Source organism: Enterococcus sp. DIV1682a (genome assembly GCF_051711005.1).
GTDB lineage: Bacteria > Bacillota > Bacilli > Lactobacillales > Enterococcaceae > Enterococcus_B > Enterococcus_B hirae.
The window spans coordinates 1-230,686 of record NZ_JBIOLT010000001.1 but is presented as its reverse complement, the minus strand read 5'-3'; the positions used below and the strand labels follow the sequence as shown (position 1 = coordinate 230,686).

Annotated in this window: 215 protein-coding genes, 2 pseudogenes and 1 riboswitch (1 of these 218 cut by a window edge); of the genes and pseudogenes, 39 read left to right on the top strand and 178 right to left on the bottom strand. The window is 36.9% G+C overall.

All coding sequences use genetic code 11. The features are described from left to right. From IGJ23_RS01085 to IGJ23_RS01060, 6 genes are all read right to left on the bottom strand, one after another. A protein-coding gene (locus tag IGJ23_RS01085; RefSeq protein WP_228197237.1) for a hypothetical protein crosses the window boundary here: on the bottom strand, positions 1-430 show its 5' portion. It extends 296 nt beyond the left edge of the window; the window shows 430 of its 726 coding nt (coding positions 1-430); it begins with the start codon at positions 428-430; its stop codon lies off the left edge, out of view. A gap of 148 nt (positions 431-578) precedes the next feature. Next, complete coding sequence (locus tag IGJ23_RS01080) at positions 579-1,262, bottom strand: class D sortase (protein ID WP_010736874.1); 684 nt, start codon at positions 1,260-1,262, stop codon at positions 579-581. Continuing rightward, a complete protein-coding gene (locus IGJ23_RS01075; RefSeq protein ID WP_223603460.1) occupies positions 1,255-1,833 on the bottom strand; it encodes an LPXTG cell wall anchor domain-containing protein in 579 nt (192 codons plus the stop codon). The genes IGJ23_RS01080 and IGJ23_RS01075 overlap by 8 nt, the downstream gene beginning before the upstream one ends. 353 nt (positions 1,834-2,186) lie before the next feature. Next, entirely contained in the window at positions 2,187-2,885 is a 699-nt protein-coding gene (locus IGJ23_RS01070; RefSeq protein ID WP_010720313.1) for a CpsD/CapB family tyrosine-protein kinase, read from the bottom strand. 11 nt (positions 2,886-2,896) lie between these two features. Continuing rightward, positions 2,897-3,601, bottom strand: a complete 705-nt coding sequence (locus IGJ23_RS01065; RefSeq protein WP_010720314.1) for a YveK family protein — start codon at positions 3,599-3,601, stop codon at positions 2,897-2,899. Between the two features lie 147 nt (positions 3,602-3,748). Further along, entirely contained in the window at positions 3,749-4,210 is a 462-nt protein-coding gene (locus IGJ23_RS01060) for a hypothetical protein (protein WP_010720315.1), read from the bottom strand. Between the two features lie 276 nt (positions 4,211-4,486). On the opposite strand from IGJ23_RS01060, the gene IGJ23_RS01055 reads away from it, so the two are divergent. Further along, a complete protein-coding gene (locus IGJ23_RS01055) occupies positions 4,487-5,959 on the top strand; it encodes a helix-turn-helix domain-containing protein (protein ID WP_010736872.1) in 1,473 nt (490 codons plus the stop codon). Positions 5,960-6,161: 202 nt separating this feature from the next. Here IGJ23_RS01055 and IGJ23_RS01050 read toward each other — a convergent pair whose 3' ends face one another. Further along, positions 6,162-6,380, bottom strand: coding sequence for a hypothetical protein (locus tag IGJ23_RS01050; protein ID WP_010720317.1), 219 nt, complete (start codon positions 6,378-6,380; stop codon positions 6,162-6,164). A gap of 565 nt (positions 6,381-6,945) precedes the next feature. Then, positions 6,946-9,993, bottom strand: a complete 3,048-nt coding sequence (locus IGJ23_RS01045) for an immunoglobulin-like domain-containing protein (protein ID WP_251849576.1) — start codon at positions 9,991-9,993, stop codon at positions 6,946-6,948. Between the two features lie 348 nt (positions 9,994-10,341). On the opposite strand from IGJ23_RS01045, the gene IGJ23_RS01040 reads away from it, so the two are divergent. Both IGJ23_RS01040 and IGJ23_RS01035 read left to right on the top strand, forming a co-directional pair. Continuing rightward, complete coding sequence (locus IGJ23_RS01040) at positions 10,342-14,199, top strand: putative mucin/carbohydrate-binding domain-containing protein (protein WP_016249923.1); 3,858 nt, start codon at positions 10,342-10,344, stop codon at positions 14,197-14,199. 328 nt (positions 14,200-14,527) lie between these two features. Beyond that, positions 14,528-15,541, top strand: coding sequence for an acyltransferase family protein (locus IGJ23_RS01035; protein WP_010736869.1), 1,014 nt, complete (start codon positions 14,528-14,530; stop codon positions 15,539-15,541). A 132-nt stretch (positions 15,542-15,673) separates the two neighbouring features. Here IGJ23_RS01035 and IGJ23_RS01030 read toward each other — a convergent pair whose 3' ends face one another. From IGJ23_RS01030 to IGJ23_RS01005, 6 genes are all read right to left on the bottom strand, one after another. Beyond that, the gene (locus IGJ23_RS01030; protein ID WP_207431827.1) at positions 15,674-18,310 is read right to left on the bottom strand and encodes a cation-translocating P-type ATPase; all 2,637 of its coding nucleotides are present in this window, start codon (positions 18,308-18,310) and stop codon (positions 15,674-15,676) included. A 745-nt stretch (positions 18,311-19,055) separates the two neighbouring features. Further along, entirely contained in the window at positions 19,056-20,087 is a 1,032-nt protein-coding gene (queA, locus tag IGJ23_RS01025) for a tRNA preQ1(34) S-adenosylmethionine ribosyltransferase-isomerase QueA (protein ID WP_010736867.1), read from the bottom strand. Positions 20,088-20,215: 128 nt separating this feature from the next. Next, positions 20,216-20,926 (bottom strand): hypothetical protein, encoded by a 711-nt coding sequence (locus tag IGJ23_RS01020; protein WP_207431826.1) that lies wholly within the window; start codon positions 20,924-20,926, stop codon positions 20,216-20,218. Positions 20,927-21,085: 159 nt separating this feature from the next. Then, a complete protein-coding gene (locus IGJ23_RS01015) occupies positions 21,086-22,909 on the bottom strand; it encodes an amino acid permease (RefSeq protein WP_010720326.1) in 1,824 nt (607 codons plus the stop codon). 559 nt (positions 22,910-23,468) lie between these two features. Beyond that, positions 23,469-26,174, bottom strand: a complete 2,706-nt coding sequence (locus IGJ23_RS01010) for a YhgE/Pip family protein (protein ID WP_438774529.1) — start codon at positions 26,172-26,174, stop codon at positions 23,469-23,471. A gap of 258 nt (positions 26,175-26,432) precedes the next feature. Then, complete coding sequence (locus tag IGJ23_RS01005; RefSeq protein WP_367010779.1) at positions 26,433-27,377, bottom strand: NADP-dependent oxidoreductase; 945 nt, start codon at positions 27,375-27,377, stop codon at positions 26,433-26,435. A gap of 222 nt (positions 27,378-27,599) precedes the next feature. On the opposite strand from IGJ23_RS01005, the gene rpsN reads away from it, so the two are divergent. Next, the gene (rpsN, locus tag IGJ23_RS01000; RefSeq protein ID WP_010736862.1) at positions 27,600-27,869 is read left to right on the top strand and encodes a 30S ribosomal protein S14; all 270 of its coding nucleotides are present in this window, start codon (positions 27,600-27,602) and stop codon (positions 27,867-27,869) included. Positions 27,870-28,192: 323 nt separating this feature from the next. Here the strand turns inward: rpsN and IGJ23_RS00995 are convergent, their stop codons facing one another. The 14 genes from IGJ23_RS00995 to IGJ23_RS00930 all read right to left on the bottom strand — a co-directional run bounded on the left by IGJ23_RS00995 (position 28,193) and on the right by IGJ23_RS00930 (position 40,831). Further along, the gene (locus IGJ23_RS00995; RefSeq protein ID WP_010720330.1) at positions 28,193-28,555 is read right to left on the bottom strand and encodes a type II toxin-antitoxin system PemK/MazF family toxin; all 363 of its coding nucleotides are present in this window, start codon (positions 28,553-28,555) and stop codon (positions 28,193-28,195) included. A gap of 10 nt (positions 28,556-28,565) precedes the next feature. Then, positions 28,566-29,687 (bottom strand): alanine racemase, encoded by a 1,122-nt coding sequence (gene alr / locus IGJ23_RS00990; protein ID WP_438774528.1) that lies wholly within the window; start codon positions 29,685-29,687, stop codon positions 28,566-28,568. A gap of 15 nt (positions 29,688-29,702) precedes the next feature. After that, the gene (gene acpS, locus IGJ23_RS00985) at positions 29,703-30,053 is read right to left on the bottom strand and encodes a holo-ACP synthase (RefSeq protein WP_010720332.1); all 351 of its coding nucleotides are present in this window, start codon (positions 30,051-30,053) and stop codon (positions 29,703-29,705) included. Positions 30,054-30,182: 129 nt separating this feature from the next. Then, on the bottom strand, positions 30,183-31,694 hold the full coding sequence (cshA, locus tag IGJ23_RS00980; RefSeq protein ID WP_010720333.1) for a degradosome RNA helicase CshA: 1,512 nt from the start codon (positions 31,692-31,694) through the stop codon (positions 30,183-30,185). Positions 31,695-32,016: 322 nt separating this feature from the next. Continuing rightward, entirely contained in the window at positions 32,017-33,369 is a 1,353-nt protein-coding gene (locus IGJ23_RS00975; RefSeq protein ID WP_438774527.1) for a UDP-N-acetylmuramoyl-tripeptide--D-alanyl-D-alanine ligase, read from the bottom strand. Between the two features lie 76 nt (positions 33,370-33,445). Further along, positions 33,446-34,522: a D-alanine--D-alanine ligase gene (locus IGJ23_RS00970; protein WP_010720335.1), complete on the bottom strand. Its 1,077-nt coding sequence runs from the start codon at positions 34,520-34,522 to the stop codon at positions 33,446-33,448. A 169-nt stretch (positions 34,523-34,691) separates the two neighbouring features. Beyond that, positions 34,692-35,057: a DUF2512 family protein gene (locus tag IGJ23_RS00965; RefSeq protein WP_034698720.1), complete on the bottom strand. Its 366-nt coding sequence runs from the start codon at positions 35,055-35,057 to the stop codon at positions 34,692-34,694. A 126-nt stretch (positions 35,058-35,183) separates the two neighbouring features. After that, positions 35,184-35,648: a YaiI/YqxD family protein gene (locus IGJ23_RS00960; RefSeq protein WP_088745039.1), complete on the bottom strand. Its 465-nt coding sequence runs from the start codon at positions 35,646-35,648 to the stop codon at positions 35,184-35,186. Next, a complete protein-coding gene (locus IGJ23_RS00955; protein WP_094940636.1) occupies positions 35,632-37,008 on the bottom strand; it encodes a hypothetical protein in 1,377 nt (458 codons plus the stop codon). The genes IGJ23_RS00960 and IGJ23_RS00955 overlap by 17 nt, the downstream gene beginning before the upstream one ends. Positions 37,009-37,436: 428 nt before the next feature. Continuing rightward, positions 37,437-37,928, bottom strand: a complete 492-nt coding sequence (locus tag IGJ23_RS00950) for a GNAT family N-acetyltransferase (RefSeq protein WP_010736856.1) — start codon at positions 37,926-37,928, stop codon at positions 37,437-37,439. A gap of 23 nt (positions 37,929-37,951) precedes the next feature. Continuing rightward, the gene (locus tag IGJ23_RS00945; RefSeq protein ID WP_034698710.1) at positions 37,952-38,551 is read right to left on the bottom strand and encodes a TVP38/TMEM64 family protein; all 600 of its coding nucleotides are present in this window, start codon (positions 38,549-38,551) and stop codon (positions 37,952-37,954) included. A 143-nt stretch (positions 38,552-38,694) separates the two neighbouring features. Continuing rightward, entirely contained in the window at positions 38,695-39,324 is a 630-nt protein-coding gene (gene udk / locus IGJ23_RS00940) for a uridine kinase (protein WP_010720341.1), read from the bottom strand. A gap of 83 nt (positions 39,325-39,407) precedes the next feature. Beyond that, the gene (locus IGJ23_RS00935) at positions 39,408-40,103 is read right to left on the bottom strand and encodes a YjjG family noncanonical pyrimidine nucleotidase (protein WP_010720342.1); all 696 of its coding nucleotides are present in this window, start codon (positions 40,101-40,103) and stop codon (positions 39,408-39,410) included. 11 nt (positions 40,104-40,114) lie between these two features. Then, positions 40,115-40,831, bottom strand: a complete 717-nt coding sequence (locus IGJ23_RS00930; protein ID WP_081128316.1) for a 16S rRNA pseudouridine(516) synthase — start codon at positions 40,829-40,831, stop codon at positions 40,115-40,117. A gap of 327 nt (positions 40,832-41,158) precedes the next feature. On the opposite strand from IGJ23_RS00930, the gene IGJ23_RS00925 reads away from it, so the two are divergent. From IGJ23_RS00925 to IGJ23_RS00915, 3 genes are all read left to right on the top strand, one after another. Then, positions 41,159-41,767 carry a 50S ribosomal protein L25/general stress protein Ctc gene (locus IGJ23_RS00925; protein ID WP_010736853.1) on the top strand — a complete coding sequence of 203 codons (609 nt, stop codon included), beginning with the start codon at positions 41,159-41,161 and terminating at the stop codon, positions 41,765-41,767. A gap of 215 nt (positions 41,768-41,982) precedes the next feature. Further along, positions 41,983-42,306: a DUF960 domain-containing protein gene (locus tag IGJ23_RS00920; RefSeq protein WP_010720345.1), complete on the top strand. Its 324-nt coding sequence runs from the start codon at positions 41,983-41,985 to the stop codon at positions 42,304-42,306. Positions 42,307-42,574: 268 nt separating this feature from the next. Further along, complete coding sequence (locus IGJ23_RS00915) at positions 42,575-43,960, top strand: MATE family efflux transporter (RefSeq protein ID WP_063626437.1); 1,386 nt, start codon at positions 42,575-42,577, stop codon at positions 43,958-43,960. A 122-nt stretch (positions 43,961-44,082) separates the two neighbouring features. Here the strand turns inward: IGJ23_RS00915 and IGJ23_RS00910 are convergent, their stop codons facing one another. Both IGJ23_RS00910 and IGJ23_RS00905 read right to left on the bottom strand, forming a co-directional pair. Further along, positions 44,083-44,940 (bottom strand): DUF2382 domain-containing protein, encoded by an 858-nt coding sequence (locus IGJ23_RS00910; protein WP_207413903.1) that lies wholly within the window; start codon positions 44,938-44,940, stop codon positions 44,083-44,085. A 336-nt stretch (positions 44,941-45,276) separates the two neighbouring features. Next, the gene (locus IGJ23_RS00905) at positions 45,277-46,602 is read right to left on the bottom strand and encodes a hemolysin family protein (protein WP_010736850.1); all 1,326 of its coding nucleotides are present in this window, start codon (positions 46,600-46,602) and stop codon (positions 45,277-45,279) included. Between the two features lie 567 nt (positions 46,603-47,169). On the opposite strand from IGJ23_RS00905, the gene IGJ23_RS00900 reads away from it, so the two are divergent. Together IGJ23_RS00900 and IGJ23_RS00895 are read left to right on the top strand one after the other, a co-directional pair. After that, a complete protein-coding gene (locus IGJ23_RS00900; protein WP_438774526.1) occupies positions 47,170-47,907 on the top strand; it encodes a hypothetical protein in 738 nt (245 codons plus the stop codon). Positions 47,908-47,939: 32 nt separating this feature from the next. Beyond that, positions 47,940-48,209 (top strand): hypothetical protein, encoded by a 270-nt coding sequence (locus IGJ23_RS00895; RefSeq protein WP_051641764.1) that lies wholly within the window; start codon positions 47,940-47,942, stop codon positions 48,207-48,209. A 70-nt stretch (positions 48,210-48,279) separates the two neighbouring features. Here the strand turns inward: IGJ23_RS00895 and IGJ23_RS00890 are convergent, their stop codons facing one another. From IGJ23_RS00890 to rpsO, 4 genes are all read right to left on the bottom strand, one after another. Further along, complete coding sequence (locus IGJ23_RS00890; RefSeq protein ID WP_438774525.1) at positions 48,280-50,274, bottom strand: KUP/HAK/KT family potassium transporter; 1,995 nt, start codon at positions 50,272-50,274, stop codon at positions 48,280-48,282. Positions 50,275-50,400: 126 nt separating this feature from the next. Continuing rightward, complete coding sequence (locus tag IGJ23_RS00885; protein WP_010720351.1) at positions 50,401-50,658, bottom strand: GlsB/YeaQ/YmgE family stress response membrane protein; 258 nt, start codon at positions 50,656-50,658, stop codon at positions 50,401-50,403. Between the two features lie 234 nt (positions 50,659-50,892). Then, on the bottom strand, positions 50,893-53,016 hold the full coding sequence (gene pnp, locus IGJ23_RS00880; protein WP_063626433.1) for a polyribonucleotide nucleotidyltransferase: 2,124 nt from the start codon (positions 53,014-53,016) through the stop codon (positions 50,893-50,895). 182 nt (positions 53,017-53,198) lie between these two features. Further along, positions 53,199-53,468, bottom strand: a complete 270-nt coding sequence (gene rpsO, locus IGJ23_RS00875) for a 30S ribosomal protein S15 (protein WP_010720353.1) — start codon at positions 53,466-53,468, stop codon at positions 53,199-53,201. A 248-nt stretch (positions 53,469-53,716) separates the two neighbouring features. Between rpsO and def the strand changes: the two genes are divergently transcribed. Further along, positions 53,717-54,280, top strand: coding sequence for a peptide deformylase (gene def, locus IGJ23_RS00870; protein WP_010720354.1), 564 nt, complete (start codon positions 53,717-53,719; stop codon positions 54,278-54,280). 144 nt (positions 54,281-54,424) lie between these two features. Here the strand turns inward: def and IGJ23_RS00865 are convergent, their stop codons facing one another. The 7 genes from IGJ23_RS00865 to IGJ23_RS00835 form a co-directional block, all read right to left on the bottom strand. Then, entirely contained in the window at positions 54,425-55,501 is a 1,077-nt protein-coding gene (locus tag IGJ23_RS00865; RefSeq protein WP_438774524.1) for a hypothetical protein, read from the bottom strand. Between the two features lie 115 nt (positions 55,502-55,616). Continuing rightward, on the bottom strand, positions 55,617-55,859 hold the full coding sequence (locus IGJ23_RS00860) for a hypothetical protein (RefSeq protein ID WP_438774523.1): 243 nt from the start codon (positions 55,857-55,859) through the stop codon (positions 55,617-55,619). Between the two features lie 335 nt (positions 55,860-56,194). After that, a complete protein-coding gene (locus IGJ23_RS00855; RefSeq protein ID WP_094940928.1) occupies positions 56,195-57,145 on the bottom strand; it encodes a hypothetical protein in 951 nt (316 codons plus the stop codon). An 80-nt stretch (positions 57,146-57,225) separates the two neighbouring features. Then, positions 57,226-58,410 carry a hypothetical protein gene (locus IGJ23_RS00850; RefSeq protein ID WP_063626431.1) on the bottom strand — a complete coding sequence of 395 codons (1,185 nt, stop codon included), beginning with the start codon at positions 58,408-58,410 and terminating at the stop codon, positions 57,226-57,228. Between the two features lie 257 nt (positions 58,411-58,667). Beyond that, complete coding sequence (locus IGJ23_RS00845) at positions 58,668-59,189, bottom strand: transcription repressor NadR (RefSeq protein ID WP_034698694.1); 522 nt, start codon at positions 59,187-59,189, stop codon at positions 58,668-58,670. Next, positions 59,182-60,033 carry a chorismate mutase gene (locus IGJ23_RS00840; protein ID WP_063626430.1) on the bottom strand — a complete coding sequence of 284 codons (852 nt, stop codon included), beginning with the start codon at positions 60,031-60,033 and terminating at the stop codon, positions 59,182-59,184. The genes IGJ23_RS00845 and IGJ23_RS00840 overlap by 8 nt, the downstream gene beginning before the upstream one ends. Continuing rightward, the gene (locus IGJ23_RS00835) at positions 60,023-60,748 is read right to left on the bottom strand and encodes an NAD-dependent protein deacylase (RefSeq protein ID WP_010736844.1); all 726 of its coding nucleotides are present in this window, start codon (positions 60,746-60,748) and stop codon (positions 60,023-60,025) included. Before IGJ23_RS00835 ends, IGJ23_RS00840 begins: the two co-directional genes overlap by 11 nt. A gap of 221 nt (positions 60,749-60,969) precedes the next feature. Between IGJ23_RS00835 and IGJ23_RS00830 the strand changes: the two genes are divergently transcribed. From IGJ23_RS00830 to brnQ, 5 genes are all read left to right on the top strand, one after another. Then, complete coding sequence (locus tag IGJ23_RS00830; RefSeq protein WP_010736843.1) at positions 60,970-61,272, top strand: hypothetical protein; 303 nt, start codon at positions 60,970-60,972, stop codon at positions 61,270-61,272. Positions 61,273-61,597: 325 nt separating this feature from the next. Continuing rightward, a riboswitch (Lysine riboswitch) is annotated at positions 61,598-61,772 on the top strand. Positions 61,773-62,021: 249 nt separating this feature from the next. After that, a complete protein-coding gene (locus tag IGJ23_RS00825; protein ID WP_081128330.1) occupies positions 62,022-63,617 on the top strand; it encodes an ABC transporter permease subunit in 1,596 nt (531 codons plus the stop codon). A gap of 12 nt (positions 63,618-63,629) precedes the next feature. Then, on the top strand, positions 63,630-64,370 hold the full coding sequence (locus IGJ23_RS00820; protein WP_010720365.1) for an amino acid ABC transporter ATP-binding protein: 741 nt from the start codon (positions 63,630-63,632) through the stop codon (positions 64,368-64,370). A 271-nt stretch (positions 64,371-64,641) separates the two neighbouring features. Further along, on the top strand, positions 64,642-65,997 hold the full coding sequence (locus IGJ23_RS00815; protein ID WP_034698690.1) for an amino acid permease: 1,356 nt from the start codon (positions 64,642-64,644) through the stop codon (positions 65,995-65,997). A gap of 408 nt (positions 65,998-66,405) precedes the next feature. Beyond that, positions 66,406-67,761 carry a branched-chain amino acid transport system II carrier protein gene (brnQ, locus tag IGJ23_RS00810; protein ID WP_010736841.1) on the top strand — a complete coding sequence of 452 codons (1,356 nt, stop codon included), beginning with the start codon at positions 66,406-66,408 and terminating at the stop codon, positions 67,759-67,761. 573 nt (positions 67,762-68,334) lie between these two features. On the opposite strand, the gene IGJ23_RS00805 is transcribed toward brnQ, so the two are convergent. The 8 genes from IGJ23_RS00805 to treR form a co-directional block, all read right to left on the bottom strand. Then, entirely contained in the window at positions 68,335-68,634 is a 300-nt protein-coding gene (locus tag IGJ23_RS00805; protein WP_438774522.1) for a hypothetical protein, read from the bottom strand. Between the two features lie 160 nt (positions 68,635-68,794). Continuing rightward, entirely contained in the window at positions 68,795-69,169 is a 375-nt protein-coding gene (locus IGJ23_RS00800; protein WP_010720369.1) for a hypothetical protein, read from the bottom strand. A gap of 136 nt (positions 69,170-69,305) precedes the next feature. Then, entirely contained in the window at positions 69,306-69,770 is a 465-nt protein-coding gene (locus IGJ23_RS00795; protein ID WP_438774521.1) for a low molecular weight protein-tyrosine-phosphatase, read from the bottom strand. A 13-nt stretch (positions 69,771-69,783) separates the two neighbouring features. Then, complete coding sequence (locus tag IGJ23_RS00790) at positions 69,784-70,365, bottom strand: TetR/AcrR family transcriptional regulator (RefSeq protein WP_010720371.1); 582 nt, start codon at positions 70,363-70,365, stop codon at positions 69,784-69,786. A gap of 92 nt (positions 70,366-70,457) precedes the next feature. Continuing rightward, positions 70,458-71,459, bottom strand: coding sequence for a Holliday junction branch migration DNA helicase RuvB (gene ruvB / locus IGJ23_RS00785; RefSeq protein WP_010720372.1), 1,002 nt, complete (start codon positions 71,457-71,459; stop codon positions 70,458-70,460). Between the two features lie 12 nt (positions 71,460-71,471). Then, entirely contained in the window at positions 71,472-72,074 is a 603-nt protein-coding gene (gene ruvA / locus IGJ23_RS00780; protein WP_010720373.1) for a Holliday junction branch migration protein RuvA, read from the bottom strand. Positions 72,075-72,381: 307 nt separating this feature from the next. Next, the gene (gene msrB / locus IGJ23_RS00775) at positions 72,382-72,825 is read right to left on the bottom strand and encodes a peptide-methionine (R)-S-oxide reductase MsrB (protein ID WP_034698687.1); all 444 of its coding nucleotides are present in this window, start codon (positions 72,823-72,825) and stop codon (positions 72,382-72,384) included. A 77-nt stretch (positions 72,826-72,902) separates the two neighbouring features. Next, positions 72,903-73,616 (bottom strand): trehalose operon repressor, encoded by a 714-nt coding sequence (gene treR / locus IGJ23_RS00770; protein WP_063626425.1) that lies wholly within the window; start codon positions 73,614-73,616, stop codon positions 72,903-72,905. A 233-nt stretch (positions 73,617-73,849) separates the two neighbouring features. Here treR and treP point away from each other — a divergent pair, with 233 nt between their 5' ends. The 3 genes and pseudogenes from treP to IGJ23_RS00755 all read left to right on the top strand — a co-directional run bounded on the left by treP (position 73,850) and on the right by IGJ23_RS00755 (position 76,859). Next, positions 73,850-75,835, top strand: coding sequence for a PTS system trehalose-specific EIIBC component (gene treP, locus IGJ23_RS00765; protein WP_063626424.1), 1,986 nt, complete (start codon positions 73,850-73,852; stop codon positions 75,833-75,835). Positions 75,836-76,298: 463 nt separating this feature from the next. After that, positions 76,299-76,421 (top strand): putative holin-like toxin, encoded by a 123-nt coding sequence (locus tag IGJ23_RS00760; protein WP_161306430.1) that lies wholly within the window; start codon positions 76,299-76,301, stop codon positions 76,419-76,421. Positions 76,422-76,717: 296 nt separating this feature from the next. Further along, positions 76,718-76,859 (top strand): annotated as a pseudogene (locus tag IGJ23_RS00755) (putative holin-like toxin). 223 nt (positions 76,860-77,082) lie between these two features. On the opposite strand, the gene IGJ23_RS00750 reads toward IGJ23_RS00755, so the two are convergent. From IGJ23_RS00750 to IGJ23_RS00720, 7 genes are all read right to left on the bottom strand, one after another. Continuing rightward, the gene (locus IGJ23_RS00750; RefSeq protein ID WP_034698682.1) at positions 77,083-77,640 is read right to left on the bottom strand and encodes a Maf family protein; all 558 of its coding nucleotides are present in this window, start codon (positions 77,638-77,640) and stop codon (positions 77,083-77,085) included. 28 nt (positions 77,641-77,668) lie between these two features. Next, on the bottom strand, positions 77,669-79,768 hold the full coding sequence (gene mutL, locus IGJ23_RS00745) for a DNA mismatch repair endonuclease MutL (protein WP_438775066.1): 2,100 nt from the start codon (positions 79,766-79,768) through the stop codon (positions 77,669-77,671). A gap of 63 nt (positions 79,769-79,831) precedes the next feature. Further along, positions 79,832-82,444: a DNA mismatch repair protein MutS gene (gene mutS / locus IGJ23_RS00740; RefSeq protein WP_063626423.1), complete on the bottom strand. Its 2,613-nt coding sequence runs from the start codon at positions 82,442-82,444 to the stop codon at positions 79,832-79,834. Beyond that, positions 82,428-82,802, bottom strand: a complete 375-nt coding sequence (locus IGJ23_RS00735) for a YlbF family regulator (protein WP_010736830.1) — start codon at positions 82,800-82,802, stop codon at positions 82,428-82,430. The genes mutS and IGJ23_RS00735 overlap by 17 nt, the downstream gene beginning before the upstream one ends. A 15-nt stretch (positions 82,803-82,817) precedes the next feature. Beyond that, a complete protein-coding gene (locus IGJ23_RS00730) occupies positions 82,818-83,615 on the bottom strand; it encodes a TIGR00282 family metallophosphoesterase (RefSeq protein WP_010720381.1) in 798 nt (265 codons plus the stop codon). Between the two features lie 167 nt (positions 83,616-83,782). Further along, positions 83,783-84,556, bottom strand: a complete 774-nt coding sequence (locus IGJ23_RS00725; protein ID WP_010720382.1) for a Cof-type HAD-IIB family hydrolase — start codon at positions 84,554-84,556, stop codon at positions 83,783-83,785. Between the two features lie 21 nt (positions 84,557-84,577). After that, positions 84,578-85,213, bottom strand: a complete 636-nt coding sequence (locus IGJ23_RS00720) for a DNA alkylation repair protein (RefSeq protein ID WP_063626422.1) — start codon at positions 85,211-85,213, stop codon at positions 84,578-84,580. Between the two features lie 447 nt (positions 85,214-85,660). Here IGJ23_RS00720 and rpsD point away from each other — a divergent pair, with 447 nt between their 5' ends. The 3 genes and pseudogenes from rpsD to IGJ23_RS00705 all read left to right on the top strand — a co-directional run. Continuing rightward, entirely contained in the window at positions 85,661-86,272 is a 612-nt protein-coding gene (gene rpsD / locus IGJ23_RS00715) for a 30S ribosomal protein S4 (RefSeq protein ID WP_010720384.1), read from the top strand. Between the two features lie 324 nt (positions 86,273-86,596). Further along, complete coding sequence (locus tag IGJ23_RS00710; protein WP_010736828.1) at positions 86,597-87,145, top strand: biotin transporter BioY; 549 nt, start codon at positions 86,597-86,599, stop codon at positions 87,143-87,145. A gap of 246 nt (positions 87,146-87,391) precedes the next feature. Further along, positions 87,392-87,544, top strand: a pseudogene (locus IGJ23_RS00705) (transposase); the annotation flags it as partial. A gap of 187 nt (positions 87,545-87,731) precedes the next feature. On the opposite strand, the gene IGJ23_RS00700 reads toward IGJ23_RS00705, so the two are convergent. The 6 genes from IGJ23_RS00700 to IGJ23_RS00675 all read right to left on the bottom strand — a co-directional run bounded on the left by IGJ23_RS00700 (position 87,732) and on the right by IGJ23_RS00675 (position 92,112). Further along, a complete protein-coding gene (locus IGJ23_RS00700; protein ID WP_063626418.1) occupies positions 87,732-88,241 on the bottom strand; it encodes a QueT transporter family protein in 510 nt (169 codons plus the stop codon). Positions 88,242-88,433: 192 nt separating this feature from the next. Further along, positions 88,434-89,195, bottom strand: a complete 762-nt coding sequence (locus IGJ23_RS00695) for a 3-oxoacyl-ACP reductase (protein ID WP_438774520.1) — start codon at positions 89,193-89,195, stop codon at positions 88,434-88,436. Then, positions 89,192-89,413: a DUF2829 domain-containing protein gene (locus tag IGJ23_RS00690; protein WP_010720389.1), complete on the bottom strand. Its 222-nt coding sequence runs from the start codon at positions 89,411-89,413 to the stop codon at positions 89,192-89,194. The genes IGJ23_RS00695 and IGJ23_RS00690 overlap by 4 nt, the downstream gene beginning before the upstream one ends. Beyond that, entirely contained in the window at positions 89,403-90,938 is a 1,536-nt protein-coding gene (locus IGJ23_RS00685) for a helix-turn-helix domain-containing protein (RefSeq protein ID WP_438774519.1), read from the bottom strand. The genes IGJ23_RS00690 and IGJ23_RS00685 overlap by 11 nt, the downstream gene beginning before the upstream one ends. A gap of 63 nt (positions 90,939-91,001) precedes the next feature. After that, entirely contained in the window at positions 91,002-91,703 is a 702-nt protein-coding gene (locus IGJ23_RS00680) for an LrgB family protein (protein WP_010720391.1), read from the bottom strand. Next, the gene (locus IGJ23_RS00675) at positions 91,696-92,112 is read right to left on the bottom strand and encodes a CidA/LrgA family protein (protein WP_010720392.1); all 417 of its coding nucleotides are present in this window, start codon (positions 92,110-92,112) and stop codon (positions 91,696-91,698) included. Before IGJ23_RS00675 ends, IGJ23_RS00680 begins: the two co-directional genes overlap by 8 nt. A gap of 314 nt (positions 92,113-92,426) precedes the next feature. On the opposite strand from IGJ23_RS00675, the gene IGJ23_RS00670 reads away from it, so the two are divergent. From IGJ23_RS00670 to IGJ23_RS00660, 3 genes are all read left to right on the top strand, one after another. Continuing rightward, positions 92,427-93,161 carry an MIP/aquaporin family protein gene (locus IGJ23_RS00670; RefSeq protein WP_010720393.1) on the top strand — a complete coding sequence of 245 codons (735 nt, stop codon included), beginning with the start codon at positions 92,427-92,429 and terminating at the stop codon, positions 93,159-93,161. A 134-nt stretch (positions 93,162-93,295) separates the two neighbouring features. After that, positions 93,296-94,408, top strand: a complete 1,113-nt coding sequence (locus IGJ23_RS00665) for a hypothetical protein (protein WP_438774518.1) — start codon at positions 93,296-93,298, stop codon at positions 94,406-94,408. Between the two features lie 142 nt (positions 94,409-94,550). Then, positions 94,551-95,696 (top strand): hypothetical protein, encoded by a 1,146-nt coding sequence (locus tag IGJ23_RS00660; RefSeq protein WP_438774517.1) that lies wholly within the window; start codon positions 94,551-94,553, stop codon positions 95,694-95,696. A 334-nt stretch (positions 95,697-96,030) separates the two neighbouring features. On the opposite strand, the gene IGJ23_RS00655 is transcribed toward IGJ23_RS00660, so the two are convergent. The 3 genes from IGJ23_RS00655 to IGJ23_RS00645 all read right to left on the bottom strand — a co-directional run bounded on the left by IGJ23_RS00655 (position 96,031) and on the right by IGJ23_RS00645 (position 97,954). Next, positions 96,031-96,930: a metallophosphoesterase gene (locus tag IGJ23_RS00655; RefSeq protein WP_207431803.1), complete on the bottom strand. Its 900-nt coding sequence runs from the start codon at positions 96,928-96,930 to the stop codon at positions 96,031-96,033. Between the two features lie 25 nt (positions 96,931-96,955). Beyond that, entirely contained in the window at positions 96,956-97,312 is a 357-nt protein-coding gene (locus IGJ23_RS00650) for an iron-sulfur cluster biosynthesis family protein (protein WP_010736822.1), read from the bottom strand. A gap of 72 nt (positions 97,313-97,384) precedes the next feature. Further along, a complete protein-coding gene (locus tag IGJ23_RS00645; RefSeq protein ID WP_010720398.1) occupies positions 97,385-97,954 on the bottom strand; it encodes a GNAT family N-acetyltransferase in 570 nt (189 codons plus the stop codon). 237 nt (positions 97,955-98,191) lie between these two features. On the opposite strand from IGJ23_RS00645, the gene IGJ23_RS00640 reads away from it, so the two are divergent. After that, positions 98,192-98,488: a hypothetical protein gene (locus tag IGJ23_RS00640; protein WP_010736821.1), complete on the top strand. Its 297-nt coding sequence runs from the start codon at positions 98,192-98,194 to the stop codon at positions 98,486-98,488. A 326-nt stretch (positions 98,489-98,814) separates the two neighbouring features. On the opposite strand, the gene IGJ23_RS00635 is transcribed toward IGJ23_RS00640, so the two are convergent. From IGJ23_RS00635 to IGJ23_RS00615, 5 genes are all read right to left on the bottom strand, one after another. Next, a complete protein-coding gene (locus IGJ23_RS00635) occupies positions 98,815-100,020 on the bottom strand; it encodes a hypothetical protein (protein ID WP_438774516.1) in 1,206 nt (401 codons plus the stop codon). 276 nt (positions 100,021-100,296) lie between these two features. Then, positions 100,297-101,250: a siderophore ABC transporter substrate-binding protein gene (locus IGJ23_RS00630; protein ID WP_178286969.1), complete on the bottom strand. Its 954-nt coding sequence runs from the start codon at positions 101,248-101,250 to the stop codon at positions 100,297-100,299. A 21-nt stretch (positions 101,251-101,271) separates the two neighbouring features. Then, a complete protein-coding gene (locus IGJ23_RS00625) occupies positions 101,272-102,027 on the bottom strand; it encodes an iron ABC transporter ATP-binding protein (protein WP_096709751.1) in 756 nt (251 codons plus the stop codon). Beyond that, positions 102,024-102,980 (bottom strand): iron chelate uptake ABC transporter family permease subunit, encoded by a 957-nt coding sequence (locus IGJ23_RS00620; protein ID WP_178286973.1) that lies wholly within the window; start codon positions 102,978-102,980, stop codon positions 102,024-102,026. Before IGJ23_RS00620 ends, IGJ23_RS00625 begins: the two co-directional genes overlap by 4 nt. Further along, on the bottom strand, positions 102,973-103,923 hold the full coding sequence (locus IGJ23_RS00615; protein ID WP_010736816.1) for an ABC transporter permease: 951 nt from the start codon (positions 103,921-103,923) through the stop codon (positions 102,973-102,975). Before IGJ23_RS00615 ends, IGJ23_RS00620 begins: the two co-directional genes overlap by 8 nt. Before the next feature lie 145 nt (positions 103,924-104,068). On the opposite strand from IGJ23_RS00615, the gene IGJ23_RS00610 reads away from it, so the two are divergent. Then, positions 104,069-104,515: a YueI family protein gene (locus tag IGJ23_RS00610; RefSeq protein ID WP_010720405.1), complete on the top strand. Its 447-nt coding sequence runs from the start codon at positions 104,069-104,071 to the stop codon at positions 104,513-104,515. 219 nt (positions 104,516-104,734) lie between these two features. On the opposite strand, the gene IGJ23_RS00605 is transcribed toward IGJ23_RS00610, so the two are convergent. The 19 genes from IGJ23_RS00605 to IGJ23_RS00515 all read right to left on the bottom strand — a co-directional run bounded on the left by IGJ23_RS00605 (position 104,735) and on the right by IGJ23_RS00515 (position 130,223). Beyond that, positions 104,735-107,152, bottom strand: a complete 2,418-nt coding sequence (locus tag IGJ23_RS00605) for a BspA family leucine-rich repeat surface protein (RefSeq protein WP_063626409.1) — start codon at positions 107,150-107,152, stop codon at positions 104,735-104,737. A gap of 20 nt (positions 107,153-107,172) precedes the next feature. Next, positions 107,173-107,379: a hypothetical protein gene (locus tag IGJ23_RS00600; protein ID WP_034698647.1), complete on the bottom strand. Its 207-nt coding sequence runs from the start codon at positions 107,377-107,379 to the stop codon at positions 107,173-107,175. Positions 107,380-107,530: 151 nt separating this feature from the next. Beyond that, entirely contained in the window at positions 107,531-108,544 is a 1,014-nt protein-coding gene (locus IGJ23_RS00595; RefSeq protein ID WP_063627681.1) for a DUF3324 domain-containing protein, read from the bottom strand. 109 nt (positions 108,545-108,653) lie between these two features. Then, the gene (locus IGJ23_RS00590) at positions 108,654-109,367 is read right to left on the bottom strand and encodes a hypothetical protein (protein ID WP_181914749.1); all 714 of its coding nucleotides are present in this window, start codon (positions 109,365-109,367) and stop codon (positions 108,654-108,656) included. Between the two features lie 315 nt (positions 109,368-109,682). Continuing rightward, positions 109,683-111,962, bottom strand: a complete 2,280-nt coding sequence (gene gshAB, locus IGJ23_RS00585; RefSeq protein ID WP_438774515.1) for a bifunctional glutamate--cysteine ligase GshA/glutathione synthetase GshB — start codon at positions 111,960-111,962, stop codon at positions 109,683-109,685. A 261-nt stretch (positions 111,963-112,223) separates the two neighbouring features. Continuing rightward, positions 112,224-113,225, bottom strand: coding sequence for a signal recognition particle-docking protein FtsY (gene ftsY / locus IGJ23_RS00580; RefSeq protein ID WP_010720411.1), 1,002 nt, complete (start codon positions 113,223-113,225; stop codon positions 112,224-112,226). 10 nt (positions 113,226-113,235) lie between these two features. Beyond that, a complete protein-coding gene (locus tag IGJ23_RS00575; protein ID WP_063626406.1) occupies positions 113,236-114,045 on the bottom strand; it encodes a Cof-type HAD-IIB family hydrolase in 810 nt (269 codons plus the stop codon). Positions 114,046-114,053: 8 nt separating this feature from the next. Continuing rightward, positions 114,054-117,632, bottom strand: coding sequence for a chromosome segregation protein SMC (gene smc, locus IGJ23_RS00570; protein ID WP_438774514.1), 3,579 nt, complete (start codon positions 117,630-117,632; stop codon positions 114,054-114,056). 21 nt (positions 117,633-117,653) lie between these two features. Further along, positions 117,654-118,340 (bottom strand): ribonuclease III, encoded by a 687-nt coding sequence (gene rnc, locus IGJ23_RS00565; RefSeq protein ID WP_010720414.1) that lies wholly within the window; start codon positions 118,338-118,340, stop codon positions 117,654-117,656. 291 nt (positions 118,341-118,631) lie between these two features. Next, entirely contained in the window at positions 118,632-120,410 is a 1,779-nt protein-coding gene (locus IGJ23_RS00560) for an oligopeptide ABC transporter substrate-binding protein (protein ID WP_010720415.1), read from the bottom strand. Positions 120,411-120,437: 27 nt separating this feature from the next. After that, entirely contained in the window at positions 120,438-121,352 is a 915-nt protein-coding gene (locus IGJ23_RS00555) for an ABC transporter permease (RefSeq protein WP_010720416.1), read from the bottom strand. A 27-nt stretch (positions 121,353-121,379) separates the two neighbouring features. Further along, on the bottom strand, positions 121,380-122,342 hold the full coding sequence (gene opp4B, locus IGJ23_RS00550; protein WP_010720417.1) for an oligopeptide ABC transporter permease: 963 nt from the start codon (positions 122,340-122,342) through the stop codon (positions 121,380-121,382). Then, positions 122,342-123,286, bottom strand: a complete 945-nt coding sequence (locus tag IGJ23_RS00545; protein WP_010720418.1) for an ABC transporter ATP-binding protein — start codon at positions 123,284-123,286, stop codon at positions 122,342-122,344. Before IGJ23_RS00545 ends, opp4B begins: the two co-directional genes overlap by 1 nt. Beyond that, positions 123,287-124,291: an ABC transporter ATP-binding protein gene (locus IGJ23_RS00540; RefSeq protein ID WP_010736807.1), complete on the bottom strand. Its 1,005-nt coding sequence runs from the start codon at positions 124,289-124,291 to the stop codon at positions 123,287-123,289. 270 nt (positions 124,292-124,561) lie between these two features. Further along, positions 124,562-124,804: an acyl carrier protein gene (acpP, locus tag IGJ23_RS00535; RefSeq protein ID WP_010720420.1), complete on the bottom strand. Its 243-nt coding sequence runs from the start codon at positions 124,802-124,804 to the stop codon at positions 124,562-124,564. A 121-nt stretch (positions 124,805-124,925) separates the two neighbouring features. Beyond that, positions 124,926-125,927, bottom strand: a complete 1,002-nt coding sequence (gene plsX, locus IGJ23_RS00530; protein WP_438777090.1) for a phosphate acyltransferase PlsX — start codon at positions 125,925-125,927, stop codon at positions 124,926-124,928. Between the two features lie 47 nt (positions 125,928-125,974). Beyond that, positions 125,975-128,011 (bottom strand): ATP-dependent DNA helicase RecG, encoded by a 2,037-nt coding sequence (gene recG, locus IGJ23_RS00525; protein WP_207431794.1) that lies wholly within the window; start codon positions 128,009-128,011, stop codon positions 125,975-125,977. Between the two features lie 123 nt (positions 128,012-128,134). After that, positions 128,135-129,808 carry a DAK2 domain-containing protein gene (locus tag IGJ23_RS00520; protein ID WP_010720423.1) on the bottom strand — a complete coding sequence of 558 codons (1,674 nt, stop codon included), beginning with the start codon at positions 129,806-129,808 and terminating at the stop codon, positions 128,135-128,137. A gap of 52 nt (positions 129,809-129,860) precedes the next feature. Beyond that, positions 129,861-130,223 carry an Asp23/Gls24 family envelope stress response protein gene (locus IGJ23_RS00515; protein ID WP_010720424.1) on the bottom strand — a complete coding sequence of 121 codons (363 nt, stop codon included), beginning with the start codon at positions 130,221-130,223 and terminating at the stop codon, positions 129,861-129,863. Between the two features lie 270 nt (positions 130,224-130,493). On the opposite strand from IGJ23_RS00515, the gene rpmB reads away from it, so the two are divergent. After that, a complete protein-coding gene (gene rpmB, locus IGJ23_RS00510; protein ID WP_010720425.1) occupies positions 130,494-130,682 on the top strand; it encodes a 50S ribosomal protein L28 in 189 nt (62 codons plus the stop codon). A gap of 360 nt (positions 130,683-131,042) precedes the next feature. Continuing rightward, on the top strand, positions 131,043-133,667 hold the full coding sequence (locus tag IGJ23_RS00505) for a YfhO family protein (RefSeq protein WP_207431792.1): 2,625 nt from the start codon (positions 131,043-131,045) through the stop codon (positions 133,665-133,667). Positions 133,668-134,153: 486 nt separating this feature from the next. Here the strand turns inward: IGJ23_RS00505 and IGJ23_RS00500 are convergent, their stop codons facing one another. The 49 genes from IGJ23_RS00500 to rpsL form a co-directional block, all read right to left on the bottom strand. Then, positions 134,154-137,051 (bottom strand): hypothetical protein, encoded by a 2,898-nt coding sequence (locus tag IGJ23_RS00500; RefSeq protein WP_242697138.1) that lies wholly within the window; start codon positions 137,049-137,051, stop codon positions 134,154-134,156. A gap of 344 nt (positions 137,052-137,395) precedes the next feature. Continuing rightward, positions 137,396-137,734, bottom strand: a complete 339-nt coding sequence (locus IGJ23_RS00495; RefSeq protein ID WP_096709759.1) for a hypothetical protein — start codon at positions 137,732-137,734, stop codon at positions 137,396-137,398. 310 nt (positions 137,735-138,044) lie between these two features. Beyond that, positions 138,045-140,735, bottom strand: a complete 2,691-nt coding sequence (locus IGJ23_RS00490; RefSeq protein WP_207431790.1) for a hypothetical protein — start codon at positions 140,733-140,735, stop codon at positions 138,045-138,047. A gap of 361 nt (positions 140,736-141,096) precedes the next feature. Further along, positions 141,097-142,653, bottom strand: coding sequence for a hypothetical protein (locus tag IGJ23_RS00485; protein ID WP_438774513.1), 1,557 nt, complete (start codon positions 142,651-142,653; stop codon positions 141,097-141,099). A gap of 381 nt (positions 142,654-143,034) precedes the next feature. After that, a complete protein-coding gene (truA, locus tag IGJ23_RS00480; RefSeq protein ID WP_063626400.1) occupies positions 143,035-143,784 on the bottom strand; it encodes a tRNA pseudouridine(38-40) synthase TruA in 750 nt (249 codons plus the stop codon). Positions 143,785-143,799: 15 nt separating this feature from the next. Beyond that, entirely contained in the window at positions 143,800-144,597 is a 798-nt protein-coding gene (locus IGJ23_RS00475; protein WP_053766555.1) for an energy-coupling factor transporter transmembrane component T family protein, read from the bottom strand. After that, positions 144,587-145,456 carry an energy-coupling factor ABC transporter ATP-binding protein gene (locus IGJ23_RS00470; RefSeq protein ID WP_207431788.1) on the bottom strand — a complete coding sequence of 290 codons (870 nt, stop codon included), beginning with the start codon at positions 145,454-145,456 and terminating at the stop codon, positions 144,587-144,589. Before IGJ23_RS00470 ends, IGJ23_RS00475 begins: the two co-directional genes overlap by 11 nt. Then, the gene (locus IGJ23_RS00465) at positions 145,432-146,271 is read right to left on the bottom strand and encodes an energy-coupling factor ABC transporter ATP-binding protein (protein WP_034697737.1); all 840 of its coding nucleotides are present in this window, start codon (positions 146,269-146,271) and stop codon (positions 145,432-145,434) included. Before IGJ23_RS00465 ends, IGJ23_RS00470 begins: the two co-directional genes overlap by 25 nt. A gap of 272 nt (positions 146,272-146,543) precedes the next feature. Continuing rightward, positions 146,544-146,924: a 50S ribosomal protein L17 gene (rplQ, locus tag IGJ23_RS00460; RefSeq protein WP_005880733.1), complete on the bottom strand. Its 381-nt coding sequence runs from the start codon at positions 146,922-146,924 to the stop codon at positions 146,544-146,546. A 27-nt stretch (positions 146,925-146,951) separates the two neighbouring features. Then, positions 146,952-147,890, bottom strand: coding sequence for a DNA-directed RNA polymerase subunit alpha (locus IGJ23_RS00455; protein ID WP_005880735.1), 939 nt, complete (start codon positions 147,888-147,890; stop codon positions 146,952-146,954). Positions 147,891-147,969: 79 nt separating this feature from the next. After that, on the bottom strand, positions 147,970-148,359 hold the full coding sequence (gene rpsK, locus IGJ23_RS00450) for a 30S ribosomal protein S11 (protein WP_002288714.1): 390 nt from the start codon (positions 148,357-148,359) through the stop codon (positions 147,970-147,972). A 27-nt stretch (positions 148,360-148,386) separates the two neighbouring features. Then, the gene (gene rpsM, locus IGJ23_RS00445) at positions 148,387-148,752 is read right to left on the bottom strand and encodes a 30S ribosomal protein S13 (RefSeq protein WP_002288713.1); all 366 of its coding nucleotides are present in this window, start codon (positions 148,750-148,752) and stop codon (positions 148,387-148,389) included. A 17-nt stretch (positions 148,753-148,769) separates the two neighbouring features. Beyond that, a complete protein-coding gene (gene rpmJ, locus IGJ23_RS00440; RefSeq protein ID WP_002288710.1) occupies positions 148,770-148,886 on the bottom strand; it encodes a 50S ribosomal protein L36 in 117 nt (38 codons plus the stop codon). A gap of 32 nt (positions 148,887-148,918) precedes the next feature. Continuing rightward, positions 148,919-149,137: a translation initiation factor IF-1 gene (gene infA, locus IGJ23_RS00435; RefSeq protein WP_002288695.1), complete on the bottom strand. Its 219-nt coding sequence runs from the start codon at positions 149,135-149,137 to the stop codon at positions 148,919-148,921. Positions 149,138-149,328: 191 nt separating this feature from the next. Then, positions 149,329-149,976 carry an adenylate kinase gene (locus IGJ23_RS00430; RefSeq protein WP_010720438.1) on the bottom strand — a complete coding sequence of 216 codons (648 nt, stop codon included), beginning with the start codon at positions 149,974-149,976 and terminating at the stop codon, positions 149,329-149,331. Between the two features lie 59 nt (positions 149,977-150,035). Continuing rightward, entirely contained in the window at positions 150,036-151,331 is a 1,296-nt protein-coding gene (gene secY, locus IGJ23_RS00425; RefSeq protein ID WP_010720439.1) for a preprotein translocase subunit SecY, read from the bottom strand. After that, entirely contained in the window at positions 151,331-151,771 is a 441-nt protein-coding gene (gene rplO / locus IGJ23_RS00420) for a 50S ribosomal protein L15 (RefSeq protein WP_010720440.1), read from the bottom strand. Before rplO ends, secY begins: the two co-directional genes overlap by 1 nt. Before the next feature lie 61 nt (positions 151,772-151,832). Next, positions 151,833-152,012 (bottom strand): 50S ribosomal protein L30, encoded by a 180-nt coding sequence (gene rpmD / locus IGJ23_RS00415; protein WP_010720441.1) that lies wholly within the window; start codon positions 152,010-152,012, stop codon positions 151,833-151,835. A gap of 14 nt (positions 152,013-152,026) precedes the next feature. After that, complete coding sequence (gene rpsE, locus IGJ23_RS00410; protein ID WP_002288681.1) at positions 152,027-152,527, bottom strand: 30S ribosomal protein S5; 501 nt, start codon at positions 152,525-152,527, stop codon at positions 152,027-152,029. 20 nt (positions 152,528-152,547) lie between these two features. Beyond that, the gene (rplR, locus tag IGJ23_RS00405; RefSeq protein WP_005880747.1) at positions 152,548-152,904 is read right to left on the bottom strand and encodes a 50S ribosomal protein L18; all 357 of its coding nucleotides are present in this window, start codon (positions 152,902-152,904) and stop codon (positions 152,548-152,550) included. A gap of 158 nt (positions 152,905-153,062) precedes the next feature. Then, positions 153,063-153,599, bottom strand: coding sequence for a 50S ribosomal protein L6 (gene rplF, locus IGJ23_RS00400; RefSeq protein WP_010720442.1), 537 nt, complete (start codon positions 153,597-153,599; stop codon positions 153,063-153,065). A gap of 31 nt (positions 153,600-153,630) precedes the next feature. After that, the gene (gene rpsH, locus IGJ23_RS00395) at positions 153,631-154,029 is read right to left on the bottom strand and encodes a 30S ribosomal protein S8 (protein WP_002288675.1); all 399 of its coding nucleotides are present in this window, start codon (positions 154,027-154,029) and stop codon (positions 153,631-153,633) included. Positions 154,030-154,065: 36 nt separating this feature from the next. Then, entirely contained in the window at positions 154,066-154,251 is a 186-nt protein-coding gene (locus IGJ23_RS00390) for a type Z 30S ribosomal protein S14 (RefSeq protein ID WP_002356214.1), read from the bottom strand. A gap of 18 nt (positions 154,252-154,269) precedes the next feature. Beyond that, complete coding sequence (gene rplE / locus IGJ23_RS00385) at positions 154,270-154,809, bottom strand: 50S ribosomal protein L5 (RefSeq protein ID WP_002288671.1); 540 nt, start codon at positions 154,807-154,809, stop codon at positions 154,270-154,272. Positions 154,810-154,834: 25 nt separating this feature from the next. Then, complete coding sequence (gene rplX, locus IGJ23_RS00380; protein ID WP_010720443.1) at positions 154,835-155,146, bottom strand: 50S ribosomal protein L24; 312 nt, start codon at positions 155,144-155,146, stop codon at positions 154,835-154,837. A 36-nt stretch (positions 155,147-155,182) separates the two neighbouring features. Beyond that, positions 155,183-155,551 carry a 50S ribosomal protein L14 gene (gene rplN, locus IGJ23_RS00375; protein ID WP_002288669.1) on the bottom strand — a complete coding sequence of 123 codons (369 nt, stop codon included), beginning with the start codon at positions 155,549-155,551 and terminating at the stop codon, positions 155,183-155,185. A gap of 57 nt (positions 155,552-155,608) precedes the next feature. Further along, a complete protein-coding gene (gene rpsQ, locus IGJ23_RS00370; RefSeq protein WP_010720444.1) occupies positions 155,609-155,875 on the bottom strand; it encodes a 30S ribosomal protein S17 in 267 nt (88 codons plus the stop codon). 24 nt (positions 155,876-155,899) lie between these two features. After that, on the bottom strand, positions 155,900-156,088 hold the full coding sequence (rpmC, locus tag IGJ23_RS00365; protein ID WP_002288664.1) for a 50S ribosomal protein L29: 189 nt from the start codon (positions 156,086-156,088) through the stop codon (positions 155,900-155,902). Then, positions 156,078-156,512 (bottom strand): 50S ribosomal protein L16, encoded by a 435-nt coding sequence (gene rplP, locus IGJ23_RS00360; RefSeq protein ID WP_010720445.1) that lies wholly within the window; start codon positions 156,510-156,512, stop codon positions 156,078-156,080. Before rplP ends, rpmC begins: the two co-directional genes overlap by 11 nt. 2 nt (positions 156,513-156,514) lie before the next feature. Beyond that, positions 156,515-157,171, bottom strand: coding sequence for a 30S ribosomal protein S3 (rpsC, locus tag IGJ23_RS00355; RefSeq protein WP_010720446.1), 657 nt, complete (start codon positions 157,169-157,171; stop codon positions 156,515-156,517). Between the two features lie 13 nt (positions 157,172-157,184). After that, positions 157,185-157,532: a 50S ribosomal protein L22 gene (rplV, locus tag IGJ23_RS00350; RefSeq protein WP_002288657.1), complete on the bottom strand. Its 348-nt coding sequence runs from the start codon at positions 157,530-157,532 to the stop codon at positions 157,185-157,187. Positions 157,533-157,553: 21 nt separating this feature from the next. Then, positions 157,554-157,832, bottom strand: a complete 279-nt coding sequence (gene rpsS / locus IGJ23_RS00345; RefSeq protein WP_010720447.1) for a 30S ribosomal protein S19 — start codon at positions 157,830-157,832, stop codon at positions 157,554-157,556. 42 nt (positions 157,833-157,874) lie between these two features. Then, a complete protein-coding gene (gene rplB / locus IGJ23_RS00340) occupies positions 157,875-158,708 on the bottom strand; it encodes a 50S ribosomal protein L2 (RefSeq protein WP_010720448.1) in 834 nt (277 codons plus the stop codon). A gap of 39 nt (positions 158,709-158,747) precedes the next feature. After that, positions 158,748-159,038: a 50S ribosomal protein L23 gene (rplW, locus tag IGJ23_RS00335; protein ID WP_002290449.1), complete on the bottom strand. Its 291-nt coding sequence runs from the start codon at positions 159,036-159,038 to the stop codon at positions 158,748-158,750. Continuing rightward, a complete protein-coding gene (gene rplD / locus IGJ23_RS00330) occupies positions 159,038-159,661 on the bottom strand; it encodes a 50S ribosomal protein L4 (RefSeq protein WP_438774512.1) in 624 nt (207 codons plus the stop codon). The genes rplW and rplD overlap by 1 nt, the downstream gene beginning before the upstream one ends. A gap of 27 nt (positions 159,662-159,688) precedes the next feature. After that, positions 159,689-160,318 (bottom strand): 50S ribosomal protein L3, encoded by a 630-nt coding sequence (rplC, locus tag IGJ23_RS00325; RefSeq protein ID WP_002290445.1) that lies wholly within the window; start codon positions 160,316-160,318, stop codon positions 159,689-159,691. A 30-nt stretch (positions 160,319-160,348) separates the two neighbouring features. Continuing rightward, entirely contained in the window at positions 160,349-160,657 is a 309-nt protein-coding gene (rpsJ, locus tag IGJ23_RS00320; RefSeq protein ID WP_010720450.1) for a 30S ribosomal protein S10, read from the bottom strand. A 461-nt stretch (positions 160,658-161,118) separates the two neighbouring features. Continuing rightward, positions 161,119-162,018 (bottom strand): ketose-bisphosphate aldolase, encoded by a 900-nt coding sequence (locus tag IGJ23_RS00315; RefSeq protein WP_034697718.1) that lies wholly within the window; start codon positions 162,016-162,018, stop codon positions 161,119-161,121. An 18-nt stretch (positions 162,019-162,036) separates the two neighbouring features. Further along, complete coding sequence (locus IGJ23_RS00310) at positions 162,037-162,888, bottom strand: class II fructose-bisphosphate aldolase (protein WP_438774511.1); 852 nt, start codon at positions 162,886-162,888, stop codon at positions 162,037-162,039. A gap of 24 nt (positions 162,889-162,912) precedes the next feature. Beyond that, positions 162,913-163,995: a PTS fructose transporter subunit IIC gene (locus IGJ23_RS00305; protein WP_010720453.1), complete on the bottom strand. Its 1,083-nt coding sequence runs from the start codon at positions 163,993-163,995 to the stop codon at positions 162,913-162,915. A 15-nt stretch (positions 163,996-164,010) separates the two neighbouring features. After that, the gene (locus IGJ23_RS00300) at positions 164,011-164,325 is read right to left on the bottom strand and encodes a PTS fructose transporter subunit IIB (RefSeq protein ID WP_010736797.1); all 315 of its coding nucleotides are present in this window, start codon (positions 164,323-164,325) and stop codon (positions 164,011-164,013) included. 20 nt (positions 164,326-164,345) lie between these two features. Next, complete coding sequence (locus IGJ23_RS00295) at positions 164,346-164,834, bottom strand: PTS sugar transporter subunit IIA (protein ID WP_053766556.1); 489 nt, start codon at positions 164,832-164,834, stop codon at positions 164,346-164,348. A gap of 1 nt (position 164,835) precedes the next feature. Further along, entirely contained in the window at positions 164,836-166,305 is a 1,470-nt protein-coding gene (locus IGJ23_RS00290; RefSeq protein ID WP_438774510.1) for a BglG family transcription antiterminator, read from the bottom strand. Between the two features lie 240 nt (positions 166,306-166,545). Further along, complete coding sequence (nagE, locus tag IGJ23_RS00285) at positions 166,546-168,522, bottom strand: N-acetylglucosamine-specific PTS transporter subunit IIBC (RefSeq protein WP_438774509.1); 1,977 nt, start codon at positions 168,520-168,522, stop codon at positions 166,546-166,548. Between the two features lie 9 nt (positions 168,523-168,531). Continuing rightward, complete coding sequence (locus IGJ23_RS00280) at positions 168,532-169,368, bottom strand: PRD domain-containing protein (protein ID WP_010736794.1); 837 nt, start codon at positions 169,366-169,368, stop codon at positions 168,532-168,534. Positions 169,369-169,720: 352 nt separating this feature from the next. Continuing rightward, positions 169,721-170,908: an elongation factor Tu gene (gene tuf, locus IGJ23_RS00275; protein WP_010720459.1), complete on the bottom strand. Its 1,188-nt coding sequence runs from the start codon at positions 170,906-170,908 to the stop codon at positions 169,721-169,723. 171 nt (positions 170,909-171,079) lie between these two features. Continuing rightward, positions 171,080-173,164, bottom strand: coding sequence for an elongation factor G (fusA, locus tag IGJ23_RS00270; protein WP_010720460.1), 2,085 nt, complete (start codon positions 173,162-173,164; stop codon positions 171,080-171,082). A gap of 78 nt (positions 173,165-173,242) precedes the next feature. Next, positions 173,243-173,713, bottom strand: a complete 471-nt coding sequence (rpsG, locus tag IGJ23_RS00265) for a 30S ribosomal protein S7 (protein ID WP_010720461.1) — start codon at positions 173,711-173,713, stop codon at positions 173,243-173,245. A gap of 91 nt (positions 173,714-173,804) precedes the next feature. Further along, complete coding sequence (rpsL, locus tag IGJ23_RS00260) at positions 173,805-174,218, bottom strand: 30S ribosomal protein S12 (RefSeq protein WP_002294318.1); 414 nt, start codon at positions 174,216-174,218, stop codon at positions 173,805-173,807. 308 nt (positions 174,219-174,526) lie between these two features. On the opposite strand from rpsL, the gene rpiA reads away from it, so the two are divergent. The 3 genes from rpiA to gpmA all read left to right on the top strand — a co-directional run bounded on the left by rpiA (position 174,527) and on the right by gpmA (position 176,924). Then, entirely contained in the window at positions 174,527-175,210 is a 684-nt protein-coding gene (rpiA, locus tag IGJ23_RS00255) for a ribose-5-phosphate isomerase RpiA (RefSeq protein ID WP_010736793.1), read from the top strand. 137 nt (positions 175,211-175,347) lie between these two features. Beyond that, positions 175,348-175,929: a recombinase family protein gene (locus IGJ23_RS00250; RefSeq protein WP_010720463.1), complete on the top strand. Its 582-nt coding sequence runs from the start codon at positions 175,348-175,350 to the stop codon at positions 175,927-175,929. 308 nt (positions 175,930-176,237) lie between these two features. Further along, positions 176,238-176,924 carry a 2,3-diphosphoglycerate-dependent phosphoglycerate mutase gene (gpmA, locus tag IGJ23_RS00245; protein ID WP_010720464.1) on the top strand — a complete coding sequence of 229 codons (687 nt, stop codon included), beginning with the start codon at positions 176,238-176,240 and terminating at the stop codon, positions 176,922-176,924. A 54-nt stretch (positions 176,925-176,978) separates the two neighbouring features. On the opposite strand, the gene deoD is transcribed toward gpmA, so the two are convergent. The 13 genes from deoD to IGJ23_RS00180 form a co-directional block, all read right to left on the bottom strand. Continuing rightward, complete coding sequence (gene deoD, locus IGJ23_RS00240; RefSeq protein WP_010720465.1) at positions 176,979-177,686, bottom strand: purine-nucleoside phosphorylase; 708 nt, start codon at positions 177,684-177,686, stop codon at positions 176,979-176,981. Between the two features lie 21 nt (positions 177,687-177,707). Then, complete coding sequence (locus tag IGJ23_RS00235) at positions 177,708-178,526, bottom strand: purine-nucleoside phosphorylase (protein ID WP_010736792.1); 819 nt, start codon at positions 178,524-178,526, stop codon at positions 177,708-177,710. Positions 178,527-178,738: 212 nt separating this feature from the next. Continuing rightward, positions 178,739-179,905: a phosphopentomutase gene (deoB, locus tag IGJ23_RS00230; RefSeq protein WP_010720467.1), complete on the bottom strand. Its 1,167-nt coding sequence runs from the start codon at positions 179,903-179,905 to the stop codon at positions 178,739-178,741. 97 nt (positions 179,906-180,002) lie between these two features. Beyond that, positions 180,003-180,959 (bottom strand): ABC transporter permease, encoded by a 957-nt coding sequence (locus tag IGJ23_RS00225; RefSeq protein WP_010720468.1) that lies wholly within the window; start codon positions 180,957-180,959, stop codon positions 180,003-180,005. Further along, positions 180,959-182,092, bottom strand: coding sequence for an ABC transporter permease (locus tag IGJ23_RS00220; protein ID WP_010720469.1), 1,134 nt, complete (start codon positions 182,090-182,092; stop codon positions 180,959-180,961). The genes IGJ23_RS00225 and IGJ23_RS00220 overlap by 1 nt, the downstream gene beginning before the upstream one ends. Further along, on the bottom strand, positions 182,085-183,647 hold the full coding sequence (locus tag IGJ23_RS00215; protein WP_438774508.1) for an ABC transporter ATP-binding protein: 1,563 nt from the start codon (positions 183,645-183,647) through the stop codon (positions 182,085-182,087). Before IGJ23_RS00215 ends, IGJ23_RS00220 begins: the two co-directional genes overlap by 8 nt. Before the next feature lie 381 nt (positions 183,648-184,028). Next, positions 184,029-185,111, bottom strand: a complete 1,083-nt coding sequence (locus tag IGJ23_RS00210) for a BMP family lipoprotein (RefSeq protein ID WP_010720471.1) — start codon at positions 185,109-185,111, stop codon at positions 184,029-184,031. A 73-nt stretch (positions 185,112-185,184) separates the two neighbouring features. Then, positions 185,185-185,583: a cytidine deaminase gene (locus IGJ23_RS00205; RefSeq protein ID WP_010720472.1), complete on the bottom strand. Its 399-nt coding sequence runs from the start codon at positions 185,581-185,583 to the stop codon at positions 185,185-185,187. Positions 185,584-185,600: 17 nt separating this feature from the next. Further along, positions 185,601-186,263: a deoxyribose-phosphate aldolase gene (gene deoC / locus IGJ23_RS00200; protein ID WP_010720473.1), complete on the bottom strand. Its 663-nt coding sequence runs from the start codon at positions 186,261-186,263 to the stop codon at positions 185,601-185,603. A gap of 14 nt (positions 186,264-186,277) precedes the next feature. Further along, the gene (locus tag IGJ23_RS00195) at positions 186,278-187,579 is read right to left on the bottom strand and encodes a pyrimidine-nucleoside phosphorylase (RefSeq protein ID WP_010720474.1); all 1,302 of its coding nucleotides are present in this window, start codon (positions 187,577-187,579) and stop codon (positions 186,278-186,280) included. 140 nt (positions 187,580-187,719) lie between these two features. Then, a complete protein-coding gene (locus IGJ23_RS00190; protein WP_010720475.1) occupies positions 187,720-188,736 on the bottom strand; it encodes a LacI family DNA-binding transcriptional regulator in 1,017 nt (338 codons plus the stop codon). A gap of 168 nt (positions 188,737-188,904) precedes the next feature. Next, positions 188,905-191,226: a hypothetical protein gene (locus tag IGJ23_RS00185; protein WP_438774507.1), complete on the bottom strand. Its 2,322-nt coding sequence runs from the start codon at positions 191,224-191,226 to the stop codon at positions 188,905-188,907. Positions 191,227-191,578: 352 nt separating this feature from the next. Next, entirely contained in the window at positions 191,579-192,184 is a 606-nt protein-coding gene (locus IGJ23_RS00180; RefSeq protein WP_010736788.1) for a class I SAM-dependent methyltransferase, read from the bottom strand. Positions 192,185-192,470: 286 nt separating this feature from the next. On the opposite strand from IGJ23_RS00180, the gene coaA reads away from it, so the two are divergent. Next, a complete protein-coding gene (coaA, locus tag IGJ23_RS00175) occupies positions 192,471-193,394 on the top strand; it encodes a type I pantothenate kinase (protein ID WP_010720479.1) in 924 nt (307 codons plus the stop codon). Between the two features lie 59 nt (positions 193,395-193,453). After that, on the top strand, positions 193,454-195,019 hold the full coding sequence (guaA, locus tag IGJ23_RS00170; RefSeq protein WP_010720480.1) for a glutamine-hydrolyzing GMP synthase: 1,566 nt from the start codon (positions 193,454-193,456) through the stop codon (positions 195,017-195,019). A gap of 81 nt (positions 195,020-195,100) precedes the next feature. On the opposite strand, the gene IGJ23_RS00165 is transcribed toward guaA, so the two are convergent. The 6 genes from IGJ23_RS00165 to IGJ23_RS00140 form a co-directional block, all read right to left on the bottom strand. Beyond that, positions 195,101-196,231, bottom strand: a complete 1,131-nt coding sequence (locus tag IGJ23_RS00165) for a hypothetical protein (RefSeq protein WP_438774506.1) — start codon at positions 196,229-196,231, stop codon at positions 195,101-195,103. Between the two features lie 132 nt (positions 196,232-196,363). Further along, complete coding sequence (locus IGJ23_RS00160; RefSeq protein WP_256991313.1) at positions 196,364-196,486, bottom strand: hypothetical protein; 123 nt, start codon at positions 196,484-196,486, stop codon at positions 196,364-196,366. A gap of 228 nt (positions 196,487-196,714) precedes the next feature. Next, positions 196,715-197,881 carry a helix-turn-helix domain-containing protein gene (locus IGJ23_RS00155; protein WP_438774505.1) on the bottom strand — a complete coding sequence of 389 codons (1,167 nt, stop codon included), beginning with the start codon at positions 197,879-197,881 and terminating at the stop codon, positions 196,715-196,717. A 36-nt stretch (positions 197,882-197,917) separates the two neighbouring features. Further along, on the bottom strand, positions 197,918-198,637 hold the full coding sequence (locus IGJ23_RS00150; RefSeq protein WP_053766563.1) for a hypothetical protein: 720 nt from the start codon (positions 198,635-198,637) through the stop codon (positions 197,918-197,920). A gap of 682 nt (positions 198,638-199,319) precedes the next feature. Continuing rightward, entirely contained in the window at positions 199,320-199,871 is a 552-nt protein-coding gene (locus IGJ23_RS00145; RefSeq protein ID WP_438774504.1) for a hypothetical protein, read from the bottom strand. Between the two features lie 374 nt (positions 199,872-200,245). Then, positions 200,246-201,694, bottom strand: coding sequence for a helix-turn-helix domain-containing protein (locus IGJ23_RS00140; RefSeq protein WP_367010737.1), 1,449 nt, complete (start codon positions 201,692-201,694; stop codon positions 200,246-200,248). A 531-nt stretch (positions 201,695-202,225) separates the two neighbouring features. Between IGJ23_RS00140 and IGJ23_RS00135 the strand changes: the two genes are divergently transcribed. Then, on the top strand, positions 202,226-202,675 hold the full coding sequence (locus IGJ23_RS00135; protein ID WP_063626392.1) for a hypothetical protein: 450 nt from the start codon (positions 202,226-202,228) through the stop codon (positions 202,673-202,675). 510 nt (positions 202,676-203,185) lie between these two features. Here IGJ23_RS00135 and IGJ23_RS00130 read toward each other — a convergent pair. Beyond that, positions 203,186-203,326 carry a hypothetical protein gene (locus IGJ23_RS00130; RefSeq protein WP_014834373.1) on the bottom strand — a complete coding sequence of 47 codons (141 nt, stop codon included), beginning with the start codon at positions 203,324-203,326 and terminating at the stop codon, positions 203,186-203,188. 90 nt (positions 203,327-203,416) lie between these two features. Then, on the bottom strand, positions 203,417-203,998 hold the full coding sequence (locus tag IGJ23_RS00125; protein ID WP_010720484.1) for a TMEM175 family protein: 582 nt from the start codon (positions 203,996-203,998) through the stop codon (positions 203,417-203,419). Positions 203,999-204,214: 216 nt separating this feature from the next. Between IGJ23_RS00125 and IGJ23_RS00120 the strand changes: the two genes are divergently transcribed. Continuing rightward, positions 204,215-204,406 carry a hypothetical protein gene (locus IGJ23_RS00120; RefSeq protein WP_063626391.1) on the top strand — a complete coding sequence of 64 codons (192 nt, stop codon included), beginning with the start codon at positions 204,215-204,217 and terminating at the stop codon, positions 204,404-204,406. 98 nt (positions 204,407-204,504) lie between these two features. Here the strand turns inward: IGJ23_RS00120 and IGJ23_RS00115 are convergent, their stop codons facing one another. Next, positions 204,505-205,323, bottom strand: coding sequence for a ZIP family metal transporter (locus IGJ23_RS00115; RefSeq protein ID WP_438774503.1), 819 nt, complete (start codon positions 205,321-205,323; stop codon positions 204,505-204,507). A 167-nt stretch (positions 205,324-205,490) separates the two neighbouring features. Here IGJ23_RS00115 and spxB point away from each other — a divergent pair, with 167 nt between their 5' ends. After that, positions 205,491-207,221: a pyruvate oxidase gene (spxB, locus tag IGJ23_RS00110; protein ID WP_438774502.1), complete on the top strand. Its 1,731-nt coding sequence runs from the start codon at positions 205,491-205,493 to the stop codon at positions 207,219-207,221. 99 nt (positions 207,222-207,320) lie between these two features. On the opposite strand, the gene IGJ23_RS00105 is transcribed toward spxB, so the two are convergent. After that, a complete protein-coding gene (locus tag IGJ23_RS00105) occupies positions 207,321-207,842 on the bottom strand; it encodes an HdeD family acid-resistance protein (protein ID WP_010720488.1) in 522 nt (173 codons plus the stop codon). 408 nt (positions 207,843-208,250) lie between these two features. Between IGJ23_RS00105 and IGJ23_RS00100 the strand changes: the two genes are divergently transcribed. Next, on the top strand, positions 208,251-209,873 hold the full coding sequence (locus tag IGJ23_RS00100; protein WP_010720489.1) for an ABC-F family ATP-binding cassette domain-containing protein: 1,623 nt from the start codon (positions 208,251-208,253) through the stop codon (positions 209,871-209,873). 317 nt (positions 209,874-210,190) lie between these two features. Here IGJ23_RS00100 and IGJ23_RS00095 read toward each other — a convergent pair whose 3' ends face one another. From IGJ23_RS00095 to dnaB, 6 genes are all read right to left on the bottom strand, one after another. Next, positions 210,191-210,277, bottom strand: coding sequence for a putative holin-like toxin (locus IGJ23_RS00095; protein ID WP_223603319.1), 87 nt, complete (start codon positions 210,275-210,277; stop codon positions 210,191-210,193). A 366-nt stretch (positions 210,278-210,643) separates the two neighbouring features. Beyond that, entirely contained in the window at positions 210,644-210,730 is an 87-nt protein-coding gene (locus tag IGJ23_RS00090; RefSeq protein WP_420026347.1) for a putative holin-like toxin, read from the bottom strand. Between the two features lie 366 nt (positions 210,731-211,096). Next, positions 211,097-211,183 (bottom strand): putative holin-like toxin, encoded by an 87-nt coding sequence (locus IGJ23_RS00085; protein WP_223603319.1) that lies wholly within the window; start codon positions 211,181-211,183, stop codon positions 211,097-211,099. Between the two features lie 254 nt (positions 211,184-211,437). Further along, a complete protein-coding gene (locus IGJ23_RS00080; protein ID WP_207495596.1) occupies positions 211,438-212,301 on the bottom strand; it encodes a DegV family protein in 864 nt (287 codons plus the stop codon). A gap of 336 nt (positions 212,302-212,637) precedes the next feature. Continuing rightward, on the bottom strand, positions 212,638-213,930 hold the full coding sequence (locus IGJ23_RS00075; RefSeq protein WP_010720491.1) for an adenylosuccinate synthase: 1,293 nt from the start codon (positions 213,928-213,930) through the stop codon (positions 212,638-212,640). Between the two features lie 437 nt (positions 213,931-214,367). Further along, complete coding sequence (gene dnaB, locus IGJ23_RS00070) at positions 214,368-215,735, bottom strand: replicative DNA helicase (RefSeq protein WP_010720492.1); 1,368 nt, start codon at positions 215,733-215,735, stop codon at positions 214,368-214,370. A 461-nt stretch (positions 215,736-216,196) separates the two neighbouring features. Here dnaB and IGJ23_RS00065 point away from each other — a divergent pair, with 461 nt between their 5' ends. Beyond that, positions 216,197-216,859, top strand: a complete 663-nt coding sequence (locus IGJ23_RS00065; protein WP_226062565.1) for a glycine zipper family protein — start codon at positions 216,197-216,199, stop codon at positions 216,857-216,859. A gap of 393 nt (positions 216,860-217,252) precedes the next feature. Here the strand turns inward: IGJ23_RS00065 and rplI are convergent, their stop codons facing one another. Together rplI and IGJ23_RS00055 are read right to left on the bottom strand one after the other, a co-directional pair. Then, positions 217,253-217,705, bottom strand: a complete 453-nt coding sequence (rplI, locus tag IGJ23_RS00060) for a 50S ribosomal protein L9 (protein WP_010720494.1) — start codon at positions 217,703-217,705, stop codon at positions 217,253-217,255. A gap of 5 nt (positions 217,706-217,710) precedes the next feature. Further along, a complete protein-coding gene (locus IGJ23_RS00055) occupies positions 217,711-219,684 on the bottom strand; it encodes a DHH family phosphoesterase (protein ID WP_063626389.1) in 1,974 nt (657 codons plus the stop codon). Between the two features lie 238 nt (positions 219,685-219,922). Here IGJ23_RS00055 and IGJ23_RS00050 point away from each other — a divergent pair, with 238 nt between their 5' ends. Next, positions 219,923-220,330, top strand: coding sequence for a hypothetical protein (locus tag IGJ23_RS00050; RefSeq protein WP_438774501.1), 408 nt, complete (start codon positions 219,923-219,925; stop codon positions 220,328-220,330). Between the two features lie 150 nt (positions 220,331-220,480). Here the strand turns inward: IGJ23_RS00050 and rpsR are convergent, their stop codons facing one another. The 9 genes from rpsR to dnaA all read right to left on the bottom strand — a co-directional run. Further along, a complete protein-coding gene (gene rpsR, locus IGJ23_RS00045) occupies positions 220,481-220,717 on the bottom strand; it encodes a 30S ribosomal protein S18 (protein ID WP_002288370.1) in 237 nt (78 codons plus the stop codon). A gap of 25 nt (positions 220,718-220,742) precedes the next feature. Then, the gene (gene ssb / locus IGJ23_RS00040) at positions 220,743-221,255 is read right to left on the bottom strand and encodes a single-stranded DNA-binding protein (protein ID WP_010720497.1); all 513 of its coding nucleotides are present in this window, start codon (positions 221,253-221,255) and stop codon (positions 220,743-220,745) included. Between the two features lie 51 nt (positions 221,256-221,306). Beyond that, positions 221,307-221,606 (bottom strand): 30S ribosomal protein S6, encoded by a 300-nt coding sequence (gene rpsF / locus IGJ23_RS00035; RefSeq protein ID WP_010720498.1) that lies wholly within the window; start codon positions 221,604-221,606, stop codon positions 221,307-221,309. A 398-nt stretch (positions 221,607-222,004) separates the two neighbouring features. Further along, complete coding sequence (gyrA, locus tag IGJ23_RS00030; protein ID WP_010720499.1) at positions 222,005-224,503, bottom strand: DNA gyrase subunit A; 2,499 nt, start codon at positions 224,501-224,503, stop codon at positions 222,005-222,007. Between the two features lie 19 nt (positions 224,504-224,522). Beyond that, positions 224,523-226,469: a DNA topoisomerase (ATP-hydrolyzing) subunit B gene (gene gyrB / locus IGJ23_RS00025; RefSeq protein ID WP_010736776.1), complete on the bottom strand. Its 1,947-nt coding sequence runs from the start codon at positions 226,467-226,469 to the stop codon at positions 224,523-224,525. Next, positions 226,470-227,591, bottom strand: coding sequence for a DNA replication/repair protein RecF (recF, locus tag IGJ23_RS00020; RefSeq protein WP_034697664.1), 1,122 nt, complete (start codon positions 227,589-227,591; stop codon positions 226,470-226,472). Then, complete coding sequence (yaaA, locus tag IGJ23_RS00015) at positions 227,578-227,820, bottom strand: S4 domain-containing protein YaaA (RefSeq protein WP_010720502.1); 243 nt, start codon at positions 227,818-227,820, stop codon at positions 227,578-227,580. The genes recF and yaaA overlap by 14 nt, the downstream gene beginning before the upstream one ends. Positions 227,821-228,031: 211 nt before the next feature. Then, positions 228,032-229,162, bottom strand: coding sequence for a DNA polymerase III subunit beta (dnaN, locus tag IGJ23_RS00010; RefSeq protein WP_010720503.1), 1,131 nt, complete (start codon positions 229,160-229,162; stop codon positions 228,032-228,034). A 189-nt stretch (positions 229,163-229,351) separates the two neighbouring features. Further along, positions 229,352-230,686: chromosomal replication initiator protein DnaA (dnaA, locus tag IGJ23_RS00005; RefSeq protein WP_010720504.1), on the bottom strand; the 1,335-nt coding region annotated here is incomplete at its 5' end.

Sequence of the window (230,686 nt, the reverse complement as noted above, 5' to 3'; positions counted from 1 at the left end):
GCAGAAGTAGGCAAACCAAGATCACACCATTTCCAATAATCAATTGATTCAGCAACGGCTTAAATTGCTTCACTTTATTCACATAGTTAGCTAAAAATGGAATTTCTAACGATTTTTCGGTTGCTTCGATCGAAGAATCCACTAGCCTATTGATTACTTGTTCTTTGTCTTTCGTTACTTGTATGTTTTTTGTTTGAATATAGTGATTTAAATGTTGTTGGATTTTCTCTTTGATTTCTTCTTCTCCAGATAAATCGTATGTTTTCCTCATATAAAGGCTAGTTACATACTTTTTGACATTAGTTTGGACAAATGATAACGAGACAATCTCTTTTAACTGATTCGCCGGGACATTGCTACCTCTTCCAATATCTTGAATTTTCTCGTTAATTTCTTGTTGAACTAATTTTGTATATCGAGAATTTTCCATTTGCTTGCTCATGAAATTAGGATTTGCTAAGGTTACTCTGATACAAAGCAAAGACAAAAAGCAAAGACATGCAACCGAGCAAATATAGGTCAAAAATAAGCGTGCTGTTTTCTTTCTTAAACCTTTCTTCATGCCGACTATCCTTTGTTTATTTATTTTCATTGATCATCGGTCCTGCATGTAATTTTGCAGTTACAAATAATCGTTGATCCGTTAAGCCAATGCTGTCGATCGGATAACAGGTATATAGTATTAATTTGGCATTATTTCTTTGACGAATCTCCTGCTTTATCTGAGTATCATGTTTATTGGCTACTCTTACTTCTTCTACCTCATATTGATAGCTACCGTAATTCGTTTGGATTGTTATAATCTCTTGCGCTTTGATGTTAATTAACTTGCCAAATGAATCACTATTATGCCCAGCAATCAATGTAGTTCCTATTTCTCCTGGAAAAGTGGAACCCATATATTGTCCCGCGCCTTTTCTTAAAATAGTTGCTGAATCGCCAAAATATAATGGTGTTTTTAATTGGATCGAAGGGACAGATATCTCTCCATACAATTGACCATAATGAGGAAATTGAATTTTACTAGAAGAAATCTCGCTTTCTCCATTCGTAGAAAGTTGTTTGATAGCTTCTTTATGATTGTTCTCTTTAAATGTGGGTGCCTCTGCAAGTAACAATGTCTGGATAGAGGAGGTGACAAAGTGAATGACTGGTTTGCCAATCACATAAATCAAAGAATAATTGATGACCAAAAAAAGAAACGCCAACAGACATCCGTTAACTATTCGATTTAGCCCTCCCTTGATTCCTCTCTTACTCACTTCTACGTGCCACCCAATATGCGCCTCCAGCCAACATCAATACAGCACCTAAAGCCACATAGCTCGTGGTATAATCTGCACCGGTTTGTTTGATTTCATCTTCTGTAGAATAAATAGGAGTACCTGAAGGATCGACAACCGAAACGCCATCTCGATAAAAAGTCACTCTCAGATTTAAAATTTCTCCAATTTTTAAGACAATCGTTTTTAATTGCTCAATCACTGGACGTGGTAAAGCTTTGATCAGATTTTTTAGTGAATGGATCGAACGAACATCGACATTTTGTGAATTATCTAAGATCAATTGACGTGCTTCTCTTAAGTAATTTGCTACCTTTAACGCATTTTCATCTGACACCTGATGGACCTTCAGATAATTTTCTGCTTTTGTGATATCTGTAATATCAAAATCATATTTTTTCCCTTTCACCGTTACACCGGTATAAAGCTCATTTAAAATATCTCTTTCTGCGTTGGTGATTGCCCCTTGTGTTTCAGCATGAACTGCTGTCGGCAACAATAAACAGATAACTGACACCAATGTAAACAATATCCCTTTAAAATTTTTCATGATCTCTCCGCCTTTCATTAATAAATCCTGTAAATTTAGGATTAACTATGTCTTTTATTCTACTGAGAACCCTCACTTGATTTTTTTTGTTTTTTTAGCCTTCAAACGAATTACTTAAAAAAATAAAAAATGATTTGTATACATAAAAAGAGTTTGAGACAAAAAATTTTTGTCTCAAACTCTTTCATAATTATAAAAGGAAATAAATGAGAGACCTCAGTGTCAGCCTCTTACGACAAATGATTTTTTTCAAAACTTAGGGTCTTCTTTGAAAAAGTTCTTTTGTTTTGTCATTCGTGTACTTTGATGCTTTTCTCTTTAGCAAAGAGTTTCATTTGGAACATGATAGCAGGTCACGATCCATAGTAGTAATAGCCTTGATTTTCATCCTCTTTAGAAGCATTGTAAACTACTCCTAAAATATTGGCATTTACTAATTCCAGTAGATGTTTAGCTATTCGAAAATTCGCTTTTTTTGTTAACTTTTCACTGACTACCATAATCGTTCCATCCACTTTTGAAGACAGTATTTGTGCATCTGTCACGGCAGTCAAGGGAGGGGTATCGAATATGATCATGTCATAGGTTGCTTCCAACTCCTCAATCACTTCTTCTAAGCGAGAAGAACCTAACAATTCAGCCGGATTAGGAGGTTTCGGTCCACTTGTCATAACAGAAAGATTTTTTTCAAAACTTTCTTGTATACATTCTTTAGCCTTGATGTTTGTACCTAATAATGTGCTAAGACCTACATGTTTCTCTAAAGAAAAAATTTTGTCTAGGGTTGGCTTCCGCATATCTGCATCTATGATCAATACTTTTTGCCCTAGATTTGCGTAAACCACTGCTAAATTAGCTGCTGTAGTTGATTTACCTTCACCTACACCTGGCGAAGTAACCACTAATGTTTGCACTTTTTTACCATAAGGAAAACTATATTGGATATTGGTCCGAATCGTTCGATAGCGTTCTGTAATCGGTGAAGTTTTATCCATGATTGTAATTAAATTTTTTCTGACTGTGGCATTTCTTCCTCTTCTTGTCTTTCTCATTGATTACACCCTTACTTCTTTTTTCGATTTTTTTTCTCATTGTCATCCATATAAGGGATACTTCCCAGTACCACCATATTAAATTCATTTTGAATCGTCTCACTATCACTGATTGTTCGATCCATGAATTCTAATATCATAATGATCATCAAACCAATAAATAAACCAATAAGCAATCCTTTGGCCAAAACTATTTTTTTATGTGGCTCTGTTGGTGTTGCACTAAGCGTAGCTTTTGAAATAATCGAAATGCGATCTACATTGAGTAATTTTTTTGCATTCTTCTGAAATTTTTCGGCTGTAACGTTAGCAATGTATTGGGCAAGTTTTGGATCAGGATCCGTTGCGACAATCGAAAACATTTGAGAATTTTCCTTTTGTTTGATACTTATAAGGTTTCGTAATTGCTCAATTGTTAAATGGACACCAAAATTTTTCGCTAAGTCTTGAGACACCTCATCCATTATCAAGTCTCCAGTAATAATGTCTTTATAGGTGGTAATCATTTGCAAGTTGCTGTTGACATCATTAATGTCTGCCGTTTCGTTTTTAGGTAAAGTAACGATTAATTGGGCTTGTGATTCATACTTTGGGACTAAGACAAATGCAATCAAAAGCATGGACATAATTAAACCTAATAAAGCAGAAATCACAATCGCAAATTTTCTTTTTTTTATGATACGCCAAAATTTCTCTATGTTTACTGTTTGCTCCATCCTTATCTCTGATTCTCCTAAATAAAATTATTTATAAACTATTTTTGCTCGTTAATTGACGATGTTCACTTTGAAAGAAAATAATACTTTTTTTATCTTTCTTAGTTGCTATCAATTATCTAAGGGATACTACAGTCAACTATTGACTTAATCAATCTTACTGAAATTAGTTTTTTCATTATCCGTTACATATTTGATGACTGTATATTGCTTGAATGAATCTGGTTTTTCAAATGAAATCACTAGATCAAAATCAGACTCTTTACCTTCATAACTATATTTCCCATAAATTTCTTTGACATTTTTATATTCTTGGCCTTTTCCTTTAACTGTCTTTAAATCAGCTGTTGATAATGTTTCTTTAATAAACTTCAATTTTTTTGGGTCCAATTTATTATTTTGGGTAATCGTTTTTTCAGCAATTTTTGTTAATTGCTTTACTTCTATATCTTGCTTATCGGCCCATGTCATTTCACTACTTGTCTGCGTTGGTTGACTGGAAGAAGCTGTACTATCAGTGCTAGTTGTATTAGTAGTTTTAGTTGATTTACCTGCCGAGCAGCCTGCCAATGCGAAGACAACCATACTTGCTAAAATTATTTTTTTCATTTGTTCATCTCTCCTTAAAATCATTTATCTCATTCTTCCTAAATTAGTACAAAAAAATTTAGTTGCTATATTAGTATAGTATTTTCGTTCATAATACTTTCCTAATTTTTTTATAGAACCCCACAAAAAAATTAATAATAAAAAAAATCCCTTTTAAAATTGCTTATAGAATAACTATAGTTACCTTTATTTATATTGGTTCCCCCAAAATTTAACGAACAAAAAATGGATGTTTTGCGTTATAAAGTGATATTTACCAAGCGAAGGAAACTTCAAATGGAAGAGAATCAAATCTGTTTAGGAGAATTTAAAATGATTGAAGATTATATAGAAAAAGACATTATTAGAAAAGTAAAGTTAGTTGAATTTTTATTTGAATTAAAAGAACTGAACGTAAGCGAAACTGCAGAAAGATTGGGTGTGACATTCAACACAATCAAAGCGGATTTCCAAAAATTAGTCATTCGACTCGAAGATGATATCGACTATTATAAAATGACTAGTAGTCATCTACTGATATTTTTCAAACCATCTATTAGGCGCTATGATCTCATCAAACAAATTTACCAAGATTCTAATTTTTTAAGAGTTTGTTCCCGATATATCATGGGAGAAAATGATTATTTAACACTTGTGGATGAAGAGTTTTTATCTGTGACAAAAGTATTCAAAATAAAAAAAGATGTAGAGAACTATTTTGCAGAAGCACTCACCCCACTTACGAAGGAACCCGAAGAATCGCATGAGTTACAGTATCGCTTTTTGATCCTTTCAGTTTGGATGCGGTGTGACTATTTAGATACACAAATTGATCCCATAACAATGGAAAAAGCTGAAAAATATGCAGACAAACTACTTCATATCCTGTCTAATCGTTTAAATAAAACTCAATATACTTTCTTCAAATCCGCCATCTATCTTTCATTGGAACGGCGAAAAAGCAATCCAATTGTCTTTCCAAACGACACTATGAACATTTTTAAAGATGGTATCATTTTCAATATGTTTAGAGAGATTTTCATACAAATCGAGGAACCTTTAACAGATGAAGAGATAGCCTATCTAGCCCTTATTTACCGTACACTTCCTTACAATTCACCAAATTATTTCATGATCGAGATCGATTATCATTATGTAAGAAATCGCTTGATCACCAAGTTTAAAGAAATCGATTTATTGATCGAAATGTTTGAAAAAGAATTTGGTGTGAATTTATTTGGCAATATTTTGTTTGAAGTCCCCCTCTTTAACCTGCTATACACGTGTGCTTTGAACGTTGGTAATTTCTTAGTTACCAAACATATTTTCTTAAGTGCAGAGCAACTAGATTTATTAAATAAAGTCAAGTTTATTTTAAATAAATGGATTGAAGAACTTGATACTCCTATTCATCATATTCCTTATTTTCATCTGCAAGAATTTTGTCAGTTGACCTTTTTCATCTTGACCCATGGGAACCAATCAAAAATAGGTGTGGTCATCGTAGCAGAAAGTGAAACTTCGCATATCGTATTTCGGAATTCATTAGAAAAGAAAATGTCTACAAGTGATTTATTGATTGACACTACCCTTTATTATTCCATGGACGATGTGCCTAAATATATCAAAAAAACCGGTCATCTAATTATTTGTGAGCGAACGCTTTTGAATAAGGAAACCTTTAACACCGAGAATATTTTCCCAATCTCATTGAATTCCATCTCTAAGGATATCAATAAGATTGCGACACGTATCATGAACTTTGATTGATCTTCACTTGATACTGAAAAGAATTAGCAAGCAAGATCCAATTTGCTTGCTAATTCTTTTTTCTTTTCTATCACTAATAAAAAAGCTAGTTCAGTACCAATGATTTCACTCTGTTTGTTCGAATAAGCAATATTTCTTTTTTCCACTCAGTAAACTAGTTTGAACAAACTAAGAGCAAGGATGGGACAAAGATTATTTCTCTTCAAATCGCTACTATATAATCTTTATAATCTTTTGCTAATTCTTCTTCTGGCTCTTCGATGATATATCCTTGTTCCTTCAGCACTTTCTTAGTAACAACATAGTGTTTGACACCTGCTTCTACAATAACGACATTCGTTAAAATATTACTAATCTTCCCTGTAGCTAATTCCCCAGAGACAGCACAGGCCGAAACAGTGATTCCACGTTCTAATTTCATGATCATTTCTCCTAACTTCCTAAAATTACTTACTGTTATCATTATAAAAATTTACTTCTGCTCATTTTACAATTATTTTGGTAAAAATTTCTTCTAAGTTACTAAAAATGAAAAACATTCGTTCAAAGACCTTAAAGAATACTTTTTGCAATGAACTAGCAGAAAAAGAGAGCCGCTTTCCTCTTTTCTTAATTTATATTTTAGCAAAACATACAGATAACATTTTTTTATCTATTTCACCTCAGCCTATTTTTTTATCAATAAAATTAACTATCCATTCTTTTTCATTTTTAAACATACTGCTATATTCATACTAAAAACTTAAATGAATCTAGTTGAAAGATAGGATAGAAATAATACATTTCTTTAGCTTCCTTCGGTCAATGACTCTATTTAGTTGCACAAAGTATTAATTTTAACTATTTCTTCCTTTTTTTTAGAACAGCCTCAATAATTGAAAAAAAATCAAAGTCAGTTGGAATTTTTTACTTTTATATCAAAAAGACGAACTTTAACAAAAAAACGCTCAAAGCGTTCTCTATGCTTTGAGCGTCTTTCATACCTTTTATTTAACAGGTACATTTACAGAAACAAGTTGTTTTCCATCGAAACTTAGACTTTCAATTGTAAAACTATTTGCTGAAGCTGGAATTTTATTACCAATATAAACTTCAAATTGGTTGCCTTCTTTTAATTTAAAGCCTGGTTTGTATTCCTTATTATCAACAGTTAATTTGATAGAACGGATATCTCCTTTGTAAGTCCCTGTTAGATACTCTGAATTACGTGTATATTCATTTGGAACTAATTCTGGTTGGGAAACTGAAACTTCTTGACTTACTAAGACATTTCCAGATTTATCTAGACCTTCTAATTTTATAGATTTTGAATCAGCCGTGATTTTATTACCAATATAAACTTCAAATTGGTTTTCACCAGTGATTTTAAAACCAGGATTGCTTTCTTGTCCATCTACTACTAATTTGAATTTCTTAATGCCGTCACCGTTGAATGTACCTCTCATATATTCATCGCCACGGACATATTCATTGATACTTAAAGTTGGGGATTGCACAGTGATTTCTTTTGAAGTCAATTGTTGTCCTGATTTATCTAATCCAATCAGCGTAAATGTCGTTGTTCCTACTGGTACTTTGTTACCAATATATACTTCAAATTTATTACCTTCAGTGATTTTAAATCCTGGGTAATTTTCTTGTCCATTAACTACTAATTTGAATTTTTTAATTGCTTGACCTGTGAACGTCCCTGTTACATACTCATTGCCAGCTAGGTATTCATTTGGTTGTAACTCAGGATTTTGTACATTCACATCTTGAGAAACAATTTCTTGACCTGTTTTATCTATTCCCACTACTTTAATAGAATTAACATTTGCTGGTACTTTATTACCAACGTAAATCTCAAATTTACCGTCAGTTAATTTGAATCCTGGGAAGCTTTCTTGTCCATTAATAATCAATTTGAATTTTTTAACGCCTTCCCCTGCAACAGTACCTGTTAAGTATTCATTACCACGAATGTACTCATTAATTGTCAATTGCGGTGCTTCTACTGTTACATTTTGTTCGACAATTGTTTTACCGGCTTTATCTAATGCTTCAAGCTTAATAACTTTTGAACTTCCAGTAATTTTACTTCCGATATAAACTTCAAATTTACCATTTTCTAATTTAAAGCCTGGTTCATATACTTTACCATCAACAGTTAGTCGGAATTTATTAATGCTGTTGCCTTGGTAAGAGCCTGTCATGTATTCACTACCTAAAACAAATTTATCGACAGACAATGATGGTGCTTGAACTTGTACTGTTTGAGAAGCAACTTGTGTGCCTGCTGGGTTAAATGCTTTTAATGTAAACTCAGTTGTTCCTTCTGGGACACGATTTCCTACATATACTTCAAGTTTTCCATTTTTTAATTTAAAACCAGGTTCATAGGTTTGTCCATTGACAATCAATTGGAATTTTTTGATGTTCCCAGTAATTGTACCCGTTACATATTGATCTCCTAATGTATATGGATTAAGTGTTAATGTTTGTTTCGATTTTTCTTCAAGTGCTTCTTGTGCTTTTTGGATTTTGGCTAATAATTCTGTTTTTGTTTCGCTTGCTTTTAAAGCATCCACTTTTGCTTTGGCTGCATTGATTTGCTCTTGCGTATTTTCTGGTTTTGGTGTATCTCCATTGAATAACGCATTTACTGCTTCTGTGGCTGCTTGTACTTTCGCAGCTTCTTCAGTTGCTTCATCCAATGCTTGTTGTGCAGCAGTGATTTTTGCTAGTAAAGCTGTTTTTACTGTCTCATTTGTTAATGCATCTACTTTTGCTTTGGCTGCGTTAATTTGTTCTTGTGTATTTTCTGGTTTTGGTGTATCACCATTAAATAACGCATTTACTGCTTCTGTGGCTGCATTTTCTTTTTCTACTTCTGCATTTAAAGCATTTTGAGCTGTCGTAATTTTTGCTAATAAAGCTGTTTTTGCATCACTATTTGCTAATGCATCCACTTTAGCTTTAGCTGCATCAATTTGTTCTTGTGTATTTTCTGGTTTTGGTGTATCTCCATTGAATAACGCATTTACTGCTTCTGTGGCTGCTTGTACTTGTATTTCGTCTAAAGCATTCTGAGCTTTTGCAACCTTTGCAAGCAAGTCTTCTTTTGCTTGACTATATGGCAGAGCATTTACTAATGCTTTGGCAGCGTTAACCTGTTCACTTGTATTATTAGGTTTAGGTACTTGATTATCATTGAATAAGTTATTCACTGCTACCGTAGCTTTATTTATTTGATCTACTTCAGCGGATGCTTTATCTAGAAACGGTGTAAGGAAATTAGCCCAGTATGCTGAGATATAGCTACTACTAATATCTCTTGGAATATAATTATTCATTTCTTGACGAACATTATCAATTCTACTTTGAGTAACACCTGGAGCTAAGACACCACTCGTTGAATAAATTGAGTCAAGCAATGTACTGATTCTGTTTCTACTTGTGATTGCACTTTGTGGGACATCGGTGAATTTACGATAGTTACTTGTATTCCAACGAGCAATATCTCCCTTACCAGTAGCCACATTAATAGAAAAATTAGTTGATGTTCCTTCAGCTTGGAATGTCACTTGAACATTTATTGTATTTGAATATTGCGAAGTAGAAAACTTCACATTTTTCCCTTGAACATTAACCTTTATGTCATTCGCTGTTAATGTGGAACTAGGTTGTTTGAAGATTGAAAAAGTAATTTGAAAAGTAGCTCCTCGCACAGTATTTGGTAGTGTCCCAGAATAATTATTCGTCGGTGTTGATGGTAATACTTCTCCAATATTCCAATCAAAATTGGAAGGATTCACTGTTTTTCTTTCTGTAGCTGTTAGATTTTGTTTTTGAGTCAACGTGTTCTCGTTTGAAATAGCCTCCGAATTTTTTGTATTTTTTTCAGCAGTAGTTGCTGTTTGATTTTTTTCTGCTGCATAAACCAATGAGGTTCCTGCACTAGCTGCACTTGAAACAAGCACTAAGCCTGCAGCTGACGCAGCAAGTAGTTGTTTTCTAAGTTTTTTGCTTTTTGATAGATTTTTCTTTCCCATTTTACATTAAAACCTCCTATTAAATTGTCAATAAATTTTTATTGATAGACAAATTATAGGCGACCTCCAAAAAAAAATTTTTCACGTTTTTTCAATTTCAAGAATACTTATGTTAAAAAATAAAAATCTCCAATCGAATAAACGTCTATCCTTTTTCCAATAAAAAATGATTGCTCTCCTAAAGTTATCCACATCAAATATTGTTATATCAATGTCTTAACCTATTTCTAGCAAAATAAATTTCTTCTATCTTTTTTGAAATATAAAAAAAAATTATCTGAGCCACTAATAATATGCTTAGGTCCTAAACAGAAATCTTTATTTGGATAGGAGAAAGGATGAAATACAATGAAAAAGAAAATAATTGTTACTTCAGCTACTGGTATCATGCTATTTTCAAATTTACTTTTACCAAGTGCCCAAGTACTAGCTACCCAAGAAAATCTCTCATCAACTAATACTCAAGTTATTCCTAAAGCCTCAACGCAAAGTTTTACATTAAAAGGCTACGATAATACAACTTTTGCTCAAATCAGTGTTGCTAACAGTAACCTTCACTTGCAAACCTTCGCTGTTCAACCACATTGGGGCTTCTATGGAGATACTTACGCAAGTTTACAAATTAAGCGTGGAACACAAGACGTCTACAAAAAAAGCTTTGTCGGCAACCAAAAATTGACAGCTGAACAAAAAGATATTCCTTTGCAGGATGGAGATATCGTAACAATCACTCATCGTGAAGCGAATGATACTCGTTTTGCTGTCAATGACCCATCATTAAAAGGTAATACTTCTGGCGATTACACTTATGTCGTTAAAAATGGCAAATTAAGCAATATTACTTTACAACTAGCAGAAGCGACAAAAGCAGTCAATGATTTATTCAATGGCGACACACCTAAACTGGGCATCACCCAAGAACAAGCAGATGCAGCAGCGGCTAAACTTAACGCACTACCAAATTACCTGCCCCAACTTGGTCAATTATGGAATAAGCTAGAAAAAGCTTACAATGCTATCAGTGTCCATGCTGAGACACAAGGTTTCACCCTAAAAGGTTACTATGATCGAACATTTGCTCAAATTAGTGTAGTGAATAGTACTCTTCACTTACAAACAATGGCCGTTGAACCACACTCAAGATTTTATAGTGATATTTACGCAAGTTTACAAGTTAAACGTAGAACACAAGTGGTTTATCAAAAGGACTTTGTCGGCAATCAAAAATTGACAGCTGAACAAAAAGATATTCCTTTGCAGGATGGAGATATCGTAACGATCACTCATCGTGAAGCGAATGATACTCGTTTTGTTGCTACAGATCCTTCTTTAAAGGGCAATACTGCAGGCAATTATACCTATTTTGTTAAAAATGGCAAATTAGAAAACATCACTTTGCAACTGGCAGAAGCAACGAAAGCTGTCAACGAGTTGTTCAATGGCGACACACCTAAACTGGGCATTACCCAAGAGCAAGCAGATGCAGCAGCAGCTAAACTTAATGCACTACCGGATTATCTAACTCAACGCGATCAGTTATGGAATAAGCTGGAAAAGGCCTACAATGCCATCAGTGTTCAAGCTGAAACACAAGGATTTACCTTAAAAGGTTATGATAATACAACCTTTGCTCAAATCAGTGTTGCTAGAAGTAACCTCCACTTACAAACCCTCGCTGTCCAACCACATTGGGGCTTCTATGGAGATACTTACGCAAGTTTACAAATTAAACGTGGGACACAAGTGGTTTATCAAAAAAACTTTGTCGGCAACCAAAAATTGACAGCCGAACAAAAAGATATTCCTTTACAAAATGGGGATATCGTAACGATCACACATCGTGAAGCGAATGATACTCGTTTTGTTGCTACAGATCCTTCTTTAAAGGGCAATACTGCCGGCAATTACACCTATCTTGTTAAAAATGGCAAATTAGAAAACCTCACTTCGCAACTGGCAGAAGCGACGAAAGCCGTCAATGATTTATTCGATGGCGAAACACCTAAAGCTGAAAATACACAAGAACAATTAAACACAGCTTTAGAAAAAATCAATGCTTTACCTAACGGATTAGCTGAACGAACAGCTTTACAAAAAAAATATGACCAAGCTTATCTTGCATTAAAAACCTATAAAAAAACGATGTTCACCACAGCATATCCAGGAAATACTGCTGCTGCAGGAATTTTAATGGGGAAAGATCATGATCGTCAAGATTTAGGTATCCAATTAACAAAAGGTGCAAAAATTACCATTAGACAAACGAATCCAAAATTCACTTCAAAAATGACGTTGCGTTTATTAACCAATAATTCAAGTACTGAATCTGCTATTGATTTCACAACAAACAATGTCACACTAACTGCTAAAGCTTTAGCAGTACCATTTGTTTATACGCCATATAATCAAGAAAATGGGGAAAAACCACAATTAGAATTTACTGTAGAAGGACAAAAAATCCTATTACCAGTCTTTAGTAAAAATGGGGATATCGAAGCATTTAAAGATACTTGGAATCAAACAAAAGGTTATGGATTGATCAAAGGAAAGAGATTTCAAACTTTCTTACCTGAACAAAATCGCAATCAAGCTTTAAAAGTGGACCTCAACCGTCTAATTGATAAATATGATAATGATATTATCGGATCCTATAATGAATTATTAGGTTTATCTGACAATGACCCAAATCCATTGAACCGTTCTTCAGAACGTAGATATTTCTATAAAGCAGATGCTTCAGGTGCGGGTGCTCTTTATTATGGTGGCCTTTGGGCAGCACAAACTAGTACGTCTGGCGACGCTTGGTTAGGCGATGGTTGGGGAGTGCTTCATGAAACTGGTCACGGCTATCAAGGAAGCTTTATGAACAAAGGAATGGATGTCGGTGAAGTTTGGAATAATCTATATGGTGTAATTTATAATTACAAACACATGGGTAAAACTGCTGCCGATAAAAATTCTTGGCTTTATGATTATGGACACAAACAATCCATTGAAAATGCATTAAAGAATACAATCAATAGTGCTGATCCAAAATTCAATAGTCAAGATTTACGTAAAAAATTAGTCATTCTTTCAAACATCGTTGATAAAGCAGGAAATGAAGGCTTTACAAATTTCTATACAAACTACCGAAAATTTGCTAGTCAGTCAGGATTCAATGCCAATAACTATCCATTACCAGATTTGATCACAACTGAAATGGGTGCACCGAAGAAAGTGGACTTTTCTGCTGTCTTAAACGCTTGGGGCTTATCAGTATCAGAAAAAGCGAAAAAAGCAGCCGCAGATAATGGCTACCAACAAGTGGCTCATTTGGCACAAGTGGTTCCTGATAATCGATTAGATGCAGCGATTCAACAATTGACACAAAATAATCGTCTAAGTTCCGTTTTATCTTTAGTTACAAATGAAGAATTAAAACCATTGAATCTAACAAGCAACGTTACATTGAAGTTTAAAGATGGCAACTTGTTCGAAGGTATGAAATTGCGTATTTTAGATGGAAACAAACTTTATAAAGAAATTACTTTAGGTAGCGATCCAGTTACGATCAACAACATGCCAAATGGTGTATACTCTCTTGAATTGGGAACAGACACTGGTTATATCCAAAAACCATATCTTTTTGTGAAAGACAATGGTACAGTAACTATTTCATTAAATAACTATCTCAAAGAAGCCACAGAAGCTGTTGACCACTTATTCCAAGACAATGATCATTCGAAAATCAAGACAAATCTGATGCAAAAAGATATTGATCAAGCCAAGAAAAAAGTAACGGCTTTACCAAACAGTAGCCAAAAAGATAACTTATTGACACGATTAAATAATGCTTTTGATCAATTGCAAGAGTTTACTTTCAAAGGATTAGGAAACTTCCATTTTGCTTCCTTTGACGTAGCAAATGGCGTAGCAACCGTACGTACAATAGCTGGTACTCCGCATAGTTACTTCAATGATCGCTATGCAAGTATCACTATTTCACGTAATAATGAAACGCTCTATCAAAAAGAATACATTGGAGATCGTCATTATGATGCTAAAACGGATACGATCAATTTGAAGGAGGGCGACACAGTTACTGTGACACACCGAGAAGCAAATGCAACTCGTTTAGCCATCAATCATGAGAACTTGAAACACAATACAAGAGGAACATACCATTACGATGTACGTAACGGACAATTAGTTCTAAGAAAGTAAAAAATGTTATTAAAAATTCTATACTAACTATTTAACTGAAGCTGGAGCAACGATTGCGGCTCTTTGTCAATCATGAAGAGACTGGGACAAAACTTGTCTCAGTCTCTTCTAGTATTTCTAAATACGAATAAACGGTGAGATAAAACTAGTATCTTCGGAAAATTTGAGGAGCACCAAGCAGGTAACAATCAACATCAAAAACTAGTGTTTGTATTTCTTGTCAATTTTCGGAAATTCTTTCTTATTTCTTGATACTGAACAATTTTGTCTCAACCTCAAATTATAGAGTCACTATTGCCCCAGCCACTTTATTAAGGATGATTATTTTATGAAACGATCACGCAATCAAAAAATTGATCACTTGAGAGCATTAGCAATTTTGTGTATCATTCTTGCTCATACAGGATTACAAGGAATCCTGTTCAATTTGCGTTGTTTTGATGTGCCATTAATGGCCTTTTGTTTAGCTATTTCTTATTACTATAGCAGCAAGAATCTCTCCTATATTTCCTATGTCAAAAAAAGATTCACTCGTTTAATGGTTCCAACTTATATATTTCTGGCGTTATTATTTACATCACTTTTTTTCATTGCTCAGATTACCGATACTCCTTATCAATTTAATATTTTTTATATTTTGCACGCTTTTTTCATGGATACAGGTTATGGTTATGCTTGGATTATGCGAACGTTTTTTCTTGTATCTTTACTCATGCCCTTCCTGTATAAATTGAGCAAAAAATATCAGCACTTTGTGGAAATACTTGGTATTTTCACTTTATTATTAATCCTCCAAATCTTTTTAGTTTATTTGATTCCTTATGTTCCAAGCTCATGGCAAATCCTTTATACTCAACTCGTTCCTTTAGCTTTTGGCTATTGTCCGATTGCTTTACTAGGATTACTTGTTTTTCAATTAGACCGAAAAAAACTATTACACTTATCAATTGTTATCTTATGTTACTTAAGCATTAGTTTCTATCTCTACGGACTCCATGGATTAACTTACTTTAAATACCCACCACAGTTGCCTTTTATTTTATATGGCTGTTTCTGTGGCTGTTTCTTATGGTATATGTTAGCTAAATATGAAGGGAATTTCTTCGCCCCTATCAGTAATTATCTTTCTCTTCATTCACAAGAACTTTATTTTATTCATATTTTCTATATTTATATTTATGAGTTTTATTTACCAAAGGAAGGAAGTCTGTTAAACAATTGGTTCTTTAATTTTATCTATTTACTTTCTATGTCATTACTTACGTTGTTTTTGATCAATCAAGGCAAAAAGAAAGTAAAACAAATTAAGAACAAAACACGCCAAGTAGAATGTGACGAGTAACCGCAGAAGCAGGAAAGAGAAATCTCTCGCATCAACTTTCCCTACTGAAAGTCAGCTGTTTAAACGTCTTTTAGCCATTTTTTACATGCGAAAGAGCTTGGGCTGTTCGTTTTTGTCCCAAGCTCTTTTGATTTATTCTTCTTCTGCTTCAGGCAATTGATGAAATTTGATCAACTCATTCACAGCCACAGGTACGACTGATAAAAAGCCTACTAACAACCAATGGTTTAAGCTAATATGCACTAAGCCAAATAGTTCTTGGGTAAACGGTAATAGGGCAATGACCGTAGTGATGACTAATGAAAGTACTGCCATTTCCAATAATGATTTATTCGTTGCTAAGTTCACTTTGAAAATTGACTGACTGCTACGCACATTGAATACATGGAGGATTGACGAGTATGCTAACACTAAAAAGGCAACTGTCTGTCCAACTTCTTGTCCTGCATCGACCCAAGGGCTAATAGTATCGACATAGCTTCCCAAATAATAACCAAACAAAGTCACGATCGTAAATATAGTCGCATTGATCGCAATTTTTTGTAGTAATCCTCGAGCAAAAATCCCTTCATTCTTAGGAATCGGTGCTTCGTCCATGATCCCTTTTTCTGCTGGTTCACGCCCCAAAGCAAATCCAGGCAACCCATCAGCAACCACGTTGACAAACAACAATTGAACTGCTGTAAACGGTGCTCCCCAGCCCACTAGCATCGCAATCAACACAATAAAAATTTCTGAGACATTACAACTCAACAAAAAGTTGATTGCTTTACGAATGTTTTGATAGACGGAACGTCCTTGACTAACCGCATCGACGATCGTTGCAAAGTTGTCATCGGTCAAGATCATATCTGATGCACTCTGTGCCACGTCAGTTCCAGTGATTCCCATTGCACACCCTACGTCACTTGCCTTCAAGGCGGGTGCATCGTTGACGCCATCTCCAGTCATAGCAACTACGGCACCAGTTCGTTGCCATGATTTAACGATCCGGATCTTGTCTTCCGGCGTAACACGAGCATAGACAGAAAGGTCTTTGACACGTTCGTCTAATTCATCATCAGATAGTGCTTGTAGTTCTGAGCCCGACAGTGCTTCGGCTGGATTCGATAAAATCCCTAATTCTTTGGCTATGGCACTAGCCGTAACAACATGATCTCCTGTGATCATCACTGTTTTGATTCCTGCTTTTTTCGCTCGTTTGATTGCTCCTTTACTTTCAGGACGAGGCGGATCAATCATGCCGATCAAACCAATCAAACGTAAATCTTTTTCTAATGCTTCTGACGTGATTTCTTGCGGTTCTTCTTCATAGGTAGCATAACCTACCGCAATGACCCTTAAAGCTTTTTTCCCAAAACTGTCATTGACGATCGTGGCCTGTTCAATGTCTCCTGAAGTAAAACGCGAAGCTAGGACGTCAAAAGCGCCTTTTGTAATTGAAATATATTTTTCACCCATTTGATGAACCGTTGTCATCATCTTACGGTCTGAATCAAAGGGTAGTTCTGCCACTCTCGGGTACTTTTCTTCTAATTCCTCTTTTGTGTGATAATTTTCTTCAACCGCTCGTACGATCGCGGCTTCTGTAGGGTTTCCTTTGACAATCAATTCATCATTTTCTTTTTCGACCGTCACATCGGTACAAAGAGCAGCCATCTTCAAGATTTCCATCGCACTGTTGGTCATTGAGTCCTCTACATCAGTCACTTCATCTTCTTTGCTCCAAACTCGGCGGACACGCATTTTATTTTGTGTCAGCGTTCCCGTTTTATCTGAACAAATCACATTGGCTGTTCCTAAAGTCTCAACTGCGGGGAGCTGACGAATAATGGCATGTTTCTTCGCCATTTTTTGGACACCATATGCTAAAGTCAATGTAACGATAACTGTCAATGTTTCTGGCACCGCAGCGACGGCTAAAGAAATGGATGTCATAAACATTTCCAGTAAGGGTTCTCCTTGGAGTTCACCAATAATAAACACTAACGCTGCAGCAGCTAATGCGATAAAACTGATGCGTTTACCTAGTTGATTCAATCGAATTTGTAATGGTGTTTTTTGAGCAGTGTTGTCATTTAATAGTCCAGCGATCTTACCCATCTCGGTTTTCATCCCGATAGCGGTCACAATCGCTTTCCCACGACCAGCTGCGACTGTACACCCTTTAAACACCATATTGATTTGATCACCTAAGGCATCATCTTCTTGACTCACATAATCTGCATCTTTTTCGACCGCTTCACTTTCACCAGTCAGTGCCGATTCCTCTACTCTTAATTGCGAGGTTTCAACTAATCGAGCATCCGCCGCAATGGCTGAGCCAGATTCCAAGACCAGAACATCTCCCACAACTAGGTGTTCAGCATCCACTTTTTCAACTTTGCCATCTCGGATGACTGTGGCAGTTTGCTTGTTCATATCCTGAAGAGATTCCAACGCTTTTTCGGCATTTCCTTCTTGTACGATAGCTAATACTGAATTAATGATTACGATCGCAATGATCAACAGTCCTTCAAATAAATCCCCATGTTCGGTGGCAAAGGCAGTATAAAAAGAAATGACTGCTGCTACAAGTAAAATAATCGTAGTAAAATCAGATAAACTTCGTAAAAACTTTTTTGCCAATGACTCTTTAGGCGCTTCCTCAAATTTGTTTTTCCCTTGTTCTTGACTTCTTTTTTCTGCTTCTTGGGTCGTTAACCCCTGTTCAATTGTTGTTTTTGTTTCACTCTCCACTTCTTTCACTGTTTTCTTAAAATCATCCATCCTATTCCTCCTTTATTTTAAGCACACAAAAAAGGTACTTATTTTACTATACCATTGTTAAATTGCCTTATTCAACTATACCGCTTGTTGCTTCTCTAAAATAAGCATATCTCGTGAGCTTCTTTTTTGCAACCGCTAACAAAGCGTGCTATATTATAAGTGTAAGGAAGGAGGATACCATCAAATAAACAAAAGAATTTCTCGATAGATTAGTATAAGCAAACAAAGTTGTTAAAAGGTACAGGTTTCACCAATGAGGTCATGTGAAGTATAATCTTTTACAAATAGTGAATGCGTATGAGGCGTTAGATCATGCAGTATCTAAACCAGAAGTAACATGATACGTAAAAAAGAAGAACATGAATATCTGAAAACTGAATAGAATCAAGAGATGTTTCAACTGTTGAAGATGTAACAAAAACAAGATTTTTTGTTTATCAAGAAGAAATTCAACACGGTACTTTGCATGGGTCATGGAAAGTTACACTTATTTTGTTTATTTGATTCCTTCCGCATACGAAGAGCTGGGCTTATCGAGAGCCTAGCTTTTTTGTCGCCTGAGTTTATTTATCTTCTGCAAGAAACGAATCCATGTCTCCTACACTTTTTAATTCCAACTAAAACAAAGAATAGAAAAAAATCAGTCAAAGAACCCATTTTTCTAGTTGAGGATTCTTTGACTGATAATTTATAATGGGCAATTACTGCCATTTTGTTTAATCGTATTGAAACAGCTTTTTTATCTTTATTTGACAAACATTGCATCGCCGAAACTAAAGAAGCGATAACGTTCATCAATAGCATGTTGGTAAGCTGCTAATGTTAATTCTCGTCCAGCAAAGGCACTCACTAACATGACTAACGTTGATTTTGGTAAATGGAAGTTTGTTGAAAAGGCCTCTACTACTTTAAATTGATAACCTGGTGTGATGAAAATATCTGTCCAACCACTATCTGCTTTGATTTCACCATCAAATTTAGTTCCAATCGTTTCAAGTGTACGGATCGAAGTCGTTCCTACGGCGATGATCTTGCCACCATTTTGACGGACTTGATTTAAGCGACTTGCTGCTTCTTCTGTTAGACGATAAAATTCACTGTGCATATGGTGTTCTTCAATCTTGTCCACACTGACCGGCCGGAATGTTCCTAACCCTACGTGAAGTGTCAAATAAACGAGTTCTACCCCTTTTGCTTCGATTTCTGCTAACAATTCTTTGGTAAAATGTAATCCAGCTGTAGGAGCTGCTGCTGACCCGTTTTCTTTTGCATAAACAGTTTGGTAACGATCTGGATCCTCTAAACGTTCTTTGATATAAGGAGGTAAAGGCATTTCGCCCAATGATTCCAACGTTTCAAGAAAAATACCTTCGTATTCAAATTCAATGATTCTTCCGCCATGTTCTAATTCTTCTTTGACAACTGCTTGTAAGCGACCATCACCAAATGTAATTCGTGTACCTACCTTCGCACGTTTTGCCGGTTTGATCAACGTTTCCCAAGTATCTCCTTCTGTATTTGTCAAAAGTAATACTTCGAGGTGTGCACCTGTTTCAGTTTTTTCACCATATAAACGAGCTGGCAACACACGTGTATTATTCATCACTAGCGCATCTCCTGGATGCAATTCTTCTAGGATGTCATGGAAATGTTTATCCGACATTTCCCCAGTTGTACGATCTAAAACTAGTAACCGAGAATGGTCACGGTCTTTTAGTGGTGTTTGAGCGATCAACTCTTCTGGTAAATCAAAGTCAAAATCTTCTGTTGTTAACATATCGTCACTCACTTTCTATCTTCTGCCTTGTCATTCTAACATTTTTACTGTTGCCTTGGCAAAACCCGCACTCGAAAAAAGAAGAAAGAGAAACGAACGAACAAACCGATTTCTTGCAAATGATCGTTTTATTTTTTTATAGATTTGATTGCATCATTGATATGATTGAGTTCAAAACGTTCAATTGTGCCTCCAAATTCCGTAGTGATTAAGTCATTCAATTTCTTTGCATCTATTTCTTTGACAATTGCTAAGACCCCTTCTTGTCCTTCTGGGATACAGTTAGCAATATAATGAAAAACATTTTTAGATTTTTTCTCTGCATGATGCGCTTGCCCAAAACCAATGACATCGCCAATTGCCCAGCCAAAGATCGCCCCTAATGGACCACCGATAAAGCCAATGATAATACCTAAAATACTATCACGCCACTCATTCTTTTCGCCTGAAAGATTCTCAAAATCCATCACTGTGAATCCTCTTTCGTCAAACGCGCGTTGAGCTAACATTACTTGTTGAACCTCAACATCTGGTTTCAAATCATTTCTTTTAAGTTTATTGAACACTTCTAAGCAGTGAACATCTTCCGCCATGTTGATCACTATTAGTGTATTTTCCGGCTCTACTTCGATGTTTGGATCTAGAGCTAGATCTTCCATTTCATAAAAAGAAGAATAATCATTTAAATCACCTGAAGCAATTTTAGCCATCAACATTTCTGACTTATTGAGTTGATCGTCAGATACTTTTTGAAAGTTGCCCATTTGATCCTTGATTTCTTTATATTGATCTTCCGTCAAGACTTTTCCATTTTCAGTATTTCTATAATATTGTGCCATTGTCTTTTCAGCTCCTTCAAATAAATTGGATAAACATGTTCTACTAAAAAAATACATCAATTAAGTGACACTTTTTTATTTATTTTTTTTGTAATTAGAAAATAAATAAATAAAAAAATGCCTGAGTTTCTCACTCAAGCATTTTTTGTTCTTTAACATTTATTTCTTCAAATGATAACTATACGTACTTATCACGATATTTTCTCGCCAAGATAAACGAAGTCTTAATCGTAAACTTGTTTGATTGTGTAAGATATTTTGCCAACGACGGTTTGGTACAAACTGTGGAATCAATACTGTCGTCGTATAGTTTTGTTTTGCGGCATTTTTACTTACCAGATCAACGTAGCGGATAATTGGATTTTCAATGGAACGATAAGAAGAATGGACAACTGAAAAACGGACATCAGGAAAATGTTTCTTAAAGTCTGCTTCAATTTCTTTTTCTTTTGCTATATCTTCATCCAATGACACGTGCATGGCCACCACATAATCCCCGATCGAACGAGCATAATTGATCGCACCGATATTAACACGTGTGACATTTCCTACTAAAACCAGCACGGTATTTCCATCATAGTCATGTAACTTGGCGTCCGTTTCCAGTCTCAGCTGTTCTGCTACCTTTTTGTAGTGATCATGAATGCGATAGAAAATATACATCACAATTGGCATGATGATAAAGAATGGCCAAATATCACCTAAGCGGTAAACGAACAAAATCGCAATGATCGCATAAGAGATAAACGCACCTGTGATATTTGCAATAGATTTTCCTAACCAGTTCTTTCCTTCTTTTTTCCATTTAACGACCATTCCTGTTTGCGATAGCGCAAAAGGAATAAATACACCGATCGAGTATAACGGAATCAAACGTTCCGTTGAACCATGGAAAATAAATAAGAGAATGATCGAACCAAAAGCTAATGTCATGATCCCATTTGAGTACCCTAAACGATCGCCACGATCTTGATACATATGTGGCATGAACTTATCTTTTGCCAAATTGTATGCTAATACTGGGAATGCAGAGAATCCAGTATTGGCAGCAACCGCCAAGATCAAAGCGGTAGCAAATTGTAATACATAATACAATACGCCATGGCCAAAGACAGCTTTCCCAATTTGAGACAATACAGTAACTTCTTTTTCAGGTACGATCCCATACCAATAGTTGATGAACGTGATACCGACAAAGAAGAAGCCTAAGATCAAAGCCATCATTGTTAAAGTTGCTGCTGCATTTTTTGCTCGAGGTTTCTTGAAAAATGGTACGGCATTACTAATTGCTTCAACCCCTGTTAAAGAAGAAGAACCAGAAGAGAATGCTCGCAAAATCAATGCGATCGACACCCCTGGGATTGCAGCTCCAGGTAAGGCTGTTGCATGTAATGGTACGGCACCAGTAATGATATTAAACAGTCCGACCGCAATTAGCAACGTAATCACAATGATGAACGTGTAAACAGGGAATAGCAAGAAAGAAGCCGATTCCCTTAACCCGCGTAAATTCAGCATCATCAAGAGCAATACGATTGCAACTGAGATTGCTACTTGGTGACCATACAATGCGGGGATTGCCGAGGTAATCGCTTCGGCACCAGCTGACACGGAAACAGCTACCGTCAACATATAGTCGATCAACAAGGAACCTCCAGCGATCAACCCGGCATTTTTCCCAAGGTTTTCACTGCTGACGACGTAAGCTCCTCCGCCTTGAGGATACGCGTGAATGATTTGACGGTAAGAGAGAGTTAATGAAATCAATAGAATAATAACAAACGCTGCAATTGGCAGTGAATACCAAATGGCTGCAGTTGACAAGGCAACTAAAACAACCACAATCTGCTCTGTACCGTAAGCAATGGATGATAGGGCATCCGATGACAGCAATGCTAACGCGGCAAAACGAGTTAATTTATGCTCGTCGTTTTCAGCAGATTTCAACGGCTTACCTACTAACAACCTTTTTAAGTAGTCCAATTTTTTTACTCCTTTACACACATATTTACTTCAAAATTATTATTGTCAAAATTAAAAAAAATTTATCTTAAACAAGATGTTATAGTACGCTCCCATAATATAAAAGTCAATAAACTTTCATAAAATTAATTGAAAAAAATTAGAAAAAAAACAGTATTTTTTTCAATCGTACGTTAAATTAGCAAATGCCTTACATTTCAACGACTTTTTTCCTTTTCTGTCAAAAAATGTAACATCTCACTCATCGAGATTTTTCTTTCCTATTCAATAAAAACTTTTACTTTTCGTAGAACTTGAACAACCAGCACTTTCCAAAAAATAAGTAAACGGACTGTGATTTTTTCTAGCAATCATCAATCATTGTGGAATCAGCCATAACAAACTTTACTTTTCTATTTTCAATTTTTTCAATTAAACTCGTTGTTTCTACAAAAAGAAAAAATAGCTCCTCTGATCACCTAAGCTCTGTTAATAAAATAAAGGCCTTGTCAGACGAAAATACATGACTATTTCTGTCTAACAAGGTCTTCTTTTTTCAAACTGGTTATTGCTTTAACTACTAGTGGAAAATATGACTCTGATGTGCTGCTTCTTTGAATTTGACCATTTTTTCTTGGACATAAGGCGCAACAGCCGTTCCAATAACACCAAAGCTAACGAATAGACCAATCATGATCCAAATCGCATTTGCAGCATTTGGCCAATAGATTCCTCCTGCTGATTCTCGTAATAGATTAACCGCATGGGTGAATGGCAAGAATGGATTGATCATTTGGAAGAACTTCCCTGATACTTGGATAGGATAGTTCCCACCTCCACCAGAAATCGATAGCACGAGGATAATGATCGCAAGTCCCTTCCCAACATTATCAAATAGCGCCGCTAAAACATACACGATCATCATAAAGGCTAGCGAGATCAAAACGGCAAAGGATACGCTGTAAACTGGATTATGGACATCTACACCTAATAAAAAGATATTTCCTAAAGTAACGATCAAACTTTGTGCGATAGCCATTGTTAAGAACGTGAGCATTCGAGCAACAAATTGTTCTCGTTTTGTAAAATTGTTTCTTTCTTTTTTACCGAGATAATAATCGGTTGTCGCTACACTTGAGAGTAAGACAGCTCCCACCCACAAGCAAAGTGCTGTATAAAACGGCGTACTTGCCGATCCGTTGTTTGCAATTGGATACATCGTATTGGTTTTTAATTCTACTGGTTGCGTAAAGAAGTCACTCTCTTTCGTTGCATCCAGCTTCAATAATTTGATCACTTCTCCTAGATCAACTTCTTTTTCTCCTTTACGAATAGCATCTGCTGCTTTTTGGATACCTGTCTTGATGTTTGGCCAATCGTTATTGATCAAATCAGCTGCTGCATTTACTGCCGTTTCGACTTGTGGCATTTTTTCATTCGCTGTTGTCATCGTACTTGTGATTTCATTTTTGATCGTTGGCCAGTCATTTTGGATAAAGTTAGCAGCTGTACTCAATTTGTTGGCTAACACTGGCAAATCATTATTATACAGATCGGCCCCTTTATTGATCCCATTGACGATCGTTTCCATATTACCATTCAACATGGTGTTTGCATCATGGATCTCTTGTCCGATCGCTGGCATTTCTTTTTGGTACTTCTCTAATATCGCCACTGCATTGGTCACTGTTGCTTTCGTTGAATTTAACAGCGAATCAAAATCGATTTGGTCAGCCTTGCTTAACGCACCTTGAGCTGTTTCAATCGTACTGATGACTTGATTTAATAGTGAATCAACGGTTGAACTGACTTGGTTCACATCGATTCCAGCAATCAAGTTATTGACATTTTTAGCAGCAGTTTGAATTTGCCCTAAGATATTTCTTACGTTATCGATATTTCCTTCTTGAATGGCTTGTTTCAACGCTGGTAGGCGATTTTGTAAGCCGCTTAAAACTGGTTTGATACTATTTAATGTATCAATTATTTTTTGAAGTTTGGTATTACCCGTTTGATTCTGTAACTGTGTCAAAAAGGCAATCAACTGGTCAATCGCTTGTTGCTGTGCTGGTAAACTATTGTAGAGGTTATCCAATAATTTGAGTAAGTTTCCCTTCTCTTCTTCCGTCAATTGATTATCTGCAATTGCCTGATCGACACTCGCTGTGAATGAATCAATAGACGTTGCTACCTGACTAATCGATTGTATCGTTGTATTCACACTTGTTGTGATACCTGGTAATGCGTCTTTTAATTGCTCTGCACCTGATTTTGTTTGAGTAGCTAGGTCGTTTGCTTGTGTTTCTAATTTCTTCACGTCAGGTAAGATTTCTTGGACTTGTTGAATGATCGACAACCCTTGTTTCGCTTCAGTGATTCCTTGATCCATCGTTTCTTGGATCGATGAAAAATCCTGATCGATCTCAGCAATTTGTCGACCTGCATTTTGGATTTCCGGTATTTTTTGTTGTAAATCTAAAATGATTTTCGCTTGCTCTTGGAGCTGTGGCATTTTATCATTCAGTGCAACCACTTTTTGTCCCATTTCATCGACTTGTGGGAGATAGTTCACAAATTCATTGGCTTTGTTTAACTTTTCTTTAATAGAAGGTAGTTGTTTTTGTAAATCAAGTACTTGTTGCGTATAGCCATCGATCGTATCAAGGTTCTCATCCGTTGAAAGTATCATTGATTTGACCTTATTGATACTTACTAGATTCGAATCAATGTCATAACCGATCTCGTTAAAGACCTTCAATAACGTTGAACTAGCCGTCTTGATAAATTCATCTGTAATCTGGGTTTGGATCGCAGAAGCTCCTTTATCGGTGATCTTAGGAGCAATCGCATTGATTTTCTCATTCACCGTGTATTCGATTTTTGGCTTTCTGATCTCTCCACTCGTAAAACTTAACAAGTCTTCTGAGAAATCCTTCGGTAAGTAGATTCCTGCATAATATTTCCCAGAACGAACCCCTTGTTCCAGTTCTGCTTTTGAGTCAACGAATTGCCATCCGAGTTGTTTATTGTCATGAAGTGATTTGATCACTTCTTTCCCAATTGCGACTTCTTTCCCTCGAAATTCTGCCGGTTGATCTGCACTGTAAACCGCAATAGGCAATTCACCGGTATTTCCGTAAGGATCCCATAACGCTTTGATGTTGAACCACGCATATAATGAAGGGATAATCATAATTGCAATGATCAAAAGTGTAGCAATTGGATTTTTAAAAATTCTTTTCCAGTCAAGTAGATATAATTTTAATGTGTTTTTGATTGACCGCATAAATATCCCCTTCTTCTTTTTTCAGCTGCATTACTTTACCATGTAAATCATGTAATTTTCAATTCCCTTTTTTCAAAAAGCTCGATAATTTAGACATAATAGTCAAACTGTCCGATTGTCTGACCATAGAATTGAAGAAATAGTTAAATTTTACATGTACCACTTTACCATTAAATAAAGCAGAAAGAAATTTTCATGCTAAAAATCAGAAGAAGAAAACGCATCCAGAAAAAGTTTGCTCCTTTTACCAGCCCAGCTCTAATCATAAGTTAATACGATTTTACCTGCAGAGGGGTGTCCTTCAAGTTGATGGTGCGCCCAGATTAAATGATCAAGAGTTGCAGCTAATTCTTCTGCTACAAAAATATGGTAATTTCCTGTTTTATATGCAGCAATTAAATGAGTCAAAGCTTCTTGATCTGAGTATTCTTTTCTAGGAACAAAAGTCTCATAAAACCCATTTTTTTTCTGACGAGATGCAAGGGAAGGCAATTCGTTCAACGCAACATAATGACCTTCTTCTTTCATAATTTTGATAGCCATGTCTCCCGCGATGCTTCCTTTCGTCGCATCGATCACAATATCTGCTTGATTACTGAATACTTCTTCAGGATTTTCTTGATCATAAGAAGAAAAATGAGTAACGCCTAAACTTCGGACTAATTCTTCATTTGTCTTTGATGCACTAGCTAACGTCCGAATCCCTTTTTGATGAAGTAATTGGATCAAACTAGTTCCTACGCCTCCTGAAGCTCCGGTCACCATTACCGTGTCAGTTGGTTGGATCGTTAGCAGATGATTAATCACATTGTAAGCAGTGATCCCCGTCGTTACCATTGCAGCTGCTTCTCCCCAACTCATTTCATCTGGTATTTTAGCCACTTTACTTGCTGGTAAGACGATTTCTTCACCGTAAGCACCTGACACAGGATGAACGACTACACGGTCCCCCACAGCAAATGAATCGACGTCACTTGCTACTTCCGTCACGATTCCAGCACCATCATTCCCTAATACGTAAGGGAATGTTAAGGTTCGGACTTCCTTCATCTTTCCTGAACGCAAAGCGACATCATAAGGATTGATACTAAACGCTTTCAATTCCACACGAAGATGATTTGGCGTGACCTCCCTTGGTGTGTCTACTATTTCTTGAAACACCTTTTCAGCTGGCCCATAACCACTAATAGCAAACCTACGCATCTCTACCCCCTCCTTTTCTTCTAGTTTACGTGTAACACCACTATTTGACAAAAAAACTGTTTTAATCGCATCGGTGACCTTTCTCTTTCATAGAGAACAAGAGAAGGACTAAACATTTTTAGAAACAAAATAATTGTTTTATTTCTCACACTATGTTAAGGTATCTACACTAAATCGTAATTTTTACGATTTGAAAAATTAAAGAGATTATTGGAGGAAAATATGGCAAAAAAATCAAAAATTGCAAAAGCTAGAAAACAACAAGAAATGATTGCCCGCTATGCTGATTTACGACAAGAGTTAAAAGCGAATAAAGATTATGAAGCCTTACGTCAATTACCTTTAGATGCACGCCCTGAGCGTTTGAAAAACCGTGACTTGATCGATGGACGTCCTCGCGGATATATGCGAAAATTCGGCATGTCTCGTGTGAAATTTCGCGAACTAGCTCATCAAGGACTGATCCCTGGTGTCAAAAAAGCTAGTTGGTAATTAGTATTAGACAGACGAAAGATATTCCGGCAAAATAGCAGTCACTCTCTGAATAAGATAAACTAATCAAACACATATAAAAAAAGCCGTAAGGACTAAAGATAGGAAAACTATTTTTGGTCCTTACGGCTTTTTTATAAGTTGAACAATGCTGACTCAACTTTTTTCTTATCATTATCCAGCATTTTTTATTAAGAGTCAGAAACGACCGTATAGCGATTGACATCATTAACGTTCAGATCCAACGATTTCTCTTATAACCTTTGTTGATTGACATTCAAGATAATTAGCTTGTTCCTTTTATATGTAAAGGCATAATGTGCTTATTTAGCGACAGGGGTCAATGCTTCGATACCTACACTGATTTTAAGTGCATGATCGACTTCTGACATAATTCCTCGATCTAAATGACAAACTTTTTCTTTTAATCTTGATTTATCAATTGTTCTGATCTGTTCAAGTAAAATGACAGAGTCACGTTCGATTCCAGTACCAGTTGCTTTTATTCCAATATGCGTAGGCAATTTAGGTTTGGCCATTTTGGCAGTAATGGCCGCCACAATAATCGTTGGACTAAAATGATTCCCTAAATTATTTTGAATAACTAAGACAGGTCTTGTCCCGCCTTGTTCTGAACCCACGACTGGAGAAAGGTCAGCAAAATAAATGTCTCCTCTTTTTACCATAGGATTCTCCTTACTCTTCATATTCTCTAGGAATGCGCGTTCCTAGTACACAGGCTACCTCATAGTGGATCGTACCTAATTGATCCGCTACTGCTTGCATCGATATCTCTTTTTCCTGATTTTTACCAATCAAAGTAACCTTTGTTCCCAGTGGAACTTCCTGAGGTAAACGGATCATAATTTGATCCATACACACACGTCCGACAATTTCACATAAATTTCCATCCACTAAGACGGAAAAGCCTTGCATGTTTCGTAACCAGCCATCCGCATAGCCAATCGGGATCGTCCCGATCCACTCTGGTTGATCGGTAATATAGGTTTCCCCGTAGCCGATGCCTTCACCTTTAGCCAAACGTTTCACTTGGATCAACTCGGAAACTAACTCTAGTGCGGGTTCCAATGGATACGGTTCTGGCAGTGCATGCCCTGAAGGATTTAACCCATACATTGCTACACCAAAACGAATCATGTTACCAATTTTTTCATCATGCCATAAAGCAGTAGCACTATTACTTACATGAACATACTTAGGTAAAGCAGGCAATGCATCGATTGTCTCTATAAAACGTTGATGTTGATGTTGCCAATACGTTTCATCCGCTTGATCAGCCGTTGAGAAATGGGTGAAAATCCCTTCCCATTCCAATACAGCACTTTCTTGAATAAATGAAACTGCCTCTACGACTTCTTCAGGTGTCAAAAAACCAATCCGTCCCATGCCGGTATCAACTTTCAAATGAAGTGCTAACGCATGTTTCAGCTTTCTTTCTTGCAGATATTCAACAGCCTGTTCTAACCATTCTTTGTTTCCTACAGTGATCGATAAATCATGGACAACCGCTAAAGTCAATGCGTCAATGGGAATCATATTCAACACTAAAATAGGTTGTGTGAATCCCGCTTCCCGCAATTCAATCCCTTCGTCTAGATTAGACACACAAAATCCAGTAGCACCTCCAGCCAGTGCAGCTTCTGCTGTCTGGACTGCTCCGTGCCCGTAACCATTTGCTTTGACTACAGCAAACAGCTCTTTTCCTTTTGGTAATCTAGCTAATTCTTTTTTGACATTTTCAGTAATAGCTTTTGTATGTATAATGACTCTTGTAGGTCGGTGCCAAGCGACAACCATGATTTTTCCTTCTTTCTAATCTTCTAAAATAATTTGTGCAAACGCTAATTCATCCGTATGCGTGATACTAACAAAACAAGTACCTGAATGAGGTGATTTTGTGACTACAGGTTGTCCTGCATCATTTTTTAAAATTTCAATTTCTTGAAACGTCACCTTACCAATACCAGTTCCCCACGCTTTTGAAAAAGCTTCTTTGCAAGCGTAACGCCCTCCGAGAAATTCTACTTGTCGGTGAAAAGGCAGGATTTGAAATTGCTCGATTTCATTTGGCGTCAACACTCGGTCGATAAAATTTTGTTTTTCTTTGATGATCTTTGCAATCCTTGGTAGCTCAACTGCATCAATCCCAATTCCTTTAATCATAGACTCTACTCTTTTCAAAAATTTTAGAACACTCTCATTCTACCAAATTCTCGGTATTTTACCACCAATATGTCCATAAATAACTAAAAAGAAAGCTCCTCTTAAAAAAGAGAAGCTTATCATTTATTATTAATCGTTATTTGTACGGATCACAAATCCACGTTTTTTATCGTTTTGACGCTTACCGCCATCTTTTTGATGGTTATTATTTTTACTGTAGCCACCTTTTGATTTGTTGCCACGGTAGTTGTTATTATCGCGTCGATTACGGTTATTTCCGCCGCCACGTTTGCCATTTTTATTATAGCCTTTTTTCTGCATTGGCAATGGACGTTCTGGAGTGATTTTAACTGGTATTGCATCAGAAGGATCCTTCGCAGTCGTTTTTAGTAACAAAGCTACTAAATCTTGTGCAGAATACTCTTCAAGCAATTTATCTGCTGTTTGCAAATACTTGTCTAAGCCGTTTTCTTCAAGCTTAGCTTCAATCTGTTCCACTGCAGCACCTAGTTGTCCCTTGAATGCTTCTTTTTCAGTTGGCGGACGTAGAGTAGCCATCCGTTTTTTCGTTAAGTTCTCAATAACATGTAGGTAGCTCATTTCGTTTGGCGTAACGAATGTCACTGACATCCCGCCTTTACCCGCACGACCTGTACGTCCGATACGGTGAACATAACTTTCTGGATCTTGTGGAATGTCATAGTTGTAGACGTGAGTCACGCCTGAAATATCCAAACCACGTGCAGCTACATCCGTAGCAACTAAAATATCTAAATGACCATTTTTAAATGAACGTAAAACACTCATTCGTTTTTGTTGTGAAAGGTCCCCATGGATTCCTTCTGCACGATAACCGCGAGCTTCTAATCCACGTGCCAATTCATCAACACGTCGTTTTGTACGACCAAAAACAATCGTAAGTTCTGGTGTTTGGACATCGAACAAACGTGTCATGATATCGAATTTTTCATATTCTTTTGCTCGAACATAATATTGATCGATTAAGTCAGCTGTCATTTCTTTCGCTTTGATCTTCACGTGTGTTGGTGATTTCATGAATTTCACGCCGATATTTTTGATTGCAGGTGGCATTGTTGCTGAGAATAATAATGTTTGGCGTTCTTCAGGTACTTTTGAAATAATACTTTCAATATCTTCCAAAAAGCCCATATTCAACATTTCATCTGCTTCATCTAGAACTAATGTTTCCACTGTTCCTAATTTCAATGTGTGGCGGTTGATGTGATCCAGCATACGTCCAGGTGTTCCTACGACAATATGTGGACGATCTTTCAATCCACGGATTTGGCGACCGATATCAGCGCCTCCGTAAACAGCTTGTACACGTACTCTTTTATCACGACCAAGACGATAAAGCTCTTCTTGTGTTTGGATCGCTAATTCACGTGTCGGTGCAATGACTAACCCTTGCAATTCGTGGCGATTAGTGTCGATTTTTTCTAACATCGGCAAACCAAAAGCAGCCGTCTTACCAGTCCCTGTTTGTGCTTGTCCAATCACATCTTTTCCAGACAATGCTAAAGGGATTGTTTCTGACTGGATCGGTGTTGCTTCTTCAAAACCAGCACGCTCTACTGATTTCAATAATTCTGGTGATAATTCTAATTCTTTAAATTTCAAATGAATCCTCCTATATGGTTGTTAACTGAGGATGTAGCTTAATTTTTGCTACCCCGTCGATTGTTCGGTCAAAGTGTTTGGTTCTTTTTGACAGTGGCCACGTACGTTTTTACTCATTCTTAGCCCCTGTGGCACCACCGAAAAATCACTTTGCGAAGTTTAGGCATTAGAAAAGCCAAACGGGTCGCGTTCAGCTTTATCATTGTTATGACATCTGGCTCTAGCAATTTACATAAACGAAAGAACCAGTCCAATTTCTCTTCATCTTTCGGCAATAGGTTATTCTAGCATAATTTCTTATTTTCTGCAAGTTTGCAGTTTATTATTTCATTCCTTGCAATTGTTTAACGACATCAATCAATCCCATTCCATTGCTTCCTTTTAAAACGATGCTATCTTCCGGACGTATTTCTTCTTTCACCGTTGCAATGAGTTGTTCTTTATCTGTTTCAAAATATTGTACGTATAAATCTGGATACTTTTCGTTCAACTTTTCATATAATGCTTTCATTTGGGGCCCATATAAATAGACTCCCGCAAAATCAGCTGGATCAAGATGTTCAGCCATACTTGCGTGCATCTTCAAAGCATCTGGTCCTAATTCCAGCATGTCCGCAAGTACAGCAAGTCTTCTCCCTTTTGTTGGTAAGTTGGCAAAAGTATCTAAGACCAATCCCATTGCTGTAGGATTCGCATTATAGACATCACTTAGAATCCCCGCACCATTTCCAGCACTTAGCCACTCCGTACGATTTTGCGTCACTGTGACACTTGCTAAACCTAGACGGATGGCTTCCGTTGGCAGACCAAAAAATTGCCCAACAGCATAAGCAATCAACGCATTGGTGACATTATAACTTCCAGGAAGAGGAATCATGAACGATTCATCATTGACGATAAAATGTGTGGCTGTTTTCTCTTCACTCGTTACCTCCGCCTGTAGCTGCCCTGTATTTAATCCAAACGTTTCAATTTTTTGAGTCAAACTTTCAGTCAAAGGTTTCAATAATGGTTCTTCTTCTGGGATAATCAACAGCCCATCTTCTCTCAAACCATCAACAATCTCCATTTTTGCTTGCGCGATTCCTGCTCGTGAGCCAAGGTTTTCAATATGTGCTTCACCAATCATCGTAATAGCTGCTACTTTAGGTCGGGCAATCAAAGAAAGCTCAGTGATCTCTCTGGCATGATCCATCCCCATTTCTAAAACGATTTTTTCGGTATCCATCGGCATGTGCAAAATCGTATAAGGCAATCCAATATTATTGTTGTAATTTCCTTGTGTTTTATAGGTTTTGTACTTTTGAGCTAAAACTGAAGCAGTCAAATCTTTTGTCGTTGTTTTCCCATTACTTCCCGTAATTGCCACCACTTCAGCCCCAACTTTCGCTAGGTAGTACTTCGCCAGATCTTGCATTGCTTTTAGTGGATCATCCACAAGAATCACTCGAATCCCACTAGGTGCTTTGGTAGGTTCCAGACTCCAAAAAGTAGCAACCGCTCCATTATCCATGGCTTGTTGAATAAATTCGTGTCCATCTCTTGCTCCTTTTAGCGGCACGAACAACCCACCTTTTTCAATCTTGCGACTATCGAACTCCACACCTGTGATTTCCGTTAAATCATTCATTACGCTTCCTACAGCTTGAGCGATTTCTTGTACTGTTAGTTTCATAAAAAACCCGCCTTTTCGCATTTAGAAGCCGGAACAAATGTGAATGACATTCGCTCCAGCTTCTATTTTTAATTGTCTATTCGTTTGCTTCAAAAAAACCTTGTCGTTGATTAAAACGATTGATTCCTAATTGAATCAATTCTTCGATCAAATCGCCATACTTCAAGCCCATGTTTTCCCACAATAATGGATACATGCTAAATTGCGTGAATCCAGGCATTGTATTTAACTCATTTAGGAATAGTTCATTTTTATTCGTCAAGAAGAAATCACAACGGCTCAAGCCACTCCCACCTAGCATTGTATACGCAATTTTTGCATATTCCTGCGCTTTTTGATAGACCTCTTCCGGTACTTCAGCTGGGATTTGCATTTCAATCTTATTGTTGATGTATTTCGCATCATAATCATAGAATGCAACATCTTTGACTACTTCACCAGGTAACGTGGTACGCACGTCTTCATTCCCTAAAACAGCTACTTCAATTTCACGTGCTTCGATCCCTTGCTCAACGATCGCACGAGAATCATATTGATAAGCTAATGCAAGCGCATTTTGCAGTTCTTCACGGTTCTCCGCTTTAGAGATCCCTACACTTGAACCCATATTTGCTGGTTTGACAAACATTGGGTAAAGCAAAGACCCTTCACATTGATCAAAGATTTTTTTAGGATTTTCTTTCCATTGATTTTTCAAAACAGGGACATAAGGAACTTGTGGCACCCCTGCCGCTTGCAAAATGTATTTGGTCATGATCTTATCCATTGCACAAGCACTTGTTAAAACGCCAGCGCCGACATATGGCAAGTTCAATGTTTCCAAAAATCCTTGAATCGTTCCATCTTCACCATTAGGTCCGTGTAAGACAGGGAAAACAATCGTTCCTTCTTCTTTGATTTCTCCAGGATTGATCACTCTTCCCGTAAAGCCATCTGTCACTTTTCCGCTTGGGTCCCATGTCAAATGTAAGTCTTCTTTGCTCGCTGGTTTCTCTGTTAACAAAGGGCCTTTCACCCATTGACCTTCTTTGCTGATAAATATCAGTTGAACTTGATAGTACGTATAATAAATAGCATTTAAGACTGAAAACGCTGAAAGAACTGAAACATCATGTTCTGCACTGCGTCCACCATATAGTAAAGTAATCTTCAAAAGATTGTCCTCCCGTATCCAATATCTTTCACTTTTACTTCATATTTTAGCACAAAATCAAAAGAATCAAACAGCTTATTTTTCAAAAAGTCGATAAACTTATTTGTTAAATCAAGAAAAAAGGCACGGCATCGCTGCCTGCGCCTCTTTTTCGATTGTTGTTTTTCATCTATTCCATCTTTCGTTCATCAGGGACAATCCCTTGATTTAACAACCATTTATGGAAGAACCATTCTCCTATGCCAATTAATAAAGCAGGAATCAAAACTTTCATCCAGATGTTCGTCATATCATTCATAAAATAAAGATATACCCACAAAATGACTGCGGAAGAACCGGCATCTGCGATCGTCGCCGCAATATTCCCCACCTTTCGCAAAATGAGTAAATCACCTAATACATAAATCATCACAACGATAATGACCCCAACAATTGTCGAATCCATGAAGCTAACCCCGTATAATCCTGTTAATACGATCCATAAAATCGCCCAAATCATGATTGCTTTTACAATTAATGCTTTTACATGTTTCATTTTCCACTCTCTCCCCTCAGATTAGAAAAAAATTAGATAATAAAATATCTTTAATTATTTTATCATTTTAAAGACAATACAAGCAAAGATATCGTACTAATTGAGGGGAAAACAAGCCTATTGTCGCTACTCATTGTTTGAAGATAACTTGACTTGTTCAAGTGCTTGAATTAATGCCTGTCTAAAGTTTTGATGATCTTGAGTGGTAAAAGGTTTAGGTCCTCTAGTTCGAAGACCTGCTTTGCGCAACCTTCCACTTTGGTAACGTTGTTCTAACAAGGAGTCAATCGTTGTTGCACTAAATTCTTTACCCGTTTGATGAAACACTCGTACCCTCTTTGGTAAAACTAAAGAAGCTAACCCATAATCTTGTGTGATTAGAATATCTCCTTTGCGAATCAAGCCCACAATGCGGTAATCTGCGCTATCTGCGCCTTGATCAACGTACACAAAATGAACATACGCTGGATATTCTTTATGGGTGTAATGAGCCACGCTCGTCACGATCATGACTTCCACTTGATACAAACCAGCAATTTCAATTACATCTTCCTTAACCGGCGAACCATCTCCATCAATCAGTATTCGCATGATGCCGCACCTCTCGTTTCCATAATAGATAAACACCCAGCACACCAAGGAGTAACCAGCTGATGTTCCCCCACTTAGCGTATTCCATTAATTGCACACTGATCGTAGGAACTCTTAACTTGTCAGTCAACTGCAACAGCACTGCAACGGGTAGTTCTAGCCAACGGGTAAGAACTAATAATAGCCCCATCAAGAGAAATTGATGGACCACACTCCCTTTGTTTTGTGTCGTAAATTTAATGATGACTCGTTGATCCATGGGAATATCCGTATCAGTGTCATAACACACACGATTTAACCAACCGCTGATCACAGCATGACAAAAACTTAAGAAAAACAATCCAATCACAAACGCAGTCGGGATCAATAAAATCAATAAAGAGAGAGAGAGTCCGATCAACTGGACGATCACTGGAGGATAGGGGAAACTACGTAAGATACGATTACCAATCAGCTTAGCGACGACCATTCCAGCTATATAAGGTAGATACATATAAGTGGCTAAATGATCAAATCCATACAAAACTCCTACATAAAATGTACTAAACAAAAAGAGAAAGTTCCCCACCATTCCACTCAAAAAATTCATGAGATTGAGCCAACTTGGAAACTGCCAATTTTTTTTGCCTCGCCCTAAATAAAAAGCGGCTAAAACAAATAAAAAGAGAAAAACATAAATTGTAAGATCAAACAGTTCTGGCTCAACGAGCAAGCGTGCATTTCGAAGCAAAAACAATAAGACAAAAAACACAATGAACAGCACAAATTCTTTCGTGACAAAAATCGTCGTTTTCATCTCTTTAAAATCCAATTCATATCTAGGATAATGGCTGATGGTGTGATAAGCCATGATATAAAACAATGTATAAAGCCCTAACGTCACAACGATTTGGGTCGTACCTGACAACTCGATCGAGCGAAAAAGCAAAACCAATAATAGTAGCGCAAAGATATATTTTTTGCCTGTCATATTCGTAAAACCCTGTCGCTTTTCATGGTAATTAACAGTCACATTTGCTGGAAGTAGCCAAGCTGCACTAAATCCCAATAAAATACTAGACAAATAAAACAAGGGGAAATAGAGCACACCAAAGATCCCTAATAACGAACCCGCCCCTCCCATCAAAAGAGCAATCATCAGTAATGTATAACTATCTAGACCTAAACGAATACTGCGGATCAAAAACAATCCCGTCATACGGAAAGTATAAAATAAGGTAAACGGTAAAATCGAAGCCCAGTTAGCCCCATCGCTCAAATTCAGAAATAAAAGATAAGGAATAAATATAACCGTATTAGCTAAAATAAAAGGTGTTGATTGCGTAAAATTACGACCAAATTGTTTGATTTTCTCGAACATAAAAAAACTCCTTAGCGAGTAATTACAAAACTTATTTTTCATTCATTCTAGCATTAATCATAAGTAGAAACCAATTTTAGCCAATACTCTCAACTAAGAATTCCGACTTATAACGAGCGATAACCTATTGCGACACGTCTTCTTGTCAGTAATAGTAACACTCAAGCCAAACAAACCACGAAAGATTGCCCATAAAAAATAGGACATTACCCAGAATCTCTTCTGACTAATGTCCTATCTTACTGGTACTTGAGTTTTTGTGAACTCAAGCAGACAAGCCCTTCTCCACAAAAGTCTTGCCCGACACCCTTGCATTCCGGCAAGTGATCACATCATGATCTTGTGTCTCCAAAATCAATTAGGCGCATCTGTAAACCAGAGGCCTTCTCGACCCGTCGCATGTCGTTACTTTAACACATATCCCAAAGTTATGCGAGTCTTTTTTTCATTTGATAATCGACCATTTGAAATCCTTGACCAATATCCGAGATCAGTTCACCAGCCATTTCAAAACCTTGATGAAGGTAAACGGCAATGGCTTGAGCATTGCCTTGATTGACACGTAGAAAAATCTCTTTGATTCCTTGTTCTCTAGCGATAGTTTCGTACCACTGAAAAAGAGCCGACGTCAATCCCTTCCCTCTGAATTGATTCATTAAGTATAACTTACTCAAATATATTTTGGAGGCTATTACCTCATAGGCGGTATATCCGACCGTTTGCCCTTGCTCTTTTAAGAGAAAATACTGCACACCTTCCGCCACTTCTTTTTCAATCTGTTGTTTTGATTGATAGGTAGCCAGCATATAGTCCACTTGTGCTTGCCCAATGATCGGAACAAATGCTTCTGGCCAAACTTCCTTGATCACTGATACCAACTCGTCAATTTCAGTTGAGGTTACCTTGACTTTTTCTAACATTCTTTTTCTTTCCTCTCTTACTGCTAAAAATTTCCTTGTGCTTTCTGGAACAGATACAACATAATCAAACTATACGCACCGACAGACCAAGGTTTCAATAATAGGACAATTTGGATATATTCCTTAAAAGATATTTTAGTTAACCCTGCGACCAGACAAACCAAGTCATCAGGCGCAAAAGGAATCAACATGGTCAAACATAGTACTTTTTTGATATCCTTCGTTTTCTGTGTCAGTAATTGGTCGAATTTTTGGTACTTTTTGGGCGATAAAATAAGTTGTACAAAACTAACGCCATAATAACGAACCAATAAAAAACCAATGGCTTCACCGATAATCAATCCAATACAGCTATAAAGTAATCCCCAGCCATTTCCAAACATCAACAAGCCTGCCACTGAAGAAATCCCTCCAGGTAGTATTGGGATGATCACTTGAATGATCTGCAGGAGAATAAAAATCACTACTGCATACTCCCCAAATTGTTGGATGAAGCGTTGCAAAGAAGTGGTTGATCGAAAGATCCCATGTTGATAAGCATAAATGATTAACACCAAAAAGAACAATAAGCCAATAATCGGGATTATTCGGATATATTTATGTAAATGATTGTGATCGTTCATTTTCAGTCTCTCCACCTTTTAGCGCTACTTTTCTTAAGAATCGTTGCAAAAGTAAACGTTTCACTTGATAAATAAGTCGAAGAATCGAAAATAGCTTCTCCTATTTTCATGATTCTTCGACTTATCCTATTGGTTTCTTTGTTTTATTTATGATCCAAAAAACTAGCAACTTTCGTCGTAATCAAATCGATCGCTACGTGATTTTCGCCACCTTCTGGCACGATGATATCGGCGTAACGCTTAGTTGGTTCGATGAACTGATGATACATCGGTTTAACCACAGTCAAATATTGTTCGATCACGGAATCCAACGTTCTGCCACGTTCTTCCATATCTCGTTTGATTCTGCGGATGATACGGATATCATCGTCTGTATCTACATATACTTTGATATCCATCAAGTCACGTAGATTTTCATCTTCTAGAATCAAAATGCCTTCTAATATAATTACTTCTTTAGGCTCTTGGATGATTGTTGCTTGACTTCTTGTATGTGCAACATAATCATAAACTGGTTTTTCAATGGCGTTATAGTTCAGTAGTTCTTTCACGTGCTGAATCAGCAGATCATTATCAAAGGCAAAGGGATGATCATAATTCGTATTCAATCGTTCTTCAAAGCTCAAATGGCTTTGATCTTTATAATAAGAATCTTGTTCAAGCATCATGATGGAATGGTCTGGGAAATTATTGAAAATGGCACGACTTACGCTTGTTTTACCGCTTCCTGATCCACCCGTCACACCAATGATAATTGGCTTGCTTTTTGTCATTGACTAAAACCTCTTTCATATCCGTTTTTACATTCTTATCTATTATAGCGAAAATACACGAAAATGCTATATTTTTCTGAAAATTAATGCTTCTCGATTTCCAAAAGAGGATAAAGTTCTGCTAACGAATCAATTCGATAAGTCGGTACGATTTCTGGAATTTCCGGCAACCGATTTTTGTTAAACCAAATCGTATCAATTCCTGCCAAGTTCCCTCCTTTAATATCTGAGGTCAATGAATCGCCAATAATAACTGTTTTTTCTTTTTCAAATTGAGGAATCTGTGAAAAGACATGATCAAAAAATTCTTTCATTGGTTTTTGGGCGCCCACATCTTCTGAAACAAAAATTTTTTTGAAATAGCCCAACATTTTCGCATCAGTCAAACGTTGATATTGCGTTTTCGATACCCCGTTTGTCACAATATAAAGATCCGCTTGTGAAGATAACGTCTGAAGCAGTTCATGACTTCCCTCAATCAAATCATGCCCCTGATTCAAGTAATGTCTGTATCTTTTCTCCATAGCTAAACTATCAACTGTTTTACCAAATTGTTGAAATAGTAGTCCAAAACGACTCCCGGTAACCTCTTCTCTCGTCATATTCCCTTTTTCAAATTCACGCCATAAGTGATGATTTAATGCCTTATAACTTGTTTTCACTTCTGGTGTCAATTCAATTCCTTGCTCTGCAAATAATTCATTTAATGCTTTTGCTTCTGTCATCTGAAAATCAAGTAACGTATCGTCTACATCGAATAATAAAGTATGATAATTCATTTTTTTCTCTCCTATTTAAAATATATTTTCAATTGCTTTAATTCGGTTAATGTCAGTGAACGATAGGCACCTTCAGCAAGTTGGTCATCTAACTGCAAAGGTCCCATCATTAGTCGCTTTAGCTTTGTCACTTTTTTACCACGTGCAAGGAACATCTTTTTTACCTGATGAAATTTTCCTTCTTGTATCGTTACTCGTACTCGACTGCTGTTTTTGGATGTTTCCATGATTGTTAATTGTGCAGGTAAACAACGATAGCCACCCTCAAAAACAATTCCTGCTTGAAAAGCTTCGATATCTGAAGCTGTCACTTGTTCATTGATCTGCGCCTCATAAGTTTTGAAGACTTTTTTATCAGGCAGCAACATTTCATATCCCAACTGACCATTTGATGTCAGTAATAGTAGTCCTGTGGTATCACGATCCAAGCGTCCGACAGGATAGAGCGGCTTCGCTCGATCCGCTGAAGCAATCAAGTCTAACACGGTCATTTTTGTTTGGTCTTTAACTGCAGTCACAGCACCACTCGGTTTATTCAATAAGTAATAGACTTCGTTTGTCGTTAAACGCTTACCTGAGACTTCGATCTCATGGATCAAACTATCCACATTTCGGTTTTGGCAAAATTCGACACAACCATCAATTTTCACTTGTTTTGATGCAAATAAACGCTTCATCTCTTTTCGAGTCGTTTGTAAAGTTTCTTCAATTAATTTATCTAAACGCATGGTGCTTTCCTTTCTTAGCCTAACAAGCATTATAACCCGAAAGAGAGTAGATGCAAATAAGAAAGCCATTGTTATTCCTTGACTTAAATTCAGATTCGCGCTACGGTTAAAGAGTAAAGTGAATTGGATTTCTCATACACAGCGTAATGACCTGGTGGAGAAAAGTTGAATCCTGACTTTCTAAAGGTAGATGCGCGCATCTATCTTTTTGCGTTTTTTAAGCGCCCTAGCCAATAATGTGCACGAGAATAGCCGTCGAAAGTTCACTTAAATAAAATCTGTTGGTCTACGTTGCCGACAGTCACATTTTAAGGAGGAATTTTGGTTATGTCAGTATCATTAGAAGTAAGTAAGAGAGAAGTACGTCCCCGTTCATTGAGAAATAAATTGCGTCATGAAGGTAAAGTTCCAGCTATTGTTTATGGGTACAATGTTGAAAGTACTCCGATTGCTATTGATGGACAAATATTCAGTAAATTATTACGTGAAAATGGCGCAAATACAGTAATCACAATGACGATTGATGGAAAAAAAGTCAACACGTTGGTTCATAAAGTCCAAACGAATACCTTTACCAACCATTTTGAACATGTGGAATTTCTATCTGTGAACATGTCAGAAGAAACTGAAGTCGAAACTGAAATCGTTCTTGTTGGCGAAGCTGCAGGTGTAAAAGCTGGTGGTGTCTTAGCACAAAACCTTTACACTGTGATCGTCTCTGCTACACCAAGCAACTTACCAGAACGTATCGAAGTTGATGTAACAAACCTAAATCTAGGCGATGCAATCACAGTAGCCGATTTACCTGAAAACAACGATTATAAAGTCGTTTCTGATGGTGAAGAACAAATTGCTGCAGTAGCAGCTCCAACTGAGGAAGCTGAAACTACTGATGAAGAAAGCGAACCAGAAGTTATTGGTTCAACGGAAGAGTAACAAGTGACTTGTTCGTGTCAAAAGCGTTGGCAACCTTCGCTTTTGGCACGTTTTTTTCTCTCCTTAAAAAAAACTTATACTTTGAAAAAAAGTACACGATTTTTGTTGCATTTTTAAAAAAAGTCTATTAGAATGAACCATCGTTACAGTAAATCGTTTATCCTAAATGAAGAAATAAAACATGTCTATTCGATAAAACGAAGGAGGTTAAACAGATGTTTGAAAGTTTTGACAGTAGTCGTAACCGGTATGCCTCTGTAGGTGTTGTATCAAGTTTACCAGATGAACTGATTGATAGTATCTGGTTTATTATTGACCTAGACCTTAAGGGAGTCATCCCCTTAGATAATATGTTAGCCTTTGATTTAATCGACAATAATGGAAAAGTAACTATGCATTTTTCGCAAGCTGGTAGTGATGTTGAGATGGGAATCGATTTACCGTTTCACTATTCATCAAGTTTTCCAAGCCAAGTATATGCTTATGATGATGGTACTAGAGAAACCATTCTTTTACCCAGCGAGATAAGACAGTATTAAGGTTCACAACCATTCGTTGTCCCTTTTGATTTGTACGCCCAGGCCAAGTAGTTGATCCTTTGAATTTATTCTTTGCGTTTCATTCTTTGAATTTATTCAGCGATTCAATTCTTGGCTTGTTTTATGATGCACATCATTGAAAATATCTTTGAAAATGAATCTGCAATACATTGAAAGTTATCAAAATTATTTCATTTTTACCTAGTAATCTCAGGATAAACACTATATACTACTAACTAAATTTTATAGACAATAAGGAGTTTAAAAAATGCGCGATTTAACAAAAGGAAGTCCAGCTAAACTAATCTTAATGTTCACCGTTCCTTTACTTATTGGTAATGTCTTTCAGCAATTTTACAACATGGTCGACATGATCATCGTTGGTCAAACATTAGGGAAAAATGCGCTGGCTGCTGTTGGTGCAACCGGAAGCTTGACCTTTTTAATCCTTGGCTTCGCTCAAGGTCTTACTGCTGGATTAGCGATCATTACAGCTCAGCGTTATGGTGCAAAAGATTATCGTGGTCTTAAGAAAAGTTTTGCTGCAAGTGTTGTTATCAGTTTGGTTGTCACTATTGCATTAACCGTCCTTAGTTTAGTATTTATTCGCCCGATGCTGCAATTGATGCAAACGCCCGTTGAGATTATTGACCAAGCACAAACGTTCATTTCAATCATCTTACTAGGGATTTTCGCATCTATGAGTTTTAACTTGCTTTCAAATGTTATTCGCGCGCTTGGAGATAGCCGGACACCACTTTTCTTTTTGATTATTGCAGTGGTTGTCAACGTTGTGCTTGATTTGATTTTCATCATTTCTTTTGGAATGGGTGTCGAAGGCGCAGCAATTGCAACGGTTATTGCCCAAGTTTGCTCAAGCCTACTATGTTTAGTTTATATCAAGAAAAAAATTCCTTTGTTGCAATTACGTAAAAAAGATTTTCACTTTGATAAAGAAGAGATTCGTGTTCATTTAAACGCTGCTCTTCCAATGGCTTTTCAATCATCCATCATCGCCATTGGCGCCATCGTCCTTCAAGCTGCGTTGAACAGTTTAGGAACAGATGTCGTAGCCGCTCAAGCAGCAGCCAGCAGAATTGACCAATTTGCTAACCAACCAATGATGTCCTTTGGGATTGCTATTGCAACATTTACTGCTCAAAATTATGGTGCAAAAGAATATGGTCGAATTTTAAAAGGTGTTAAGCAAACACTTATGATGAGTATTGGCTTTAGTGTTGTTGCAGGTGCGATCGTGATTTTCTTCGGTCATTCACTTATGCAGTTGTTTGTTTCACCGACAGAGACTCGTGTCTTTGAATTAGCTCAAACTTACTTCAATATCAATGGTTCCTTATATTGGATCTTAGCGATTTTATTTATCTTACGTTACACACTACAAGGACTTGGTCAAAGTAAGATTCCAACACTTGCAGGAATGATGGAATTAGTCATGCGTTCATTTGCAGCAATCATTTTAACTGGTTTACTTGGTTATACGGGTGCTGCAGCTGCTTCACCACTTGCTTGGGCAGGATCTGTCGCTGTTCTACTATACTCTTACTTGCGTTCAATGAAACAACTTAAATCTTTCGAGAATGAACAACAATACGCTATGGATGATCCTGAAATCCAATACAATAGTATCCAATAAAAGAAAAAAAGACATTTCTCTCATCGATCAGATAAGCAGAAATGTCTTTTTTATTAGCAATTTACATGATGTTCCGTTCAAAAAACGAAGGAGTCTGGTTAGATGATTTTAGCGAACAATTATTATATATGATCATTTTTACGAGTATTTTCATCCGTATCTTCTACTCGAACGTCTCCTTTTGTATCAATATCCAACTCTTCACGACTTACTTCTTCCGTCACTTGTTTCATATCTTCATGCTCTTTTTTGTGAATACCTACCTCTTCACGTACTACAGTATGTTTATTGACATCAATTTGTTCTTCTTTAAGAGGAATTGTAATCGTTTCGTCTTCCAAAGAATCATCTGAAATATTCTCGCTTGCTTCAGCATTTACTGGTTTTCTTTCGATAACGATTTCTTCACGCTTCACAGGGACTTCCACTGTTTTAGTATCATTAACAACGTGTTTATGGATATCAACTTCCCCAGTTGTCACGTCATGGGTATTGACATCTAACTGTTCTTCTTTGAGTTGAATATTTTCATTATTTGTATTTAGTGTATCCGTTGGATCGGGCATATTTTGAGTCCGATCGTTTTCAACAACTGCTTCATTTTGCGCTTTGTAATCTTTAACCGTAATCACTATTTTCCCAGCGGCAATATCCTCTTTGTATGAATACAATGGATCATCGTTAACAGAATCATCCGCTTTTTCTGTATACGAATCTTCCTCATAGGTGTTAGAAGTGAACGTATCTTTGATCCGTTCCCATAGCGAGCGTTCTTCATGCGTGCCTTCAACCTCATCCACATTCGTTTCTACATCAATTCCTGATAAACCAGAAAAACCAAAATTTTGAGCAGCATCTTTTGTCGTATAGATAATGATATCGTCTCGATCGTATCCTTCATCACGCAATTGTTCGATCACTGATAAAGCTTCTTCCCTCGTACTGTAACTACCAATAACTGTTAGATTTCTTTCATTCATGTGAATCCCTCCTGTTAATAGTATGTCTGTATTTAGTGATTCCGCTTACAGGTCTATTCTATCGGATATTTTTTTTTAGAACAAATATATGGTTTACAAAGTAAAAAAGATGCCAATCCATTCAGCTAAGTCGAATGGATTGGCATCAGTTCTATCGTTTAAAATCTTATGATCAAGAGATCCGTCCACCAAAATGAGTAGGAAGCTTCCGACTAAGGGACAAAAAGAAAGTATAAACATCGGTTTATTCGTTTTTGGTAGTGGTTAGAATGTTTTGTCTTACTTCTCTCATTTTTTTTGATCGTGAAATGTAGGATTTTGTTTATCCCAGATTCTTCATTCTGTTTTATTCGAATCGATACTGTTTTCTGCTATTTCTTGTTTTTTGATTTTAAAATAGTCCACATGCGTATGGTTATATTCTAACACCGTAAATTGAAAAGAATCAATTTGGATCACTGTACCTGTCTTGATGTTTTTTTCATGGTTCGACATAAATCCAGATAGTGTGATAAAAGTAGACTCTTCAAATTCAGGGATCGTAACGTGGAAATAACGACCAAAATCATCTAACGTCAATTTTCCTGAAACAATATAGCTCCCATCTGCTTGTTTCGCTATCAATGCTTCATCCAAATCCGTTTCATCCCGAATTTCCCCTACGATTTCTTCTAAAATATCTTCAATCGTCACTAAACCACTCGTTCCCCCGTATTCATCTTTTAAAATAGCAATATGTTTTCCTTTTTTACGCATGATCGTCAACAGTTTTTTGATGGGGATCGTTTCTGAAGTAACGATTGGTTCTTCCACCAACTCATCCACTGTTAATTGATCGTCTTTAAACGACTGCTTAATCAAATCTGGTAAAGTAACATAACCAAGGACGTGATCCTTTGACCCAGAAATAACGGGGTAGCGGGTATGACCTCTTTGAATAGAAGCTTGAATTGCATCTTTCACTGTCTCACCAGCTTCAAAAACCTGCATAGAGGTTCGATCCACTTGGATATCTTTTGCCAACGTATCATCAAATTCAAAGACATTTTCTAAATAATAGTACTCTTCTTTCGTCAACTCTCCTTTTTCATAAGAATTCATAGCCACTAACGTCAATTCTTCTTGAGATAATGTCTCTTCTCCTTCTGAAACTAATTTCACGCCTAATACTTTTCCTAAAGCCGCAGCAGAATGATTCAACACCCAAATAAAAGGAAACATTGCTTTATAAAAATAATGCAACGGACGTACAACAAATAAGACCACTTGCTCTGTATTCACGATACTATAACTTTTAGGTAAAAGTTCTCCGATCACCACATCGATATATGTCACTAAGATAAACCCTAACGCGACAGAAATCGTTCCGCTCAATGCTGAGCTAAACGGCAATCGACCGATCCAAGGCTCTAGTAACGCCGCCACTGAGCCTTCGCCAACCCAACCAATGATCAACCCAGTCAAGGTAATTCCTAATTGACTAGCCGACAAGTAGTTATCTAAATGATGCGTGACATGTAATGCTAATTTGGCATTCTTTACATTTTCTCTTTCTAATTGTTCTAAACGTGAACGTCTGATTTTAACTAATGCAAATTCACTAGCTACAAAAAAAGAAGTCACCGCAATCATCAAAAATAATATGGCAAAATTAAGTACCATAACTTCCCACCTCTCTTCTCTCCCCTATTGTACCTCTTTTCGAAAAATAATTTAAATCAACGATCCACGATCACATCGGAGGTTGAGACAAAAGTGTTTAGCATCAAGAAATAAGAAGAAATTTCCGAAAATTGACAAGAAACACAAATACTTGTTTTTGATGTTGATTGTTACCTACTCGGTGCTTCTCAAATTTTTGGTAAATTTCGGCTTATTTCCGAAGATGCTGCTTTTGTCTCACCGTGAACAAGAGGTCGTGAAAAGAGTGTTTTGACCTGAGCGTTAAGGATGGAAATCTCGAAACAGCTCCCCATGTTTTGAGATTTTTTGACTTATCGCCGAAGGTCAGCTCTTTGAACACCGTTTATTCGTTTTCAGAGATACTAGAAGAGACTGAGACAAGTTTTGTCCCAGTCTCTTCTTGAACAACAAAACTCTTTTAACTTAGCAAGCTTTGTCAAGCTTTTATCCAAAACTAAAATTTCATATAGCCGAAAAAAGAAGACTCTTTGTCTGATCGATTCCTTTACAATAGTTCTAGTAAAAAAATCAAAAGGAGATTATCTTATGCCCCTTAGTCAAGTTCTGAAAGAACACAAATTAATGAAAGTATCAGAAAATAGTATTCACTTGTGGAATCGAATGTTGAAAATTCACGGCTTAAGCCAAACCTTAGCCTATTTAACTACATTTAATTATGAAACTGAAAGTATCAAAAATATTATAAACAACCTTCATTTGCCAGCAGGAACAGATAAAGAACAGATTGAAACCTTGTTAAATGTTCTGGGAAAAACGGTGGTGGAATCAGGTTTTTCATCTGATCAGGAGTTACTAACCACAATTGACCAGTGGAACGCAATGCTTAAACTAAACGGTGCTGATGAAACCTTCGCTTTTCTAGCTACCTGTAACTATAATGATTCAATGATCAAATTTATCATAGCGAATCTTTACTTACCAGAAACGATAAATCCAGTCATTGAATCAGATAAAATCATTACGGCAGAGCGATCAACTATCACTTCAGATTTTCAATCCAACCAAGAACTACTAAATACGATTGACCAGTGGAACACGAGGTGTAAAGAACGTGGCCCAAACGAATGCTTAACATCTTTGTCTAAATTAAACTATAAAGCCAGAAGTATTAAATTTATTATGGCTAACCTCCAGTTACCAAAAACAATGGACCGTTTAGCCAACACAAAAAAAATAGTTGAAGCAAACAAAATGAATATAATATCGAATTTCAATCAAAAAATAAAAATAATCGCAAAGAAAAAAAAACGTTACACAGCCTAAACAACATCATTAATAACCTTGAATTACCAAAGTTGGATGCTGAAATACTAAGAAAAAAAATCATTCTAAAAACTCAAAAAGTAATCGAAATTGGTGTTAAAAAACACCTCGCTAAGATGAATTTCGCATATAAAAAGACGCAAACCCAAGTTTACATAAAGCAAATGCAACAAGAACCAAATGAAATTGACATCTACCTAGGAAAATCTCACCTAAAAGATTTAAAAAGAAAAGCAATCAATAGTATTTCAAATAAACATCTAAGCGAGCCTAAAAAAGCTAAACTCTCTTTGCAACGCTAAATAGCCCAAAAACAATGGGAGAAACATTCCAAGAAATGTCTCTCCCATTGAATACTTTATTCGCTAAAGTTTAATTTTTCCGTTCTTTTAACCACGTTTTTCTTGTTACACCAATTAGTAAAGGTACTGTTTCATGCTTTACTTCACTATACTCCAAGCCAAACCAAGTTTCTGGCGTGGTCGCAATTTTTTTAATTGCAAGTTTTGCTTGCATGATTTGTCGTTCCCATTTGCTGAGAGTCGTCACATTTGAGATCACTTCATCAATCAAGATAAATTGGAAATCACCGACTTCTCTTCCCGGAGTTAACGAGTAAGTCTGCGGTTGTTTTGGTAATCTTCCTTGTTTCATCAAATCGTGAATGATTTGACGAACATAGACATTGATTTCTTGTTGTACTCTGAATCCTAAGAAGAGATTCACTTGTACGACAAAATCAGTATCCATCATATCGATTTGGTATTCTTTCGTATAAGGTTCATCCGTCACTTCCACATGTACGAACCAATATACACGTGCTCTTTTTGGTCGTTTGTCCAGAATCGAGTAGACAAATTGTCTACCAACTTTTCCTTCGGCCATATCTGGTACTAAGAACACCACATTAGTTTGATAAAGTGGCAATGAGTGATCATCTCTTAATTCCGCTAATTGTGGAATGTAATCTTTTAATGCCACATCTTCCGCAGCAGACTCACGGATGATATTTCCTTGTTCCCAAATGAACATGACAGCTAAAATAATGATCGCCATCAACACCGCAACAAACCCTCCGTGGAAAAACTTCACGATACTTGAGATGAAAAAGATGATCTCGATCGCACCAAAAAAGAAAGACACAATCCAGGCGAACCATTTGGAATAGTTGCTTTGGATCAAATAGAAATAAAGAAGTACCGTCGTCATCAACATCGTGACAGTAATTGAAAGTCCATAGGCTGCTTCCATATGATGTGATGTTCGGAAAGTAACCACGATCAACGAACAAGCCAACCATAAAATCAAATTAACCGCGGGAATATACATCTGACCGATACTGTTTCCTGGATACATGATTTTCAAGCGTGGTAAGAGTTTTAACTTAATCGCCTCTGATACCAATGTAAATGATCCAGTAATCAAAGCCTGTGAAGCAATGACCGCAGCGATCGTAGCAAACCCAACGCCAATAATCAACCAACCTTTAGGTAACATTTGGAAAAATGGATTGAGATTATTGATTTGTTGCACCTCTTGATTTTGATAAATATTCAGTAACCAAGCCGCTTGTCCGAAGTAATTCAATACTAAGCAAAGTTTAACGTAAGGCCAACTTAAACGGATATTTAATTTCCCCACATGCCCCAAGTCAGAATACAATGCTTCCGCCCCTGTTGTAGCCAGAAAGATGTTTCCTAAAATAAAGAGACCTAATCGATTGTCTGGACTAAAAAGTAGGCGAATCGCGTAGTAGGGGTTCAACGCTCGGATCACCGTCCAGTCTTGGCTGAAATTTATTAAACCCATCACACCTAAAAAAGTAAACCATAAAAACATGATCGGACCAAACGCTTTTCCTACTATCTCGGTACCGAATCGTTGAACCATAAATAATACGAAAATGATGACTAATGTAATAATGACAATAATATTTTGATCGTTACCGAATCGATCAAAAAATTGTGGGATACCTCTTAACCCCTCGATTGCTGTCGTGACAGTCACCGCTGGGGTCAATACTCCATCAGCAAGTAGAGCAGCTCCACCGATCATTGCTGGTACGATCAAGTATTTACTCCCTTTCCTGACTAGTGTATATAAAGAAAAAATCCCACCCTCACCGTGGTTATCGGCATTTAACGCAATCACCACATACTTGATTGTGGTAAGTAATGTTAGTGTCCAAAAAATCAATGACACCGAACCAAGGACAAATTCAGGATTGATACCTCGTAGTCCTCCGTTATCTTCTACGATGGCCTTCATTACATATAGTGGACTCGTTCCAATATCTCCGTAAACTACGCCCATCGCAACTAATAGACCAGCCATTGAAATTTTTTTAGTGTTGTGTTTTGTTGTCAATTGTCCCCCTCTTTTCTACTTTCGTTCACTATCGTATTTTCTTCACAAATCATTGATCTTTTATTTCATGTGATTTACTTAACTAGAGACCCCTACGAAGTGTCAAATCATTATACAAGATTTCATTTAGTAATGTCGACGGATATAGTCTGCTAAAAATGAATACACACCGAGACAAAAAAGAGCTCCTAGCAATGAAGGGATGAGGTAGAATCCTTTGATCGAGGGACCTAATTCACCAAGAACAAATTCTCCTAACCAACTTCCTAAAAAGCCGATCACTACATTTCCAGTGACACCGCCAGGTACATCCTCATTTAAGATCAATCCAGCGAACAGACCTAAAACGCCACCAACGATCAAAGTCAGAAAAAAATAAAGCATCTCGTTCCCTCCTTAAAAAATACACCTTTATTTTACGTTATTTTGAAAATTAGACCAAAGATTATGAATAGCTTTTATCCAAGTAAACTTTCCAGAGGGATTTTAGCTATAAAAAGAAGGAGTAAGACATTGTCTCACTCCTTCTTTTTCAATGTAGCAAAAACAAGTATTTTTCACTGGCGTAGGCATTTCACCCTTCAGATTACTCTTTTTGCTATTTTATCGTTTGAACGATTATTTTGTTTCTTTTTCAGAACCATCTTCTGTTAACATCGCTTTTCTAGAAAGATTTACGCGACCTTGTTTGTCAATCTCAGTTACTTTGACAAGGACTTCATCACCCAATTTGACTACATCTTCTACTTTATTGACACGGTCATTTGAAAGTTGAGAGATGTGAACCAATCCGTCTTTTCCTTTGATCAAGTTAACGAAAGCACCAAATTTTTCAATACGAACTACTTTTCCTAGATAAACCTCACCGACTTTTACTTCTTTGGTTAAGTCTTCAATGATCTTGATTGCTTTTTGGATCATTTCTTTATCAGATGAAGCAATACTTACTTTACCATCTTGATCGATATCGATTTTCACACCAGTTTCTTCAATGATACCATTGATTGTGTCGCCACCTTTACCGATCACATCTTTGATCTTCGCAGGGTCGATTTGGATCATTTCGATTTTCGGTGCATATGGGCTTAATTCTTCACGAGGTGCTGCAATCGTTGAAGTCAATTCTTCTAAGATTTCCATACGTGCTTGTTTTGCTTGGGCTAGCGCTTCTTTTAGGATTTGTTCCGTAATCCCTTGGATCTTAATATCCATTTGTAGAGCAGTAATCCCATCTTTAGTTCCAGCCACTTTAAAGTCCATATCTCCCAGATGATCTTCTAATCCTTGGATATCTGTTAAAATCGTATAGTTTTCGCCATCTGAAACAAGTCCCATTGCAATCCCTGCAACTGGTGCTTTGATTGGTACACCGGCATCCATCAATGCTAATGTCCCAGCACAGATACTTGCTTGTGAAGAAGAACCATTCGATTCTAAAACTTCTGCCACTAAACGGATTGTATAAGGGAAATCTTCTTCTGAAGGAATCACTTGTGCTAGCGCACGTTCACCTAAAGCACCATGTCCGATTTCACGACGACCAGGTGATCCCGCACGCCCTGTTGAACCAACAGAAAATTGTGGGAAGTTGTAATGGTGGATGAATCGTTTGCTAACTTCTACTCCCAGTCCATCAATAATTTGGTGTTCACCTAGTGGCGCAAGGGTACAAGCAGATAATGCTTGAGTTTGTCCTCGAGTAAACAAACCTGAACCATGCACCCGTGGCAACAAGCTTACTTCTGAAGCTAGTGGACGGATTTCGTCCAATTTACGCCCATCAGGACGGATCTTGTCGATCGTGATCAATTCACGAACTACATCTTTTTCTAAGTCCTCAGTAATTTGTTTTACTTCTTTTAGTAATTGATCTTCCTCTTCATGCCCGATAAATTTTTCGGCATAAGCTTCACGAATATCGATTTTTACTTGTTCGATATTGTCTTCACGAGCTAGTTTTTCTTCTGTCATAACAGCCGTTTTCATCGTAGCATAAGAAGCATCAAAGATTTCTTTTTTCAAATCTGCATCTACTTGTAACAAAGAAACTTCCATTTTCTCTTTGCCGACAGCTTGGACGATTTCTTCTTGGAAAGCAACTAATTCTTTGATTGCATCAAAACCAAATAGTAATGCTCCAAGCATATCTTCTTCAGAAACTTCTTTCGCACCACTTTCAACCATGTTGATTGCTTGTTTTGTACCTGCAACACTTAGTTCAATATCTGTTTGTTCCGCTTGTTCAACTGTTGGATTCAAGACATATTCGCCATTCACACGGCCGACTTCGACACCAGCAATTGGTCCATCAAATGGAATATCTGAAATTGATAATGCTAAAGAAGAACCTAGCATTGCAGCCATCGCAGGTGAACAATCTGTTTCAACACTCATCACGATGTTGGTTACTTGAACTTCGTTACGGAAGCCATCCGCAAACATTGGGCGGATCGGACGGTCGATCAAGCGAGCCGTTAAAGTTGCTTCTGTACTTGGACGACCTTCACGCTTGATAAATCCTCCAGGAATTTTACCGGCAGCATACATCTTTTCTTCATAGTTGATCGTCAACGGGAAGAAGTCAGTATCTTTTGCTTCTTTTGAAGCAACTGCCGCACTTAAAACTACAGTATCTCCATAGCGAACTAAAACTGCTCCGTTCGCTTGTTTTGCTAATTGACCGACTTCGATTTGTAAGGGACGGCCTCCCCATGTCGTTTTGAATATTTGTTTTTCTGACATAATTACTCCTTTTCTTTCTCGTGAAAGCAAGACGCTACTAAACAAATGAAAACCGCCAAACGTCGCTTATCCAGCTTTCATTTGGTTAGTAGGAGTCTATCATGCTTTTTTCGAGAATGGTTGTATTAGGTATTACAGTAAAAAAAGTGAGATTCATTTGAACCCCACTCTTTTTGTCAAAATTAACGGCGTAGACCTAAGCGTTTGATCAATTCGCGGTAACGTTGTACATCAGTCTTACGTAGGTAAGCTAACAAGTTACGACGGTGACCAACTTTTTTCATTAGGCCACGGTATGAATGATGATCTTTTTTATGCATACGTGCATGTTCATTCAAGTGGTTGATTTCTTCCGTTAATACAGCGATTTGTACTTCTGGAGAACCAGTATCCCCTTCATGGCGTGCATAGTCTTTGATGATTTCATTTTTACGTTCTTTTGAAATTGCCATTTCTTTCACCTCTTTCGATTATTCCCCTGTGACTGAGTAAAACGTTGGTGATTCGCTTAACCAAGTAACAGGCGATATGCCTTACGCATACAGCTATACTTTACCTGAATCTACGGGAGAAATCAAGTGAAGAATCATTAAGAAAATTTAGTTTTTAAACAAACTTTCTCCTACTTTTTAAATTTTATGTTAAACTATAATGCGAAAATAGACGTATAACTGTCTAAAAAGAAAGGGGTACATATTCCATGATCACAATGGATAATATCATCCGTGAAGGAAATCCTACTTTGCGGGAAGTAGCTGAAGAAGTTGCTCTCCCATTAAGCAAAGAAAATATCGACCTAGGAAAAGAAATGCTCGAATTCCTGAAAAATAGCCAAGATCCAATCAAAGCGGAAGAATTAAACTTACGTGGAGGGGTTGGTTTAGCTGCTCCTCAACTAGATATTTCTAAACGCATCATTGCTGTACACGTGCCAAGCCCTGATCCAGAAGTAACAGAACCCACGCTAAGTACGGTAATGTATAATCCAAAAATCCTTAGTCACTCAGTTCAAGATGCTTGCCTTGGCGAAGGAGAAGGCTGTTTATCTGTTGACCGAGAAGTACCTGGCTACGTAGTCCGCCACGCTAAGATCACGGTTTCTTATACAGATATGAATGGCGAGAAACATAAAATCCGCTTGAAAAATTATGAGGCAATCGTTGTCCAACACGAAATTGATCATATCAACGGTGTGATGTTCTACGACCATATCAACGAAAAGAATCCATTTGCCCTTAAAGAAGGCGTATTGGTGATTGAATAAAAATGATTGAAAGTTGTATTTCAATCTAAATGACTCGTAAGAAATTGAACTAAAAAGCAACATCTTCGGAAATCGCTACTCATTTTTTCGAAGATGTTGCTTTTTGACGTGGGGAGCCCCACTCCTTTTTTATATTACTAAGAATCAGCGATGTGTTCGTTGTCCATTAAACTGGTTTCTGTCTTTACTATGTCTATTTTCTCCCAACTTTTCTTCTTGTCGTTCAAGTTTACCTCCCGCTCTAGTTGTGCCTTCTACTATCTTTTTCTGCCCTAGATTCTCTGGAGATGGGCTTAACGTCAGATTCTTTTCCAACTCCAATAGGTCTATCTTGTTTGTTTTTGCCCAACGTTTTATTTCACCAATCATTTCCATCCATTTGTCTAACTGTTTTTCTCCGTTCTGTTGCGCATAGCATTGATTCTCTCGCTGAGCACGAAGTTGCTGAGTCAAGATTTTTAATTGATCTTTGCGTTCTCCTATTAGCTCATCTTTTTGCATTAATTGATTTTTAGTAATTTCTATCTCTAATTCAGAATTTGATACTTTTAATTTATTGATCCCAACTTTAATTTTTTCAATTTGACCTTCTATTTTTTTTAATACATGTACTATTTCTGGAGTAGTTTTGCATTTTATATTTTCAATTATTGTTTCTGCTTCAGATCGTAACGCAAGATCTTTCTCGCATCTTTTTCTAGCCATCAAATTAAAGAGCGTGGCATTATTACTCGGCAATTGTTTTATTTTATCCTCAACTGTATTTTTATCATATAGATCAGGTTGTATCAGAACAGCCTGCGACTTGTATATTTCCACCACGAAACTTTTCCACTTCTCTAATTCTTTTTTTGCAGAATATGGGGGCCGCCAGTCAAATTCAGAAGAGTTTAATTCGATTTCTTGTAGTTTTGTTTGTATTTTAACTATTCGTTCTGCCACTGCTCTTAAAAATGCATTTATTTCTGAAACAGGTCGCTTATTCACCTCATCTTGTAATTTATCTGCTTGTGCTCTAAATTCTAGATCCTCTTGGCAAATGGTAAGGTTCTTTGTTAAGAGAGCCTTTGTACGCCCACTTCTATCGAAATCCGATCCCCAGTTTTCATCGAACCAACTGATCGTTTTTTCAACGGTGCTTTGTTCGTATAAAAAGGGGAATTCTATTATATTTCTTTTCCGCTTTTCCAACATTTCAATACTCTTTAATTCAGATAGCAACTTTATTGTACCCCTTCCAAAAACTAGCTTGTTGTTCCAGTACTTTATCTCCAGAATTCTTTGTCTTTCATTCGATGATTCGCTGTTCTGCTATATTTGCATATTCAGCAAGCTTTTATTTCGATAGATAACTAAGATCTTTCTGTGCATAATTTTTCATAGACAAGCGTTGAGATTGTTCTTTTATTAGCTTAGATTGAGCATCCTCCCCTTTATTTAGGAGGCTTATTTCAGTCTGATTTTTATTTGAACATGCATTGAATGTTGCTATTCGTAAGTTAGCTTGCTTTAAATTTACGCTAATTTCATCATCCAAAAAGCGAATCACATCTTCAAACTGACAGATCCATCCTATCATGCGCTTCAACTCCTATATTTTATTTATGTCACGAATGCTTCTGTAAGAAGTAGTATCAAAAAACAAATTCAGCTACAAAACTTCCTATTGTCCCATTTTACTTAGAAAATTAAACTAGTTTCTTCCTTCTTTTTCCCAAAAATAAAATAACTGGTACGATTCGTAAATGGATAAATCATACCAGTTATTTATTATTTAATGTTCTTATATATTCAGCCCAGGCAACTCTTTTCCTCGCTAAGCCGTTCTTTGTTTCATTAGTTTCAAGTACGTAAACTCTTGTACTACAATATTATTCTCTTAGTGTAACGATCTTACCTTAACCATTTCAGATATCATGACCGACTTTGATCCGGTTGGCCTACTTGTTGCATTATCTTGGACTTCTTTGGATCTGGTTCTGCTTTTTGTGGTGAAGAGTTTGCCCTTTTAGATAAAGGATTTTGTCTTGTATTTTTTACCTGTTGTACCTCTTCCATGCTTTTTAATGTCTGTTGTGGTTGTTTTTTTAATTCGTTGATTTTTCCAATAGTTTCCTCAATAGCATACTTCTTATTTTTTAATAACTTAATCGATAGTACCATTGCGGAAGTATGTGTGCTTACATCTTTTTCGTATTTTTGAACGAATTGATTCGCCTCAAAATTTTCTTCTAATTTTTGATTGATTAAAGACGAAACGGGGTTTTCGATTCCACTTGCCTTGTCTGATTCATTGAATTCTTTGCTCATTTCCTCAATAAGCTGATTCTTCTGATTTTTTACGTACTCACTCACTTTTTTTCCTGATTCTGTCAGTTCCTTTCCTTGAGTTTCTCGAATCACTTCGTCAAATATGAAAATTTCTCCTATCTTTTGTTTGAGTAAAGACGTATTTTCAATTCCACTTGGTTCTATTGGATTATTTGGGGAATTTACTTCTTTTTTGTCCTTATTTTTTGACCTTCTCATTAGTTTATTGAACATTACCTTTAGCAATGAAGGCTTTTTATTTGTATTTCTTACCTTTTTCATTTCTTTCATGTTACTTGATGCCTGTTGTGTTTGTTCTTTTTTTGATTCGTTGAGGTTTCTGCTATTTTCCTTAATATACTGTTCCTTTCGATTTATTAAGATCGCAATCAGTGATTCTCCTGATCTTATCAGTTCCTTTGTTCTTACCATTTCTTGAGTTTCTCGAATCACTTCGTCAAATATAAAAATTCCTTCTATATTTTCTTGGATGTTTGCTGTGACTTTAGCCTTTTCACCATTTCCTTGTACTGTTTTGCTAGTTGATTTATCCATTTGTTTTAGCTCCTTTACTTTAGTATGTAGAAAAATAGTACCTGAATAATTCATATTCAATGTTATTGCAACTTATATTACTATCTTGACTTCTTTTGATCTGGTTCTGCTTTTTGTGGTGAAGAGTTTGCCCTTTTAGATAAAGGATTTTGTCTTGTGTTTTTTACCTTTTGTATTTCTTTCATGCTTCTTAATGTCTGTTTTGATTGTTCTTTTGTTAATTTGTTGAATTCTTCGCTAACTTCCTTAATTAATTGATCCATAAGCTTATCCTTCGAATTTTCTAAGTTCTCAATCATTGATTTCTTTGACTTACTATCTATTTCTGTTGTGTCATGTATTTCCAGAATACGCTTGTTCAATAGGAAAGTTTCTTCTAACTTTTGATTGATGAAAGTCGGAATTGGGTTGACTATTCCACTTGTTTTGTTTAACTCGTTGAATTTGTTACTAATTTCCTCAATATTCTGATTCTTCTGGTTTTTAAAGTATGTAACGCGGTCAAATCTTGATTTATTTAATACTTGTTCTCCTTTTTGTCCTATTGCTTGAATTCCCCATTGTGAAGTGAAAATTTCTTCTATTTTTTGCTGGATAAAAGGCATATTTGTATTTACTGTCCCACTTGTTTTCAGTAGATTATTTGGTGAATTTACTTCTTTTTGGTCTTTCACTTCTGCGTTTTCTTGGATGTTTGCTGTGACTTCAGCCTTTTCATCATTGCCTTGAACTGTTTCGCTAATTGATTTATCCATTCTTAGTTCGTTGAATTCTTCACTAACTTTCTTAATTAATTGATCCATAAGCTTATCCTTCGAATTTTCTAAGTTCTCAATCATTGATTTCTTTGACTTACTATCTATTTCTGTTGTGTCATGTATTTCCAGAATACGCTTGTTCAATAGGAAAGTTTCTTCTAACTTTTGATTGATGAAAGTCGGAATTGGATTGACTATTCCACTTGTTTTGTTTAACTCGTTGAATTTGTTACTAATTTCCTCAATATTCTGATTCTGATTTTTTTTACAGAGGCTAATGAAGCTTTGTTTTGCTGCTAATTCTTGTACAAATCTTTGTTCTAATTTTTGTCCTACTTCTTGAATTCCCCATTGTAAAGTGAAAATTTCTTCTATTTTTTGCTGGATAAAAGGCATATTGGAATTTACTTCTTTTTGGTCTTTCACTTCTGCGTTTTCTTGGATGTTTGCTGTGACTTTAGCCTTTTCCCCATTACCTTGAACTGTTTTGCTAGTGAATTTATCCATTTGGTTTAACTCCTTTACTTTAGTATGTATTAAAAACATCTATTGCTAAACTTGGTTCCCACTATTTTTTTATTATGTAGAAGAATAGTGCTTGAATTATTCATATTCCGTATTATTGTAATTTATAAATAAAATAGTCGAACACTTATTTTTTCAAAAAAATAAAATAACTGGTACGATTCATAAATGGACAAATCATACCAGTTATTTATTATTTAATGTTCTTATATATTCATCCCAGACTACTCTGCTCTTCATTAGCCTTCGTAGAGAATTCCTGCTTTTATCAACTGTTGCTTAATCGTCCTCAACACATTAGTATCTGGATAACGGATGGTATGCAGATGAATCCCATCGGTCAGCTCAGATAACAACGTAGCATTACTTTTTTTATAGCGTTTCATAAACAATTCAATTTCTTGAGTTGTTTGGATATGAAGCATGCCTGTCAACTCACCATATAAGGGATGTTCTACAATGACATCTAAAACTTCGCCACCAGCTTCAACGATCAAGCGTAACTCTTCTTCTGTTTGCTCACGACCATGTTGGACAGCAATCTTGCTCACTAAGCCGTTCTGTGTTTCATTGGTTTCAAGAACGTAACCCCTTGCCGTTGCAATAATAGTCGCACCTGATGCTCTCAACAACGCAATATCTCCGACAATGATTTGACGGCTCACTTGAAAACGTGAAGCGAATTTGCTGGCACTGACCGGTTTTTCTTCATTTGCCAGGGTATGCAGAATCTCTTTGCGCCGTGCTTCTCCATCAATCATCCACTTTCTCCCCATTCAATTCATTTTGATAATCACGAGAATGTTTCATAAGATCGATATATGTCGCTGTGATCGTTTCTTTATATTTCGTATTTTCTAACCGACTAGCGATTTTTTCTAATACTTCTTGCTCCCTTTTTTCGTCATAGACTGCTTTTTTCGTTGCTTGTTTGGCTTCGCCAATTTTCGTTACCGTGTCCATACGTTTTTCTAGTAATTTGACGATTTGTTGATCAATCTGATCGATTGTTTGACGTAAGTCTTCAAGTTTTTCTGGTTGTTGATCTTCTAATATTTTTTTGATTACTCGAGCAGGATTGCCTGCAATCACTACATTATCAGGAAAAGATTTAGTTACAACAGAACCCGCTCCAACTACGACATTGTTTCCTAACGTAACACCTGGCGTAACGATCACACCACCACCAAGCCAGACATTATGACCAATTTTGATTGGTTTCGCATATTCTAAGCCACTATTTCTTTTCACTGGATGAAGTGGATGAGTGGCTGTATAAAGTTGAACATTTGGCGCAAACATGCAATTGTCGCCGATTTCGATCGTACTTACATCTAAAAATGTACAGTTGTAGTTCGCATAGAAGTTTTCACCTACACAAATATTGTAACCATAATCAAAATTGATCGTTGGCTCCATGTAGATTTTTTCTCCCGTTTTTCCAAAGGTTTCTTTTAGTAATTGAGAACGTAGCTCTGCTGTTTCTGCTTGGTTGATGATCGTACTTTGGCTTCTTGCGTATTGACGATCCGCTACCAATTCCGGATCATTAGCAAAATATAATTCGCCAGCAATCATTTTTTCTTTTTCTGTTCTAATGGTCATAATTTGCTCCTTTTGATAATTTTTCAAATACTATAGCACCGTCCGTTTGTAGAAAATCATATTCTTGGTCTAACTGGATTGGCTCTTGGTTGATTACTAAGATTTGAGACTTCGTATTACGAAATTGGATTAAGTCACAAAACGGGTGTACTTGAAAACTCGTTCCGACGATGACGATCAACTCTGCTTGTTGAACAGCCGATGTTGCTCGCTCTATGACTTCATCATTAAATCCCTCCCCATACAACACGATATCTGGTCGAATTTGTCCCCCACAGGTTGCATGTTGATCTGTTTGTAAATAGGTTTCCCAAGAAACGGTGTTCCCACATTTCCTACAATAGCAATGATAAAGATTTCCGTGAAAATTCACAAGTTTTGGACTTCCCGCTTTTTCATGTAATCCATCGATATTTTGGGAAACTACCCAAACTTGCTTTTTTGAGGCTAACTTTGCCATTTCTAAGTGAATAATATTTGGTCTTGCTGTTGGATGATAGATTTTTTTCACAAATGAATAAAATTTTTGTGGCTCATTGTTCATTGCTTCATGACTTAGAAGGTATTCGGGTTGTTCCAATCCATGATAGATTCCTTTTAACGATCGATAGTCGGGAATACCAGAAGGCGTTGATACCCCAGCGCCAGTTAGGAAAGTGATTTTTGAACTAGTGGCTATTGTTGCTACCGCTTCTTCAACGGTTACTTTTTTCATTTCCTTTCACCTCTCTTTTATTATACATCTATCTTTCGTTTATTGATTGATCGTACTTTTTATTCAAACGATTTCATTTTTTGAGAAACATCTCACAATATAAACTGACAAACCAATGAAAACGTGCTACAATACTGCTAGATTCTTCGGTATGATCATCACTATTGCTATCTAATAGTACGATAAACCAAGCATATAGAACAAAAGTGAGGTGAGTTGGTATGGTACCATCCATTATTTACTGGGGCGTGATTTTAGCTTGTATCGCCTGGTTAGCATTAAGTATTTATTTTTCAATTTTTTACCTTGCTCGTAAAGAAAATGGAAATCTTTGGGCATTTGCATTTTTCAATGTACTTGCTGCGATCGTTTTAGCGATTACCTTAGTTATTTTCCGAACATGGGGTTGGGGAATCACTCAATATTCAAGTCTGATTTATCTAATATTGGCTATTTATGGCGTAACGATTATTCTTCAAGCAATCTTAGGTCGTGAAAAAAAAGTAGTTAGTAAAACAGCATAATATACAGAAAGTCAGGATCGAAAATGATTGATTGGGTCAGCTATTGCTAAGCAGCTCATCTTTTCGACTGCTTTATTTTATATAATAAGTAGGAATTAGGACACTTAAATAGATTCGTGTCCTAATTTTTATTTATTTAATGAATAATTATTCTTTTACAACTCTCGCTCTTTTTGAATATCATTTTTCTTATTTTTTGTATAATTATAGAAATTTTCTATAGCTATCAATACTTCACAAGAAAACTTCTGTTATAGATTGACAAAGTGCTTTGTCTATCGTAAACTATTTTTTGTATAAATAACTGAATACGAGATACCTCAATCAATGAGGTAGAGGTCGCGAGAATCATTAACCCTGTGGAGTGAAGCAAACACCGTGAAGCAGGACTAGGGAAGATCGCCGAAATGTACTCTTCTTTGCTTGAAGTTTACGTTGGGACACAAGTTAAGAGCTTGTGGACTGTCTTAGCAGTGATGCTAAGTTGCGCTATGTTTTGTGAGAGGTTTATCACTTTTGTGAAATGTTAGCGACCCTTTTATATTCTTGAAGCGGTCGTTTTTTATTTCTCCTGATAAGCTACTGCAACGCATTTGTTTAACCGCTCGTAAAAAAATTATGCGTAAACAGTTAATTTGATAAGTACGTCTATCTGACAGTAAAATTAAGTTAGCTGAAGCGGAACTTCGCCCGTTTCATTCCTGATGAAATCGTCGAGCCGTATGTGTAAAAAGAAAAGGAGAAAGATTATGAAAAAAAGTTCAGTTACACTTACCCTATTGATGGCATTTATTTTTTCATTCTTCCCTGTAGGAAGTTTCGTGAATGCCGATGAGAAAACACCAACAGATGAGTTCCGTGTAGGTATGGAAGCGGGGTATGCCCCTTTCAACTGGTCACAGCAAACAGATGCCAACAACGCTGTACCGATCCAAGGTCAAAAAAGCTATGCTGGTGGTTATGACGTCCAAATTGCCAAAAAAGTTGCGGATGGATTAGGGAAAAAATTAGTCATCATGCAAACCAAATGGGATGGATTAGCCCCGGCGTTACAATCTGGCAAAATCGATGCGATCATTGCTGGGATGAGCCCCACAGCAGAACGTAAAAAAGAAATTGATTTTACCGATCCTTATTATGAATCACAACTTGTTGTAGTCGTCAAAAAAGATAGTAAATATGCCAATGCAAAAAGTTTGGCGGATCTATCAAATGCTAAGATTACTGCTCAATTGAATACTTTCCATTATAATGTCATCGATCAAATTCCTGATGTGCAAAAGCAACAAGCAATGGATAACTTCTCTGCGATGCGTACCGCTCTTGCTTCAGGTATGATTGATGGTTATGTCAGCGAACGACCTGAAGGGGTAACAGCAACTAGCGTCAATAAAGATTTAAAAATGTTAGAATTTACTGGTCAGAATGGTTTTCAAACAAATCCTGAAGATGTCCAAATCGCTATTGGAATGCGTAAAGGTGACCCAGATATCCAAAAAGTTAACCAAATTCTTAGCGGTATCTCTCAAAAAGAACGTACAGAAATTATGGATCAAGCAATCAAAGATCAACCCGCTTCAACAAATACAGAGGGAGAAAAAGCTGGTTTGTTCACTGATTTCAAAACGATTTGGGATCAATATGGGAATATGTTCCTTCGTGGTGCAGGACTTACGTTATTTATTGCATTGATTGGGACAGTTATTGGAACTACCTTAGGCTTGTTGATCGGTGTTTTCCGTTCTATTCCTGAGTCTGACAATGCCGTGACACGTTTCTTCCAAAAGTTAGCAAATTTACTACTATCGATTTATATTGAAATATTCCGTGGAACACCAATGATGGTTCAAGCTATGGTCGTCTTTTACGGATTAGCATTAGCCTTTGGAATCTCCCTTGATCGTACAATTGCTGCCTTATTCATTGTATCGATCAATACTGGTGCTTATATGACTGAAATCGTCCGTGGTGGTATTTTCGCTGTCGATGAAGGACAATTTGAAGCAGCGCAAGCAATTGGTATGACACATGGACAAACAATGCGAAAAGTAGTTGTTCCTCAGGTCTTACGTAACATCTTACCTGCGACCGGGAATGAATTTGTTATCAATATCAAAGATACAGCAGTCTTAAGTGTTATTGGTGTAGCTGATCTATTCTTCCAAGGGAACTCTGCTGCAGGAGCAAACTTCCAATTCTTCCAAACATTTACAATCGTAGGTATCATCTACTTGGTTATGACCTTTACGATTACCAGAATCTTGCGTGTAGTGGAGAAAAAAATCGATGGTCCTTCAGCCTATACAAAAATTGAAGAAGTTGACAACGCCAACTTGCAGGAATAAGGAGGAAGAATCATGAGTGAAGAAATCATTAAAATCAATCATTTAAGAAAAAGCTTTGGTGAAAATGAAGTATTAAAAGACATCAGCATGGATATCCATAAAGGTGAAGTTGTAACCATCATTGGTTCTTCTGGCTCTGGTAAATCAACTTTCTTACGCTGCATCAACCTTTTAGAAAAACCTACTGGTGGCGAAATTATGTATAATGGCGAAAATATTCTTGCGCCAAAATATAACTTGCCTAAATATCGAACAAATGTCGGAATGGTATTCCAATCGTTCAATCTTTTCAATAACATGAATGTCTTAGAAAACTGTATGTCTGGTCAGACGACTGTCTTAAAAAGAAACAAAGACGAAGCTCGTAAAGTCGCTCTTGAAAATCTAGAAAAAGTTGGAATGGAACGTTATATTGAAGCCAAACCTTCTCAATTATCAGGTGGTCAAAAACAACGTGTGGCAATCGCTAGAGCCCTCTCAATGGACCCAGATGTAATGTTATTTGATGAACCAACATCAGCACTTGATCCTGAGATGGTCGGAGAAGTATTGAATACCATTCAAGACCTAGCTCACACTGGTTTAACCATGATTATCGTGACACATGAAATGGAATTTGCAAAAGATGTTTCTGATCGTGTCATCTTCATGGATAAAGGTGTTGTTGCTGAAGAAGGAACCTCTGATGATATTTTTGTTCATCCAAAAGAAGAACGTACCAAAGAGTTTTTATCACGTATCTTAAAAAAATAGAAGAAAGCCTTTATCCGAAACGACAGGTTCGTTTTGATAAAGGCTTTTCCTTTTTTGGGAAATGATTCACTATTTTCTCATGTTTATCTGCAATCTATTTGAACACCATTCATTAATTCATCAGTCGATCAGCCCTCTCTTCTTAGATTGATTGGTCTGATTGCATTTGTTTGAAAATGAATTTTTGAATATTTTCTGAATTAAGTTGTAATTTTTAGAAAATTCTATTAATATAGAAATTATCAAATTTTTTAGTTAGGATGATTAAACAATGGTTGAAGAGCAACAAGAACTACAGCGTGGACTTAAGAATAGACACGTTCAATTGATTTCGATTGGTGGTGCGATCGGAACAGGTCTTTTCTTAGGAGCAGGAAAAACGATTCAATTAGCTGGTCCCTCTATTTTACTGGCTTATCTTATTACCGGGTGCGTTTGCTTCTTTATTATGCGTGCCTTAGGTGAACTTTTATTATCTAATACAAATAATCATTCATTTCTTGATTTTGTTGCAGAATATCTTGGAAAAAAAGTTGCTTTCGTAACAGGTTGGACTTATTGGTTTTGTTGGGTTGCGATCGCTATGGCGGATTTGACAGCGATCGGGATGTATGTCCGTTACTGGGTTCCAGGAGTCCCACAATGGCTTCCTGAATTGATCGCTCTGATTTTACTGCTTGGTTTAAACATGGTGGCTGTTTCACTATTTGGTGAATTAGAATTTTGGTTTGCTTTGATCAAAGTCGTTTCCATTATTGCATTTATTATCGTTGGTATTTACATGATTCTTACCCATTACAAAACAAGTGCTGGACCTGCTAGTATCACCAATCTCTGGTCACATGGCGGCTTTTTCCCAACTGGTACGAAAGGATTCATTCTTTCCTTTCAGATGGTCACATTTGCCTTTACAGGAATCGAATTAGTCGGTTTGGTTGCTGGTGAGACCAAAAACCCTGAAAAAGTCTTACCCGAAGCTATCAATAATATTCCTATTCGAATCATTCTTTTTTACCTTGGTTCTTTGTTCGTTATCATGTCTATCTATCCTTGGAATAGCTTAGATGCGAACAACAGCCCATTTGTCGAAGTGTTTTCAGAAATTGGGATCACCATAGCCGCATCTTTGATTAATTTAGTCGTATTGAGTGCTGCGGCTTCTGCTTGTAACAGCGCGATCTACAGTACAGGACGTATGTTACGCTCTCTTTCACAAGAAGGTAGCGCGCCTAAAAAATTCCGTCAGTTGACTTCTCACCGTGTACCAGGAAATGCGTTAGTTTTTTCAACTATTGTGATTTTTATTTCCGTTATCCTAAATTATGTGATGCCTAGTGAAGTATTTACACTCGTCAGCAGTATTGCGACTACTTGCTTTTTATTTATCTGGGGAATACTCGTTTACACTCACTTAAAATATCGTAAAAGTATGTTAGGTAAAAAAGAGCATACGTTCAAAATGCCTTTTTATCCTTATAGTAATTTTCTTGTTTTTGCCTACATGATTTTCATTTGTCTAGTTTTATTTCTTGGCAAAGACACACGTATTGCCTTACTCTTAACTCCTGTTTGGTTTATTGGGTTATTGATCATTTATCGAATGAAATACGAGAAACAATCACTTTGAAATACAGACAACAATCCATACTAAAAAAAAATAGATTGATAAAAGTATGTTAGGACTCTCTTTTTTATAAGCCGCAAAAAATCTTTAGAATATGAAATTGAGACAAAAGTGTTTCGCATCAAGAATAAGAAGGAATTTCCGAAGATGCCACTTTTGTCTCACCATTTATTCGGTTTTAGAGCTTCTAGAAGCGACTGAGGCAAGTTTTGGCTCAGCCTCCAGATTTTTTGGTCAATTACTTATAGAACATCTCCCCTTCAATTACTCTCTCACAGAACCACTCAGGATATAATGATTATTTCAACTCAAGATCAATACTTTATACTCATTATTTGATTAGAAAAACATTGCTAAACTACGTTATTTTTGTTACTTTAAAAAAAGTATAAATAAGTAAAGGAGAAATCTATGACAAAAAAATTGACGTTCAAAGAAAGTATGTTTATCGGTTCAATGTTATTCGGTTTATTTTTTGGTGCTGGTAATTTGATTTTTCCCGTTCACATGGGACAAGAATCTGGCTCTGCCGTTTTCTGGGCCAATCTTGGCTTCTTAGTAACTGGGATCGGACTACCTTTTTTAGGTGTAATTGCCATCGGTGTTTCAAAAACATCAGGGGTTTATGAATTAGCAGAACGGATCGGCAAAAAATATGCTTTGGTTTTTACTGTTTTGCTTTACCTCGTCATCGGACCGTTTTTCGCCTTACCAAGATTAGCAACTACCTCTTTTGAAATTGGTTTAGCTCCATTTATCCAAGCCAAGCAACAACATGTATTTTTAGTTATTTTTAGTATTTTATTTTTCTTCACTGCTTGGTGGTTATCCAGACGGCCTACTAAAATCCTTGATTATGTAGGAAAATTCCTTAATCCTGCCTTTTTGATTTTACTAGGAATCTTGTTGGTACTTGCTTTTATTCATCCATTGGGTGCAATCGATCAAGCTACTGTCCAACCTAGTTATCAAGAACATGCTTTCTTTACTGGTTTTACTCAAGGATATAATACGTTAGATGCACTTGCTGCCTTAGCATTTGGTATCCTTATCGTTACTACGATTCGCAATATGGGTGTAACAAAGCCTTCTGAGATTGCTAAGGATACGATCAAATCTGGTGCAATCAGTATCGTTTTGATGGGAATCATCTACACATTACTTGCTTATGTGGGAACAATGAGTCTCGGTGGATTTGCTTTAAGTTCAAATGGCGGGATCGCACTAGCGCAAATCGCAGATCATTATTTAGGAACTTATGGCAGTATCTTGCTCGCTCTTATTGTGATCCTTGCTTGCTTAAAAACAGGGATTGGACTAATCACTGCTTTCGCAGAAACCTTTACCGATCTGTTTCCTAAAAGAAATTACATTGTATTTGTGACACTAGCTAGTGCACTTGCTTGTTTGGTCGCTACTGTGGGATTGACAAATATCATCCAAATTTCATTACCTGTCTTGATGTTTATTTATCCTTTAGCAATGACCTTGATCTTACTCGTTCTTGTGGGTCCATTGTTTAAACAACGTCCTGCTGTTTACCGCATGACCACTTATTTTACACTAATTGCTTCAATTTTAGACGGTTTAAATGCTTGCCCAGACGGAATCAAGCAAACCAGCTTTGTCAAAACGTTGTTAGACTTCGCAACGAATTATCTGCCATTCTTTAAATTAGGAATGGGTTGGATCGTCCCAGCATTGATTGGTTTAGTAATTGGCTTGATTTGGAGTATGGTTAAAAAAGAAACACCTGTTGTAGAGTAACGGCATCTAGGACGATCATTCTTCTAAAAGAAGGAACGGTGTACTATCATCACTTCTGTGAAATGAACAGAGCATATTTGAAGTAACTTTCCATTATTAGATTGCATCTAACAGTGGAAAAGTGCTTCAAATATGCTCTATTTATATATACAAGAAGGAACCTGTGTATTTTACTTCTATTTTCGGCTCTGGTTTTTTTACTAAGTCATTAGAATCAACAGATAACTGACAAAATTACTTTTTGAATGAATCCATTGGATGTATTTAACTATTTAGTCAAATGGCTAGCAGAAATATATTTTCCTAAAAAAATTACCAACTTCCAAAAACTTTCGTCACAAAAAATTCACAACTCCTGAGTAATATATAAGCATACCAACAAACAACCCTAACAACACTTTTTCATTTTTAACTCCTTATCCTGCTAGCTCCCCGGCTAGCAGGACTTTTTTATTGAACTAGAAATGGCTGAGACAAACCTGAAAAATAGTTTTGTCTCAACCATTTTTGTGTTTTAGTTTATCTATCACCAACCAGCCAGCTTTTGTCATTCCTAGTAGTCTTGCCAAATTTTCAAAGTATCATTCTTGGTTTTCGTTTTATCTTATCAAAAAAACTGCCAATTAAGACATCGATTCGTTTTCCAACTTTAGATTTTACTGATTCTCCCAAGCCAACAAACACCATCATCAGACCAATCAAAAATAAATTTAATGCGTTTGTATAATAGTTATCCAAATCTGGAAATAGGACGAACACTATATTTAAAGAAACAACGATTGCAGCTGCAGAAAGGAATAAAGAATCAAATATATTCCATCCGGCTATCTTCCAATTTTTGGTCATATAATTAATCAAACGATTCTTTGGCACCCATAACACCTCTCTATTGATTGATAAAATCCATCTATCCTCATGACTTAATTATGTACTGCTCTAGTATTGATTTTAAGTTTTCTCTTCGCCAACATCATATGAAAAAAAGCAAAAAGCGACGGAAAATGAAGAATCTATTCCATCGCTTTTTTTGCTTCTATTTAGATAACCGCTCTTGATCTCCTGCTGGAGAAAGACTGGTGATTTTTTCGATTTGATCAATTGGAACCATTCGTATTTGTTGTTCCTTGTTTTGTAGGCGAATCATGACTACTTCTTTTTCAACATTTTTTGTAGCTACCCAGCCTGAAATCGTTTCGTACTTATTACTTTTTCGATTGGCTCTTACTTGTAAAATCACTAAACTATGTTGAGTAGCTGCTTTTTGCAGCTCTAAAACAAACTTTCCTTGCAAACGTACATTCTCTGCTATTTTTTCAGTGTCATTTACAAAAGAATCAAAAAGCTGATACGACGTATGCGTGACTAACTTGGTCAATTTCTTCATTGGTGATACTGTTTCTTCGTTCATTGAATGCACTCCTCCTTTAGCTAAGAAAGTGTTACTTAATTAACTATATTCTACCTAAGATTTAACGAAATAACAAGAATATTATCTATACTGAGCAACAAAAAGAAAGCGTTACCTATATAGATATATCGTTATTTTATTTATCTTTTTTCCATTCTTGCATCCAATACTTGAGCCCTTCAGTCAATAATTGGTAAGTTTCGTCAAAGTTATCGGTATAGTATGGATCAGGAACATTTTGTGTTTCTTTTCTAGGAACCCGACTTAAAAATAAATGGATCTTATGTTGTGCGTTGGCCGGTGCCATCCGTTGTAAATCCTCTACGTTAGATTGATCCATGCCAATGATCCAATCAAATCGTTGAAAATCTTCTTCTGTGATTTGGCGTGCAATCATTTGACTCGTATCCACGTTCTCATTTTCTAAAATTTTCTTTGTTCCTTTATGAGGTGAACGCCCCACTTCATAAGTGCTTGTCGCTGCAGAATCAATCAAAAATCGAGCAGATTGTCCGTCTTCAGCTACCATTTTCTTCAACAAACCTTCTGCCATTGGTGAACGGCAAATATTTCCTAGACATACAAATAAAACTTTCGTCATGTTTGCTCTCCTTCTAATCATTTGTTTCCAGCTCTTCTTTTGCATACAACCGATAGGAATATAATTCTGTATCTTTGGCTAAGCGGAACAATTGGACGGCGATTTCTAGAGGCGTCTCTTCGTAATCATGTGTAATCCAATTGATTAGAACCCCACTACATCCATAAGAAAAAAAACGAGCATAAAACAATTTGTCCGCTTTTGATAACTGCTTTTCTTCATCCATTTGATCAAAAATCTTAATAAATGATTGCTGGATAACAGCAGTAAACTCTTTTTGTAGTATTTCTTGGTCAGAGGTAACAGTGTTCGCATAAAATTCTTTTTGTGCAGCAATTGCCTTCAACATTTTTAATGCTTGCTCTTCCCAGTTGTCTAAAGAAAGCGAATGAGGATCTAAATAGCATAAACAATCTTCGTAATACACCCATCGCAACAAATCGTATTTATCTGTAAAATGGTAGTAAAATGTTTGGCGATTGATGCCTGCCTCATGGGCGATTTTCTGTACACTGATCTTTTGAAAAGACTGCTTTTGACATAAATCAATCAATACGTTTTTAATCAATTGCTTAGTATGCGGTGTATCGCCCATCTCATCATCTCCTATCTTCTTTACAAAAACTTCTAGTTCTACGATTTTCTTGAAAAAGTATTTATATGGACAGTCGATTCAAGTATCCTTTTTTATACTTGATAATCATATCCAAAATGTTCATAGGCATATGGTGTGGCGATCCTTCCACGAGGTGTCCGTTTCAAGAAACCTTTTTGGATCAAAAAAGGTTCATACATATCTTCAACAGTTTCTCTTTCTTCACCAATATTGACAGATAACGTACTCAATCCAACCGGTCCGCCACCATATAATTCAATCATCGTACGTAATAGTTTCTGATCGACATAATCCAAACCTGCCTGATCGACTTGTAACAACGTTAATGCTTGATCGGCAATGGTTTGATTGATCTTGCCATCTCCCTGTACTTGTGCAAAATCACGTACCCTTTTTAATAAGCGGTTAGCAATCCGTGGTGTTCCTCTTGAACGTCTAGCAATTTCCAGTGCACCTTCTTCGATGATCTCTGTTTGAAAAATATCAGCAGAACGAATCACGATTTCTCTTAAATCAGCTTCTTCATAATATTCCATATGAGAAATGATCCCAAATCGATCACGAAGTGGCGCTGAAAGCATACCTGCACGAGTTGTTGCGCCAATTAATGTAAAAGGTGGTAAAGGAAAATGAACAGGATGAGCAGTTGGTCCTTGTCCAACCATTATATCAACGTAAAAATCTTCCATGGCAGAATAAAGCATCTCTTCTGCTACACGAGGTAATCGATGAATTTCGTCAATAAATAAAACATCGCCAGCTTCTAACTCATTTAAAATAGCAACCAGATCTCCTGGTCGCTCGATTGCGGGACCACTAGTTGTTCGTATATTGACTGCCATTTCATTCGCAATCACCATTGCCATTGTCGTTTTCCCTAATCCCGGCGGACCATATAACAAAACGTGATCCAACGGCTCTTCCCTGTGACGGGCAGCTTCAATATATATTTTGAGTTCCTGTTTCACTTTCTTTTGACCAATATATTGGGAAAGTAACCGTGGGCGGAGGGTCTTCTCTAAACTTAATTCATTCTCGCCCGTTTCAGGGGATAATAACTGTTCATCGGTCATCATTTTCCCTCCTTATTTTTTCATCATTAATTTTAAAGCTTGGCGTAAGTATTCATCTGTTGTGAGATTTTCTACTTCTTTTAGTTGTTTTTCGACCCGTTTGACCTCTTTATCACTATATCCAAGTGCCGATAAAGCTTCCATTGCTTCTGATAATGCCGTCGCATCTTGTGCTGTACTTTCATCAAATAAATTGAAGGGCGTATCAATACTTAATTCGCCAAATTTTCCTTTTAAATCTAAAATCATTTGTTGAGCTGTTTTTTTACCCACACCAGGGAATTTGGTCAGATAAGTCACATCCCCTGTTTCAACCGCTTGAATCAATCCTGAATGATCATCACTAGCCATAATCGCTAAGGCACTTTTTGGTCCAATTCCTGAAACACTAACTAACCTTAAAAATAATTGTTTTTCTTCTAAAGAATCAAATCCGTACAGAAGATGTGCATCTTCTCGAATGACCTGATGGACGTAAAGTTTGATTTCTTTGTTTAGCTTACTACTATAACGATAGGGATTGCCTAATGCAATTTGATAACCGATCCCATTTGTTTCGATTACTAAATAATAAGGATTGATAAAGGTTACTACACCTGTAAGATATTCATACATCTGTTATCCTCTTTCTTTCACACACATATGTTCGCATATTTTCTTCCATTGTAGCATACTTTTTCTTTTGAAAAAAGAGAACAGAAGATCGAGCTACGCTTCTCCTTTTTAACGTAAGTTTATCAAGGTTTTTAGGATAAACATTTTTTGCAAGAGATTTTAATTTGAACGATCAGAGTTTCAGCACTTTCCTCAAAACAAAGGATCAATATTCAGGAAACAACGCTTCAATAAAGATAAATAAGAAAAAACCTTGAAACAATCAAAAATTGTCTCAAGATTTTTTACCCAAAAATAAAGCTCTTCCTTATTCAACTTGTGATAGATATTCTCCATATCCTTGTTCTTCCATTTCTTCATATGGAATAAACTTTAAAGCCGCAGAATTGATGCAATAACGTAGTCCGCCTTTTTCAGCAGGACCATCATTGAATACATGCCCTAAATGAGAATCTGCTTGACTGCTTCGCACTTCCACTCGGTGCATACCATGAGAAAAGTCGGCCTTTTCTTTAATATCTTTTCTAGTGATTGGTTTACTGAACGCCGGCCAGCCACATCCCGCATCGTATTTTTCGGCTGAGCTAAACAATGGCTCCCCACTGACAATATCGACATAGATCCCTTTTTCATAGAAATCATCATATTTCCCACTAAATGGTCTTTCTGTTGCGTTTTCTTGCGTCACAGCATATGAAATCGGAGATAATTCCTCTTTTAAATCACGCTCATTTTTCTTGAAATCGCCCACTAAAAACGCCTCCTTTTTCTTTTAATCATAACGACAAAAGTATCAGAAGCAAACATTCTGCTCATAGTAATAATTGCTTAGACTTTACGACGTCTAGCAAACTCGACGAAACGAAATTTATCTAAACGGTGAATTGATTCTGTATACTCGAAACACCTTGTATCTTCGAGGTGAACCAGTCCTCTTACTACCACGACATAGCGATCTCCATGTAAATCCATCATCTCTTCGATTTCAGGAGTTACTTCTTCAACGGTAATTTCTTTCTGGGCGTAAGCAATCGTTAGTTGCAATTCATTTTCAAAGTATTCGTAGATCGAGCCAGCAGCTTGTGTTGCTGTTAAAGTTGGTACCACATTTTTTAATAAATAATCACGATCTAATATGACCACTTCTCCATTGATTTTCCTTTGACGAACCAAATGCCAAACCGGCGTTTTTTTCTTCCAGCCTGTTATTTCACTCAATGATTGGTCCACTTCTGTTTCTTCGATTAATTGAACGATGGTTTCACTTGGGATTCGTTGTGTTTCCTGTAATTCTTTGTAGCTTGTTAATCCTGCAATTGGAAAATCAAATCGATTGCGGTCTAAAACAATCGAACCCTTTCCTTGTTTCTTTTGGATATAACCTTCAGTCGTTAACAGGTTAAGCGCTTTTCGAATTGTTTCTCGTGAAACACCATAAATTTGAATCAGCTGATTTTCACTAGGGAGCAAAGTATGCGGAGGGTATTGTTGATCCAAAATTTTTTGCTCTAAATCTAAAAAAATTTCATTAAATTTATTCATTACATTTCCTCCACTTAATATTCAATTTCTTTTATTCGCATATAAACTATACTACAGCTTTTTTGTTATTTCAATCGCCCCCTCTTTTCACATATCCCTACACTAAGCCAAGTGTAACGATTACATTTTTTCATTTTTCGCTTGTAAAACGCTTGCAATAGTAGGAAGAAACAAGTATAGTATGGATAAGATAACTTGTGTATACAAGTTTAAAAAGAAAGGGGTTTATTCCTATGGCAAAGTACCAAGCAGATGCTGAGAAACTGTTAAAGGAAATTGGTGGAAAGGAAAATATTGCTGCAGTTAGTCATTGTGCCACTCGGATGCGCTTTGTCTTAAATGATCCAAAAAAAGCCAATGAAGAAGCAATCGAAGATATTCCTAGTGTGAAAGGGATGTTTACCAATGCTGGGCAATTCCAAGTCATTATTGGTAACGATGTTTCAACCTTTTACAACGACTTCGTTGCTGTATCAGGTGTTGAAGGCGTATCCAAGGAGCAAAGTAAAGTTGCTGCTAAACAAAATCTCCACCCTGTCCAACGAGCAATCGCTGTTTTGGCAGAAATTTTTACACCATTGATTCCAGCCATTATCGTAGGGGGACTGATTTTAGGTTTCCGGAACGTATTAGAAGGAATCCAATTTGAAAGTCTTGGTGGAACAATTGTTGAACACTCTCAATTTTGGAACGGCGTAAACGGCTTTTTATGGCTACCTGGCGAAGCAATTTTCCATTTCTTACCAGTTGGTATCACTTGGAGTATCGCGAAAAAAATGGGCACTACACAAATATTAGGAATTGTTTTAGGGATTACGTTAGTTTCACCGCAATTATTAAATGCCTATAGTGTCGCATCAACAGCTGCGGCTGATATTCCATTTTGGGATTTTGGTTTTGCTCAAGTTGATATGATTGGTTATCAGGCACAAGTCATTCCAGCAATGCTTGCTGGATTTATGTTAGCTTATCTTGAAATTTTCTTCCGTAAATATATTCCACAGTCGATTTCTATGATATTTGTTCCATTGTTCTCTCTACTCCCAACAGTCTTAGCTGCCCATGTCATCTTAGGACCTGTGGGTTGGACAATCGGTAGTTGGATCTCAAATATTGTTAATACTGGCTTGACTTCTTCAATCAGTTGGTTATTTAGTGCCGTCTTTGGTTTCTTATATGCACCTTTAGTAATCACCGGCTTACACCATATGACGAATGCAATTGATATGCAATTGATTGCCGATTTCGGCTCTACGAATCTTTGGCCAATGATTGCTTTATCAAATATCGCACAAGGTTCGGCAGTTCTTGCGATCATCTTCTTACATCGCGGAAATAAAAAAGAAGAACAAATCTCGATTCCAGCAATGATTTCTTGTTATCTAGGGGTAACTGAACCTGCAATGTTTGGGATCAATCTAAAATATGTTTACCCATTTGTTGCCGCAATGGTTGGTTCAGGTTTAGCTGGAATGTTTGCCAACTTGATGAATGTACGTGCTAATGCAATTGGTGTTGGTGGACTACCTGGTATTCTAGCCATCCAAGCAGAAACTTGGGTTCCGTTCATCATTTCTATGATCATTGCAGTTATTGTTCCATTTGGTTTAACCGTAATCTTCAGACGTCAAGGGATCTTAAATAAAATCGATCCTGCTGTACCCGTAGAAGACACAACTGGCTTACAACTACAAACAGCTGATGGAAACAACGTTTCACCACAAAAATTTGAAGCTGCCAATGCAACAGCAGTTTCTGCTCCGACAGAAGAGTTATTCGCTGTAGCAGATGGACAAATCAAGGAAATCACCGAAGTAGCAGATCCTGTTTTTGCTCAAAAAATGATGGGTGAAGGTTATGCTGTACTACCTTCCAACGAAAAAGTTTATGCTCCAGTCGCTGGTAAAGTAACAAATATTTTTGATACACAACATGCGATTGGTCTTTTAACTAATGAAGGTCTGGAAGTTCTCGTTCATATGGGTCTAGATACTGTCGAATTGAATGGGCTACCTTTTACGATCCATGTAAAAGAAGGCGATTCAGTCACGCCAAAAACACAACTAGCCGACATGGACCTCACAGCAATTGAGCAGGCTGGGAAGAAAACGGACATCTTAGTTGTATTAACAAATAATGAAAAAGTTGCTGCCTTAACATTAGATCAAACAGATCTCGTTCGTCATAGCGAACAAATTGGAAAAGCGCAACTAAAATAAAAAATACTACTGTATAAAAATAACCTGAAAAAATTCTTCTAGTGAATTTTTTCAGGTTATTTTTCACTCTTTAAGCGTTGGTACTTTCATCAACACTTTAGTCAGTCTGATCGTCACTATGCTTAAAAACGACAAAAAGAAATAGCCGTCACTTTAACCGAAGTCTGGCTATTTCTCTTTGAAATATCTGATTAAACGGTCACCGTCTTTCGCGGTGCTGTCCAGGGGAGTTGTTGGTCGCGACTCCTCTTTCGTTTTTATTATACCAGTTACTTTAGGTATTTACAACGTTCTTAAAGATAGAATTCCTCTTAAAAACCCTAAATAAAAATAACGTTTTTATGTTTTAAAAAGTACGTTTTTCGTGGCGGCAATGTGCTACAATAAACTCGACAGTAAAGTAGATCGACGGTGGCAACTTCTCACAAAGGTGGTGGTGCTTATGGGAATAAGTACTAAATCTATGAAAGGAGTTTGCTTTTTGTCCGCATACGAGATCGTTCAAACCATGCTTGGCTTTGGTACTTTCACCATCGCTTTAGTCAGTTTGATCGTTACTATGCTTAAAAACGACAAAAAGAAATAGCCGTCACTTTAGCGAGTATAGCTATTTCTTTTTGAACTATTAAACTAATTCGCCACCGTCTTTCGCGGTGCTGTCTAGAGGAGTTGTTGGACGCAACTCCTCTTTCGTTTTCATTATACCAATTCCTTCAGGTATTTACAACTTTCGTAAAGATAGAATTCCTCTAAAAAAAACCTAAATAAAAATAACGTTTTTATGTTTTATAAAACACGTTTCTCGTGGCGATAATATGCTACAATAAACTCGACAGTAAAGTGGATCGACGGTGGCAACTTCTCACAAAGGTGGTGGTGCTTATGGGAATAAGTACTAAAATCTATGAAAGGAGTTCGCTTTTTGTCCGCATATGAGATCGTTCAAACCATACTTGGCTTTGGTACGTTCACCATCGCTTTAGTCAGTTTGATCGTCACTATGCTTAAAAACGACAAAGAATAGCCGTCACTTTAGCGGGAGACTGGCTATTCTTATTCTTTGTCGAATATTTAAATTCAACCGCCACCGTCTTTCGCGGTGCTGTCCAGGGGAGTTGTTAGCGCAACTCCTCTTTCGTCTTGATTATACCAATCACTCATACACTTTGCAATTCTAAATATGACTGAAAGTAGTGGACACAAACTTGAACGTTCCTATCTCAATTTCTGATTTCCGTCAACTACAGCTACATAAAATTTTTCAAACCTTGATAAACTGCACCGATTGGAAATCCAACAATACTGTAATAGTCGCCTTGGATCTCTTTAACAAATGCACCTGCAAAACTTTGAATACCATACGCACCAGCTTTATCCATATAATCACCGGTTACTAAATAGGCTTCGATATCCTTAGTTGTCAAAGGATAAAAGGTCACCTTAGCTTGTGCTAAGATTTTTTCTTCTTGATCACCTTTCGTCAACACCACGGCTGTATATACTTCATGCGTTTTCCCACTAAGTTTTTGAAGGATAGCTTTTGCCTCTTGTTCATCCGCTGGTTTACCGATGATCTCATCATTAAAAACAACTGTCGTGTCACTTGCAATCACCAATACATCATTATCGTATTGATGTTTGACTACTTTTGCCTTTTCAGTTGCCATTCGCTCAACATAATTTTTAGGTTTTTCTTGAACAAAAGGTGTTTCATCGATATCAGCCGGATGAACATCAAATGCACTAACCAGTCGCCCTAATAATTCTTTTCTTCTAGGGGACTGCGAAGCTAACACAATTTTCATCTGTTTCTTCTCCTTTTCATGAGACTCATTAATGTGGATCTTGGATGCGTTTAAACATTCTTTCCATATCTGAATTAGTAAAATGGATCAACACAGGGCGTCCATGAGGACAATTAAAAGGATTTTCACATTGGGCTAAGTCCTTCAATAAAACCCTCGCCTGAGCTTCATTCAAATAATGATTTGCCTTGATTGAACGTTTACAGCTCATCATGATTGCTGTGGCTTCTCTAAATTTCTTCACGCTGACACTACCCGTTGTTAACAACATATCGATCATTTCTCGAATAATCGCTTCTTCCTCTCCAGCTGGATACCAAGTAGGATGTGCTCTGACGATAAAACTATTTTGACCGAATTCTTCTAGATAAATACCTGCTTCTTCAAGCAATTGTTTTTTCTCTTTCAGTTTCAAAGCATCACTATTGGGATAATCTAATACAAACGGCACAAGTAGTTCTTGTAGATCGTTAGAAACTTCGCCAATTTTTTCTCGAAAATATTCATACTTGATTCGTTCTTGCGCTGCATGTTGATCAATAATGTATAAGCCATCCTGACTTTGAGCAAACAAGTACGTTCCATGCATTTGTCCAAAATATTCTAATTGTGGAAAGCGTTGTGTTACCTGCTCATTTTCTAATTTCTGAATTGCTTGATCTAATGAGCGCCCATTTTGACTTAAATCAAACTCTGGATGTAGCGCTAAATCCTCACGATAAACTGTTTCTGAAGAAGTTTCTTCTTCAGCTGTTGTTTCATGCTCGTTGGAAAAGTTTTCAACAGTGGATAACTCATTTTCACTCTTATCCACTGGTTTTTCTACATAGTTATCAACAATATTACCAGAGTTATCCACTGTTTTTCTTTTGCTTTCTGGATAACTAGTAGTTTCTTCAGAAAATACAGGAGAGTTTTCAACATTATCCACAGACTTATCAACAGATTCATGCACAAACTCGCTTTTTTCTTCCGCTACAAAAAATGTTCCGGTTGTTTGATCAAAATTCAAGCTTTGCGGTTTCTTAGGTTTCGCTTCTTCAAAAGCGTAAGATAAATCAATTTCGATTTGTTCCGCTTTTGGTTGATCAGCAACCTTTTTCTTGAATCGCAAATTGTCAGCTGCACTGGGAATTAAGTTCTCCTGTACCAATGCTTTTTGAATCGCTTGAGTAATTAGCTCAGTTAATTCCTGTTCCTTCGATAAACGAACTTCTTGCTTTGTTGGATGGACGTTCACATCCACTAACAATGGATCCATTTTGATTTCCAGTACAGCGATTGGGAATCGCCCTACCATTAGTTTTGAACCATAGCCGGCTACAATTGCTTTATTCAAGGAAAAATTTTTAATAAAACGTCCATTAATGATTGTTGAAAGATAATTACGACTAGCACGAGTCACTTCAGGTAAAGAAATATAACCGAAGATTTCAAAATCTAAATCTTTCGCTTCAATCTTCAACATTTTCTTTGCTGTATTCAACCCATAGATTCCGGCAATCGTTTGTTTCAATTCGCCATTTCCTGAAGTTGCTAACATCTTATTCCCATCATGGACTAATCGAAAAGCAATTGCCGGGTGACTTAAGGCTAAGCGATTCACAATATCACCGATATTCGCTAATTCAGTATGCAACGTTTTAACATATTTTAAGCGTGCTGGTGTATTAAAGAAAAGATTGCTGACTGTGATTTTCGTTCCTTGCCTTAAAGGAGCTGGGCGGTGTTCCATTACCGCACCTCCCTTAAGCTCTAAATAGGTTCCTTGCGTTTCTTCTTGATTGGCTGTTTCTACCGTCATCTCTGAAACAGAAGCAATACTAGGCAATGCTTCTCCTCGAAACCCAAGCGTACGAATTCGGAAAAGGTCGTCACGATTGTGGATTTTACTTGTTGCATGACGTTTAAAGGCGTTCTCAACATCTTCTGTCAAAATACCTTCTCCATTATCAATCACTTGGATCGTTTTTAATCCTGCTTCTTCAACTAAAATATCGATTTGACTACTTCCTGCATCTATGGCATTTTCCACAAGTTCTTTGACTACCGAGGCTGGACGTTCGACAACTTCACCGGCTGCGATTTGATTGGCTAAGCGTTCTGATAATTCTTGGATTTTCGCCATCATTCTACGCCTTCTTCCTATATAGTATTTATAGTTAGCTTACTCTTCTTATTTATCGTTGATTTACAGCTGTTTTTTCAATTCATAGAGTTGATTCAATGCATCCATTGGTGTCATTTCTAACAGATTCATTTGTTTCAATGTAGAAATAACTGCTGTCTCGGCATCGCTTAATTCACTGAACAAGGACAGTTGTTGCGTTTCTTCTTGTTCTATCGATACAGTATCAGTTACTGGTTGTGCTATTGCTTCAAGCGGTTCACTTGGAACAGCCACGGAATGATGGCTCACTTCTCCTGATTCTAATGTATGCAAAATATCGGCAGCTCTTGCTAATAAATTAGAAGGTAGCCCTGCAATTTTCGCTACATGGATCCCATAGCTTTTATCAGCTGGGCCATCCATCATCTTATGCAAAAATACTACTTCGCCGTCTTTTTCAACAGCCCCTACGTGTACATTTTTTAATTGAGGTAATTCTTGCTCTAGAACTGTTAACTCATGGTAATGTGTAGAAAAGAGCGTTTTTGCTTGTACATGTTGATGGATATATTCAATGATCGCTTGAGCTAATGCCATTCCATCATAAGTCGCAGTTCCTCTACCTAATTCATCAAAAAGAATTAAGCTGTTTGGTGTTGCATGCCGCAACGCTTGATTGGCTTCCATCATTTCCACCATGAACGTACTTTGTCCAGCAATCAAGTCATCACTTGCACCAATCCGAGTAAAAATCCGATCAAAAATTGGTAAAATCGCTTTTTGCGCAGGGACGAAGCACCCCATTTGAGCCATTAAAACAGTTAATGCTAACTGACGCATATACGTACTTTTCCCTGACATATTCGGTCCAGTTATCAATAAAATCATTTCGTCTTCAGCCATATCCACACTATTGGGAATATATTCTTGATGTCCTAATACTTTTTCAACGACTGGGTGCCGACCTTCTTGAATCAGTAATTGGTGTCGATCCGAGACCATCTCAGGACGAACATATTGGTATCGCTCACTGATCGTAGCAAAACTTTGCAGAACATCGGCTGTACTGATTGATTTTGCTAAAATTTGTAATGGTTTGATCGCTTTTTTGACTTCTTCTCTCACTGCTAAAAACAGCTGATATTCCAAATCAACAGACTTTTCTTCTGCTTCTAAAATTTGCGTCTCTAACTCTTTTAATTCTGGTGTGATAAAACGCTCTGCATTGGCCAATGTTTGTTTACGTTCGTATTTTTCCAGTTCAACATTTGCCAGATTCGCTTTAGTGATTTCGATATAATAACCAAATACACGATTAAAGCCAACTTTTAAATTTTTGATCCCAGTCTGCTGACGTTCTCTTGCTTCTAACTCTGCTAGCCACTGCTTCCCATTAGTCATCGCAGAACGGTACGTATCTAACTGATCATTAAATCCATCTTTAATGATATTCCCCTCAGTAATTTGTAGGGGCGGGTCTTCTTGAATTGCTTGATCAATCAAATGAACCAGATCATCCATCGGTTGCATTTCCTTCAATAAGTCAGTCCACTGACCTTGATCGATCCCTTCGATCAGTTGACGAATCAACGGTACTTGTTCTAAAGAAGTCTTTAATTGAATCAAGTCACGCCCGTTGACATTTCCAAAAGCCACTCTTCCTGCTAGGCGTTCTAAATCATAAACCTTCGTCAATGCACTTTGTAGATCAAGTCGTTCAAAATAGCTATTCAAAAGAGAAGCTACCATTTCTTGTCGTGCCTTGATTTGATTGAGTTGAATCAGCGGACGGTCAAGCCATTGTTTCAGTAAACGCCCGCCCATAGCTGTTTTCGTTTCATCTAGCAACCATAAAAGCGTGCCGTGTTTTTTTCCTGTACGTATGGACTGGCTTAGTTCGAGGTTAAACTTAGAATAGTAATCCATTTTCAAATAGTGATCCGGTTGATACTCGATCGCTTTTTGGATATGCGCAAGACTTCTTTTTTGTGTCACTGCTAAATAAGTAAGTAATTTTCCGGTCACTTCTTTTTCAAGTGGATCGGATAGCTCACTGGTTAAGAAATTAAACTCTGCATTTTCTTCACTTGTTTCTTGTTTTGAGAAAACTAATCCTAATCGATTCTTTAATTGCTCAGCAAGTTTTTCACTAATTTCATTTCCTAAAACAAGTTCTTTTGTTTGCAAAGCCGTCGTTTCGTTCAGTACAGCTTCTTCATCAAACAAATGAGCAGTTTTTAACTCCCCTGTGCTTAAATCAGCGTAGGCAAATCCAAATTCGTTGCCTTGGCTAACAATTGCTGTCAAAAAATTATTGTCTTTAGCAGATAGTCCCTTACTATCCATGACTGTTCCAGGTGTCACTAATTGAATCACTTCACGTTTAACCATCCCTTTGGTGGTCTTAGGATCTTCTACTTGTTCACAAATAGCCACTTTATAGCCTTTTTCAATTAAAATATCAATATAGCCTTGTGCTGCATGATGGGGTACTCCACACATTGGGATTGGTTCGTCTGCATTACGATTCCTGCTGGTTAATGTTAACTCTAAAATTTGAGACGCATTGATGGCATCTTCATAAAATAATTCATAAAAATCACCTAAACGATAGAACAAAAAAGCATCTTGGTATTGGGCCTTGATGCTTAAATATTGTTCCATCATTGGAGTATTCTTAGTTTTTTGAGGCATTGTCTTCCTCCTCTATCCAATTATTGATTTCATCTTGCAGCATTTTCGTCAAATGATGCAATAAATCATTTGCTTCAAGCAATTGTTTCCGATAAGCTACTACGATCGGATGTTGATCAAATTGTTTCGTCAATTGTTCAACCCGACCATTCGCTTCTTTTTCTGCTATTCTTTTCCCATAATAAGCATAGTTTGCTGCTTCTTTTTGTGCAGATTTGATATCTTCCGTTAACTTTTCTAAATAGGAACTAGTTTGTACTTTTCGCTCTAGTTCGTGGTAGCGGATGATCGTTTCATGTTCACTTAAAAGTTGAGCTAATTTATCCGCTTCTCGTTGAATATTCGGCTCTTTATGCAAAAGATGTCTCACTTTCTATTCTAAAAATGGACGGTCCTCGTTGATCTGGATTAATTGGATGGTTTTCGCTTTACCAGTTGCATCGTCAAATTCCAGTAAACAGCCACTCAAAATACCTCGTCCTCGTTCAACGACTTCAAAACGTTTCGGCAAAGCTGTTAAAAATTTTTCGATAACTGGTTCTCGGCGCATACCTAAAATTCCGTCATAAGGACCTGTCATACCTACATCAGTTAAATAGGCAGTTCCCTGCGGTAGAATCCGAGCATCATTGGTTTGTACATGCGTATGGGTCCCAATGACCGCTGAGACTTTTCCATCTAAGAACCATCCCATGGCTTGTTTCTCACTTGTCGTTTCTCCATGAAAATCAACGAAAATGATTGGCGTTCTTTTTTTTGCTTCGGCGATCAAGCGATCCATCTTGCGGAACGGATCATCTAAGTCGACCATAAAAGAACGTGCTTGCATGTTGATTACAGCTAGTTCTACTTGATTGACTTTCACGAATACCATTCCTTGACCTGGCGTTCCTTCAGGAAAGTTTGCTGGACGAACGATTTTTTTTGCTTGATCGATAAATTCAAAAATATCTCGGTTGTCCCAAGTATGATTGCCCATCGTGACAACATCTACACCGTCTTGTAAAAACTTTTTATAAATTTTTTCAGTTATTCCTCTTCCAGAAGCTGCATTTTCTCCATTTACGATTGTGACCTGTGGTTGATATTTCTTTTTTAAACGAGGAAGATAGGTTGTAATCATATCTCTTCCCATTGAACCTACTACATCACCAATAAATAAAACCCGCACACGTTTTCCTCTTCTCTTTTAACATCATTCTATATTATAGTTGTTTTTTTGTAGAAAGAAAAGGGCAGAAAAATCCTCTGCGTAACCCTCATCTGAAACTACTAAAAAACTAGCTGAAGTCAGTCTCCAACTAGTTCTTTTTACTATCCTAGATTATACTTGTTTATTTAAATCATGGAAAGTTGCTTCAATGCTTTCCAAATTCCATCTTCATCATTTGTATCAGTAACCAACTTCGCTTCTGCTTGTACCTCTGGAACTGCATTTCCCATTGCAACACCAATGCCTGACATACGCAGCATCTCCCGGTCATTTTGGCCATCACCGAAACTAATGATATCTTCTTGCGCAATTCCGACTTGTTCTGCTAGGTGTAAAATCGTGGCTGCTTTTGAACCGTCATGTGGAACAACATCCACACTTTTTTCATGCCAACGAACAAATCGAATCTTATCGTAACTAGAAAAATGATGATCGTAATTCTGATCAAAAAATGCTAAAGCTTGATAGATATCTTGTTCTTCCACAAAGTACTGATCCAGTTCAGGTAAAACAGCACCAAATGAATGCATTGCCTCTTCCATCATTCCCACATGATTGGAAGAATAACGTTTGATATTATCTAGACTCACAAAAGCAGTATCGATATTTTTATCTTGTGCTTCTTTGACAAAATTGTCTAATTGTTCACGGTCAAGCAAATTTTTATAAACTTGTTCATGATCTAAAAATCCAGCAGCGCCATTACATAAGATATAATTTGTAAATGCTAGATCTCGGATAACCTCTTGCGCATGGAAACGACTACGTCCAGTAGCAATCGTTACCAAATGTCCTGCTTTACGTAACTTATCCAAGGCTTCTCTTGTGCTGTCTAATGCTTGTTTATTTGTGTCCAGTAGCGTCCCATCAATATCAAAAGCAAATAATTTACGTTTCATTTTTTTAGTCGACTCACTTTCTTATAAATACTTGCTTGCTTCTCTTCTTGTCAAAGCAGACCATTCTTTTGTCAATTGTTCTTTTACCCAAGAAACATTTGTCTTGCTGTAATCGCGCAATGCCCACCCAATCGCCTTTTGAATAAAAAATTCCTTTGAGAAGCGATCTTCAGTAATCACTCGATCCAGCAACAGCTGATTGGTAGCTTCTTTAAATCCTAACTGTAACGTAATTGCTATTCGCCGAAGCCAAAAATCTTCTTTTTTTTCAAACAAAAGAGAAACCGTCTCTAATTGTTCCATATGAAGTTTACACCATGTAGCATAAACTTTCCGCCAAGCATCAATCGTATCCCACCATGCTTTTTCCGGTACCAATACAGACAATTCGACCAACTCATCCAATGATAAACGTTTGATGTTTTGTTGAATCAAATCAATCGCCAGGTACTGATACTCCCGTTCTTTTTTTTCATAATAATAGAAAACAAGGAAAAAAAGGTCTGGAACATCAAGCACTTTGCTTTCACGCAAAAGTGTTTGTTGCAATTTCCAACGTTCTGGTTTGGGCACACCTGCAAATGAGAACTGATTTCTCATATACATTTCCATTGGATGTGCTTTTTCTTCATTTTTTTGAAAAACTAAAAGTTCCAAGACAGTCCTCCTTGAAAAATCAAGCCCGTATCTTAGGTGACAGCTGAAAAATCACTGTCACTACCTTTTAGTGGCTCTGTAGGTTGAAAATAAGCTGTGCTTACACAAGCATGATCCTTCATTTATTTCTTTTTAAGATTGGTACGTTTATTTTTCATGCTTTTAAAAGATACCCTCTTATTTTATAGAGTGAAACAAGGTTTGTAAAGCGTTTTTAAAGAGAAACGTACTTGACAGTTTCACCTTGTTTCCCTTATACTGGACTTTGTGTAAAATAATGCAGCGGAAAAATAATAATTTCGTCCCTAGTTCATTGCCCCGATTCGGGTTCAATTGCGTAACCGCGGCTGCAAAGGTGAAGATTGAAGAATGGACTACACGATTATGAATTTTTTATCGGATTATTTTACTCCAAAAACTAAATTTATTTTATTGGAGGAAATTTTAATGTCTCGTTATACAGGACCATCATGGAAAATTTCTCGTCGTCTAGGTATTTCATTATCAGGCACAGGAAAAGAATTAGCACGTCGCCCTTACGCTCCAGGTCAACATGGACCAAACAGCCGTGGCAAACAATCAGAATACGGTATGCAATTAACTGAAAAACAAAAACTACGTCACATGTACGGAATGAACGAACGTCAATTCCGTAACTTGTTCGTTAAAGCTAGCAAAATCAAAGAAGGTAAACACGGGGTTAACTTCATGATCTTACTAGAACAACGTTTAGACAATGTTGTTTATCGTCTAGGTCTTGCAACTACTCGTCGTCAAGCTCGCCAATTAGTTAACCATGGTCATGTGATGGTTGATGGCAAACGCGTTGATATCCCTTCATACCACGTTGAAGTTGGTCAAGTGATCTCAGTTCGTGAAAAATCACAAAACATGACAACAATCAAAGAAGCTGTTGAAGCAACTGTTGGTCGTCCAGCATTCGTAAGCTTCGATGCTGAAAAATTGGAAGGTTCATTAACTCGTTTACCAGAACGTGACGAACTATATCCAGAAATCGACGAAGCTCTTGTCGTTGAATACTACAACCAAAGCCTATAATTTTCAAAGCTTTGGCTTACAAGCCCACTATCTATTCGATAGTTGGGCTTTTTTTATGTAGATTTCCCTCTCTCTTTTCTAGCTCTCTTCTTTATTTGAATTTGATTCGCCCGTGTAACTCTCCTAGAATCATATGTTGAGACTTGCCAAAAAGTTCAAAATGAAACAATGTTTAACTGAACATATAACCTATCCTCAAAGGAAGATAGACTAATATTTTGAAGGAATACTTCGTTTATTTAAAAAATATACTTTACAAAAAATAATTTTTCTTATACAATTTCGTTAACTTAGAAAATAAAAATGGTTAACAAAGGAGAACTTATGACAAAATCACTCAAAGAACTCATTCTTGCTGCAGAATTTGCAGCGATCATTGCCGTTCTTTCACAATTCACTTTCCCTCTAGGTCTAATTCCTTTGACTGGACAGACTTTTGCCATTGGTTTAACTGCTACTTTCCTTGGTAAGAGAACAGGAACTGTCTCCGTCTTGATCTATCTTTTATTAGGTCTTATTGGGTTACCTGTTTTCTCGGGGATGTCTGGAGGGATTGGTGTATTATTCGGTCCTACCGGTGGCTATCTAGTTGGTTTTATCCTCCAGTCTTGGCTAATTGGATTTATCATGGAGAAAGTCGGTTCTCGCTATCCTCTGACAATATCCGCAAACTTAGTTGGTTCAGCAGCCGCATTATGCTGTGGCATGCTTTGGTTAATGATCAGTAGCAGTCTTTCTCTTCACACTGCATTTTTAAGTGGATTTCTTCCTTTTATAATCCCTGAAGCAATCAAATCGATTGCTGCCGCTTCGGTAGGTCTGTTTCTAAAAAAACGTTTGTCTCGACTTCAGTTGTTTAGTATGGATAAATAACTAGACAAAACAACTACTACGTTGTATTCCTTTACGAAAAATTTTTTAAAATAAAATCGTCACTGATTCAAACTGATTGTGGCATTACCTAAATTCCTTGAATTGTTGATAAATAAAAAAAGCTTACAATCGTAAGCTTTCAGACTATAGACAAAGTACTTATTTATAGTGCTTTGTCTTTTTTATACGTTAAAACAGAACGATAAATTGGAGCTGTACCTGATGCTTTCAAAACAAAGTAAGTTTAAAGTTCTCTATAAAAAAAGAGAAGAAACGATTGAACGAATATTCAGCACCACAAAAGAATCTCATGGGTTACGTTATACCAATCAAATAGGAATTGTAAAAATGCACATGAAAATCGGGCTTACTTTTGCTTGTCTAAATATGAAAAAGCTAAATCAAAAAATATCAAGCGAAAAAAGAGTATTTTTCTAAAGAAAAGAAGACAAATTTTTCTTTTGTTTTTGAAAATAGACATATAAAAAAGACAAACCTTATTTTTATATAAGGATTGTCTTCAATCTGAAAGCTTTCAATCGTAAGCTTTTTTATCTTCTATTTTTACCCTTAGCTAAATCGTCGTTTATTTTTTTAGATCTACTTTTTGTCCGACCCAATAAATGATGACTCCTCCCACTAGCATGGAAGCTAGCTCACCCAAAGCAACAGTTCCCCAAGTGAAGAAAAAGGGTAATTGATAGAATAGCTTCAATTGTCCAGCAACTGTAAACATAGAAAATGCAAAGACCAAAGCTGTAATCACCATTTTTATTTTCATGTTTCTTACTCGTTTTGTTATCTCATAGTTAATCAATAAGACGAGTAAGGTGCTGATACTACCAACTACTACATCAATCCATCCCAATGGAGAGGAAAGATTGGCTAAAGCAACACCTAGCGTGATAGCCAAAATATACTGTTTATTATAGAGCGACAAATAATTGAACATTTCGGAAAGACGTATTTGAATGGCACCAAAACTGATAACTGACAACACGAATGTAACTGCCACATATAAGCCTGTTACAAGTGCCATTCGAGCAATTTCTGCTGTGGTAAAACGATTAGTAGAACGAATTTTCTTTTGATCCATATTCTTTCTCCTTTACAAGGTCGTGATACAATCGATCATCCTTGTGGTCAAAAATGCCACAAAAGATCTCGCCTCTCTCAACTCTTGGTAATAACTACGACCAAAGGATGGGAATTGACTTCCAACTGAAGTGCCGTAGTGCGAATAAATTCGCTAATCATAGCTTATCTGAAAACAATAAAAAAGACAAAATCATTTTAATAACCAACCACCATCGATTGGAATGATCGTCCCTTGGATATAGCTTGCTTGAGGGGTCGCCAAGAACAACGTTAATTCAGCAACTTCCTCTGGTTGCGCCCACCGTTTAACAGGTGTTTCATTCGCCACCCATTCTGCCATCTCACCATTTCCTGCAAAATCAGCTGCATTCATAGGTGTTTGAATCGCGCCTGGTGCAATTCCTTTGATACAAATACCTTTAGAAGCATAATCTAATGCTAATTGCTTCGTAAAGCCAACAATTGCATGCTTTGCGCTGGTATAGGCAATCCCGCCCCCACCACCGACAAAGCCAGCAATTGATGCCATATTGATGATTGTCCCCTTTTCTTCCTCAAGCATATCTGGAAGGATCAAGTGCGTTAGCTGAAACATACTCTTGACATTAACAGCAAACACTCGATCCCATAAAGCTTCATCTGTTTCCAACAATGGCTGGTACTCATCTAAAATTCCTGCTGTATTCAGCAAGATCGCAACTTTTCCAAACGTTTCATGACACTGTTCAATCGCCTTTTTTAATAATGAGTAATCCGTGATATCACCTAAAAAATAAGCAAAGGTTTCAGAAAATTGCTGGGATAGATCGTTCATTCGGCCTAATTGCTGATCAAAACCAAACACCCGCGAACCTTGTTCTAAAAAGGCTTTAGCTTGTGCCTGTCCGATACCTGAAGCTGCTCCAGTGACAAAAACAACTTTCTCTGTTAGATCACTGTATCTATTTTTCATTCCACAATGATCCAATCTTCAGCTAAAATGTCACAGACTGTAGGCGCAAAACTGGAAAATCCTTCGTCACTTGTTTTGATTAAAAAGTAAGGGGTAACGGGACAACCGTCAAATTCTTCTCCTGAAACAAGAACGACATACAATTCAAAACCACTCCAACCTTTTCGAATTACTTTATTCCCTTTTTTTAATGCTGGTAAAATTTCTTCAAATGTCATTTATTTCGTTCCTTTCTTTGTCTTTTCGGTCTTGGATCAACACAAATTTTTGGTACAATTGGATATAATCGTTTAACTGTAACTCTCCAGGCACGATAAAGTATTCTAAATCAGACCATGGCTTACGATGCACTTTGCTCGTTGAAAGTAATAAATCAACTTCTCGTCCCCGATAATCTGTTGGTAAAAATTTCAAACAATAAACATTTCGAAAAAAACGATGTAAGTCTTCTATTAACAACTGCTCTTCAAACAGAGGGAAATCTGTCATCAAAAGAATCGTGATCTGCGGTAACTTTGGTGTAAATGCACCCATTGTCTTTAAAACCGTTAAATACCGCCCCATCAAAAAAGACGTATTTTGAAATGCTAGCTGATCCACTTTTTGCTCGGTCTCAAAAAACAAATCGAGCCACTGGATAATTTCACTATTTTCGATCATCAAATGATTTATAAAGTCACTGTCGTTCCCATCAATAGTTTCCTTAGCTTCTGGAAAAAGATAGGCAAATAAATGACTACTAAAAAGATAGGTTTCAGCTTCTTTTGTTAAGGGTTCTTCTGACAATCCTTGTTCCACTTGATAGAGAGCTAATGCTTCTTTTGCTTCATAAAGTGCATGGTAGGGCGGTGTTTGTCTCCTTCGATGGAAAGCAAACATTTCTTCTCGGATGTCTTCATCCGTATAATACTCTTCTCGTGTCATCAAAACTAAAAATAACGCACCTAATTCTTCTTCATTTTGAAAATAGTTAGGAAACACTGGTTGCATCCAATGACAAAATTTTTGAAACATAGGATTATCAGTAATCAGTTGTCGCTTTCGTTCGTTTAACGATACGTAATGCTTCTGAGATTTACGCAAGAAGAAAGCTCCTAACATATACTCTAGTCTTCTTTTTTTGATCTCATTAAGGCGAACATTGAAAAAAGCCATGATTTGTTCAGCAATTTTTTTCACATCTAATTGTGAAATCGTTACAAAAGGCCAAATTTTCCCACGAAACAACTGCCAAAACGTCATGTGAAGGTAAAGCCGGATGATTTCTTCTTCTCCTTGCACCACATAAGTCCCACGTTGTAAATAAATCCCGTAATTTTTTAATTGTTCTCTCCACTCGTTGATCTTTCGACGCGCAGTTGATTCGCTGATATATTGTTTTTGAGCAAATTGATAGATCGTATGAAACTCTTCAAAAAAAATATCGTGCAATAGCTGGTATTTCAGCGTACTTTGCACGAGAAAAATCAAAAAACGCTCATGTTCGATAGAATCAAGCGTATCATAAAAGGAATAGCCAGAACGAGGGGTTTTCATAAACAATGTTTGAGAGCTCTCGTTGAACTGATGGTAATTTTTTGTTAATTCGTTTAAGTACTTAGCGACACTTCTTGCATCTAATTGGACTGTTTGTGCCAGTTCAGCAATCGTGTGCCACTGATGATCCTCGAAACTTTCCAGCAGGAGAATTTTATAATAAAGGTCTTTATCAAATCGTTTTAAATATTCAGATGACAAATACAACTTTTACCACTCCTTTATGCTAGAACGTTTTTTTCATTGTAGCATAAATCCTGGGAAACAACATCAAAACAGGTTAGTAAAAAACTGAAATAATAATGGTAATAAAAAGACGGTCAGCATGCCATTGACGCCAATGGCTAAGCCTGAAATAATCCCTTCGATCTCACCCAATTCGATTGCCTTTGCTGTACCAATCGCATGAGAGGTACTTCCTAACGCAACCCCCTTAGCAATCGGACTGCTGATCTTAAAAAGACGAAAGATATGAGTAGCGATCAACGACCCAAAGATACCAGTAGAAACAACAATTGCAAGCGTGACCGCATTGATCCCTCCCATCGTATGAGAAAGATCAACAGATATCGCTGTTGTCACTGATTTAGGTAGCAGAGAAATGACCATCGCTTTTTTTAATGTAAATAAATAGCCAATACCCACACTGACTAAGCAATTAGCTACGATCCCCGCTAAAATTGCCGCAATGACTGGGAAAAAATTTTCTTTTAACAAATGAAAATTTTTATATAAAGGAATAGCTAATGCAACTGTTGCTGGCGTAATCATCATGGTCAAAAAATTCCCACCCACATTATAATCCTGGTAACTGATTCCAGAAAAATGAAGAAAAAGAATGATCACTAAAATAGACAATACCAACGGATTGATAATTGGCAATTTATACTTGCGTAAAAATTTATCTGATAATACGTAGACACCTAACGTTAAGCTTAATCCAAATAATGGGTTACGAATAAATTCAGTCAATTTGTTGCTCCTTCCTTTTGATTTTCTGCAACTTTTGGCTACTTGTTTGTTTCAATTGAACAGATTGTAACATTTTTTCTACTACTTCTGCCGTTTTGCCTGCTACGACCATCGTTACGATCGAACAGATCACTACCGCACCTAATAAAATAGGCCAAATTGTCGCAATATCACCAAAATAGTCAAGTAAACCTACCCCTGCCGGGACGAATAAAATCGTTAAATTATTTAATAAAAAATCACCTGTTCCTCCTAAATGCTCAGGCTTTACTAGTCGCATCTCAAAAGCTAGGAACAAAAATAAGATACCTAGGATACTTCCAGGAATTGGTAAATGGAACAATACACGAGTTCCTTCACCTAAAACTGAGAAAAAGAGGATAATAAAAAATTCTTGAAAAAATTTCATCTATGAAACACTCCTTATTGTTAGCTTTCATTTTACTAACAATATTTTTCTGAAATTTTCAAATTGTGCTGTTTCTAAAGTACAATATTTGAAAAATATAGTCGTTTTTTTTTGGTATATTTATAATTAAGGTTGGTGTTTTGTGGGAAAGTTCCGTACGTTGTTTTGGAAGTTGGTCAGATTTCTTTTATACATAGAAATCATTTTTTTATCTGCACTTATTTATGACCAATAAAAACGTCGGATGCGAAGCACTACACCTATTGTGTTGTTGTTTCTTTTTTTTTGCATTTTTATAAATTTTGGAGGTATATATGGATTATTCACTTATGACCCGTCTTGTGGCGGAAATGATCGGTACAGCTTTATTAATCATTCTTGGGAATGGTGCTGTAGCAAACGTAGATTTAAAAGGAACAAAAGGTTATGGAAGTGACTGGATGTTGATCGCTGTAGGTTATGGCTGTGGTGTAATGATGCCAGCAATGATTTTTGGTGGTATCAGTGGAAATCATATTAACCCAGCGTTCACAATTGCTCTTGCCTCAAATGGTTTATTCCCATGGGCTGAAGTATTACCTTATATTGCTGCTCAATTGATTGGTGCCGCAATTGGGCAATTGATCGTTGTAGCTTGCTACAAACCTTATTATGATCAAACAGACGATGTAAACCATGTATTAGGTACTTTCTCAACAATCAACAGTGTTGGTTCTAAATTCAATGGTTTTGTTAATGAATTCTTTGGATCATTTGTTTTATTCTTTGGTGCACTAGGAATTACTAAAGCACCTTTCTTCCAAGACAATCTTGGTACAGCACACTTAGCTCTTGGTTTCTTAGTATGGACGTTAGTTGCTTCTCTCGGCGGACCTACTGGACCTGGTTTGAACCCAGCACGTGACTTCGCACCACGTTTAGTCCACGCATTGTTACCATTAAAACATAAAGGTTCATCACAATGGGGTTATGCATGGGTACCTGTTGTTGCACCGATTTGTGCTGGTATCGTTGCTGTTTTCTTATACAAATTCTTATTTATGGCTTAATTTATCAAAAAAACTTGGAATCACTTCGATTCCAAGTTTTTTTATTTGGAGAAAAAATTGATTTCTGTCCTCTTTTAACCTATGTCATACTAAGTAAGCACGCAAAATAAATCGCAGACTTTACTATTTATTTTATGAATGGAGGAACTCCTATGCCTTACGAAACAGAGCTTCAACGACATCTTGATATATTTGCTCTTTCTTTATCATTAAAGAAAAATAATAGATGGTCTCCGGAAGATGATAAAGTGAATTACCCACTTTTATTTTCTATTTATATTAAAATGATCCAACAAGATGAACAAGAATTTTTTGTACGTAAGCAAGACAAATTAAAAATGATTCAGTCACTCAACCGAAGCAAGGATTTCTATTCTTTTACTCGTCACACACAACTTTTTCATACTTTAAAGCGGATGGTTTCAAATGATCCTCGAGATTTTATTCTTTTGCCCTTATCTTATAGTATAAAGAAAAATAAAAAAAGTGGTCATGTTTCCGGAGCACTCATCTACAAAGAAACGAAAAACTATAGAATTATTCTAGTGGATAAAAGGAAGCACCTGTCAAATTCATCTGTAAATATGGTTAAAATTTCTTCGGAGAAAATGGCTCCCCTTTGTAAAGAATTGTTTGCACAGAGAGATCATCCTAAACTCGAAACTTGTTATGATATTCTGCACAGAATTATTGACCATTCCTCTTCCAACAGCTTTTCGTCACTAGACTATACGATGCATGAACAAAAAGAAGGAAATTGTGTGGTCAAAGAAATAGAAGCTACTGCAAAAACTGCGCTCTTACATTGCCGCCATGACCTTCTCGCTTCTCAAAGTAGAAAAAAAATAAAATGGAGTGATACTTTTGAGATGCATCAACGTCTTTTAACTGCGATCAAAGCAGAATATGGGGAATCTCCTCATCTTGATTATTTATTTGAACTGTACAAACTGAGAAAACTAGCGAATGCGATCAAGGAACCTTTAGCAGCAGAAAAAAACAGAATACATGAAGCAATCAAAAAAATGTTTACCGATCATAACGAAATTCAAAAAATCTTAAAAATAGAGGGACCGACATACCTAAACAAAGCAATTATAGAAGATCAGGAAACAGGAGCATATCCAAAAGATGGTAATACCAAAAATATGATCGATATTTTTGAAAAAATAACTAGCGAAAAAAATAGGAGAGCTAACGAAACAAGAACCGAAAAAATGGCGCCAAAAGACGTATTCATTCGCTAAAGGAAACATTGTAAATCAATAATCTGCTTGTGCGCAAACAGTCTCAAAGCTTACACTTATCTAAGGAGGTAGACTTTTTACAACTGCAAGCATCAATTTCATTGTTACATAATTAAAACTATAAGCACGAGGTGTATTAAAAATGTCTGAAAAAAATCTAAGTAGTACTGAAAAAAAAGCAGAATTACTGGCCTTATTCTTAGGTCTAAAAGATAGCAATGTCTTCCATTCTAGTGGACCCGATGCTAAAGAATTTTATCAATTACTATTCTCTAATTATCAGAAGATGATCTTAAAAGATTCAGATAATTTCTTCGTTGCTAAAGAACACAAAGCCTCTGTAATTGAATCCTTACAACATACTATTGATTTTTATGAAACTCAAATGGTAACTGAAATTGTTCACTTGTTAGAAAGATTAAAATCCGATAATTACACTTCTTTTATCATTACCTCTGCTAACTTTCTTACTGAAGGTGAGGGCACTAAACATAGTGTCGGATTACTCATACATAAAAAGAAAGACTATTATACAGTAGCCATATTAGATAAAGGCGGTTACTATAATGAGCGACAGGGAAGCTATGTAAAGATTCCTAAATCAAAACTACAATTACTTAGCCAGGTACTCTTGGATAACAAAAGCACCAATAAAACCGTAGGTAGTTATAATAAAATGCAAAACTATGGCATTTTAAACGCGATCGTAGAACTTTCAAATAATGATGATATTTCATATGTCTCACCAAAAGCATCTGATTTAAAAATTAAAGTAAAAAAGCAAATGGTTGGTAATTGTATCTTTGCTGGTGTTAATCTAGCCTTTAAAACAGCCTTATTTTGTTGCCATACGGATGTTTATAAAGATATTGATCATCGTAAAAATAATATAAGTATAAAACCTATGGAAAAGATAGAAGCTAGCTATGAGACTAATCAACGTTTCTTGAATGTACTAAAAGGTAATGATATCAATGAAAATAAAGTTTTAGACATCATTTACTCATATTATGAAGAAAGAAAACGCGCTAAAATGTCTCTTCCCAAAATAAATAAAAAATGGAAAACTTCAAAAAATCCTTTTCTTAGAATAAAATATCATATTAGAAAATGGCAAATTCAACAAAAACAAGAGATAATTTATGCCCATATCACGAAAGAAATCATGCAGGACCCTTATCTTAATTTAAATAAAAAAAAGATAGAATCTATAAAGGCAACCCAGCCAGCTAAAACTATGTCTAATGAAGCTTCTTTGCAAAATAACTATTGGACACGTGACCGTTAAAATAAAAGTTCTATAATTTATGGAATTAATGAAACAGAATTGATTCTGTAGTCTCCCCAAAAGTTAGACCAAAAGTCTAACTTCTGAAGTTCGGTACATTCTTCAGTCCCATTTTCATTTTAGCGATTAAAAAACATATCTTCTCTAATGTGATTAAATAACCATAACCTAGATAACTGCTGTGTGAATGGTTCTATCAAAAAAATGATCAGATTAGTAGACAAAATTTAATCATTCGGAAAGTTGCTCACGAGATCGTGCAAAAAAAGGCCTTGATTGTTGTTGCGATTCTTTCACCTGCTCCGTACGCCTGTAAAAAGCCACGACGACCCTTCTAATAAGAAATGATCGTCATGGCTTTTGCAAACTCTTCATACAAATGTTCATTGCGGTAGCGATTAAACCCGGGGTCGTGTTTTCGTAATAGCGTGCGTAACTTCATGGGATGATAACTATCGATCAAGTGATTTTTTCGTACAAACTCCCTCGTCAATTGCCATTCATAATAATAGCCAAAAGGACGGCAACTATAGCGGGTACCATGAATGATTTTATCTTCAAAACGACGATGGGTATGTCCAAAAACAACCTGTTTGATATTATCGTATTGATCTAATAGTTGTCCAAAAGAAGCGGAACCTAAAAAAGCATTTAAGTTGTTCCAGCGTTCGTATGGAGCGTTCTGATAAACAATAAAGTCTTTTTTAGGAACGAAATGCGTCGCTAAAATGACGTCCAGTTTTTTGGCTTCTAACTGGTCTAGTAACTTTTTCATTGCTATCAGAACTCGAGCGTTGACTTCAATGTCACTTCCCTCTCGTTTAATAAAACGATCATACCAGTAAAGGTTCTTCATACGCAGAATTTGTTTATTTTCTTTTAACTCTGAGAATTGATAATCATACCAACCATTCATCCCAAGTAGGACTGTCTGCTTATTCAACGCCAGATATCGTTCATTTAAAAAGTGAGAATCCGGGAAATGATTCATCATTTCTTCTCCCTCAACATCTGCCAATTCATGGTTCCCAAAGTTGAACGTTGTAGGAATTCCTTTTTTGGCAAAAAATTCAACAACTGCTTGGCAAAGATCGACTTTATTCGCCACATCTCCTGCTAAGTGAAGCCGTGTGATCCCTTTGTCTGTGAGAACCTTCCACAAAATCAGCCATTCTTGTTCATTAAACTGATTGATATCTACATGTAAATCGCTGATAATTGCCAAGTTTCCCATACGCTTACCTTCTGTCTCCTATTTTCTACTCGTGATGTATGATTTGAAGATTACCTTTTAGTAATCCACTGGGGCCTTTTAACTGTAAACTCTTATAAGTCGGTTCAACTGCAATTGTCGTCGGATCATCTAGATACATCAATGCACTTTTTTTGATGTAGATTGGTCCAACAGCTGTTTCTACTTTGACAGAGTATAAACTCAAATCTTTTGTTGTCTCTTTCTTTACGAGAATCAAACGAAAGGATGTATCAATCTGACAAGTTACTCGACTGTCGGCAAAAGGACCATCTCCGTCTTCAATATCAAGTAATAACTGTTCATCTTCATTTTGTTGTGCTAATAATTTTTCTTTTGCTTCATCTGTTAGTAATAATTCCATTCTTATCACCTCAAACTTAGCTTAATGATTTTACAACTCAGATGCAACTAACTTGTTTATGCTACACCTTTATCAACTTCTACCTGCTTGCCATTCTTGTCGTGTCAATCCTCGCAAGACAACTGAAACGATTTTTCCTTTGAAACGCCTTGCATCAGGGATGATTCCTTCTTTTTTCATCCCAAGTTTTTCCATTACACGCCCCGACTTAGGGTTTTCTGCATCGTGATAAGCAAAGATCCGAACCAAGTTTAACTCTTCAAATCCTAATTTTATCAATGCTTGACTCGCTTCTGGAACAAATCCTCTTCCCCAATAGTTCTTATTCAGTGCATATCCGATCTCTGCGTTATCTTCATTTTCTTGTACTCTTAAATCAATTGTCCCGATGAATTGTTGATTTTCTTTTAATTCAATACCGTACTTCCCTAAAGGTGCTGACATAAAATAATTAGCGATGCTGTTTTTCGTATCTTCAACGGATTGATGTGTTGGAAATACAAACCGTGTCGTTTCTTCATCATGAGCATAGTCATACATGTCTTTTGCATCATTTAATGTAACGGGGCGTAAAATCAAGCGCTCTGTTTCAATACGTTGATGTTGCGCAAAAACCAAATTTCGATTGATCAATTGTTCCATCGCTATCCTCACCTTTTGCTTTTTCGTTTTCTTAACTGTAGCGAAATTTGTTATAACTTTCAACTACTTCCGTCGAAAGAATTCTTAAACCTGCCTAAAATAAAGGACTGGAAAGTTCAAAATAAAAAATCCTTAATCATTGCTTGAAAAAGAATAATTTTTTGTTCACGTTTTATTAACATCTTTTCGTTATCGTTGAAATAACCAATAAATACAATGGATATCGGAGGAGTTCCTATGAGAGAATATACGAAAAAAATCTATTTTATTGAAGAAACCCAAAATATTGAAGGATCTTATATTGAAGTAAAAACCTTATTTGTCAACGAGGATAAAGAACAAGCCCTCACGACATTTAAACAATTATCAAAAAAACTAATGCCTTCTTTTGGCTTGGTACTAGGTGAGTATAAAATCAAAGCCGGAAAAAGTTATTTTTCCCAATTGTTAAAACGGTGGGCACATTTACCAGCTGAATTTTATCGTACAATGAAGATTCTGAATTACCAAACATTAGCTGAAACGAAAATGTGAAAAAGTTAAGTTTTATTTATGATTCGTTTAGTATCCTTATCAACACCATAGGAGGCGAACGAGATGATAAAAAAATTTTTCACACGATTATTTACCCAGCATCAACCTAGAATTAATCCTTATGAAGTCGAAAATGAATTTATGTTGAAGACAGACTTCCCTAAATGCTACTAATAGCTTGCTTTATAACCAAAAGAGAGACTGACAGATTATTTTCTGACAGTCTCATTTTTTCTCCTATTTAAATCTTCTAAATATATATATCTATATACAAATCCATAACCATTAATCTTCCTTAAAAAAAAATGTACTTTTATTAAACAAGCTTATGTTCTAGAAAAGTATTTCTCTTGCTTTACAACATATGATTGTAACGAAGGCTTAGTTCTTTGTTGTCTAGGTAAGGTAAGAATATCTCCCATTTTTTTTAATTGAGGTATAGAAGGTGGCATTTGTTCATTGTTGATTCCTACAATACGAGAATCTTTTTTAAATTCTTCAACAATTTTATTCCGTTTATAAAGCCTCCAATTTCTTTTATAAATATTGTTATATCTTCTTTTTAAAACTATGTATTTTATTTTTTTATATATATTATTTTTTCTTTGACTTCGTATTTTTTCTAATTTCATCATCTTCTGTTGTAATTTTACATTTTTTGGATGATTTTTTCGCTTCAGATAATAATTGTTAAAAATATAGTCAAAAGACTTATTTTGTTCATGTTGATTACTTTTCAAAGCCTTAAGAAATCGTTTTCTCATCTCTAAAGTTGAATTAGGGCAAGTGTTCCATTTCGGTCTCAATGTTGGTTTAGAATTAGAATATGACAGAATACTTTTTTGACAGTTAAAAAGAGCTACTTTAAGTGTAGATTCTACCTCGCTAACAATGCAGTTTCCAACATTTTGAGGTGACATATCAACGTTAAGCCTAGAAACACACTTTTTTGTTGATATGTGAACTAATTTCTTTAATTCTTCGAAAGGTTGTATCGTTGGTAGAGAAAACTTATTACTTAAATAAAGTACATGATTAAGCTGGTCTATTCTTTCAGCATAGATGGTTACAAGTCCAACAGGAAATTGATGATTAAACTGTTTCGCTTTATCAACCATTACTACGTCATAACAATTTCCCTGTTTATATATTATTAATCCAGAACAATGTCCTTTACCAGCATAAAGAGGATAGGCAAGTGGTACAATCAAAAATGACGTAGGATCATTTGTTTTAAGACTTTCTAGTATTTGTAACGATGCAGCAGTACTTGGTGCATTACAAAAATCTAGTGTTTTTGTTAATGACGAAAGAATGTGTTCTTTCCTATTTTCATCAATAAAGAACCCATCAGTATCCTGTTCAATCATTTTTTTGTAGGTAGAAAGTAGCATCACTTCGTCCTCTGTGCCAGTATCACCGTCTCTCTTGTGCTCTGTGACAGCATCTTCCATTCTATAGTATAAGTTGGTATTAGGTTTTAACCCTAAGGTCAGGGCTAAAAGCTCATAACGACGTTGATAATCATCCATATAATTCAATTCCTTTCTATGTAGAGATTAAGATGAATAATTTAAAAAACTTTATTCGATTCATTAGTGGGAGTTGCTAACAAATATAGCATAGTTGAAGATATAATATTCATTAATTTTTTCCTCAAGAAAGAAATAGTTGTTCTAAGCTTACATAAATGTGAGCACATCCCGTTATGACTATAAAAAAGATTACTCCACCATCTATAGAATCTAATATTTTTTTATATATAAAGAAAATGAGACCGATAACAATCGTCCCATCTCGTTTTTACTTTATTTCAAGGCTTGAGCAACATCTTCAATCATTAATTTCATGGATTCTAAGCCTCCACCACTTAGATACCAAACGTCTGGCTGTAGCGAAATCACTTTATGATGTTTACCTGCATCCGTTTGTGCAATCAACTCATTCGCAGCGACATTATCCTTACTGTCATCGCCACCGATCGCTTTCGTACGATCTACCACAAAAAGAATACCAGGATTTTTGTCTAATACATATTCATAAGAGACGCTTTGTCCATGAGTAGAAGCTTCAATATGTTCATCTGCTTGTTTAAAACCAAAGACATCATGAACAAGTCCGAAGCGTGATCCTGAACCATAGGCGGATAATTGTCCTTCATTGACTAACGTCACTAACGCAGTTTGATCAAGATTACTTGTTTTTTCTTTTATCTCATTGATTTTTTTAGTTAAATCGGTAAGTCCTGCCTCGGCTTGATCTTCTCGATCAAAAATCTTTCCTAAGGTTTGAACATTTTGTTGTATCGATTCCCATGGCTTGCTTGAATCAACAGCTAAATATAAAGTAGGCGCAATTTTGTTTAATTCCTCTTGATAATCGCTTTGTCTCCCTGAGATAATGATCAAATCAGGTTGCATTTGGTTGATTTTTTCTAAATCAGGTTCTTTAAGTCCGCCTGCGGAATCCACTTCTTTATATTTTGCCAAATAGTCTGGTAAATTCTTAGAGGCCGCACCAACGACTTTATCCCCCACTCCTAATGCATCCAAAGTATCTAAAGAACCATTATCAAAGACGACGACTTTTTGAGGTTTTTGTTTAACTTCAATTTTCTCACCATTACTGTCTTTTACGGTCAAAGAAGATTGAACTTCTCCGCCACTGGTTTTCGTATTTGTCGTAGTACTTCCCGCATTGCTACCACATGCTGCTAACGCTACTGTTGCTACTAATAAAAAACTGACAACTAATTTTTTCATTCCGATTCTCCTTCTGCTATTTTAAAAATAAAGACAGAATCTGCGTCCTTCAATCTCGCAAACTCGAATGTCCATTTCATATAATTCATCTAAGATGTTCTTTTGGATAATTTCATTGGTGGCTCCTTGAATAAACAGTTCCCCATTTTTCATGGCAATGATCTCATCCGCATAGCTTGCTGCAAAATTGATATCATGAAGCACAATAATGATCGTTTTCCCTAAATCTCGAACTAAGTGTTGTAAAATTTGCATGATCTGAACAGCAAAATTCATATCCAAATTATTTAACGGTTCATCAAGTAAGATATAATCAGTATCTTGGGCTAACACCATCGCTATATAAGCTCGTTGTAATTGCCCTCCCGAAAGCGTATGAATCATCTGGTTTTTTAAGGAGGTTAAACCTAAGTGTTGCAAAGATTCCGCCACGATTAGTTGATCTTTTGTAGTCAACTTGCCTTTCGTATAAGGAAAGCGCCCAAATTCTACCAGTTCTTCCACTGTGATTTGCATACTAATGCCATTTGATTGGCGTAAAATGGCTAATTTTTGAGCTAATTCTTTTGATCGCCAGGCTTTCACTTCGTTATGATCAAGATAGATTTCCCCAGTATCTTTCGCAATCAAACGACTAATCATGGATAAAACCGTTGATTTACCAGCACCATTGGGACCAATAAAAGCCGTTAATCTTTGTTCATGGATTGATACATCGACGTCTTTGACTACCCGTTTGTCATGGTAACTTTTATTGACCTTTTTTAAATCGATCATCCAATTGTCTTCCTTTCTCGAATCAGTTTGATCATAAAGTACAGTCCTCCTGAAAATTCTACGATGACACTGACAGTGGTATTCCATTTAAAAATTTGTTCAACCAGCAGTTGTCCCCCCACCAAAAACAGTAACGCAACCAAAAAACTACCTAAAAACAACTCTCGATGCCGATAAGTCGCAAATAATCGATAACTAACATTCGCTACAATAAAACCTAAAAAAGTTAATGGTCCTACTAATGCCGTTGCTGTCCCTGTTAAAAGACTGACACCGCACAGGATTAAAAATTGAAATCGCTCTGTATCGATTCCTAAATTGATTGCCTGCTCTTGCCCTAGATGAAAAACATCTAAATAACGACTTTTATAAAACAAAAAGAGCCATGTACCACTAATCAATATAGTTGCTGGTACTAGATAATGACTAGGGATGTTCCCAAAACTAGCAAATAATTTTCCTTGTAATAAATCATATTCGTTTGGGTCCATCACCACTTGTAGAAATGTACTCACACTACTGAACAAAGTCCCTAAGATGACACCAGTCATCAAAAGCAAAAACAAGTTCGTTTGCCCTCTCTTCAGTAAAAAGAAAAAGAGTAATTGACTCAGACCTACCATTAACGCAATATTTGTCAAAAAAAAGCCAGTCCCTGTTTGCTGAAGCATGGTCACACCCCCAACGATAAAGAAAAGGACCGTTTGAACTAAGACATAGAGAGAATCTAGTCCTAATACTGAGGGTGTCAAAAACTGATTTTGGGTAATTGTCTGAAAACTGATCGTGGCACTACTGGTGGCTAACGCAACCAGTAAAAAAGCAACGATTTTTTTACTCCGTAAGGCCCAAGCAAATTGCCAATTTCCATAAGTGTTGATCGTTAAATAGCTCATAATCACTAAGAGGACAAGAAGCAACAGTCCAATGAATACGCCCCTTTTTTTAAGCATATTTTTTCCTCCTAACCAACAAATAGAGAAAAATAATAGCCCCGAAGATTCCCACGATCACACTTACTGGGATTTCGTAAGGATAGATCACCAAGCGAGCAACGATATCACAAAAAAGTAAGAAAACACTTCCCAACAATGCAGTAATACCAATTGTTTTATGTACTTGATCTCCATATAAACGAGCTGTGATATTTGGAATGATTACCCCTAAAAATGGAATACTTCCCACCATGATCAAAACAATCGCACTAGCCAAAGAAACGAGACCGATCCCTAGTAACTGCATTTTTTTATAGTCAATCCCTAAATTGACCGCAAATGACTCCCCCAATCCAACAATCGTAAATCGATAAGCAAAGAAAGAAATAACGATTAATAATGGAACGGTTACATAAAGCAATTCATAATTTCCACGTATAATCGTGGCAAAATTCCCCTGTAACCAAGAAGACATATTTTGGATCAATTGAAATTGATAGGCAAAAAAAGTGGCAATGGAGCCGATGATATTACCTAACATGACACCGATCAATGGTAACATCAGTTGATTCTTTTGAGGTAACGTTTGTGCCAAAAAAAGAAATAAAAGTGTCCCACCAAAAGCAAACAAAAAAGCGGTAAATGAACGTAAAAGCAACGGTGCATTTGGTAAAAAAAGCATCACCACTAAAATACCCAATCTTGCACTATCCATCGTTCCAGCTGTGGTAGGCGAAACAAATTTATTTTGCGTCAAATGTTGCATGATCAAGCCACAAATACTGCTAGTTGCTCCTGCAAGGATCAGGCAAACCGTTCGTGGCAGACGAGTGGCAAGAAACAATTGCGTGCTTTGTCCTTTGAATTGAAGCAAATCAATTACTTGAATCGTTGAGACACCAATAAATAATGAGCTGATAGTCAGTAAACCTAACAACCCTATGAGCCAACCGTAGCGCATCAAACCCCTCCTGTAATTGATAATGATTCTCATTCTTATTTTAAGTGAACAGATGAACAAAAGCAACCGCTTTTTTTCCTTTCAAACTTCAATTGTTTGTATGTTATACTTTTATTAGCTATACAATGAAAAGGAGGATATTTTGATGTCAAAAGATGATGTACAAAGCCACTTAGATAAGGGGATGTATGGTACACCATTAGTTAATCCGGAGGAACAACATAAATATATGGGGACATTCCGTGAACGTTGCTATTTAAGTATGACTGTAGCTGAGATGAAAGATCCTATAAACAAAGAAAACTTTCTCAAAGAAATCGAAAAACAACCCGATGTTACGGTTCTTCTGAATGGCTCGCTACCTTTAACGATCCAGAATCAATATATCCAACTTGCTACCAAACAAAATGTACGCTTTACGATCGTTAATGATTATGTATCTGATGATCCCAATAGCTTTGGTTTATTAGTCGCTGCTAAAGAAGCGGTCAACGAGCCAGTCATTGATGTAGAAAAGAAATATCCCAAACAAGAGTCTCTTTCTCCAAAAGAACAGCCGAAGAAAAAAAGCTTTTGGGAACGACTATTTTAAGCTTATGCTGACTGTCATATTCCCCATAAAAGGCATGATACTCAAAACAATCTCTAAAAAAGAGAAGATACTAAAATTGACAAGCAATTTAAGTATCTTCTCTTTTTTTGGCGTTGAACACTATTTTCAATCTACAACATACCTCATTCAGTAAAAAATCTTTCACCTATGTTATCCCATAGCTAATTTCTTTTGATCTTCATAACTATTCAATCAATTTTAAGGGGCATTAACTAAATTCCATTCAACGTGCCCCGTATAATTTCCGGGTTGTGCTACCTTTGCATCAGTGATTTTGAGCGAGACATTTCCTAAATCATAATTATAGACAGAGGTATGAATTGCTTGAGTAGCTTTCATTATAACGGTTGGGCTATCCGTTTTTATTTCTGGTGAAATAGTACCTTGGACTTCACTACCACAATCAACCAAGTCCGTACTAGGATTAAATGGCGCATTTCCATCATTGATATTTTTCTTCACGATACCTTGGTTAGTTAGGACGATCGAGCTTGTTGGAATCTCCTGAGCGCTATCCCAAACAAGTTGCGCTTGTAGTGACCAACTATTATTAGTTTGACTCTCATCACATACACCGACATCAAAAGAAGTTTGTTTAATAAATGGAATATATTGCTCTCCTGATTCTTTTAATGGTGTTTCAAGAAAGCTAAATTTCTTAGGGATATAAGAAAGTCCAAATGAACTTGTTGTTCCCGGTCTCATATTGTCTGAAGGAGATGGCATTTCTGGTAATGGTGACCAGATGGCTTGATAAGTCGTATTGAGTAAGTCTGTCACCTGATTTCCACTGCCCCCTTCTTTTATGTTCCAGCCGATAAAAATGCTATTTGGTTTCTCAGCGACTAGAGTAGCTTTGAATTGATCAAGTGTTGCCATTTGTAGTTTAGGATCGGTAGGAGAAACCGCAACAGATTGGAAATAGTGTTTTGTTATACTATTATCTTCAAACGTTCCCCCGTTGGCATCAAAAGTAGGACCAGCGATTATCCGATTATTTGAAAGATAATTATAATTCAATAGTTTATTATCTTTGGCAATAACTAATAGTGGAGTCTTGTTGTCTGTAGTAAAGATATTAGTAGTATCAGTGACATTCGTCAGATCAAATTGTCTTAAATCTAATAAGTTTAACTCATTCATGCCAAGAAACATGCTGTTCATAATCTTTACTTTTTCGGTTTGAAAAGAGCTCAAATCTAATTTTTTTACACTAGATAAATAAGAAAACATATGATCCATATTTACTACTTGACGAACATCCCAATTTGCTAGTTCTAATTCTTGTAATTTTCGATCTGCATTGAACATATAATTCATATCTATAATATGGGAAGTATCCCAACCACTCAGATTTGCTTTAGTTAAAAGGGGATCATTAGCAAACATCGCTCCTGTGTTTGTCACTGTACTAACATCCAATCCCGTCAAATCTACTTCCTTTAAATTCGACCAAAATTGAAAAGCATGTCTTAAATCTGTCGTTTGAATTGGTACTTTATTCCCCGAAGCAATTTTAAAACTGGTAATCGATTTATAATTAGGGAAAACTGCAGTGTTGATATTGTTCAAAATAGTCGGCTTTCCATTGATTACTGTAGGCACAACGATTTCTTGGCTCTTTCCAATGTATTTCGTTAAAAGATAACGATCCTTTTGTGGCGTCAACTGATATTGCCATTCCGATACAGTACCGGTTGCTGCTGTAACAGAGGAAGTTATTTGATCTACAGGCGATGTCGCTACATAACTTCCCTCAATAGAATGTTCATTCATTAGGTCTTTTAAAATGACACTGTTTGCTAGTTGTTCTTGCAATTGATTCTGCAATGAAACTGGCCAATGACTTAAATCTAAATTTTTTAATGCGTGACAATTAGTGACGAATCCTTTGACACTTTTAATCATGGTTGTCTTCCAATTGTTGATTCCCTCAATTTTTGTTAACTGTGGACAATCATTAAACATATCACTCAAATCTTCTGGCATTTCATTTTCTAAGATTGTCACTTGTGTTAAATTCGGACAATTCATAAACATACCTGATAGATTAGTCGCATCAAGTTTGTTGATCTTTACAGATTGTAATTGCGCACAGTTTTTAAACATTTCACTTGTATTAGTCACTTGACTAAAATCAGTCTGCCCAAAATCAACATTTCTAAGTGTTTGATTTCTAAAAAATACTTGTGACAAGTTGACACTATTTCCCTGATCACTAGCAATACAAGGGGCGAAAGGAAGATCAGCAGATACCGTCAAAGAATGCACTTCATTTTTGTTGATATCTCTCAAAAATTGTGGAGATAAGATTAGTTTTTTTATATTTGGTTGAATAGCATCTAAAAATGAAGAATTAATCACGATGGCTGGGACTTGGGTATTGTCTGACAATCCTGACAGCGTTAGTTCTGAATCATTCAATAGATAGTTGATGTGTTGATAGACTCCCTGATGAATTCCTCCCGTTGGCGATTCTACTACTTGCTTCAAGTCGTTGTTTTCAACGGCAGTCGCTGTTTGCTCTGTTTGGCTATCTGCAAAGCCTGATTGTCCATAATAAACCATATTTCCTAACAAAATCATCATGATCGAAACATATTTTATTTTTCTCAAATCAGTCAGCTCCTCTTCACTTATAATTGTTTCGCCACAACGAAAAAGTAACCAATACCTAATAAGATGAAACAAATTGAAGTAATAAGAATTAGTGTATTAAGATAAAGAATCGTTTTATTTTCTTCTCCTATAATCACTCTTTTATAATTCATTAAAAATAGGTAAATGGCTAAGCCCATGAAGAGAATACCCGTTGAAATAATAAAAATCGGTATCGTATACATAATTGTTCACTCCTTCCAATCAAATAAATATAAGACTTATACTTATTTGATTCCTCCTTTGAAAGTATGTTATTTCTGTTCATAAAGTAAATCATTCATACTCCTATTTTTTCTAAAAATGGATATAAACGAAAAATAGAATGAGTACTCATTAATTTTTCTTATATCTTATAATGAGATAACTGATGCCAGCTACATTGACTAAAAAGAGAATGATCCAACTAATTTGGAGCCATTGAGGAACAACAACGTGATAAAGCGACTGTTCATTGATATCATTAGCCGTTGTTGGATTGATCGTAAATTCTTTGCTAAATAACCATTCCTTGCCACCTGCCTTAACTGAACCAGTAAAAACATATGTCCCTGCTTTTAGTTCATCCTTTTTCCAATCAAATTGAAAAGGATAGACTGAATAAGGTGCAATATTTACATTTGTTTTTTGTTGCTCTTTGATGACTTTATCTGTATTTTTTTCAAGAATTTTACCTGCAACAGTTGCTTGATCAAATATATAAGGGTTAGGATTTAAAATATCTGCTTGAATGATTTTTCTTCCATTTGATAAAATCGGAGCGACTTTTTCTAAAGTAACAGAAATAGGTTGATTCATTTTGGTTTTTGCATTGTTGGTTAAAACTACTCCTAATGTGTAGTTATACGTATTTTCGATTGATACTTCTTTTTTCTGGTCTTTTGGTGTTTTTTCAGCTTTCTCAGAAACCACGATTCCTCCGACGACCACACCGGGAAATTTTTCTTTGGGTAATGTAACCGTAAGAGAGGTCTTTACTTCACTCTTTGCTGGTACTTTGACTTCTGACTGTGTCGCTTTGACGATCGAAGTCAATGGTAATTTCAAATCTTTGTTGTCTTTTATCGTACCTGTATAATCTAACAAACCATTCACATTGGTATTTGCGTTTGTAACTTTAATCGTTAATAGTTTCTCCTGATTTGAACTATTGATCAATTTAACACCCAATTGATCTTGTGTACCTGGTTGCTCACATAGATAAAAATAGCCTAAATTAGTATCAATTTGATGTATATTGGGAATACGTTCGATCGTATAGCCTCCCATTATTTCTTCTGCTTGAACATCCAACGTACCAATAAACATAAACATAAGAAATAAGATGATTGATTGCACTTTTTTTAACAATACCGTTCTTCCTTCCTTTTTTTGATTATCAGCAGCTCTTTGATCAAAAGCTTGGTCTGCCAATAATCAAAAAAAGGAAAAGAGTAAGTCCTTTCCCTTCTTAAGGTAATTATGGAGCAACCGATAGATTCCATTCGACATGTCCTGTATGTGTCCCTGCTGGCGTAGTTTTTGTATTTGCTATTTTAAGAGACACTTGTCCTAATCCATAATCATAGGTGTCATTATGCACAAATCCCTGTGTTCCTGACATCAATAAAACTTGAGCATCTGATGTAATCTCAACATTTGGCACAGCAGTAACTGAACCAGCTGGAGCGTCCACTAACTGACCATTTCCAGTATTGACCTTCGCATTAGTTCCAGTATGGGCAGTTTGAATCGACATTCCTTTTTCTCCATTATCCCAAACAACTTGTGCTTTTAAAGACCATCCCATAGTTTCCCGAGTTTTGTCTTTGACCCCGACATCAAATGTGCCAGAATTTTGTGGCATGGTCACAGGGATCGTCTGAGAGCCAGTTTCCAATAATTTTGTTGACGGGATTGTAAAAGTACCTGGTTCATAAGCAATCCCAAAAGCAACCGTAGGATTATTTGATTTATTCCCTGGATCAGATGAGCTGGCAGGATCTTTCGTATTACTTGGTGGCGTTGGATTACTCCCACCATTCGTTGGTAATTCAAGTGGCGCACTGATCGGTGTTTCAGCTGTTGCTGGACTCGGAGTCGTAGTTGTGCTTGCTGCGTATACCCTTGGATTATTAATTAATAAAAAAGAAGCCAACAAGCCAGTGCTGATTAAAAAAGTACTTTTTTTCATTTATTTCACTCACTTTCTTTTTTCACACATTGGGTATTTTTATACTGTCCTGATTGAACAAAAAAAGCGTATCATTAAACTAGATTCAGTTTTTTTTTGTTTTTTTTTGATTTCACACTTATTCTTAAAAAAATTAAAAAACAAATCACTAAGAAAAACAGATGACACTAACTTTTTACATATGACTTTTAAAAATAAATCGTGTACTTAGCAACCCGATGCATAAAAAAAAACCCATAGAATCCAGAAAATAACACCCTTATTTTCTGGATTCTATAGGTTATTTTTTAGCTAGTGAGTTTTGCCATAATGTGATTAATTTTGAGTCAGGATATTAAGTTCAGGATACAATAAATTCAATACATCTAAAGTCAATCTTCTCCCTTTACCTGCAAATGGGTACACGTGCATATGCATCGCTGGATTAAAGTTAGCTTCGATAATCCCATAAGCAGTAGCGCTGTTTTCCGGTGCTACCTCTTTGTCCGGAATAATCAAATCGATTCCACTAATTTTTGCGCCTAAAGCTTCAACTGCAGAAACAGCTATCTGCTTATAACTTTCAGAAAATTCGTCTGTGACATCAATCGAATCGCCACCTGTACTAATATTAGAATTTTCTCGTAGATAAACAACCTGATCTTTCTGGGGAACAGAAGAAACGGTAAGCCCTTGTTCTTTTAACATCAGTTGCTCTAATTCTCCTAATTGAATTAGCTCTAAAGGTGCTCGATGATTTGTGCCTCTTAAAGGATCAAGATTCTTTTCAGCGACCAATTCAGCAACTGTACGTTGTCCATCTCCAACGACATTAGCAGGTTTACGAAGCATGATTGCTTTGACTCTACCATCAATCACAAAGAAGCGATATTCCGTGCCTGGCATAAATTCTTCTACTAAAATCGAACGATCTTCGCTAAAGGCAATCGCAAGTCCTGCTTGATAGTCCTCTAAATCAGCACCATCTTTAAAAATCGTGATGCCTAGTCCATAGTTCGTTGATTTAGGTTTAATGACAAATGCTTTGTTTGCGAATCTTGGATAGGCTTTGACTGCTTCCTCCATTGTCGTAAACTCGGCTCCGTTTGGCACACGATAGCCGGCTTCTCTCAAGACTTTTTTAGTGACCGTTTTATTTTCCATGATCAAGGGAACGATATAGCTATCTTTACTTGTCATATTTGCATTTTTCACGTATTCAATATGATCGTGATGCTGTAACCGCAAAAATTGATCAGATTCGTCAATCACTTTCACTTCAATACCTTTTTGGATCGCATCAAATAACAAGATTTGCGTAGACAACTCCATCTCTCTAAATCCTGCGAGTTGATACGGACGTTCATGCGCTTTTTGATAGTAAGAAAGACCCAAAGAGGTAGCAAACTGATGTTGACTACTTTCTTTTGCTGCTTGATAGATTGTTCCTGCTAGTGTTTCACTTGGACGTTCCAGTTCTTCTAACATTTTTTCAATCAATGGTAGTGCCTCTAGTTGCTCAAGTTCGAGCGCCATTTTCTTCATATCAGTTAAAAGATAACGGCCTTCCTCGATAAACTCGGTTTGATTTAGAGGATGTTCAAGAGAGACGATTTCATTTTTTCTAGTTCCTTCTTCTACCCATTGATCAGCTGCTTCTTTTTCTTCCGTCCATAACATATAAGTTAAAAATAACTGTAAGAAACGAACTTGTTCTTGATCAATTCCTAAACGTGCATTGGGATTTAAATCGATATTTCTTAATTCGATATAACGCACACCCGTTTTAGCTAAATCTGCTACCCGTTTACCACCACGAAAACGAAGTGGCGTATAAAATTCTTTTTCTTCTGATAGTTTTCCTTCTTCAACCATCTTTTCAATGTCGAACAAATATTGCTCCATTGAAGCATACGAAACTTTGACATTTGGATGATTCGTATAACCATACGAACTATTCCGAATACTTCGAACTGGCTCATTAGGAGCTGGTTTATCAATGAAATAGTTTGCTTCACTTAATGGTGATGCCCCATAAAAATAGGTAATCAACCACCGATAGCGCAGAAAATTGCGCGCAGTTTTCAAATATAGCTCTGTTTTAAAAGCAGCAAACTCCGAAAACTCTGTTTGTTGCACAAACAACGATCGAAGCAAATCATCTCCAAATTCAAAATTAAAATGGATACCACTAACCATTTGCTTTCTTTTCCCATATTCTTTAGCTAAATAGCGGCGATATAACACATCTTCAAAATTTGCTAATTTTGCAATCATGATGTCTTCATCTTTTGCTGGCAATGCTGGTGGCATACTTAAAGGCCAGATCATTTCATTTTCAGGAATTGAGCGAGCAGCAACATCATAAATGGCTGACATATATTGGAAAAGCTCATGGATCGAATCGGTGACTGGTGTAATTAATTCAATTTGTGTTTCACTAAAGTCTGTCTGTATATATGGATGAAACGTACGATCGCCAAAAACACTTGGATGATCAGTACGTGTTAGATCTCCTGTAAGGTTCACTCGCTGTCCTTCTCGTTCCACACCAAAACGTGCTTGATCGATAAATGGACGTGAACTAGGATGTTTTAGTAATTGTTTAAAATTCATGTTGATTATCCTCCAGTTCGTATGCCTCTAATTATAGTAAAAAATAGCCAGAAAAAGAATGAAATTGTTTCAAAATATAAAAAAAGCCTGTCCAATTTTATGTACGCTTACTTCGTCGGTTGGGTTGGTTCACTCCCATACCTTACTAATACCATCATTATATGTAGAATTACCGTTACCTTTCTATAAGAAAAAGCATCTAGCTAAAAAGATTCAATTTTTTAGCTAAATGCTCTTCTTGCTGATAAAAAGAATAACTGCTTACTCTTCTTTCAACAATCCTTTAAATAAACCAATAACAAAATCATTAGGTTCAAATGGTTCAAGATCATCGATTCCTTCGCCAAGCCCTACCAATTTCACCGGTAAGTGAAGTTCATTACGGATGGCTAACACGATCCCACCTTTGGCTGTACCATCTAGTTTGGTTAAAACGAGCCCAGTGACATCAGTTGTTTCTTTAAATTGTTTTGCTTGTACCATTGCATTTTGACCAGTAGTCGCATCTAGTACAAGTAATGTTTCATGAGGTGCATCTGGTAATTCTCGTTGAATGACACGTTTGATTTTTTCCAACTCATTCATCAAGTTGACTTTGTTTTGTAAACGTCCAGCTGTATCTACTAACAACACATCTGCCTGTTCACTTTTCGCACGTTCCATCGCATCATACACAACTGCTGCTGGGTCGCCACCAGCATTTCCCCGAACCACTTCGACACCAGCACGTTCGCCCCAAACCACTAATTGGTCAATCGCACCTGCTCGGAAAGTATCGGCTGCTGCCAGCAGCACTTTTTTCCCTTCATTTTTGTATTGGTGGGCTAGTTTTCCGATACTGGTTGTTTTTCCAACACCGTTTACCCCGACAAACAAAATAACTGTTAATCCTTCTTCTTGTAGATTTAATTCATTAACTTCGTTGATTCCTTCTTGTTCATATAAATCCACTAATTTTTCAATGATTGCATTTTGGATCTCAGCTGGTTTCTTTGCGTTTCTCAGTTTTACTTCTTGACGCAACGCTTCAGAAATCTGAATAGCCGTATCAAACCCAACATCCGCACCAATCAGTGTTTCTTCTAATTCTTCAAAAAAGTCTTCGTCTACTGTCCGAAAATTAGCAAACAATTCATTCATTCGTTCGCCAAATGTTTTTCTGGTTTTTTCTAACCCTTTATCATATTTCTCTTGTACTTCGACTTCTTCTGGTTCTTGTTGTTCACCAGTAAAAGCACGCTTGATTTTATCAAAAAAGCCCATACGATCCCCCCTAATCTAAAACAAATTTTTCGATAACTTTGGCTACACCATGTTCTAAGTTACTTGACGTAACATAATTCGCTGCTTCTTTAACAAATGGGACGGCATTTGCCATGGCAACACCCATTCCAGCGTATTCAATCATCGGCAAATCGTTTTCTTCATCCCCAATTGCCATGATCTCAGCTGGTTCTAAACCTAAATCTTTTGCTAGTAAAGAAATACCATAAGCTTTTGTCACACCTTTTGGCATAAATTCTAAAAGCATACTGCGGGTCTTGATGATTTCATAACGTTCATGAAATTCGGCTGGTATTTCTTTGATCTTAGGATCTAATTCCGCTTGCGGATAGGCAATAACTGCTTTATTCAACACAAACTCGTCTGTCAGATCTGCTAAATTTGCCGGTTGAAACTGCAATAATTTATTTAATGTGTTGTATAAAGATTTCTTCCCTGGTGCAGTCGGTAATTGTAAAACCACATGATCTGATAATACATCTAAGGGCAATGCCAATTTTTGCGCAAGATCATATAAACGATGGATATCAGCAACTTCCATCACTTTTTTCTCAATGATTTCTCCTGTATCATTTTTTTGAACAAGACCACCATTGAAGGTGATGCTATAATCCCCTTCGTCCACTAATCCTAACTCTTGCAAATAATGAGCCATTGCTGCTAAGGGACGACCAGTACATAAAACGATCTTAACACCTTTTTCTTTTGCTTTCGCTAAAGCTTGCTTATTCTCATCTGAAATTTGTTTTTCTTCATTCAATAATGTACCGTCTAAGTCGATCGCAATTAATTTAATCATTTATTTCCTTACACCTTCGTTTCCATTTTTCCTTCTTCATTGATATCTTCCATACGGACAGACACAATTTTTGAAACACCTGATTCTTGCATGGTTACTCCATATAAAACATCGGCAGCTACCATGGTACCTTTTCGGTGTGTGACCACGATGAATTGAGTGTCATCTTGGAAATCACTTAAATAACGTCCGAATCTTTTCACATTTGCTTCATCTAACGCAGCTTCTACTTCGTCTAAAATACAAAATGGAACAGGACAAACTCGGATGATTGAAAACAGCAAGGCGATAGCAGTTAATGCTCTTTCTCCGCCAGAAAGCAAGCTCAGACTTTGTAATTTCTTGCCCGGTGGTTGCACTTCGATTTCGATCCCTGTTTTTAATAGATCCGATGGGTCAGTCAATACCAATTCTGCGCGACCGCCACCAAACATATTAGGAAAGACTACTTTAAACTCTTGCCTGATTGCTTCAAAGACTTCTTTAAAGCGAGCCCGTACTTCAGCATCCATTTCTTCCATTGTTTCAAACAATTGGTTCTTTGCAGATAACAAATCATCACGTTGTGTGGCTAAAAACGTATGTCGTTCATTCACTTGCTCAAATTGCTCAATCGAACGGATATTCACTGGTCCAAGGTCTGCGATCTGCTCTTTTAAGACTGCTACTTTCGTGCGACTACTTACAATATCGGAAGTTGGCTGGTAATCAGTGACAGCTTTTTCAAAGCTGATTTGGTATTCCGTTTGCAAATAGCTCAGCTGATGATCCAACAACATTTCTGCACGGTCTTTTTGCACTTCCAGTTTCGATTGTTCTGTTAGCTGTTGCTTTTGTTGTTGGTTTTTTTCAGCAAGTACTGTTTCAAGCTGATCGATTTCTTTTTGCGTACGTTCTCGTTGTTCCTTCACTGCCACTAGTTCTGCTTGCAGTTCTTCACGCTGTTGCGCAAGTTCCGTGATTTGGCTCGCTAAACTTTCTTCAGTGATTTCATGATCAGAAAAATCTGCAGTCAATGTTGCTAATTGTTGCTCTAAACTTGTCTGACGTTCAAGTGCTTCATTTTTTTGAACACGTGCTCCACGTAATTGGATCTGTAAATGATTGAATTGCTCTTTCAAGACAGCTAAATCTGCTTGTTCCTGTGCTTTTCGTGCTTGGACTTGTGATCGTTTTTCTTCCATTTGATCACTTTCTTGGTTCAGTGATTTGATCTCTTCATCGATTTGTTGTCGTTGTTGTTCGATTTCCTTTTGTCTTGCCGTTAACTCTGCTTGTTGTTTTTGATATGTTTCGATGAATTGTTGCAATTCTCTCGTTTCAAAGTTTGAGAGTTGCTTTTCTTTTTCAAAGCGTGCTAAGTCATTCGTGATATTTTGCAGTTGATTCGTTATTTCCTGCTCTTCAAACCGCAATTGTTCATTTTGCGTACGCAATTTTTCTTGTTTTTGGCTCAAGTCAGCGACTTTGGTTTGCAGTTCTTGAACAATTTTTTCTTGATTTTGCAACTGCTGATCTGCTTGTTCATATTCAGCTGTCAGCTGTTTCAATTCTTGATTTTGAGAGAAGAGACTGCCTTGATTTCCCCGTTTATTTGCTCCACCCGTCATGGAACCACCAGCATTCATCACGTCTCCTTCCAGAGACACTACTCGGTATTGGTATCGTATGGTCTGAGCAATAGCATTGGCACTAGTTAGATCCTTCGCTAATAAGATCGTTCCCAATAAATTGTGGACCACGGTTTGAATTTCTGTAGGGAATGTCACCTGTTCACTTGCGATACCTAAAAACCCATCTACCGCTGCTGCTTGCGAAAGAACGTGCGCAGGTAACTGTCTAGGTTTAATCGTTGTTAACGGTAAAAAGGTCGCTCTACCCCCTCTTTGCTTTTTCAAATAAGTGATTGCTTGACGTGCATCGTGTTCGTTTTCAACAATGACGTGTTGCGCTGCTCCGCCTAGAGCTGTTTCGATTGCAAGTGTAAAAGAGCTAGGTACATCAATCAACTCAGCGACTGCACCTACGATACCAGATAATTGTTGTTTATGTTGTAAAACTAACCGAACGCCCTGGTAGAAACCAAAATAGTTTTCTTGGATTTCTTGTAAACTTTTTTGGCGTGCCTTTAATTGTTGGACTTGGTTCATCAATTGGTACATTTTAGGTTGTTCATTGGTTAATTTAGTTTGTACTGTTTTCCCTTTTGTTTGAACTTCTTCCAACTCATGTTGGTTCTTAACTAAAGCTTGTTGAAGATTTGCTTGTTTTTCAGATAGTTCCTGTTTTTGAGAGGATAACGCCAAGACAGAGGCTTCTACTTCTGATTGCTTCGCTAATGTTTGTTTACTTTTGGACGTTTCTTGTAAATATTGACGTTCAAGATATTTCAATTCATTTCCGACATTCGCTTGTTCTTGCATCAAATCAACATATTGATCTCGTAATTCAGATAATAATTCCTTCGTTGATTTTTGATATTTTTCCAATTCTTGTTGTGTCTTCATCAACTGTTGTTGTGCTTCTTGGATTTCTGTTTCTTTTTCAGTTGTTTCTTTTGTCAATTTTTCCTGAAGTTCCTCAAAATGCGCTACTTTCTTTTGCGCCTCGGCCAAAGAAGCCTGATATTCTTGCGTACTCTTTTGTGTATGCTTTGTCCGCTCTATTAAAACATCTTTTTGCCCTTCTGCTTGTTTTAATCTTTCAGACAATGCCAACAGACTTTGTTGCCCTTTTTCAATTTGACGGTCTTTTTTGGCGTTTTGCTTTCTTTTTTCTGATAGCACAGCTTCTTGCGATTGGATATGTGTCGCTAATTTTGTCAGCTCTTGATTGAATTGTGTCAGCTGAGTTTGTTTTTCTTCCCACTCTTTTTTCGCTACGTTGATCTCTGTAATCATCAACGCTATATCCGTTTGGGTTAATTCTTCTTTTAACTGCAAAAATTTCTTAGCGATTTCACTTTGCTCAGCTAGAGGTGTTAATTGCTCTTGCAACTCGTAAATAATGTCTTGCACTCGACTAAGATTATCTTCTGTTTCAAATAACTTTTGTTCCGCTTTTTTCTTGCGTTGTTTATATTTTAATACACCTGCTGCTTCTTCAAATATTCCCCGACGGTCTTCTGGCTTACTACTAAAAATTGCTTCTACTTTCCCTTGTGAAATGATCGAAAACGATTCTTTTCCTAAACCTGAATCTAAGAACAGTTCTTGGATGTCTTTCAATCGACAAGGTTGTTTATTGATAAAAAAATCACTTTCGCCTGTTCGTCGATAGCGACGAGTCACGCTGATTTCTTGATAATCCAATGGTAAATAATGATCGGTATTATCCAAAAGTACTGTAACTTCTGCCACATTCAAAGGCTTACGAGAGTCTGAACCAGCGAAAATAATATCGGGCATTTTCCCACCTCGAAGGCTCTTAGCAGATTGCTCGCCTAAAACCCAGCGGATTGCTTCAGTGATATTACTTTTGCCACTCCCATTTGGTCCAACGACGGCTGTCACACTATTTTCAAAATCAATCACTGTTTTATCTGCAAAGGATTTAAATCCAGCTATTTCAATTCGTTTTAAATACACGAAGCGTTCCCTCACTTACTTTTACAGTGCTGCCAGTGCATTTTCTGCAGCAGCTTGTTCTGCTAGTTTTTTCGATTTTCCTTGTCCAGTCCCAATCAACTTGTCATCTACATAGACTTCGATCCAAAAAATCCGTTCATGTGCCGGACCTTCCTCTTTTATTAATCGGTATTCAATAAATACATCACCTGATTTTTGCAACACTTCTTGCAACTTCGTTTTATGATCCATCTCATGTGAAAAAGCACCTGCTTTGACTTTTGGAAAGACAACTGTTTGAAGAAAGGCATGGGCTGCTTCAAACCCTTGATCAAGGTACAAAGCACCTAGAAAGGCTTCAAATAAGTCACAAAGAAGAGCTGGTCTGGTTCTTCCCCCAGAATTTTCTTCTCCTTTACCTAACATGATATATTTATCAAATCCACATTCTTTGGCAAACTTGGATAAACTATCTTCACGAACGATCGCCGCACGTGTCTTTGTTAGTTTACCTTCTGGGATATCTGGATATAAACGATATAAATATTCTGAAACCATTAATTCTAATACGGCATCTCCTAAAAATTCTAATCGTTCGTTATCTGATAGTTGAAGGTTGCGATGCTCATTCACATAGGATGAATGGGTAAAAGCTTGTTCAAGTAGATTGAGATCGTGAAAAACGATAGTATACTTTTCTTTTAATTCATTTGTCAGCTGATTGTCCATTTTTCACATTCCTTTATGGATATTTTTTCAATACTTCCTTATTATACTGGTTTTTGTCTAAATTTGAAATGGTTCCGACAAAAGGTAAGTAAAGGTTTAATAAACCTCAAGGATCCAATGATTTTTTCGATTAAAGAATTTATTAGCTGATCATTTGATTGATTTTATAAATAGTATTCAAAAATTGCCAGCTATACGAAAAGACCTCCCAAACCGTTTCCGTGTTTGGGAGGTCTTTCTCATTGCCAGATTCATTCATTACTTTCGCTAAACGGCATGTATGTCCTTATTTTAAGAACGTGATTCTGCTGTTACCGTTACTTTCGCCCATGGATTTGGTGCATCATATGACCAATCCCAATCTTTAGTACGATCGCTCACTGGTAGTACTTCATTACGGAACAATGTTGGAATTGCGAAAGCTTCTTCAAATGCATATGCTTGCCATTTTTTATATGCTTCTTTTTGGTAATCTGCATCAAATGCTTCACTTGAATTGATATCATTGATCAATTTCGTATTTTCTTCTGATTCAAAACGAGTGTAGTTGAATGCTGCATTTGGTCCCCATAGTCCGTTTGGATTTGGATCAGTTCCTGTACTCCAAGCTGCTTGATATACATCAATTTCAGGATCGTCATTTTCTAATTTATCGTAGAATGAGTTAAATTCGATTAAACGTCCAGTCGTGTATTTCACATCTAAGCCGATTTTTTTCCATTGTTGCACATAGTAATCAGATAATGGTTGCGCTGTTTCGCCACCTGACATTGAAGCAAAGTTGATCGTTAATTTATTTCCGTCTTTATCTTCACGTAACCCATCACCATCTACATCTTTATAGCCAGCATCATCTAATAATTTGTTTGCTTTATCGATATCTTGCGTAAATCCTTTTAAATCGTCATCGTGGAATGATTCAAATACAGGAGGAATCAATGAAGTAGCATTGCTTCTTAACCCTGCATAGAAACGTTCCCCTACTGCATCGTTATCTAATGCATAACCCATTGCTTGTCGCAATGATTTATCTGCCATTTTAGAATTTGGATCGTATTCAACACTGCTCTTTTCAGCATTCCATTTACCTAATTTGAAGCCTAAGTAAGTGTATGATGTTTGTTCACGTCCTAAGTTTGTGTAACCTGAGACATCTTTATATGTGTCATACGTATCTGTAGGCATTTGGAAAATCATGTCATAAAGTTTTGAGTTCAAAGCTTCTGTTGCACTAGCAATCGGCAATGATTTCATCGTGATTTTTTTCAATTGTGGTTTGCCATTCCAGTAATATTCATTTGGTAGATACTCTACTGATTCTCCTGCAACGATATTACTCATGTAATATGGACCAAAAGTCACTGGATTTTTACGTACTTGATCACTTGATTCCATGTCTTTGATTGCTACACCTTCAAGTGTGTGTTTTGGAGCTGCATATGCCCAAATCCCACCACCTGATTGAAGCATACTTGGTTCCACTTTTTTATATTCGATTTCAACTGTCTTATTGTCCACTTTTTTGATACCTGAGATTGTCGGAGCGCTACCGCTATGGTATTCTTCCATCCCAACGATGTTTCGGAAGTTATCATCATAACGGATACCTGTATAATCCTTGTTACCGATAATTTCATAAGGGAAAATCACGTCATCTGCGGTTACATCTTTACCATCTGACCATTTTACATTGTCTTTTACTTTGATCGTTGCTTTTTTCGTCTCTTGGTCTAAATCTAAACTCGCTGCACCATCATTTGTGATCTTGAAGTCCGCATCATTTGTAAATAGTGCTTCATGAGAAGGTGCCATAAATGCTGCATCGTAAGAATCTTGATAAAATTCCCATTGGAACAATCCTTTGAATTGACTATCGGTTGCTACTGCAGCCTCCAATTCGCCATCTTTTATTGCATCTTTATCATTTTTCGTTGAGATTGGAAATGTTAATTCCTTCTTCTCACCGTTATTTGCTGAACTCCCAGAAGAGTTAGAACCTCCGCCGCTTCCACAAGCAGCTAATGCCATTACTGAAAAAAGTGTAACAACGCCTAAAATTGATTTCTTCATTCCTTATTTCCCCCTTTGCTTTCTTCTTTATCCTAATCGTTGGCGTGCATCGGCAGAACGCTTAAACGCTTGTCCAACATAGTTTATACTCAACATCAATACTAAAATTAGAATTGACGCAGGTAACCAGATCCATTGTCGATTCACTAAAACCTCACCGTTGCTGGCATAACCGATTAGTGTTCCTAAACTAGGAACATTTGCTGGTAAGCCAAACCCTAAGAAAGTCAAAGTGGTCTCGATCCCAATATTTGCTGCAAAGTTCATCGTTAAGTTGGTAATGATCAATGAACTTAAGTTAGGCATGATTTCACGGAACATGATTTTAAAATCACTTGTTCCCATTGTTTTTGAAGCACTCACATAATCACGCCTTGCTTCTGATAAAGTTTTACTTCTGAATAATCGAGCTTTAGCAACCCAATAAAATGCACTCATAATGAAGATGAACGACCAAACATTATATCTAGAGATAATCGATACAAATACGATAATAATCAACATAATCGGTAAAATCATAATGAAGTCAACGATACGCATCAAAATGTTATCGATGATCCCCCCATAAAACCCAGAAATGATCCCTAGTCCAACCCCGATAATCGAAGTGATGACTGTGATTGCAAAACCAATGGTGACGGAGTTTCTTGCACCGATAATCAGTTGTCCTAAAACATCCCGACCACCTTCATCTGCTCCTAAAATAAATTTTGTCCCCTCGGTAGAGATAGCACCTGGAGCTGCATATTTATCAAAGATGCTGACATACATTACTTTATCTTGGTCTGTAAATAACGCACCGATAAAGATAACTAACAATAAAATAACGAGTAAGCCTAATGAAAAAATGGCGATTTTATCTTTTTTAAATTCACGGGCAATCATTCGTAACCCCATTGGCGGGATACTTTCTTGCACAACGTCTTTCTTTTTATCACTCATTTGTCTTTTCTCCTTTCTGATTGAATTTTATTGGATACGGATACGTGGATCAACAATGCTCATGATGATATCTGAAAGCAAGGTTCCGATCAACGTCGCAATTCCTAAAATCAATACTAAGGAGGTAATAACTGTATAGTCACGTTGTCCGATCGAATCAATAAACAATTTACCAACTCCTGGGTAGCCAAAAATCTTTTCAATAACTACTGAACCAGCAATCAAGGAAGTAATTTCATAACCCATTTGTGAAGCCATCGGCAATGCCGCGTTTCGGAAAATATGACGACTAAATACTTTATTGGTTGGTACCCCTTTTGAACGAGCAGTTCGCACAAAGTCTAAAGATTTTGAATCAATGACTTCGCTACGTAAATACTGGATCGTTACAGCTGTAGCTAAAAAGGCTTGAGTGATCGATGGTAAAATGATGTATTTCATGCGATCAATCAACTGGGTGAAAAAGCCCCCTTGGATTCCTAACGTCTGGGAGCCGCTGGTTGGGAACCAACCTAGACGATAACCAAATACAAATAACATAATCAATCCAAAGATAAATAACGGAACAGCAAAACTAAAGAAATTGTAGATTACAACAGCTTTATCCAAAAATGAGTTTTGGTATCTGCCCGCCAACATACCTAGTGGTACAGCAATCAAATAAGTAATGATAACTGTTAAGATCGACAAGTAAAGAGTATTGACGATACGCTCACCAATCAAATCAGAAACTGAACGTTTGTATAAGAAACTTTGACCGAAGTCTCCTTGTAACGCATTCCCGATCCATCGGAAATACTGGACATACCAAGGATCATTCAAACCAGCTGCCTGTCTCATTTGCTCGATGACTGCTGGATCTTGGTTGGGGTTGATCAACCCGGTAAAAGGATCTCCAGGCATCGCTTTTGCCAACATAAAGATCAAAATACTAAGAATAATAACTTGTGGGATCATTAATAATACACGTCGTAATATCGTTTTCCACATTAGCTGGCACCTCCATCTTTCAACGCTACTTTATGCGTCGGTGTGATCGTACGGAGATCGTACACTCGACCAGTTGCATCGTAGTACTCCTTTTGATTTTGGATGTACTCACGTTCCACTCTTCGTCGATTCTCTTTGTGTAACTCCCGATTTTCGACATCAATCCGTGGGATAGCAGACAGTAAACGTTTCGTATAGATATGACGTGGATCATTATAAATATCTTCTCGTGTACCAATTTCAACGAATCGACCTTTATACATAATTGCGATATTATCACACATATGTTTCACGACTCCCAAGTCATGAGAAATAAATAAATAACTTAAACCAAATTCTTGTTGGATTCGTTTCATGAAATTTAATACTTGCGCCTGAACGGATAAATCCAATGCAGAAACTGGTTCATCTGCTACGATGAGTTTTGGGTTTGTCGCAACTGCACGTGCAACCCCTAAACGTTGACGCTGTCCACCTGAAAACTCATGCGGATATTTATACAGCGCATCTTCCGGCATCCCTACGATATCCAGTAGATTTTTCACTTTTTTCTTTTCCTCTTGATCACTCAAACGTTCAAAGTTACGGATCGGTTCTGCAATAATATCCAATACTCGCTTTTTAGGATTCAAGCTGGACATTGAGTCTTGGAAGATCATTTGAACATCTTTGTTATAGCCAATTTTTTGTCGGTTACTTTTTTTAGTGACATCTTTACCTTCATAAATGATTTGTCCTGAAGTCACTTTTTCTAATCCAACGACTGCTTTCCCTGTCGTTGATTTACCAGAACCAGATTCTCCGACTAAGCCATACGTTTTTCCTTTTTCAATAATGAAGTCGACACCATCTACTGCATATACATGATCCGTTACTCGATTAAAGAATCCACTACGAATAGGATAGTGTACTTTCAAATCGCTGATTGTAATTAATTCTGTCATCTACACCTCTCCTTTTTCGTCTCTAAAGTGGAAATGTTTGTAGCAAGAGCAACGAACCAAATGATTCGGAGCAATTTCATGAAGGACAGGGTTTTCTTCGTGATCACTGGCTGGGATCCAAGGAATCCGAGGAGCAAAACGACAACCAGTTCGTGGCATATTTTTCAAAGAAGGAACAACGCCTTCAATCACATGGAGCTCAGCTTCATGGTTCCCCTCTTGAGGAATAGAGTTCAACAATGAACGGGTATAAGGGTGTTTAGGATTTTCAAAAAGTTCTTTGACCCCAGCTACTTCAACAAATTGACCACCATACATTACCGCTACCCGATCAGCCATTTCTGCCACAACACCTAAGTCATGCGTGATCAGAATGATTCCTGTTTTGGTTTCTTCTTGTAAGTCTTTTAATAAATCAAGGATTTGCGCTTGAATCGTTACATCTAGCGCTGTCGTTGGCTCATCTGCAATAACAATCGGTGGCTTACACGCAATCGCAATGGCGATGATTACCCGCTGTCTCATCCCCCCAGATAATTCATGGGGATATTGTCGTCCGACTCTTGCAGGATTAGGAATCCCAACTTGCTCCAGCAATTCCAAGGCACGTGCTTGCCGTTGTTCAGCGTTCATTTTGGTATGATAAGATAACCCTTCCTTAATTTGATCTTCAATACGCATCAAAGGGTTTAACGCAGATAACGGATCTTGGAAAATCATCCCAATATCATTCCCGCGGATTTTGTTATACAAAGTTTCATTCAATTCAATCAAGTTTAAATCATTATATAAAATTTCGCCTGTGATCTTTGTGTTGTTTGGATCAAGTAACCCCATAATAGTAGTCGCTAATGTACTTTTCCCGCAACCAGATTCTCCAACGATTGCTAAAATCTCGTTTTTATCTAATGTAAAAGAAACGTCATCTACTGCATCGTAATACTCATCTTTAAGACGGAAGCCTGTATGTAGGTTCTGAACATCTAATAGTTGATTATCTGACAATCGAATACCCCTCTCTGCTCCCTGGTTGGAAGTTTTCTTAATAAAAAATGATATCCCACAGAATAAAACGTTTTATAATAAGCGTTATTCTAAGGATAGTGCAATATATTATTAATAATTATATATAAAACCCCTCTACAATGCAAGAAAATTTCAGTCAGTTGCCAGAATTGTCAGAAAAATCTATTTAAAATAAAGATAAATCACTTGAAAAATTAAAAAAAAGTGAGTAAAGATCCGATTGATCTTTACTCACTTTCATGCTAATGATTAGTTAAGATGATTGCTGATGTAGTCAACTGCCCCACCAACTGTTTCAATTTGTTCTGCATCTTCGTCAGAAATTTCTGTTCCAAACTCATCTTCAAGTTCCAAAACAAATTCCATGATGCTGATTGAGTCAGCTTTTAGGTCATCTTTGATATTTAATTCATCAGTTACTTTATCTGTATCAATTTCAAAATGATTTGAAATAATTTTCGCTACTTTATTAAATACTTCTTCACGTGACAATGTTTTCACCTCCAACAATTATCAAAATTGCCGATTTCCTTCACCAAGGCTAATTTTACTGACATTTTCTAAGATTGTCCACCTTTTTTTCTATAGGGTCGTCGACGAGCAACCAGAAACATTATTCTGCAGGTTTTTCGAATTGTTCAACTAACTGCCCTACCACATTGGTTTCCAACATAGTGTGGATTTGTCTGATGGTATGTCTCACTGCATCTGGTCCAGTCGCACCGTGAGTTTTGATGACTGGTGCCTTTAATCCAAAAAGAACTGCTCCGCCATGTTTTGAATAATCCATTTCTGATTTTAATGAACGTAACCCATCTTTCAATAATAGTGCGCCCATTTTTCCTTTAAACCCTTCATTTAAAATGGCAGCTTTCAGAAGGTCCATCAGATTCATTGCTGTCCCCTCAATGGATTTCAATACTGCATTGCCTGTAAATCCATCGGTTACAACAACATCTGCTACCCCGTTCAATAGTTCCCTCGCTTCAACGTTTCCAATAAAATTCAAACTGGTTTCATTTTGAAGTAATTCGAAAGCTTTTTTAGTTAATTCGCTTCCTTTTGTTGCTTCCGTCCCATTATTCAATAAAGCAACTCGAGGTCTACCGATTCCTCGGACTTTTCTTGCATAAAATGAGCCTAAGATTCCATATTGTAATAAATGTTCCGGTTTATTTTCAGCATTTGCACCTAGATCAAGCATATCAAACCCTGCATTGGGTTGACCGACTACCGGTAAAGTAGACATCAGACCAGGGCGTTCAATGTTTTTGATACGACCAACAATAAAGAGTCCAGCTGCTAATAATGCACCAGTGTTCCCCGCTGAAAAAATCGCGTCTGCTTCACCATTTTTGACAGCTTGTGCTGCCAAAAATGGTGAAGCATTCTTCTTACGGCGAATGGCTTTAACTGGTTCATCATCACTATCGATTTTTTCATCTGTATGAATAATCGTCACATTGTGTTCCGTTGTTAGATATTTTCTTATTTCATTTTCCTTACCATAAAGGATAAATTCCACATCTGGGAAATCTTTTTGAGCTAAAGCCACACCTTCCACAATGGCTTGTGGTGCGTGATCTCCACCCATTGCATCTACGGCAATTTTCATTATTTCCACTCCTTTTTTATCATCACTATAAAGTATAGCACAGTCTATTAATCAAAATAACGATTATCTTGATTTTCCAAGTCTAAACTGCGGACCAAATGTTGGTATTCTGGCAATAGTTGCCAATCCTTTAACTGCCATAGCTTTTGTGCCTCATCACGAGCTACCTCTAATATATTACTATCTGTTACAAGATCAGCAATTGCAAATTGCGGTAAGCCTGATTGGCGAAAACCAAATACTTCTCCTGGTCCACGCAACTCTAAATCTTTCTCACTTAGAACAAAGCCATTGTTCGTTTCTGTCATTATTTTCATTCGCTCAATCCCTAATTCATTTTTAGGATTAGCTACCAATACACAATAAGAAGCATCACTACCACGTCCAACACGTCCACGTAATTGATGTAACTGTGCTAATCCAAAACGATCAGCATCCATGATCAACATGACTGTAGCATTCGGAACATTTACACCCACTTCGATGACCGTCGTTGAAACCAAGATTTGCATCTTGTTTTCTTTAAATGTTTCCATAATTGCTTCTTTTTCCTGGTTCTTCATTTTACCATGTAACAATCCGACTTCATACTGAGGCGCAAAAAGCGCACTTAATTTTTCATAAATTTCAACAGCGTTTTTAACGTCTAATGCTTCTGACTCTTCAATCAACGGGCAAATGACATACATTTGATGTCCTTTCGCCAGTTCCTTCCATGTCCAATCTAACACACTATTTAATTGTGGCGTACGAACCCATCTCGTCTCTATTGGAATCCGGCCAGCTGGAAGTTCGTCAATTACCGAAACATCCATTTCTCCGTATGCAGTAATCGCTAAAGTCCGAGGAATTGGTGTGGCTGTCATAAATAAAACATCTGGACGCCAGCCTTTTTCACGGAGTACTTTTCGCTGATTCACACCAAAACGATGTTGTTCATCCGTAATAACTAAACCTAAGTGTTGAAATTCGACTCCTTCTTGAATCAACGCATGGGTACCGACAACGATATCGATTTCTCCTTGTTCCAGCAATTCGAGTAGTTCTCTTCGTTCTTTGGCTTTCGTCGAACCCGTTAACAGAGCAAGTTTAACTTCTTGCGCATCAAATAATCGAAGAAGGCTTTCCATGTGTTGTTGTGCCAAAATTTCAGTTGGTACCATCAATGCGCCTTGAAACCCTGCAGTGACCGCCGCATATAAGGCAATTGCTGCAACAATCGTCTTTCCGCTACCTACATCACCTTGCAATAGGCGTTGCATATGTTGCGGACTTCTTAAGTCACGACAAATTTCATTCGTGACTCTTTTTTGGGCATCCGTCAATTCAAAAGGTAGTTTTTGAATAAATTGTTTCAAGCGCTGGATGTCATATAAAATTTCAATGCCATTTGTTTCTGCTTTTTCCGATTTTTTAAGCCCTTGAAGTCGCATTTGAAATAAAAAGAATTCTTCAAAGACAATTCTTCGTTTTGCTTGATGGTTTTCTTCATGATTTTTCGGAAAATGCATGCTCTTAACAGCTGTTGGCCGATCCAACAGTCGATATTTCTCAACTAATCCATTGGGAAGATTCTCTTCGATCAAATCACCATACTCTTCGAACCCTCTTCGAATCAAATCGACTAAAGTTGTTTGACGGATTGATTTATTGACATGATAGATTGGAGAAAAATCATCCACCGCTTGAGAACCCAAAATTTTCATACCATTTAATGACTTCCGTTTCGCATCCCATTTTCCATAGACAGCAATTTCTTCGGATAAGATCACTTTATCTTTCAAATATGGTTGATTGAAAAAAGAAACATTGAAGACAGCATGATCCTGCATCATACGAAATTGGAGTCGATTCTTTTTGTAGCCAAAGCGACTCATTACTGGTGGTGAAACAACCAGGCCTTTTAAAGTCACTTTTTCTTGATCAAGTATTTCATTTAAATTTCTTTCTTGAATATCTTCATAGCGAAAAGGATAATAGGTCAATAGGTCTTCGATGGTTTGTATTCCCAGACTAGCAAGACTATCCGCCCTTTTTGCTCCCACACCGGCTAACATCGTCACTGGATCATTTAAAGACCTCATATTTCACCCTCCTTTACCGTATGTTTCACTATCAATCCATTCCTTAGAAATAGGGCTGCACCAACAACCTGGTACAGCCCCCGTTCTTTTACCGTTCGTTCAGGCGAAAAGGATTGTCCTTTTCTATTCTGCAGAGAATAAATACGGATAAACCGGTTGATCGCCTTGATGAATTTCAATTTCTAAATCTGGATGTTGTTCAACTAATTTAGCTGATAATTCTTCTGCTTGATGAACCGAACCACCTTCACCTGCTAAAATCGTCACAATTTCTGTTTCTTCAGTGATCATTTTTTCTAAGGTAGCGAATGAAGTTGCCATCATGTCAGAATCTGAGATAACGATTTTCCCATCAATCATCCCTAAGAAATCGCCCTCAGTAATTTTCACACCATCAATGGTTGTGTCACGAATTGCATGAGTAATCTGCCCACTAACGACACTTGCAAGCATTTCTGTCATAGTCGCTTTGTTTTCTTCCAACGATACTTGATCATTAAATGAAAGCATCGCAGTTAGTCCTTGAGAGATCGTTTTTGATGGTACGACCGCTACTGGGATATCTGCTACTTCAGCCGCTTGATCCGCAGCCATGAAGATATTTTTATTGTTTGGTAATACGATGACTTTATCCGCATTAACTTCCTTGATCGCTTTAACGATATCTTCCGTACTTGGGTTCATCGTTTGTCCACCACTAATGACGTAGTTTGCTCCTAAACTTTCAAATAACTCTTGCACTCCTTTACCGGCTGCAATCGCTACGATCCCATAAGGTGTACGAGCTGCTTTTTGTGGCTTCGCTTGCTCATCGTGTTCTAAAATCGTTTCATGCTGTAAACGCATGTTGTCGACTTTGATTTTTACTAATGAACCAAATTTTTGTCCATAATTTAATACTTCACCTGGATTTTCGGTATGCACGTGGACCTTAATGATCTCATCATCATTAACAACCAATAATGAATCACCGATTCCATCTAAGTAATTACGAAATTCTTCATAGTCAAATTGGCTATCGACGGTTGGCCCTTCACCGATTTTTACCATGATTTCTGTACAGTAACCATAATGGATATCTTCTGTTGCTAATTGACCTTGGACACTGCGATGATGCTCAGCATTGACCATTTCATCCATTTCAGCTGGTGATGGTTCATAGACTTCTGTCATTTTGAACTCACCATTCAAGGCACTTAAGAAGCCTTCATATACAAATAGCAAACCTTGACCGCCACTATCGACGACACCGACTTCTTTTAACACTGGTAACAAATCAGGTGTTTTCGCTAAGGCACGTTTCCCACCTTTTACCACAGCCGTCATCACTTCAACAACGTCGTCACTTGTTTTAGCTTTCTTTTCTCCTGCTTTTGCAGCTTCACGGGCTACTGTCAAAATGGTTCCTTCAACAGGCTTCATAACTGCTTTATAAGCTGTCTCAACGCCATGCGTAAAAGCCGCAGCTAAATCTGCAGCGTTTAACACTGTCACGTCAGGTATTTGCTTTGAAAAACCTCGGAATAATTGAGACAAAATAACTCCTGAATTTCCTCTGGCTCCCATTAGTAGGCCTTTTGATAACATTGCTGCTAATTCGCCTACTTTTTCAGAAGTAGAATCAGCAACTGCTTTAGCTCCACTTGTCATAGATAAATTCATATTGGTACCTGTATCTCCATCAGGAACTGGGAATACATTTAACGAATTGACATATTCTGCATTTACTTGCAGACGATTCGCGCCCGCCTGAACCATTTCCTGGAATTGGCTTGCACTGATTTCTGTTACACTCACCTAGATAATCCTCCTTCAGATCGACTGCTGAATCATTCAGCAAGCCTTCTGCCTAGTCTGGCAGTACACGAACACCTTGGACGAAAACATTAACAGAATTGGCTGTTACACCTAGTAATGTCTCCAAGTTGTATTTTACTTTTTCTTGGACATTGCGAGAAACTTCTGAAATTTTTGTACCATAACTAATGATCGTATAAACATCTACTGCGATACCATTAGCTTCTTGGCGAACAACTACTCCTCGAGAATAATTTTCTTTTCGTAGAATTTCAGTAATATTATCTTTTATTTGGTTCTTGCTGGCCATTCCTACAACACCGAACACATCTGTTGCGGCGCCACCAACAACTGTTGCAATCACATCATTGGTAATTTCAATGGTTCCAGCTGACGTTTGAATTTTTACAGCCATGAATGAGCCTCCTTAACGGGCAAAATACTCCCATTTTTCTTCTATCATATTTTATCATAGCGTCACCCGAAATAAAAGGCAGTTACCCTAAAGTACTCAAAAACCGCTGAAAATTTTAAAATTAGTCCTGTATAATTTACAATTATTCCCATGGATTGTCAATTCTTGCTATGAAAAGACACTTGCATATTACCCCTTCATATGATATGTTATTCTGGTATGAGCTGAATTATTCTATCGCTCCAAATCGAGGTAAAGGGGGAAAATTACATGGCAAAAGTTTGTTACTTTACTGGTCGCAAGACAAAAAGTGGAAACAATCGTTCTCATGCGATGAACTCAACAAAACGTACTGTTAAACCTAACTTACAAAAAGTTCGCGTTATGATCGACGGAAAACCTAAAAAAGTTTGGGTGTCAACTCGTGCTTTGAAGTCAGGAAAAGTTGCACGCGTTTAATTGAATGAAGTTTGAACCGTTCGGTGCGTGAACGGTTTTTATTTTTATTATAATGCCTTACTTTTCATAAAAGAAGTTAGTTGAAAAGCCTACAAATGATCTGGATGAACGATCATTTGTAGGCTTTTTAGGTTTTGCCAAATCCTTAATATTAAACATGTATTCTTTTAAAAACTGGTATTTTATTATTTATAAAATCAGTTTATATAAGTTTTTTTGCCTTTTATTTTCAAAATAAACGTTATTTATTATTGTTTTTTTATTTTTTTGGAAATGCCAAGTCTTTTCATGTAGTTAAAAATATGAATATGATAAACTAGAGATAACTTCATATTTCATAGAAATTTGGTGAATGAATCAATGAAAACAAAAATCAAACTTTTTTTTAAAGAAAATGGTCGTTATGCTTTTGCTAGTTTTCTGATCCCTTTTTTGATACTTGCGTTAGTTTACTTAAGTATCGGAATTTATCCAGGAAGTAGCCGAAGCATTCTTGCAAGTGATGCATTTTCTCAATTTTCAAATTTCCATGCAAGCTTTCGGAACATGTTATTAGGAAAGCAAAGTATTTTTTATACTTGGAACGCCTCATTAGGTCTGAATTATTTATCTTTAATTTCATATTACTTAGGCGGATTATTTACTCCGCTTGTTCTTTTGTTTCCTAATAATATGATGCCTGATGCTTTATATTTTCTAACTCTGCTTAAAGTTGGGTTTGCTGGATTATCTTTTTGGTTCCTTGCGCGGACGTATAAAATTCCACGTTGGGGACAAGTGGCTTTAAGTGTTAGCTATGCTTCGATCTCTTTCATTACCGCTCATTCTGAGATCATTATGTGGTTGGATGCGTTTATTTATCTTCCACTTATTATTTTGGGTATCCATCGGGTCATGGATTATAAACGACCAACATTATTATTTGTTAGTTACTTATTGCTCTTTTTATCCAGTTTTTATATGGGCTTTATGATCGGTATTTTTTCTTTTCTTTATTTTATGGCAAGGCTGTTTACAAAATGGTCACTCTACAAAAAATCGATTGTACCTTATGGGATTACTTCCTTATTAGCTGGTGGAGCATCAATGATCATTATTCTTCCAGCAGTCTTGGATCTCCGATCAAATGGCGAAACATTAACACAGATCACTACACTAAAAACCGAAGCTACCTCATATTTGGATATCATCATGAAAAACATGATCGGTGTCTATGACACAACCAAATATGGCTCCATTCCTTTTATTTATGCTGGTTTGTTTCCATTAGTTTTATGTCTATTTTATTTTGCTAGTCGAAAAATCAACTTAAAGAACAAACTTTTGTATGGTAGTTTATTTGCTTTATTGATTGCTAGTTTCTATCTTGTACCACTCAACCTCTTTTGGCATGGTATGCATGCGCCAAATATGTTTTTGTTCCGCTATTCCTATTTATTTTCTTTTCTCGTCCTTTTGTTAGCGGCCAAAGGATGGGAACGAATAACTAAAGAGGATCAAGGCTTACTCCTAAGTATCATCATCATTTTAGCAGCAGTTTTTGCTATCGCATGGGGCCTTAAGCCTAATAATAGTTACTCTTATATTACAACGACATCGTTTGTCTTAACGATTGTTTTCTTGAGTCTTTATGCATTAACAATTGGCTTTTTCCAGCAACCAAAACAGCCCGTTAAATACCTTAGCTTATTGTTACTGTTACTGATGACAGGAGAAGCAAGTGTCAATACGAATAGTATGATTCATGGGATATTAGACGATTGGAATTATGCTTCACGAAGCTTATATACTGATCCTGCTCCTAGCATCAAGTCACTTGTTGATCAGACAAAAAAAGAATCGGATACTTTTTATCGATTAGAAAATCTTGATCCGATTTCTCCTAATGATTCCATTAACTATGGCTATAGTGGTATCAGTTTGTTTTCTTCTATTAGAAACAGGAACTCTTCTGCTTATCTAGATTCGTTAGGTTTTCGTTCAAGAGGAACAAATCTTAATATCCGCTATGCAAACAATACGTTATTGATGGATGGGTTTACAGGAATAAAATATAATATTGCTAAAAACGACAGCAGCTTTAGTAAATATGGCTTTGTGAAAGAAAGTCAGAGCGGTGACTATACACTCTATAAAAATTTAAATGCTTTACCGCTAGCTTTTACAGCACCATTAGATATTAATCACGTGGAACAACCATTAACTGACAATCTCACGAGCCAAACCAATTTGATCAATCGTCTGGCTGATTTAAATGAGCGGTATTTTACTTTCTACACACCAACTTTGAAAAGCCAACAAAACGTCACAGTAAACAAGACGTCTACCGGGGTGACTTATTCTGAAACCACGAATAACCAGCCCAAAACGCTCACTTGGGAAGTGCGTGTACCAGCAAACACACAAGCTTATCTCAGTTTGTTCCCTACTAACTATGCCCAATTAGAAAGTTCTACCGCCACGATTACTGTCAACGGTGTGTCACGAAAGACTCAGATCAGTATTTCTGGACAATATTATGATCTAGGATATTATCCTCAAGACACAACAGTTACTTTCTCTACTAGTTTTTATGGCACAAAAGAGGTTAGCTTTATGGAACCTAAAGTTCTTGGACTTGATGTTGTTGCTTATCAAGCAGCAATGAATCAAATCAAAGAAAATGGTGTTGCTATGAAAACGACCGGTCGAACAGCCACTGGTACTGTCAACACATCCGAAGAAAGAATGCTAGTCACAACGATCCCTTATGATGCTGGCTGGTCCGCAAAAATCGATGGAAAGGCAGTCAAAGTCGAAAACTTCAAAGATGCCTTTGTAATGATCAAACTACCTGCAGGCAAACATACCGTCACTTTTAGTTACTTACCTCAAGGTTTTATCATCGGATCGATTTTGTTCGTTCTTTGTATCGGACTTTTTATCCTATATGTGTGGTATCAAAAGAAAGAGCCCAAAGTAAATAAGCGATATAAACATAGTTAATGATCCACTCAGCGCCATCATTTCTAAAATTGAAATGATGGCGCTGATTTTTACGTTGATGACTCTTATAGTTCTGATTACTTATCTACTACCGTATTCAGTAATTTCATTATGTTCTGTTATCTTCCTTACAGGACTTGTGGAGCCTGCAATCCTTGACGTTGATTGCAGACTCGAACTTGATTCACGTCTTTTCTCCAAAAGCTCTCTTAAGCGTTGAACATCACCCTGTTGATTAGATGAACTGCCCTTATTTAAATTCCCACCTCCGGAAAGAGAGTGTGAATTGTCAAGGATCCAATCGCTTATTTTTATTATTTCAACCTACAAAACATGTTCCGTCATGGTAAAACCTACCAAATAAAAAAAGACAGAAAGAAACTTTTCTTCTTTCTGTCCCAATTATTCTATCTCTCATAACCAACATCAATTTCTGATCATTCCTCAACGAAGTTAAAAAGTTAAATGTTCTGGTTTATTGATTACTCATCTGTCGTACCCAACGGCGCCCTTAGGATTATTTACCCGGCTTACAAGATTTCGAGATGCTGTAGGTCTTTCAGACTGCGAATCTATTTTGACCTCCTGTGTGCCATAGTTTCCTAAAATTACTCTAAGTTCTTTTTGCTGACCATTACTCAATCTACCGTTATCTACCTTTCTGTTATACACTTCTCCGTTATTAAACTTGCCATTATTCCCCACTTCATTACTTAATTGTCTAGCGATTCTTTGATATATTGGGTTGTTTTGCAAGTCACCGATATTATTCAAATATGTAGGTCTAAACAAAGGCATGCCACCTGTTTTTTTGGTTTGAGAGGTATGTTGATCTAAACTGCCTGTTTTTCCTTCTTCCTTGCTGTTTCCACTAAGCTGTGTTTCTTCTGGATTTGGATTAATCTCTTTATCTGTTAAACTACTCTGGTTTGAAGTATTGGAGCCAGTTTTAAAGTTACAAGCGGGTTTGCCTAAACCGTCTGTTGCTCCTTTTATCTCACTAGCTAATGTAGTATTTCTCGCTTCTAGATATAAATTTGTTTCTTCTGGATTTGCTTTATCCAATAAACTACTACTAATTGAAAATTCGGAGCCGGCTTGAGAGCTACGAGCGGATTGATCAAAACTACTTCTACTTGATTGTCCTTCTTCCACAGATAATCGTGGTTCCTGTAAGTGTTGATTTTCGGTTAACTCATCCGTTTCAAATACATTGTTTATTTTTGAAATAAGGGTGTTTATCTCCCTATTCGCTTTCTTCCAGTATTTTTTTTTATCATCCTGTTTTATGCTCTCGTAGCTCTCAGCAACAAATTTTAATTCTGACTTTGTTTCTTCAACATTTCCATTATACGTTTTTAATTTTTCTACTGCTTTTTTTTGAAACATATAATGTAATTTTTGTGGATCTTCCCCTACTCTTCGAGCATATTTTTCACAAAACTCTTGGAGGTCAATACCAACAAATTCGTTTATATCTCGCAATACACGATGATGAAGAGAAGTGTCCTCTATTTGAGCTGTTAATTCAGCTAATCCCACTTCCATTTGCTTTTTCAGCCGAGGATCTGTTTGTTCACTTGATTGTTTATCAAGTGTATTCTTCAGATTTTTCAAATCAGCTAATTCTTGTTCCAATTCTTGCTCATTTTTTGTAAGATATTCTTGATCTTGTTCATTTAATGTGTATTCATTTTCCTTACTGAGAATCATCTTACTATCTATGTTATGTATACCTGCTTTTTTTAACGTATTGCTTGTGCTGAGATCGTAATAATTATAGCTTTTTGTTGCGACTGAATTTTCCGCTTTTGTCATTAGGCTAAAAACATTTCGTTTCACCCCTTTTTTCATTGCAATTTGGTAACGAACTTCTAGTAAATCTCGTAAATTTTCTTTAAAGCTTGGAGTGTCTCCATACCCGTTTCGATACGCCGTAATAATCTCATCATATAATTTCTTTTTTGTTTTCCTCAAATCTTTTATTCCTAATTCTACATACTCACTTCGTTCTTTTGAAATTTCAGGAACAGCATTTTCTAATGTAGTCTTTTTGATCTCTTCAATCTCTTTTTCAAATAGCTTATAGATAGGACTATTATTTTCTAAGTCATTTTTGTACTTATAGGCGTTAGCTTCTATCAAGCCATTATGTTTAAGTACCCGGAATATTTGGGAACAGAGTTCGTTTATCTTCTTCTTCGATTCATTCCAGTTTATTTCACTATCCTCTTTTTTTAATTCTTGATATTTTTTATCAATAGATTGCCTTTCACTTAAGCTAGACCCCGACGTTTTTAAATGATCTGCCAGTGTCAATTGAAACGACCGATAGAGTCGTTGCGGATTTTCCCCTATTCTTGGAGCATATTTTTCACAAAACTCGCGCAGGTCAATACTAGAAACACGATCCACGTTTCTTACGACATAAAGATGAAGACGGACATCACGTAGTTGTCCTATAGTCCATTTAATACGCTCATTCAAACCAGGGACTTCTTGCTTTCTTGATTTTTTAATCAACGAAGCAAGTGATTTATTGTACTTCTCTTCTAGTTGCTTTAGTTCCTTCTTATTTTTAGTATGGATGTCAAAGTCAAATGTTTTATGATTATAGCTTCTATGAGTTAAACGTTCTTTGCTATTTGTTATAAGTATATTTTTACTATCTATATCGTGTATCCTTGCTTTTTGTAAAGTTTTGCTTCGACTTAGATCGTAATAGTCATAGCTATGTCGATCATTTAGGTATTGTAATTTTTTATTCAATTCAGGTTGAAGTTTGTTATGCAAAAGCTTAACTAAACTCCTTGCTTTTTCTAAATCTTTTGTTTTTAACTTCTTTATTTGCTTATAGAGCTCACCAATTTCTTTTAGATCTTTTTTTGATGGTTTATCTAAATAATCTACTGATTGTTCTGGAGGGTCTGAGATTCCATTAGAAAGAGCAACTATTTTTTTTTTGTATGTTTGATTCAATGGTTGCCCTTCTACGCTTCGATCATCAAACAAATGATCTTTATGATACAAAGCGTGAACATCAATACCGAATTGTTTTTTAAGCTGATTTCTAGCAAGAATTTGGTATCGTATGTTTAACAAGTTACGTAATTTTTCTTTCGATTGATTGGTATCCAAATCCCCTTCTTCATAAGCTGGGATGATTTCTTTGTACAAATCTTCTTTCTCGTGTTTCAACTCTTTCATTGTTAGCTTACTATAGTCAACGATCATAGCTTGGTTTTCGTTAGCCCCAGCATTCTCCCTTGGGTCTGCAGCTTGTTCAAACTCATCCTCAGAATCCGAACTATCGTCAAAACTTTGATGGTAAGTAATACGGTTAAAGCTTGATGTTCCTAGATATTTATCTTCTTCAGTTCCCATAAAATAACTCTCCTTCCGTTAATAAACCTACTAAGTCCTTCACATTATATACTCAAAACAAGTGGTTCCTAGTCCATTTTTTTCTTTATTTTTAAAATTTAAGTTCTGTATAGTAAAAGAGGATTCAGTAAACTGATTGATCTATTTTAGAATTTACCCGTAGTACGCGAGCTTACCTGAGTCTTCCAATTAGGAACTCCAAAAATAAAATAACACAAATGATACATCCTGGCTGAATGCTTCTGCCACTCTTGATGCTTTATTTATCTATTAGTTAAAAAGAACGATCATTTCTAGTTACAGGTTTCGATCGACTATTAGAAAAACTATTTGTTGATGGTAAATTATACCGAAGGACCTTCTGATGATTGCTGGTTTTTTTGATAAAGTTCAGTCATTTTATTTTTGTAAATTTGATTTAAAGGTTGTATTGATTCTAAAGTTTGCTCCAAACTTGATTCTATAGCTGGCATAGTAAATAATGACTCTTTTTGATAAAAAATGGAAATATCTACACCAATACTTTGTTCAAATTCTTTTTTTATTGCAAGTTGATATCTTATTTCCAACAAATTAGATAGATTTTCTTTAAATGTTTCGGTATTTACCTCCCCTTTTTTAGATAACGCAATAATAGTTTTATACAATTCTTTTTTTGTTTGTTGCAATTGTTTTATTGTCATTTGATGATACTTGGATCGGATCGCATTGCCTGCTCTTTAGGGATACCATCGTTCTTTTTATTTTCCATGGTGCTTACCTTGTCCTATTGATTGCTTATTTTCCATAAATTTTTTCTCCCTTCGCTCTTTCAGACTTTATGTCATAGGTAAATTATAATGTTGTGGTGTCTTTTTTTGTCCCTTACTTTTTTATCTATTTATTCATAAAACTACCGACCCCCAGAAGTTAGTTTTTGAGCTAATCTTTAGGGATCGGTACAAAAATGGTTTTAGATTCTTTAACTGTTTGTTTTACATTTTATAATTTAAATTAGACACTAGTCTCTCTTAATAAATCATTACTAGGCTTTCCTTTAGACGGATCAAGTTGTTGATTTTGCGCATCCTGCTGTACTTTACTTTGTGCTCCATTTATTATATTTAATAATCGTCCTTGGGCATTTTCTGGATTCATTCCCTTATTTTTATTCACTTCAGCGTAAAGGGGTTCTATTTTTTTCACAGGATCTGGTAAATACTCACGGCAATCTTTAATTCCTAAGTTCTTTAATGTAGGACACTCATTAATAGGGGTATTAATGTGATAAAATGGTTGTTCGATTAGCGTGTATTGATTAAGTAGCTTATCTATTTCTGGTAGTAGCTTTATGAACTCTTCATTCGCCCTTTTATATGATCCCTCTTTATCCAATCGTTTTATATAATTGACCTTATTAATAATCCAAGCTCTATCTTGAGCATAATCAACCTTTTTGGAGTCTAAATATTTCTTCGCTATTCTAGCCTTATATAGATCCATATTAAAAAATTCATTCAACTTCCCAACTGATAGCGGGTCAGCACTCCTTGTCACATCCTGAAATCTTTTGCTAACCTCCTGTGTAAAATCATCCACCAGATTAGGACTTTTATCTTTTAATTGCGTTGCTGCTGTCTCCTGCCATGCATGAATGATTTTTTGGGGATCAACGTTGTTTCGCTCAGCAAATTTGTGACAAAATTTCTCATAGTCCATCCCAAGCATGCGTTCGATCGTTTTTCTAGTCTCAAGTTGATGATGGATGTCACGTAAGTTGCTTAGATTAGTGATGAATTCTTTTTCATGCACATCCTTATTTAGTGAAGTTTTAGCATTTTTAAAAAGCTTATAAAATTTAGTAACTTGTTTATTGAAAACCAATTCAAGTTCCTTTAACTCTTTTTTGCTTTGTTTAACGTACTGCAAGTTTTTAGTATCAGGTGACGGATAATTAAACTTTAATCGATTCGAAGCATCCAATATCTTCTCAACATTTCCCCATTTATGAAGACCGGCCTTTTTCAACGTTTTACTTTTACTCAAATCGTAATAATCATAGGTCGATAAGTTATTAGGTATATTTTTGTTCAATGCTTCTACTATAAGCGGATAAATATCTTCAGCCGATTTTCTTCCAGACAATGTTTTATCGGTATTAAATTGATGTTTCATTTCCTGATATAATTTAGCTATTTTTTTCTTATTATCATCTTTAGTATTGTCAGTTGTTACTTGTGGTATATCAGTTTTCTTTTGGTTTATAAAATTACTGATTGCATCATCATATTTGTTTATCATGTCTGGATTGTCTCTACCTAACAATCTAGAATTATTTAAAATTTTTGTGAAATCAAAACCAACCTTTTGAATCAGTTCTTTTTTTATGGCGATTTTATAGCGAATATCTAGTAATCTCTCTACTTTTTCAGAAAATTCTTTTGTACCTACTTTATGTTCTTTAGATAACTGAATGATCTCTTTATATAGTTTTTGCTTTTCCTTTCTTAAAGAGTTCATGGATTGCCAAAGTTCAGGTTTTGGACCTTGATCCCGGTTATTATCTACGACTTCATAATCATTATTAATATCCGCAACTTCATCATAGATGCTAAAAGATATTGAAGACGTGGTAGAAGCATTACTTGGACGAGGATTTAGCTCCTCAAGATTCCCGTTCTCCCTATAACTGTCTACTTCACCATATTCAACTGATTCGCCATACACATGAGCAGCAACAGCACTTGGACGAGGATTTAGCTCCTCAGGATTCCCGTTCTCCCCATAAATGTCTACTTCATCATATTCAACTGGTTCGCCATACACATTATCATCAACAGCATTTGAACGAGGATTTAGCTCCTCAGGATTTTCGTTCTCCCCATAAATGCCTACTTCACCATATTCAACTGGTTCGTCATACACATTATCATCAACAGCAGGATTTCCGTTTTGTTCTTGACTCGTAAATTGGGAACTAGGTATTGTGTTGTCCTCTGAACTGTTTTTTAGACTCTCTTGTCGTTTCTTTTGGAATTCTTTAAATTTCATTTTAACCCCTTCTACTAAACTAACCGAAGAGTTTTGGCTATTAGCACCAACGCTTAAATCTTGCCTTCGAATTTGTTTTAAACCAAGTTGTTCCCTTACTTGATGTATCATGTGATATGTATTTAAAAAATTCTTTCTCTGAAATAATAGAGATTCTATTACTGCAGTGTTAGTCATTCCATCAGGGGCAATACCCTCGTCTTTTTTTAATAGGTTCAAATTGTTCTTAGCAGCTTCCCAACCTTCTTCAATTGAACTAATTAGCTGTTCTCTTTCATGCGGTCTAGCTTTCTTCAGTGATTCCACTCCATCACTAATACTTTTGTTATATGCTAGTATATCTTGTAAAATACCATCTGAATCTTGCTTTTTTTCGCTTACAGCACGTGTAAATAAACGTGAGCTTTTACTTGCTACTAGCCTTTCATCTGCCTTTAGTTTAGTTTTTATAGTATTCGGTATCATTTCAGTTAAGTTCATCACTGCTACTTCTAGTTTTTCTTTGGTTAATTGCTTATTGTCTTTCGATAACGTTTTCTTTGTTTCTTCACTTATTTTTTTATGAAATGTTTCGCTATCATAAAATCCTAGATTGTTAGCTATCGCTATAAGGTCTCCATGTATAGTCTCCAATGTTTCCTGATTATTTTCCATTAAAAAATCTCCCTCCGTTAAGTTAGTCCATATTGTATACTAAAATCCAATCATTCCTTTACCTATTTTTTCTTTTTTTTAAAATTTATGTTTCGCTTAGTAAAAATGTTCGACATTCGTACACATCGTCTAACTTAATATCTAGTCATTATTTTTCATATCTACTCTTCCAATATTTAGCTGAGTACTGATCTCGATTCGCATATTCATAAAACAAAATCATGAATTGAAGCATTCTATCCTACAAAAATGGCTCACCTTGAGTAGCTATGGTACGTTCTCAAATAATTAAACAACAGGTGTACTCACTAGCCGTATAAAATCCATCTGACTTCTTTATTTAAGGGTTGATTATCAGCTATTACCTAGATAAAGATTGTCCATTTGTCACAGTATTTTGGGAAATTCTATTTTTTTCTAACTCCGCACCTTGTTTTGCTCTATCACAAGCTTCGTTTATAGAACTCTTTGTTTCAAAAAACTTAGTTAATGCTTTGACATTTGTTTTTGGTACCAGTTGATTGGTTTTATTGTTATGCTTTTCTTGATCAACTTCTAGTTTCGAAGAATTGTTTGCCGTAAGATCTGTTCTTGTTGGCTCAGGTTGCTCTAGCTTCTCCTTACTCGGTAATGTCAAAGGGATGTTTTCTGTAAATTCTTTTTTTGCTGGCTCGGGTTGTTTTGGTTTCTCTCCGCTCAATAATTTCGAAGGATTATCGTCTGACGAGTTTTCTACTGTTTGTCCTACTGATATTTTCTGTGCCGTTAGTTTATTTAACATTAACTGGTTTAATACATTATCAAAGATTGATCGTTGCAGTTTTTGATCACCTTGTAGTTTTGAAGAATTGTTTTCCGTAAGATCTGTTCTTGTTGGCATGGGTTGTTTTGGTTTCTCCTCATTCGTTAATGCCGAAGGAGTGTTTTCCGTAAGATCTATTCTTGTTGACTCGGGTTGTCCTGACTTCTCCTCACTCGGTAATATCAAAGAGGTGTTTTCTGTAAATTCTTTTTTTGCAGACTCTGCTGTTCTTTCTTGTGCTACTGGATTATTTAACTTTATTTGGTTTAATACATCAACGAATTTTCTTCTATGCTCTCCTTGATCAGAAGGTTTAGTTTTTGACGATTCCTTTGTTATTGGCACTGGTATTACTGTTGTCTGATGTATGGGCAGGTTCTTTAGGAATATGTTACCCATAGCGTTTTTAAAAATTTCTTTCTCAGTTGCTGTCATAGCCATAAACGATTTTGAACCGGTTGTTTCTCCCAATATGCTAGTTGAATTTTCCATCTTCGCACTTGATAGTACTGATGGATTATTGTTTGCCGAATTTTTTGCTGGGGCTGGTGTTACTATTTTTGGCTGTATGGATGGGTTTTGTTGGAATATATTACCCATAGCATTTTTAAAATTTTCTTTCTCAGCTGCTGTCATAGCCATAAACGATTTTGAACCGGTTGTTTCTCCTAATATGATAGTTGGATTTTCCATCTGCGCACTCGATGGTATTGATGGATTATTGTTTGCCGAATTTTTTGCTGGATCTGGTGTTACTATTTTTGGCTGTATGGTTAGCTTTTGTTGGAATATATTACCCATAGCGTTTTTAAAAATTTTTTTCTCAGCTGCTGTCATAGCCATAAACGATTTTGAACCGGTTGTTTCTCCCAATATGCTAGTTGAATTTTCCATCTTCGCACTCGATAGTACTGATGGATTATTGTTTGCCGAATTTTTTGCTGGGGCTGGTGTTACTATTTTTGGCTGTATGGATGGGTTTTGTTGGAATATATTACCCATAGCATTTTTAAAATTTTCTTTCTCATCTAGTCTCGTCTCAATAAAGGGTTTTTCCTCATGTACTTCTCCCAGTATGCTGATTAAAGTATTCTGATCTAATTTTTCATTGCTCATATCATTTATTCTCCTTTCGCTCATTAGGTTCTATTATAAAGAAAAGAATCCTCTCTTTAGCAACAACTTTTTCTTTTTTATATACTTTATGTTATTTCGATTGTTATTTTAAATAATAGTTATTTTATATTTCTATAAAATTGATCATTTAGCTACTTATATACTAGTAATATCTTGTTACTGTTATTATTTTTGGAGAGTTAAAACTCATAAAAAAATAAAAAAACGTTCCGTTTAGAGAAATATTTTTTCTCTAAACGAAACGTGTGAATAAAAGGTCTTTATGGATTCATAAAAAGAGCTATTTTCTCTTAACCATTTAACCCTCTCGTCCTTTTTTGAAGTTTATTACCTCCAATAGGATCTATTTGGAACTTTTCTTTATTGATCATACACCACTTCATACAGATATAACCCTTCTGGATGAGCTGTGGGTCCTGCAGCATTTCGATCTTTTTTCGCAATGATTTCGGGTATACTATCCTCTGAGAGTCGCCCGTTCCCAATCTTCAGCAACGTACCGACAAGGATCCGAATCATCTTGTACAAGAAACCATTCCCACGAAAAGTAAATAACAACTCATCCCCGGCCTCATTGACTTCCATCTTTGCTTCATAGATCGTTCTTACTTTGTCCTCGATTGAACTTCCAGAAGCACAAAAAGAAGTGAAATCATGGGTACCTATTAAGTCAGGCAATGCTCGTTGAATTTTCGATAAATCAAGTGGATAGGGGAAATAACTTGCGTAATGCCGACGAAACGGACTGCGTGGTTTTCCAATATCGACCCGAAACTGGTAAGTTTTTTCTTTTACTAAATAGCGCGCGTGAAAATCATCTGAAACGATCTCAACGGCTTTAACTGCGATATCTTCTGGCGATTGCGTATCTAATGCAAAACGCATACGTTCTAAAGGTCGTTCTTCAGGGTAATCAAAATGGATCACTTGCCCCATCGCATGGACCCCTGCATCAGTACGGCCAGAACCAAAGACAGTGATCTCTTTTCCATTGGCCATTTTCTTTAGCGTTTTTTCCATTTCCTCTTGGACAGTACGACCATTTGGTTGCTTCTGAAAACCATTAAAATGGGTACCATCATAGGCAATAATTGCTTTATAACGTGTCATACTTTCACCTACTCATCAACTTCTTAAAAAGACTAATGCAATGGTCATCAAGACAAAAACAACAAGGACCATCGTATCTCGTTGATGCCAATGCAGTATACGGTACTTTGTTCTTCCTTCGCCGCCTTGGTATCCTCTCGCTTCCATGGCAGTCGCTAAATCTTCTGCTCGGTTAAAACTGCTGACAAACAAAGGAATCAGCAAAGGAATAACTGCTTTCATTTTTTGGACTAGACTTCCTTCACCAAAATCAACCCCACGGGCTCGTTGTGCATTCATGATTTTCTCTGTTTCATCCATCAACGTTGGTACGAATCGTAGAGCAATCGAAAGCATCAACGAAATTTCATGCACCGGAAAGCGAACTGCTTTTAATGGGCGAAGTAAATACTCAATCGCATCAGATAATTCCAAAGGTGGAGTCGTTAATGTTAATAAGGTAGACATAAAAATGATTAGTACAAATCGGCAAAAAATAAACAGCCCATTCATTACACCGAACTCCGTAATATTGAAGATTCCCCAACTCCAGTAGGTAGCACCACCGCTAGTAAATAATACTTGGAGTGCCACTGTAAATAAAATCAACCAGATCAAAGGACGGATGCCTCGGATGAAAAATTTGAAATCTACCTTTGAGAGAAAGACAGCAAGTAAAGTGAAAACAGCTAATAACGTATAAGTCTGCCAATTATTTGCTAAAAAAATAATTCCAATAAAGTAGAAACTTGCTAATAACTTTGCTCGAGGGTCTAATCGATGGATCAAGGAATCTCCAGGCATGTATCGACCAAAAATTAATTTATTCATCATCAGGTTGTCCCCCTACTAATGCTACGAGCTGATCTGCTAATTCATCTGCAGTGATTGGAAGTTCGGAAAAAAGCGCTGTTCGACTATTCAGCTTTTCCGCAAATTCTGTCGCAGTCGGAACACCTAATTGCTTTTCTTTGAGCCAAGATAGATTTTGAAAAACTGCATGAGGTTGACCGCTATTTACAATCCTACCTTTTTCTAAGACATAAACATAGTCCGCGTAATTTGCCACATCATCCATTAAATGAGTGACCAATACGATCGTGATTTTTTGTTCTTTGTGCAGTCGCCAGAACATATCCATCATTTCTTTTCGACCTTGAGGATCAAGTCCGGCCGTTGGTTCGTCTAATACTAGTACTTCCGGCTTCATAGCAAGTACACCTGCAATCGCTACTCGACGCATTTGTCCTCCTGATAATTCAAAAGGTGAACGCTCTAAGTAAGTTTCATCTAAACCAACTTGTGCTAATGTTTCTTTAGCTAAATCTCGTGCATTTTCCTCACTGACACCAAAGTTCTTTGGTCCAAAAGCAATGTCTTTTGCTACCGTTTCTTCAAATAATTGGGCTTCAGGAAACTGAAAAACAATGCCTACTTTTTTACGAATGGGTTTTAAGTTTTTATTATTCGTATCGGGCTTGATTTGTCGATCGCCAATATGTACGATCCCGCTGGTAGGTTTAATCAACGCATTCAAATGTTGCAGTAAGGTTGATTTCCCACTTCCAGTATGCCCGACTAAGGCTGTGTAGCTATTTTCTTTAATCATTAAATCAATCTCAAATAATGCACGTTGTTCGAATGGTGTGTTTGGTTGATAGGTGAAATCTACTTTTTCAAAACGGATGTCCATAACCATTCCACCATCCTTTCTTCTGTCATATATTCACTAGGAACATCAATTCCTCGTTGCTTCAAGGCGCTTTTCAATTTTTCAGGAAAAGGAAGATCTAACCCTAAATTGATCAATTCTGGGCCAGCAGAAAAGATTTGTTCTGGTGTGCCTTCATTGACTAATTCTCCTTGTTTCATCACTAATATCCGATTGGCATTTGCTGCCTCATCGATATCATGAGTGATAGATATGACGGTCAAATTACTTTCATCTTTGATTTTTTTAATCGTGGAAATCACTTCTTCACGACCTTCTGGATCAAGCATACTAGTAGCTTCATCTAAGATAATAATATCTGGACGTAGAGCTACGACTCCAGCAATGGCTACTCGTTGTTTTTGTCCACCAGAAAGTCTTGCTGGTTCACGTTTGGCAAAATCGATCATACGTACCTTTTCTAGCGCATCTTGTACACGGATCACCATTTCTTCTCTAGGTATACCTTGGTTCTCAAGACCAAAAGCAACATCATCTTCAACAGTAGATCCAACAAATTGGTTGTCTGGATTTTGGAAAACCATTCCAACCATTCGACGGATCGACCAGATATTTTCTTCATTAAGTGTTTGATTGCCAACTTTCACAATACCAGACTCTGGTAGAAGCAACCCATTGATTGTTTTTGCAAGTGTTGATTTCCCTGATCCATTATGTCCGATGATTGCGATCCACTCACCTTGCTTGATGGTAAATGAAATGTCTTTTAATGCTGGACGAGGGTCATCAGGTTGATATTTGTAATTAATCTTTCCTAATTCAATTATTGGCTCCATAATTACTCCTTCTCCATCCTAAGTTCCTACTAACACTATCAAAAAACACCTGATTTTTCAATTGTTTCCGTTTTAATTAAAGTGTTTTTTTACACCTTCAATTAGATGTCTTGACAGGTAATTGAAGGTACAAAAAAACACTTTATGATGAGTGCATACTCCCCAAACCGATAGATTTGGGGAGTAGCGCTGAGCTAGACTCGGAAGAGTTAACTTCCAACATCATAACACTCTAAAAGAATCATCTATAAAGTGATGTTATTAGTGTGATTTTAGACAAGTTCTAAGACAACCATTGGTGCACCATCACCGCGTCTTGGTTCTGTCTTCAAGATACGAGTGTAGCCACCTTGACGTTCAGCATAACGAGGTGCAATATCATTAAATAGTTTTTGTAAAGCTGATTCAATGACGATGTCCTCATTTTCTTCACGTACGCTAGCAACTTCATTACGTACAAAAGCCGCAGCTTGACGACGTGCATGTAAGTCTCCACGTTTGCCTAAAGTGATCATTTTTTCTGTAGTTGAGCGAACTTCTTTCGCACGAGCTTCAGTAGTCACAATACGTTCGTTAATTAATAAGTCAGTTGTTAAATCACGCAACATCGCTTTACGTTGGCTAGATGTGCGTCCTAGTTTACGATAACTCACGTTGGTTTCCCTCCTTCGTAAAAGGTTTTAATCTTCCTTACGTAAACCTAAACCTAAGTCGTGTAATTTAGCTTTCACTTCTTCTAATGATTTACGTCCTAAGTTACGGACTTTGATCATTTCTGGCTCAGATTTATTTGTAAGTTCTTGTACAGTATTGATTCCTGCACGTTTCAAACAATTATAAGAGCGAACAGACAAGTCTAATTCTTCAATTGTCATTTCTAACATTTTTTCTTTTTGTGTTTCTTCTTTTTCGACCATGATTTCAGCATTTTTAGCTTCATCAGTTAGGTTTACAAAGATGTCTAAATGTTCTGTCATGATTTTTGCAGATAAACTCATTGCTTCCAACGGTTCGATTGAACCATCTGTCCAAATCTCCATCGTCAATTTATCAAAATCTTCACGGTGTCCAACACGAGTGTTTTCTACTTGGTAGTTCACACGACGAACTGGCGTGTAGATTGAATCGACTGGAAGTACACCAATTGGCATATCTTCTTTTTTGTTTTCATCTGCTTGAACATAACCACGTCCTGGCTTCACTGTTAAGCGAGCGTGGAACGTAGCTCCTTCAGAGACGCTACAGATGTACATATCTTTGTTAAGAATTTCTACCTCACTATCAACGATAATATCGCCAGCAGTTACTGTAGCAGGTCCGGTAATATCGATTTCAAGGGTTTTTTCTTCTTGACCATACATTTTAAGTGCTAAGCCTTTAATGTTCAAGATGATTTGAGTGACGTCTTCTCTTACCCCTTTAATGGTAGAGAATTCATGCAGTACACCATCGATTTGAATATTAGTGATGGCAGCACCTGGCAAAGAAGATAATAAAATACGACGTAGGGAATTCCCTAAAGTAGTCCCATATCCTCTTTCAAGAGGTTCAACGATGAACTTGCCATAATCTTTTTCTTCATCAATTTTTGCGATTCTTGGTTTTTCGAACTCAATCATTCTTATCTTTACCCCTTTCAAAACGAAAAGTGTCTTGTTCAATGACGTTACTAATAGAACTCAAAATGAGCGGCACTCATTAAACACGACGGCGTTTTGGAGGGCGGGCACCATTATGAGGAACTGGAGTCACGTCACGAATTGCAGTCACTTCTAAACCTGTAGCTTGTAATGAACGAATTGCTGCTTCACGTCCAGAACCAGGTCCTTTAACTGTTACTTCAACAGTTTTTAATCCGTGTTCCATTGCTGCTTTTGTAGCTGTTTCTGCTGCCATTTGAGCGGCAAAAGGAGTTGATTTTTTGCTTCCTTTGAAGCCTAATGAACCAGCTGATGACCACGCTAATGCATTCCCGTGAGTATCAGTGATCATGATGATAGTGTTGTTGAATGTAGAATGGATATGTGCAATACCTGCTTCTATATTCTTTTTCACACGGCGTTTACGATTCACTTTTTTTGCTGCCATGAAGTTCTAACCTCCTTCACTTAAGAATTATTTTTTCTTGCCAGCGATAGCGCGAGCTGGACCTTTACGAGTACGTGCATTGTTTTTCGTGTTTTGTCCACGAACAGGCAATCCACGACGATGACGGATTCCACGGTATGAACCGATTTCCATCAAACGTTTGATGTTTAAGTTCACTTCACGACGAAGGTCACCTTCAACTTTTAATTTATCTACTTCTGCACGGATAGCATCTGTTTGTTCATTCGTTAATTCACGAACACGAACATCTTCAGATACACCAGCATCAGCTAAGATTTTTTTAGCAGTAGTGTTACCAATACCATAGATATAAGTAAGAGAAACTACTACACGTTTATCACGAGGAATATCTACTCCTGCAATACGAGCCATATTTATTGCACCTCCAATTATCCTTGACGTTGTTTATGTTTTGGATTTGCTGGGCAAATCACCATAACGCGTCCTTTACGACGAATTACTTTACAATGTTCGCACATTGGTTTTACTGATGGTCTTACTTTCATGATAATACCTCCTGTAGTTTTACGGAGTACAATTATTTAAAGCGATAAGTAATACGGCCACGGTTTAAATCATACGGAGACAATTCAACCGTCACTTTGTCACCAGGTAAGATACGGATGTAATGCATACGGATTTTACCTGAAACAGTAGCAAGAACTTGGTGTCCGTTTTCTAGTTCAACTTTAAACATTGCATTCGGCAAAGTTTCGACGACTGTACCTTCGACTTCAATCATATCTTCTTTTGCCACGCACAGTACCTCCTTGTACTTGTTTCGCATTTTCACACGATAAAATGGCGGAAACTGCAGTTCCCACCTCAAAATTCTCAAAATGGATCATCTAGAGGATTTCTCTAGAAGTCGGACTGACATATTCTATCATAATTTATTGAACTTGACAAGAGTAACTGCTTAATGCAAGTCGGCTACGGGCAATCGTGCTATTTTTCAATAATTTTTTGGACATCAGTAAATACAGCATCGATTTCACGATCACCATCGATAGTGTTTAGCAAACCTTGTTCTTTGTAATAGGCCAAGATTGGTTCACTATTTTTGATGTTGATAGCCAGACGATTTTTAACCGTCTCAGGTTTATCATCTTCTCTTTGATAGAATTCATGCCCACCACAACGATCACATGTATCTTCAACTTTTGTAGGGTTAAAAATTTTATGATAAGTTGCTCCACAATTGCTGCAAATGAATCGGCCAGCTAAACGCTCAACCAATACATCTTCACCAACATGGATATCGATGACTGCATCAATTTTTTTGTCTAAGTCTTTTAACATTGCATCTAGCGCTTCTGCTTGCTCAAGTGTACGGGGAAAACCATCTAATAAGAAGCCTTTTTCCGTATCAGGTTCAGCTAAGCGCTCTTTCACGATTCCATTTGTTACTTCATCAGGAACTAATTCACCTTTATCAATATAAGACTTTGCTTCCAAGCCAAGAGCTGTTTCATTTTGCATTGCTGCACGGAACATGTCTCCTGTTGAGATGTGAGGAATATGATAAGCATCAATGATTTTTTCTGCTTGTGTTCCTTTACCTGCGCCTGGTAGCCCCATTAAAATGAGGTTCATTGTTTTCCCTCCTAATAAATGTGAGAACGTGTGTTGAGGAAAAACCTCAACACGCTTTCTTACTCGATAAATCCAACGTACTTACGTTTCAGCATTAAGCCTTCTAACTGTTTCGCAGTTTCTAAAGCTACACCGATGACGATCAGTAAGCTAGTACCACCTAACCCAATGGACTGAGGCAGATTCCAAATCATTTGAGCAATGATTGGTAATAAAGCCACTAAACCAAGGAAAATCGCACCGACTGTACTTAAACGCATCAATAAGCTTGAGACATACTCTTCAGTTCCTTTACCAGGACGTACGCTTGGTATATAGCTTCCTTGTTTTTGTAAGTTTTCCGCTAATTTCTCAGGGTTTACTTGAACAAAAGCATAGAAGAATGTGAATGCGACGATCAAGATCGTATAAATAGTTGCACCAGGTGCAGTATTATAGTTAAAGATCTGCATCATTATTTTATACCAGTTTTCAGCCCCAAATCTTCCACTCAATGCTTGTAAAACCGCATTAGGTGTCGCAATAAACGAACTTGCAAAGATAACCGGGATAACCCCAGCCGCATTGACTTTCAACGGTAGATAACTACTTGTTGGCGCCCCTGCTACACGTTTCGTATATTGAATTGGGATTTTGCGTTCAGCTTGTTGGAAAAATGTAACGCACGTTACGATCAATAAGATTGCAACGATTAAAATAGCAATGAAAATTGCAGATTTCCAGATATCTGATTGATTGATATTTACGAAATAGTCTTCATAAATTTCTTTTACACTTTCAGGAAGTCGAGAAATGATCCCTGCAAAGATGATCATTGATACTCCGTTACCGATTCCTTTTTCTGTGATTTGTTCTCCTAACCAAGTGACAAACATTGTACCCGCAGTCAAAATCAGACCGATAGTAACATAGGTTGAAACGTTAGGGTTATTCACAAAACCTAGTTGAGCATATTGGTTAAATCCAGCAGTGATCCCAACAGATTGGACAAATGCCAATACTAATGTCAGGTATCGGGTTGCTTGATTCAACTTCTTACGACCAACCTCCCCTTGTTTTGACCATTCAACAAAACGTGGCACGATATCCATTTGTAACAATTGGATAACGATCGAAGCTGTAATGTAAGGCGAAACCCCCATTGAGAAGATGGAGAAGTTTTGCATCGCACTACCACTCACCAAGTTCAACATGTTGAAAAAAGGTAAAGAAGAAAGGTTTTGCAATGAACTAGCATTTACTCCGGGCACAGTGATATGTGCACCTAAGCGAAATACAAATAGAACAAAAACAGTAAATAGGATTTTGGATCTAATGTCTTTTACTTTAAAAGCATCTTTTAACAGTTTGAACATTAGATCACCTCAATTGACCCACCAGCAGCAACGATTGCTTCTTCAGCTGCCTTAGAGAATTTTGCGGCTTTCACAGTCAATTTCTTAGTTAACTCACCGTTAGCTAATACTTTGATTCCAGATTTTTCGTTTTTCACGATTCCAGCTTCTACTAAAGCAACTGGAGTTACTTCAGCACCATCTTCAAAACGATTTAGGACATCAAGGTTGATGACTGCATAATCTTTGCGGTTCACGTTTGTGAAACCACGTTTTGGTAAACGACGGAATAATGGAGTTTGACCCCCTTCAAATCCTAGACGTACACCACCGCCTGAACGAGCTTTTTGACCTTTTTGACCACGTCCAGCAGTTTTTCCGTTACCAGAAGAAGTACCACGTCCAACACGGTTACGTACTTGTCGTGAACCTTCTGCAGGTTTTAATTCATGAAGTTTCATAGGTTTGGCACCTCCTTAATATTCTAGTTCATATTTCTTACTATATACTAGGTTTGTTTAATTAGATTTCTTCAACGTCCACCAAGTGAGAAACAGTGTTGATCATGCCTTTGATTGCTTCATTAGCAGGTTTAACCACTGAGCTGTTAATCTTTGTAAGACCTAACGCTTTTACTGTATCACGTTGGTTTTGAGGACGTCCGATAATACTGCGTTTTAAAGTAACTTTTAATTCAGCCATTATTTTTGTCCTCCTTATCCGATTAATTCTTCAACTGATTTGCCGCGAAGTTCTGCAACTTCTTCTGCACGTTTCAATTGTTTCAAACCTTCAACAGTTGCACGAACAACGTTGATTGGTGTATTTGAACCTAAAGATTTAGAAGTGATATCTGCTACCCCTGCTAATTCCAATACGGCACGAACTGGTCCACCAGCAGCAACCCCAGAACCTTCAACAGCAGGTTTCATTAGGATTCTACCACCACTAAAAGCACCGATGACTTCGTGTGGGATTGTTGAACCAACCATAGGTACTTCAACTAAGTTTTTCTTCGCATCTTCAATTGCTTTACGGATTGCTTCAGGTACTTCTTGTGCTTTACCAGTACCAAATCCTACATGTCCGTTTTTGTCACCGACAACAACTAAAGCAGCAAAACGTAGACGACGTCCACCTTTAACAACTTTTGTTACACGGTTAATTGCAACAACGCGGTCTTCTAATTCCAAATGTTTTGGATCGATATAAACCATGAATGGTATTCCTCCTTTTCCTAAAATTCTAGTCCATTTTCGCGAGCAGCTTCAGCTAAAGCTTGCACACGGCCATGGTAAAGGTATCCACCACGGTCAAAGACTACTACTTTAATGCCTTTTTCAGTTGCACGTTCAGCAACTAATTTACCGACAGCTTGTGCTGCTTCTGTTTTTGTTCCACCTGAAATTTCTTTATCCAAGGTAGAGGCACTTGCTAGCGTTACACCCGCTACGTCATCAATAATTTGAGCGTAGATGTTTTTGTTAGAACGAAAAACGTTCAAGCGTGGGCGCTCAGCAGTACCAGAGATATTGTTACGTACACGACGATGTCTTTTCTGACGTGTTTTGTTCTTATCTGGTTTTGTAATCACAATTGTCACCTCTTTAATTTTATTGTACTGCACTTAGGCAGAAACACCAAAGTCTCGAAAAATAGAAGCTGCGGCACAAGTTAAATTTCTTTTGAATGAAGGTAAACTTCTGCAAAATCCTTTTTTCCTGCTGCTGGCTTCTATGCAATTTTTCTAAACTATTTACCAGTTTTACCTTCTTTACGGCGTACATATTCGCCAACATAACGAATACCTTTACCTTTATAAGGTTCTGGAGGACGAGTTCCGCGAATGTTCGCAGCTAATTCGCCAACTTCTTCTTTGTTCGCACCTTTAACAATTACTTGTGTGTTAGCTGGTACTTCAACAGTTACGCCAGCTGGTGGTGTGATTTCTACTGGATGTGAGTAACCTACGTTCAAGACAAGTTTTGATCCTTGTAATTGCGCACGGTACCCAACCCCGATCAATTCTAATGCTTTTTGGAATCCTTCACTAACACCTACAACCATGTTGTTGAAGTTAGCACGAGTTGTTCCATGGATTGTTTTCATTTCTTTACTGTCATTTGGACGAGTGAAAGTCACTTCGTTTCCTTCGATATTCATTTTGATATCAGAAGAGAAAGTACGTGTTAATTCACCTTTAGGTCCTTTAACTGTAATGTTGTTTCCATCTTGAGTAACTGTTACTCCTTCAGGGATCACAACAACTTTATTTCCAATACGGCTCACTTAAAGACACCTCCTTGTAAATTCTAGTTGATTACCATACGTAAGCGATAACTTCGCCGCCGATATTTTTTTCACGAGCTTCTTTATCAGTAACAACACCTTCAGAAGTCGAAATGATTGCGATACCTAAACCGTTCAATACTTTTGGTACTTCGTCAGCTTTGACATAAGCACGCAAACCTGGTTTAGAGATACGTTTTAAGTTAGTGATAACACGTTCGCCGTTTTTACCAAATTTTAGGAAAACACGGATCACGCCTTGTTTGTCATCTTCGATATATTCAACATCACGAACGAAACCTTCACGTTTTAAGATTTCAGCGATGTCACGTTTAATTTTTGATGCAGGAACTTCTAAAGACTCATGTTTAACCATGTTTGCGTTACGGATACGAGTTAGAAAATCTGCAATTGGATCTGTCATGACCATTGATCTTTTACCTCCTTCTTATGCGAATTTACTTTTTTACCAGCTAGCTTTCTTCACGCCGGGAATTTGACCTTTATAGGCAAGTTCGCGGAAGCAAATACGGCAAAGATGGAACTTACGATAAACTGAATGTGGACGTCCGCAACGTTCGCAACGAGTGTAAGCTTGTGTTGAATGTTTTGCAGGGCGTTTGTTTTTAGCAATCATTGATTTTTTAGCCACGTAGTTCGCCTCCTTTAATTATTTTTGGAATGGCATGCCTAATTGTGTCAACAACTCACGAGATTCTTCATCTGAGTTAGCTGTCGTTACAATAACGATGTCCATACCACGTACTTTATCTACTAAATCGTAATCTACTTCTGGGAAGATCAATTGTTCTTTAATACCTAAAGTATAGTTTCCACGACCGTCAAAGGCTTTTTTACTTACACCATGGAAGTCACGTACACGTGGTAGAGAAACTGAAACCAATTTGTCTAGAAATTCGTACATTCTTTCTCCGCGCAAGGTAACTTTTGCCCCAATTGGCATTCCTTCACGTAAACGGAATCCAGCGATTGATTTTTTAGCTTTAGTAATCATTGGTTTTTGTCCAGTGATCAAAGTTAATTCTTCAACTGCTTTATCTAAGTTTTTAGCGTTTGATACCGCATCACCAACACCCATGTTGATGACGATTTTTTCAACTTTAGGTGTTTGCATAACAGAGCTATAGTTAAATTTTTCCATCAATGATGGAGTTACTTCTTTAAGATATTTTTCTTTTAGGCGGTTCATTCAGTAAGCCCCTCCTTCCTTAAACTTATTTATTATCTAAAACTTCACCGGTTTTTTTAGAAACGCGGACTTTTTTGCCATCTACTTCTTTGTAGCCAACTCGGCCAGCTACGCCAGTAGAGTCGATCACCATCACGTTAGAAACATGAATTGGTGCTTCCATCTCAACAATTCCACCTTGAGGAGCAGCTTGAGAAGGTTTTTGGTGTTTTTTAACAACATTCACACCTTCGACAATGACTTTATCTTTTTTCGGAAACGCTGCTAATACAACGCCTTCTTTATTTTTGTCTTTTCCAGTGATAACTTTAACTTTATCGCCTTTTTTAACAAACATAACTGTTTCGCACCTCCTTTGATAAGTGTCTCAAGATTATAAAACTTCTGGTGCTAGTGAAACGATCTTCATGAAGTTGTTTTCACGTAGTTCACGTGCAACCGGCCCAAAGATACGCGTTCCACGAGGGCTTTTATCATCACGAATAATCACTGCAGCATTTTCATCAAATTTAATATATGAACCGTCTGTACGACGAGCTCCTGATTTTGTTCGAACGATAACGGCTTTTACGACGTCACCTTTTTTGACAACCCCACCTGGCGTTGCTTGTTTAACCGTAGCAACGATCACATCACCGATGTTAGCAGTTTTACGACCAGAACCACCAAGGACTTTGATCGTCAAAATTTCACGTGCGCCTGAATTATCAGCGACTTTTAAACGACTTTCTGCTTGGATCACGTTGTGTATCCTCCTTTCAGATTTTGCATTCAATCTATATAGGAAAATCTCGTGTTATTAGATAATAACTGCTTCTTCGACTACTTCCAACAAACGGAAACGTTTTGTAGCTGATAATGGACGAGTTTCCATAATTTTCACGATGTCGCCAACTTTAGCTGTGTTGTTTTCATCATGCACTTTGTATTTCTTAGAATAGTTCATGCGTTTGCCATAGATAGGGTGGTTTTTCTTTGTTTCAACAGAAACTGTAATGGTTTTATCCATTTTGTCAGATACCACGCGACCTTGATAAACTTTGCGTTGATTTCTTTCTTCAGTCATACGCTTAATGGCCTCCTTCCATAATTACTTAGCTTGTTCACGCAATACAGTTTTGATGCGTGCAATCGATTTACGTACTTCTTTAATACGTGCAGTGTTTTCTAATTGACCTGTTGCTAATTGGAATCTAAGATTAAACAATTCTTCTTTTAATTGTTTTTCTTGATCAAGCATTTCGGCAGTGGTTAATTCTCTGATTTCTTTAACCTTCATTCGATTCACCACCCATTTCCTCACGTTTTACGATCTTAGTTTTCATTGGTAATTTGTGAGAAGCTAGACGTAACGCTTCACGAGCCACTTCTTCAGACACGCCTGCAATTTCAAACATGATTTTACCACGTTTTACTGGTGCAACCCATCCTTCAGGTGCCCCTTTACCAGAACCCATACGTACCCCAATTGCTTTGGCAGTATAAGATTTGTGAGGGAAAATTTTAATCCATACTTTCCCACCACGTTTCATGTAACGAGTCATTGCGATACGAGCAGCTTCGATTTGGCGGTTAGTGATCCAATGTGAATCAACAGCTTGCAAACCGTATTCACCGAATGCTACTTCTTTACCACCTTTGGCTTCCCCGCGCATTTTTCCGCGGAATTCACGACGGTGTTTTACACGTTTAGGTACTAACATGATTATTTCCCTCCTTTCTCAGTGTTTTTTTTAGTTGGAAGAATTTCTCCACGATAGATCCACACTTTAACTCCTAGTTTTCCGTATGTTGTATCTGCTTCTTCCCATGCGTAATCAATATCCGCACGTAATGTGTGAAGAGGAACAGTTCCTTCTGAGTATCCTTCTGAACGAGCGATGTCCGCACCGTTTAGACGTCCAGATACTTGAGTTTTGATCCCTTTAGCGCCAGCACGCATTGAACGTTGGATGGCTTGTTTTTGAGCGCGACGGAAAGCAACACGATTTTCTAATTGACGTGCGATTCCTTCACCTACTAATTTTGCATCTAAATCTGGTTTTTTGATTTCCACGATGTTGATATGGATTCTTTTACCAGTTAATTTATTTAATTCTTTTCTTAGGTTTTCGACTTCAGATCCGCCTTTACCAATAACCATACCTGGTTTTGCTGTGTGAATTGAAATGTTAACACGGCCTGTAGCACGTTCGATTTCAATTGTTGATACAGCAGCATCAGCAAGTTTAGTTGAAATAAATTTACGGATTCTTAAATCTTCGTGTAAGAACTCTGCATACTCTTTTTCAGCATACCATTTAGCATCCCAGTCGCGGATGATGCCTACACGCATTCCAATTGGATGTACTTTTTGACCCACTGATTATCCCTCCTTATTTTTCTGATACGACTACCGTGATATGACTTGTACGTTTGTTGATTGGAGAAGCTGATCCTTTTGCACGTGGACGGAAACGTTTCATTGTTGGTCCTTCGTTAACAAATGCTTCAGATACTACCAAGTTTTCAACATCTAAGTCAAAATTGTTTTCTGCATTCGCAACTGCTGACATCAATACTTTTTCAATGATTCCAGCAGATTTGTTTGGTGTGAATTTCAAGATTGAAATTGCATCCGCAACACTTTTACCTCTGATAAGGTCAATTACTAAACGGGCTTTTCGAGGTGAAGTGCGAACTGTTTTTGCAGTTGCTTTAGCTGATGTGATTTGTTCTGCCATTTGGTTTTATCCTCCCCTCAATTAGCGTTTCGTTTTCTTATCGTCTGCAGCATGGCCACGATAAGTTCTTGTTGGTGCGAATTCACCTAGTTTGTGTCCTACCATATCTTCTTGGATGTAAACTGGTACGTGTTTACGTCCATCGTATACTGCGATGGTATATCCAACAAAACTTGGGAAAATGGTCGAACGACGAGACCAAGTTTTGATAACTTTTTTCTTTTCAACCCCTGCTTGAGCTTCAACTTTGTTCATTAAATGCTCATCAACGAAAGGTCCTTTCTTTAAACTACGACCCATGGTGAACCTCCTCTCAAAATGTGCGACACATGGTCAAAGAAATTATTTATTTTTACGACGACGAACAATAAGTTTGTCTGATTTAGCTTTTTTATCACGAGTTTTGTAACCAAGTGCTGGTTGTCCCCAAGGAGAAACTGGTGCTTTACGTCCGATAGGAGCTTTACCTTCACCACCACCGTGTGGGTGATCGTTAGGGTTCATTACGCTACCACGTACAGTTGGGCGTTTACGCATCCAACGAGAGCGTCCAGCTTTACCGATGTTGATCAATTCGTGTTGTTCGTTACCTACTGAACCGATTGTTGCACGGCAAGCAGCTAAGATCATACGAACTTCACCAGAGTTTAAGCGGATCAATACGTATTTGCCTTCTTTACCAAGTACTTGAGCACTTGTACCAGCAGAACGGATTAATTGTCCACCTTTACCAGGTTTCATTTCAATATTGTGGATAACAGTACCAACTGGAATGTTTTCTAAAGGAAGAGCATTTCCGACTTTGATATCTGCATCTGGACCTGAAACAAGTTTCATTCCAACTTGTAGTCCTTTTGGTGCTAAGATGTAAGCTTTCACTCCATCTTCATAGTGTACTAACGCGATGTTAGCTGAACGGTTTGGATCGTATTCGATCGTTTGAACAGTTGCAACAACGTTATCTTTGTTACGTTTGAAGTCGATCACGCGATATTGGCGTTTGTGTCCGCCGCCTTGGTGACGTACAGTGATGCGGCCGTTATTGTTACGTCCAGCATGGTTTTTCAATGGTTGTAACAATGATTTTTCAGGTGTTGATGTTGTGATTTCAGCAAAATCAGAACCTGTCATGTTACGACGACCATTTGAGGTAGGTTTGTACTTTTTAATCGCCACGTTTTTCCCTCCTAATTTAATGAGTTATCTAGTAAGTGCTTATTCAGCAGCTTCGAATAATTGGATTTCTTTTGAATCTTCAGTCAATGTAACGATCGCTTTGCGACGTTTTTTTGTATATCCTGCATATTTGCCCATACGTTTGAATTTCGCACGTACGTTCACGATGTTCACGTTTTTAACTTTTACGTCAAAAGCAGCTTCAACCGCTTGTTTTACTAAAGTTTTGTTTGCACGAGTGTCCACTTCAAAAGTATATTTCTTGTCATCCATGGCAAGCATTGATTTTTCAGTGATCACTGGGCGTTTGATTACGTCTAGTAAGTTCATTATGCAAGCACCTCCTCAATTTGAGTAAGAGCAGTTTGTGTTGCTAACACTTTTGTATTTGAAACAACATCTAGAACACTTACGTTATCAGAAGTTACTACAGTTACGTTTGGTAAGTTACGTGCTGATAAAGCAGCAAAGTCGTTACCATTCTCTAGAACAACCAATACTTTAGAGTCAATAGATAAGTTAGCAAGAACTTGTTTAAATTCTTTTGTTTTTGGTGCATCGAAGCTTAATCCTTCAATTACTACCAAGTTGTTTTCAGCAACTTTTTCTGACAATACAGATTTCATTGCTAAACGACGAACTTTTTTAGGAAGTTTGTAGCTGTAAGAACGTGGTGTTGGTCCAAAGACTACGCCACCTCCACGCCATTGTGGTGAGCGGATTGATCCTTGACGAGCACGACCAGTTCCTTTTTGACGCCATGGTTTACGTCCACCGCCTCGAACAGCACTACGGTTTTTAACCGCATGTGTTCCTTGTCTTAATGACGCACGTTGCATAACGATTGCATCGTAAACAACACTTTCATTTGGTTCAATTCCGAAGATTTCTTCGTTAAGTGTGATTTCACCGTTTTGGCTTCCATCTTGTTTGAATAATGCTACATTCGGCATTCCTTAGTTCCTCCTTTCTTCCTACTATTATTTAGCTTTCACAGCTGATTTGATAGTGATTAATGATTTTTTAGCTCCAGGAACATTTCCTTTAATTAAGATAACGTTTCTTTCTGCATCAACGCGAACAACTTCCAAGTTTTGGATTGTTACGCGGTTGCCACCCATACGGCCAGCAAGACGTTTATTTTTGAATACACGGTTAGGTGCAACTGGACCCATTGACCCAGGACGACGATGGTAGCGAGAACCGTGAGCCATTGGTCCGCGGCTTTGGCCGTGACGTTTGATAACCCCTTGGAATCCTTTACCTTTCGTAGTACCTGTTACATCAATAATGTCTCCTGCTTGGAAAACATCTACTGTAATTTCTTTTCCTACTTCATATTCTCCTAGCTCAACATTTTTGAATTCACGAATGAAGCGCTTAGGAGCCGTGTTTGCTTTTGCAACATGACCTTTCGCAGGTTTGTTTGATAAAACTTCACGCATATCTTGGTAACCAACTTGAATAGCTTCGTAGCCATCAGTTTCCATTGTTTTCACTTGTAGCACTACGTTTGGAGTAGCTTCTACAACAGTTACTGGAATTAATTCGCCAGATTCAGTGAAGATTTGTGTCATTCCCACTTTTTTCCCTAAGATTCCTTTGGTCATGAGTACACCTCCATTAATTTTATTTTAATATTATAGTTTGATTTCGATGTTAACACCAGATGGTAAGTCTAGCTTCATCAAAGCATCAACAGTTTTTGGTGTTGGGTTCACAATGTCGATAAGACGTTTGTGTGTACGCATTTCGAATTGTTCGCGTGAATCTTTGTATTTGTGAGTCGCACGAATAACTGTGTAAAGACTGCGTTCAGTTGGTAATGGAATTGGACCAGACACGCTAGCTCCAGTTCTTTTTGCAGTTTCCACGATTTTATCCGCCGCTTGATCTAAAATACGGTGTTCATACGCTTTTAAACGGATACGAATTTTTTGTTTTGCCATCTTGTTCCCTCCTTCGCCTATTTTGAAAAGTAGACATAGCTCCACGAAAATTTCCGTCACGCTCGTTCGTGGCAAAGCGTCCGGGCGTGTCGCAACCTCTCGTTTCTTAGCCGACGAAATCCTATAGATCACGTCTGTGACATTTACGTTTAGGTAAACGCACCTTTGTAATTATAATATATCTAAATCCACAAAGCAAGGCTTTTTTCCTGTAAAAAACAATTTGTTTTCATAAGTTTTCATTTAGATAACTTTAGATGCCTCTTATCCTTAAATGTCACATTTTATTTCTACTAAACTTCCTTCCTATAGTAGTTCGCCTATCTTCAGTTATTCAAAAAAACCGCAGAACCCCCAATCATGTTGGTTTCTACGGTTTTTTATTCTATTAACTATCGGAAGTGATAGACGATCTAAGCCATACACTTTTCTTGAAAAACAAAGTTTGGATTATTGCTTTTTTAGTTCTGTTCTTGTCGCCAAGGTTGAATATTCGCTTGACGATAGACTTTTGCTTGGTTGATTGAATGGAAGAGTTCCATCTTTTGCTTCACCACTTCTTTTGCTGCTGCGATACATTCAGGATAAATGGCATTTGGGTCCCATAGCTCTGTTGTAGCTAAGATCTCACGACACTTTTTATAAAAAGCATATTTATAGTCGGATGAAATATTGACTTTCTGAATACCGATTTGCACTGCTTTTGCAATTTCTTCGTCTGGGTTAGCAGATCCTCCATGTAAAACTAGCGGAATGGTTACTTTTTCTTTAATACTTGTTAAAACATCCATTTTCAATGCTGGCTTGACATCTTTTGGATAGATACCATGAGCGGTTCCGATTGCCACCGCTAACGAATCGATTCCTGTACGTTCCACAAATTCCTGTGCATCTTCCGGCTTCGTATAAATGACTTCCGATACACCGCCTTCTACTGAAGTACCCGTGTTACCAATCGTTCCTAGTTCGCCTTCAACTGAGACCCCGATCTTATGGCAAACATCTACCACTTCTTTTGTTAGTGCAATATTTTCTTCAAATGGCAACAAGGAGCCGTCGATCATAACTGAACTAAACCCACAATGAATCCCTCGCATGATACTTGCTAAGCTATCGCCATGATCCATATGGATAACGAAAGGCACAGCGCTGTTTTTCGCTCGGCTCACTGCATATTGGAAAAACTCATCTTTGGTAAAGTCTAATTCTGTCGGATGGACTGCAATGATTGCGGGTGCATCATTTTCTTCTGCCGCCTCAATGACTACTCGTAAAAAGTTGCTGTCAGCAACGTTAAACGCCCCTACTGCAAAATGATTTTCCTTGGCAATTTCTAACATTTGATTCATATTGATTAACATCGTCTATTTTCTCCATTTCTATGATTTATTGGTTGAACCTGATAGTTGAATGTATTGCTGAACTAACTCTTTTCCTGCTATGACTGTTTGTTGGATGAGAGTGGGGTATTCGATCGTTGGCTCCTGTTGTAGAAGCTGTCGGCATCTTTGTTGTTGCGCCTTCATAAAATCAGAACCAACATTAATCTTATTGATCCCTAACTCAATGGATTGGCGAATGTTGTCTTTTCCCGCTCCTGACCCCCCATGTAAAACTAACGGAAGTTGAGTCTTCTCTTTTATTTCTTGGACAATATCGAAACGAAAACGTGGTTTGTACCCTTTAGGATAATCTCCGTGACTGGAGCCATAGGAAATCGCTAAGCAGTCCACACCCGTTTCATTGATCAATCGGATTGCTTCTGCTGGGTCCGTACACATGGCATCATCTGTAAAATGGTCGCCTGTGACTGCCCCCATATTTCCTACTTCTGCTTCTACGCTCGCATCATACGTTTGGGCAAATTGAACCATCGCTCTCGTTATTTCGATATTCTGATCCAAGGGATACATCGAAGCATCCATCATGACGCTGGAAAATCCTTCTTGTAAGCACTGTTTGACAAATGCGATGTCTTGCCCGTGATCTAGATTAATCGCTACTTCGACTTTGGCATCCTGTGCCATACGGATGATGGGCTTCGTTAAATAATGATAATTGATGTGTTGCTTTAAGTGATTTTGCAATAAATCTATGATGATCGGCGCATGTAATTCCTCAGCAGCTTGGATCGTTGCTTTAGCTGTTTCTAGATTAAAGCAATTGATCGCCATGACAGCATAGTTTTCTTGATTTGCTTTTTTGAGCATCTCTTTCATTGACACATACATATCAAATCCTTCTCCCTACAGTTTTTAAGATAATTTAATAGAAGAAAAATCTACTTCTTCCTCTTCTTCCTCTACGACAGGGTGTTCAGCTGGCGCCTTTTTCAAAACAAACAATAGAATGCCGGTAACTGCAGAACCAATCAATAAGGCAAAGGTAAACTTCAACGGATCCGTCATTGCTGGGATAATAAAGACCCCACCAGAAGGAACTGGTGACCCAATTCCCCACGACATACTCAAACCTCCGCCAATCGCTGCACCAGCTGTACACGAAATGATCACACGAAGCGGATCAACTGCCGCTAAGGGGATAACGCCTTCCGTAATCATGCAAAGTCCCATCGGAAAAGCAATCTTAATGTTGTTTTCTTCTTCTTTTGAATATTTTGTTTGCCGAAATAACTTAGATAAAACCCATGAAATGGTGACACCGAAAGGCGGAACCATTGACGCTAACACTTTCACAGCTTCTGGTTCTTGCACACCTTCCAAAAGCATCCCATCAGCAAACAATGAGGCTACCTTATTGACTGGTCCACCAAAATCAAAGGCAGCCATCCCACCGACAATTGACCCAAAGAGGAATTTTCCAGAACCTTGTAGTCCTTGTAAAAAATCGGTCATCGCTTCTGTTGCCCAAACAATCGGCACACCTACCACGAAAAACATCAATAAACCGATACTAAGGGTCGCTAACAGTGGGATGATCATCATCGGCATCAATCCTTGTGCCCACTTAGGAACTTTGAGATATTTCACCAATAACAGGACAAAGAACCCCACCAAGTAACCGCCTAACATACCACCTAAAAAACCTGCGCCAATGGCATTGGCAATTAACCCCATAAACAAACCTGGACCAATCCCTGGGCGATCGGCAATGGAATAGGCAATCGCTGCAGAAATCACTGGAGCCAATAATCCCATGCCCAAAACCCCTAGAGAAACTAAGGCATCGGGTACAGAATAAGACGCTTGATAATCATTGATGACTTGCCCACCTGTTAAATTCCCAATAGCGATCAAGAGTCCAGCAGTCACAACAACTGGTAACATGTATGAAATAGCTGTCAGTGCATGCTTTTTTAATTGTAGTTGACGAAGCATCCAATTCCTCTCCTTTTATGTTTTACTGAGTTCTTCTTCAATTTTAGTAATCAACCCTTTCGGTGCTTTAATGACCATGTTCGTAGGAATCTCAATCACTTTTTTTCCTTCGAACCGCTCCTTGCCACCAATTTTGATATCTGCTGCAATAATGACGACATCTGCCTGCTTGATCTCCTCCTTCGATAACTCGTCTTCTGTCCCAATTGTTCCTTGTGTTTCGATGTGCACTTCATGTCCTAATGCTTTTGCTGCTTTTTCTAATTTTTGTTTGGCAATATACGTATGTGCAATTCCTGAAGTACAGGCTGCTACTCCGACGATCTTCATTTTTTCTTCCTCCTTTTCTTTTAGACAGTTGGTTCTTTTGCTAATAGTTCCATTAATTCTGCTTTACTAGTTGCCTGATTCATTTTTTCGATAATGGTATCTTCTGCTAATAACATTGCTACTTTTTGTAACAATTTGATATGAACGGTATTGGCATCTGTATCTTTTACTGCAAATAAGATAATGACCTTTACAGGCTGCTCATCTAATGATTCCCAAGGGATCGGGGTCTCGACTTTACCCACAACCAAAGAAGTCTGAATGACACTCGCTGATTTTCCGTGGGGAATCGCCACACCGTTTCCAATCCCTGTGATTCCTTCTTTCTCCCGTTGAAAGACATCTGATGAAAAATCATCAACATCTTTGATAATGCCGTTTTCTTTTAGTAATTCACTTAATTCGAGAATCGCTTCTTTTTTTGTTTTCGCTTTCATTTCTAAACGTATCAGTTTTTCTGTAATTACATTTGCGATACTAAATTCTGACATTACCTGTTTTGTAACCATTTCACATCTCTCCTAACATTTGCTTCACACGTTTTTCGTCTTGCTTGGTAAATACTGAGTTTACTAATATCGTGGGAATCTTCGGTGGCTCATTCAAACAAACCGTTGTTAAAATCAAATCGATCTTACTAAATTCCGCTTGGTTTTTCTGGTACTGCCGAGAAGATAAAACAGCAATAATCTCTAATTCAGGAAAGGCTTTTTTTACTTTGACTTTCAATAGTTCTGAAGTTCCAACACCACTACTACACATGATCAATACACGTTTTTTTATTGGGGCTAACTCTTTGTATCTCACAAAGTATAATGTTAAAAATCCAATTTCATCTTTGGATATATGGTTTGTATGAAATTTTTTTTGGACCATTTTACTGACAAATTCTACTAATTGAAACGTTTCCTGGTACTCTAATTCAATGTCGTGCAACAAATCATTTTTGATTGTGATCTCATGTTTTAATCGATACAATAGCGGCTGAATGTGACTATACAAATCATGTCGGTTTCGTTCTTGATCAATCGCCACTCCCATGAGCCGGCTCATCGTAACAGAAAAAAAACGGGTGATTTCTTCAGCTTCATTTGAGATATTTTGATGTTTAATCGAACCATTTTCGATCCTGGAGGAAATCAAGTATTGAAAAAGATAAAAAGTTTCACTTTCAGGGAGAGTCGTATTTAAATATTGACCTAATTTGAGCATGACTTGCTTTGATAGTTGGTACAGTTCCTGGTTATAATGGATCAGCGCCTGATCTTCTTCATCTAAATCCCACGTATCTTCTTCTAGATACACGACCCCTTCACGGAAGCGTTTGACTAAGATATAAATATGAGAAAAAATATTCATTGCATATGGATAGGCAATTCGGCTGACTAGTTTTTGTTCGATAAACTCAACGATCGAAGTAATAAAATTGATATCAAATGAGCTGATCATTGGGTGACTAGGAACCACTTTTTTATCTTCCAATAAATGGATACTTAATAGCATATTCACTACTTTACGAATATGTTTTTCTGTTCCTTCGATACCAATTCGGGTACCCTGGCGTTTAAGTTGGAGGTGGTTTTTCATTAAAAATAAACTGATCTTAGCCAAATCATTACTAATTACCGGATCACTCACATAATACGGATGGAACAATTCATTGATTAATAACTTCTTGGGTGCCTTAAACAACAAATTAAGCAAAATCGCATTTCTTCTTTCCAAAGGTCCTTGACTCGTTCGACTTTCATTATGCGTTGCACTCACATTTAAATATTTATCGTAGTCTAACCGAAATCCTTTGCCTGCCTCTGCCAAAATGATTTCCCCGTTTTCAGACACATCATTTATCTTTTTAATCGTACGGTAGACCGTTTTCGTAGAAACATGGGCAAATTCAGCTAACTCCTGAGCTGTAAGGGATAAGCCATGTTTAACAAAGTATTCGACCATTTCTTTCTCTCTTTTGCTTAGCTGCATTTGTTCAACCTCCTTGTTTATACTATAACGGAATTTTCTGACAACTCATTTTTTGTTCTGTCCATTACTCTGGACATTTTTAAAAGCGTTTACAAAAAATGTATCAAAAAAGACAAAAAAACACCGAAGCAGGCAAAGACCTGTCTTCGATGTTTTACACGATACATCAGATTAAATGAAAGTGATGAAAATTAGAAACGATGAAACAATCGCCATTGATTTGTGTCAGTATTTTTCCCCTTAATTACTCTTAACATGACCAATTACAGCATTTGCTTTGACCACACCGCTGGCATCCATCGTTAGTTTTGCCACTTTTTCACTATTGGTAAAAGCAACGATCAAATCTGATTGTTTGTTTGCTGATTGCAGTGCAGCTAAATCCATGGTTGCAATTAATTGTCCACGTGCAACATTTTGTCCCTCTTCCACGTAGATCGTAAAAGGCGCTCCCTTTAAGTTCACGGTATCGACCCCCATATGCAAAAGGACTTCAACGCCTGATTCCGTTTTGATACCGACAGCATGTTTCGTTGGGAAAATATTCATAATCGTACCAGCGATTGGGGCAAACACTTCACCATTCGTTGGTAGAACCGCAAACCCGTCTCCCATCATTTTTTGTGAAAAGACATCATCTGCCACTTCTGTGATTGGCATTAGCTTCCCATTTGCTACCGCAAAAATATCTTGGTTTTGTGGATCAACGACTGTTTTGGTTGTCACAGTAGGCGTGGACTGAACAGTTCCTTTGCCGCTACTTCCATGAATTTTTTTCATTTCATCTGCAACAAATTGGACTTCCGTTCCAACGATCACTTGAATATTTTTGGCATCAATTACTTTCAGACCTGGAACGCCAGTCGCTTTGATTTTCCCTTGATCAACTTTTGCCGTATCTTTTACATACAAGCGTAAACGTGTCGTGCAATTGTCAATGGAAACAACGTTCGCTGCACCACCTAATGCTTGATAAAGTTGATTAGCTAGCGTGGCAAATCGATTGTCACCAGTTGGCACTGTTCCTACTTCCCCATTTTCTGCAACTCCAGTATCTTCTTCACGCCCCGGCGTCATCAAATTGAATTTTTTGATAACAAATAAAAATGTAAAGTAATAAATCACACCCATCGCCAAGCCTAATACCAATAGCATTAATGGTTGATTGGCAATAGGTACACGTAAGCTTAAAAAGAAATCAATAAAGCCGGCGCTGAAATTAAAGCCCGCTGTCCAATGGAAGGTTGCTGCGATAAACATCGAAATCCCTGTTAAAGCAGCATGAACGACATACAATGGCCAAGCTACAAACATAAATGAAAATTCTAACGGTTCAGTCACTCCTGTAAAGAAAGAAGCGAAAGCGGCAGCTAACATCAAAGATGCAGTCACTTTTTTCTTTTCTGGTCGCGCACATTGATAGATAGCAAGTGCACCAGCAGGTAACCCAAACATCATGACCGGGAAGAATCCAGCTTGATACATACCGGTGACTCCTTTTACCCCTTCACTTGCCCAGAATTTACCGATATCATCAATTCCAGCCAAATTGAACCAAAAAACATTGTTCAGTGCATGGTGTAAACCAGTTGGAATCAGCAAACGGTTGAAGAAGCCATATAGACCAGCACCTAACGCGCCCATTCCAGAGATCAATTCACCGAAACTAACCAATGTATCATAAACTGGTGGCCAAACAAAAATCAATAAAGCAGAAATAATTGCCATTAAACCAGCTGTTACGATCGGTACTGCTCGTTTTCCACTAAAGAAAGATAACGCCATTGGCAATTTAACTCCGCTGAAGCGATTATACATCGCACCAGCGACTAAGCCTGCCAAAATTCCAATAAATACATTTTTATTATTGATTGCATCAAAAGCGATATTCACTTTTTCAACATCCACTTTAGTAAACAATGCGACAGAAGCACTATTGACTAATGTGACTGGTGCTAAAAAGGCGATCAATCCTGCCAATGCTGATGAACCATCTTTGTCCTTAGACATCCCCAATGCTAACCCAACAGCAAAAATGATTCCTAAATTATCTAAGACTGTTCCTCCAGCTTTGATCATAAAAGCGGCAAAAATGTTATTGCCACCCCAACCAGTCGGATCGATCCAATAACCAATCCCCATGAATAAAGCAGCTACTGGTAGGGTTGCTACTGGTAACATCAAGGAACGTCCCATTCGTTGTAAGTATGTTTTCATTTTGTTCTCCTATTCTGTTGTCCCTCGCAAGCGTTCGATATGAATAACTAAATAACCAAGTTCTTCGCTTGTAATAGACATTTGATATTGTTTAGTTAAAAGTACTCGAATTTTTTTTGCGACTGCATAACTTCCTGAATATTTTCGTTTGACTATCTCAATAATCTCCTCGTCTAAGACCGCATACTGCTGATTGTGATACCGTTGGATCAACAACCGAAGATGGTTTGCTAAACGAGAATAATTCAGTGCCATTTGTTCGGAATGGATATCGATCCTCAGCTCTTTTTCAATCAACTGGATAATTTCCGACACGATCGTGACTTCGCGAATGCTACGATGATTACTAGTTTGTCCGCTATGACCACTATGGATATGTATCGCTATATAACCCGCTTCATCATATGTATAAGGAATAGCTAAAGTGTGATTCAAATAATCAACTGCCCATTGCGCAATACTAAATTCTTCGTGGTACAGCGCCTCGATTTCTCGCAGTAATTTATTTCGAATAACAATTCCATTACGAATATTTTCAGCAGCAAAAGCAATATGATCCGTTAACGCGATCAACACATGTTCATTCAGCTTTTTCATTAAAACTGTTTCTGCATGATCAATAATGTGTTCAGCAGCAAAAAGAAACTTTTCGTCAATTTGATTCAGCAAACTTTGTAATTTCATTTGACTTTCTGGCTCCATCACAAACATCCGCTCAATTTCTCGATGAAAAATCAAGTCATTGCGCTTTTTATCGAATCCAACACCTTTACCAATTGCGACCTTTTCTTGTCCATCGTCATCGACTAAGACCGCATTTTGATTAAAAATCTTTTTGATTTTCATAATAATAACCCTTTTTCTGCAGAATTAAAGTTACTTCATGGACCAATCATCCTTTATCAATCTTAAGCTTGACAACAAAAAAAGCATAGAAAAATTCCACCAAAGTCTCCTTATCGACGGAATCTTCCCATGCCTAGTATGATCTAGTCACATGAAAAATAAATATGTTAACGCTTTAATTTTATCGAGGGAACGTTTTTTTGTCAACATCTTTTTTTCTTTTGTCAAACAAAATGCTTTCATTTACTCAATAAAGTTTAAAATAAGCCATAAAAAAAGTCATGATGTCTAATGACACCATGACTTTTTATTGTCCGAATACAATGTTGCTTACAATTCAGTTGATCAAAGATTAAGCTTTGATTTCAGTAACGACACCGGCACCAACTGTACGTCCGCCTTCACGGATTGAGAATTTAGTACCGTTTTCGATAGCGATTGGGTGGATTAATTCAACTTCCATTGTTACGTTGTCGCCAGGCATAACCATTTCAGTTCCTTCTGGTAATTCAACAACACCTGTTACGTCAGTTGTACGGAAGTAGAATTGTGGACGGTAGTTAGTGAAGAATGGAGTATGACGTCCACCTTCTTCTTTTGTCAACACGTATACTTCTGCAGAGAATTTTGTATGAGGTGTGATTGTACCTGGTTTAGCTAAAACTTGTCCACGTTGGATGTCTTCACGTGCAACACCACGTAGTAAAGCACCAATGTTGTCTCCAGCTTCAGCGTAGTCTAATAATTTACGGAACATTTCAACACCAGTAACTGTTGTTTGAGCTGTTTCTTCTGCGATACCAACGATATCTACAACGTCACCAACGCGAACTTGTCCACGTTCAACACGACCTGTAGCAACAGTACCACGACCAGTGATTGAGAATACGTCTTCGACTGGCATCATGAATGGTTTGTCGTTGTCACGTTCTGGAGTTGGGATATATTCGTCAACTGCAGCCATCAATTCAAGGATTTTTTCTTCGTATGAAGCGTCGCCTTCTAAAGCTTTCAAAGCTGAACCAGCAACTACAGGAACATCGTCACCAGGGAATTCGTATTCTGTTAATAAGTCACGAACTTCCATTTCAACTAATTCTAGTAATTCTTCGTCGTCAACCATATCTACTTTGTTCAAGAATACAACGATGTATGGAACACCAACTTGACGAGATAATAGGATATGTTCACGAGTTTGAGGCATAGGACCATCAGCAGCAGATACTACTAAGATAGCTCCGTCCATTTGAGCAGCACCAGTGATCATGTTTTTAACGTAGTCCGCGTGTCCTGGGCAGTCAACGTGAGCGTAGTGACGAGTGTCAGTTTCGTACTCAACGTGAGCTGTTGAAATTGTGATTCCGCGTTCGCGTTCTTCTGGAGCACCATCGATTTGATCGTAAGCCATAGCTTGGCCGCCGTTTTTCTTAGATAGTACAGTTGTGATTGCTGCTGTTAAAGTTGTTTTACCGTGGTCAACGTGTCCGATTGTACCAATGTTAACGTGTGGTTTAGAACGGTCAAATTTTTCTTTTGCCATTTTAAAATGTCCTCCTAAAAATACAATATATTTTTTATTTGTCTGATAGGTATGTGATAAACCAAAAGTCTATCACATGCCCATATCATCGATAATTATTTTACACGAAACTATATTAAAAATACAGTCTCTTTAGATAATCTGTCAAACAGACGATCTTGTTTTAAGAAATTATTCAGCTTTACCGCCGTTTTTCTTAATGATTTCTTCTTGGACTGATTTAGGAACATCTTCATAGTGGTCAAATACCATCATAAATGTACCGCGTCCTTGAGTTGCTGAACGCAATGTTGTTGCGTAACCGAACATTTCAGCCAATGGAACAATCGCATTAACGATTTGTGAGTTACCATGTGCTTCCATACCTTCAACGCGACCGCGTCGGCTAGTTACGTGTCCCATGATATCACCTAAGTAATCTTCTGGAACAGTAATCGTTACTTTCATCATTGGTTCTAAAATAACAGGACGTGCGTGTTTTGCAGCAGCTCTTAAAGCCATAGATGCAGCAACACGGAAGGCTGTTTCATTTGAATCGACGTCATGGTATGAACCATCGTAAAGTTTTGCTTTGATATCCACTAATGGATAGCCAGCAAGAACACCGTTATTCATAGATTCTTCTAGTCCTTTTTCAACAGCAGGGATGTATTCACGAGGAACGACCCCACCGACGATTGCATTTTCAAATTCGAAGCCTTTACCTTCTTCGTTTGGTGTAAATTCAACCCATACGTGACCGTATTGACCTTTACCACCAGACTGACGTACGAATTTACCTTCAGCTTTTGTTGCTTCACGGAATGTTTCACGGTATGAAACTTGTGGAGCACCAACGTTTGCTTCAACTTTAAATTCACGTTTCATACGGTCTACTAAAACGTCTAAGTGCAACTCACCCATACCTGAGATAACAGTTTCACCAGTTTCAACGTTTGTTTCAACTCGGAATGAAGGATCTTCTTCTGCAAGTTTTTGCAACGCAACACCCATTTTATCTTGGTCTGCTTTTGATTTAGGTTCAACAGCAACTTGGATAACTGGGTCAGGGAATTCGATTGACTCAAGAATAACCGGTGAGTCTAATGCACATAATGTATCCCCAGTTGTTGTATCTTTCAATCCAACAGCAGCGGCGATATCACCTGAGTACACTTTATCAATTTCTTGACGAGTGTTGGCGTGCATTTGTAGAATACGTCCGATACGTTCTTTTTTGCCTTTAGAAGCGTTCAATACATATGAACCACTTTCAAGGACACCAGAATAAACACGGAAGAAAGTTAGACGACCTACGAATGGGTCAGTCATTACTTTAAACGCTAATGAAGCAAAAGGAGCTTCATCGTCAGCTGGACGTGTTGTTTCTTCGTCTGTTTTTGTATCGATCCCTTTGATTGCTTCGATATCAACTGGAGAAGGCAAGTAATCAAGAACGGCATCCAACATTAATTGAACCCCTTTGTTCTTGAACGCTGAACCAGCTAATACAGGGAAGAATTCAACATTAATTGTTGCACGGCGGATACCAGCAATCAATTCTTCTTGTGTGATTTCTTCACCTTCAAGATATTTCATCATTAGTTCTTCGTCTGTTTCAGCAACAGCTTCGACTAATTTTTCGCGCCATTCTTGAGCTTGTTCTAAATATTCTTCAGGAATTTCAGTTTCTTGAATATCTGTTCCTAAGTCATTTGTATAGATTTCAGCTTTCATTTTAACCAAGTCGATGATACCAGTGAAGTTTTCTTCAGCACCGATTGGCAATTGGATTGGATGCGCGTTTGCTTGCAAACGATCATGCAATGATTTTACTGAGTACAAGAAGTCCGCACCGATTTTATCCATTTTGTTACAGAATACGATACGAGGCACTCGGTACTCAGTTGCTTGACGCCAAACTGTTTCAGTTTGAGGTTCAACACCTGACTGTGAGTCAAGTACAGTTACCGCACCATCTAATACACGTAGAGAACGTTGAACTTCAATTGTGAAGTCTACGTGTCCTGGTGTGTCGATGATGTTTACACGGTAACCTTTCCACTGCGCTGTAGTCGCAGCAGATGTAATTGTGATACCACGTTCTTGTTCTTGTTCCATCCAGTCCATTTGTGAAGCTCCTTCGTGGGTTTCACCAATTTTATGGATTTTACCAGTATAGTACAAGATACGCTCTGTTGTTGTAGTTTTACCTGCATCAACGTGAGCCATGATACCAATATTACGAGTTTTTTCTAGCGAAAATTCTCTTGCCATTTTCTTACTCCTCTCTTTATTTAAATCGATTGTAAATTGACTTTCTGCTGTCGTTTAACCCAACAGGCAGAGAGGATCTTACCAACGATAATGAGCAAATGCACGGTTGGCATCAGCCATTTTATGAGTGTCTTCACGTTTTTTAACAGAAGCACCAGTGTTGTTTGCAGCATCCATGATTTCTTTTGCTAAGCGTTCTTCCATTGTGTGTTCACCGCGCAAGCGAGCGTAGTTTACTACCCAACGAAGAGCTAAAGTTGTACGACGTTCAGGGCGAACTTCAACTGGTACTTGATAGTTTGAACCCCCAACACGACGTGCTTTAACTTCAAGAACAGGCATAACATTTTTCATAGCTTGTTCAAACACTTCTAATGGATCATTACCTGTAGATTCTTTAATCAAATCAAAGGCGTTATAAATAATACTAGCTGCAACACCGCGTTTTCCGTCAACCATTACACGGTTGATCAAGCGAGTTACTAATTTTGAGTTATAAATAGGATCTGGTAAAACATCACGTTTTGCAACAGGACCTTTACGTGGCATCCGTAACTCCTCCTTCCGAAATATTCTTCATAGTAATTGCCTTACTCTCTTAACATAGTAAGAACAAGTTTCATTTGTTTAATAATTAAAATTAAGCTTTAGGTTTTTTAGTACCGTATTTAGAACGGCTTTGTTTACGGTCGTTTACACCAGCTGTATCAAGTGCACCACGAACGATATGGTAACGTACCCCTGGTAAGTCTTTTACACGTCCACCACGTAGTAATACTACGCTATGTTCTTGTAAGTTGTGACCAATCCCTGGGATATAAGCAGTAACTTCAATTAAGTTTGACAAACGAACACGAGCATATTTACGTAAAGCTGAGTTCGGTTTTTTAGGTGTCATTGTACCCACACGTGTTGCTACCCCACGTTTTTGAGGAGAGTTCACGTTTGTTTGAGTTTTCTTAAAGCTGTTATATCCTTTGTTCAAAGCAGGTGAATTAGATTTTTCCACCTTTGATTTACGAGGTTTACGTACTAATTGGTTAATTGTAGGCATTCCTTGTTTCCTCCTTCCCACGATTCGCGTCTAGTTCCACACATCCAGGTGGTTCTTTTTTTGCGATAAAAAATAAATGCAATTCTGCATCTTTATCAAATATGCTTTGATAAACAGTCAGCACGTCTCTTTACCAGAGACCTGTAGATAAAGCACCTTGGTTAGGATATCATGAATAAAGTACTCTGTCAACCAGTGTTATGTATTTTTTTTAGCCATTTGAAATTAAAAAAAGGACGCTATCTTTTTCCAATCATTCAATATAAAATAGCTATGAATAGAGACGAAAGAAAAGGTGGGAACAACAGATGAATTTGAAACAAGCAGCTGGAATTGAAGCAGCTAAATTTGTGAAGGACGGAATGATCGTTGGTTTGGGTACCGGTTCTACAGCCTATTATATGGTAGAAGAAATCGGTAGAAGAATGCGTGAAGAAGGATTAAACATCACTGGTGTCACTACATCGAATGCCACTAAAGAACAAGCAGAAAAATTAGGTATCCCTCTTAAGAGTATTGATGAAGTACCCGTAGTTGATCTCACGATCGATGGTGCTGATGAAATCAGTAAAGCATTTCAAGGAATTAAAGGTGGTGGCGCAGCATTACTTTTTGAAAAAATTGTTGCTACGTATTCAAAACAAGTCATTTGGATCGTTGATGAATCAAAATTAGTGGAGCAACTTGGGCAGTTCCCTCTTCCAGTAGAAGTGATTCCTTATGGCGCTCAACAATTGATGCGGATCTTTGATGAGAAAGGTTACCAGCCTGTTTTACGTCAAACCGAAACAGGTCAGATAGTCAAAACAGACAGTGGTCATTACATTATTGACCTACATTTAGAAGTGATCAATGACCCTGAAGCTTTGGCAACGTACCTTGATCAACTGGTTGGTGTCGTTGAACATGGACTGTTTTTAAATATGGTTTCAAAAGTCGTCGTCGGCTCCGCACAAGGCGTATCAATTATCGACTCACCTCATCAAAAATAACAACCCTGATATTAGTTATAAAAATTAGCAAAAATAGTTCATTTTAAAAACATAAAAAAACTATCTTTTCAATGGACTTTATGCTACATTTTTACTGTTATCTATAGACAGAAAATCATTGCTAGAAAGGAATCACCATGAAGATTATTGGTTATGCACGCACAACCATAAATGATGTTGATCTTACAACACAAGTGGAGCAACTCTCTAATTTTGGTTGTCAGGAGATTTTTCACGAGACATACAAGTCTAAAGATGCGGTGTCTAATAATATTTGTTTAGAAAAAGTAATCAAGGAAATGCGACAAGGCGATACTTTAGTTATCTGTCAACTTCATCGTCTAGGGAAGTCCACTCGTCAGCTAACAGAACTCACACAATTATTCAAAGATCGTGGCTTACACCTAGTTAGTATCCAAGAAGAGATCGATACGCGTACACCGATGGGGAAAATCTATTTTCAACTAATGGAAGGATTAGCCATTATGGAGTGCTCTTTAATCAAGGAACGGACACTTGTTGGGTTAGATGAAGCACGTAAAAAAGGTAAAATCGGGGGTCGTCCAAAAATCGATCCAAAAACAATTAAAAAAATTCGTCGGCTTTATTATGAAAAAAAAGAAACGATCCAATTAATTTCTACTAAATGTGGTGTATCAGTCGGAACCTGTTATAAATATATCAACCTTCCAGAAAAAGAGATTCAGCAATTATCTTAAACGACTGCCTACATCTTGATATTCTTTCATTTAAAAATGGATTGGCACAACAAACGCAGACTGTCTGCTAAAGACGAAGCAACTGTATATAATGAATAGGTAGGTGGATCAATGTCAAAGTAGTCATTGACCCACCTACCTCTGTTTATCTGTCACTGTAAGAATTATTTTTGTTTTTTTATCTGTCTATCTTCTGATTTTCCCTTTCATTAACTTCATTTTTCAATGGAAATCTAGTCAAAAAAATTGTACAATAAAGCAGAACTGAAATTTTCAGAAATATAACCTATTTTAAAGGAGAGCTAAACATGCCAAAATTAGTTTTTTCTCGTCATGGTCTTAGTGAATGGAATGCATTAAACCAATTTACTGGTTGGGCTGACGTAAACTTAGCACCAGAAGGAATCGAAGAAGCCAAAGAAGGCGGACGCAAAATCAAAGAAGCTGGAATTGAATTTGATGTTGCTTACACTTCAGTTTTAACTCGTGCCATCAAAACATGTAATTTGATTTTAGAACACTCAGATCAACTTTGGGTTCCTCAAATCAAATCATGGCGCTTAAACGAACGTCATTATGGTAAATTACAAGGATTGAACAAAAAAGAAACAGCTGAAAAATATGGAGATGACCAAGTACACATTTGGCGTCGTTCATACGACACTCTTCCTCCATTGATGGACGAAAGTGACGAAGGTTCTGCTGCAAACGATCGTCGTTATGCAATGTTAGACAAACGCGATATTCCTGGTGGCGAAAACTTGAAAGTTACTTTAGAACGTGCTTTACCATTCTGGCAAGACGAAATTGCTCCAGCTTTACTAGACAACAAAACTGTTTTAGTAGCTGCACATGGTAACTCTCTACGTGCTTTAGCAAAACACATCGAAGGAATTTCTGATGAAGATATCATGGATCTTGAAATTCCAACTGGTCAACCACTTGTTTATGAATTAAACGATGATTTGACAGTTGCTAAAAAATACTATCTATAATAAATAAAAAAAGTGGGCAAGCGATTCAATTGAATCACTCGCTCACTTCTTTTATTAATCTGCGATTGCTGTTTCTAAACCGACCTCGATCATTTCGTTAAATGTCGTTTGTCGTTCTTCTGCAGTTGTTTCTTCTCCGGTAAGCAAATGGTCACTCACCGTCATGATTGCTAATGTTTGGACATGATATTTTGCTCCTAAATAGTATAAAGCAGCTGCTTCCATTTCTACACCTAGCACACCTAATTCAGCTAATTTAAACGTTTCTGTTGAATCATCTTTATAAAATGAATCTTCCGAGAGAACATTCCCTACATGTGTGGTAAATCCTTTGTCTTTTGAAATTTCATACGCCTTCAACAATAAATTAAAATCACTGATCGGCGGAAAATGAAAGGCTTGGAAATTTTTCTCGATCATCGAAGAACTAGTAGCTGCTCCTTGAGCTAAAACAAGATCACGAACATGGACATCTTTAGATAATGCACCACATGTGCCCACTCGTATCAATTTTTTTACACCGTATGAATGAATCAATTCATGGGCATAGATCGTCGCTGACGGCATCCCCATCCCCGTTCCTTGTACCGAAACACGTTCGCCTTTGTAGGTTCCAGTAAAACCTAACATCCCACGAACTTGGTTGTAACATACTGGATCTTCTAAAAATGTTTCAGCAATATATTTTGCTCGTAAAGGATCGCCTGGAAGTAGTATTTTATCAGCGATCTCTCCTTGTTTTGCTTCAATGTGTACGCTCATCTGACACTCTCCTTGATTCAGTTATAGTAATACTAATACTTCTTTAATCAATGCCTTAAATGATTGTTTGACACGTTGCGTTGTTTCCACCACTTCTTCATGGTTAAGGTTCGCTTGCATGCCTGCTGCTAAATTAGTGATACATGAAATGCCGAGAACTTTCAATCCGCTATGTGCTGCAACGATCACTTCTGGCACAGTGGACATTCCGACTGCATCTGCTCCCATCGTACGTGACATCCGAATCTCTGCAGGTGTTTCGTATGTTGGTCCAGAATAGCCCATGTATACCCCTTCTTTAAGAGTCAAATCTAATTGGCTCGCAGCCTCTTTGGCTACTTCACGGTAAGTTAAGGTATACGCCTCGCTCATATCAGGGAAGCGTGGACCGATCTCATCTTCGTTAGGACCAATCAATGGGTTTTGACCTGTGAAGTTGATATGATCAGTAATCAACATCAAATCGCCAGGAACAAATGATTCATTTACCCCACCACTTGCATTCGTGACAATCACCGAATGAGCCTTTAATGCTGCCATTACCCGCACAGGATAAGTGACAGTTTGCATTGAATGACCTTCATAAAAATGGAATCGTCCTTGCATTGCCAGAACTTTTTTACCAGACAAGGTACCATAGACTAATTGACCAGCATGGCCGACAACTGTTGATGTTGGGAAAAATGGGATTTGGTCATAAGGAATCACGATCGCTTCCTCGATTTCTTCCGCTAACTCTCCTAAACCTGAACCTAAGATCAAACCAAAATCAATTTCTTTTACGCCCTTTTCTAGAATAAATTGAGTCGTTTCTTGTAACATTTCGCTTAATTGGGTCATTTACTTTCTCCTATTAACTATTTTTTTCTACAGAAGTCAAGAGGTTAGAAGCCCTGTCGTTCGACTAGCTAAAAAAACAGGTATGCTTGATTAACAGGGCTTTTTCACCTCTTGATTGATACTGTTAAAGCAAGATGGCTCTTTGAACAAAATGATTGACCTATCTTAGTTACGCTTTTTCAGGTCAAATTTTCAAACGCGGTCTGTCATTCCTATTTCAAAAGTTTTAAGAAACTTTCGCCGTTTTCGGTAGCAGGAACATCGAAGTTTTCAGCAATCGTTGCTGCGATATCTGAATAGTAGCCTTGTGGCAAGCTTCCTTGTCCTTGCATTTTTTTGCTGAAAACTAATAATGGTACATATTCACGTGTATGATCTGTTCCAGGGAATGTTGGATCATTTCCATGGTCAGCAGTAATCATCAGTAAGTCGTCCTCTGCCATTGCCTCTAATATTTCAGGAATACGTAAATCAAAATCTTCAATTGCGTGGGCATAACCTACCACATCCCGACGATGTCCAAATAATGCATCAAAATCAACTAAATTAGTAAAACTGATCCCTGTAAACTCTTTTTTCATCACATTTAATAATTGGTCAACGCCATCCATGTTGCTTTTCGTACGGACGAACTCTGTAATTCCTTGACCGTTGAAGATATCGTTGATTTTTCCAACAGCGATAACGTCTTTTCCTGCTTCTTTTAATGAATCTAAAACCGTATGCCCGAATGGATCCAATGCGTAATCATGTCGGTTGCTCGTACGAGTAAAATTACCAGGTTCTCCAACGTAAGGTCGCGCAATAATTCGACCAATCATGTATGGGTCGTCTTTAGTAATGTCACGAACGAACTGACAAATCCGATAAAGTTCTTCTAAAGGAATAATTTCTTCATGTGCAGCAATTTGTAAAACTGGATCTGCGGACGTATAGACGATCAAATCACCAGTTTTCATTTGATGTTCACCATAGTCATCTATAACAGCGGTTCCACTATATGGTTGATTGCAAACAATTTTGCGTCCTGAGAAGTCTTCGATTTGTTTGAGTAATTCATCAGGGAAACCGTTAGGAAATACTCGAAATGGTGTCTTGATGTTCAGACCCATGATTTCCCAGTGACCGGTCATTGTATCTTTTCCTACAGATACTTCCTCCAATTTAGTGGCATAGCCTTGGTGGTTTTTAACCGCTTCGACACCTTCTAATGGGCGAATCGTTCCTAATCCTAACTGTTCTAAATGAGGAATTGTCAAACCAGCTTCTTTTGCGATATGCCCTAGTGTATCTGAACCTTTATCACCAAATTTTTCAGCATCTGGCGCTTCGCCGATTCCTACTGAATCCATGACAATCAAATGTACGCGTTTAAACATGATTATTCCTTCTTTCTTTTTTATTATTGCTATTAAATCAAAAAGGGCGAGTCGAAAAAACATTTCCCGTAACCCACCCTTTTTATTCACTAAAAGTTTATTTTGATTTTATATAATTTTTACCGTTTGCTTTAGGTCCAGATGCTTTTCCTAAGAACGCTACTAACACAATAACGGTTAATAGGTAAGGTGCAATCTGCAGCAATACTGGCGGTATCGAAGAAATCACTGGTAATTGAGCCCCGATGATACTTAAACTTTGCGCAAAACCAAAGAATAAAGAAGCGCCCATGGCCCCTAGTGGATTCCATTTACCGAAGATCATAGCAGCCATTGAGATAAACCCTTGACCTACGATCGTTCCGGCAGAGAAATTCCCTGAAATCGATTGAGCGAATACTGCGCCACCCATTCCGCCAAGTAAACCAGAGATCAATACCCCAGAATAACGCATCGCGTAAACATTGATTCCCAATGTATCCGCTGCTTGAGGATTTTCACCCACTGAGCGTAAGCGAAGTCCAAACTTTGTCTTAAAGATAATAAACCAAGCAAGAATCGCAATTAAAATGGCACAATAAGCTGGTAAAAATGTATTTTTAAAGAAAATTGGTCCAATCACAGGGATTTTTGATAATCCAGGAAATGAGAAATATCCTAAGTTAACTGAAATGTTATCAGTTTGTCCTTTTCCATACCATGTTTTAATTAAAAATACACCCAAAGCTGGTGCCATCAAGTTGATAACTGTCCCGCTGATGATATGGTCTGCACGTAAACTAACAGTTGCTACTGCATGTAATAAAGAGAATAACACACCAACTATCCCACCGACTAAAATAGCGATCCATGGTGTCATGTCTCCTAAGGTAGGACTCATGGTTAGATTAAATACTACCGCACTGAAAGCACCCATAACCATGATGCCTTCTAAACCTACATTGACAATCCCACTTCGTTCAGAAAAAGTTCCACCTAAAGATGTAAGAATTAATGGTGTTGAATAAACCAACGTTGAAGTGAGGATTAAAGCAATTAACTCAGTTGTTGACATTATAATTCTCCTCCTTCTTGACTCTGATTTGTTGGTTTCGATTCAACAGTCTCCACGATCGCTTCTTGTTTTTTACCTTGGAAGAATTTTGCCATAATGAAACGAATCAAGAAGTTGATCCCAACAAAGAAAATAATCAATGCAATCGATACATTTACGATTTCAAATGGTATACCGGCACCTGTTTGCATCCCCAAACCACCGATTTTCAAGATACTGAACAAGAGTGCTGAAAGTAAAATTCCAATCGCTGAACCAGAACCTAACAGTGACACAGCCATTCCGTCAAATCCGATGGCTAATGAAGTTGTTTGGACGAAAAAGTTTTGATACGTTCCTAATCCTTCGACTACTCCACCAAGTCCTGCTAAAGCGCCTGAAATCATCATGGAGAAGACGATCGTACGTTTACTACTCATTCCAGCATACTCAGAAGCAAAAGGATTTAGACCTACCGAACGAATTTCAAAGCCTAACGTCGTTTTCTTCATCAATAGCCAAACAACAACCAGTGCAATCAATGCTAAAAACAAACCAGCATTTACACGAGAACCGCCAAACATTTGTGTCAGCCAAGGTAATCTAAGAGAAGCATTTTGCCCAATCAAATTTGAAGAATCTAAGCTTGAACGATACGTGTCTGGCATGATGTCATGTAAAGCAAAAGTACTTAAATAAAGTAAAATATAGTTCATCATAATAGTGACGATTACTTCACTTGTACCGAAAAAGGCTCTTAACACCCCTGGGATAGCCGCAGCCAAGGCTCCTGCCAAAGCACCTAAAATCACACAAGTCGGTAATAAAATGACTTTTGGCAGATCAGGAAAGGCAAGTGCTACCCACACACTAACGATCCAACCACAGAGTGCTTGTCCCGAAAGCCCGATATTGAAGAATCCTGCTGAGTTCGCAACAGAAAAACCTAATGCAGTAAAAATCAACGGTGTTGCTTGCCGTAATGTTTCACCAATACTTCTTTGAGAACCAAGGGACGCATTTAACATTGAAGAATAACCTTGGCCTGGGTTATAACCAAAAGCTGCCATCAAGATAGCACCTAAAACTAAACCTAGAATTACCGAAAAAATAGGAACTAGGAGATTACGTATCTTTTCATTGCGATCATTCATGTGCGCCACCAACCTTTTCTAACTCTTTTCTTGCTTCTGCTAAAGAATAGCCCGCCATAAGTAATCCTAGTTCATTTTCAGAAGTTTCTTTTGGATCAACGATTCCCACGATTTTTCCTTCGTGGAGTACCGCAATACGATCAGAAACATTCAAAATTTCTTCTAATTCAAAACTAATCAATAAGACCGCTTTGTATTTGTCTCTTTGTTCAATCAAACGTTTATGAATAAACTCGATTGCTCCAACATCTAGCCCACGTGTCGGATTAGCAACGATCAACAAGTCAGGATCACGATCGATTTCCCGAGCAATAATTGCTTTTTGTTGATTCCCACCTGATAATGCTTTTGCTGGCACAAGTTCATTCGTTGTTCGAACATCATACTCTTCGATTAATTCTCGTGCATGTTCATTGATCAACGAATAATTCAATAAGCCATTTCTACTGTAAGGTTTTTGGTAATAATTTTGTAAAGCAATATTCTCCGCTAACGTCATATCCAACACTAAGCCATACTTATGACGGTCTTCGGGCACATGTCCTACACCAGCCTCCGTAATTTTTCTTGGCTTTTTATTCGTGATATCTTCATCTTTTAAGCGAATTGTTCCACTTTCTGCTTTACGTAAACCGGTTAACGCCTGGATCAATTCTGACTGTCCGTTACCATCAATACCAGCAATTCCTAAAACTTCTCCTGCTCGTACTTCTAAACTTAGATCTTTGACTGCGTCCAATCCTCGGTTTTCTTTAACCACTAGATTTTCAATCGATAACACAACTTCTTGAGGCTGACTTTCTTTCTTCATTGTCTTAAATGAAACCGTACGTCCAACCATCATATCTGCCAATTGTTGTGAAGAGACATCTTTTACATTTACTGTACCAATCCCTTTACCACGACGGATAACTGTACAACGATCTGCTACAGCTTTAATCTCATCTAACTTATGGGTGATCAAAATGATCGATTTTCCTTCTTTGACCAACTCTTTCATGATTACAATCAGTTCGTCAATCTCTTGTGGCGTTAATACCGCTGTAGGTTCGTCAAAAATCAAGACATCTGCCCCACGATAAAGTGTTTTTAAGATTTCTACCCGTTGTTCCATTCCAACAGAGATATCTCGGACATACGCATCAGGATTGACCGATAAACCATATTGTTCAGAAAGCTTTTGGATTTCTTCACGTGCTTGGCGACGATCAAGTACCCCTGCTCGACTTGGCTCACTTCCCAAAACAATATTTTCAGTAACAGTAAATGCATCCACAAGCATAAAGTGCTGATGGACCATTCCGATACCTAGTTGGTTCGCTTTTGTCGGACTTGTAATTTTCACTTCTTTCCCATGCATCAGTATTTCACCTGATGTTGGCTCTAAAAGGCCTGAGAGCACATTCATCAAGGTTGATTTTCCGGCACCATTTTCTCCAAGTAAAGCGTGGATCTCTCCTGCTTTCACTTGCAAGTTGATGTTGTCATTTGCTTTGAACGTACCAAACTGTTTGGTGATATTCCGCATTTCGATGACAATATTTTCTTGAACCACAATTTTTCACATCCTAACGATTTCTATCTAGGCAACGATTAACAAAGATTTTTCATAAAATCTCAAATTGAAGCAAAAACTTCAGGGGATTATTCCCTTATCAAGAGGCTGTGAAAGAAGCGTTTAGCTCCGAGCAAATAAGAGAGGATTTTTTAAAATAGCTTCTCATATTTTTAAAAATCATCGCTTATTGTTGAGGAGCTGCTTCTTGAACGCCGTTTAGCAAGAGGCTGTGAGCAGCATGTTCTACTTCAAGAATTAAGAACAAAAAAACGAAAATAGCTTTTCAGCAACATCTTGATAAAGAAACAATCGTTAGTTATTTACTAAACCATAGCCTTGTTAAACAATTGTCCAACAAGGCTATAGAAATTCGTTTGATTATTTTTCAGGAGTTTCTGGTACTTTAATATCTCCTGAGATGATTTTTTCTTTTGCTTCATTCACAGCTTTTTCTGCTTTTTCTGAAAGTTGACCTTTTGTGATACCAACACCGTCTTCTTTCAATCCGTAAACGGTATGTTCTCCACCAGGGAAATCACCGTCAGCTGATTTTTGAGCTAAGTCTTCAACAACAGTTCCTACACCTTTTAGAGTTGATGTCAAAGTAAAGTTTTTCTTTTCACCATTTAAAGTGTATTCGCCTTCGTCAGATTGGTCTCGGTCAACCCCGATAACCCAAACTTTTTTGTCGCCTGATTCGTTTAATGATTTCGCTTCTTGGAATACACCGTTACCAGTACCACCAGATGCGTGGAAAATGATATCTGCATTTTGTGCATACATTCCTTGAGCAATTGAACGTCCTTTATCTGGCGCTGAGAAGTCTCCTGCATATTGATTCAAGACTTTAATTTCTTTGTTTAATGCTTTTGCACCAGCATCTACACCAGCTTTGAATCCTGCGTCAAAACGATCGATTACTTCACCTTTTACCCCACCAATGAAACCAACAGTGTTTGTTTCAGTTGTGTAAGCTGCGGCAATCCCAGCAAGATAAGAAGCTTCGTTATCTTTAAATGTTGCTGAAACCACGTTGTCTTTGCCGTCGATAACGTCATCAATAATAGCAAAGTTTGTTTCAGGATTTGATGCAGCTTGCTCTTCAATAGCTGGCTTCAATTTATAACCAATACCAAAGATTGTTTTAAAACCTGCATTCAAAGCTTGGTCAATATTAGGGATATAATCTGATTCATTTGCTGATTGGAAATATTGGAACCCATCATTCCCACGTGATAGATCATGATCTTTCCCCCAAGCTTGTAGTCCTTCCCAAGCTGACTGGTTGAATGAACGGTCATCAACACCGCCCGTATCTGTGATCAATGCTGCAGTTGCTGTTTTTGAACCGCTGTTTCCACCGGTTGAATCAGTTGAATCTGATCCGCTGCCACATGCGCCCAATAATAACCCAGCAGATAACGCTACAGCACTTAAACCAAATAATTTTGCTTTTTTCATTTCTGTAAAGCCCCCTAAAATAATTGTTTTATTTTTCAACAGTCAGCTGACTGAATGAACATGAGTGATAATTCTATAGATCTTTTTCTGTAAAGGCGTAAGGTAATAGTTCTTTAACCGTCATTGCCTTAGTCACACCGTTATCCCCTACTAAAGTTACCGGCATGTCTGGTACACAAAACTCAGCCATTACTTGACGACAAGCACCACAAGGAGAAATTGGCTCTGGCGTATGACCAGCCACTACTAAATGAGTAAACTCTTTTTCTCCTTCAGAAACAGCTTTGAAAAAAGCCGTGCGCTCCGCACAATTGGTTAAACCAAACGAGGCATTTTCGATGTTGACTCCTTGATACGTTTTTCCAGATTCAGTGACTAAACATGCACCTACTGGAAAATGTGAATATGGTACATATGCTTTATCCAATGCTTCTACTGCAATGTTGATCCATTCTTGCTTCACTTCTGTCATAAGCTTCCCCTTACTACTTAATAGCCTTCGCCAGTAGATCCTGACATAATCGAAACTCCTGCACTGGTACCAATTCTTGTCGCACCAGCTTCAATCATTGCCAAAGCTTCAGCTTCGTTATGGATACCACCAGATGCTTTCACACCCATTTCAGGTCCAACAGTTTCACGCATTAAACGAACATCTTCGACTTTTGCTCCTCCAGTTGAAAATCCTGTAGAAGTTTTAACAAAGTCTGCCCCAGCAGCTTTTGCCAGCTCACAAGCTTTTACAATTTCCTCATGATTTAATAAAGCTGTTTCGATGATGACTTTGACTAAAGCACGATCTTTGGCCGCTGCAACCACTGCTTCAATATCTTTTTGGACTTTATCAAACTGTTGAGACTTCATTGCCCCAATATTGATGACCATATCCACTTCATCTGCGCCATTTTCAATCGCATTTGTAGTTTCAAAAGCCTTAGTTTCAGCAGTATTAGCTCCTAAAGGAAAGCCGATTACTGTACATACTGCCACTGGTTCGCCTTTTAATTGTTCTTTTGCTAGTGCAACCCATGTTGGGTTGATACAAACAGAATAGAAATGGTATTTCTTTGCTTCTTCAATAATTCGCATAACGTCTTCTTGAGAAGCATCTGCTTTTAAGATGGTGTGATCGATCATTCGGTTCAATTCCATTTTTTTCTCTCCTTTTATTCGGTGATGATATCATGTATCAATGTAGGCTTTTCAGCCGAGTCACTAATTTGGATATTTTGATAGAGCAATTCTTGAACAGAAGAAATCTCTTTTGTATTACTGTAGATTGTCAACAATGATTCTCCCTCTTTTACAGGATCACCAATTTTTTTATTTAATTTAAGACCAACTGCGTGATCAATATCATCTTCTTTAGTTTTGCGTCCTGCACCTAACATCATAGCTGCAATCCCCAACTCATTCGCAACGAGTTTTGAGACAATACCACTCGCTTTGGCTGGCAACTCAACAACATACTTAGCTGTCAGTAATCGTTCTGGTTGGTCTACGATAGAGTCATCTCCACCTTGATTACGGATCATTTCCTTAAATTTGTCTAAGGCTTTGCCAGATTCTAGTGCTTCTTGCAGTAAACTTCTAGCTTCTTCGATTGTTGCTGCTTGATTGGCTAAGACAACCATCTGACTTCCTAATGCATAACACATTTCCAGCAAGTCTTCTGGTCCATTGCCGTTTAACGTTTCAATTGCTTCCACAACTTCAAGACTATTACCAATTGCTTCACCAAGAGGTTCAGACATATCAGAAATTACGGCTACTGTCTGACGATGAGCTAATTTTCCAATACTAGTCATTGTTTTTGCTAAACGTCTAGCATCTTCAATATTCTTCATAAAGGCGCCGTCACCTGTCGTCACGTCTAAAACGATCGCATCTGCTCCTGCGGCAATTTTCTTACTCATGATCGAACTGGCAATCAAAGGAATCGAATCCACTGTCGCAGTCACATCCCGCAAAGCATAAAGTTTTTTATCTGCTGGTGCAAGATTTCCTGATTGTCCAATAACAGCCACTTTACTCTCATTGACAATTCGGATAAACGCTTCATCAGAAAGCTCGATTTGAAATCCAGGAATTGCTTCTAGTTTATCCAGCGTACCACCTGTATACCCCAAACCTCTACCAGACATTTTGGCAACTGTAACACCCACACTTGCAACTAAAGGCGCTAAGATCAACGTTGTCGTATCTCCCACACCACCTGTAGAGTGTTTATCCACTTTGATCCCATCTAAAGGACTTAAATCAATGACATCTCCTGAGTGGGCAATGGCAAGTGTTAAATCCGTGATTTCTCTATCGGTCATATCTTGATAAAAGATCGCCATCAACAATGCGCTGATTTGATAATCTGGAATTTCACCATTCGTGTATTTTGTAATAATATACTCGATTTCTTTTGTCGATAATTCATTTCCGTCTCGCTTTTTTTCAATCAGATCCACCATTCGCATTGCTTGATCCTCCTCGTCTTCATTCGGTATTATACAGGAATTTTCCAAAAGGTAAACCACTTTAGTAAACCAGTTTACTAAGAATACAAAGAGCTACTCACCGCCTTTGTAAACACTTACATAAGCAATATAACGCTGAGTTATCCCTTTGTCAATGTTTTTATGCTCTCACGAATAATTAATTTTGTTTCAAAGACTTTGTTCGGAACTTTGCGTTGTGGGAACTCGATCGTGTCGATCAAAAATCTTGCGGCATAAAATCCAATATCAGAACTTGGCTGTTTCACTGTTGTCAATTGAGGGATCATATACTCGGATAACTTCAACCCATCGAAACCAATAACTGAAATATCATCGGGGATTTTTTTGCCTAATTCATCAATCGCTTGGTAACAACCAATCGCCATTGCATCATTTCCACAAAAAATTGCTGTAAGATCTTTGTGCTTTAAGAGCCGTTTAGACGCCTCGTATCCACCTTGGACCGTCAACTCCCCTTGTTCTACATACTTTCCATTGAAAGGGATTCCATGATCCTTTAGTGCATGACGATACCCGTTGAATCGTTCTTCTAACTGGTAATAGCCTGTTGTTTCTTTGAGCATACCGATTTTGGTATGACCGTTCTTAATAAACAAAGAAACTGCTTGATAAGCCCCCTCATACTCTTTTACGATCAACCGACCATTATCTCTGGTATTCAATCCACGATCAATCAAAATAATCGGCATATTTTTATAAAAACCACTATCTAAAGAATAGTCATCTGGCAAAACATTGGGCGTAGCCAATAAGATTCCATCCACTGAGCGATGAGCCAATTCTTTTAAATACTTGATTTCATTTTCTTGACTATGACGAGAGTTGCAAAGCATGATCACATACCCCAGTGGATTCAAATAACTCTCGACCCCTTCAATCAATTTAGAAAAGAAGAAGTCAGTGACATCTGGCACGATCATACCAATCGTTTTAGAATGACGATTGATCACATTCGAGGCAAAGTAATCTGGTTTATAATGGTGCTCGTTAACAATATTCAGGACTTTTTTTCGTGTTTTATCACTAAAGCGGCTCCCTTTATTATTTAAAATTTGTGATACAGTGGTGACTGAAACACCTGCCATTTCTGCAATGTCTCTGATCGTTAGTTTCACTTCTTCTCCTCCTTTATGATGTAAATTCTTTTTTAGTTTACCAAAAGCATATAAAAAAGAATAGATAGAAAAAAATAAGAAAAAATCTTTTATTCACTAATAAAAATAAATAGCTTGGAAAGTGCCAATTTCCTAAACTGACTTCTTAAAAACTTCTGTAACTGCCGATCATCTGTCATTGTTCTTCTCTTTCATAGGAGTTTTTTCATTGGCTTGAGTAACTAGCGATTGATCTTTTCTATTATTGATTGCACTAGTTACTTTCTCACTCAAAGAAGACTTCTGACTTTGGGTTACTAAATGATCAGCAGCTATATGTTCAGAATCCCGTTTTTCAATCGCTCCTACCATTCCATCTACCTGCTTGAGAAGTATTTTTTTCTCATCATGAGCTATCTCCTGATCGTTTAAGATTTCATTATGGAGTTCTAGAATCTTTTCTCGAACAGATGAAAAAAGTTGAAGCTCTTTTTGATAACCTGCCGTTCGATCCGTGGCGATCATCGTTGTTAGCTGTTCAAGGAAAGGTTTTTTATTTTCAATAGGAATCTTTGGATCTTGCCTTACTTGTTGCCTAAGATTTAAAAAGTTTAAATCATGTTTATCGACTGCCTGAAAATAGTCTGCCGTATTTCCTTTCATAAGAAGCTCTCCGATATCCATAGCTAGCCTCTGCTCTTCATTCTCTTGCAAATCTTTTTTAGTCAGCGTAGCTTGTTGACTGCCTTTTTCTTGTTCATCCTTGGGAACAGAAATCTTTCCCCCATCCCCTATCAGTTGTTTCTCCTGGCTCTCAAATCTATTTATGGCATCAAAGAGTCCTGTTCTTATCTTTAGAATTTTTTGTAACTTTTGTTCGTATTTAATCATGCGATGATCAATTTGTTGCTCCTTCTTCGTCTTTTGAGAAACCTCTTGTTGGTATCCTAATTGTATATTTTGAACGTGAGACTTTAAAACAAGAGCAACAAGTGTGGAATCTTGCCGATTTTCTCCACCAACTCGTTGATTTTTTGCTGTTGGTTCCTTTAACTCAGATAAAACGATTACTTTCAAATGTGGAGGGATTCGTTCCTCTTGATTGATTCTTTTAATCATTTCCTCTTCCCATTTATTTTCACTTATAAATCGTTGGCACTCTTTGATATCACTTTGAGCAGTTACATGTTCCTTTTGTTTTTCATTACTATTCGTGGCTTTTTCTATTTGTTCAAAAAGCGGCTGATAGGTTTTATCCGTTGCCACTCGTTCTTTTAGTACTTCTAACAGTTGCTTTCTAATGAAAAATTCCTGTTTGATAACTGATATTTTTTTGATGTTGTTCTTTTTCGCTTCCTCTGAGGGATTAATTTCAGAAATGAGAGCTTTTTTTATTTCTTCTGAATACTCTTTGCTTTGTTTGATGCTAGCTACCACTTCTCGGGTCAATTGTTTGTCACTCATCAGTGCTTTATATGTATCTAGTTTTTCTTGAGCCACTTGTTTTCTTACTAATTCTTCGGTCAACACATTCTTTGTTAGCCAATCCAAATTTGACTCATCTTTGATTCGTTTGAGCAAGTCAATTCGCTCTTGTGGTACATCTTTTTTGAACATCTTATGTAAATCCTTATTTTTTTCACTTAGATCCGCGACTGCTTCTTCAAACAGTATAGCTTGACTATTAAATTTGGCGATACGTGCATCTAAATCGTTATGAAGTGCTTGTTTTTCTTCTGGAGTCAATCCATCTTGATGATCAATTTGTTCTTTCACATGTTTTACTTTAGAATAATCTGCCACACTTCTAATACTAACAAACTCCCAATAGACTGTTTTATTTCTCTGTGAAAGCTTGTCAAGCGTTGCCGCAGGACGATTTTGAATTTCTTGATTTAAATTGTCTCGTCGCTGATCGTTGGGAATCGTATGGGTTAGAAATTCTTTTACCAGTTGTTCCCTCTCTGAGCGAGAAAAATCAAGTAGTTCAAACAGCAGCATGTTTCCAACAAATAGGACATCGTTGTTTTTTTGAGAATGGTAGCCTTTTTTGATCTGAGCAAATTTCTTTGGCTTTTTTTGGTAAAGCTTAATCATAGGCTTGTCGTTCATGATTTGAGTGAACCCGTTCTTAGTATCTCGATTCTTAAGTAAGAAATCAAATTTTTCTTGATCTTTCCATATCAATAGATTTTTATACTTAGACACCAGCGTGGGACGATACTGATGCAAACCATGATGTACTAATCCATCTAAGAGATCTAAAAGTTCATTTGTTAAAGCAACATGTTGATCATCTGGCTGAACTTCACTTTTTTCTCTTTTGCTATTTAATTTTTCTCTTTTCGTTTTATTGTTCTGGACGATCCCCTTCGCCTTTTCTTCCCATGCTTTAAATGTTGTAGCCATTTCGACATGGTCTTTTTCTAAATACCTTAATACGTTTTCCTGGTTATACATGGGTAATTCTAAAATAGATTTAGTATCTACTATCATTCTGGTTTGTGTCATTTTTTTATTCTCCTTTCAAGTCACTCAAATTTTTCAATACCATGCTAGTTTTGTTTTCTAAAAAAGGAAGAAACGTTATTCAATTATTAGCTCCTTGAAATACGCCACTTTTCAATAGGAAAAAGTTCCACTAGTTAGCGAAGTGTCTCACTCCTGTCATCAACTTTTTTACGATCTCCATATTCCCATGACCTAGAGTACCTATCGCCTGTTTTTTAATAGAAGGAAAGGGACAAAAATAAACCGAAGGACCCGCAAATAGTTACTTCTATTTTAGGATTCTTCGGTTGCTTTTAGAGTGTGTTATTTTGTCATAGCTTTTTATTTAGTCTCAAACACCACAATCAAACAGTTATTCTTTGATACTTTTGATGATATAGTACCCTTTCTCTTTATGGACGATTTCAGCATTCCCAAAGGTCTCTGCCATTTTGCTTTTTGCACTAGGAGCCCCTTGTTTTTTTTGAATGACAATGGTTAGTGTTCCACCCGATTTTAACCTTGGATATGCTTCGGTTAAAATTTCGTGTACCACTTTTTTACCGGCACGAATTGGCGGATTGCTGACGATTGCTGCATAAGTTTCTTCATGAACTGCTTCATAGATATTCGATTGATGAATATCCACCTGTTTGATCCCATTGCGGTTCGCATTTCCTTGAGCTAATTCTACTGCCCGAGAGTTAATATCGACCATCTCAACAAATCGCTGACTAGCAAAAGCGATCGCCAATCCAATCGGACCATAGCCACAACCAACATCCAAAATTTTGCCATCAGCTGGCAGCTCTTCCCAATTAAAGGTATCAATTAACACTCGTGAACCAAAGTCGACTGTTTCACGTGAAAATACTCCTGAATCTGTTACAAATTGGAAGTTTTTTCCTTTTAATTCAAATGACCATTGTTCAAAGTCATGTTCTGTCGTTGGCTCTTGCGAATAATAATGATTCGTCATATCGTTCATCCTTTTTATATTGTTTCTTGTTTCTTGTTTCTTGTTTCTTGTTTCTTAGTCTATCCTTTTATCAATTGGCATGCAATGTCTATTTTTCCTAGTTTAAATAAATAGTTGATCAGAAACACGAACAGAATGAATTTTGATATGTCATCCTTTTTATTTATTCAGTTAACAGTTATTCACTTAAAAATAAGAGACTTATAACCATTCTCGTTTAGTGGTGGGGTTTAGCCGTGTTTTATGTTAAAATGATTCCATTGATGGGAGAATGCAGGAGGCTATTATGAATGATCCAATGAACTACTACCGTGTGGCAAGAGAAGAATGGCGTGAATTTTATCGTAATGGACAAGCACCTTTGACCCAAGACGAGCTAGATAACATCAAAAGTTTAAATGACCGTATTTCAATGCAAGATGTTCGAGATATCTATGTTCCTCTTGCTCATTTGATTTATCTATATATGAAAGAATTTGAATCTCTTTCGTTAAGTAAAGGTCTATTTCTTCATAAATATGTCGAAGTACCGCCATTTATTATTGGAATTGCTGGGAGTGTTGCCGTTGGAAAAAGCACAACAGCTCGCCTGTTACAAACGATCTTATCACGTACATTTAAACGCAGGAATGTTCAGTTGATTACAACTGATGGTTTTTTATATCCTAATGAAACGTTAAAAGAACGAGGGATCATGAATCGTAAAGGGTTCCCAGAAAGTTATGATATGGAGATGTTGATTGATTTTCTTAATCGAGTAAAATCCGGTCAGGAAGAAATAAAAGTACCTGTTTATTCACATGACATTTACAATATCATTCCTGGCGAATATGAATTGATCCAACAACCTGATATTCTGATTGTTGAAGGAATCAACACGCTGCAACTGCCTGCTAATCAACAAATCTATGTCAGTGATTTTTTTGATTTTTCTGTTTATGTTGATGCTGATTCATCATTAATTGAAAAATGGTATTTAGATCGATTCGGTGCCTTACTCGACACCGCTTTTCAAAATCCACAAAATTATTACTATCAATTTGCTATTGGCGATCGTGACGATGCATTTAAAATGGCGCAAGAAGTATGGAAAAATGTGAATTTGAAAAATTTAAACGAATATATCTTGCCTACTCGTGGCAGAGCAGATATAATTCTCCATAAAACTGAAAATCATATTATTGATTCGATTTTCATGCGAAAATATTAGCATTTTAAAATAGTTTATTCTATTTTGAGATAAAATTTAAAGGGATAGGGGTAATAAATGTGACAAACGTTGCCGACATGACAAACGTTGAAAAGATTATCGTATTAGACTACGGTAGCCAGTATAACCAATTGATTACACGACGCATCCGTGATTTAGGAGTTTTTTCTGAATTATTGAGCCATCGGGTTTCTGCTGAAGAAGTAAAAGCAATGAATCCAAAAGGAATCATTCTTTCCGGTGGTCCTAACAGTGTGTATGATGAAAATGCTTTTGGAATCGATCCAGAAATCTTTAACTTAGGGATTCCTGTATTGGGTATTTGCTACGGTATGCAATTGATTACGTATAAGCTAGGTGGGAAAGTTGAACCAGCTAAAAACCGTGAATACGGAAAAGCTCAGTTAGAAGTAACCAGTGACGATGCAGTATTGTTCAATGACACACCTAAACAACAAACCGTTTGGATGAGCCACGGGGACTTAGTAACCCAAGTTCCTGAAGGATTTGAAATCGTTGGTACAAGTAAAGACTGCCCGATCGCATCCATCCAAGATACAAAACGTAATTTCTATGGTATCCAATTCCATGCAGAAGTTCGTCATTCTGAATACGGAATCGAATTACTCCGTCATTTTGCTTTTGATGTTTGTCATTGTGAAGGAAACTGGACAATGAATAACTTCATCGATATGCAAATCGAAAAAATTCGTGAACAAGTTGGCGATAAAAAAGTATTGCTTGGACTTTCTGGCGGCGTGGATTCTAGTGTCGTTGGTGTTCTTTTACAAAAAGCAATCGGTGATCAGCTAACTTCCATCTTTGTTGACCATGGTTTATTGCGTAAAGGCGAAGCAGACCAAGTAATGGAAAGTTTAGGCGGGAAATTTGGTCTAAATATTATCAAAGTGGATGCAAGAAAACGTTTCTTAGACAAGTTAGCCGGCGTTTCTGATCCTGAGCAAAAACGTAAAATCATTGGTAATGAATTTGTGTATGTTTTTGATGATGAAGCAACAAAATTAGCGGGAGAAGAAGGAATTGCTTTCTTAGCCCAAGGAACACTTTATACTGATGTGATCGAAAGTGGAACGGAAACTGCTCAAACGATCAAATCTCACCATAACGTGGGAGGTCTACCAGAAGACATGCAATTCCAATTGATCGAACCTTTGAACACATTATTCAAAGATGAAGTCCGTGAATTAGGAACACAACTAGGAATGCCAGATTCAATCGTTTGGCGTCAACCTTTCCCAGGTCCTGGTCTAGGTATCCGTGTCTTGGGAGAAATCAGTGAAGAAAAACTAGAAATCGTCCGTGAATCAGATGCGATCTTACGTGAAGAAATCGCAGCAGCTGGCTTAGACCGTGACATTTGGCAATATTTCACTGTTCTACCAGGAATCCGCTCTGTCGGTGTAATGGGCGATGGCCGTACTTACGACTATACAGTAGGTATCCGTGCAGTCACTTCTATTGATGGGATGACAGCAGACTTTGCCCGTATCCCATGGGATGTTTTACAAAAAATCTCTGTCCGCATCGTAAACGAAGTCGCTCACGTCAACCGTATCGTGTACGACATCACTTCTAAACCACCTGCAACTGTGGAGTGGGAATAGATATTATTTAAGCCTATAAGTTGATTTTTCAACGTTTATAGGCTTTTTTCTTCACTTTGGTACCTTGAATGTACCTGTTACCTAAACCAATGCAGTTATTTCATCCAATATTTCGATCAATTTAGTCATATCTCTTTCTATGTTACCAAAAACGCAATTGAAATCTTGTCTAGTTTGAAATTCTATCATGCTGATAAAATAATCATTCTTCATTACCATATGAACATTATCATCAGAAAAGCGATAATGGTATATATTGTTTCTTAAATTGTTGTCCGAAAAAATATTATCAAAGTTAATGAGCAATTTATCTAAGATTTCCATTTTGGTGCTGCTTAGTAGGAGTTTCCCTTTTTTTATTAAGAAATCTATCGTTTTCATGGATTGATAATATACTATAAACTCTACTCTAAATCTTAATGCATGATTCCTATCGATAATTTTGGGTGCTAGTTTTAATGCAAAAGACATTTGACATTTGATATTAAATAGATATAAGGAAAGATTTTTATTTTCAGAATGTAAAAATATATTTCTTTTCCTTTCATCTATAAAAATGAAACCTTTCTCTGAAAAATCATTATCACTAATATCAAGTTTACATTTTTTAGAGTCAATCTTAGGCAAAACTTTCCCTTCAATAGCAGATGCAAAAGTACTAATGCTGTTAGCTTGGCTAGCACTAAAATCTCTGATAATAAAACCTAGTGTATTATTGCCAAGATTATCTATGTCAATTTGCCTAAACATATCTTGATAAATTGATAGTTGACTTGTATTTGAAAAAGCAACGTTTTCAAAAAAATATATCCCCAAATCTGGCTGCCCAAACATTGAAATATAAGCTCTTTGTAATAAATTGTAGTCTCTAACCGAATCTTGATTAAATACTATAAGTTGCTTATCAATTGTTTTTATAGCTCTTGTAATTTTTTTGTCTGTTAGCAACTTTACACTAGCTCGATTTTGATTCATTAGTTTTGTAAAACTCATTCCATAAATTAACCCGTAATTTTCTGAAAACTTAACATCATCCTCACTAAACAAGTTGTCAATTCCTTCACATAAAAGTGAAAGAAATGGCGAAATGGACATAGAAATCAAACTCTGAGATTCAGTGGGCAAATTCAATATTCTATATAGCATTTTCTTAGCTTCATAAATCTCAGTAAGAAGCTGTGTTCTAGAAGCCTCTAATATACTTGTTATCATAATATCCCTCCGCAGTTTGACAATTAATTTCTTAAGGTATTATATCATCCTACACTATTTTCTGAATTGACTCCCATTCCAATTTATCAAACTTTTATCCACTATTAATATTAATAATTCCACCCAAGTTTTCTACAACCTCTCTGTCAATAGTTGGATAAAGATGCTAGTAGCCCCTAAAGACATGTCAATTATAATTTGGTACCCTTGATAGTACCAAACCACTATTTTTAACAATAATTCAACTGTTCCCATTCAACCTTACCCCTTCTAAAATAAGATAAATCATCTTAAACATATCTATACAAAAGTCGAGTGGTAATAAGAAACAGCCCGCTAGAAAAGCCTATGTCATAGGTTTTCTAGCGGGTTTCTTTTAGTGTGATCACAGTTTGGTCACACTTGTGTTTATTATTCTTTTTTCTGTCGATAATGGATCCTTCGTTTCTAAAATCAAATCTATCCTTTGATAAAACTTGTAAACTATACAGAACCAAAATTAAGTTTCAAAACATTATTTAAATCTGTAAAATTTTCTTCTTTTGCAAAGGGAACGAAGAAATCAGGTTCAATCGAAAACATTTTTTCTAACAAGCTTCTATTCATCCTAAAATTATTTTCAATGCTTGATAAATCAGTTAACTTATTCGTTAGAACCAAGTTGAAAATACTTCGGATTTTTCCAGGACGCTTAAATACAATTTCCCTATCCAAGGGTTCTTCTAATCTGTAATTTTTTATAGCAATTTGTCGATAAAAATAGCTATGTTGTTTTGGTGTAAGAAATCCTAATTTATAAGCTCGCATTTCAAGAGCTTGAATGGATACATTGTATTTGGCCTTTAAAGAGATATAACTATCTGGATTTGATATCTTCTTTATTTTTTCTAAGTCTTTTTGAATAATTTCTGACGGCAATAAAAAACATGAAGCAAAATAATCTGCTTCTCTTTCTACTTGTTGTCGTTCATTTTTATCTAACAGAGAAAAGTCAACATACGGGTGTAGTAACAAATGTCCTAATTCATGAGCTAAATCAAAATTTCTTCTCACTGCCGATTTTTTTATACCTAATACAATGATTGGGACATCTTCTGTTGACCATGCACTATAAGCATCTGCCTTCCCACCAACATTTTTTTCTAAAACATAAATTCCTGACTTTTCTAATGATAATAATAGGTTACTATTATCAGATTGAATTTCTAAAAACTTTCTAGAAAGAGTAGCAATCTTTTCTATTTTCTCATTTGTTATTTCATCAAATAAAATTTCAGAACTTTTTTGTCTAAAATCTAATAACTTATTAGGTGGTACATTTAGAAAGCTTTCTAAATAATTAATCACTTTAGAAGCTACATTTAAATAGACTATCTCACTATTAGTTTTTTTTCTAGAAGAAATATCTGCTTTTCTATACGCAACATTATTTTCAAAAAAGGTCTTTTCAACACGGAATTCTTCAAAGAAAAAAGTGGATTTCACTTGCAAAATTTCTTTCATTTGTAAGATATTTTCAAATGATGGTTCTATCATTTGTTTTTCAAATTGCCATATCGATTGTTCAGATACTCGTAGTTTTTCTCCAAGTTCCTTACGTGAAAGACCATGCAACATCCTAATTATTTGCAGATTTTTCCCATAAAACATTGTGCTCTTCCTTTCTTAATACACTGCACTGGGAAACTAATTGGAGATTTCTTTTTCCTCTTTAGGAATTGTATAATCATAATCATAGAGATCACCAATTTCTTCTTTTTCACCAACTACAGCAGAATATTCTTCATCTTCTATAATTATAGACGTAGTTTGCAAATACGGTGTTAAATTTTGAATTATATGTAGTTCTTTTGTTTCGTCATCAGGTAAAACAAGTGAAACTGATTCTATCACTTTTGCCGTATTCGTTTTATAAACCACTATGTAAAAATTTTCATATTTTGATAACTCTTGTTCTGAAATCATTGGTTCTTCCAATGGAAGCTCTAATTGAATTGAGGTATTAGGCACTTTCTTTTGACCTTTACGAACTGAATTAAGGATAGGTTTATTTATCTTAGCATAATCAGACAAATATTTACTTACTTTTTTCTTTTTTTCTTTTGAGAAAGTTTGATTTAATCTATAGTCATTTTTTACGATAAAAAGAGAAGGTTTTTCTCCACCAAAGGAAAACTCTAAATATTCCCAACTTTCGCCTGCTTTTTCGCGTTTATTTTCTGCAAAATTAAAAGTTTTTCTAGCAACACCGTCATCAATAAAGTTCCCTTTTGTAAAAGCAAATCCAGCAGAAACTTTCAATCTTCCTTTCATCTCTTTACGAATATCTAGATATTCTTTGTAACCAAGTAATAACCCATCAACAACCAATTGTGCTTCTTCCGCATTTAGAACTTCATTTGCCATCTGTCCAACTCCAATCTACTTATATTTGAAGTAATTATATCCTATATTTTTTTAAAATTAAACAAAAGAATACAAAAAAGCTGATTTTTTTAAAGCTAGATTTAAAAAGTAAAAAAATAGAAGTCATTATCAACATGTACTTCTATTCTTATAGTTCTAGACTGAAACAAATACAACATAGCAAGAAAATAAATACTCTTTTCTTATTTTCATAGTATCACCTTAGAAAAAAACAAAGACGACAGTTTTCGCAGCCAAATAAGCAGTATTTCTACGAATATGGAACAAAAAAATTCATTTGCTTCAAAAAATAAGATTGATTATGTATTTTAAAATTTCGCTTTAATAAATGATGAAAGTGTCGCAAGTAATTTGTTTATAGCATTGAACAAAAAGGAATTGTTGAAGAAAGAAAAAAGTTTATGGATTAAGTTGCAAGAAACAGCAATAAGTGGCATTAGATAGATTAATTTTAAATAGAAATAAATTTAAAAAGAACTGTGAAGCCTTTGATATCAAAGGTGTTCACGGTTCTTTTTTTCAAACAATGAATCTTTTTAACTCTCTAGCAAAGACAATCTACTTCCTGTTTTCTATCTCCATTCCAATCAATCGTTCTAATTTCTTGCCCCTCTTATCTTTGACAGTCAATTGACTATTTCATATAAAATCGGAGATCTTGCTAAAAATAAAGAACGTAAAAAATCAGAAAAGCTAACTCGATGACCATAAAGTTAATAACTTGTTTTTTTCTTATTGCAGTTATCTTTTCGATATCTTCCCTGTCCAACAGAACGATTTTCAATGGATTATTGGGATGTTCATTTAGATAATTCTCCCAAAACTGCGCTTGGTTCTGACTTGACGGAGCGATTATACTAAGAAGTAAAATACAAAAGGTTAATGCAATGATAAATAGGAAACTAGTCGAAAAATCTTGATAAAGCATACTAGTGACCAAAGCGCCTATAATACTTGCAAGTAATGCAACAGTCAATAACATTTGAATACCTCTTTTAAAAGTGGTATTCAAATACATATTTTGATAATTTATAATTGCTGTTTTTCTCAGCTTTAAGTCCTCTTTACTAAGTTCGGGGAACATTTCACTCACTTTATTTTTTTTCTTCTTTTCCATAGCCCGTCTTTGATTACGTAATCTAAAACCACAAAAAATAAAGACGGGTATCGCTATAATTGCATAAAATTGACTAACTAATCTCAGTACTTCCATTGAGAACCTCCATCTGTATCCTAATTAATCAGTCCATAATAGCAAAGTACATTAAACTTTTCATTAATATTAAATGAGTAATTTTTACTGCAAACTTACTTGAATTACTACCAAAACAATGAGGATATATTTCTCTTCTCTAAAAGAACAGAAAGAAGTTTTTCTTCTTTCTGTCCAAATGATTCTAAGATTTCTCTTTACCAATATCCTATCATTTAACAAAGAGCCCTTAAAATTAGGTTAACTTTTAACCTATCTCTTCTTTTTGTCTCTTTTATCTGAGGAATATTCCTTCACCATTGATCAGCGTTTCCCTTTATTGACCACCTATGTTCAAACTAACAATGTCTCAAAGTTAATAAATATCAAACACGCTATGTAATTTCTGTTCTTGTTTGTTGATAAAAGAAAATCAAGTTTTGAATTTCTCTTGATTTGGGATATATAGAAATACCAAATATAGGGATATTGAACTGCCTGTTTAGCATCGTATTGGAAACAATACAATCATAGTTTTCCTTATGTAGCATCTGATCTGTAACTACTGGGGTTTTGCTGGCTACAAAACGATATCGTCCTCCTAGATAAAGCTCAAGCTTTGCAATAATGTAGCTAGCATATTGTTCAGAATTGGTTACAATCAAAGCCCTAATTTGTTTACTCGTTTCAATCTTTTTTAGTAGATCATGCCAGTAGACAAGTAACAAAGCGACTAATTTTCTGGTAAATTCGTCATTTTTCATATACTTTAATAACTCTTTTTGATCCTTGTTAATTAAATAATTCTTTAGTCCTACTTGAATACTTTCGATTTCTGGAAGTATCTGTTTTAAAAACTGATGATGTTTATCATATAAAATAAAAGAAAGATTTTCCATATAGTCGCCATCATTAATTATTTTATAGCAGATTTCTTGCCGTTCTTCACATTTGATCTGATATTTTATTTCCAAATAATCAAGCAATATCTCAACCATCTTTGTTAAATAAGGTTTTTGTTGGTAGTCATCGCTGTTGTTCTGTATATCCAGTAGCGAACAAACAAACGGCTGTTCAAAGATGTATTTTATCAGATCCTGATCCTCTTCAAGAGATAACCATAAAGAAGTATTTTGCTTCACGTTTGATTCTAAACATAAAAGATTGTTCTGCTCTTTTTCAATGAATTGTTTTTCGTTTTTTACTTGGTAAATTTTCATAGCAATATAAAATAAAAGCTGATTATGTTTTCGGTGTTCCAGTTTACGAATTATATCTTGAAGTTGATTATTCGTTATGTATTTTAAGTATAATTGACGACTTTTTTGACAAATTTCTTCATTGAAGGCCTCTTCTAAACACACATATTTTTCTAAAAGTAACTGGATCGTCAACTTTTCAATCAATTGTGTATTTCCCGTTAATCGAATCAATCCTCGAATTCTTAAGTGATATTGCTCTAAGGAAAGATTGATGCGCTTCACCATTCGTCTTAAAGTGCTCTCTGAAATAAATAGTTGTTCCGTTACTTCCAAGTAGTTCGTATATTTATTTAACACGATTGCTTCTAAAAATTGATACTCAATCGATTCATTCATAATAATTCGGTAAATATATTCTTCTGTGACATGAGGAGCAATTTCTGCAAATATCCCATTCTCACGATCAGTATGTATATTAATTTCTTTTGCATAAGAATCGATATCCATCAAGTCATTTCTCAATGTTTTTGAAGAACACTTTAATTGAGATTCTAAATCTTGAAAGCGATAGGTTTCTCCTTCAAAAAGCAATTCCAGTAGAAGTAACTGTCGTTTCATTTTTTTCGATAAAATATTTAACATTTACTTCCTCCCCTCTTTTTACCAAATAGAAAAAAGCATTCACTTTTTTCTATTTGAATGTTCCTATTTATATTTTAAAGAAAATTTTTAACGAATTAGAATTTTTTTTTCAAAAAAATAGTAAAAATGGGTATAAAAAATATGAAAAATAAGCAATCCTATCTACCAATTTTATAAATAGATCATCTATGGCCTTTTTTTGCCCTTAGACCTTGCAAATAAACAGAATGCTGATCTTGCCAACAGACAATAGTATCATTCGCCTCCTCATTTTAAAAAATAACTAAATAAATTTTTTTAGCGAAATAAATTATTTGATTGAAACATTTCTTCAGTAAAATAAACTGCTAAAATTAAGTATTTTATGCTTTATTTTTTTTATATTTAAATTTATACTGTTTTTAAAGCAATTAATTAATAACAAAAATTAATAAAAAAAGGCATATATTATACCATTTTTAATGATTAAAAAACTATTTTTATCATAAATGTACTTTTTTACGTCATAACTGTTAGATGGGAGTGTCCAAGGTGAAGAAAACAATTATTATAGTTAGTAGTTTTTTAGGTTTAATTGCTTTATTTTTTATGATTGAATACTTTGCTTCTCCTGTAAAAGATGTTACTTCAAAAGCTGAAATGAAAATGACTACTGGAGCCAAGATGGAATATGTGCCAACAAAAGATGAACTAGTAAAAATTGAAGGAGATCAACTTCAATTACTGGGCATTTATACAGTAGTTGGTATCCACCTCGACAGACATTCTTATGTGACGTTAGCAAATGCCGAACAAGAAGAAATCAACTTTTCTATTTCAATTATAGACAAACAAAAACAGACATTTTCAATCCCCGGCATACAATTCTCACCTCAAAATTTACAGCTCTCTGATTCTTTTGGCTTAGCAAAAAAAGAAGCACGCTACTTTGCTTATAAAAAAAATTATCCTGTCGCAAGTGCCACTCATACAACAGACTGACCAATTAAATATACCCCTACAAGGTATATTTAATTGGCTTTTATCTTTTTCAATGGAAAGAACCTCGAATAACTTTTCTGTTTATTTTTTTCTTCTCCCACTCGACCATTGATCTTTTATACTAACTATTTAATTCGAGACGGCTTGTTTCCTTTGTTTTTCGTCATTTTTCCTAATTTATTTGATTCTTCTTGTGAAAAAAATAAACCAATTATTAAATCCGTTATTTTAAAAAGATAAAATAACACTATACGCAAAAACTAAAAGTTATTTAATCAGATGGATTAATCTATATAAATTGTTGTCTGCCTATTCATTTAATATTTATACAAAAATATTGTATACCTGCTTTTATCAATAGGTTGGAACTTTTCGTTTTCGTTATCCCCTGTGGAAAACTTTCGGAACAGATTACCTCTCTGATACGTATCTGTGTATAATTAGATACAACGAATCCCGGATCTTTCAATTCTTTAGACTGAAAGATCCGGGATCAAAAATAAACGCTACTTACTTCTTTAATGCTACAACAAATGGAATCATCATAGATAACAAAATAACCAATAAACTACATTGCCGATGATCTATATAGATAAGGATCGTTATCATGCTCGTAGTTAGACCGATATTCAATTTTTTTTGATTGATCATAAGCATCCCTCTTCAAGGAAGATTTTCCTCTAGAAGTTCGACCATTTTTTTATCTTTTTGTTATATTTCTCTTAATTTTTTTGAACATCTTTAATTACTATATTGAGATTCGATTTTACGGCTAGGAATCAGCCAACCAAGTAAAATCACAGCATTCGTTACTAAAACAGCTATTGGTGTAATGACATAGCCTAAAATAATTCCTAAAATATTTAACCCAATTGACCAGTAGGATTTTCGATAGTTATCTAGTAATTCTTTGATATTCTTTTTATTTTTAGGATCAGACTGAACCAACTCTCTTGCTAAAATATAGTAAGCAATATTAGCTCCTAAAGTTACTACACCGTATGTGATTTCTGGCGCTAAACTATGACTATACTCGCTGATCCAAGACGTGACAAAGGGAAAAAATGATAAAGCAAAGATAAAAAAGCTATTCGCCCATAAAACTCGCCAATTTACTTTATGAACGACTTGAAACATATGATGATGATTATTCCAATAGATGACCAATGTAAAAAAGCTGACAATATAGATCATAAAACGATATCCTAAGGCACTTAGCGCTTGCCAGGTGTCAGTGTTCGGCTGGTGAAGCTCTAAGACCAAGATAGTCATAATGATCGCGATAACTGCATCGGTAAAAGCTTCTAAACGATTTTTTGGCATATTTTTGCCTCCTTTTCTGACTTATTGTAGTAAAGATAGCTAGAAAAAAGCAACTAAATCAGTCTATAGTTGGAGGTAATGCTCACTTTATACTGCTATACTCAATGAAACAAGAGGATTTAACTATCGTAGTTCTCTAATAAATAAGCTAAGTTCTAAGTACATTTTTATTAAATTTAACTTATTTTGGGAACTAGCAAGAAATGAGGGGTTTGTATGGGACAAAGAAATACTTTTTCAACTATTTTCATGCTAATAATGGTATTGATTATAGGTAGTTTTGTAATTAGCCTTTTTACTAGTATTTTATGGTTTGCAATTAAATTACTCATTCCTATTGCAATCATTATTTGGCTAATTCGTGTAATTTCTGGAACAAATCGTCGACATCATCGAAAATATTACTAATATTGAAAAAAGCAGCACACGACAGATTCCCCAGTCTTGTGCTGCTTTTTTCGTTATATTTTTATCAGTTGTTCAAAATGATATATCATTTGATGGCATTACCCTAAAGCTACATCTAGTACCATCATAATGATAAAACCTAACATCACCCCAAAAACGGCAAAATGCCGTTTACTTGATAATGTTTGTTGGGCTTCGGGAATTAATTCCTCAACAACCACATAGATCATCGCACCTGCTGCAAATGCCAGTGCATAAGGTAAAAGGATGGTTACTCGTGTCACTAGCACCGCACCAATCACACCTGCGATCGGTTCAACAATACCTGAAGCTTGTCCATATATAAATGCCTTTGTTCGACTCAATCCTTCTTGTCTTAAAGGAATCGAAACAGCTGCACCTTCCGGAAAATTCTGAATTCCAATACCCAATGCAACCGAAATGGCTGCCAAAACGGCCGCTGTTGGATTATCGGCTGTACTGGCAGCCCCAAATGCTACCCCTACAGCCAAACCTTCAGGGATATTGTGCAAGGTGATCGAAAAAACTAATAAGATTGTTCGTTTTAAATGCGTAGGTAGACCTTCTTTTTCGTGCTGTGGGCCAAAATGCATATGGGGAAGCGTTTTATCAGCGATGTACAGAAAGACGCCACCTAATCCAAAACCAATACTAACGACCAGCCAAGCGATAACGCCATTTTCTTCAGCTTTTGTAATCGCAGGATCAAGCAATGACCAAAAACTAGCAGCAATCATGACCCCCGAAGCAAAACCAAGCATGAGATTCAATACTTCTTTTTTGATTGCTTTAAAGAAAAATACCAACCCAGCCCCCAGAGCTGTCATAAAATACGTAAATGCTGTCCCCGCTAATGCTTGTTGCCACGGGGCTAAGCTTAGTAGCCATTCTGTCATTTTATTCTCCTTTCGTGCCTTTACTTATTACTCTAGCATATTCAAAAAATCATGACTACTGTTTGTGTAAAAAAGCGAATCAGTTGGGCTTTTATTCTTAAAGCACTATACTTTAATTAATAAAGTTACAAAATTTTATCATTCATTTGATAAAGGAGTGGGAGAATATGGCAACAATCAATGCTGGTATCGCAATGGTCAAAGTAATGGAAAGTTGGGGAATCGAGCATATTTATGGGATTCCTGGTGGTTCGTTTAATTCAATCATGGATGCTCTTTATCATGAAAAAGATCAAATAAAATATATCCAAGTACGTCACGAAGAAGTAGGAGCGCTAGCCGCAGCAGCCGATGCGAAACTAACAGGAAAAATTGGGGCTGTTTTTGGTTCTGCTGGACCAGGTGCCACGCATTTGATCAATGGTTTGTATGATGCACAAATGGATCATGTTCCAGTTGTTGCGTTGCTTGGACAAGTTGCAACTACTGCTATGAACTATAACTCTTTCCAAGAATTAAATGAAAATCCAATTTTTGCAGATGTTAGTGTCTATAATCGGACAGTTATGACACCTGAAAGTTTACCTCATGTCGTGGACGAAGCAATCAAAGCAGCCTATGAAAATAAAGGAGTAGCTATTGTAACCATCCCTGTTGATTTAGGTTTTGCAGACATTGAAGAAGAGAAAATATCTAACGCAGCTACTCATAAAACAGGTACTGTCCTTCCTGATGAAAAAGATGTAATTGCTGCTCTTCCTTTTATTGAAAAAGCTAAAAAGCCTGTACTTTACATTGGACAAGGTACTCGTAATGGCTTTTCACAAATCAAAGATTTTACAGAACACTTTTCCATGCCAGTTGTTGCTTCTGTTTTAGCGAAAGGCATCATTCCAGATAACTATAAAAACTTTCTAGGCTTTGCTGGACGTGTGGCCACAAAACCTGCAAATGAAGCATTAGCAGAGGCCGACTTGATTTTATTTATGGGTAGTGACTTTCCTTTTGGTCGTGCGTTCTTTAACCCAGAGGCTGAATTTATCCAAGTGGACATCGATGCTTCAAAGTTTGGTCGAAGACATGCTACCTCTCATACCATTTTAGGGGATGCCAATACCACATTAGCTAGATTAACACAGCTGGGCGAACCACGTCCTGAAGATCGCTGGTATCTAGCCAACCAAGAAAACAAAGCGAATTGGGTAAACTGGTTAAACTCATTCGCTGACCTTGAAGACCAACCGATTCGTCCTGAAGCTGTTTATAAAGAAATCAATCGGATCGCTGAAGAAGATGCGATTTTTGTAACAGATGTTGGGAATACGACGATCCATTCCATTCGATTATTAGACATGAACGGCAAACAAAAACACACGACCTCTGGTTGGTTCGCTACAATGGGGAATGGTGTTCCAGGTGGCATTGCCGCACAATTAAGTTATCCTGATCGACAAGTCTTTACTTTAAGCGGTGATGGTGGTTTTGCAATGGTGATGCAAGATATCATTACACAAGTGAAATACCAACTACCGATTATTAATGTGGTTTTATCGAATACATCGTTTGGGTTTATTGAAGCAGAACAAGAAGATACTGAACAGAAAAAATTTGGTGTGTTTTTAGAAGATGCTGACTTCGGAAAAGCGAGCGAAGCACTGGGAGCTGACGGTTTCACGATTACTGAGTATCACCAATTAAGACCTGCATTTGATGCCGCTAAAAAATCCCAACGACCAGTAGTAATTGATATAAAAATCAATAACAAACGTCCTTTACCGGTTGAAGATCTTCATCTTGATCCAAGAAAATATACAGAAGAAGAAATCAAACAATTCAAAGAAAAATACGAAGTGCATGATTTACCTGTATTGAATGAATTATATGAAAAAAGGAAATAATTGAACCTCTACTCTTTGAGAGATTCAGACATATCAACTATAAAAAAGAAGCAACCAGGAAAATTCAGCCTGATTGCTTCTTTATATACTTTACTTTATTTATCTGAAAGCATATACGATATGGTTGATCCCAAAGAGCATAAAATAAAAACCGACAAGAAAACTTAAAGTCAAAGCGGAGGAAATAGGATTAAACAATAGTATACATCCTAATACAACACCCAAAATATTGATGATTACTGTAAACCAATAGTAGCCTGTGCTATAACCTTTCGCTAAATCAGCTGTAAATAAAGCTAAGATAGAGTCGGCAATAAACCAAATGGCAAAAACAAACGGTAAAGCAACTACTCCTGCACCAATATTGAACAAGAAGAAAATCCCGACTAAAATATCAATGATACCAATAACTAACGGCATTTTCCCTTTATATCCTGTCAATTCTTTCATGCGATTTCGTACAAATAATTCAAAAATTCCTTTTAAAAAGGCAAAAATAGCAAAAACAACGACAATCGCCACTAAATTACCAACAGGATCTTGAAAAGAGATTAATGAAACAAGGACAAATAAAATCCCTAAAATTAATGATCCCCAGTCTAGTGTTTTTCTTTCATTCATTTTCATTCCAACTTTCATTTTAATCTATTATTATACTAACGCTCTCTTTAAATAACGTCAAAACATATGCTGGTGATGAAAAACAAAAGTAATTTCTTTTCTGGTCAGCTTTTGCTGCTATTATTTTTAGTAAAAGCTACTACTTCTTATAATTTGCATATATTCATTACCAACTTATTCTTCTACTAAATAAACGAGCATTTTGCCTTTCTATCTTAGATACCTTCGAACCTCATCATTGCTTCATAAGTACAAAATTTTTCACTCTTTCATAATTTTTTAGTATTTTTTATTCCCATGTTCCACGTGAAACACAAAGAATAATTGATTACCTTGAAACTTTCTCTTTTCCCCTATATAATTCTAGGAGGCTCGTTAAATATTATAAAGATAAAGTGAGGAAAAAAATTGATTACTGTAAATGATGTAAGTTTGCACTTTTCAGACCGCAAACTATTTGATGATGTTAATATTAAATTTACTCCAGGAAATTGCTATGGCTTAATAGGTGCAAATGGTGCAGGTAAATCAACGTTCCTTAAAGTATTATCAGGAGACTTACAACCTTCTACGGGGACTGTTTCCATGGGACCAGATGAGCGAATGGCTGTATTGAAACAAAACCATTATGACTATGAAGAATATACAGTTTTAGAAACAGTTATTATGGGACATAAACGTTTATACGAAGTTATGAAAGAAAAAGACGCTATCTATATGAAGGAAGATTTCACTGATGAAGATGGTATCCGAGCAGCTGAATTAGAAGGCGAGTTTGCTGAATTAAATGGTTGGGAAGCTGAACCTGAAGCTGCTGTTTTACTACAAGGACTGAATATTCCAGAAGAATTGCACCATCAATTGATGAGTGAACTTACTGGTGGTCAAAAAGTCAAAGTACTTTTAGCTCAAACATTGTTTGGTAAACCGGATGTGTTACTCCTTGATGAGCCTACGAATGGATTAGATATCCAATCCATCAACTGGTTAGAAGAATTTTTAATTGAATTTGAAAATACGGTTATCGTTGTTTCTCATGACCGTCATTTCTTAAATAAAGTATGTACCCATATGGCAGATTTAGATTTTGGAAAAATCAAATTATACGTTGGTAACTATGATTTTTGGTTAGAATCAAGTCAACTTGCTGCAAAATTACAAGCAAATGCCAATGCCAAAAAAGAGGAACAAATCAAAGAACTACAAGAATTTATTGCTCGTTTTAGTGCGAATGCTTCAAAATCTAAACAGGCAACTTCTCGTAAGAAAATGTTAGAAAAAATTACTCTTGACGATATTCAACCTTCCTCACGTCGTTATCCATTCGTTGGATTTAAACCAGAACGTGAAATCGGTAATGATCTTTTACAGGTCGAAAATGTGAGTGTAACGATCGACGGTAAGAAAATATTAAATGATATATCATTTAATTTAAGCAAAGAAGATAAAGTTGCGTTTGTTGCTGAAAATGATATTACAACTACAACTTTGTTTAAAGTAATCATGGGTGAGATCACTCCTGATACTGGAACTGTAAGATGGGGCGTAACAACGAGCAATTCTTATCTACCAAAAGATACAACGAAAGAATTTGATAATGAATTGACGATCTTAGATTGGTTACGTCAATACGCAAGTAAAGAAGAAGACGATAATACGTTTTTACGAAGCTTTTTAGGACGCATGCTGTTTTCTGGAGAAGAAGTATTAAAACCTGTCAATGTCCTTTCTGGTGGTGAAAAAGTTCGTTGCATGCTTTCTAAAATGATGCTTTCTAAAGCAAATGTCTTAGTTTTAGACGATCCTACGAATCATTTAGATCTAGAGTCGATTACAGCACTAAACGATGGCTTGATGGCCTTTACTGGCTCTATCCTTTTTGCTTCACATGACCATCAATTTATCCAAACATTGGCTAATCGTATCATTGCCGTTTCTGATAAAGGTGTTATCGATCGAGCAGATACAACCTATGATGAATTTTTAGAAAATAAAGATATCCAAAAACAATTGGATGAGCTTTGGAAATAAGACAACATCATTGTAGACTTAAGAAAATAGCCTATCGGGGGCATCTCATCAGTCGGTGAGATGTCCTTTTCTTCTACGATAAACACTGTCTTTCACAACTACCAAGACACCTTCGATCCATTTACTTTCTATATTCATCATTTTCTCTTATTTCGCTTAATCAACCGCTTTATTTTTTCTGATGTGTAAGCTATAATAGAAAATGAAAAAGGGATTGCGCAAACAATCCCTTCATCAGTAACTCGTGCCGTTAAAAAGACGGTAGCCTTTTTAGAATGGTGACCATCTAAAACTTCTGCTAAAAGTGATTTAGATGGTTATTTTTTTTGGTCTTTTTTGTCAATTAACAACAACACAAATGTCGCAAATGCGAGCATGAGTTGTATTGCTTCATATACTGACAACTTTATTCCTTTCCAGGGACAAAGCTCTTAACCATAAGCATCACCCCTTATCTAAGAGATTAGCTACCATCTTTTACACTCCACGAATTACTGGTTTTATTGTAGCAAACTTATCGAAAACTTGCTATCCTCATTAACTTTATTTTTAAATAATAATGTTATTTTTTACCTGACATGTATTTGATTCGTGTGCCTTCATTTTTTTTAATCAACAGCTTTACTTTTTTCCAATTGATAAGCTATAATGGATAGTGAAAAAGGGATTGCTCTAACAACCCCTTCATCAGTAATTCGTGCCGTTAAAAAGACGGTAGCTTTTTTAGAGTATTGACCATCTAAAAACTCGGCTAAAAGTGGTTTAGATGGTTATTTTTTTTGGTCTTTTTTGTCAATTAGCAACAGCACAAATGTCGCAAATGCGAGCATGAGTTGCAGTGCTCCATATACTGACAACTTTATTCCTTTCCAGGGACAAAGCTTTTAACCATAAGCATCACCCCTTATTCAAGAGATTAGCTACCATCTTTTACACTCCACGAATTACTGGTTTTATTGTGGCAAATTTAGTACAAACTTACTATCCTCATTAACTTTAATTTTAAATAATAATGTTATTTTTTACCTGACATGTATTTGATTCGTGTGCCTTCATTTTTTTAATCAACAGCTTTACTTTTTTCCAATTGATAAGCTATAATGGATAGTGAAAAAGGGATTGCGCAAACAACCCCTTCATCAGTAATTCGTGCCGTTAAAAAGACGGTAGCTTTGTTTAAGTAATTAACCATCTAAAAACTCTGCTAAAAGTGATTTAGATGGTTATTTTTTTTGGTCTTTTTTGTCAATTAACAACAGCACAAATGTCGCAAATGCGAGCATGAGTTGTATTGCTTCATATACTGACAACTTTATTCCTTTCCAGGGACAAAGCTTTTAACCATAAGCATCACCCCTTGTTCAAGAGATTAGCTACCATCTTTTACACTCCACGAATTACTGGCTTTATTATAGCAAATTTAGGAAGTACTTACTATCGACAAAAGATTTAACTTAATATAAATCAGTTATTTTATATTCTAAAAAAGAACCACTCGAAGAATATTCTTTTTCTTCTGAATGGTTCTTTTTTGGGGCATTTCTTCTACAATGACTACAATTTTTTATCGAGTGATTCCCATTGAGAATATCGCAATACATCCATATCCTGTATGGCTTGCGATGGTAGGCCCAAGCGGATATAACTTGACTTCTTTCATCTTAATATTCTCTTCAAGTAATTGTTTTGTTTTTTCAGCACTTTCTAAATCGCCTGCATAAGCAATATAAACAGTTTGTTCTAATGGGGCGACAATGGTTTTGACAGTTTCCTCAACAATTTTTTGTATCGATTTATTTCGTCCTCGTACTTTGCTGATATTCGTCAAACGTCCTTCCTGATCGACTGTGATAATTGGCTTCACGTTTAGAATACTACCTAGTGTAGCACTAGTTTTAGAGATACGCCCCCCACGTTCAAGGTGTTTGAGATCATCAACGGTTACCCAAGAATGTACTTTTAAGTAATTGTTTTCTAACCATTCTAAGTTCTCTTCTAATGTTTTCCCCTCGTTTTTCAATCGAACAGCTTCCAATACTAATAACCCTTCCCCAACACTTGCGGCTTTTGTATCAAAGACCTTTACTTGTGGATCTGGATATTCTTCTTTTAATAATTCTACTGCTTGTAACGCACTACTATAGGATCCACTTAAAGCACTAGAAAAAGCAACATAGAGAACAGGAATATTTTGTTCAACATAAGGACGGAAAAATTCTAAGTATTGACCCACATTGATTTGTGAGGTCGTTGGGGTAGCCCCATTTCTTAATTGTTCCATATAATGATCATAATTAAACGTTTTTCCCAGATCATCTACTAATTCTTCTTCATCTAACTGGATCTTCATTGATAAATAATCAACCTTGGCTGCTTGTAGCACTTGATAAGGCAGATCACAACATGAATCGGTTACGATTTGATACACACCCTTCAACTCCTTCAACTTTTCATTTTACCCTTAACTCCTATTATAGCAAATCTCTTGCATGGAAAATAACGTTAACTATGTTTGTAAAAAGGAAAACCATTGTCTTCGTAAAATTTTAATGGATGATTAAAAAGAAGAACAACGCTCACCTCTAAACCAACTTTGATTACTTATTGAAAAAAAACGCCAAAATCTACAAAAATGTTAAAAACAAATTTCGCAGTTTCGACGTTTTCTTTCTTTACCGCATGAGCATTCTTACCTATACTTCTGCTATTTCGTTCATTCTTAAGGAACAAGAATGTCCTGTCTCAACGAACTTAGCTGAATGGCTTAAATTTGTGCCCAGACGCTTTCTAAGATATTTGTTTGTGTTCTATCAGGTCCAACAGAAAATGTTGAAATACGCACACCTACGAGTTCAGAAATACGTCTGACATAGTTACGTGCATTTTCTGGTAATTCAGCAAGTGTTTTGCATGCTGTAATATCTTCAGACCAACCTGGAAGTTCTTCATAAACAGGTTTACAACGTTTCAATTCTTTCAAACTTGCTGGATAATGATAAATCAATTCTCCATCTAGCTCATAAGCTGTACAAATTTTTACTGTATCAAGTCCACTTAAGACATCAATTGAATTAAGGGATAGATTAGTAATTCCTGAAACACGTTTTGAGTGACGCATCACTACTGAATCAAACCATCCCACACGTCGTGGACGACCTGTAGTCGTTCCGTATTCGCGACCAACTTCACGAATTTGTTGTCCCGTCTCATCAAACAATTCAGTTGGGAATGGACCATCTCCTACACGAGAAGTATAAGCTTTACATACACCAACAACTTTATTGATTTTAGATGGACCTACGCCACTACCGATCGTTACGCCACCTGCGACTGGGTTTGAAGAAGTAACAAATGGATAGGTTCCTTGGTCGATATCCAGCATAACCCCTTGTGCGCCTTCAAATAATACTCGTTTTCCTGCATCTAGGGCATCATTTAAAATGACAGATGTATCAGTAACATACTGTTTGATTTGTTGACCATATTCATAATATTCTTCAAATATCGAGTCAAAATCAATTGGCTCAGAATCAAACATTTTTACAAATTGACGGTTTTTATCTTCTAAGTTTAAACGTAAGCGTTCTTCAAAAATTTCTTTGTCTAGTAAGTCAGCGATGCGGATCCCTACACGAGCTGCTTTGTCCATGTATGCTGGTCCGATCCCTTTGATTGTTGTACCGATTTTATTTTCACCTTTTGCATCTTCTTGTAATTGATCCAACTTGATGTGATAAGGCAAAATAACATGTGCTCGGTCAGAAATACGTAAGTTATCAGTAGTTACACCTTTTTCATGTAAATAAGCTAACTCTTTGACTAATGATTTAGGATTGACTACCACACCATTCCCGATCACACTGATTTTATCTTTATAAAAAATCCCCGAAGGAATCAAATGCAGTTTATAAGTAACACCGTTGAATTTGATCGTGTGTCCTGCATTATCGCCACCTTGGTACCGTGCGATCACTTCAGCATTTTCACTAAGAAAGTCAGTAATTTTTCCTTTCCCTTCGTCGCCCCATTGTGTACCTACCACTACTACAGATGACATTTGAACACCTCGTTTTATTTTATTTAATCCTGAATTATTGTAACAATAACTCATTACTTATTCAACTAAAATCGAATGATTCTTTTATTTATTTTATAAAAACGCTTGAAAAACGAACGATGATAAATTTTAAATAGAAACTAGTGTAAACCAAACTATTCAGAGAAGAAAGTTCCTTTAGTACAAAGCAAATAAGATAGTTTTTTAGGGTTTATTACTCGTTGCCACTGACAGAATCGTAATCTAAACATCTTTGCTTATTAGAAATAATGATTACTCGGGTAGACTGCTTCCTAATTTACTATACTATTATTTCCCAAATGTGATTCTGCTGCGTTTTCTTTTGATAAAGAACAGTTGGAATGATCGATAGCTAAAAAAGCACCTCCAAATTAACGAGATAATTTGGAGAATGCTTCTTTATAGTCAATTTATAATCAATATTCTTCTCTCGGGGATAACGACGAAAATTTGTTGTATTCTTTGATAAACAGTAATTCTACTGTACCACGGGCACCACTACGGTTTTTTTCGATGATGACTTCAATGACATTGTCGTTTTTTGGTTCGTTATCCTCATTGTCTTCGCCACCTTCTCTTTCATAGTAATCATCTCGATATAAGAAGGCTACGATATCAGCATCTTGCTCAATGGAACCCGATTCACGGATATCACTTAATACAGGACGTTTATCTTGACGTTGTTCTACTCCACGGGAAAGCTGGGACAACGCAATAACTGGTACTTTTAATTCTTTGGCTAGTTTTTTTAATTGACGTGAAATATCAGATACTTCTTGTTGACGATTTTCTCTCCCGTTTCCTTCAATCAATTGCAAGTAGTCAATCAAGATCAATCCAAGATTTCCTTTTTCCTGCGCTAATTTTCTGCATTTGGCACGAATCTCAGAAATTTTTATTCCTGGAGTATCATCAATAAAGATATTTGCCCGTGACAAACTACCCATTGCAACGATCAAATTGGACCACTCTTCTTCAGAAAGTTGACCGGTACGCAAATGGCTTGCTTCGATCGACCCTTCCGCACAAAGCATCCGATTAACAAGTGACTCAGCCCCCATTTCCAAACTAAAAATAGCAACTGAACGATCGGTTTTTGTCCCGACATTTTGAGCTATATTTAATGCGAAAGCTGTTTTCCCTACCGCAGGCCGAGCTGCTAGGATGATCAATTCCTCAGGTTGAAAACCTGCTGTCATTTTATCAAGTCCTTGGTATCCAGTCGGTAATCCTGTGATTTCTTCATTATTTTGGGCCAGCTGGTCAATATTTTCAATGGTTGAGTTCAAGACTTCTGCAATAGATAGAAAGCCACTGCGGTTTCTTTTTTCTGATACTTCTAAAATACTGCGCTCGGCATCATCCAGAATCGACTGGACTTCTTCCCCTTGTTCAAACCCTTTTGTCACGATCCCAGTAGCTGTTTGGATCAGTGTGCGAAGCAATGATTTTTCTTCAACGATTTTCGCATAGTAGACGATATTTGCTGCAGTAGGCACAGCTAACGCTAAATCTGAAAGGTAGCTTAACCCACCAGCATCTTCTAATAAGTTCGCTTGCTCCAACCGATCTTTTACAGTCACTACATCTATTGCTTCATTACGGTCATTTAATTCGATCATTGTTTCAAAAATGATTTGATGTCCCCGACGATAAAAGTCTTTCGGTTCTATGTACTCCATGGCATCAATGATCGTTTCAGCATCTAAAAAAACCGATCCTAAAACCGCTTGTTCAGCTTCAATATTTTGCGGTGGAATTCGATCCTGCCACACTTCATTCATACATATCGCTCCTTGTCTTCAATTGCTTTATTTTACAAGAAAATCGTAAAAAAGTCACTTTAAAAAAGTGAGTGTAATGGTTGCTTATCTTTCGAAATCAATAAAAGAGACAGTCAATGTCAAGAATAAGTACAGAAAATACACACGTAAATCCAGCAAAATCTTAAACTAGCAAAAACTTTGAGAACGAAGATCCCTTGATAAAATGAAACAACTATAAAAAGTATATCAGTCAAGTGATCCTTTACGCTAGTACCAAACTAGCTATATGTTCAATAGGTGTTGTCATAATCGAAAAAAAGGAAACTTTTTTTATTTTTTCCTATTTTTTCATTTTTGACAAAAAATAGATCACTTATGATTATTTAATACTATATACTATTGATTGTGCTAGAATTCATTACAGAAAACGTTTTCTAGTCCGCACAAAAAATTTTAGGAGGAAGTTTGTCATAAAAAAAATGAAACTCGTTGCTATTTTATTGTCTTGTCTGTCTTTATTTGGATCTGTAGTACCAGGAGTAACACAAATCGTTGATGCAGCTGAGAAAACCGCTAGTGTACCAGCTGAAAACCATTTTCAACTAGATAAAGTCACGATTGTCGAATCCAATGAATTATACAAAAATTTTGTGCAAGAAGTGAATCGTCCAGAGATCAAACAACAGTTAATGAATCAGCCAGACTCAGCAGAAACAAAAGCTTTGATCCAGTCTCTTATCTTAAAATATGATGGCGCTGAAGTCCACTATGCTTATGGTGACAATACGTTCGCACGAGGACTTTACGATACTACCGGGTGGTCAGAAAAATTTGTTAATGGTGGTATCAACGATTATGCCACTAGTAAGACAGGATTAGCTAATTTAAGAGACTATTTAGGTTTTTGTTCTGTTGGTTTAGCAGTAAATGGTGCGGGTTATGGTGCTGTAATTGGTGGTGTGATTGGAGCTGTAGTTGGGACAATTATTGGTGCTGCAGTATTAGCCAAACGTTGCGATCAAGGTCAAAGTGATGTAAAAACAATGATTAGTAAAAATAGATCAAATGGAGGAGTGCGGATGACTTTAACAGCAGAATTTCCGATTTGCAGTTTAACGTCACAAACGCAGTGTAGTATATGAGACTGGGAACTTTATTAATTTATTCAACAATCCTTGTGATGATATTACTATTTTTGAAATATCGCAAGAAAAAATAATCTAAGCTTAAAGAGTCTAGGGCATGAACAAAAAAATCTGGTTAATGTCCCACTTTTTTGATCTAGGGTATTAAAAAGCACATAATCTTGTAAGAATAAAGTAGCTAAAATCAATCGAAAAGAAAGTATGCTTTCTATACCATCCTATCAAATATCTTTACCATTAAATGAAGAAAATCAGCCGGATTTTGACATGATTCATCAAAATCCGGCTGATTTTCTTTTTGAAAAGAACTCTCAATCTCTGCGATCATTTCTCAACAAGTCCTATTACAGAACCTGAAGAGACTGCTAACAGAAATGATTGGTGAGGTAGCTATTCTGCTACCACATGCACTTTGATCGTTGCAGTCACTTCATGATGCAATTTGACTGGTACGTTCGTGTAACCTAACGTACGGATTGGATTATTCAATTCGATTTTTCGTTTATCTAGTTTTACTTTGTATTGCTTGTTCAATCCTTCAGCGATTTGTTTTGAAGGGATTGAACCGAATAAACGTCCATCTTCACCCGCTTTGGCTTTCAGTTCGACAACCGTTTCTTCTTTTTCTAAAAATCCTTTTAGTTCTTTTGCTTCTTCTAAAATTTCAGCTTCTTGTTTTTCTTGTGCCTTTTTTTGTCCAGCTAATTGGCTAATACTACTTTTATTTGCTTCTTTTGCCAGATTATTTTTTAATAGGAAATTTTGTGCGTAACCATTCGGTACTTCTTTAACATCACCTTTTTTTCCTTTACCTTTTACATCTTGTAAGAAAATGACTTTCATATCCATTACTCCTTATCATATAATTGATTCCTATTTTCTTTGATTGCAGCAAGTAAACGCTGTTTGGTTTCTTCTACTGTGACACCTTCCAATTGGGTCGCTGCATTGGTGAAATGACCGCCGCCGCCAAGAGACTCCATGATCACTTGAACATTGATCGTGCCCGAACTACGAGCACTGATCCCGACTAGCCCGTCCGTTCGTTTCGTGATGACAAAAGCCCCATTGATATTGATCATTGATAAGAGGGTGTCTGCCGTTTTCGCAGCGATCACACTATTATATTCCTTTTCATCTGTCCCAGCTGCTACGACAATATCTGAAGTTACATATTCGCTCTGTGCAATCAAATGGCTGATTTCCAAATAGGTTGCTAAATCTGAACTCAATAAATATTGTACTAGGGAAGCATCCGCACTACAAGACCTTAAATAACTTGCTACATCAAAAGTTCGTGCCGTTGTGCGTACATTAAAACTGTTCGTATCAACAGTCATGCCTGCCAATAACAACGTCGCTTCAAAACGATCTAAGCGATTCGTGCGATTGCTTTGATACTGAATTAGTTCTGTCACTAACTCTGAAGCAGAAGAAGCAGAAGATTCGATATACGTCAACAGCGGCTTACTTGGGAACTCCTCCCCACGTCGATGATGATCAATAATAACGATCTTATCAAATTGCTCATATAGGCTCTGAGAGATCGATAGCGAGGGTTTGTGGTAATCCACCATAACTAGCAGGTCTTCTTCTTTTTTAAGCTCCATCGCTTTTTTGGGCGAAATCAGCTGTGCTTCTAGTTCAGGGTGTTTATGAATTTCCTCTAAACATCGTTCTACGTCTGGAATAATCTCGTTTTCATCAAGTACGATATACGCTTTTTTTTGATTGAAACGAGCTAAGCAACTTACCCCAAATGCTGAACCAATGGCATCCATATCGGGGAATTTATGCCCCATGATAAATACATCACCAGTTTCAGTAAAAATCTTACGAAGCGCAGTACTCATTGCTCGTGACCGCACACGGGTTCGTTTGACTGACTTAGCTGATTTTCCTCCATAGTAAACAGGTTTTGCTCCCTCACGTAGTTCTTTCACGACAACTTGGTCGCCACCTCGAACTAGAGCAATGTCCAAATTATTTTGGGCTTCTCCCCCAATTTCATCTAACGAATCTTGCCCGTAAGCAATCCCCATACTTAGAGTAATTGGCAAATTTTGTCGCTCTGCTTCTGCACGTAAACGATCCAACAGATCAAATTTTTTGTCCATCATTTTTTTCAAATCAATCATTTGTGCTACAAAGAAAAAGCGTTCTGCAGTGATCCGCTTAAAAAAGACATGGTATTCATTCATCCAATCAGACACCATTGTAGTCACAAACGAATTGAGATAAGAAATTTCTTTGTCATCTAACTTATCGATAGCATCTGCATAATTATCAATTGATAAGATACCAATCACTGGTTGGCTGTTGGTTTGATGGAGCTTCAACAATTGATTTTGAGTGATATCGTTGAAATAAACGACCCCTTTTACTGTATCCATTTCAAATTGAAAGGTTCGATCTGCTAAATATACTTGTTTTTTCTTTTTCTCTTTTGCCGTAAAGAAAGCATCTAATAGTTCTTCTTCTGTTAAGCTACTTTGATCTTTGATTTTTAAGGCGAGTGGGTTCAACCATTCAATTTTTTGGCTTGTTGGTTGGTACGCAATCACTCCTACTGGCATCACTTCGGAGACATAAGCAAGATTGTTCTCAGCCACCGTTGAGGCTTGTTGGATTTTTTCACGATTTTTTATCATTAGCCATCGTTTTAATTTCAACCAATAACGTAAGCCAAAAAGGTTCATCAAAAGCACAACCAAAGCGCTAACAAAACGAAATGGCATAAATAATACAACCAGTACTTCAAGCAATAGAAATAAAAAAATGAAGAGAGGTCTAGGGGTTAAGTTTTCTTTTTCTTTTTCCATCTTCTTCCTCCCATAGTTGATTAGTTTAATTTTACCATAACTTCCCGTATTCAAGCGACTAAACAAATGCTTGATTATTTAACTGAAAATACTTTTCACTGTATTAAAAAAAATGGTAGAATAACTTGTTTTCAACCTTGAAATGACAGTTATCATCTAACCTCAAACCGAAATAAAGCAAATTATTACTACTTTGAATGTTCAAATGAGCAATTCAGAAAAGGCAAAGGAGCATTATATGAATAAAATGAACAAATTAAGCTTCCATCATATCGGTAAACCAATCGATCTGGAAGAAATCAAAGATCACCCAGGAACAAAGTATAGTCCTTTATTCGATATGTACTCACTGGATGTGAAAAATTCTTTATCTATGCCAATCGAACTCCATGCCTTTGGTCCCGATTGTCGTCTTGATCCAATCATTCAAAAAGAAGCACATGTTGCTTTTACAGTCGATAACATTGAACTAGCATTGAAAGGACAAGAAATCATCATGCCTCTTTATCAACCTTTCGCTGGCTACCGTTGTGCAATGATCTTAGTCAATCAGCAACCGATCGAGTTGATTGAGACCAGCTTGTCGGAAAGTCAGATTTGGGGAGATGGAATTTTTAAAGATAGTATTCTTTATCCCCAATCCTAAACGAAAATCGTGGATGCTTTTCTCTATGATTCTTCTAAGTATAGATGACATTCTTTTTTTTGAGGATAATAAAACATCTAAACAATCATTCTCAAAAAGTAAAAAACGAGGGAACGGTAGTAAAACCATTTCCTCGTTTCATTATTTCAATTAATCTTCACTTACGAAAGGTAGTAAGCCCATGATACGTGCGCGTTTGATAGCAACAGTAATTTTACGTTGGTTTTTAGCGCCTGTACCTGTTACACGACGTGGCAAGATTTTTCCACGTTCTGAGATAAATCTTTTTAGTAATTCAATATCTTTATAATCGATATATTCAATATGGTTAGCAGCAATATAGTCTACTTTACGACGTTTACGTCCGCCTCTTCTTTGTTGTGCCATTCTATTTCCCTCCTATCAAATTCGTTTAGAATGGTAAATCATCGTCTGAAATGTCGATCGTTGAACTTGAACCAAATGGATCAGAATTGTCACGATCAAAATCAGGCATACCGTTGGATGATTGAGATGTTTGATTATAGTTATTACTTCCGCCAAAATCATTTGTCGATTGACCAGAGCTTTGGTAACCGCCAGTTTGTTGACGATTTTCAGATGCAGCACGACTTTCCAATAATTGGAAGTTTTCAGCAACTACTTCTGTTACGTATACACGTTGTCCTTGCTGATTATCATAAGAACGAGTTTGGATACGTCCAGTAACTCCTAAAAGAGTCCCCTTACGAGCATAGTTTGCTAATGTCTCTGCTGATTTACGCCAAATCACACAATTAATAAAGTCAGCCTCACGATTGCCGTTTTGGCTAGTAAAATTACGATTAACAGCTAAAGTAAACGTTGCTACTGCAGTGCCACTTGATGTATATCGTAAATCCGGATCTTTAGTTAGACGTCCAACTAGTACAACATTATTAATCAAAAGATTCATCTCCTCTCATCGTTGTTCTATTGTTCCACATGAAACAATAAATTATGCTTCTTCTTTCACGATCATGTGACGAATGATATCGTCGTTGATTTTAGCAAGACGGTCAAATTCATTGACAGCAGTTGCTGATGATGGAGAAGACACTTTAACGATGTGATAGATACCTTCACGGTAACCGTTCATTTCATACGCTAAACGGCGTTTTTCCCAATCTTTAGATTCGATAACTTCAGCTCCGTTATCTTTCAAGATTGCATCGAAACGTTCGATTAAAGCAGTTTTTGCTTCTTCATCAATGTTTGGACGAATAATGTACATGATTTCATATTTCGTATTTTCCATTGATTTTCACCTCCCTATGGACTTTCGGCTCTTAGATTCCCAAGAGCAAGGAGAGTTTTCTAATAAATTAGACTACTCACAATCTTTAATTATACACGTATAGAGTGAAAAAAGCAATAAGCTGAAGGGAAAATAGTGTAGAAAGAAGTTTTTAATAAAATGCTTTACTAAATGACTGCCGAAAGTTCTCTTTTTGAATCTCTTGAAAAACACGATCTCCTACAATAACAAAGTATAAAAACTACAAGAGCTATTCGTAGGTGGATTCTTTTTATGTTGCAAAAGAATCCATAAACATAAAACAATAATAAGCCACAACCTCCGACAATCATTGTGTATCGGAGGTTGTGGCTTATTTTTACAAGCTTCCCATCGCTGAGACAAGCCCTGTTTTTTGACTATTCTTCTGTTTTATCTATTGTGGTATCTTCCACGGTCTCTGTTGGTGTCTCAGTTTCTTCTGTGCTTTCTGGCTCGACGGCCGCCATTGTCACAACCTTCGTATCAGCTTCCATTTTGATCAAACGTACGCCAAGTGTAGCACGTCCAGTTTGAGAAACAGTTGAGACATTGAAACGAATAATAACGCCTTTATCTGTGATCAGCATGATATCTTCTGTTCCAACAATCGTGGCTAGTCCAGCTAATGGACCATTTTTTTCAGTGATATTGGCTGTTTTGATCCCTTTACCGCCGCGACCTTTCACTGGATACTCTTTCACTTTCGTTCGTTTACCATAGCCTTTTTCAGTAATGATCAAGACTTCATGATTTTCATTCATCAAGGCAGCACCAATCACATAATCGTCTTCTCTTAAACGAATACCTCGAACTCCTGACGCTGTCCGTCCCATGTCCCGAACAGCTCCTTCCGCAAACGTTACCGAATAACCATCATGTGTACCAATGATAATGTTTGATTGACCATCTGTTAACAACACGTTGACTAATTCATCGTCTTCTTTTAAGCCAATCGCAATCAATCCATTACTGCGGATATTCGCAAAAGCAGTTACGGTGGTCCGTTTCACCGTTCCTTGACGAGTAGTGAAGAAGAGGTAATGTCCTTCTTGAGCTTCACCGGTGACTGCGATAATTGCTTGAATTTTTTCACTTGAATCGATCCCTAACAAGTTAATGATCGGGATTCCTTTCGCAGTTCGACCATATTCTGGAATTTCATATCCTTTGGCACGATAGACTTTCCCGTTATTGGTAAAGAACAGCAAGGTGTCATGTGTCGAACAAGAGACAAGGTTTTTGACGAAGTCATCGTTATGCACGCCCATTCCTTGTACACCACGTCCACCACGACGTTGTGCTCTAAATTCATTGTTCGCTAAACGTTTGATATACCCATTGTTCGTGAGTGTAATAACGATTTCTTCTTCTTCGATCAAGTCTTCATCTTCAAGACTTAAAACTTCACCCACTAGTAATTCTGTACGACGTTTGTCACCAAAACGTTGGTTTAATTCTGCTAACTCTGTTTTGATGATTTCGGTCACACGTTCTGGACGAGCAAGAATATCCGTTAAATCTTCGATCAATCGTAATAATTCTTGGTATTCATTTTCGATTTTCTCACGTTCTAAACCAGTTAGACGACGTAAACGCATATCTAAGATCGCTTGTGCTTGTCGATCAGATAATTCAAAACGATCAATCATCGTTGTTTTTGCTTCATCGTCAGATTTAGACCCACGGATAATTGCAATGATTTCATCAATATGGTCCAATGCGATCCGTAAACCTTCTAAAATGTGAGCTCGTGCTTCTGCCTTTTCTTTTTCAAAAATCGTTCGGCGAGTGATTACTTCACGCTGATGCTCTACATAGTTTTCAAGTATTTGTTTAAGACTCAGTACTTTAGGAACGCCTTTTTCAATGGCCAGCATATTGAAACCAAATGAATTTTGTAATGAAGTCAACTTATACAGGTTATTTAAAATAACCGAAGCACTTGCATCACGGCGGATATCGATAACGATCCGCATTCCTTCACGAGAAGACTCATCACGCAAATCCGTAATTCCTTCAATCCGTTTATCACGGTGTAATTCAGAGATTCGTTCGATCAATTTTGCTTTATTGACCATATAAGGAAGTTCCGTTACGATAATTCGTTCTTTGCCATTAGGCATCTCCGTAATTTCTACTTTTGCTCGAACGGTTATTGACCCTTTCCCCGTTTCGTAAGCACGGCGAATACCTGATTTACCCATCACGAGACCACCGGTTGGAAAATCGGGACCAGGTAAAACTTCCATCAATTCATTGGTCGTTACTTCTGGATTTTCCATCAATAGATCGATTGCTGCTACTACCTCAGATAAATTATGAGGGGGGATATTCGTCGCCATACCAACTGCGATCCCTGTTGTTCCGTTAACTAGCAGATTAGGAAAGCGTGCTGGAAGTACGACTGGTTCCCTTTCTGTATCGTCATAGTTACTTTGGAAATCTACAGTATTTTTATTGATATCCCGTAGCATCTCCGTGGCAATTTTACTCATACGTGCTTCGGTGTACCGCATCGCAGCTGCTCCATCACCATCGACAGAACCAAAGTTACCATGTCCATCCACTAGCATGTACCGATAACTAAATGGTTGTGCCATCCGTACCATGGATTCATAAATAGCACTGTCTCCATGGGGGTGATACTTACCCATAACATCCCCAACGATTCTGGCAGATTTTTTATGGGCTTTATCTGGGGTCACACCCAATTCGTTCATCCCGTATAAAATACGGCGATGAACAGGTTTTAACCCATCTCGAACATCCGGTAGTGCACGAGCAACAATAACACTCATCGCATAATCGATGAAGGAGTCTTTCATTTCGCTAGTTAGATTGACATCATGGATGTTCTCTCTGATTTCTTCACTCATCTTTTTTCCTCCTTCATGACTAAATATCTAAGTTTTTCACATAATGGGCATTTTCTTCAATGAATGCACGACGAGGTTCCACTCGATCACCCATTAACATTTCAAAAATTTGATCAGCTGCGATAGCATCATCCACACTAACACGAGCCATCATACGATTGCTAGGGTCCATCGTTGTTTCCCATAGTTGATGGTCATCCATTTCACCTAACCCTTTGTATCGTTGAACACTTGGTTTTGGTGTAGCTGGTAGAGAAGCAACTACTTGTTTCAAATCTTCTTCAGCGTTTTTACCGGGTTGTACATACGTGATTTTTTTCCCTTGTTTTACCCCGTATAGCGGCGGTTGTGCAATATAAACATATCCCGCTTCAACAATTGGGCGCATATAACGATAAAACAAGGTTAAGAGCAATGTTCGAATATGGGCACCATCGACATCGGCATCCGTCATAATCACTAATTTGTGGTAACGAGCTTTGGAAACATCGAAGTCTTCACCGAATCCTGTTCCCATAGCGGTAAATAAAGAGCGGATTTCTTCATTGGCTAGAATTTTATCCATACTTGCTTTTTCAACATTTAAGATTTTCCCACGAATCGGTAAAATTGCTTGAAATTCACGATTTCGCCCTTGTTTTGCTGAACCGCCGGCAGAATCTCCTTCGACGATGAACAATTCGCATTTTTCTGGATCATTACTTGAGCAATCCGCCAGTTTACCAGGCAAATTACTGATTTCTAATGCGCCTTTTCTTCTGGTTACTTCACGGGCACGTTTCGCTGCTAGACGTGCTTTAGAAGCCAACAATCCTTTTTCAATGATTTGTCGTCCAACACTTGGATTTTCTAACAAGAATTTCATGAAATGCTCGCTAAACAGACGATCTGTTACTGTCCGAACTTCAGAATTACCTAATTTTGTTTTGGTTTGCCCTTCAAATTGTGGATCTGGGTGTTTGATCGAAATTACTGCGGTCAGTCCTTCCCGCACATCTTCACCAGTTAAGTTATCATCATTTTCTTTCATCAATTTTTGTTTACGTGCATAGTCATTGATCACACGTGTCAACGCTGTCTTGAAGCCAGATTCATGCGTACCACCTTCATAAGTATGGATATTATTTGCAAAACTCATGATGTTGGAGTGGTAACCATCGGTATATTGCATGGAAACTTCTACCGTGATGTCTTGTTGTTCTCCTTCTAAATAAACTGGCTCTGGAAAAATGACCGTTTTATTTGCATTCAAATATTCCACATAGCTCTTGATCCCACCGTCATAATGGTACTCTTTTACTACTGGAGATTCTTCTCTCTTATCTTCAATCGAGATCTTCATTCCCCGGTTCAAGAATGCTAATTCGCGGATACGGGTCGCTAGCTTATTAAAATCAAAAACTGTTGTTTCCGTAAAGATTTCTGGATCTGGTATAAAATGAACAGTTGTCCCGTTTCGATCGGTTTGTTCAATAATCTTCAGATCATCGACAACAGCACCACGACGATATTCCTGATAGTACACATTTCCATCTTTGTAGACTTTTACATCAAGCTGAGTGGAGAGCGCATTTACAACCGAAGAACCTACCCCGTGAAGACCACCAGATACTTTATAACCGCCTCCGCCGAATTTCCCACCAGCATGGAGTACCGTAAACACCGTTTCTACCGCTGGACGACCAGTTTTGGCTTGGATATCAACGGGGATACCTCGGCCATCATCGATGACAGTAATACTGTTATCTTTTTCAATTATTACTTGGATTTTCGTCGCAAATCCTGCTAGGACTTCATCGATAGAGTTATCAACGATTTCCCATACTAAGTGATGTAATCCTTCCGAACTTGTGGAGCCGATATACATACCAGGACGTTTTCGAACGGCTTCAAGTCCTTCAAGAACTTGGATCTGACTGGCATCATATTCTTTTGCACGTTCTACTAAACTTTTTTCATCTGTCATTTAGCCTTCTTCTCCTTTTATTTCCCCTTGCTGAACATAAAAAATCTCTGGTTCAACAGTCATTTTGTTTTTTACATGATCAAGTGTCGTTGTTGTTAAGAAAGTCTGTACCTTTCCTTCAATCGTTTCTAGTAAATGTAGTTGGCGATTATCATCTAGCTCACTCATTACATCATCAAGTAAAAGAATTGGATACTCCCCAGTTTCTTCTTTGATCAAATCAATTTCAGCCAACTTAACACTTAAAGCAGTGGTCCGCTGCTGTCCTTGAGAACCATACGTTTGCACGTTTTTTTGATTGACGAAAAAAGAAAGATCATCACGATGTGGTCCAATTGTCGTTGTTCCGCGAAACATATCTTTCTTTTTGTTTTGATTCAACAATTCTAAAAATTGTGTTTGGATCTCTTCTTGTGTTTGTGTACTTAAAGAAGAAAACGAGGTGACATATTCAATCTCTAATTGCTCTTTTTGATGGGTGATTTGTTGGTGCAATGTATTTGCCCAAAATTCCAGTCGTCGAACAAACTGTGCACGTGCTTTCAATACTTTACTTCCAAATTCAGCTAACTGTTCAGATAAAATATCTAAATAAAGTAAATCTGTTTGTTTTTTTTCATTCAGTTGTTTCAAATATTGATTTCTTTGTTTTAGGATACCTTGATATTGAACCAAATCGTAAAGATAGATCGGATTGATCTGTCCTAACTCCATATCAAGAAATTTTCGCCTGATCTGCGGACTACCCTTTACTAATGAAAGGTCTTCAGGTGCAAATAAAATGACATTTAATTGACCAACATAGCTACTTAATTTTTTTTGTTCGATATGATTGATCTTTGTTTTGCGTCCCTTTTTTGAAAGAAGGATCTCCAAAGGAATCTTAGAGGTTCCTTTTGTCACTTCGCCCTGGATCAGTGCTTGCTCGCCTTGCCATCCGATCAATTCTTGCTCACTGCTGGTACGGTGACTTCTCGTCATAGCCAAAACATAAATACTTTCCAAAAGATTCGTCTTACCTTGGGCATTTTCTCCTAAAAAAATGACAAGGTTTTTAGTAAACGTAATCTTTAATTCCTGATAGTTTCGATAATTTTTTAGATATAGCTTATTCAGCCTCATTATCGTTTATTCCTTTTTTTACCATAAAAAAAGTTCCCACTTCTGGAACTTCAACCATCATGCCGGGATAAAGTTTTCGTCCACGACGATTCTCTGGTTCGCCGTCTACCAAGACAGTGTTTTCAGCTAAATACCATTTTGCTTGTCCACCACTGCTAATTACTGTGACTTCTTTTAGCATTTGACCCAACGTCATAAATTCTGTTTTTAGAATGACTTGTTGTTTCAATGTTCATCCCTCATTTTCATTAATAAATGTATACTCTATTATACCTTTTTTTAGGCAATAAAACAAATTTATCCATATATTTTTCCATATAAGACGATTTAAGCGAAAAAAGGTGTTTTAAACAAAAATAAACAAAAAGCCTTAAAAGTGATTTTATGGCTTTTTGTTTATTTTTTGTTTTTTTCATTACTTTTTCAAAATGATATACAGATTAGTTCGTACGTACTGGTGTGATTAACTGGATAAATTGAACACCATCTTCTGTTGGTTCTAATGTAAACGGACGAATAGAAGAAATAAATTTCACTTTGATACTCATATCACCAAACGCACGTAACGCAGCTTTCATGTAATCAGGGTTAAAGGAAATATCCAAAGGATCCCCACTACTTGCCACATAATTCAGACTTTCTTCTACTTTTCCGATTTCAGGTGAGTTTCCATATAGAATCACCGCATCTGATTGGATGGATAAACGAACGATATTATTACGTCCTTCATGAGAAAGTAATGAGGCACGTTCAATCGCTGCAAGGAAACTTGGAACAGAAAATTCTACTTCTGTGTTGAAGCTTGAAGGAATCAACCGATTCGTATCGGGGTAGTTTCCTTCCAACAGACGGGAATAAAAATACATGTTTTCTGTTTTAAAGAGTACTTGGTTTTCCATGATACTGATCTCAACGATTTCTTCTTCATTTGTCAATGAACGAGATAATTCAGTCAGACTTTTACCAGGAATCACGATATCAAAATGATCAGCTGCTTGTTCAACTGGAATCACTCGTTGGCTTAGACGGTGGGAATCAGTTGCGACAGCCAAAAGAGAATTTCCTTCTAAAATAAAATGGACCCCTGTTAGAATTGGACGACTTTCATGTTGTGAGACAGCGAATACTGTTTCATTGATCAATTTCGTTAAGACATGTACCGGTAATTTCATTTGATTATGGCTTTCAACGACAGGTAAATGAGGGTAATTATCTGCATCTAACCCATTGACTAAGAAGTTGGCTTTTCCTGAAGTAATGGCTACTTGTTTATTCTCTAAGACTTCAAGAGTAAAGGTGTCTTCTGGTAAGCGACGGATAATTTCACTAAAGAAACGAGCTTGTAACACAATTGCTCCAGTTGATTCAATTTGCATTTGGGCTTTTTCATTTTCAACAGATAAAAAAGTTTCAATAGAAATATCTGCATTACTCCCAGTTAGCGTTAATCCTTCTTGAGTCAAAGTAATTTTGACTCCAGTCAAGATTGGAATAGTGGTTTTACTTGAAATAGCACGTTGAACAGTTTGCAATTCTTGCATAAAACTTGCTCGATTTAAAGTTACTTTCATGTTGTGTCTCCTTTAAGCGTTTATTTATTATTAGTTAATATATAAATAATAAAAGTATTAGGTACTGTTGATTCTGTGGAAAACTAAAAAAATGCAAGAAATAAAAGAAAAAACAGCTGTGGAAAATCTGTGTATAACTTTTAGGCTTTTTTTGATTTTATCCACAAAGCGTTTTTTCGTTTTTCAAAGTTAATTTAATAAGAAATTTTTGATTTCGGATACTTCATTTTGCATGCTGACACTTGATTCCATTAATTGCTGGATTTTTTCGTGAGCATGAATCACTGTTGTATGGTCTTTCCCACCAAATTCAGCACCAATTTTTGGTAAAGAGCTATCCGTTAGCTCTCTTGCTAAGTACATAGCGATTTGTCTCGGTACAACGATTGATTTGACACGTTTTTTTCCTTTTAGGTCTTTTAACTGAATATGATAATATTTCGCGACTTCTTCTTGGATCTGTAAGATAGATAATTGTGGATGACCTTTACCAGATTTTAGTGTTTTCAGTGCATCTGCAGCTAAACTAGTTGAGATATCTTCACTATTCATCGCAGCAAATGCTTGAACGCGAACGAGTGCTCCTTCTAATTCACGGATGTTTGAATCAATTTGTCCGGCAATGTAACTCAAGGTATCATCGGGTATTTCCAAACGTTCGGCTGCTGCTTTTTTACGTAAAATCGCAGTTCTCGTTTCTAAATCGGGTGGTGTGATATCAACTGACAATCCCCACGCAAAACGTGAAACCAAACGTTCTTGTAATTTTGGAATCTCATTTGGTAAACGATCACTCGTCAATACAATTTGTTTTCCTTCATTGTAGAGTGCATTGAAAGTATGGAAAAATTCTTCCTGTGTTGCTTCTTTTTCAGCAAAGAATTGAATATCATCGACCAGCAAAAGATCGACGTTTCGGTATTCTTGGCGAAATTCCTCTGCAGTTTTATTTTGGATCGAGTTAATAAAGTCATTGGCAAATGTTTCACTACTAACGTATTTGACCTTTGCATCAGGCTCGCTTAACAACATTTGATGTCCGATAGCATGCATCAAATGGGTTTTACCAAGGCCGACACCACCATAAAAGAACAAAGGATTATAAATGGAACCAGGGTCTTCTGCAACGACTAAAGCTGCCGCATGAGCCATTTGGTTTCCTTTACCGATAACGAAGGTATCAAATGTATATTTTGGGTTCAACATCGCCTTCTTTATTGGATTTGCAACAGGTATTTTAGGACTTTTGATTTCTTCGACGACTTCTTGCTCCACCTCTTCACCAGTTACAAACCTTGGAATGATCTCTTTTCCAGTTAGCATGTAACCAACTTCAACAATTTTGGTTGTTAGATTCTTTTCCCAATATTCTTTATGAATTTTACTTGGTACTTCGACGACTAATTGACTCTGATCCAATGAACGTGGATGAGCGGTTTCGATCCAAGTATTATAGCTCGCAGGTGAGAGATCCTTTTGATAAGTTGTTTTTAATTCGTTCCATAAAGCATCGAGGGATACCAT

What these genes read in the sequence shown, in the direction of transcription:
- IGJ23_RS01075 (WP_223603460.1), bottom strand. Translation starts at nt 1,833, where the DNA reads ATGAAAAATTTTAAAGGGATATTGTTTACATTGGTGTCAGTTATCTGT.
- IGJ23_RS01070 (WP_010720313.1), bottom strand. Translation starts at nt 2,885, where the DNA reads ATGAGAAAGACAAGAAGAGGAAGAAATGCCACAGTCAGAAAAAATTTA.
- IGJ23_RS01065 (WP_010720314.1), bottom strand. Translation starts at nt 3,601, where the DNA reads ATGGAGCAAACAGTAAACATAGAGAAATTTTGGCGTATCATAAAAAAA.
- IGJ23_RS01060 (WP_010720315.1), bottom strand. Translation starts at nt 4,210, where the DNA reads ATGAAAAAAATAATTTTAGCAAGTATGGTTGTCTTCGCATTGGCAGGC.
- IGJ23_RS01055 (WP_010736872.1), top strand. Translation starts at nt 4,487, where the DNA reads ATGGAAGAGAATCAAATCTGTTTAGGAGAATTTAAAATGATTGAAGAT.
- IGJ23_RS01050 (WP_010720317.1), bottom strand. Translation starts at nt 6,380, where the DNA reads ATGAAATTAGAACGTGGAATCACTGTTTCGGCCTGTGCTGTCTCTGGG.
- IGJ23_RS01045 (WP_251849576.1), bottom strand. Translation starts at nt 9,993, where the DNA reads ATGGGAAAGAAAAATCTATCAAAAAGCAAAAAACTTAGAAAACAACTA.
- IGJ23_RS01040 (WP_016249923.1), top strand. Translation starts at nt 10,342, where the DNA reads ATGAAAAAGAAAATAATTGTTACTTCAGCTACTGGTATCATGCTATTT.
- IGJ23_RS01035 (WP_010736869.1), top strand. Translation starts at nt 14,528, where the DNA reads ATGAAACGATCACGCAATCAAAAAATTGATCACTTGAGAGCATTAGCA.
- IGJ23_RS01030 (WP_207431827.1), bottom strand. Translation starts at nt 18,310, where the DNA reads ATGGATGATTTTAAGAAAACAGTGAAAGAAGTGGAGAGTGAAACAAAA.
- queA (WP_010736867.1), bottom strand. Translation starts at nt 20,087, where the DNA reads ATGTTAACAACAGAAGATTTTGACTTTGATTTACCAGAAGAGTTGATC.
- IGJ23_RS01020 (WP_207431826.1), bottom strand. Translation starts at nt 20,926, where the DNA reads ATGGCACAATATTATAGAAATACTGAAAATGGAAAAGTCTTGACGGAA.
- IGJ23_RS01010 (WP_438774529.1), bottom strand. Translation starts at nt 26,174, where the DNA reads ATGCGGTCAATCAAAAACACATTAAAATTATATCTACTTGACTGGAAA.
- IGJ23_RS01005 (WP_367010779.1), bottom strand. Translation starts at nt 27,377, where the DNA reads ATGCGTAGGTTTGCTATTAGTGGTTATGGGCCAGCTGAAAAGGTGTTT.
- rpsN (WP_010736862.1), top strand. Translation starts at nt 27,600, where the DNA reads ATGGCAAAAAAATCAAAAATTGCAAAAGCTAGAAAACAACAAGAAATG.
- IGJ23_RS00995 (WP_010720330.1), bottom strand. Translation starts at nt 28,555, where the DNA reads ATGGTAAAAAGAGGAGACATTTATTTTGCTGACCTTTCTCCAGTCGTG.
- alr (WP_438774528.1), bottom strand. Translation starts at nt 29,687, where the DNA reads ATGGTTGTCGCTTGGCACCGACCTACAAGAGTCATTATACATACAAAA.
- acpS (WP_010720332.1), bottom strand. Translation starts at nt 30,053, where the DNA reads ATGATTAAAGGAATTGGGATTGATGCAGTTGAGCTACCAAGGATTGCA.
- IGJ23_RS00975 (WP_438774527.1), bottom strand. Translation starts at nt 33,369, where the DNA reads ATGAAACTAACAGTACAAGAAATCGCTCAAGCTGTAGGAAGCGTAATG.
- IGJ23_RS00965 (WP_034698720.1), bottom strand. Translation starts at nt 35,057, where the DNA reads ATGAAACATGTAAAAGCATTAATTGTAAAAGCAATCATGATTTGGGCG.
- IGJ23_RS00960 (WP_088745039.1), bottom strand. Translation starts at nt 35,648, where the DNA reads ATGCGAATACTGATTGATGGAGATGGTTCGCCGGTTAAGGAAGATGTA.
- IGJ23_RS00955 (WP_094940636.1), bottom strand. Translation starts at nt 37,008, where the DNA reads ATGTTCGAGAAAATCAAACAATTTGGTCGTAATTTTACGCAATCAACA.
- IGJ23_RS00950 (WP_010736856.1), bottom strand. Translation starts at nt 37,928, where the DNA reads ATGTTAGAAAAAGTCAAGGTAACCTCAACTGAAATTGACGAGTTGGTA.
- IGJ23_RS00945 (WP_034698710.1), bottom strand. Translation starts at nt 38,551, where the DNA reads ATGAACGATCACAATCATTTACATAAATATATCCGAATAATCCCGATT.
- udk (WP_010720341.1), bottom strand. Translation starts at nt 39,324, where the DNA reads ATGACAAAAAGCAAGCCAATTATCATTGGTGTGACGGGTGGATCAGGA.
- IGJ23_RS00935 (WP_010720342.1), bottom strand. Translation starts at nt 40,103, where the DNA reads ATGAATTATCATACTTTATTATTCGATGTAGACGATACGTTACTTGAT.
- IGJ23_RS00930 (WP_081128316.1), bottom strand. Translation starts at nt 40,831, where the DNA reads ATGCGTTTAGATAAATTAATTGAAGAAACTTTACAAACGACTCGAAAA.
- IGJ23_RS00925 (WP_010736853.1), top strand. Translation starts at nt 41,159, where the DNA reads ATGTCAGTATCATTAGAAGTAAGTAAGAGAGAAGTACGTCCCCGTTCA.
- IGJ23_RS00920 (WP_010720345.1), top strand. Translation starts at nt 41,983, where the DNA reads ATGTTTGAAAGTTTTGACAGTAGTCGTAACCGGTATGCCTCTGTAGGT.
- IGJ23_RS00915 (WP_063626437.1), top strand. Translation starts at nt 42,575, where the DNA reads ATGCGCGATTTAACAAAAGGAAGTCCAGCTAAACTAATCTTAATGTTC.
- IGJ23_RS00910 (WP_207413903.1), bottom strand. Translation starts at nt 44,940, where the DNA reads ATGAATGAAAGAAATCTAACAGTTATTGGTAGTTACAGTACGAGGGAA.
- IGJ23_RS00905 (WP_010736850.1), bottom strand. Translation starts at nt 46,602, where the DNA reads ATGGTACTTAATTTTGCCATATTATTTTTGATGATTGCGGTGACTTCT.
- IGJ23_RS00900 (WP_438774526.1), top strand. Translation starts at nt 47,170, where the DNA reads ATGCCCCTTAGTCAAGTTCTGAAAGAACACAAATTAATGAAAGTATCA.
- IGJ23_RS00885 (WP_010720351.1), bottom strand. Translation starts at nt 50,658, where the DNA reads ATGCTTTATTTTTTTCTGACTTTGATCGTTGGTGGCGTTTTAGGTCTG.
- pnp (WP_063626433.1), bottom strand. Translation starts at nt 53,016, where the DNA reads ATGTCAGAAAAACAAATATTCAAAACGACATGGGGAGGCCGTCCCTTA.
- rpsO (WP_010720353.1), bottom strand. Translation starts at nt 53,468, where the DNA reads ATGGCAATTTCAAAAGAACGTAAAAATGAAATCATCAAAGACTATGCA.
- def (WP_010720354.1), top strand. Translation starts at nt 53,717, where the DNA reads ATGATCACAATGGATAATATCATCCGTGAAGGAAATCCTACTTTGCGG.
- IGJ23_RS00860 (WP_438774523.1), bottom strand. Translation starts at nt 55,859, where the DNA reads ATGATAGGATGGATCTGTCAGTTTGAAGATGTGATTCGCTTTTTGGAT.
- IGJ23_RS00855 (WP_094940928.1), bottom strand. Translation starts at nt 57,145, where the DNA reads ATGGATAAATCAACTAGCAAAACAGTACAAGGAAATGGTGAAAAGGCT.
- IGJ23_RS00850 (WP_063626431.1), bottom strand. Translation starts at nt 58,410, where the DNA reads ATGGATAAATTCACTAGCAAAACAGTTCAAGGTAATGGGGAAAAGGCT.
- IGJ23_RS00845 (WP_034698694.1), bottom strand. Translation starts at nt 59,189, where the DNA reads ATGATTGATGGAGAAGCACGGCGCAAAGAGATTCTGCATACCCTGGCA.
- IGJ23_RS00840 (WP_063626430.1), bottom strand. Translation starts at nt 60,033, where the DNA reads ATGACCATTAGAACAGAAAAAGAAAAAATGATTGCTGGCGAATTATAT.
- IGJ23_RS00835 (WP_010736844.1), bottom strand. Translation starts at nt 60,748, where the DNA reads ATGAAAAAAGTAACCGTTGAAGAAGCGGTAGCAACAATAGCCACTAGT.
- IGJ23_RS00830 (WP_010736843.1), top strand. Translation starts at nt 60,970, where the DNA reads ATGGTACCATCCATTATTTACTGGGGCGTGATTTTAGCTTGTATCGCC.
- IGJ23_RS00825 (WP_081128330.1), top strand. Translation starts at nt 62,022, where the DNA reads ATGAAAAAAAGTTCAGTTACACTTACCCTATTGATGGCATTTATTTTT.
- IGJ23_RS00820 (WP_010720365.1), top strand. Translation starts at nt 63,630, where the DNA reads ATGAGTGAAGAAATCATTAAAATCAATCATTTAAGAAAAAGCTTTGGT.
- IGJ23_RS00815 (WP_034698690.1), top strand. Translation starts at nt 64,642, where the DNA reads ATGGTTGAAGAGCAACAAGAACTACAGCGTGGACTTAAGAATAGACAC.
- brnQ (WP_010736841.1), top strand. Translation starts at nt 66,406, where the DNA reads ATGACAAAAAAATTGACGTTCAAAGAAAGTATGTTTATCGGTTCAATG.
- IGJ23_RS00800 (WP_010720369.1), bottom strand. Translation starts at nt 69,169, where the DNA reads ATGAACGAAGAAACAGTATCACCAATGAAGAAATTGACCAAGTTAGTC.
- IGJ23_RS00795 (WP_438774521.1), bottom strand. Translation starts at nt 69,770, where the DNA reads ATGACGAAAGTTTTATTTGTATGTCTAGGAAATATTTGCCGTTCACCA.
- IGJ23_RS00790 (WP_010720371.1), bottom strand. Translation starts at nt 70,365, where the DNA reads ATGGGCGATACACCGCATACTAAGCAATTGATTAAAAACGTATTGATT.
- ruvB (WP_010720372.1), bottom strand. Translation starts at nt 71,459, where the DNA reads ATGACCGATGAACAGTTATTATCCCCTGAAACGGGCGAGAATGAATTA.
- ruvA (WP_010720373.1), bottom strand. Translation starts at nt 72,074, where the DNA reads ATGTATGAATATCTTACAGGTGTAGTAACCTTTATCAATCCTTATTAT.
- treR (WP_063626425.1), bottom strand. Translation starts at nt 73,616, where the DNA reads ATGAATAAATTTAATGAAATTTTTTTAGATTTAGAGCAAAAAATTTTG.
- treP (WP_063626424.1), top strand. Translation starts at nt 73,850, where the DNA reads ATGGCAAAGTACCAAGCAGATGCTGAGAAACTGTTAAAGGAAATTGGT.
- IGJ23_RS00760 (WP_161306430.1), top strand. Translation starts at nt 76,299, where the DNA reads ATGAAAGGAGTTTGCTTTTTGTCCGCATACGAGATCGTTCAAACCATG.
- IGJ23_RS00750 (WP_034698682.1), bottom strand. Translation starts at nt 77,640, where the DNA reads ATGAAAATTGTGTTAGCTTCGCAGTCCCCTAGAAGAAAAGAATTATTA.
- mutL (WP_438775066.1), bottom strand. Translation starts at nt 79,768, where the DNA reads ATGGCGAAAATCCAAGAATTATCAGAACGCTTAGCCAATCAAATCGCA.
- mutS (WP_063626423.1), bottom strand. Translation starts at nt 82,444, where the DNA reads ATGCCTCAAAAAACTAAGAATACTCCAATGATGGAACAATATTTAAGC.
- IGJ23_RS00725 (WP_010720382.1), bottom strand. Translation starts at nt 84,556, where the DNA reads ATGAAACGTAAATTATTTGCTTTTGATATTGATGGGACGCTACTGGAC.
- rpsD (WP_010720384.1), top strand. Translation starts at nt 85,661, where the DNA reads ATGTCTCGTTATACAGGACCATCATGGAAAATTTCTCGTCGTCTAGGT.
- IGJ23_RS00710 (WP_010736828.1), top strand. Translation starts at nt 86,597, where the DNA reads ATGACAAAATCACTCAAAGAACTCATTCTTGCTGCAGAATTTGCAGCG.
- IGJ23_RS00700 (WP_063626418.1), bottom strand. Translation starts at nt 88,241, where the DNA reads ATGGATCAAAAGAAAATTCGTTCTACTAATCGTTTTACCACAGCAGAA.
- IGJ23_RS00695 (WP_438774520.1), bottom strand. Translation starts at nt 89,195, where the DNA reads ATGAAAAATAGATACAGTGATCTAACAGAGAAAGTTGTTTTTGTCACT.
- IGJ23_RS00690 (WP_010720389.1), bottom strand. Translation starts at nt 89,413, where the DNA reads ATGACATTTGAAGAAATTTTACCAGCATTAAAAAAAGGGAATAAAGTA.
- IGJ23_RS00675 (WP_010720392.1), bottom strand. Translation starts at nt 92,112, where the DNA reads ATGAAATTTTTTCAAGAATTTTTTATTATCCTCTTTTTCTCAGTTTTA.
- IGJ23_RS00670 (WP_010720393.1), top strand. Translation starts at nt 92,427, where the DNA reads ATGGATTATTCACTTATGACCCGTCTTGTGGCGGAAATGATCGGTACA.
- IGJ23_RS00665 (WP_438774518.1), top strand. Translation starts at nt 93,296, where the DNA reads ATGAATGGAGGAACTCCTATGCCTTACGAAACAGAGCTTCAACGACAT.
- IGJ23_RS00660 (WP_438774517.1), top strand. Translation starts at nt 94,551, where the DNA reads ATGTCTGAAAAAAATCTAAGTAGTACTGAAAAAAAAGCAGAATTACTG.
- IGJ23_RS00655 (WP_207431803.1), bottom strand. Translation starts at nt 96,930, where the DNA reads ATGGGAAACTTGGCAATTATCAGCGATTTACATGTAGATATCAATCAG.
- IGJ23_RS00650 (WP_010736822.1), bottom strand. Translation starts at nt 97,312, where the DNA reads ATGGAATTATTACTAACAGATGAAGCAAAAGAAAAATTATTAGCACAA.
- IGJ23_RS00645 (WP_010720398.1), bottom strand. Translation starts at nt 97,954, where the DNA reads ATGGAACAATTGATCAATCGAAATTTGGTTTTTGCGCAACATCAACGT.
- IGJ23_RS00640 (WP_010736821.1), top strand. Translation starts at nt 98,192, where the DNA reads ATGAGAGAATATACGAAAAAAATCTATTTTATTGAAGAAACCCAAAAT.
- IGJ23_RS00635 (WP_438774516.1), bottom strand. Translation starts at nt 100,020, where the DNA reads ATGGATGATTATCAACGTCGTTATGAGCTTTTAGCCCTGACCTTAGGG.
- IGJ23_RS00630 (WP_178286969.1), bottom strand. Translation starts at nt 101,250, where the DNA reads ATGAAAAAATTAGTTGTCAGTTTTTTATTAGTAGCAACAGTAGCGTTA.
- IGJ23_RS00625 (WP_096709751.1), bottom strand. Translation starts at nt 102,027, where the DNA reads ATGATCGATTTAAAAAAGGTCAATAAAAGTTACCATGACAAACGGGTA.
- IGJ23_RS00620 (WP_178286973.1), bottom strand. Translation starts at nt 102,980, where the DNA reads ATGCTTAAAAAAAGGGGCGTATTCATTGGACTGTTGCTTCTTGTCCTC.
- IGJ23_RS00615 (WP_010736816.1), bottom strand. Translation starts at nt 103,923, where the DNA reads ATGCGCTACGGTTGGCTCATAGGGTTGTTAGGTTTACTGACTATCAGC.
- IGJ23_RS00610 (WP_010720405.1), top strand. Translation starts at nt 104,069, where the DNA reads ATGTCAAAAGATGATGTACAAAGCCACTTAGATAAGGGGATGTATGGT.
- IGJ23_RS00600 (WP_034698647.1), bottom strand. Translation starts at nt 107,379, where the DNA reads ATGTATACGATACCGATTTTTATTATTTCAACGGGTATTCTCTTCATG.
- IGJ23_RS00590 (WP_181914749.1), bottom strand. Translation starts at nt 109,367, where the DNA reads ATGAAAAAAAGTACTTTTTTAATCAGCACTGGCTTGTTGGCTTCTTTT.
- gshAB (WP_438774515.1), bottom strand. Translation starts at nt 111,962, where the DNA reads ATGAATTTTAAACAATTACTAAAACATCCTAGTTCACGTCCATTTATC.
- ftsY (WP_010720411.1), bottom strand. Translation starts at nt 113,225, where the DNA reads ATGGGCTTTTTTGATAAAATCAAGCGTGCTTTTACTGGTGAACAACAA.
- IGJ23_RS00575 (WP_063626406.1), bottom strand. Translation starts at nt 114,045, where the DNA reads ATGATTAAATTAATTGCGATCGACTTAGACGGTACATTATTGAATGAA.
- rnc (WP_010720414.1), bottom strand. Translation starts at nt 118,340, where the DNA reads ATGGACAATCAGCTGACAAATGAATTAAAAGAAAAGTATACTATCGTT.
- IGJ23_RS00560 (WP_010720415.1), bottom strand. Translation starts at nt 120,410, where the DNA reads ATGAAGAAATCAATTTTAGGCGTTGTTACACTTTTTTCAGTAATGGCA.
- IGJ23_RS00555 (WP_010720416.1), bottom strand. Translation starts at nt 121,352, where the DNA reads ATGAGTGATAAAAAGAAAGACGTTGTGCAAGAAAGTATCCCGCCAATG.
- opp4B (WP_010720417.1), bottom strand. Translation starts at nt 122,342, where the DNA reads ATGTGGAAAACGATATTACGACGTGTATTATTAATGATCCCACAAGTT.
- IGJ23_RS00545 (WP_010720418.1), bottom strand. Translation starts at nt 123,286, where the DNA reads ATGACAGAATTAATTACAATCAGCGATTTGAAAGTACACTATCCTATT.
- plsX (WP_438777090.1), bottom strand. Translation starts at nt 125,927, where the DNA reads ATGAAAATTGCCGTAGATGCAATGGGTGGAGATCACGCACCACAAGCC.
- recG (WP_207431794.1), bottom strand. Translation starts at nt 128,011, where the DNA reads ATGAGGTCTTTAAATGATCCAGTGACGATGTTAGCCGGTGTGGGAGCA.
- IGJ23_RS00515 (WP_010720424.1), bottom strand. Translation starts at nt 130,223, where the DNA reads ATGGCTGTAAAAATTCAAACGTCAGCTGGAACCATTGAAATTACCAAT.
- rpmB (WP_010720425.1), top strand. Translation starts at nt 130,494, where the DNA reads ATGGCAAAAGTTTGTTACTTTACTGGTCGCAAGACAAAAAGTGGAAAC.
- IGJ23_RS00505 (WP_207431792.1), top strand. Translation starts at nt 131,043, where the DNA reads ATGAAAACAAAAATCAAACTTTTTTTTAAAGAAAATGGTCGTTATGCT.
- IGJ23_RS00500 (WP_242697138.1), bottom strand. Translation starts at nt 137,051, where the DNA reads ATGGGAACTGAAGAAGATAAATATCTAGGAACATCAAGCTTTAACCGT.
- IGJ23_RS00495 (WP_096709759.1), bottom strand. Translation starts at nt 137,734, where the DNA reads ATGACAATAAAACAATTGCAACAAACAAAAAAAGAATTGTATAAAACT.
- IGJ23_RS00490 (WP_207431790.1), bottom strand. Translation starts at nt 140,735, where the DNA reads ATGGAAAATAATCAGGAAACATTGGAGACTATACATGGAGACCTTATA.
- IGJ23_RS00485 (WP_438774513.1), bottom strand. Translation starts at nt 142,653, where the DNA reads ATGAGCAATGAAAAATTAGATCAGAATACTTTAATCAGCATACTGGGA.
- truA (WP_063626400.1), bottom strand. Translation starts at nt 143,784, where the DNA reads ATGACACGTTATAAAGCAATTATTGCCTATGATGGTACCCATTTTAAT.
- IGJ23_RS00475 (WP_053766555.1), bottom strand. Translation starts at nt 144,597, where the DNA reads ATGATGAATAAATTAATTTTTGGTCGATACATGCCTGGAGATTCCTTG.
- IGJ23_RS00470 (WP_207431788.1), bottom strand. Translation starts at nt 145,456, where the DNA reads ATGGACATCCGTTTTGAAAAAGTAGATTTCACCTATCAACCAAACACA.
- IGJ23_RS00465 (WP_034697737.1), bottom strand. Translation starts at nt 146,271, where the DNA reads ATGGAGCCAATAATTGAATTAGGAAAGATTAATTACAAATATCAACCT.
- IGJ23_RS00455 (WP_005880735.1), bottom strand. Translation starts at nt 147,890, where the DNA reads ATGATTGAGTTCGAAAAACCAAGAATCGCAAAAATTGATGAAGAAAAA.
- rpsK (WP_002288714.1), bottom strand. Translation starts at nt 148,359, where the DNA reads ATGGCAGCAAAAAAAGTGAATCGTAAACGCCGTGTGAAAAAGAATATA.
- rpsM (WP_002288713.1), bottom strand. Translation starts at nt 148,752, where the DNA reads ATGGCTCGTATTGCAGGAGTAGATATTCCTCGTGATAAACGTGTAGTA.
- rpmJ (WP_002288710.1), bottom strand. Translation starts at nt 148,886, where the DNA reads ATGAAAGTAAGACCATCAGTAAAACCAATGTGCGAACATTGTAAAGTA.
- IGJ23_RS00430 (WP_010720438.1), bottom strand. Translation starts at nt 149,976, where the DNA reads ATGAACCTCATTTTAATGGGGCTACCAGGCGCAGGTAAAGGAACACAA.
- secY (WP_010720439.1), bottom strand. Translation starts at nt 151,331, where the DNA reads ATGTTCAAACTGTTAAAAGATGCTTTTAAAGTAAAAGACATTAGATCC.
- rplO (WP_010720440.1), bottom strand. Translation starts at nt 151,771, where the DNA reads ATGAAACTTCATGAATTAAAACCTGCAGAAGGTTCACGACAAGTACGT.
- rpmD (WP_010720441.1), bottom strand. Translation starts at nt 152,012, where the DNA reads ATGGCTGAATTAAAAGTTACTTTAAAACGCAGTATTATCGGACGTCCT.
- rpsE (WP_002288681.1), bottom strand. Translation starts at nt 152,527, where the DNA reads ATGGTTTATATCGATCCAAAACATTTGGAATTAGAAGACCGCGTTGTT.
- rpsH (WP_002288675.1), bottom strand. Translation starts at nt 154,029, where the DNA reads ATGGTCATGACAGATCCAATTGCAGATTTTCTAACTCGTATCCGTAAC.
- rplE (WP_002288671.1), bottom strand. Translation starts at nt 154,809, where the DNA reads ATGAACCGCCTAAAAGAAAAATATCTTAAAGAAGTAACTCCATCATTG.
- rplX (WP_010720443.1), bottom strand. Translation starts at nt 155,146, where the DNA reads ATGTTTGTTAAAAAAGGCGATAAAGTTAAAGTTATCACTGGAAAAGAC.
- rpsQ (WP_010720444.1), bottom strand. Translation starts at nt 155,875, where the DNA reads ATGACTGAAGAAAGAAATCAACGCAAAGTTTATCAAGGTCGCGTGGTA.
- rpmC (WP_002288664.1), bottom strand. Translation starts at nt 156,088, where the DNA reads ATGAAGGTTAAAGAAATCAGAGAATTAACCACTGCCGAAATGCTTGAT.
- rplP (WP_010720445.1), bottom strand. Translation starts at nt 156,512, where the DNA reads ATGTTAGTACCTAAACGTGTAAAACACCGTCGTGAATTCCGCGGAAAA.
- rplV (WP_002288657.1), bottom strand. Translation starts at nt 157,532, where the DNA reads ATGGCAGAACAAATCACATCAGCTAAAGCAACTGCAAAAACAGTTCGC.
- rpsS (WP_010720447.1), bottom strand. Translation starts at nt 157,832, where the DNA reads ATGGGTCGTAGTTTAAAGAAAGGACCTTTCGTTGATGAGCATTTAATG.
- rplW (WP_002290449.1), bottom strand. Translation starts at nt 159,038, where the DNA reads ATGAACTTACTAGACGTAATCAAACGCCCAGTGATCACTGAAAAATCA.
- rplD (WP_438774512.1), bottom strand. Translation starts at nt 159,661, where the DNA reads ATGCCGAATGTAGCATTATTCAAACAAGATGGAAGCCAAAACGGTGAA.
- rplC (WP_002290445.1), bottom strand. Translation starts at nt 160,318, where the DNA reads ATGACCAAAGGAATCTTAGGGAAAAAAGTGGGAATGACACAAATCTTC.
- rpsJ (WP_010720450.1), bottom strand. Translation starts at nt 160,657, where the DNA reads ATGGCAAAACAAAAAATTCGTATCCGTTTAAAAGCGTATGAACACCGT.
- IGJ23_RS00315 (WP_034697718.1), bottom strand. Translation starts at nt 162,018, where the DNA reads ATGTTAATCAATATGAATCAAATGTTAGAAATTGCCAAGGAAAATCAT.
- IGJ23_RS00310 (WP_438774511.1), bottom strand. Translation starts at nt 162,888, where the DNA reads ATGTATGTGTCAATGAAAGAGATGCTCAAAAAAGCAAATCAAGAAAAC.
- IGJ23_RS00305 (WP_010720453.1), bottom strand. Translation starts at nt 163,995, where the DNA reads ATGCTTCGTCAACTACAATTAAAAAAGCATGCACTGACAGCTATTTCA.
- IGJ23_RS00300 (WP_010736797.1), bottom strand. Translation starts at nt 164,325, where the DNA reads ATGAAGATCGTCGGAGTAGCAGCCTGTACTTCAGGAATTGCACATACG.
- IGJ23_RS00295 (WP_053766556.1), bottom strand. Translation starts at nt 164,834, where the DNA reads ATGGTTACAAAACAGGTAATGTCAGAATTTAGTATCGCAAATGTAATT.
- IGJ23_RS00290 (WP_438774510.1), bottom strand. Translation starts at nt 166,305, where the DNA reads ATGCAGCTAAGCAAAAGAGAGAAAGAAATGGTCGAATACTTTGTTAAA.
- nagE (WP_438774509.1), bottom strand. Translation starts at nt 168,522, where the DNA reads ATGAAAACATACTTACAACGAATGGGACGTTCCTTGATGTTACCAGTA.
- IGJ23_RS00280 (WP_010736794.1), bottom strand. Translation starts at nt 169,368, where the DNA reads ATGAAAATCAAAAAGATTTTTAATCAAAATGCGGTCTTAGTCGATGAC.
- tuf (WP_010720459.1), bottom strand. Translation starts at nt 170,908, where the DNA reads ATGGCAAAAGAAAAATTTGACCGTTCTAAACCACACGTTAACATTGGT.
- fusA (WP_010720460.1), bottom strand. Translation starts at nt 173,164, where the DNA reads ATGGCAAGAGAATTTTCGCTAGAAAAAACTCGTAATATTGGTATCATG.
- rpsG (WP_010720461.1), bottom strand. Translation starts at nt 173,713, where the DNA reads ATGCCACGTAAAGGTCCTGTTGCAAAACGTGATGTTTTACCAGATCCT.
- rpsL (WP_002294318.1), bottom strand. Translation starts at nt 174,218, where the DNA reads ATGCCTACAATTAACCAATTAGTACGTAAACCTCGTAAATCAAAGGTG.
- rpiA (WP_010736793.1), top strand. Translation starts at nt 174,527, where the DNA reads ATGAATTTGAAACAAGCAGCTGGAATTGAAGCAGCTAAATTTGTGAAG.
- IGJ23_RS00250 (WP_010720463.1), top strand. Translation starts at nt 175,348, where the DNA reads ATGAAGATTATTGGTTATGCACGCACAACCATAAATGATGTTGATCTT.
- gpmA (WP_010720464.1), top strand. Translation starts at nt 176,238, where the DNA reads ATGCCAAAATTAGTTTTTTCTCGTCATGGTCTTAGTGAATGGAATGCA.
- deoD (WP_010720465.1), bottom strand. Translation starts at nt 177,686, where the DNA reads ATGAGCGTACACATTGAAGCAAAACAAGGAGAGATCGCTGATAAAATA.
- IGJ23_RS00235 (WP_010736792.1), bottom strand. Translation starts at nt 178,526, where the DNA reads ATGACCCAATTAAGCGAAATGTTACAAGAAACGACTCAATTTATTCTA.
- deoB (WP_010720467.1), bottom strand. Translation starts at nt 179,905, where the DNA reads ATGTTTAAACGCGTACATTTGATTGTCATGGATTCAGTAGGAATCGGC.
- IGJ23_RS00225 (WP_010720468.1), bottom strand. Translation starts at nt 180,959, where the DNA reads ATGTCAACAACTGAGTTAATTGCTTTAATCCTCACTTCAACGTTGGTT.
- IGJ23_RS00220 (WP_010720469.1), bottom strand. Translation starts at nt 182,092, where the DNA reads ATGAATGATCGCAATGAAAAGATACGTAATCTCCTAGTTCCTATTTTT.
- IGJ23_RS00210 (WP_010720471.1), bottom strand. Translation starts at nt 185,111, where the DNA reads ATGAAAAAAGCAAAATTATTTGGTTTAAGTGCTGTAGCGTTATCTGCT.
- IGJ23_RS00205 (WP_010720472.1), bottom strand. Translation starts at nt 185,583, where the DNA reads ATGACAGAAGTGAAGCAAGAATGGATCAACATTGCAGTAGAAGCATTG.
- deoC (WP_010720473.1), bottom strand. Translation starts at nt 186,263, where the DNA reads ATGGAATTGAACCGAATGATCGATCACACCATCTTAAAAGCAGATGCT.
- IGJ23_RS00195 (WP_010720474.1), bottom strand. Translation starts at nt 187,579, where the DNA reads ATGCGAATGGTGGATCTGATTGAAAAAAAGCGAGACGGAAATGAATTA.
- IGJ23_RS00185 (WP_438774507.1), bottom strand. Translation starts at nt 191,226, where the DNA reads ATGACACAAACCAGAATGATAGTAGATACTAAATCTATTTTAGAATTA.
- IGJ23_RS00180 (WP_010736788.1), bottom strand. Translation starts at nt 192,184, where the DNA reads ATGACGAATCATTATTATTCGCAAGAGCCAACGACAGAACATGACTTT.
- coaA (WP_010720479.1), top strand. Translation starts at nt 192,471, where the DNA reads ATGAATGATCCAATGAACTACTACCGTGTGGCAAGAGAAGAATGGCGT.
- IGJ23_RS00165 (WP_438774506.1), bottom strand. Translation starts at nt 196,231, where the DNA reads ATGATAACAAGTATATTAGAGGCTTCTAGAACACAGCTTCTTACTGAG.
- IGJ23_RS00160 (WP_256991313.1), bottom strand. Translation starts at nt 196,486, where the DNA reads ATGGGAACAGTTGAATTATTGTTAAAAATAGTGGTTTGGTACTATCAA.
- IGJ23_RS00155 (WP_438774505.1), bottom strand. Translation starts at nt 197,881, where the DNA reads ATGTTTTATGGGAAAAATCTGCAAATAATTAGGATGTTGCATGGTCTT.
- IGJ23_RS00150 (WP_053766563.1), bottom strand. Translation starts at nt 198,637, where the DNA reads ATGGCAAATGAAGTTCTAAATGCGGAAGAAGCACAATTGGTTGTTGAT.
- IGJ23_RS00145 (WP_438774504.1), bottom strand. Translation starts at nt 199,871, where the DNA reads ATGGAAGTACTGAGATTAGTTAGTCAATTTTATGCAATTATAGCGATA.
- IGJ23_RS00140 (WP_367010737.1), bottom strand. Translation starts at nt 201,694, where the DNA reads ATGTTAAATATTTTATCGAAAAAAATGAAACGACAGTTACTTCTACTG.
- IGJ23_RS00130 (WP_014834373.1), bottom strand. Translation starts at nt 203,326, where the DNA reads ATGATCAATCAAAAAAAATTGAATATCGGTCTAACTACGAGCATGATA.
- IGJ23_RS00125 (WP_010720484.1), bottom strand. Translation starts at nt 203,998, where the DNA reads ATGCCAAAAAATCGTTTAGAAGCTTTTACCGATGCAGTTATCGCGATC.
- IGJ23_RS00120 (WP_063626391.1), top strand. Translation starts at nt 204,215, where the DNA reads ATGGGACAAAGAAATACTTTTTCAACTATTTTCATGCTAATAATGGTA.
- IGJ23_RS00115 (WP_438774503.1), bottom strand. Translation starts at nt 205,323, where the DNA reads ATGACAGAATGGCTACTAAGCTTAGCCCCGTGGCAACAAGCATTAGCG.
- spxB (WP_438774502.1), top strand. Translation starts at nt 205,491, where the DNA reads ATGGCAACAATCAATGCTGGTATCGCAATGGTCAAAGTAATGGAAAGT.
- IGJ23_RS00105 (WP_010720488.1), bottom strand. Translation starts at nt 207,842, where the DNA reads ATGAATGAAAGAAAAACACTAGACTGGGGATCATTAATTTTAGGGATT.
- IGJ23_RS00075 (WP_010720491.1), bottom strand. Translation starts at nt 213,930, where the DNA reads ATGTCATCTGTAGTAGTGGTAGGTACACAATGGGGCGACGAAGGGAAA.
- dnaB (WP_010720492.1), bottom strand. Translation starts at nt 215,735, where the DNA reads ATGAATGAAGTGTGGCAGGATCGAATTCCACCGCAAAATATTGAAGCT.
- IGJ23_RS00065 (WP_226062565.1), top strand. Translation starts at nt 216,197, where the DNA reads ATGAAACTCGTTGCTATTTTATTGTCTTGTCTGTCTTTATTTGGATCT.
- rplI (WP_010720494.1), bottom strand. Translation starts at nt 217,705, where the DNA reads ATGAAAGTCATTTTCTTACAAGATGTAAAAGGTAAAGGAAAAAAAGGT.
- IGJ23_RS00055 (WP_063626389.1), bottom strand. Translation starts at nt 219,684, where the DNA reads ATGGAAAAAGAAAAAGAAAACTTAACCCCTAGACCTCTCTTCATTTTT.
- IGJ23_RS00050 (WP_438774501.1), top strand. Translation starts at nt 219,923, where the DNA reads ATGAATAAAATGAACAAATTAAGCTTCCATCATATCGGTAAACCAATC.
- rpsR (WP_002288370.1), bottom strand. Translation starts at nt 220,717, where the DNA reads ATGGCACAACAAAGAAGAGGCGGACGTAAACGTCGTAAAGTAGACTAT.
- rpsF (WP_010720498.1), bottom strand. Translation starts at nt 221,606, where the DNA reads ATGGAAAATACGAAATATGAAATCATGTACATTATTCGTCCAAACATT.
- gyrA (WP_010720499.1), bottom strand. Translation starts at nt 224,503, where the DNA reads ATGAGTGAAGAAATCAGAGAGAACATCCATGATGTCAATCTAACTAGC.
- gyrB (WP_010736776.1), bottom strand. Translation starts at nt 226,469, where the DNA reads ATGACAGATGAAAAAAGTTTAGTAGAACGTGCAAAAGAATATGATGCC.
- recF (WP_034697664.1), bottom strand. Translation starts at nt 227,591, where the DNA reads ATGAGGCTGAATAAGCTATATCTAAAAAATTATCGAAACTATCAGGAA.
- dnaN (WP_010720503.1), bottom strand. Translation starts at nt 229,162, where the DNA reads ATGAAAGTAACTTTAAATCGAGCAAGTTTTATGCAAGAATTGCAAACT.